Annotated in this window: 227 protein-coding genes, 5 tRNA genes, 1 other RNA gene, 1 pseudogene and 1 riboswitch; of the genes and pseudogenes, 102 read left to right on the top strand and 132 right to left on the bottom strand. The window is 63.9% G+C overall.

Annotated elements, in window-relative coordinates; genetic code table 11:
- Positions 1-66: 66 nt before the first annotated feature.
- The 10 genes from K4G67_RS02095 to K4G67_RS02050 form a co-directional block, all read right to left on the bottom strand.
- Complete coding sequence (locus K4G67_RS02095; protein WP_239804745.1) at positions 67-1,392, bottom strand: alginate export family protein; 1,326 nt, start codon at positions 1,390-1,392, stop codon at positions 67-69.
- Between the two features lie 2 nt (positions 1,393-1,394).
- Positions 1,395-3,137, bottom strand: coding sequence for a methyl-accepting chemotaxis protein (locus K4G67_RS02090; protein WP_239804744.1), 1,743 nt, complete (start codon positions 3,135-3,137; stop codon positions 1,395-1,397).
- Positions 3,138-4,095: 958 nt separating this feature from the next.
- A complete protein-coding gene (locus tag K4G67_RS02085; protein ID WP_239804743.1) occupies positions 4,096-4,506 on the bottom strand; it encodes a hypothetical protein in 411 nt (136 codons plus the stop codon).
- A gap of 122 nt (positions 4,507-4,628) precedes the next feature.
- Positions 4,629-5,765, bottom strand: a complete 1,137-nt coding sequence (gene dnaN / locus K4G67_RS02080; RefSeq protein WP_239804742.1) for a DNA polymerase III subunit beta — start codon at positions 5,763-5,765, stop codon at positions 4,629-4,631.
- A 160-nt stretch (positions 5,766-5,925) separates the two neighbouring features.
- On the bottom strand, positions 5,926-7,365 hold the full coding sequence (locus K4G67_RS02075) for an AMP nucleosidase (protein ID WP_239804741.1): 1,440 nt from the start codon (positions 7,363-7,365) through the stop codon (positions 5,926-5,928).
- A 172-nt stretch (positions 7,366-7,537) separates the two neighbouring features.
- Entirely contained in the window at positions 7,538-8,158 is a 621-nt protein-coding gene (rplI, locus tag K4G67_RS02070) for a 50S ribosomal protein L9 (RefSeq protein WP_239804740.1), read from the bottom strand.
- A gap of 12 nt (positions 8,159-8,170) precedes the next feature.
- Entirely contained in the window at positions 8,171-8,395 is a 225-nt protein-coding gene (gene rpsR / locus K4G67_RS02065) for a 30S ribosomal protein S18 (RefSeq protein ID WP_047821188.1), read from the bottom strand.
- A complete protein-coding gene (rpsF, locus tag K4G67_RS02060; RefSeq protein WP_239804739.1) occupies positions 8,395-8,769 on the bottom strand; it encodes a 30S ribosomal protein S6 in 375 nt (124 codons plus the stop codon). Before rpsF ends, rpsR begins: the two co-directional genes overlap by 1 nt.
- A gap of 144 nt (positions 8,770-8,913) precedes the next feature.
- Positions 8,914-9,852, bottom strand: coding sequence for a DUF808 domain-containing protein (locus K4G67_RS02055; protein WP_239804738.1), 939 nt, complete (start codon positions 9,850-9,852; stop codon positions 8,914-8,916).
- 41 nt (positions 9,853-9,893) lie between these two features.
- Positions 9,894-11,327, bottom strand: coding sequence for a glutamate ligase domain-containing protein (locus K4G67_RS02050; protein WP_239804737.1), 1,434 nt, complete (start codon positions 11,325-11,327; stop codon positions 9,894-9,896).
- A 68-nt stretch (positions 11,328-11,395) separates the two neighbouring features.
- Between K4G67_RS02050 and K4G67_RS02045 the strand changes: the two genes are divergently transcribed.
- The 4 genes from K4G67_RS02045 (at position 11,396) to K4G67_RS02030 (ending at position 14,203) form a co-directional block, all read left to right on the top strand.
- Positions 11,396-12,214, top strand: a complete 819-nt coding sequence (locus K4G67_RS02045; protein ID WP_239804736.1) for an LD-carboxypeptidase — start codon at positions 11,396-11,398, stop codon at positions 12,212-12,214.
- Positions 12,215-12,294: 80 nt separating this feature from the next.
- Positions 12,295-13,236, top strand: a complete 942-nt coding sequence (gene fabD, locus K4G67_RS02040; RefSeq protein WP_239804735.1) for an ACP S-malonyltransferase — start codon at positions 12,295-12,297, stop codon at positions 13,234-13,236.
- Positions 13,237-13,239: 3 nt separating this feature from the next.
- Positions 13,240-13,989: a 3-oxoacyl-[acyl-carrier-protein] reductase gene (gene fabG, locus K4G67_RS02035; RefSeq protein ID WP_239804734.1), complete on the top strand. Its 750-nt coding sequence runs from the start codon at positions 13,240-13,242 to the stop codon at positions 13,987-13,989.
- Between the two features lie 76 nt (positions 13,990-14,065).
- On the top strand, positions 14,066-14,203 hold the full coding sequence (locus K4G67_RS02030) for a DUF2256 domain-containing protein (RefSeq protein WP_239804762.1): 138 nt from the start codon (positions 14,066-14,068) through the stop codon (positions 14,201-14,203).
- A 52-nt stretch (positions 14,204-14,255) separates the two neighbouring features.
- On the opposite strand, the gene K4G67_RS02025 is transcribed toward K4G67_RS02030, so the two are convergent.
- The 7 genes from K4G67_RS02025 to K4G67_RS01995 all read right to left on the bottom strand — a co-directional run bounded on the left by K4G67_RS02025 (position 14,256) and on the right by K4G67_RS01995 (position 24,995).
- Positions 14,256-16,121 (bottom strand): M2 family metallopeptidase, encoded by a 1,866-nt coding sequence (locus K4G67_RS02025; RefSeq protein ID WP_239804733.1) that lies wholly within the window; start codon positions 16,119-16,121, stop codon positions 14,256-14,258.
- Positions 16,122-16,184: 63 nt separating this feature from the next.
- A complete protein-coding gene (locus K4G67_RS02020; RefSeq protein ID WP_239804732.1) occupies positions 16,185-16,946 on the bottom strand; it encodes an alpha/beta fold hydrolase in 762 nt (253 codons plus the stop codon).
- 7 nt (positions 16,947-16,953) lie between these two features.
- Complete coding sequence (locus K4G67_RS02015; protein WP_239804731.1) at positions 16,954-17,979, bottom strand: aspartate-semialdehyde dehydrogenase; 1,026 nt, start codon at positions 17,977-17,979, stop codon at positions 16,954-16,956.
- Positions 17,980-18,106: 127 nt separating this feature from the next.
- Positions 18,107-19,111, bottom strand: coding sequence for an L-histidine N(alpha)-methyltransferase (gene egtD, locus K4G67_RS02010; RefSeq protein WP_239804730.1), 1,005 nt, complete (start codon positions 19,109-19,111; stop codon positions 18,107-18,109).
- 10 nt (positions 19,112-19,121) lie between these two features.
- Entirely contained in the window at positions 19,122-20,408 is a 1,287-nt protein-coding gene (gene egtB, locus K4G67_RS02005; protein ID WP_239804729.1) for an ergothioneine biosynthesis protein EgtB, read from the bottom strand.
- A gap of 102 nt (positions 20,409-20,510) precedes the next feature.
- Positions 20,511-21,884: a class II 3-deoxy-7-phosphoheptulonate synthase gene (locus K4G67_RS02000; protein WP_239804761.1), complete on the bottom strand. Its 1,374-nt coding sequence runs from the start codon at positions 21,882-21,884 to the stop codon at positions 20,511-20,513.
- 159 nt (positions 21,885-22,043) lie between these two features.
- On the bottom strand, positions 22,044-24,995 hold the full coding sequence (locus K4G67_RS01995) for a M16 family metallopeptidase (protein ID WP_239804728.1): 2,952 nt from the start codon (positions 24,993-24,995) through the stop codon (positions 22,044-22,046).
- Positions 24,996-25,101: 106 nt separating this feature from the next.
- Here K4G67_RS01995 and K4G67_RS01990 point away from each other — a divergent pair, with 106 nt between their 5' ends.
- The 14 genes from K4G67_RS01990 (at position 25,102) to K4G67_RS01925 (ending at position 35,214) form a co-directional block, all read left to right on the top strand.
- Positions 25,102-25,677, top strand: coding sequence for a NifU family protein (locus K4G67_RS01990; RefSeq protein WP_239804727.1), 576 nt, complete (start codon positions 25,102-25,104; stop codon positions 25,675-25,677).
- Positions 25,678-25,713: 36 nt separating this feature from the next.
- Positions 25,714-26,319, top strand: a complete 606-nt coding sequence (locus K4G67_RS01985) for a malonic semialdehyde reductase (protein WP_239804726.1) — start codon at positions 25,714-25,716, stop codon at positions 26,317-26,319.
- Positions 26,316-26,972 carry a tRNA (adenosine(37)-N6)-threonylcarbamoyltransferase complex dimerization subunit type 1 TsaB gene (gene tsaB / locus K4G67_RS01980; RefSeq protein ID WP_239804725.1) on the top strand — a complete coding sequence of 219 codons (657 nt, stop codon included), beginning with the start codon at positions 26,316-26,318 and terminating at the stop codon, positions 26,970-26,972. Before K4G67_RS01985 ends, tsaB begins: the two co-directional genes overlap by 4 nt.
- A gap of 6 nt (positions 26,973-26,978) precedes the next feature.
- Positions 26,979-27,470 (top strand): GNAT family N-acetyltransferase, encoded by a 492-nt coding sequence (locus tag K4G67_RS01975; protein ID WP_239804724.1) that lies wholly within the window; start codon positions 26,979-26,981, stop codon positions 27,468-27,470.
- A 215-nt stretch (positions 27,471-27,685) separates the two neighbouring features.
- Positions 27,686-28,114: a Ros/MucR family transcriptional regulator gene (locus K4G67_RS01970; RefSeq protein WP_239804723.1), complete on the top strand. Its 429-nt coding sequence runs from the start codon at positions 27,686-27,688 to the stop codon at positions 28,112-28,114.
- 142 nt (positions 28,115-28,256) lie between these two features.
- Positions 28,257-28,676: a Fur family transcriptional regulator gene (locus tag K4G67_RS01965; RefSeq protein ID WP_202085509.1), complete on the top strand. Its 420-nt coding sequence runs from the start codon at positions 28,257-28,259 to the stop codon at positions 28,674-28,676.
- A 4-nt stretch (positions 28,677-28,680) separates the two neighbouring features.
- Positions 28,681-29,454 carry a lysophospholipid acyltransferase family protein gene (locus K4G67_RS01960; RefSeq protein WP_239804722.1) on the top strand — a complete coding sequence of 258 codons (774 nt, stop codon included), beginning with the start codon at positions 28,681-28,683 and terminating at the stop codon, positions 29,452-29,454.
- Positions 29,455-29,511: 57 nt separating this feature from the next.
- Entirely contained in the window at positions 29,512-30,852 is a 1,341-nt protein-coding gene (gene miaB, locus K4G67_RS01955; protein ID WP_239804721.1) for a tRNA (N6-isopentenyl adenosine(37)-C2)-methylthiotransferase MiaB, read from the top strand.
- Complete coding sequence (locus K4G67_RS01950; RefSeq protein WP_239804720.1) at positions 30,852-31,538, top strand: hypothetical protein; 687 nt, start codon at positions 30,852-30,854, stop codon at positions 31,536-31,538. The genes miaB and K4G67_RS01950 overlap by 1 nt, the downstream gene beginning before the upstream one ends.
- A gap of 20 nt (positions 31,539-31,558) precedes the next feature.
- The gene (locus K4G67_RS01945; protein ID WP_239804719.1) at positions 31,559-31,699 is read left to right on the top strand and encodes a hypothetical protein; all 141 of its coding nucleotides are present in this window, start codon (positions 31,559-31,561) and stop codon (positions 31,697-31,699) included.
- 113 nt (positions 31,700-31,812) lie between these two features.
- Entirely contained in the window at positions 31,813-32,832 is a 1,020-nt protein-coding gene (locus K4G67_RS01940; RefSeq protein ID WP_239804760.1) for a PhoH family protein, read from the top strand.
- Positions 32,833-32,837: 5 nt separating this feature from the next.
- Positions 32,838-33,344 carry an rRNA maturation RNase YbeY gene (gene ybeY / locus K4G67_RS01935; protein ID WP_239804718.1) on the top strand — a complete coding sequence of 169 codons (507 nt, stop codon included), beginning with the start codon at positions 32,838-32,840 and terminating at the stop codon, positions 33,342-33,344.
- A 38-nt stretch (positions 33,345-33,382) separates the two neighbouring features.
- Positions 33,383-34,330, top strand: coding sequence for a hemolysin family protein (locus K4G67_RS01930; protein ID WP_239804717.1), 948 nt, complete (start codon positions 33,383-33,385; stop codon positions 34,328-34,330).
- Positions 34,330-35,214 carry a LysR substrate-binding domain-containing protein gene (locus K4G67_RS01925; protein WP_239804716.1) on the top strand — a complete coding sequence of 295 codons (885 nt, stop codon included), beginning with the start codon at positions 34,330-34,332 and terminating at the stop codon, positions 35,212-35,214. Before K4G67_RS01930 ends, K4G67_RS01925 begins: the two co-directional genes overlap by 1 nt.
- A gap of 64 nt (positions 35,215-35,278) precedes the next feature.
- On the opposite strand, the gene K4G67_RS01920 is transcribed toward K4G67_RS01925, so the two are convergent.
- Positions 35,279-35,743, bottom strand: coding sequence for a peptidylprolyl isomerase (locus K4G67_RS01920; protein WP_239804715.1), 465 nt, complete (start codon positions 35,741-35,743; stop codon positions 35,279-35,281).
- 214 nt (positions 35,744-35,957) lie between these two features.
- Here K4G67_RS01920 and mgtE point away from each other — a divergent pair, with 214 nt between their 5' ends.
- Genes mgtE through K4G67_RS01905 form a run of 3 tightly spaced genes read left to right on the top strand, consistent with a single transcriptional unit; the run spans position 35,958 to position 38,124 of the window.
- Positions 35,958-37,373, top strand: coding sequence for a magnesium transporter (gene mgtE / locus K4G67_RS01915; RefSeq protein WP_239804759.1), 1,416 nt, complete (start codon positions 35,958-35,960; stop codon positions 37,371-37,373).
- Positions 37,374-37,420: 47 nt separating this feature from the next.
- A complete protein-coding gene (locus tag K4G67_RS01910; RefSeq protein WP_239804714.1) occupies positions 37,421-37,816 on the top strand; it encodes a DUF1489 family protein in 396 nt (131 codons plus the stop codon).
- Positions 37,817-37,875: 59 nt separating this feature from the next.
- Positions 37,876-38,124 (top strand): hypothetical protein, encoded by a 249-nt coding sequence (locus K4G67_RS01905; RefSeq protein ID WP_239804713.1) that lies wholly within the window; start codon positions 37,876-37,878, stop codon positions 38,122-38,124.
- A 20-nt stretch (positions 38,125-38,144) separates the two neighbouring features.
- On the opposite strand, the gene nudC is transcribed toward K4G67_RS01905, so the two are convergent.
- On the bottom strand, positions 38,145-39,032 hold the full coding sequence (gene nudC, locus K4G67_RS01900) for an NAD(+) diphosphatase (protein WP_239804712.1): 888 nt from the start codon (positions 39,030-39,032) through the stop codon (positions 38,145-38,147).
- A gap of 20 nt (positions 39,033-39,052) precedes the next feature.
- Complete coding sequence (locus K4G67_RS01895; RefSeq protein WP_239804758.1) at positions 39,053-40,144, bottom strand: A/G-specific adenine glycosylase; 1,092 nt, start codon at positions 40,142-40,144, stop codon at positions 39,053-39,055.
- Between the two features lie 33 nt (positions 40,145-40,177).
- Here K4G67_RS01895 and K4G67_RS01890 point away from each other — a divergent pair, with 33 nt between their 5' ends.
- The 6 genes from K4G67_RS01890 to K4G67_RS01865 all read left to right on the top strand — a co-directional run bounded on the left by K4G67_RS01890 (position 40,178) and on the right by K4G67_RS01865 (position 47,774).
- Positions 40,178-40,738, top strand: a complete 561-nt coding sequence (locus K4G67_RS01890) for a DUF721 domain-containing protein (protein WP_420829975.1) — start codon at positions 40,178-40,180, stop codon at positions 40,736-40,738.
- Complete coding sequence (locus tag K4G67_RS01885; protein ID WP_239804710.1) at positions 40,738-41,421, top strand: DsbA family protein; 684 nt, start codon at positions 40,738-40,740, stop codon at positions 41,419-41,421. Before K4G67_RS01890 ends, K4G67_RS01885 begins: the two co-directional genes overlap by 1 nt.
- Before the next feature lie 136 nt (positions 41,422-41,557).
- Positions 41,558-42,316 (top strand): thioredoxin domain-containing protein, encoded by a 759-nt coding sequence (locus tag K4G67_RS01880; protein ID WP_239804709.1) that lies wholly within the window; start codon positions 41,558-41,560, stop codon positions 42,314-42,316.
- 40 nt (positions 42,317-42,356) lie between these two features.
- On the top strand, positions 42,357-45,782 hold the full coding sequence (locus tag K4G67_RS01875) for a chromosome segregation SMC family protein (protein WP_239804708.1): 3,426 nt from the start codon (positions 42,357-42,359) through the stop codon (positions 45,780-45,782).
- A gap of 10 nt (positions 45,783-45,792) precedes the next feature.
- Complete coding sequence (locus K4G67_RS01870) at positions 45,793-46,263, top strand: PH domain-containing protein (RefSeq protein WP_239804707.1); 471 nt, start codon at positions 45,793-45,795, stop codon at positions 46,261-46,263.
- Positions 46,260-47,774 (top strand): PH domain-containing protein, encoded by a 1,515-nt coding sequence (locus tag K4G67_RS01865; protein WP_239804706.1) that lies wholly within the window; start codon positions 46,260-46,262, stop codon positions 47,772-47,774. The genes K4G67_RS01870 and K4G67_RS01865 overlap by 4 nt, the downstream gene beginning before the upstream one ends.
- Here the strand turns inward: K4G67_RS01865 and ubiA are convergent, their stop codons facing one another.
- Entirely contained in the window at positions 47,775-48,683 is a 909-nt protein-coding gene (gene ubiA / locus K4G67_RS01860) for a 4-hydroxybenzoate octaprenyltransferase (protein ID WP_239804705.1), read from the bottom strand.
- Positions 48,684-48,737: 54 nt separating this feature from the next.
- On the opposite strand from ubiA, the gene K4G67_RS01855 reads away from it, so the two are divergent.
- Both K4G67_RS01855 and K4G67_RS01850 read left to right on the top strand, forming a co-directional pair.
- Positions 48,738-49,484 carry a 16S rRNA (uracil(1498)-N(3))-methyltransferase gene (locus K4G67_RS01855; RefSeq protein ID WP_239804704.1) on the top strand — a complete coding sequence of 249 codons (747 nt, stop codon included), beginning with the start codon at positions 48,738-48,740 and terminating at the stop codon, positions 49,482-49,484.
- 60 nt (positions 49,485-49,544) lie between these two features.
- Entirely contained in the window at positions 49,545-50,918 is a 1,374-nt protein-coding gene (locus K4G67_RS01850; protein WP_239804703.1) for a glutamate--cysteine ligase, read from the top strand.
- Between the two features lie 42 nt (positions 50,919-50,960).
- Here K4G67_RS01850 and K4G67_RS01845 read toward each other — a convergent pair whose 3' ends face one another.
- From K4G67_RS01845 to K4G67_RS01830, 4 genes are all read right to left on the bottom strand, one after another.
- The gene (locus K4G67_RS01845) at positions 50,961-52,262 is read right to left on the bottom strand and encodes an outer membrane protein assembly factor BamB family protein (RefSeq protein WP_239804757.1); all 1,302 of its coding nucleotides are present in this window, start codon (positions 52,260-52,262) and stop codon (positions 50,961-50,963) included.
- Between the two features lie 81 nt (positions 52,263-52,343).
- The gene (locus tag K4G67_RS01840; protein WP_239804702.1) at positions 52,344-53,123 is read right to left on the bottom strand and encodes a tetratricopeptide repeat protein; all 780 of its coding nucleotides are present in this window, start codon (positions 53,121-53,123) and stop codon (positions 52,344-52,346) included.
- A 153-nt stretch (positions 53,124-53,276) separates the two neighbouring features.
- Complete coding sequence (locus K4G67_RS01835) at positions 53,277-54,371, bottom strand: glycosyltransferase family protein (protein ID WP_239804701.1); 1,095 nt, start codon at positions 54,369-54,371, stop codon at positions 53,277-53,279.
- Between the two features lie 7 nt (positions 54,372-54,378).
- Positions 54,379-55,248: an alpha/beta fold hydrolase gene (locus K4G67_RS01830; protein ID WP_239804756.1), complete on the bottom strand. Its 870-nt coding sequence runs from the start codon at positions 55,246-55,248 to the stop codon at positions 54,379-54,381.
- Positions 55,249-55,431: 183 nt separating this feature from the next.
- Between K4G67_RS01830 and K4G67_RS01825 the strand changes: the two genes are divergently transcribed.
- Both K4G67_RS01825 and astD read left to right on the top strand, forming a co-directional pair.
- Positions 55,432-56,838: a protein adenylyltransferase SelO family protein gene (locus K4G67_RS01825; protein WP_239804700.1), complete on the top strand. Its 1,407-nt coding sequence runs from the start codon at positions 55,432-55,434 to the stop codon at positions 56,836-56,838.
- A gap of 95 nt (positions 56,839-56,933) precedes the next feature.
- Entirely contained in the window at positions 56,934-58,337 is a 1,404-nt protein-coding gene (gene astD, locus K4G67_RS01820; protein WP_239804699.1) for a succinylglutamate-semialdehyde dehydrogenase, read from the top strand.
- Between the two features lie 88 nt (positions 58,338-58,425).
- Here astD and K4G67_RS01815 read toward each other — a convergent pair whose 3' ends face one another.
- Positions 58,426-58,917 carry a glycine zipper 2TM domain-containing protein gene (locus K4G67_RS01815; protein ID WP_239804698.1) on the bottom strand — a complete coding sequence of 164 codons (492 nt, stop codon included), beginning with the start codon at positions 58,915-58,917 and terminating at the stop codon, positions 58,426-58,428.
- Between the two features lie 237 nt (positions 58,918-59,154).
- On the opposite strand from K4G67_RS01815, the gene rarD reads away from it, so the two are divergent.
- Positions 59,155-60,078 carry an EamA family transporter RarD gene (gene rarD, locus K4G67_RS01810; protein ID WP_239804697.1) on the top strand — a complete coding sequence of 308 codons (924 nt, stop codon included), beginning with the start codon at positions 59,155-59,157 and terminating at the stop codon, positions 60,076-60,078.
- Between the two features lie 31 nt (positions 60,079-60,109).
- Here the strand turns inward: rarD and K4G67_RS01805 are convergent, their stop codons facing one another.
- Positions 60,110-61,438: a dihydroorotase gene (locus tag K4G67_RS01805; protein WP_239804696.1), complete on the bottom strand. Its 1,329-nt coding sequence runs from the start codon at positions 61,436-61,438 to the stop codon at positions 60,110-60,112.
- Between the two features lie 82 nt (positions 61,439-61,520).
- Here K4G67_RS01805 and ygfZ point away from each other — a divergent pair, with 82 nt between their 5' ends.
- The gene (ygfZ, locus tag K4G67_RS01800; RefSeq protein WP_239804695.1) at positions 61,521-62,309 is read left to right on the top strand and encodes a CAF17-like 4Fe-4S cluster assembly/insertion protein YgfZ; all 789 of its coding nucleotides are present in this window, start codon (positions 61,521-61,523) and stop codon (positions 62,307-62,309) included.
- On the opposite strand, the gene K4G67_RS01795 is transcribed toward ygfZ, so the two are convergent.
- On the bottom strand, positions 62,306-62,893 hold the full coding sequence (locus K4G67_RS01795; protein WP_239804694.1) for a TetR family transcriptional regulator: 588 nt from the start codon (positions 62,891-62,893) through the stop codon (positions 62,306-62,308). The two genes, ygfZ and K4G67_RS01795, sit on opposite strands and share 4 nt — an antisense overlap.
- Before the next feature lie 28 nt (positions 62,894-62,921).
- On the opposite strand from K4G67_RS01795, the gene K4G67_RS01790 reads away from it, so the two are divergent.
- A complete protein-coding gene (locus K4G67_RS01790) occupies positions 62,922-63,827 on the top strand; it encodes a metal-dependent hydrolase (protein WP_239804693.1) in 906 nt (301 codons plus the stop codon).
- Here K4G67_RS01790 and K4G67_RS01785 read toward each other — a convergent pair.
- From K4G67_RS01785 to rplU, 3 genes are read right to left on the bottom strand one after another with little or no spacing between them, the layout of a single operon-like run.
- Complete coding sequence (locus tag K4G67_RS01785; RefSeq protein ID WP_239804692.1) at positions 63,824-64,342, bottom strand: hypothetical protein; 519 nt, start codon at positions 64,340-64,342, stop codon at positions 63,824-63,826. The genes K4G67_RS01790 and K4G67_RS01785 overlap by 4 nt on opposite strands.
- Positions 64,343-64,388: 46 nt before the next feature.
- Positions 64,389-64,658 (bottom strand): 50S ribosomal protein L27, encoded by a 270-nt coding sequence (gene rpmA / locus K4G67_RS01780; RefSeq protein WP_239804691.1) that lies wholly within the window; start codon positions 64,656-64,658, stop codon positions 64,389-64,391.
- Positions 64,659-64,698: 40 nt separating this feature from the next.
- Positions 64,699-65,103, bottom strand: coding sequence for a 50S ribosomal protein L21 (rplU, locus tag K4G67_RS01775; RefSeq protein WP_239804690.1), 405 nt, complete (start codon positions 65,101-65,103; stop codon positions 64,699-64,701).
- Between the two features lie 183 nt (positions 65,104-65,286).
- Here rplU and K4G67_RS01770 point away from each other — a divergent pair, with 183 nt between their 5' ends.
- Entirely contained in the window at positions 65,287-65,790 is a 504-nt protein-coding gene (locus K4G67_RS01770) for a hypothetical protein (RefSeq protein WP_239804689.1), read from the top strand.
- A 62-nt stretch (positions 65,791-65,852) separates the two neighbouring features.
- Here K4G67_RS01770 and K4G67_RS01765 read toward each other — a convergent pair whose 3' ends face one another.
- The 16 genes from K4G67_RS01765 to coxB all read right to left on the bottom strand — a co-directional run bounded on the left by K4G67_RS01765 (position 65,853) and on the right by coxB (position 77,731).
- Positions 65,853-66,317 carry a hypothetical protein gene (locus K4G67_RS01765; RefSeq protein ID WP_239804688.1) on the bottom strand — a complete coding sequence of 155 codons (465 nt, stop codon included), beginning with the start codon at positions 66,315-66,317 and terminating at the stop codon, positions 65,853-65,855.
- Positions 66,318-66,394: 77 nt separating this feature from the next.
- Positions 66,395-66,865 carry a molybdenum cofactor biosynthesis protein MoaE gene (locus K4G67_RS01760; RefSeq protein WP_239804687.1) on the bottom strand — a complete coding sequence of 157 codons (471 nt, stop codon included), beginning with the start codon at positions 66,863-66,865 and terminating at the stop codon, positions 66,395-66,397.
- 4 nt (positions 66,866-66,869) lie between these two features.
- Positions 66,870-67,112 (bottom strand): MoaD/ThiS family protein, encoded by a 243-nt coding sequence (locus K4G67_RS01755; RefSeq protein WP_239804686.1) that lies wholly within the window; start codon positions 67,110-67,112, stop codon positions 66,870-66,872.
- 5 nt (positions 67,113-67,117) lie between these two features.
- Positions 67,118-68,140, bottom strand: coding sequence for a GTP 3',8-cyclase MoaA (moaA, locus tag K4G67_RS01750; protein WP_239804685.1), 1,023 nt, complete (start codon positions 68,138-68,140; stop codon positions 67,118-67,120).
- Between the two features lie 51 nt (positions 68,141-68,191).
- On the bottom strand, positions 68,192-68,515 hold the full coding sequence (locus tag K4G67_RS01745) for a Rossmann fold domain-containing protein (protein ID WP_239804684.1): 324 nt from the start codon (positions 68,513-68,515) through the stop codon (positions 68,192-68,194).
- The gene (locus tag K4G67_RS01740) at positions 68,515-68,886 is read right to left on the bottom strand and encodes a dihydroneopterin aldolase (protein WP_202085557.1); all 372 of its coding nucleotides are present in this window, start codon (positions 68,884-68,886) and stop codon (positions 68,515-68,517) included. The genes K4G67_RS01745 and K4G67_RS01740 overlap by 1 nt, the downstream gene beginning before the upstream one ends.
- A gap of 6 nt (positions 68,887-68,892) precedes the next feature.
- Entirely contained in the window at positions 68,893-69,792 is a 900-nt protein-coding gene (locus K4G67_RS01735) for a class I SAM-dependent methyltransferase (protein WP_239804683.1), read from the bottom strand.
- The gene (gene thrC / locus K4G67_RS01730; protein ID WP_239804682.1) at positions 69,792-71,201 is read right to left on the bottom strand and encodes a threonine synthase; all 1,410 of its coding nucleotides are present in this window, start codon (positions 71,199-71,201) and stop codon (positions 69,792-69,794) included. Before thrC ends, K4G67_RS01735 begins: the two co-directional genes overlap by 1 nt.
- A gap of 11 nt (positions 71,202-71,212) precedes the next feature.
- Entirely contained in the window at positions 71,213-71,803 is a 591-nt protein-coding gene (locus K4G67_RS01725) for an SURF1 family protein (RefSeq protein ID WP_239804681.1), read from the bottom strand.
- On the bottom strand, positions 71,800-72,207 hold the full coding sequence (locus K4G67_RS01720; protein ID WP_239804680.1) for a DUF983 domain-containing protein: 408 nt from the start codon (positions 72,205-72,207) through the stop codon (positions 71,800-71,802). Before K4G67_RS01720 ends, K4G67_RS01725 begins: the two co-directional genes overlap by 4 nt.
- Positions 72,207-73,028 (bottom strand): cytochrome c oxidase subunit 3, encoded by an 822-nt coding sequence (locus tag K4G67_RS01715; RefSeq protein WP_239804679.1) that lies wholly within the window; start codon positions 73,026-73,028, stop codon positions 72,207-72,209. The genes K4G67_RS01720 and K4G67_RS01715 overlap by 1 nt, the downstream gene beginning before the upstream one ends.
- Positions 73,029-73,158: 130 nt before the next feature.
- Positions 73,159-73,710, bottom strand: a complete 552-nt coding sequence (locus tag K4G67_RS01710) for a cytochrome c oxidase assembly protein (RefSeq protein WP_239804678.1) — start codon at positions 73,708-73,710, stop codon at positions 73,159-73,161.
- A gap of 57 nt (positions 73,711-73,767) precedes the next feature.
- Positions 73,768-73,971 (bottom strand): hypothetical protein, encoded by a 204-nt coding sequence (locus K4G67_RS01705; protein ID WP_239804677.1) that lies wholly within the window; start codon positions 73,969-73,971, stop codon positions 73,768-73,770.
- Complete coding sequence (locus K4G67_RS01700) at positions 73,968-74,888, bottom strand: heme o synthase (RefSeq protein WP_239804676.1); 921 nt, start codon at positions 74,886-74,888, stop codon at positions 73,968-73,970. The genes K4G67_RS01705 and K4G67_RS01700 overlap by 4 nt, the downstream gene beginning before the upstream one ends.
- A gap of 114 nt (positions 74,889-75,002) precedes the next feature.
- A complete protein-coding gene (gene ctaD / locus K4G67_RS01695; RefSeq protein ID WP_239804675.1) occupies positions 75,003-76,703 on the bottom strand; it encodes a cytochrome c oxidase subunit I in 1,701 nt (566 codons plus the stop codon).
- A 20-nt stretch (positions 76,704-76,723) separates the two neighbouring features.
- Complete coding sequence (gene coxB / locus K4G67_RS01690; RefSeq protein ID WP_239804674.1) at positions 76,724-77,731, bottom strand: cytochrome c oxidase subunit II; 1,008 nt, start codon at positions 77,729-77,731, stop codon at positions 76,724-76,726.
- Between the two features lie 298 nt (positions 77,732-78,029).
- Between coxB and pyrE the strand changes: the two genes are divergently transcribed.
- The 7 genes from pyrE to ruvX all read left to right on the top strand — a co-directional run bounded on the left by pyrE (position 78,030) and on the right by ruvX (position 83,535).
- Complete coding sequence (pyrE, locus tag K4G67_RS01685) at positions 78,030-78,611, top strand: orotate phosphoribosyltransferase (RefSeq protein ID WP_239804673.1); 582 nt, start codon at positions 78,030-78,032, stop codon at positions 78,609-78,611.
- A 2-nt stretch (positions 78,612-78,613) separates the two neighbouring features.
- Positions 78,614-79,357 carry a pyridoxine 5'-phosphate synthase gene (locus tag K4G67_RS01680; RefSeq protein ID WP_239804672.1) on the top strand — a complete coding sequence of 248 codons (744 nt, stop codon included), beginning with the start codon at positions 78,614-78,616 and terminating at the stop codon, positions 79,355-79,357.
- A gap of 64 nt (positions 79,358-79,421) precedes the next feature.
- Entirely contained in the window at positions 79,422-79,850 is a 429-nt protein-coding gene (gene acpS, locus K4G67_RS01675; RefSeq protein ID WP_239804671.1) for a holo-ACP synthase, read from the top strand.
- A complete protein-coding gene (lepB, locus tag K4G67_RS01670; RefSeq protein WP_420829974.1) occupies positions 79,847-80,761 on the top strand; it encodes a signal peptidase I in 915 nt (304 codons plus the stop codon). The genes acpS and lepB overlap by 4 nt, the downstream gene beginning before the upstream one ends.
- A 57-nt stretch (positions 80,762-80,818) precedes the next feature.
- Positions 80,819-81,898, top strand: coding sequence for an AI-2E family transporter (locus tag K4G67_RS01665; protein WP_239804670.1), 1,080 nt, complete (start codon positions 80,819-80,821; stop codon positions 81,896-81,898).
- Between the two features lie 3 nt (positions 81,899-81,901).
- A complete protein-coding gene (locus tag K4G67_RS01660) occupies positions 81,902-83,050 on the top strand; it encodes a DUF3089 domain-containing protein (protein ID WP_239804669.1) in 1,149 nt (382 codons plus the stop codon).
- Positions 83,047-83,535 (top strand): Holliday junction resolvase RuvX, encoded by a 489-nt coding sequence (gene ruvX / locus K4G67_RS01655; protein WP_239804668.1) that lies wholly within the window; start codon positions 83,047-83,049, stop codon positions 83,533-83,535. Before K4G67_RS01660 ends, ruvX begins: the two co-directional genes overlap by 4 nt.
- A 61-nt stretch (positions 83,536-83,596) precedes the next feature.
- Here ruvX and K4G67_RS01650 read toward each other — a convergent pair whose 3' ends face one another.
- From K4G67_RS01650 to argH, 5 genes are all read right to left on the bottom strand, one after another.
- The gene (locus K4G67_RS01650; protein WP_239804667.1) at positions 83,597-83,872 is read right to left on the bottom strand and encodes a hypothetical protein; all 276 of its coding nucleotides are present in this window, start codon (positions 83,870-83,872) and stop codon (positions 83,597-83,599) included.
- A gap of 71 nt (positions 83,873-83,943) precedes the next feature.
- Positions 83,944-84,714: a precorrin-2 dehydrogenase/sirohydrochlorin ferrochelatase family protein gene (locus K4G67_RS01645; protein WP_239804666.1), complete on the bottom strand. Its 771-nt coding sequence runs from the start codon at positions 84,712-84,714 to the stop codon at positions 83,944-83,946.
- A gap of 16 nt (positions 84,715-84,730) precedes the next feature.
- Positions 84,731-85,990, bottom strand: a complete 1,260-nt coding sequence (gene lysA, locus K4G67_RS01640; RefSeq protein ID WP_239804665.1) for a diaminopimelate decarboxylase — start codon at positions 85,988-85,990, stop codon at positions 84,731-84,733.
- Positions 85,991-85,993: 3 nt separating this feature from the next.
- Positions 85,994-86,248, bottom strand: coding sequence for a hypothetical protein (locus tag K4G67_RS01635; RefSeq protein WP_239804664.1), 255 nt, complete (start codon positions 86,246-86,248; stop codon positions 85,994-85,996).
- Positions 86,245-87,627, bottom strand: a complete 1,383-nt coding sequence (argH, locus tag K4G67_RS01630; RefSeq protein ID WP_239804754.1) for an argininosuccinate lyase — start codon at positions 87,625-87,627, stop codon at positions 86,245-86,247. Before argH ends, K4G67_RS01635 begins: the two co-directional genes overlap by 4 nt.
- Positions 87,628-87,682: 55 nt before the next feature.
- On the opposite strand from argH, the gene K4G67_RS01625 reads away from it, so the two are divergent.
- Positions 87,683-88,249 (top strand): TlpA family protein disulfide reductase, encoded by a 567-nt coding sequence (locus tag K4G67_RS01625; protein ID WP_239804663.1) that lies wholly within the window; start codon positions 87,683-87,685, stop codon positions 88,247-88,249.
- A gap of 81 nt (positions 88,250-88,330) precedes the next feature.
- Here the strand turns inward: K4G67_RS01625 and K4G67_RS01620 are convergent.
- Positions 88,331-88,406 (bottom strand) — tRNA-Val (locus K4G67_RS01620).
- 140 nt (positions 88,407-88,546) lie between these two features.
- On the opposite strand from K4G67_RS01620, the gene K4G67_RS01615 reads away from it, so the two are divergent.
- Entirely contained in the window at positions 88,547-89,278 is a 732-nt protein-coding gene (locus K4G67_RS01615; RefSeq protein WP_239804662.1) for a queuosine precursor transporter, read from the top strand.
- A gap of 18 nt (positions 89,279-89,296) precedes the next feature.
- Here the strand turns inward: K4G67_RS01615 and K4G67_RS01610 are convergent, their stop codons facing one another.
- Both K4G67_RS01610 and K4G67_RS01605 read right to left on the bottom strand, forming a co-directional pair.
- A complete protein-coding gene (locus tag K4G67_RS01610; protein ID WP_239804661.1) occupies positions 89,297-89,782 on the bottom strand; it encodes a BLUF domain-containing protein in 486 nt (161 codons plus the stop codon).
- On the bottom strand, positions 89,779-91,818 hold the full coding sequence (locus K4G67_RS01605; RefSeq protein WP_239804660.1) for a putative bifunctional diguanylate cyclase/phosphodiesterase: 2,040 nt from the start codon (positions 91,816-91,818) through the stop codon (positions 89,779-89,781). Before K4G67_RS01605 ends, K4G67_RS01610 begins: the two co-directional genes overlap by 4 nt.
- Positions 91,819-91,988: 170 nt before the next feature.
- Between K4G67_RS01605 and K4G67_RS01600 the strand changes: the two genes are divergently transcribed.
- The 3 genes from K4G67_RS01600 to K4G67_RS01590 are packed head-to-tail and all read left to right on the top strand — an operon-like array spanning position 91,989 to position 95,205.
- Positions 91,989-93,698, top strand: coding sequence for a mechanosensitive ion channel family protein (locus K4G67_RS01600; RefSeq protein WP_239804659.1), 1,710 nt, complete (start codon positions 91,989-91,991; stop codon positions 93,696-93,698).
- A complete protein-coding gene (locus tag K4G67_RS01595; RefSeq protein ID WP_239804658.1) occupies positions 93,698-94,129 on the top strand; it encodes a metallopeptidase family protein in 432 nt (143 codons plus the stop codon). The genes K4G67_RS01600 and K4G67_RS01595 overlap by 1 nt, the downstream gene beginning before the upstream one ends.
- Before the next feature lie 41 nt (positions 94,130-94,170).
- Entirely contained in the window at positions 94,171-95,205 is a 1,035-nt protein-coding gene (locus tag K4G67_RS01590) for a peptidylprolyl isomerase (protein ID WP_239804657.1), read from the top strand.
- Positions 95,206-95,209: 4 nt separating this feature from the next.
- On the opposite strand, the gene K4G67_RS01585 is transcribed toward K4G67_RS01590, so the two are convergent.
- The 3 genes from K4G67_RS01585 to hemF form a co-directional block, all read right to left on the bottom strand.
- Complete coding sequence (locus K4G67_RS01585; protein WP_239804656.1) at positions 95,210-97,300, bottom strand: RelA/SpoT family protein; 2,091 nt, start codon at positions 97,298-97,300, stop codon at positions 95,210-95,212.
- A gap of 89 nt (positions 97,301-97,389) precedes the next feature.
- Positions 97,390-97,938 (bottom strand): pseudouridine synthase, encoded by a 549-nt coding sequence (locus K4G67_RS01580; protein ID WP_239804655.1) that lies wholly within the window; start codon positions 97,936-97,938, stop codon positions 97,390-97,392.
- A gap of 7 nt (positions 97,939-97,945) precedes the next feature.
- Positions 97,946-98,818: an oxygen-dependent coproporphyrinogen oxidase gene (gene hemF / locus K4G67_RS01575; protein WP_239804654.1), complete on the bottom strand. Its 873-nt coding sequence runs from the start codon at positions 98,816-98,818 to the stop codon at positions 97,946-97,948.
- A 45-nt stretch (positions 98,819-98,863) separates the two neighbouring features.
- Between hemF and pdeM the strand changes: the two genes are divergently transcribed.
- The 5 genes from pdeM (at position 98,864) to K4G67_RS01550 (ending at position 102,686) form a co-directional block, all read left to right on the top strand.
- A complete protein-coding gene (gene pdeM, locus K4G67_RS01570; RefSeq protein ID WP_239804653.1) occupies positions 98,864-99,610 on the top strand; it encodes a ligase-associated DNA damage response endonuclease PdeM in 747 nt (248 codons plus the stop codon).
- 212 nt (positions 99,611-99,822) lie between these two features.
- A complete protein-coding gene (gene infC, locus K4G67_RS01565; RefSeq protein WP_275588698.1) occupies positions 99,823-100,341 on the top strand; it encodes a translation initiation factor IF-3 in 519 nt (172 codons plus the stop codon).
- A 25-nt stretch (positions 100,342-100,366) separates the two neighbouring features.
- The gene (locus tag K4G67_RS01560) at positions 100,367-100,582 is read left to right on the top strand and encodes a hypothetical protein (protein ID WP_239804652.1); all 216 of its coding nucleotides are present in this window, start codon (positions 100,367-100,369) and stop codon (positions 100,580-100,582) included.
- On the top strand, positions 100,579-101,901 hold the full coding sequence (locus K4G67_RS01555; RefSeq protein ID WP_239804651.1) for a cystathionine gamma-synthase family protein: 1,323 nt from the start codon (positions 100,579-100,581) through the stop codon (positions 101,899-101,901). Before K4G67_RS01560 ends, K4G67_RS01555 begins: the two co-directional genes overlap by 4 nt.
- Positions 101,898-102,686 carry an alpha/beta fold hydrolase gene (locus K4G67_RS01550; protein WP_239804650.1) on the top strand — a complete coding sequence of 263 codons (789 nt, stop codon included), beginning with the start codon at positions 101,898-101,900 and terminating at the stop codon, positions 102,684-102,686. Before K4G67_RS01555 ends, K4G67_RS01550 begins: the two co-directional genes overlap by 4 nt.
- On the opposite strand, the gene K4G67_RS01545 is transcribed toward K4G67_RS01550, so the two are convergent.
- The 19 genes from K4G67_RS01545 to hisB all read right to left on the bottom strand — a co-directional run bounded on the left by K4G67_RS01545 (position 102,683) and on the right by hisB (position 118,709).
- A complete protein-coding gene (locus K4G67_RS01545) occupies positions 102,683-104,023 on the bottom strand; it encodes an ABC1 kinase family protein (protein ID WP_239804649.1) in 1,341 nt (446 codons plus the stop codon). The genes K4G67_RS01550 and K4G67_RS01545 overlap by 4 nt on opposite strands.
- A gap of 7 nt (positions 104,024-104,030) precedes the next feature.
- Entirely contained in the window at positions 104,031-106,226 is a 2,196-nt protein-coding gene (gene paoC, locus K4G67_RS01540; protein WP_239804648.1) for an aldehyde oxidoreductase molybdenum-binding subunit PaoC, read from the bottom strand.
- Positions 106,227-106,231: 5 nt separating this feature from the next.
- On the bottom strand, positions 106,232-107,182 hold the full coding sequence (locus K4G67_RS01535; protein WP_239804647.1) for an FAD binding domain-containing protein: 951 nt from the start codon (positions 107,180-107,182) through the stop codon (positions 106,232-106,234).
- Positions 107,183-107,185: 3 nt separating this feature from the next.
- A complete protein-coding gene (paoA, locus tag K4G67_RS01530; RefSeq protein ID WP_239804646.1) occupies positions 107,186-107,827 on the bottom strand; it encodes an aldehyde dehydrogenase iron-sulfur subunit PaoA in 642 nt (213 codons plus the stop codon).
- 144 nt (positions 107,828-107,971) lie between these two features.
- The gene (locus tag K4G67_RS01525) at positions 107,972-108,517 is read right to left on the bottom strand and encodes a J domain-containing protein (RefSeq protein ID WP_239804753.1); all 546 of its coding nucleotides are present in this window, start codon (positions 108,515-108,517) and stop codon (positions 107,972-107,974) included.
- Positions 108,518-108,559: 42 nt separating this feature from the next.
- On the bottom strand, positions 108,560-109,078 hold the full coding sequence (pal, locus tag K4G67_RS01520; RefSeq protein WP_239804752.1) for a peptidoglycan-associated lipoprotein Pal: 519 nt from the start codon (positions 109,076-109,078) through the stop codon (positions 108,560-108,562).
- A gap of 106 nt (positions 109,079-109,184) precedes the next feature.
- Positions 109,185-110,534: a Tol-Pal system beta propeller repeat protein TolB gene (gene tolB, locus K4G67_RS01515; RefSeq protein ID WP_239804645.1), complete on the bottom strand. Its 1,350-nt coding sequence runs from the start codon at positions 110,532-110,534 to the stop codon at positions 109,185-109,187.
- Positions 110,535-110,536: 2 nt separating this feature from the next.
- Positions 110,537-111,418 (bottom strand): hypothetical protein, encoded by an 882-nt coding sequence (locus tag K4G67_RS01510; protein ID WP_239804644.1) that lies wholly within the window; start codon positions 111,416-111,418, stop codon positions 110,537-110,539.
- A 12-nt stretch (positions 111,419-111,430) separates the two neighbouring features.
- Positions 111,431-111,883, bottom strand: a complete 453-nt coding sequence (locus tag K4G67_RS01505) for an ExbD/TolR family protein (RefSeq protein WP_239804643.1) — start codon at positions 111,881-111,883, stop codon at positions 111,431-111,433.
- 1 nt (position 111,884) lies between these two features.
- On the bottom strand, positions 111,885-112,592 hold the full coding sequence (gene tolQ / locus K4G67_RS01500; protein WP_239804642.1) for a protein TolQ: 708 nt from the start codon (positions 112,590-112,592) through the stop codon (positions 111,885-111,887).
- On the bottom strand, positions 112,593-113,078 hold the full coding sequence (locus K4G67_RS01495) for a YbgC/FadM family acyl-CoA thioesterase (RefSeq protein ID WP_420829973.1): 486 nt from the start codon (positions 113,076-113,078) through the stop codon (positions 112,593-112,595).
- Between the two features lie 67 nt (positions 113,079-113,145).
- Positions 113,146-113,529, bottom strand: a complete 384-nt coding sequence (locus K4G67_RS01490; protein WP_239804641.1) for an HIT domain-containing protein — start codon at positions 113,527-113,529, stop codon at positions 113,146-113,148.
- On the bottom strand, positions 113,526-113,879 hold the full coding sequence (locus K4G67_RS01485) for a phosphoribosyl-ATP diphosphatase (RefSeq protein ID WP_239804640.1): 354 nt from the start codon (positions 113,877-113,879) through the stop codon (positions 113,526-113,528). Before K4G67_RS01485 ends, K4G67_RS01490 begins: the two co-directional genes overlap by 4 nt.
- 77 nt (positions 113,880-113,956) lie before the next feature.
- The gene (gene hisF, locus K4G67_RS01480) at positions 113,957-114,739 is read right to left on the bottom strand and encodes an imidazole glycerol phosphate synthase subunit HisF (RefSeq protein WP_239804639.1); all 783 of its coding nucleotides are present in this window, start codon (positions 114,737-114,739) and stop codon (positions 113,957-113,959) included.
- Positions 114,736-115,476: a 1-(5-phosphoribosyl)-5-[(5-phosphoribosylamino)methylideneamino]imidazole-4-carboxamide isomerase gene (gene hisA, locus K4G67_RS01475; protein ID WP_239804638.1), complete on the bottom strand. Its 741-nt coding sequence runs from the start codon at positions 115,474-115,476 to the stop codon at positions 114,736-114,738. Before hisA ends, hisF begins: the two co-directional genes overlap by 4 nt.
- 21 nt (positions 115,477-115,497) lie before the next feature.
- Positions 115,498-116,634, bottom strand: coding sequence for a glycoside hydrolase family 130 protein (locus K4G67_RS01470; protein WP_239804637.1), 1,137 nt, complete (start codon positions 116,632-116,634; stop codon positions 115,498-115,500).
- On the bottom strand, positions 116,627-117,400 hold the full coding sequence (locus tag K4G67_RS01465; protein WP_239804636.1) for an SDR family oxidoreductase: 774 nt from the start codon (positions 117,398-117,400) through the stop codon (positions 116,627-116,629). Before K4G67_RS01465 ends, K4G67_RS01470 begins: the two co-directional genes overlap by 8 nt.
- Before the next feature lie 66 nt (positions 117,401-117,466).
- Entirely contained in the window at positions 117,467-118,096 is a 630-nt protein-coding gene (gene hisH, locus K4G67_RS01460) for an imidazole glycerol phosphate synthase subunit HisH (protein WP_239804635.1), read from the bottom strand.
- A 4-nt stretch (positions 118,097-118,100) separates the two neighbouring features.
- On the bottom strand, positions 118,101-118,709 hold the full coding sequence (hisB, locus tag K4G67_RS01455; protein WP_239804634.1) for an imidazoleglycerol-phosphate dehydratase HisB: 609 nt from the start codon (positions 118,707-118,709) through the stop codon (positions 118,101-118,103).
- A gap of 83 nt (positions 118,710-118,792) precedes the next feature.
- Between hisB and K4G67_RS01450 the strand changes: the two genes are divergently transcribed.
- From K4G67_RS01450 to gmk, 3 genes are all read left to right on the top strand, one after another.
- Positions 118,793-119,326, top strand: a complete 534-nt coding sequence (locus K4G67_RS01450; RefSeq protein WP_239804633.1) for an SspB family protein — start codon at positions 118,793-118,795, stop codon at positions 119,324-119,326.
- 68 nt (positions 119,327-119,394) lie between these two features.
- Entirely contained in the window at positions 119,395-119,754 is a 360-nt protein-coding gene (locus tag K4G67_RS01445) for a hypothetical protein (RefSeq protein WP_239804632.1), read from the top strand.
- An 85-nt stretch (positions 119,755-119,839) separates the two neighbouring features.
- Complete coding sequence (gene gmk / locus K4G67_RS01440; protein WP_239804631.1) at positions 119,840-120,523, top strand: guanylate kinase; 684 nt, start codon at positions 119,840-119,842, stop codon at positions 120,521-120,523.
- A 28-nt stretch (positions 120,524-120,551) separates the two neighbouring features.
- Here the strand turns inward: gmk and K4G67_RS01435 are convergent, their stop codons facing one another.
- Together K4G67_RS01435 and K4G67_RS01430 are read right to left on the bottom strand one after the other, a co-directional pair.
- Positions 120,552-122,753 (bottom strand): S8 family peptidase, encoded by a 2,202-nt coding sequence (locus K4G67_RS01435; protein ID WP_239804630.1) that lies wholly within the window; start codon positions 122,751-122,753, stop codon positions 120,552-120,554.
- On the bottom strand, positions 122,695-123,030 hold the full coding sequence (locus K4G67_RS01430; protein WP_239804629.1) for a hypothetical protein: 336 nt from the start codon (positions 123,028-123,030) through the stop codon (positions 122,695-122,697). Before K4G67_RS01430 ends, K4G67_RS01435 begins: the two co-directional genes overlap by 59 nt.
- A 283-nt stretch (positions 123,031-123,313) precedes the next feature.
- Between K4G67_RS01430 and dapD the strand changes: the two genes are divergently transcribed.
- The 6 genes from dapD (at position 123,314) to K4G67_RS01400 (ending at position 125,794) form a co-directional block, all read left to right on the top strand.
- Positions 123,314-124,159: a 2,3,4,5-tetrahydropyridine-2,6-dicarboxylate N-succinyltransferase gene (gene dapD, locus K4G67_RS01425; RefSeq protein WP_239804628.1), complete on the top strand. Its 846-nt coding sequence runs from the start codon at positions 123,314-123,316 to the stop codon at positions 124,157-124,159.
- Positions 124,160-124,297: 138 nt separating this feature from the next.
- Positions 124,298-124,597 (top strand): hypothetical protein, encoded by a 300-nt coding sequence (locus K4G67_RS01420; protein ID WP_239804627.1) that lies wholly within the window; start codon positions 124,298-124,300, stop codon positions 124,595-124,597.
- Positions 124,598-124,614: 17 nt separating this feature from the next.
- Positions 124,615-124,839 carry a hypervirulence associated TUDOR domain-containing protein gene (locus tag K4G67_RS01415; RefSeq protein ID WP_239804626.1) on the top strand — a complete coding sequence of 75 codons (225 nt, stop codon included), beginning with the start codon at positions 124,615-124,617 and terminating at the stop codon, positions 124,837-124,839.
- Positions 124,839-125,021: a DUF3008 family protein gene (locus K4G67_RS01410; RefSeq protein WP_239804625.1), complete on the top strand. Its 183-nt coding sequence runs from the start codon at positions 124,839-124,841 to the stop codon at positions 125,019-125,021. Before K4G67_RS01415 ends, K4G67_RS01410 begins: the two co-directional genes overlap by 1 nt.
- Positions 125,022-125,027: 6 nt before the next feature.
- Positions 125,028-125,357, top strand: coding sequence for a DUF3140 domain-containing protein (locus K4G67_RS01405; RefSeq protein WP_239804624.1), 330 nt, complete (start codon positions 125,028-125,030; stop codon positions 125,355-125,357).
- Positions 125,354-125,794, top strand: coding sequence for a DUF1810 domain-containing protein (locus K4G67_RS01400; RefSeq protein ID WP_239804623.1), 441 nt, complete (start codon positions 125,354-125,356; stop codon positions 125,792-125,794). The genes K4G67_RS01405 and K4G67_RS01400 overlap by 4 nt, the downstream gene beginning before the upstream one ends.
- Here K4G67_RS01400 and K4G67_RS01395 read toward each other — a convergent pair.
- Complete coding sequence (locus K4G67_RS01395) at positions 125,789-126,574, bottom strand: DUF72 domain-containing protein (protein WP_239804622.1); 786 nt, start codon at positions 126,572-126,574, stop codon at positions 125,789-125,791. The genes K4G67_RS01400 and K4G67_RS01395 overlap by 6 nt on opposite strands.
- A 20-nt stretch (positions 126,575-126,594) precedes the next feature.
- Here K4G67_RS01395 and K4G67_RS01390 point away from each other — a divergent pair, with 20 nt between their 5' ends.
- Positions 126,595-127,044 (top strand): DoxX family protein, encoded by a 450-nt coding sequence (locus tag K4G67_RS01390; RefSeq protein WP_239804621.1) that lies wholly within the window; start codon positions 126,595-126,597, stop codon positions 127,042-127,044.
- Positions 127,045-127,054: 10 nt separating this feature from the next.
- On the opposite strand, the gene K4G67_RS01385 is transcribed toward K4G67_RS01390, so the two are convergent.
- From K4G67_RS01385 to thiC, 9 genes are all read right to left on the bottom strand, one after another.
- Positions 127,055-127,306 (bottom strand): SWIB/MDM2 domain-containing protein, encoded by a 252-nt coding sequence (locus K4G67_RS01385; RefSeq protein WP_239804620.1) that lies wholly within the window; start codon positions 127,304-127,306, stop codon positions 127,055-127,057.
- A gap of 50 nt (positions 127,307-127,356) precedes the next feature.
- Positions 127,357-127,935, bottom strand: a complete 579-nt coding sequence (locus K4G67_RS01380; RefSeq protein WP_239804619.1) for a YbhB/YbcL family Raf kinase inhibitor-like protein — start codon at positions 127,933-127,935, stop codon at positions 127,357-127,359.
- Positions 127,936-128,104: 169 nt separating this feature from the next.
- Positions 128,105-128,311: a cold-shock protein gene (locus tag K4G67_RS01375; RefSeq protein WP_239804618.1), complete on the bottom strand. Its 207-nt coding sequence runs from the start codon at positions 128,309-128,311 to the stop codon at positions 128,105-128,107.
- Positions 128,312-128,522: 211 nt separating this feature from the next.
- Positions 128,523-128,729: a hypothetical protein gene (locus K4G67_RS01370; RefSeq protein ID WP_239804617.1), complete on the bottom strand. Its 207-nt coding sequence runs from the start codon at positions 128,727-128,729 to the stop codon at positions 128,523-128,525.
- Between the two features lie 89 nt (positions 128,730-128,818).
- Positions 128,819-129,397, bottom strand: coding sequence for a fasciclin domain-containing protein (locus K4G67_RS01365; protein WP_239804616.1), 579 nt, complete (start codon positions 129,395-129,397; stop codon positions 128,819-128,821).
- 154 nt (positions 129,398-129,551) lie between these two features.
- Entirely contained in the window at positions 129,552-130,034 is a 483-nt protein-coding gene (locus K4G67_RS01360; RefSeq protein WP_239804615.1) for a COG3650 family protein, read from the bottom strand.
- 62 nt (positions 130,035-130,096) lie between these two features.
- A complete protein-coding gene (locus K4G67_RS01355; protein ID WP_202085641.1) occupies positions 130,097-130,441 on the bottom strand; it encodes an HPF/RaiA family ribosome-associated protein in 345 nt (114 codons plus the stop codon).
- Between the two features lie 154 nt (positions 130,442-130,595).
- Positions 130,596-130,943 (bottom strand): hypothetical protein, encoded by a 348-nt coding sequence (locus tag K4G67_RS01350; RefSeq protein ID WP_239804614.1) that lies wholly within the window; start codon positions 130,941-130,943, stop codon positions 130,596-130,598.
- 7 nt (positions 130,944-130,950) lie between these two features.
- Positions 130,951-132,888 carry a phosphomethylpyrimidine synthase ThiC gene (gene thiC, locus K4G67_RS01345; RefSeq protein WP_239804613.1) on the bottom strand — a complete coding sequence of 646 codons (1,938 nt, stop codon included), beginning with the start codon at positions 132,886-132,888 and terminating at the stop codon, positions 130,951-130,953.
- A 42-nt stretch (positions 132,889-132,930) separates the two neighbouring features.
- Positions 132,931-133,038: riboswitch (TPP riboswitch) on the bottom strand.
- A gap of 92 nt (positions 133,039-133,130) precedes the next feature.
- On the opposite strand from thiC, the gene crtY reads away from it, so the two are divergent.
- From crtY to K4G67_RS01310, 7 genes are all read left to right on the top strand, one after another.
- Entirely contained in the window at positions 133,131-134,333 is a 1,203-nt protein-coding gene (gene crtY / locus K4G67_RS01340) for a lycopene beta-cyclase CrtY (RefSeq protein ID WP_239804612.1), read from the top strand.
- Positions 134,330-135,850: a phytoene desaturase gene (locus K4G67_RS01335; protein ID WP_239804611.1), complete on the top strand. Its 1,521-nt coding sequence runs from the start codon at positions 134,330-134,332 to the stop codon at positions 135,848-135,850. The genes crtY and K4G67_RS01335 overlap by 4 nt, the downstream gene beginning before the upstream one ends.
- A 20-nt stretch (positions 135,851-135,870) precedes the next feature.
- Positions 135,871-136,836 carry a phytoene/squalene synthase family protein gene (locus K4G67_RS01330; protein ID WP_239804610.1) on the top strand — a complete coding sequence of 322 codons (966 nt, stop codon included), beginning with the start codon at positions 135,871-135,873 and terminating at the stop codon, positions 136,834-136,836.
- A complete protein-coding gene (locus tag K4G67_RS01325; RefSeq protein WP_239804609.1) occupies positions 136,833-137,396 on the top strand; it encodes a thermonuclease family protein in 564 nt (187 codons plus the stop codon). The genes K4G67_RS01330 and K4G67_RS01325 overlap by 4 nt, the downstream gene beginning before the upstream one ends.
- Positions 137,397-137,497: 101 nt before the next feature.
- Entirely contained in the window at positions 137,498-138,130 is a 633-nt protein-coding gene (locus K4G67_RS01320; RefSeq protein WP_239804608.1) for a hypothetical protein, read from the top strand.
- 85 nt (positions 138,131-138,215) lie between these two features.
- Positions 138,216-141,047, top strand: a complete 2,832-nt coding sequence (locus K4G67_RS01315; protein WP_239804607.1) for an ATP-dependent DNA helicase — start codon at positions 138,216-138,218, stop codon at positions 141,045-141,047.
- Positions 141,044-141,592 carry a SixA phosphatase family protein gene (locus K4G67_RS01310; RefSeq protein ID WP_239804606.1) on the top strand — a complete coding sequence of 183 codons (549 nt, stop codon included), beginning with the start codon at positions 141,044-141,046 and terminating at the stop codon, positions 141,590-141,592. Before K4G67_RS01315 ends, K4G67_RS01310 begins: the two co-directional genes overlap by 4 nt.
- On the opposite strand, the gene K4G67_RS01305 is transcribed toward K4G67_RS01310, so the two are convergent.
- The 8 genes and pseudogenes from K4G67_RS01305 to K4G67_RS01270 all read right to left on the bottom strand — a co-directional run bounded on the left by K4G67_RS01305 (position 141,584) and on the right by K4G67_RS01270 (position 146,925).
- Positions 141,584-142,009 (bottom strand): MerR family transcriptional regulator, encoded by a 426-nt coding sequence (locus tag K4G67_RS01305; RefSeq protein WP_239804605.1) that lies wholly within the window; start codon positions 142,007-142,009, stop codon positions 141,584-141,586. The two genes, K4G67_RS01310 and K4G67_RS01305, sit on opposite strands and share 9 nt — an antisense overlap.
- On the bottom strand, positions 142,006-142,302 hold the full coding sequence (locus K4G67_RS01300; RefSeq protein WP_202085651.1) for an integration host factor subunit alpha: 297 nt from the start codon (positions 142,300-142,302) through the stop codon (positions 142,006-142,008). The genes K4G67_RS01305 and K4G67_RS01300 overlap by 4 nt, the downstream gene beginning before the upstream one ends.
- Positions 142,303-142,388: 86 nt before the next feature.
- A pseudogene (locus tag K4G67_RS01295) lies at positions 142,389-143,377 on the bottom strand (beta-ketoacyl-ACP synthase III).
- The gene (gene plsX, locus K4G67_RS01290; protein WP_239804604.1) at positions 143,374-144,456 is read right to left on the bottom strand and encodes a phosphate acyltransferase PlsX; all 1,083 of its coding nucleotides are present in this window, start codon (positions 144,454-144,456) and stop codon (positions 143,374-143,376) included. Before plsX ends, K4G67_RS01295 begins: the two are co-directional and overlap by 4 nt.
- A 32-nt stretch (positions 144,457-144,488) precedes the next feature.
- Positions 144,489-144,668, bottom strand: a complete 180-nt coding sequence (rpmF, locus tag K4G67_RS01285) for a 50S ribosomal protein L32 (protein ID WP_202085655.1) — start codon at positions 144,666-144,668, stop codon at positions 144,489-144,491.
- A gap of 189 nt (positions 144,669-144,857) precedes the next feature.
- A complete protein-coding gene (locus tag K4G67_RS01280; RefSeq protein WP_239804750.1) occupies positions 144,858-145,502 on the bottom strand; it encodes an MBL fold metallo-hydrolase in 645 nt (214 codons plus the stop codon).
- A 120-nt stretch (positions 145,503-145,622) separates the two neighbouring features.
- A complete protein-coding gene (locus K4G67_RS01275; RefSeq protein WP_239804603.1) occupies positions 145,623-146,093 on the bottom strand; it encodes a TVP38/TMEM64 family protein in 471 nt (156 codons plus the stop codon).
- A 142-nt stretch (positions 146,094-146,235) separates the two neighbouring features.
- Positions 146,236-146,925 carry a S24 family peptidase gene (locus K4G67_RS01270; RefSeq protein WP_239804602.1) on the bottom strand — a complete coding sequence of 230 codons (690 nt, stop codon included), beginning with the start codon at positions 146,923-146,925 and terminating at the stop codon, positions 146,236-146,238.
- 113 nt (positions 146,926-147,038) lie between these two features.
- On the opposite strand from K4G67_RS01270, the gene K4G67_RS01265 reads away from it, so the two are divergent.
- Both K4G67_RS01265 and K4G67_RS01260 read left to right on the top strand, forming a co-directional pair.
- Positions 147,039-147,239 carry a hypothetical protein gene (locus K4G67_RS01265; protein ID WP_239804601.1) on the top strand — a complete coding sequence of 67 codons (201 nt, stop codon included), beginning with the start codon at positions 147,039-147,041 and terminating at the stop codon, positions 147,237-147,239.
- Position 147,240: 1 nt separating this feature from the next.
- Entirely contained in the window at positions 147,241-147,609 is a 369-nt protein-coding gene (locus K4G67_RS01260) for a hypothetical protein (RefSeq protein ID WP_239804600.1), read from the top strand.
- 16 nt (positions 147,610-147,625) lie between these two features.
- On the opposite strand, the gene cysS is transcribed toward K4G67_RS01260, so the two are convergent.
- Positions 147,626-149,101 (bottom strand): cysteine--tRNA ligase, encoded by a 1,476-nt coding sequence (gene cysS / locus K4G67_RS01255; protein ID WP_239804599.1) that lies wholly within the window; start codon positions 149,099-149,101, stop codon positions 147,626-147,628.
- Between the two features lie 225 nt (positions 149,102-149,326).
- On the opposite strand from cysS, the gene K4G67_RS01250 reads away from it, so the two are divergent.
- Positions 149,327-150,271, top strand: a complete 945-nt coding sequence (locus K4G67_RS01250) for a sulfotransferase family protein (RefSeq protein ID WP_239804598.1) — start codon at positions 149,327-149,329, stop codon at positions 150,269-150,271.
- A gap of 245 nt (positions 150,272-150,516) precedes the next feature.
- Here K4G67_RS01250 and K4G67_RS01245 read toward each other — a convergent pair whose 3' ends face one another.
- Positions 150,517-150,711 (bottom strand): helix-turn-helix domain-containing protein, encoded by a 195-nt coding sequence (locus K4G67_RS01245; RefSeq protein WP_239804597.1) that lies wholly within the window; start codon positions 150,709-150,711, stop codon positions 150,517-150,519.
- Positions 150,708-150,914, bottom strand: a complete 207-nt coding sequence (locus K4G67_RS01240; protein WP_239804596.1) for a helix-turn-helix transcriptional regulator — start codon at positions 150,912-150,914, stop codon at positions 150,708-150,710. The genes K4G67_RS01245 and K4G67_RS01240 overlap by 4 nt, the downstream gene beginning before the upstream one ends.
- A 396-nt stretch (positions 150,915-151,310) precedes the next feature.
- Between K4G67_RS01240 and K4G67_RS01235 the strand changes: the two genes are divergently transcribed.
- The 6 genes from K4G67_RS01235 to K4G67_RS01210 are packed head-to-tail and all read left to right on the top strand — an operon-like array spanning position 151,311 to position 159,733.
- Complete coding sequence (locus K4G67_RS01235; protein WP_239804595.1) at positions 151,311-151,529, top strand: helix-turn-helix domain-containing protein; 219 nt, start codon at positions 151,311-151,313, stop codon at positions 151,527-151,529.
- Positions 151,526-154,522: a type I restriction endonuclease subunit R gene (locus K4G67_RS01230; protein WP_239804594.1), complete on the top strand. Its 2,997-nt coding sequence runs from the start codon at positions 151,526-151,528 to the stop codon at positions 154,520-154,522. The genes K4G67_RS01235 and K4G67_RS01230 overlap by 4 nt, the downstream gene beginning before the upstream one ends.
- Positions 154,512-155,756 carry a restriction endonuclease subunit S gene (locus K4G67_RS01225; protein ID WP_239804593.1) on the top strand — a complete coding sequence of 415 codons (1,245 nt, stop codon included), beginning with the start codon at positions 154,512-154,514 and terminating at the stop codon, positions 155,754-155,756. Before K4G67_RS01230 ends, K4G67_RS01225 begins: the two co-directional genes overlap by 11 nt.
- Positions 155,753-156,862, top strand: coding sequence for an AAA family ATPase (locus tag K4G67_RS01220; protein WP_239804592.1), 1,110 nt, complete (start codon positions 155,753-155,755; stop codon positions 156,860-156,862). Before K4G67_RS01225 ends, K4G67_RS01220 begins: the two co-directional genes overlap by 4 nt.
- Positions 156,859-158,484, top strand: coding sequence for a type I restriction-modification system subunit M (locus K4G67_RS01215; RefSeq protein ID WP_239804591.1), 1,626 nt, complete (start codon positions 156,859-156,861; stop codon positions 158,482-158,484). Before K4G67_RS01220 ends, K4G67_RS01215 begins: the two co-directional genes overlap by 4 nt.
- A gap of 40 nt (positions 158,485-158,524) precedes the next feature.
- Positions 158,525-159,733, top strand: coding sequence for a phospholipase D family protein (locus tag K4G67_RS01210; protein ID WP_239804590.1), 1,209 nt, complete (start codon positions 158,525-158,527; stop codon positions 159,731-159,733).
- Here K4G67_RS01210 and K4G67_RS01205 read toward each other — a convergent pair whose 3' ends face one another.
- The gene (locus tag K4G67_RS01205) at positions 159,734-159,964 is read right to left on the bottom strand and encodes a conjugal transfer protein TraD (protein ID WP_239804589.1); all 231 of its coding nucleotides are present in this window, start codon (positions 159,962-159,964) and stop codon (positions 159,734-159,736) included.
- A 22-nt stretch (positions 159,965-159,986) separates the two neighbouring features.
- Complete coding sequence (locus tag K4G67_RS01200) at positions 159,987-160,292, bottom strand: conjugal transfer protein TraD (RefSeq protein WP_239804588.1); 306 nt, start codon at positions 160,290-160,292, stop codon at positions 159,987-159,989.
- A gap of 173 nt (positions 160,293-160,465) precedes the next feature.
- Between K4G67_RS01200 and traA the strand changes: the two genes are divergently transcribed.
- Together traA and K4G67_RS01190 are read left to right on the top strand one after the other, a co-directional pair.
- Positions 160,466-163,363, top strand: coding sequence for a Ti-type conjugative transfer relaxase TraA (traA, locus tag K4G67_RS01195; protein WP_239804587.1), 2,898 nt, complete (start codon positions 160,466-160,468; stop codon positions 163,361-163,363).
- Between the two features lie 10 nt (positions 163,364-163,373).
- Positions 163,374-164,141: a DUF6118 family protein gene (locus K4G67_RS01190; protein ID WP_239804586.1), complete on the top strand. Its 768-nt coding sequence runs from the start codon at positions 163,374-163,376 to the stop codon at positions 164,139-164,141.
- A 261-nt stretch (positions 164,142-164,402) separates the two neighbouring features.
- Here the strand turns inward: K4G67_RS01190 and K4G67_RS01185 are convergent, their stop codons facing one another.
- The gene (locus tag K4G67_RS01185) at positions 164,403-164,795 is read right to left on the bottom strand and encodes a hypothetical protein (RefSeq protein ID WP_239804585.1); all 393 of its coding nucleotides are present in this window, start codon (positions 164,793-164,795) and stop codon (positions 164,403-164,405) included.
- A 212-nt stretch (positions 164,796-165,007) separates the two neighbouring features.
- On the opposite strand from K4G67_RS01185, the gene K4G67_RS01180 reads away from it, so the two are divergent.
- Together K4G67_RS01180 and K4G67_RS01175 are read left to right on the top strand one after the other, a co-directional pair.
- Positions 165,008-165,547, top strand: a complete 540-nt coding sequence (locus K4G67_RS01180) for a TIR domain-containing protein (RefSeq protein WP_239804584.1) — start codon at positions 165,008-165,010, stop codon at positions 165,545-165,547.
- On the top strand, positions 165,544-166,221 hold the full coding sequence (locus K4G67_RS01175) for a hypothetical protein (protein WP_239804583.1): 678 nt from the start codon (positions 165,544-165,546) through the stop codon (positions 166,219-166,221). Before K4G67_RS01180 ends, K4G67_RS01175 begins: the two co-directional genes overlap by 4 nt.
- 222 nt (positions 166,222-166,443) lie before the next feature.
- Here K4G67_RS01175 and K4G67_RS01170 read toward each other — a convergent pair.
- Positions 166,444-167,615, bottom strand: a protein-coding gene (locus K4G67_RS01170; protein ID WP_096063796.1) for an IS3 family transposase whose coding sequence is annotated in 2 segments (ribosomal slippage) — positions 166,444-167,363 and positions 167,363-167,615 — 1,173 coding nt in all. Because the reading frame shifts where the segments join, the coding sequence is not laid out codon by codon here.
- Between K4G67_RS01170 and K4G67_RS17495 the strand changes: the two genes are divergently transcribed.
- Positions 167,594-168,037: a TIR domain-containing protein gene (locus K4G67_RS17495; protein WP_275588702.1), complete on the top strand. Its 444-nt coding sequence runs from the start codon at positions 167,594-167,596 to the stop codon at positions 168,035-168,037. The two genes, K4G67_RS01170 and K4G67_RS17495, sit on opposite strands and share 22 nt — an antisense overlap.
- 21 nt (positions 168,038-168,058) lie before the next feature.
- Here the strand turns inward: K4G67_RS17495 and K4G67_RS01165 are convergent, their stop codons facing one another.
- Both K4G67_RS01165 and K4G67_RS01160 read right to left on the bottom strand, forming a co-directional pair.
- On the bottom strand, positions 168,059-169,270 hold the full coding sequence (locus tag K4G67_RS01165; protein WP_239804582.1) for a tyrosine-type recombinase/integrase: 1,212 nt from the start codon (positions 169,268-169,270) through the stop codon (positions 168,059-168,061).
- 197 nt (positions 169,271-169,467) lie between these two features.
- Positions 169,468-169,553: transfer RNA gene (locus tag K4G67_RS01160), tRNA-Tyr, on the bottom strand.
- A 157-nt stretch (positions 169,554-169,710) separates the two neighbouring features.
- Between K4G67_RS01160 and rlmB the strand changes: the two genes are divergently transcribed.
- A complete protein-coding gene (gene rlmB / locus K4G67_RS01155) occupies positions 169,711-170,526 on the top strand; it encodes a 23S rRNA (guanosine(2251)-2'-O)-methyltransferase RlmB (protein WP_239804581.1) in 816 nt (271 codons plus the stop codon).
- Between the two features lie 78 nt (positions 170,527-170,604).
- Here the strand turns inward: rlmB and K4G67_RS01150 are convergent, their stop codons facing one another.
- The 5 genes from K4G67_RS01150 to ffs form a co-directional block, all read right to left on the bottom strand.
- The gene (locus K4G67_RS01150; protein WP_202085661.1) at positions 170,605-170,877 is read right to left on the bottom strand and encodes an HU family DNA-binding protein; all 273 of its coding nucleotides are present in this window, start codon (positions 170,875-170,877) and stop codon (positions 170,605-170,607) included.
- A 264-nt stretch (positions 170,878-171,141) separates the two neighbouring features.
- A complete protein-coding gene (gene lon / locus K4G67_RS01145) occupies positions 171,142-173,583 on the bottom strand; it encodes an endopeptidase La (protein ID WP_239804580.1) in 2,442 nt (813 codons plus the stop codon).
- Positions 173,584-173,686: 103 nt separating this feature from the next.
- Positions 173,687-174,031 carry a YbaB/EbfC family nucleoid-associated protein gene (locus K4G67_RS01140; RefSeq protein WP_239804579.1) on the bottom strand — a complete coding sequence of 115 codons (345 nt, stop codon included), beginning with the start codon at positions 174,029-174,031 and terminating at the stop codon, positions 173,687-173,689.
- 46 nt (positions 174,032-174,077) lie between these two features.
- Positions 174,078-175,862: a DNA polymerase III subunit gamma/tau gene (locus tag K4G67_RS01135; RefSeq protein ID WP_420829972.1), complete on the bottom strand. Its 1,785-nt coding sequence runs from the start codon at positions 175,860-175,862 to the stop codon at positions 174,078-174,080.
- 113 nt (positions 175,863-175,975) lie between these two features.
- An RNA gene (ffs, locus tag K4G67_RS01130) (signal recognition particle sRNA small type) lies at positions 175,976-176,070 on the bottom strand.
- A gap of 27 nt (positions 176,071-176,097) precedes the next feature.
- Between ffs and K4G67_RS01125 the strand changes: the two genes are divergently transcribed.
- A complete protein-coding gene (locus K4G67_RS01125) occupies positions 176,098-176,622 on the top strand; it encodes a hypothetical protein (protein ID WP_239804578.1) in 525 nt (174 codons plus the stop codon).
- A 30-nt stretch (positions 176,623-176,652) separates the two neighbouring features.
- On the opposite strand, the gene K4G67_RS01120 is transcribed toward K4G67_RS01125, so the two are convergent.
- The 3 genes from K4G67_RS01120 to K4G67_RS01110 are packed head-to-tail and all read right to left on the bottom strand — an operon-like array spanning position 176,653 to position 180,455.
- Positions 176,653-176,931 (bottom strand): ETC complex I subunit, encoded by a 279-nt coding sequence (locus tag K4G67_RS01120; protein ID WP_202085667.1) that lies wholly within the window; start codon positions 176,929-176,931, stop codon positions 176,653-176,655.
- A gap of 34 nt (positions 176,932-176,965) precedes the next feature.
- The gene (gene hrpB, locus K4G67_RS01115; RefSeq protein WP_239804577.1) at positions 176,966-179,437 is read right to left on the bottom strand and encodes an ATP-dependent helicase HrpB; all 2,472 of its coding nucleotides are present in this window, start codon (positions 179,435-179,437) and stop codon (positions 176,966-176,968) included.
- 7 nt (positions 179,438-179,444) lie between these two features.
- Complete coding sequence (locus K4G67_RS01110) at positions 179,445-180,455, bottom strand: polyprenyl synthetase family protein (RefSeq protein ID WP_239804576.1); 1,011 nt, start codon at positions 180,453-180,455, stop codon at positions 179,445-179,447.
- Positions 180,456-180,601: 146 nt separating this feature from the next.
- On the opposite strand from K4G67_RS01110, the gene K4G67_RS01105 reads away from it, so the two are divergent.
- On the top strand, positions 180,602-180,934 hold the full coding sequence (locus K4G67_RS01105) for a chorismate mutase (protein ID WP_239804575.1): 333 nt from the start codon (positions 180,602-180,604) through the stop codon (positions 180,932-180,934).
- Positions 180,935-180,959: 25 nt separating this feature from the next.
- Here K4G67_RS01105 and K4G67_RS01100 read toward each other — a convergent pair whose 3' ends face one another.
- The 4 genes from K4G67_RS01100 to K4G67_RS01085 form a co-directional block, all read right to left on the bottom strand.
- Positions 180,960-182,426, bottom strand: coding sequence for a sensor histidine kinase (locus tag K4G67_RS01100; protein WP_420829971.1), 1,467 nt, complete (start codon positions 182,424-182,426; stop codon positions 180,960-180,962).
- Positions 182,377-183,054: a response regulator gene (locus K4G67_RS01095; protein ID WP_239804574.1), complete on the bottom strand. Its 678-nt coding sequence runs from the start codon at positions 183,052-183,054 to the stop codon at positions 182,377-182,379. Before K4G67_RS01095 ends, K4G67_RS01100 begins: the two co-directional genes overlap by 50 nt.
- A 122-nt stretch (positions 183,055-183,176) precedes the next feature.
- Complete coding sequence (locus tag K4G67_RS01090; protein ID WP_239804573.1) at positions 183,177-183,515, bottom strand: PepSY domain-containing protein; 339 nt, start codon at positions 183,513-183,515, stop codon at positions 183,177-183,179.
- A gap of 71 nt (positions 183,516-183,586) precedes the next feature.
- Positions 183,587-184,321: an SIMPL domain-containing protein gene (locus K4G67_RS01085; RefSeq protein ID WP_239804572.1), complete on the bottom strand. Its 735-nt coding sequence runs from the start codon at positions 184,319-184,321 to the stop codon at positions 183,587-183,589.
- Positions 184,322-184,436: 115 nt separating this feature from the next.
- Here K4G67_RS01085 and K4G67_RS01080 point away from each other — a divergent pair, with 115 nt between their 5' ends.
- The gene (locus K4G67_RS01080; RefSeq protein ID WP_239804571.1) at positions 184,437-186,248 is read left to right on the top strand and encodes an ABC-F family ATP-binding cassette domain-containing protein; all 1,812 of its coding nucleotides are present in this window, start codon (positions 184,437-184,439) and stop codon (positions 186,246-186,248) included.
- Between the two features lie 4 nt (positions 186,249-186,252).
- Here K4G67_RS01080 and K4G67_RS01075 read toward each other — a convergent pair whose 3' ends face one another.
- The gene (locus K4G67_RS01075; protein WP_239804570.1) at positions 186,253-186,729 is read right to left on the bottom strand and encodes a DUF6456 domain-containing protein; all 477 of its coding nucleotides are present in this window, start codon (positions 186,727-186,729) and stop codon (positions 186,253-186,255) included.
- A 103-nt stretch (positions 186,730-186,832) separates the two neighbouring features.
- Between K4G67_RS01075 and K4G67_RS01070 the strand changes: the two genes are divergently transcribed.
- The 3 genes from K4G67_RS01070 to K4G67_RS01060 are packed head-to-tail and all read left to right on the top strand — an operon-like array spanning position 186,833 to position 188,439.
- Positions 186,833-187,405, top strand: coding sequence for a helix-turn-helix domain-containing protein (locus K4G67_RS01070; protein ID WP_239804569.1), 573 nt, complete (start codon positions 186,833-186,835; stop codon positions 187,403-187,405).
- Complete coding sequence (locus K4G67_RS01065; protein WP_239804568.1) at positions 187,402-187,836, top strand: hypothetical protein; 435 nt, start codon at positions 187,402-187,404, stop codon at positions 187,834-187,836. The genes K4G67_RS01070 and K4G67_RS01065 overlap by 4 nt, the downstream gene beginning before the upstream one ends.
- A 54-nt stretch (positions 187,837-187,890) precedes the next feature.
- Complete coding sequence (locus K4G67_RS01060; RefSeq protein ID WP_239804567.1) at positions 187,891-188,439, top strand: DUF421 domain-containing protein; 549 nt, start codon at positions 187,891-187,893, stop codon at positions 188,437-188,439.
- A gap of 14 nt (positions 188,440-188,453) precedes the next feature.
- On the opposite strand, the gene secF is transcribed toward K4G67_RS01060, so the two are convergent.
- The 3 genes from secF to yajC are packed head-to-tail and all read right to left on the bottom strand — an operon-like array spanning position 188,454 to position 191,385.
- Positions 188,454-189,434 carry a protein translocase subunit SecF gene (secF, locus tag K4G67_RS01055; RefSeq protein ID WP_239804566.1) on the bottom strand — a complete coding sequence of 327 codons (981 nt, stop codon included), beginning with the start codon at positions 189,432-189,434 and terminating at the stop codon, positions 188,454-188,456.
- Between the two features lie 10 nt (positions 189,435-189,444).
- The gene (secD, locus tag K4G67_RS01050; RefSeq protein WP_239804565.1) at positions 189,445-191,043 is read right to left on the bottom strand and encodes a protein translocase subunit SecD; all 1,599 of its coding nucleotides are present in this window, start codon (positions 191,041-191,043) and stop codon (positions 189,445-189,447) included.
- A gap of 9 nt (positions 191,044-191,052) precedes the next feature.
- Positions 191,053-191,385 carry a preprotein translocase subunit YajC gene (yajC, locus tag K4G67_RS01045; RefSeq protein WP_236672228.1) on the bottom strand — a complete coding sequence of 111 codons (333 nt, stop codon included), beginning with the start codon at positions 191,383-191,385 and terminating at the stop codon, positions 191,053-191,055.
- Positions 191,386-191,620: 235 nt separating this feature from the next.
- Here yajC and K4G67_RS01040 point away from each other — a divergent pair.
- From K4G67_RS01040 to accC, 7 genes are all read left to right on the top strand, one after another.
- A tRNA-Pro gene (locus tag K4G67_RS01040) sits at positions 191,621-191,697 on the top strand.
- Between the two features lie 125 nt (positions 191,698-191,822).
- Positions 191,823-192,659: a non-homologous end joining protein Ku gene (gene ku, locus K4G67_RS01035; protein ID WP_239804564.1), complete on the top strand. Its 837-nt coding sequence runs from the start codon at positions 191,823-191,825 to the stop codon at positions 192,657-192,659.
- 14 nt (positions 192,660-192,673) lie between these two features.
- Complete coding sequence (locus K4G67_RS01030; RefSeq protein ID WP_239804563.1) at positions 192,674-193,174, top strand: MgtC/SapB family protein; 501 nt, start codon at positions 192,674-192,676, stop codon at positions 193,172-193,174.
- On the top strand, positions 193,171-195,648 hold the full coding sequence (gene ligD, locus K4G67_RS01025; RefSeq protein WP_239804562.1) for a DNA ligase D: 2,478 nt from the start codon (positions 193,171-193,173) through the stop codon (positions 195,646-195,648). The genes K4G67_RS01030 and ligD overlap by 4 nt, the downstream gene beginning before the upstream one ends.
- 82 nt (positions 195,649-195,730) lie before the next feature.
- Complete coding sequence (locus K4G67_RS01020; RefSeq protein ID WP_239804561.1) at positions 195,731-196,141, top strand: holin family protein; 411 nt, start codon at positions 195,731-195,733, stop codon at positions 196,139-196,141.
- 111 nt (positions 196,142-196,252) lie between these two features.
- Positions 196,253-196,738: an acetyl-CoA carboxylase biotin carboxyl carrier protein gene (accB, locus tag K4G67_RS01015; RefSeq protein WP_239804560.1), complete on the top strand. Its 486-nt coding sequence runs from the start codon at positions 196,253-196,255 to the stop codon at positions 196,736-196,738.
- A 7-nt stretch (positions 196,739-196,745) separates the two neighbouring features.
- Entirely contained in the window at positions 196,746-198,095 is a 1,350-nt protein-coding gene (accC, locus tag K4G67_RS01010; protein WP_239804559.1) for an acetyl-CoA carboxylase biotin carboxylase subunit, read from the top strand.
- Positions 198,096-198,122: 27 nt separating this feature from the next.
- Here accC and K4G67_RS01005 read toward each other — a convergent pair whose 3' ends face one another.
- Positions 198,123-198,584 carry an Lrp/AsnC family transcriptional regulator gene (locus K4G67_RS01005; RefSeq protein ID WP_239804558.1) on the bottom strand — a complete coding sequence of 154 codons (462 nt, stop codon included), beginning with the start codon at positions 198,582-198,584 and terminating at the stop codon, positions 198,123-198,125.
- Between the two features lie 293 nt (positions 198,585-198,877).
- Between K4G67_RS01005 and K4G67_RS01000 the strand changes: the two genes are divergently transcribed.
- Positions 198,878-198,953, top strand: a tRNA-Ile gene (locus K4G67_RS01000).
- A gap of 90 nt (positions 198,954-199,043) precedes the next feature.
- Positions 199,044-199,120, top strand: a tRNA-Pro gene (locus K4G67_RS00995).
- Between the two features lie 195 nt (positions 199,121-199,315).
- Here K4G67_RS00995 and K4G67_RS00990 read toward each other — a convergent pair.
- A complete protein-coding gene (locus K4G67_RS00990) occupies positions 199,316-200,599 on the bottom strand; it encodes an MFS transporter (RefSeq protein ID WP_239804557.1) in 1,284 nt (427 codons plus the stop codon).
- Positions 200,600-200,802: 203 nt separating this feature from the next.
- Here K4G67_RS00990 and K4G67_RS00985 point away from each other — a divergent pair, with 203 nt between their 5' ends.
- Entirely contained in the window at positions 200,803-203,199 is a 2,397-nt protein-coding gene (locus tag K4G67_RS00985; protein WP_239804556.1) for a TonB-dependent receptor, read from the top strand.
- 451 nt (positions 203,200-203,650) lie between these two features.
- Here K4G67_RS00985 and K4G67_RS00980 read toward each other — a convergent pair whose 3' ends face one another.
- Complete coding sequence (locus tag K4G67_RS00980) at positions 203,651-204,652, bottom strand: class 1 fructose-bisphosphatase (protein WP_239804747.1); 1,002 nt, start codon at positions 204,650-204,652, stop codon at positions 203,651-203,653.
- A 462-nt stretch (positions 204,653-205,114) separates the two neighbouring features.
- Between K4G67_RS00980 and K4G67_RS00975 the strand changes: the two genes are divergently transcribed.
- Entirely contained in the window at positions 205,115-206,404 is a 1,290-nt protein-coding gene (locus K4G67_RS00975; protein ID WP_239804555.1) for an Nramp family divalent metal transporter, read from the top strand.
- Positions 206,405-206,407: 3 nt separating this feature from the next.
- Here K4G67_RS00975 and K4G67_RS00970 read toward each other — a convergent pair whose 3' ends face one another.
- From K4G67_RS00970 to K4G67_RS00960, 3 genes are read right to left on the bottom strand one after another with little or no spacing between them, the layout of a single operon-like run.
- Complete coding sequence (locus K4G67_RS00970; protein ID WP_239804554.1) at positions 206,408-208,009, bottom strand: TolC family protein; 1,602 nt, start codon at positions 208,007-208,009, stop codon at positions 206,408-206,410.
- On the bottom strand, positions 208,006-209,079 hold the full coding sequence (locus K4G67_RS00965) for an efflux RND transporter periplasmic adaptor subunit (protein WP_239804553.1): 1,074 nt from the start codon (positions 209,077-209,079) through the stop codon (positions 208,006-208,008). Before K4G67_RS00965 ends, K4G67_RS00970 begins: the two co-directional genes overlap by 4 nt.
- Entirely contained in the window at positions 209,072-210,754 is a 1,683-nt protein-coding gene (locus tag K4G67_RS00960; protein WP_239804552.1) for an ATP-binding cassette domain-containing protein, read from the bottom strand. The genes K4G67_RS00965 and K4G67_RS00960 overlap by 8 nt, the downstream gene beginning before the upstream one ends.
- Positions 210,755-211,008: 254 nt before the next feature.
- Here K4G67_RS00960 and K4G67_RS00955 point away from each other — a divergent pair, with 254 nt between their 5' ends.
- On the top strand, positions 211,009-212,253 hold the full coding sequence (locus tag K4G67_RS00955; protein ID WP_239804551.1) for an SAM-dependent methyltransferase: 1,245 nt from the start codon (positions 211,009-211,011) through the stop codon (positions 212,251-212,253).
- 28 nt (positions 212,254-212,281) lie between these two features.
- Here K4G67_RS00955 and K4G67_RS00950 read toward each other — a convergent pair whose 3' ends face one another.
- The 4 genes from K4G67_RS00950 to K4G67_RS00935 all read right to left on the bottom strand — a co-directional run bounded on the left by K4G67_RS00950 (position 212,282) and on the right by K4G67_RS00935 (position 216,215).
- A complete protein-coding gene (locus K4G67_RS00950; RefSeq protein ID WP_338026379.1) occupies positions 212,282-213,073 on the bottom strand; it encodes an EAL domain-containing protein in 792 nt (263 codons plus the stop codon).
- Positions 213,074-213,310: 237 nt separating this feature from the next.
- The gene (locus K4G67_RS00945) at positions 213,311-213,949 is read right to left on the bottom strand and encodes a carbonic anhydrase (RefSeq protein WP_239804550.1); all 639 of its coding nucleotides are present in this window, start codon (positions 213,947-213,949) and stop codon (positions 213,311-213,313) included.
- On the bottom strand, positions 213,946-215,526 hold the full coding sequence (locus K4G67_RS00940; protein WP_239804549.1) for a SulP family inorganic anion transporter: 1,581 nt from the start codon (positions 215,524-215,526) through the stop codon (positions 213,946-213,948). Before K4G67_RS00940 ends, K4G67_RS00945 begins: the two co-directional genes overlap by 4 nt.
- Before the next feature lie 176 nt (positions 215,527-215,702).
- Positions 215,703-216,215, bottom strand: a complete 513-nt coding sequence (locus K4G67_RS00935) for an oxygen-independent coproporphyrinogen III oxidase (RefSeq protein WP_239804548.1) — start codon at positions 216,213-216,215, stop codon at positions 215,703-215,705.
- Positions 216,216-216,282: the final 67 nt, after the last annotated feature.

The following is a 216,282-nucleotide window of genomic DNA, read 5'->3' as shown; positions in this document are numbered from 1 at the left end:
CGCTCCTAAGCTCGCTCATACGAGCGCCCTTAAGACCGGTCGTTCACCCGCCGGACAAGGCGGGGCTCACCGGATGGGTACGGTATATCCATAGAGCGTATTGCGGCGTGTGCCTGCGTTGGGCGCAAGGTCGAAAAACCGTCCCTTGCCCAGCAACGCCGCCGCGGTCTCGAACTTGATCCCCGATGCCGGAATATTCCAGCGCAAGCGCGCGTCGAGCTGGTAGCCTGCATCGCGCCCTGCCGCTCCGTCAGGGTCGCGAACACCGGTTTTCGAAAAGCTGTCGGTCAGCGAATCCAGCCACAAGCGCCGATATGTGACATCGGCAGCGACATTGTCCGAAAGGGTTGCCGAAACATTCGCCCCGATCGTGCGCAAATTGGCCCATGCAAGGGCGCCATACAGCCCCGTCGGCCCCAGCTCCCGGCGCGGACCGTAGAGTTGATCGAACCGGCCGTAATCGGCATCACCGCCTTCGTCGCCCGAGCCGAGATCGCCGATGAGCGCAACGCGCGGTTCCACTTCCATGTCGAACGTGTAGCCAAGTTCCGCGTGAACCATATAGGCGCCGACATCTCGTTTTTCGGCGTTTTCCGCCTTCGATGCGCGGATATGCCCCGTCTGCCAAGCCGCCTCGACCTCGGTATCGAGACGGCCGCGCGCCGGTTTGGAAATCAGCCGGATACCGGGAGTTACCAGATGGCGATTGGTCGTGGCGCGGTCCGGCCGGTCATTTTCGTCGAGCCCGAAAACATAGGCCTCGGCCGTGAAGGGCCCGACATCCTTGCGCTGATAAAATACGCCCCAGAAGCGAAGGTCATCGCCCTCCCGGTCCCATTCGACCGCGTTGTCCACCAGCGAAGGCTTTTCACGGGGCAGGCGTTGTTGCGGCAGGACATAGAACGCGGTCAGTGCGCCATCGCCGTTCCAGTCCATTCTCGCGCCCGTAAATCCGTTGGTGGAGTTGCGAAAACCGGGGTCGCCGACCAGCCGCCTGGATCCCAGTGCGATCGTCTGCCGCCCCAATGTAAGCGACGCATCCTGTGCGATATCGATTGCGGCGTATAATTCGACGAGTTCGAGAGCGTTGACATCGCCTGTGGTGATGGGCGTATCGTCATCGACGAAATAGGCGCGCGCATCCTGCAATCGCGCCCCGAGGGCGAAACCTTCGCCCTGATACTGCGCCTTCAAGATGGAACGCAGGACGAGCGCATCGTCGGCATCCGCCGCATCGGCCCGAAACCCCCCGCGGTAGGTTTCGTATCGCGCGCGAACGCTCCCTTCGATATCGAAGCTGCCCGCTTCCTGCGCTGATATTGACGGGGCGACGATCGCGGATGCGGCGGCCACGATACCGAGAATGCACGAACGTGTGTATCTTCTCGCCATGGTCAAAACATGCTCCAATCCTGGTCGTCGTCGGCCACCAGGGCGAGATTGCCAACCGATGCCGGCCTTGCGGCGGGGCGCGGGGCGGGCGTCTGCCGTGCGGCGTGCTGTGCCATGGCTTTCTGGCCGAGGCGGAACCGTTCCACGAGGCTGGACAGATTGTCGGCCTCGTCCGCGAGGCTGCGTGCCGCGGCATTCGATTCCTCTACCATCGCGGCGTTCTGCTGTGTCATGCGGTCGATGCCGGCCATGACGGTATTGGCATCTTTCAGCCCGACCGACTGTTCCTTCGTCGCCTCGCTGATCTGGGTGGCGATATGCGTCACGTCGCTGATCTTCTGAATGATACGGTCGAGCGCCTCGCCCGTTTCACGCACCAGCTTGGCACCGCTCGACACTTCCTTCACGCTCATTCCGATCAGCTTGCGGATATCTTCCGCCGCTTCGGTCGAACGTTGCGCCAATGCGCGCACTTCGCTCGCGACGACGGCAATTCCGCGCCCGACTTCGCCCGCTCGTGCCGCCTCGACCCCGGCGTTGAGCGCGAGCAGGTTTGTCTGAAACGAGATGCCGTCGATCACGGCGATGATCTTGCCGATCTCGATCGTCGAATTCTCGATCGTGTCCATTGCCGTTACCGCACGCGAAACGATCTCGCCGCCGTGGCGCGCTTCCTCGACGGCTTCGGACACGCCCGAATGCGTTTCTGTCGCGCTTTGTGCGGTGCGGCCCATACCTTTCGTGATGCTGGTCACGGTTTCGGTCATGCGGGTCAGGTCGGCGGCCTGACTTTCGGTGCGCTGCGCCAGATCGTCCGATGCCTGGCTGATTTCCAGCGCGCCCGTCTTTACCGCCCCGGCCGATTCCGCGACCGATTGCATGGCCGTACGCAATTGCGCGACGGCGCGGTTGAAATCGCTTTGCAGCGCGGCATAGCTTTCGCCAAGGTCCGGCATTTCGACGAGCAGATCGCCCTCGGAAACCTTCTGCAGTCCGCTTCCGACCTGTTCGATCATATGTTTTGTCGCAAGATCATGTTTTTGCTGCGCCTTGCGGGCATCGCGCAGGCGTTCTGCCGCCTGAGCCAGCTCGCCCAATTCGTCATGACGCTCCACATGCGGTATCGAGGCATCGAGCTGCCCGTTTTCGATCCGTGCGATCGCGCCGCGAACATCCGACAATTCGCCGCCGATCATCAGCTTCAGTTTCCGTGCGAGGAAATAGGACGTGCCCGCGGCCAGCACGGTGATCGCGATCGTGATCGCCATGATGATCAGGGCGGCGTTTTTCTGCTTCTGCGTGATGATGATCGATTCTTCGATGGAGGCCTCGCGGACCACTTCGATCGCGTTATCGACTACACTGGCATTTCGCGCGATGCGGCTGCTGCCCGCGGTACCGACGTTTCCGCCCTCGACCACTTCCTTCACCACCGTGACATAGTTGGCCGTCAACGATTCGATCTTGTCGAGATCATCGTCGATGGCCTCTCCCTTCGCGGCGCGTAGCTCGTCGATCGCGACCCCGAAATCGGCCACATTGCTATTGAATGAGGTCCGGTTTTCCTCGGTCGGCAACATCGCGTAGCGGTACACATCCCGTTCCAGGGATGCGAAGTCCTTTTCGAGCAGCGCGGCACTCAGCGCTGCACCGGAAATCTCATTATCGGTTTCAATCATCCTGTTGCTGAGCATTGCGCCGACAAGCGCGGAGGCGACCAGCAGCAGACCGAGAAGAATTGCCACCGATGACTGCACACCCAATCGTTTGTCGATTGACTGCCTCTGCAGCCAGCTTTGATTTCGCGTCGTCGTGTTGCTCATGGTATAAATCGCCCTGTTCAGTCCGAAGCCGGGGGGCATCGGTTGCGGCCGTCAATGCGCTGCACAGATGATCATCGGATTGAAATTGTCCCTTCGGTTACCCCTTGGTCGAAGGCTAACCATTCTGGCCCGCGGGGTAGCAACAGGCGTGTGCGCCGCTTTCGGGAAAATCGTTCGCGTCTCGATGGCCGCTACCGACTGTCATGCGCCCAAAAATGACGAGAGCGCACCCCGCGCAGCCATGAGAAGGTTGGACGGGCAGGCGTGTGCCTGCGACTTCAGAACAGCGCTCATGCCAGTCGCGACATGCGTTTGTGCGGCGGAAGGCTGACAGGTGCCAAGGTCCAAGCCTTGTGCTCAAAAGGGGCACTTGGGGCATCATGGCCAATCCGGCGCGCGCCACATATCGAGAGAAAGTCGCGAAGGTGGATCGCAACGCCAGCCTCGAAGCGCGGCGCCGAATAGGCTGAGGTTTGCAGGCGCAATCGCAAGGCTGCGATGTGCCGCCCGGCTTCGGGCGCTTGCGCGAGCGCGAGGCGTGGAGGTACGCGACGATCGCGATATCGAGATGCTGAACTCATCGACGCGGAACGGATGCAAGCGGGCACGATCTCATTCGGGCTTCGGAGACGCGCCTCGGCGGACGCTCGACGCGTTCTATACATGCAATTGCCCGCCCGGTTCCTAATATCGCCCGGATTGCACCGCCGCCTGCGTCACGGTCACGCCGGCGCTATTCGCTTCGATGGCGGATCTCGACGCGCCGGCCCGCGCGCCAGCCAGATTGGCGGAGAACGACGCGCCTGATTGCACTGCCCCGCGCAACAGGAAAGAAGGCCCGGCGCGAAAGCGGCCGGGCCTCTTTCTGCCCTCTACGGGTTCAGCGACCGCCTTCGGCGTTGTTGCCCTGCGTCTGGCTTGCGGCCTGGGCCTGTGCTTCGGCCTGCATCCGCATCCCCACCTCGGTCAGGCGATTGCCGAAACTTTTGGCGAGCGGCTGACACGCGGCATTGGCGGCGGGAAGATCGCCGATGATCGTCGGCAGCGCGTCATAGCTCATCACATCGCCGATCTTCTTGCCCGACGATGCTTCGTAACGACCCATGAAATAGGCCATGACCATGCCGATGCCGCGCTTCTGCTCCGGATCCTGCGCCTGCTCGCTCGCAAGCAGGGCCCAGGCCGCACAGCGCAGGTTTTCCTCCGCACCGTCCTGCGCGGCGGCCGGCATTGCGGACATGGCAAGCGGGGCCGCCAGCGCGGTCATGGCGAGTTTCGTAATGGTTTTCATAACATAATCTCCGTTCTGCTGCCCGCGCCATAGGAAATCGCGGCGCATAACCCAAGGGTCATGCACCGCGAATGGACCGAACCAGATTGCCCGCCGATGAAGCGGCAGATTTTTCCAATCCGTCAAACGCGCATCGGCATCAGCACGTAGAGCGCGGGGCTGTCGGAATTCTGCCGAATGAGCGTCGGCGCACCGGCATCGGCGAGATGCAGCTCGACATTGTCGCCCTCGATCTGGGCGAGGATATCCTTCAGGTAATTGGCGTTGAACCCGATCTCCAGCCCTTCGGCCCCGTAATCGGCGGCCAGTTCCTCCGCCGCCGTGCCATTGTCGGGGCTGGTCACCGAAAGGGTGACGCGGTCCTGGTCGAGCGCCATCTTCACCGCGCGCGTCTTTTCGGTGGCGATGGTGGCCACGCGGTCCACGCCGGAGAAAAAGCTTTTGGGATCGAGCTTCAGCAGCTTGTCATTGCCGGTCGGGATCACGCGGCTGTAATCGGGGAACGTTCCGTCGATCAGCTTGCTGGTGAGCACGATGCCGCCCTCCCCGCCCATGGTGAAGCGGATCTTGGACGCGGAAAGATCGACCTGCACATTGGTGTCGAGCGATTCTTCGAGCAGCTTGCGCAATTCGGCGACGCATTTGCGCGGCACGATGACGTCGGGCATCCCCTCCGCCCCGTCGGGACGGGAGAGCGTGAAGCGCGCGAGCCGGTGCCCGTCGGTCGCCGCCGCCTTCAACACAGGCTGCCCGCCCGGCCCATCCTCCGCCACGTGAAAGAAAATGCCGTTGAGGTAATAGCGGGTCTCTTCGGTCGAAATCGCGAATCGCGTCCGGTCGATCAACTGCGCCAGCGTGGCGGCCGGAATTTCGAAGCTGGTCGGCAGATCGCCTTCGACGATGGTGGGAAAATCGTCGCGCGGCAGGGTGGGAAGCTGAAACCGGCTGCGCCACGCCTTTACAACCATGCGATTGTCAGCGGTTTCCAGGCTCACCTGCGATCCGTCGGGCAATTTGCGTGCGATGTCGAACAACAGATGCGCCGACACGGTAATCGCGCCTGCGCTTTCGACGCTGGCCGCGCTCATCGTTTCGACGACCTGCAGGTCGAGGTCAGTGGCCATGACCTTCACCCCGCCGTCGGACGACGCATCGATAAGCACGTTGGACAGGATGGGGATGGTATTGCGCCGCTCCACCACCGATTGCACGTGGCTGAGACTGTGCAGCAGGGTCGCGCGTTCGATCGTGGCCTTCATTATACTCAATTCCCCCTGTGCCCGGCGGCGGACATGCGCGGTGCGGGCAAAGTTCAATACGGCCAAACTTTCTTAGCGCCCACGCGCATCGGGGCAAGGCGAACACACCGGGAACGCCGCGATTCGATTGCGTTTTGCGCGGAGTTTTCCCCCGCTGTGCTTATCGGAAAGGCGGTTCGTTGAACGCGCGCAGCTTGCGGCTGTGGAGCCGCGTGCCTTCCTCGCGCAGCAGGTCGCAGGTGCGTATGCCGATCTGAAGATGCGCGCCGATGGCCTCCTCGTAAAACTTGTTGGCCTGCCCCGGCAGCTTTATTTCGCCATGGATCGGCTTGTCCGACACGCAGAGCAGCGTCCCGTAAGGCACGCGGAAACGATAGCCCTGCGCCGCGATGGTGGCGCTTTCCATGTCGATCCCGACCGCGCGCGACAGCGAAAGGCGCCGCGCCGTCGTGCTGATCTGCAATTCCCAGTTGCGGTCGTCGGTCGTCACCACCGTGCCGGTCCGCATCCGCTGTTTCAGGCTGGCACCCTCGGTTCCGCTCACGTCTTCGGCCGCGGCGGCGAGCGCCTGCTGCACCTCCGCGATCGCTGGCAGGGGAATTTCGGGCGGCAGCACCGCGTCCAGCACGTGATCGTCACGAAGGTAAGCATGGGCCAGCACGTAATCGCCGATCTTCTGCGTCGGGCGCAAGCCGCCACAATGCCCGATCATCAGCCACGCCTCCGGCCTCAACACCGCGAGATGGTCGGTAATCGTCTTCGCATTCGATGGCCCGACGCCGATGTTGACGAGCGTGATGCCGCTGCGCCCTTCACCGATGAGGTGGTAGGCGGGCATCTGGTGCCGGCGCCACGCGGTATCGGACAGAAGCCCGCGCGCACCCGTCATCTGCTGATCTATGAACAATCCGCCCGCGCCCGCGAGCGCTTGATACCGCCCCTGCCCAACCCGCGTGCCGGCCCATTCGACGAATTCGTCGACATAGCGGTGGTAATTGGTGAACAGCACGTATTTCTGAAAATGGTCGGGATCGGTGCCGGTGTAATGCGCCAGCCGCGCAAGGCTGAAATCCGTGCGCAATCCATCGAACAGCGATAGCGGCATCGGATCGTCGGGGTTACCGATCTCGAACCCGTCGGCAAGTTCGTCCCCGATGAGCGCAAGATCGGTCGACGGGAAATGCTGCGCCAGCAATTGCGGGCTGACCCCGGCAAGATCGCGACCCGCATTTCCGTCGAGGACATAGGGAAACGGAATTTCCTGCCGCGAACGCTTCACATCCACCTCGACCGGATAATCGGTGAGGATCAGCGAAAGCTGCTCCCGCAGATATTCGGCGAACAGCCGCGGCCGGGTCACGGTGGTATTGTAATGTCCGCGCCGGTTGAGCCGCCCGAAGGCGCGCGAAATATCCGAGGGATCGCCATCCCCCTTATAGGTGAGGCGCAATTCGGGGTAGCAATAGCTGCCGTCGCTCCGCCGGGTGGAGGATGGCAGGCTGCCATCGCTGGCGAAGGCGGCAATATCGGTGCGAAGCCGTTCGACCGCTTCGTCATGGACGCGGGTCAGTTCGGCAATGATCGTGTCGGGTGTATCCATCGGCGGCAGATAGCGCGCAATATCCTACATTTCAAAGGCACGCGGCCTCATTTTTTGCGGCGCAAGGAATCCGGTATGGGCCGAAATATTCAGGATGGCATACGGAAACGGGCGCGGTACCCATCTGGATACCGCGCCCGCATGTCCGACCGTTCGGCGGAAAAGCGACGGATCAGGCCTGCTCTTCGCCCTCGGCTTCGTCTTCTGCGGTATCCTCCGGCTCGCCGGCGATTTCGCCCGGCTCGGCATTGGGGTCACGCTCTTCGGTGAAGCCGCCGGTGTTCTGCGATTCTTCTTCGAACATCTGCGCCATCACGTCGATGCCCTGCGCCTGCAGCTCGGCTTCGTCGTCCGAACGGGCGACATTGGCCTTCACCGTGACGCTGACTTCGGGGTGGAGAACGACGCGCACGTCGAACATGCCGATGGTCTTGATCGGGCCGTCGAGCACGATCTGCGACTTGTTCACCTCGTGGCCCTTTTCGGTCAGGGCCGCGGCGATGTCGCGCACATTGACCGAACCGTAAAGCTGACCCGAGTTCGAGGACGCACGGATGAGGACGATTTCCTCGCCGTCGATCTTCTTGCCCTGCGCTTCGGCAGCGGTGCGCTTTTCGGCGTTTTCGGCTTCGAGCCGTTCGCGATTCGCCTCGAACACCTTGCGGTTCGATTCGTTGGCGCGAAGGGCCTTCTTATTGGGGAGCAGGAAATTGCGTGCGTAGCCGTCCTTGACGGACACGACATCGCCGATGCTGCCCAGCTTCTCGATACGTTCGAGGAGGATGATATCCATGGGTTTTCCTCCTTACTTCACGATATAGGGCAGCAGGCCGATGTGGCGTGCGCGCTTGATCGCCTTCGACAGCTCGCGCTGCTTCTTGGCGGATACCGCGGTGATGCGGCTGGGAACGATCTTGCCACGCTCGGACATGAAGCCCTGCAGCAGGCGCACGTCCTTGTAATCGATGGCGGGCGCGTTCTTTGCGGAGAACGGGCAGCTCTTGCGACGACGGAAGAAAGGACGGGCCATTAGCGGTCTCCCCGGCGGTTGCCGCCGCGATCGCCGCCACGGCGTTCACGGTCGTTCTTGCGCATCATGACGGACGGTTCGTTGTCCATTTCATCGATGCGAATGGTCATGTAGCGGATGACGTCTTCGTTGATGCGCGTCTGACGCTCCAGCTCGGCGACGACGCCGGTGGGAGCCTCGATGTTCAGCATCACGAAATGCGCCTTGCGGTTGCGCTGAATCTTGTAGGCGAGGTTCTTCAGGCCCCAGGTTTCCGTGCGGACAACCTTGCCGTCATTGGCCTCGACGATTTCGGTGGCGGTGTTCGCAAGCGCATCGACCTGAGCCTGGCTCAGATCCTGACGCGCAAGGAACACATGCTCGTAAAGCGGCATGCGCTCGTTCCTTGTACTCTAACCGATCGCTGGCGTGTCCGCACCATTGCGGGGCCCCTCCGGCTTTCTTCGTGTCCCCGCCATGCAGGAACGCCCCGCGCCATACACGAGGCGGCGCCAGATGCAAGCCTTACGCGTGCCCGCTCAATGCGCGCCGATGCGAAACACCTTGTGCAGGACAATCGCGATCACGAAGCCGAGCGCCAGCCCGACCAGCGCCGACACGGTCGCATAACTCAACCAGCCAAGCACGCCCGACAATGCGCCCGTGACCGTTTCGACATGAACCTGAATGTCATGGACGACATGGGCCGGGCCCGGCATGCCAAGCTCCTCCAGCCCGTGCAGGATGATGCCGCCCCCGACCCAGAGCATGGCGATCGTCCCGATGAACGACAGCGCACGCAGGAGAAAGGGCATCCCCTTGAGCATGAGCCGCCCTGCCCGCTGCGACAGCGCGCTGCTCTTTTTCGAAAGATACAGCCCGATGTCGTCCATCTTCACGATGAGCGCGACCGCGCCATAGACGACAACGGTGATCCCGATCCCGATGATGGCCAGCACCGCCGCCCGCGACAGCAGCGTTTCCGCCGCCACGGAATTGAGCGTGATGGCCATGATTTCGGCCGAAAGGATGAGATCGGTGCGAATCGCCGCCGATGCACGTTCGTTTTCGAAGGCGGCGGGATCCTCGATCGGTTCGTCGATGGTCTTGCCCTGCTTCTCCGCGCCGAGTTTCTCCATCACCTTTTCCGCCCCTTCGTAGGACAGATAACACCCGCCCAGCATCAGGATCGGCGTGATGGTCCAGGGCAGAAACTCGCTGAGCAGGAGCGCGGCGGGCAACAGGATGATCAGCTTGTTGAAAAAGCTGCCCTTGGCGATGCGCCATACGATGGGCAATTCGCGCGCCGGCGAAAGGCCGGTGACATAGGACGGCGCGACGGCGGCATCGTCGATGACGACGCCCGCGGCCTTCGTCCCTGCGCGCGATGCGGCAATGCCGACGTCGTCGACCGACGCGGCCGCTGCGCGGGCGATCACCGCAATATCGTCGAACAACGCTACCAGACCTGTGGCCAATGCAATTCCCCTTCAAATGTCGCGATGCGGTCGAAGACGGTTCAGCGGTCCAGCCGCATGAACAGATCGTGCGCGAACTGGCTCAACGTATCGTCGCGCGCGCCCATGACCACGATGCGGTCGCCGTCTTGCGCGATTTCGGCAATCCGGTCCGCGCAATCGCTTCGCTGCGCAATATGTTCGGCATTGCCGCCGTTTTCTTTGATGGCGGCAACGATCCGTTCCGAACCGACCGAACGATCCGTTGTTCCCCCGAAATAGACCGGATCGGAAAAGATGATCCTGTCGCCTGCGTCCAGAACCTGCGCGAAGGTTTCGGCCAGTTCCATGCCCATTTGCCGCAACGGGCCATAGCCGTGCGGCTGAAAAAACGCGATGACCCGGCCCGGGTGCGCCTTTAACGTGCGCAGGGTCGCGGCGCATTTTTCGGGGTTGTGGCCGAAATCGTCGATGATCGTGATGTTGCGCGCCGCGGTGCCCACGACATCGAACCGGCGCCGCAACCCTTCGAACCGGGACAATGCGGCGACGCCGTCGGCAACGGATACGCCCGCGGCATCCGCACCGGCAATCGCGGCCAGCGCATTGGCAAGATTGTGGCGGCCTGGCTGCTTCAATTGCAAATCGTGGCGGGTATCGGCGCGCCGGTCGATGATCGTGGCATCGATGCCGGTCGGCGTCTGCACGATGCTGCCGGGCACGACGCCGATGTCGGCCTGTGTATTGTCGATGGCGAAACGGGTGACGGCCTGCGCACGGGCGGCGAGTGCCATGCTTTCCGGATCGTCGGCATTGATCGCGGCGTGCGGCGCGGCGGCCAGGAAATTGCCGAACAGGCTGCGCAATTCGTCCATGCTCTTGTGATCGAGGCTGACATTGAGGAGCACGGCGACACCGGGGCGGTAGAGCGCGATGGATCCGTCGCTTTCATCCACCTCCGCCACGAACAGGCCGCCGTCGCCGGTGCGCGCGCTGGCAAAAGGCGCATCATCGGTGACGAAATTCTTCATCACCGCGCCGTTCATGATGGTGGGGTCGCGCCCCGCTTCCGCCATGATCCACCCGGTCATGCCCGTCACGGTCGATTTCCCGCTGGTCCCGCCGATGGCGATGGAACGGGGCGCGGCATTGAACAACTCGGCAAGCAATTCCGCACGGCTCATCCGCGCACAGCCCAATTCGCGCGCGCGCATGACCTCCGGCACGCTATCCTCGATCGCGGCGCTCGCCACGAGCACCTGTTCGGGCCTCGTCACCCCGCTTCCGTCCTGCAGATGGAGTGCGATGCCCTGCCGCTCGAGCCACGCGAATTTTTCCGCGCTTCGCCCGGCGTCGAAACTGCGGTCGGACCCGCCGATCTGCGCGCCCCTCGCCCGCAGGATACAGGCCAGAGGCAACATTCCCGACCCGCCGATTCCGCAAAAGAAGAACGGGCGGGAAAGAAGGTCGGACGGTTTTGCAACATTGTCGGTCATCACCGCGGTGGCTATTGGCAAAGGGCGCGCTTGGCAATCACGGGCATGAGGTTTAGCGATGGTTTTACATGTATAACGTCGCCATCTGTGCCCCGTCGGCCCCCTTTTCCCGCGATTGCGCGGACGATGTTGCGGCCATCGCCCGCGACTATCCCGATCTTGCGCTGACGTTCCATCCGCAATGTTTCGAACAATCGGGCCATTTCGCAGGAACCGATGCGCAGCGGCGCGAGGCGCTCATCGAATGCGCGAATGATCCGGCGTTCGATGCCGTGTGGTTCGCGCGCGGCGGATATGGCGCGTGCCGCATTGCCGGCGACGCGATCGCGCGGATGGACGGCAATGCGCGCGACAAACGCTATTTCGGCTATTCCGATGCGGGCTATCTGCTCGCCGGGCTTTATCGCCACGGTATCGGGCGGCCGACCCATGCGCCCATGCCGCACGACATCGGGCGCGTGGGCGGCGCGGCGGCGGTGCGGCGCACGCTGTCCTTCATGTCGGGCGACCGCGGAACGATGGAGCCTTTTGCCGCCGATGCGCCGACCGTCGCCTTCAATCTCGCGACCTTCGCCATGATCTGCGGCACTTCGCTGATGCCGGACCTGTCGGGTCATGTGCTGATGCTGGAGGAGGTGAGCGAGTATCTTTATGCCGTCGACCGGTTGTTCTTCCATATTTCGGAGGCGATGCCCGCCATGAACCTTGCCGGCGTGCGGCTGGGCCGGGTGTCCGACGTGCCGGAAAACGACCGCCCCTTCGGCATGGAGGCGGAGGCGATCTGCCGCCATTGGTGCGACCGGGCGGGCGTGCCGTTTCTGGGCCATGCCGATATCGGCCACGATGCCGCCAATCGCATCGTTCCCTTCGGCCCGCGCCGCAAATGAACCCGAATTGACAGGACGGCGGGGCTTGCGGGCGAATGCGCCGCGACCTAACCCGCCCTGCAATGCATAAGGAGACATCCATGAAAGCTTTCATCTTCCCCGGACAGGGGAGCCAGACCGTCGGCATGGGCACTGCGCTCGCCGACACATCCGCCCACGCTCGCGAGGTTTTCGAGGAAGTGGACGACGCACTCGGCCAGAAACTCTCCGCCATCATGAAGGACGGGCCGGAGGATCAGCTCACCCTCACCGAAAATGCGCAGCCTGCGATCATGGCGCACTCCATGGCGATCGTGCGTGTGCTGGAAAAGGAATTCGGCGTCTCGCTCGCAGAGAAAGGCGATTATGTCGCAGGGCACAGCCTCGGCGAATATAGCGCGCTTTGCGCCGCCGGTGCGTTTTCGCTGTCCGACACGGCACGGCTCCTGAAACTGCGCGGCCAGGCGATGCAGGCCGCGGTGCCGGTCGGCGTAGGCGCGATGTGCGCGCTGCTCGGTGCCGATGTGGAAAAGGCCGCAGAACTTGCGAAGGCCGCGACCGAGAGCGAGGGCGAAGTGTGCACCGTCGCCAACGACAACGACCCGACGCAGGTCGTGTTGTCGGGGCACGTCGCGCCGATCAAACGCGCCGTCGCCATCGCGAAGGAATTCGGCATTCGCCGCGCCGTGATGCTGCCGGTGTCGGCCCCGTTTCATTGCGAATTGATGGAACCGGCCGCCGCGGCGATGGACGATGCGCTGACCAAGACGATGCCGAACGCGCCGCGCCTGCCTGTGTTTGCCAATGTCACGGCGAAACCCGTCGCCGATCCGGAAGAGATCCGCAAACATCTCGTCGCGCAGGTAATGGGCCGCGTCCGCTGGCGCGAGAGCGCGGCCGGCATGGCGGCGATCGGCGTGACGCATTTCATCGAGCTGGGCGGCAAGGTGCTCGGCCCCATGGTCAAGCGCTCCGCCGACGGGGCGGAGGTGCGCTCCATCATCACGATGGCCGATTGCGAAACGCTGGCAAAGGAGATCTGAGCGATGTTCGATCTGACCGGAATGACCGCGCTGGTGACCGGCGCATCGGGGGGCATCGGCTCCGAAATCGCCCGCGCCTTGGCGGCACAGGGCGCCCGCCTCGCACTCAGCGGATCGAACGGCGACAAGCTGCGCGCCTTTCGCGAACAGCTGAACGCCGAAACCGGCGGCGACCATGTCGAAATCACCTGCGATTTGTCGAGTGCGGAAAGTGTCGATGCGCTCATCCCCGCGGCGATCGACACGCTGGGCAGGCTGGACATCCTCGTCAATAATGCCGGGATCACGCGCGACGGGCTGATGATGCGGATGAAGGACGAGGATTGGGAGCAGGTGTTGCAGGTCAACCTGACGGCCGCGTTCCGGCTCATGCGGGCCGCGACCCGCCCGATGATGAAGGCGAAGTTCGGCCGCATGATCTCCATCACCAGCGTGGTCGGCACCACCGGCAATCCGGGGCAGATGAACTATGCCGCGGCCAAGGCGGGGCTTACCGGCATGAGCAAGAGCCTCGCGCAGGAACTTGCCACCCGCAACATCACCGTGAACTGTGTCGCGCCGGGTTTCATCCGCACGGCGATGACCGACGTGTTGCCCGATGCGCAGAAGGACGAGCTGAACGCCCGCATTCCCGCAGGGCGCATGGGCGAAGGCGCCGACATTGGCGCCGCGGTCGCCTATCTCGCATCGAAGGAAGCAGGCTATGTCACCGGGCAGACGCTCCACGTGAACGGCGGCATGGCGATGATCTGACCCCGTCGCCGGGCGGGTGCGGGAACGGTCGCACCCGCCCGGCAACCGGATCGCGCGCGATGCGTTGTCCTGTACGATGGCGCACAAGAAACCGAATCTGCCGACAAAGACCTGCCCGGTGTGCGAACGCCCGTTTGCCTGGCGTAAGAAATGGGCGCGCGACTGGGACAATGTCGTCTATGGTTCCGAGCGGTGCCGCCGCACGGCGAAATAGCGCGCCGCCATGAACGAAGGGCCGAACGCTTCCGCCCGGCCCTGCCATCCGATTACCAACCCTGCGGCTGGCCCCGGTTCTGCTCGTCCAGCCAGGCCTTGAGCGGGGCGAAATATTCCACCATCGCCTTGCCGCTCATCTCGCGGCTGCCGGTGAACGCCTCCAGCGCATCGGGCCACGGCTGCGACGCGCCCATTTCCAGCATCGCATTCAAACGCTCGCCGACTTCGGCATTGCCGTAAAAGCTGCACCGATGCAGCGGCCCGGTCCATCCGGCCTGTTCACACGCCGATTTGTAGAACTGGAACTGCAGGATGCGTGCAAGGAAATAGCGCATGTAGGGCGTGTTGCCCGGAATGTGATATTTCGCACCGGGATCGAACGCATCGGCAGGCCGCTCGACCGGCGGTGTGATGCCCTGATACTCCCGGCGGAGATCGGTCCACGCGGTGTTGTAATCGGCTGGCGCGATGCTGCCGTCGAACACGCCCCAGCGCCATTGATCGACCAGCAGGCCGAAGGGCAGGAACGCCACCTTGTCCATCGCCTGGCGCAGGAGAAGGCCGATATCCTTGTCCGCCGACGGCACGTCGGCCCGGTTCAGCAGCCCGATCTGCACCAGATATTCCGGCGTGATCGACAATGCGATGAAATCGCCGATCGCTTCGTGGAAACCGTCGTTCGCACCGTTGAGGTAGAGATACGGCTGCTCGTTATAGGCACGCTGATAATAATTATGGCCGAGTTCGTGATGGATGGTCACGAAATCGCCCGCATCGACCTTGATGCACATCTTGATGCGGATATCATCGACATTATCCACGTCCCATGCGCTCGCATGGCACACGACTTCGCGGTCGGCGGGCTTCGTGAACTGGCTGCGTTCCCAGAACGTCTCTGGCAAAGGCTCGAACCCGAGCGAGGAATAGAACCCCTCGCCGATCTTTACCATGTCGATCGGCCCCTTCCCCTTCGCCTTCAGCAATTCGCCGATGTCATAGCCCAGATCGCCGGCCCCTTCGGGCGCGACGAGCGGATAGATATTGCCCCATTCCTGCGCCCACATATTGCCGAGCAGGTCGGCGCGGATCGGGCCGGTCGCAGGTTGCACGTCGGCACCATATTTCGCGTTCAACCGCCCGCGGACATAGGTGTGCAGCGCCATGTAAAGCGGCTTCACCTCCTGCCACAACCGTTCGGTTTCGGCAGCGAACCGTTCGGGCGGCATGTCGTATCCCGACCGCCACATCGCGCCGGTATTGGCAAAGCCAAGTTCCTTCGCGCCCTCGTTCGCGATGGTGACGAGCCGCGCGTAATCGTCCTTCATCGGCGCACCGACATTGTCGTGCCAGCTCGCCCACATTTCCGCGTATTCGGCCGGCGTGCGGTCGAGATTGCCCATCTCCGCCTCGATATCGCTGCCCGAAATCGGCTCCCCGTTCAAAAGGCCGCGCCCCTTGCCGTATTGCGCGTTGAGATCGGTGGCGATGGTGTTCAACTCCGCCGCCGCGCCATCTGCGGTCGGCGCGGGCAGGACAATGCCATTGCGCAGGATGTCGAGCTTGCGCGCGACATCGGGGTCGAGCCCCGGAACACGTGCGTATTGTGCGGCGGCCAGCGCGTATTTCACCTGCTTTTCCGTGCCGATTGCCCCGCTTTGCGCGGCAAGGGCGTTGGTGTCGGGCGTGATATAGGTGGCATTGACCCATGCGATGCGGCTGGCATCGACGCTGTAATCGAACATATCGGCCTCCGCCGCAGCGACGAATTGCGCCGCACCGTCCGCCGTCATGGGAAAGCGGGTCGCCTCCTCCGCATCGGTGGTCACGGGGTTGCTGTCGGCGGCGGTCTGCGCATGGCCGGGGGCGGCAAGCGCAATGGCCATCGCCATGGCGGCAACGGAAGAAGCGAATTTCATCAGGGCGTTATCCTTCGATCCCGGTTCGTTATGAAACCGGTTTGGACCGCCACCCGCCCGAAATCAAGCGGTCAGAAACGCCACCAGCTCATCACCGAGCGCGCCTTCGGAAACGCTGCTCATGTGCGTGCCGGGGATCGTGGCGCGGCGCCCGTCGGGCAATGCGTCGGCCAGCGCGTCGGCGCTGCCATTGTCGTTGTCCTTGTCCCCGCACAGCACCAGCGTCGGCATCGTCGCCGCCGACAATGCATCGGGGCTGGTATCGGCCATCGAGCCGAGCAGAAGGCGTGCCGCGGTGCGGTCGACCTTCATCGTCTTCATGAAGCTGACGGCGAAGAATGCAGGGTCGCCCATCCGCACCTCGTTGAACCGGTCGATCGCGTCGCGGAAGAATTCGGCCCGCTTCTCCCATCCGGCAAGCCCTTCGAGCCCCATGCCGGTCAGCACGAGCCGCCGCGGCTCCAGCCCGTCGAGCACGCCGCGCAATACGGTGCGCGAGCCAAGCGAAAACCCGACCAGGTCATATTCGACCAGGCCGTAATGCGCGATCACGTCCTCAAGATCGCGGACCAGCACGTCGGGCGGATAACAGGCCGGGTCGTGCGGCGCCCCGCTGTGCCCATGCGCCCGCAGGTCCGGCATGATGAGCGCGAAACCTGCATCGACGAGCTTCTGCGCATGGCCGAACTTGACCCAGTTCGTCTCCACATTGGAGAACAGACCGTGCAGCAGCACGACCGTGCCCCGCGTGCCCTCCCCCATCCGATGCACGGCGAGACGAGTGCCGTCGCGCGCCGCAACCGCTTCGAAATCGGGGAGAGCCATGGGCCGATCAGCCTTTCTTGAGGATACGGCGGCCGAGCAGTTCGGCGATCTGCACCGCGTTCAGTGCGGCGCCTTTACGCAGATTGTCGGACACGCACCACAGCGCAAGGCCGTTTTCGACCGTCGGATCCTCGCGCACGCGGCTGATATAGGTGGCGCTGTCGCCGGCGCATTCGACGGGGGTGACGTATCCGCCATCCTCGCGCTTGTCGACGAGCATGATGCCCGGTGCCTCGCGCAGGATGTCCTGTGCCTGGCTCGCCGTCATTTCCTTCTCGAATTCCAGCGTGATAGATTCGGCATGGCCCACGAACACCGGTACCCGCACGCAGGTGGCCTGCACCTTGACCTTCGGGTCCATGATCTTCTTCGTCTCGACGACCATCTTCCATTCTTCCTTCGTCGAACCATCGTCGAGGAAGACGTCGATGTGCGGAATGACGTTGAAGGCGATCTGCTTCGTGAACTTGCGCGGTTCGACCGGGTCGCCGACGAAGATGGCGCGGCTTTGTTCGAACAGTTCGTCCATGCCCGCCTTGCCCGCGCCGGACACCGATTGATAGGTGCTGACCACCACGCGCTTGATCGTGGCGGCATCGTGCAGGGGTTTGAGAGCGACGACCATCTGCGCGGTCGAGCAGTTGGGATTGGCGATGATCTTGCGCTTTACCGCATCCTCGATCGCGTCGGGGTTCACCTCCGGCACGATGAGCGGCACGTCCGGGTCCATGCGATAGAGCGAGCTGTTGTCGATGACATAGCATCCGGCCGCCGCCGCCTTTGCCGCGTAATCCTTTGCAGGGCCGCTCCCGGCGGCGAACAGGGCGATGTCCCAGCCGGTGAAATCGAAATGTTCGATATTGCGGCACTTGATCATCTTGCCGGTGTCGCCGATCTCGACCTCGGACCCGACGGAGCGCGAGGACGCGACCGCCGCGATCTCGTCATACGGAAATTCCCGCTCCGCCAGGATCGCGAGCACTTCGCGCCCGACATTCCCCGTCGCGCCCACGACGGCCACCCGATAACCCATGATCAAACCCTATGCCTGTGAAAACATGCCATGCGGCACCGGACCAAACCCGGCTGCCGCGCTTTGGGCGCACTAACCGCACATGGGGTGGCTGACAACCCATGCCCGGCGCGAAATATTGCGCGGATCAGGGGGCCATGCGCAACGGGCTGGCTTCGGCGAGGATGAGCATGAAACGATTCTTGTCGTCGCTCCATCGCCGCGTGGGGGTCCAGCCCCCGGCGAGCAGAAGCGTATTGGCACTGCGCTTGCCATATTTGTGGCTGTTCTCGGTATGGATCGTGTCGCCCCTGGTCATCGCGAAATCATGGCCGCAGATCGCAAAGCGGATGTCGGACTGCGCCTCCAGATGCATTTCGATCCGCGCGATGTCATCGTTCCAGATCGCCCGATGCGCGAAAGCCTCCACCGGAATATCGCCGCCGAGCTCGCGGTTGATCCGGGTCAGGAGGTTGAGGTTGAACGCCGCCGTCACACCGGCCGCATCGTCATACGCCGCTTCCAGCACGGCGCGGTCCTTGATCCGGTCCATCCCGATGAGCAGCTGCGCCGGCGTCCCGCCTGCCGCGTCGCCGCTCAACGTGCGTCGCATCTGGCGCAGCAGGTCGACCGCGGTGCGCGGCACCAGATTGCCGATGGTCGAGCCGGGAAAGAACCCCAGCCGCGGCGCGCCCGCGATCGCATCCGGCAAGGTGACGGGTTTGGTAAAATCCGCCTCCACCGGATGGATCGGCAGGTCGGGAAAACTTTCCGCCAGCGTATTGGCCGATGCGCGCAGGAATTCGCCAGAAATGTCGAGCGGAACATAGGCCGAGGGCGCAATCGCATCGAGCAGCAGCGGAGTCTTGGCCGAACTGCCCGATCCGAATTCCACCACGGCGCGGCCCGGACCGATGGCATCTGCAAATTCCTGCCCCCGTGCGGACAGGATCTCCCGCTCCGCGCGGGTGGGATAATATTCGGGGACGACAGTGATATCCTCGAACAATTGCGATCCACGCTCGTCATAGAACCAGCGGGCCGGCACCGCCTTCTGGGCCTGCGACAGCCCGGCGATCACCTCGTCGCGAAAGGCGCGGTCGATCCCGCTCGCATCTTCATCGACGATGCGAACCGCTTGTTCGACTGGCATGTTTATCCCCTCAAATATCCTTGGCGAGCCGGAGCCCGGTGAATTGCCACCGCATGTGCGGATAGAAGAAATTGCGATAGCTGGCGCGCATGTGGCCGCGCACCGTCGCACAGCTTCCGCCCTTCAAAACGAACTGCCCCGACATGAACTTGCCATTATATTCGCCGACCGCTCCCTCGACCGGCTGAAACCGGGGGTAGGGCAGATAGGCGCTGCGCGTCCATTGCCAGCACGAGCCGAACAGACCGTCGCGCGCCACCGGATGCACCGCGCCGGCAGCGTCGAGCTGCTGTCCCGCATGCGGATCCTCGCTCGCGGCGAGTGCCTCCCACTCCGCCTCTGTCGGCAGTCGCGCGCCGGCCCATTGGGCAAAGGCATCCGCCTCGTAATAGGAGATATGCGTAACAGGCGCATCAGGATCGCGCCGCCGTGCGCCGGAAAGGGTGAATTGCGTGTCGCCCTCCCAATACATCGGCGCGGAAATGGCGTTTTCCTGCACCCACGCCCACCCATCGGACAGCCACAACGACGCATCGCGATAGCCGCCATCGGCGACGAACGCCTCCCATTCGCGATTGGTCACCAGCCGCCGCGACATCGCAAACGGTTCGAGGAGATGCCGGTGGCGCGGCCCTTCGCAATCGAAGGCGAAATCGCGGGCCGGGTCCGTTCCGTCCGCGCCGAAATCGTGGCCGATGCGGGTGATGCCGCCCGGATGCTCGATCCATTCATCCGCGCCCCGTTCGCTTGGCGGCAGATCACCGTCGAACATTGCGGGGCCGAGCGGGTTTTGGAACAACGCATGCTTGATATCGGTGAGCAGCAATTCCTGATGCTGCTGCTCATGCGCGATGCCGAGTGCGATGAGCGCCGCGCAATCCTCGCGGATCAGCAACGGCTCCATCGCATCGTCGACCGCGCGGCGAAAGGCGATGATCTCGTCCAGCGTGGGGCGCGAAAGCATCCCTCGCGAAAACCGGGCGATCCGCTCGCCCTCCGCCTCGTAATAGCTGTTGAAGAGATACGGGAATTTCTCGTCGAAAAGCCGATAGCCGTCGAGCCGGTCCCGCAGGAGGAACGTTTCGAAAAACCATGTCGTATGCGCCAGGTGCCATTTTGCGGGGCTGGCATCCTCCATCGACTGTATCGTGGCGTCGGCATCGGACAGCGGCGCGGCGAGATCGAGGCTGAGTTGCCGGGTCGCGCGGAACCGTTCGGCAAGGCTGTCCAACGCCGGGGTATCGGTCGCCCCGGTTCGTGTCGTGTCGATCTCGGGACGGGGCGCGGCATTATCCATGCCGGTATAATGCGCGATCGGCGACGAAGTGCCAACCGCAAGCGCAATTTCGTCCGTTTCCCATGCGACCGGGGCACGGCGGCGGCCATGCCCCGGAGCGTGTCATGCGGCTTCGGCATCCCGCTGCCGCATTTCCATGTTCAGCATTTCGGCGAGCAGGAAGGCAAGTTCGATCGATTGCGCGCCGTTCAGCCGAGGATCGCAATGGGTGCGATACCGGTCGCCCAGCGCCTCGTCCGTGATGGCGATGGCGCCGCCGGTGCATTCGGTCACGTCCTGCCCGGTCATCTCGACATGGATGCCGCCGGCATGGGTGCCCTCGGCGCGGTGGACGGCGAAAAAGCCCTTCACCTCCGACAGTATGCGGTCGAACGGGCGGGTTTTCAGGCCGCTCGGCGATTTGATGACATTGCCGTGCATCGGGTCGCACGACCACACCACCGGATGCCCTTCGCGCTTGACCGCGCGGACCAGCGGGGCAAGCCCTGCCTCCACCTTTTCATGGCCGAACCGGCTGATGAGCGTGATCCGCCCCGGCTCGCGCGCGGGGTTGAGCGTGTCGAGCAGGCGGAGCATGGCATCGGGTTCGAGCGAGGGCCCGCATTTCATCCCGATGGGATTGTTCACCCCGCGCAGATATTCGACATGGGCGCTGCCTTCGAACCGGGTGCGATCCCCGATCCACAGCATGTGCGCCGACGTATCGTACCATTCACCGGTCAGCGAATCCTTGCGGGTGAGCGCCTGTTCGTAGGGCAGCAGCAAGGCTTCGTGGCTGGTGTAGAAACTGGTGCCCTGCAATTGCGGCACGGTGCGCGGATCGACGCCGCACGCCGCCATGAAGTCCAGCGCCTCCGAAATGCGGTCCGCCGTCTGCGCAAAGCGCGCGCCCCAGTCGGACCGGCCGATATGGTCCTGCGTCCACTGGTGCACCTGCCGCAGATTGGCATAGCCGCCGCCGGCAAAGGCGCGCAGCAGATTGAGCGTGGCCGCGTTCTGGCTATAAGCGCGGATCATGCGTTCGGGATCGGGTTGGCGCCCCTTGGCGTCAAAACCGATATCGTTGATGATATCGCCGAAATAGCTGGGCAGTTCGGCATCGCCCTGCGTTTCGGTCGGCGCGGAACGCGGCTTGGCGAACTGCCCCGCCATGCGCCCGACCTTCACGACCTTCTGCTTGCTCGCGAAGGTCAGCACGACCGCCATCTGCAGCAGCACGCGGAATGTGTCGCGAATATTGTCAGGGTGGAATTCGGCAAAGCTTTCCGCGCAATCGCCACCCTGAAGCAGGAAACCGCGACCGCCCGCAACCTCGGCAAGATCGGCCTTGAGCGCGCGCGCCTCGCCCGCGAAGACGAGCGGCGGATAATGCGACAGGCGCTCCTCGACATCGTTCAGGGCCGCCGTATCGGCATAGGTCGGCAAGTGCCGCCCCTCATGCGATTTCCAGCTTTCGGGGCTCCAGTCGTTTGCCAATGTGGTCACTCCATCGCGCCGCCGGTCGCGGCGGTCTTGTCATGTTCGGTGGTGGTCGGAAGGCGCCTGCCATAGCAACGCGCATCCCGCTTTGCAAAGGTTACAATGGCAAGCATCGAAACGAAACGATGCTGCGCATGCCATGCGCGCCGCCTCGCATCATTCCCCGCCCTGCTCCTCCGGCAGCACGGACACGCGGACCGTATCCTCACCCGCGAGGAACATCTGCGCCAGCTTCTGCATCGTTTCGGGCGTCGTGCGCGAATAATCGTCGATGATCGAGCGCACCTGATCGAAGCGCCGCGGATCGCGCGCCGCCCCGCCGAGCTGGTTGAGCCAGAAGCCGTTCCCGCTCGACGAGCGGCTGATCAACTGGCGCAGCGGTTCGGTGACGCGGGCAATCTCCTCCGCGCCGGGCGGATTGGCGGCCAGATCGGCGGCAATGCCATTGGCGACGTCGTAAAACGCCGGCACGTCCTTGGGCTGCAGCTGTGCCATGGCGATGATCATGCCGCCATCCTCGCGGTCGAGCGGCCAGCGCGAGGCGACATTGGGCGCATAGCTCGCGCCCAGCCGTTCGCGCATCGCATCGAACAACCGGTTGTTGAACAATTGCGAGAGGATCTCGACCTGCCGCGAAAGCCGCACGCGGTCGCGCCCACCGCCCGTCGGCCAGGCGATGATCGCCGCGGCCTGGTTCGCGTCGCCGCGATGGGTCAGCACGATCGGATCGCCGCCCGTTTCGGGAAAGGAGGAAAGCTGCGGCCCCATCTCCATCGCGGAACGCTGATCGAGGGCGCCGAACGTCTTTTCAAGATCGGCGAGCGCCTGCGCCCGGTCGAAATCGCCAAAGATTTCCACCGTTACCGGCCCGCTGTTCAGGATGGGTTCCCATACCTTGCGAAAGCCGTCGGGGGTGAGTGTCTCCGCCTCCGCCGGCGTGGGGGCGCGGAACCGCGGATCCTCACCGCGCAGGATATATTCCAGATCGCGCTCGATCACGCCGGCCGGGCTGGTCGCGTAGGTGCCATAGCCAAGGGCGAGCGCGGCGCGCGTGCGCAGGATCGGCTGCGCGTCCCAGCGCGGATCGGCAAGCTTTGCCGCGAACAGGTAAAGCTGATCGGCGAGGTCGGACTGACGCGTTTCCGCACTCATCACGAAATTATCCTCCTCGATCCCGAAACCCAGGCCGAGCTTGCGCCCGGTCGCGATCCGTTCGAGGTCATCCTGATCGAGCTGTCCGACGCCCGCGCTCATCAACGCGCCCTCGCCGAGCGTGGCATAGGGGGCGCTGTCCGCGTCGAACGCGCCATAGCCCGCGCCGAACCGCACCCGCACATTCACGCGCCCCGGTTCGGCATCGTTCGCCCAAAGCATCGCGCGCACGCCATTCGACAGCGTGACCGTCTCGATCCCGAGGAGGCCCGAAGGCGTTTCCTCCACCACCGTGCCCGGCGTGCCTATCGCGGGGAGGTCGGCAAAGGACAGCTGCGGCCCATCATTGGCATCGTTGTCCAGCGCCTCGACCGGGGCGAGCAGTGCGGCGCGGAACGTATCGGCATCCGCCTCGCCCGCATCGGGTACGATCATCAGGCCGCGCAGAACCTCGCCGGTGAAAAGCTGCCGCGTATGTTGCAACACGGCTTGCGGCGTAACCCGGTCCTTCATCCCACGAAGCACGTTGAGCACCGTATCGGGCGCCGCCACCGTTTCGCGAATATCGACGGCCTGCACGATATTGTCGGCAAGGTCGCGCGTCTGTTGAACCGAGGACGTCTCCACCCCGATGGCGAAGGCATTGTCGAACTCGGCAAGCTCGCGCTGCACCTCGGCCTCGGTCGGGGGGGCGGTCAGGGCGGACGCGATCACCGCGCGCACATCGTTCAGCGCCGCGCGCCAGTCGTCCGACAGGGGCGTGACCGAAACGAAGGTCGCGTCCGCACTGCGGTTGATATCGTCCTGCCCGACCTGCGCGGCGAGATAGCTGCCGCCGGCGCGGGCCTGCGCCTCCAGCCTGCGGTTCAGCACCGAGATCGCCAGCTGATCGAGCAGCAGCCCCTCGTTATAGGCGATGGTATCGGCGACCTTCTCCCACGGGCGGAGCACGGCATAGCCGACATTGCGCGGCAGATCAGGTTCGACCATGACCCGCGTATCGCCCACGGGCGCCAGCGCCCCATCGGCCGAACGCGCATCGGCGCCCGCGACCGGATCGCCGAAATCGGGGGCGGCGACGGCGCGCCCCTTCCCCTTCCAGCCGCCGAAATATTTCTGAAGCATCTGCTTCATCAGAGCGGGGTCGAGATCGCCGGCGATGGAAATGACGGTGTTTTCCGGCCGGTACCACCGGTCGTAGAAAGCGCGCACGTTCTTGCGGCCCGCGGCGTTCAATGTCGCCTCGGTCCCGATGGGCGCACGGGTGGCGAGCTGCTGCCCCGCGAAATAGGTTTCGCGGCTCGCCTCGCTCACGCGCAGGCCGGCGCCGCCGCGCTCGCGCTTTTCGGCAAGGACGATGGGCACCTCGGTCTTCACGCCGTTTTCGGAAAGCGTCGGCGCGGTCACCATGCCCGACAACAGGCGAAACACCTCGTCCGCCTTGGCCGGGTCCATGTCCGGCACGTCGAGCTTGTAGACCGTCTGCGTCGGCGTGGTTTCGGCGTTGGTATCGCTACCGAACGTCGCGCCGAGCTGTTCCCAGCGGGGGATCGTCTCCCCCGGCCCCAGATATTTCGATTCCCGGAACAACAGATGTTCAAGAAGATGCGCAAAGCCGCGCTCATCCTCGGTTTCGTGGAGCGATCCGGCATCGATGCGCACGCGGATCGATACCTGCCCCTGCGGCACCTCGTTGAAGCGCACCGCATAGCGCAGCCCGTTTTCCAGCTCTCCGAAATCCCATGCGGTATCGGGCGGCACGTCGCTTCCGCGGTAGATCCACGGACGGTCCGCCTCCACCTGCGGCCATTCGCGGCTCGCCTCCGCCGACGGGGCGGGCTGCGCATGGGCGGCGGGAGGAAAAGAGGCGAGCCCGACGAGGGCGGAGAGCGAGAGGCCAATGGGCGATACGGCAAGACGGATGGCCGTGCGGGCGTTCAATATCATATTGGCCATATAGGTGGCCCTGTGATGAAGCGCCACTGAATAGCGGCATGGCCGTGTCGAACCCGTCCGCAACGATGACGCTTGAATACAGGCGCATTCTGTCTACATCGAGCGCATGTTCATTGAAACCGAAACCACGCCCAATCCCGCCACGCTGAAATTCCTGCCGGGGCGGCAGGTGATGCCATCCGGCACGCGCGAATTCACCGACCCCGAAATGGCCGAAGCCTCGCCACTGGCGTCCGCGCTGTTCTCGCTCGGCGATGTGACCGGCGTTTTGTTCGGGGGCGATTTCGTGGCGGTGACGGCGGTGCCCGGTGCCGACTGGTCCGCGCTCAAACCGCAGGTGGTGTCGGTCCTGCTCGATCATTTCGTGTCCGAAGCGCCCCTGTTCGCGAGCGGCGGCGCGGGATTTTCCGTGCCGGCCGAAACCGATCCCGTCGTCGCCGACCGGGAGGAAGACGCCGACATCATCGCACAGATCAAGGATTTGCTCGAAACACGGGTCCGCCCGGCCGTCGCGGCCGATGGCGGCGATATCGTCTATCGCGGGTTCGACGATGGCGTTGTCTATCTCGGCATGCAGGGGGCGTGTTCGGGTTGCCCGTCCTCGACCGCCACGCTGAAGCATGGGATCGAGGGTTTGCTCAAACATTACGTTCCCGAAGTCAGCGAAGTGCGCGCGGCCTGATTGCCTGCCCCTCTTGCCTAAATCCCGAGACCGACCATGACCGACACCGCCCTTTCCCAGCCTGTGAACGCCCATGCGTTGGATCGCATCTTTCGCGAGGCGCGCACGATGAACGGCTATCTCGACAAGCCGGTCGCGCCCGAAATGCTCCATCGCATCTGGGACCTGATGAAGATGGGGCCGACGTCGGCCAACCAGTTGCCCGCGCGGCTCGTGTGGTGTGCATCGGACGATGCGCGCAAACGGCTCGCCGCCTGCGCAAGCGAGGGCAATCGCGACAAGATCGAGAAGGCGCCGGTTGCGGTCATCCTCGCCATGGATCTCGACTTTCACGAGGAGCTTCCCTGGCTGTTCCCCCACGCCGACGCGAAGAGCTGGTTCGAGGATGAGGACGCCCGCCGCGAAAGCGCCTTTCGCAATTCGAGCCTTCAGGGCGCCTATTTCATCGTCGCATGTCGCGCGCTCGGTCTCGATTGCGGGCCGATGTCGGGCTTCGATGCCGACCGGGTGACGACCGAATTTCTTGGCGATCATCCGCGCTGGCGTCCCAATTTCATTTCCACGCTCGGCTACGGCGACATGGACAGCACCTATGACCGCAGCCCGCGTCCCGATTTCGAGACGTTCAACATCGTCCTTTGAACGACGGCCCGGTTCACGTGCATACGCTGGTCATCGATTGCGCGACGGAGGCGTGCTCCACCGCGCTGTTCGACGGTGACACGCTGATCGCCGGGGATTACGCGGTTCTGGGCCGCGGCCATGCCGAACGGCTGATTCCGATGGTCGGGCAATTGCCGGGGCGCGGCCGTGCCGACCGGATTGCCGTCGCCCTGGGTCCGGGCAGCTTTACCGGCATTCGCGTCGGCCTTGCCGCGGCGCGCGCGTTGAGCGTGGCATGGGCCGTGCCGCTGGTTGGCTATCATACGCACGCGCTCGTCGCGGCGCAGGCGCTGAATGACGCGGGCGGGCCGGTCGCGGTATGCAACACCGGCGGCCACGGCGAATGGTTCGTCCAATCGTTCGGCGACGATGGCGCGCCGCTCGACGCGGTGCGATCCCTGCGCCCCGACGATGCCGCCGCCGCCATCGCGTGCGAGCGCGTCGCCGGCAATCAGGCAGAGGCGCTGGTCGCGCGGCGCGGATCCGGCACGGCGATGCCGATGCTCCCCGATGCGCGGCGCTTTTGTCTTTTGCATGCGGGGCGGCTGACTGGCGATGTCCGTCCGGCCTACGGGCGCGTTCCGGATGCGAAATTGCCCGGCGGTATCGAACCGCCCGCCCTTTCCCGATAGCGCCCCGTGCCGCCGCACGACGACATCGACGCGATGATGGACGTGATGGAATGCGCGTTCGATCCCGCCTTCGGCGAGGCATGGACCCGCGCACAGCTGACGGGCGGACTTATCATGCCCGGCACGCAATACGCCATCATCGGGAGCGACGGACGGTTTGACGGCCCGTTCGACGCATCGAACGAGGCAGCGGGATTCGCGGTTGTCCGCACCGTGCTGGACGAAGCCGAGCTGATGCTGATCGCGGTGGCGCCGCGCTGGCGGGGGCGCGGGTACGGACGGCATTTGCTGATCGACGTCATCGACCGGGCGGCGGTCGCGGGCGTAACGCGGCTTTTCCTCGAAATGCGGTCCGACAATCCGGCGCGCGCGCTTTACGAAGGGATCGGCTTCTGTCCGGTCGGTCGCCGGCCCAAATATTACAAGGGCCGCGACGGAATCAGGCGCGACGCCGTCACTTATGCAATCGAACCCGTAGCCGGCCAGCCCTATTATTAAATATCGTTTGGCCGCGCCCTGCGATCATTATTTGCCGATACTTTAGCGACCCGTCGCGTTTTAGGCTCGCGTTAAGGTGCGATGCTGCATGAGATTCGCGTCTGAAGGCTTGTAAATGCGGTTTCGCGCTTTAAGTGGCAATCGCGTCATACGCGTCCTCCCTCAAAAAAGCGTGTATGAAACAAATCGTTAACCCCCGTTTGAAAGTCCGAGAGATGGAACAGTCCGACCTGGATATGAAGGAAACCCTGATTACTTTGACTTCGGACATCGTGGCCGCTCATGTGAGCAATAATGCCGTCGATGTTTCCGATGTCCCCACACTCATCACCGCGGTGCACGCCGCGCTCGCCGGGCTGGACGGCGAGGTGACGCAGGACGAGGCCCCGCCCGAACCCGCCGTATCGGTCCGCGCATCGGTAAAGCCCGACTACATCGTCTGCCTCGAGGACGGCAAGAAGCTCAAGATGCTGAAACGTCATTTGATGACGCATTACAACATGACGCCCGATGAATATCGCGCGCGCTGGAACCTGCCCGCCGACTATCCGATGGTGGCGCCCAATTACGCGGAAAAGCGGCGCGAACTGGCCAAGAAGATCGGTCTTGGTCGCAAGCCGGGCACGCGGGTCAAGAAGAGCTGATCGAAAGCCGCGCGCCGCACGATCGCGTGATCGATGGGAACGGGGCGGTTGCACTGATGAACATGCGGCCTATGATCGGCCGCAAACAGCCGGCCCGCCCCCGTGCGGCGGTCCGGCGCGAAGAAGAAGGCGTTGATACCCCGTGCCCAATCCTATCGATCTCGAAGCCATCTGTGCTGAACGCGGCCTGCGCATCACCGACCAGCGGCGCGTGATCGCGAAGGTATTGTCGGAAAGCGAAGACCACCCCGACGTCGAAAAGGTGCACGAACGCGCCAGCGCGGTCGATCCACGCATCTCGATCGCGACGGTGTATCGCACCGTCCGCCTGTTCGAGGAGGCCGGCATCCTCGACCGCCACGATTTCGGCAATGGCCGCGCCCGATACGAAGCCACGCCGGAGGCGCATCACGATCATCTGATCGACGTGGAAACCGGCAAGGTCGTCGAATTCGTCGACCCCGAACTCGAGGCATTGCAACGCCAGATTGCCGAGCGGCTGGGCTTTCGCCTGGTCGATCACCGGATGGAGCTTTACGGCGTAAGGCTGGACCGGGACTAGCCGCATGGGCGCGCCGACCGTGGCGCGGGGCGGCGGAGTGTCGCTGTCCGACTGGCGCATGGTGCCGCGCATTGCGGCGATGCTGGCGTGGCTGGCGATATGCGTGCCGGCCTATTACCTGACCCGCCTGCTTCGCATGCCGAACCGGGTGCCGCCCGCGTTTCTGTCGGGCATCGCGCGCATTGCCGGCATTCGCGTCCGCACCGACGGGGTGTTGGCATCGGGGCGGCGCATCCTCATCGCAAACCATGTCAGCTGGATGGATATTCTGGTGCTGGCCCGCGTGTCGGGTGCGGCCTTTGTCGCGCATGACGGGCTTGCCGGTGTCGGTCCGCTCAAATGGCTGTGCGACATGAACGATACGGTATTCATCGCCCGATCGCGGCGGCAGACCGTGGGCGAGCAGGCCGACAGCATCCGCGACGCGCTCGACGTGTCGCAAACGCTCGTCCTCTTTCCCGAGGGCACGACCGCCAACGGGCGCGAGATGCTCCCACTCAAAAGCGCACTTCTGTCCGCGATCGACCCTGTGCCGCCGGGCGTTTCGGTACAGCCTGTCTTCATGGATTATGGCCCCGATGCGCCCGCCGTCTGCTGGGTCGGGGACGAGCCGGGCCTGCGCAATTTTCTGCGCATCGTCGCGGGCCGCACGCCGGTTGCGGTGACGGTCCGCTTTCTCGCCCCGCTTTCGGGCGAAGCGCTCGACGGGCGAAAAGCGATGACCCGCGCGGCGCAAAGCTCCCTCACCGATGCGCTGGAGCGGAGCCGCGTGCGATAGGGATGCGCCTTCGCCACTCCCTTTCGCCGCATGGCGATTGGGTGTAAGCGGCGCTGCATGACCAAAGCCGCACCCAAGAATTTCCGAGTCAAAAGCTTCGGCTGCCAGATGAACGTCTATGACGGCGAACGCATGGCCGAGATGCTGAGCGAGCAGGGCATCGTTCCCGCGGCCGAAGGCGAGGAGGCCGATCTCGTCGTTCTCAACACCTGTCACATCCGGGAAAAAGCCGCCGAAAAGGTCTATTCCGACATTGGCCGTTTGCGCAAGGCGGGGGCGAAATCGGGCCGTGAACCGATGATCGCGGTCGCCGGATGCGTCGCCCAGGCCGAGGGCGAGGAGATCATGGCCCGCAGCCCCGGCGTTTCCATGGTGGTCGGCCCGCAGGCCTATCACCGCCTGCCGCAGATGATCGACCGCGCGGTGAATGGCGAGCGGGTCACCGACACCGACATGCCGGCGATCGCGAAATTCGGCGCGCTGCCCACCCGGCGCAAACGGGCGCCGTCGGCGTTCCTCACCGTGCAGGAAGGCTGCGACAAGTTCTGCACCTATTGCGTGGTGCCCTATACGCGGGGTGCGGAAATCAGCCGCCCCTTCGCCGATCTGGTGGAGGAGGCGAAGCGGCTCGTCGATGGCGGCGCGCGTGAAATCACGCTTCTGGGTCAGAATGTGAATGCCTGGCGGGGCGAGGATGACAAGGGCCGTGCCGTAGGCCTCGAAGGGTTGGTGCGCGCGCTTGCCGCCCTCAACGATCTTGCCCGCATCCGCTATACCACCAGCCATCCCAACGACATGACGCCCGGCCTGATCGCCGCGCATGGCGAGCTCGACAAGCTGATGCCCTATCTCCACTTGCCGGTGCAGTCGGGAAGCGACCGGGTTCTGGCCGCGATGAACCGCAGCCACACGGCGCAAAGCTATATCCGCGTGATCGAACAATTCCGCGAGGCCCGGCCCGACATCGCGATTTCGTGCGATTTCATCGTCGGCTTTCCCGGCGAAACCGATGCCGAGTTCGAGGATACGCTGCGCATGGTGAACGAAATCCGCTATGCCGCGGCCTTCAGCTTCAAATACAGCCCGCGCCCCGGCACCCCCGCCGCCACGATGGACGGACAGGTACCCGAGACCGTGATGGACGAACGGCTCCAACGGCTGCAATCGCTGCTCGCCGTGCATTCGCAGGCTTTCAACGAAAGCACGGTCGGCAAGCGCTGCGACATTCTGGTCGAGCGCAAGGGTCGCCGCGAAGGCCAGTGGATCGGCAAGACGCCCTGGCTGCAATCCGCCTATTTCACAGGGGACGCCGAAATCGGCGATCTCGTGACGGTGGAGCTGGAGCAGGCCGGACCCAACAGCCTCGCCGCGCGGCGACTGGGAACCGTGGACGCCTGATGCGGCGTATCGCGGCGCGGGCGGCGGGGCCGGCGGTCATGGCCGCAGCCCTGATGCTTCTTGCGTGCGCGGATGATGCACAGGATACGCCGGCGCCGACGCCCGCGCCCGATGTCGCGACAACGGGGGACGCCTCGCCGGTTCGTGCTCTTCCGCCCGGTTTCGTGCGCGCGGATTTTGCGCCTGTCGAAGGGCGCTATCGGGTCGTGTCGCTCGACGATGCGGCGCCTGTGGACGGGTTTGGCGAAAGCCATGTCCGGTTCACGCGAACGACCGTGTCATGGGATGGCTGCAACCATCACGAAGGGCTGTATATCGCGGCGGGCGACAGCATCGCCGTGCTGCGCGGGCCGTCGACGCTCGTCAATTGTCCGTCCGATGCGCCCGATAACGTTTTGTCCGCCATTCTCCTCGGGCTGCTGGCCATCGGCCATGATCGCGATGGCCGGATCGCGATCGCGGGGGGCGAACACCGGGCCATCCTGATACCGGACGGCCCGGCCCGCGACAATTTCCCGGACCAGCCGATCGAGGGTCGGACATTCGCGCTGATGCTGGCATCGCCGGACGGTTCGCCCGTGCTGCTGCGGGTGGAGGGCGGCAGGCTCTCGGTCGAGCTAGGGTGCGCGGATCGATTGTGGGCGGCGTCGACGTGCGGGCCGAACAGCTTGCCATGGGCGAGGTGAGGAGCCGCCCCTGCCCCGCCATGGAAGCACCATCGCAGGCACGGGGCACCCTGCTGCGCCTGCTCTCCGCCGATCCGGCCTATGTCGTTAGCCCGAATGGCGATTTGCTGCTCGCGGCGGGAGAAACGGTGATTGCGGGCCGCCGCACCGAGGATCGGTGACACATGTGCTTGTCACCGCGATTGCGGTGCCTACATTCATGCCATGACGATTCGCCGCTGATGATCGGCGCGAACACAGACAAGGAAACTCAGTGAGCCGCAAACAGGCGCGCATGTCCGGCACGGACGAACACAGCCCCTACGACCCCATCGCCGGCGGCCCCGCGGGCCATCGTTCGCGAACGGAGATGGAGTTCGACAACCCCGGCGTGCTGGCCGCGCTGTTCGGGCAGTTCGATGCCAATCTGGTCCGTATCGAAAACAGGCTCGGCGTGTATATCGCGGCGCGCGGCAACCGTGTGCAGATCGAGGGTGGCGAGGATGCCGTCGAGCGCGCGCGCGACGTCCTTCAGTCCATGCATCAACGGATCCAAAGCGGCTTCGAACTCGACGCAGGCGCGGTCGAATCGCTCATCGCGATGTCGGACGAGCCCACGCTCGACGGGATCGTGCGCGGCGATGACAAGCGCCCGCCGGTGATGATCCGCACACGCAAGAAGACCATCGCCCCGCGTTCGGCGGCGCAGATCGACTACATGCGCGCGCTCACCAGCAACGACATCATCTTCGCGCTCGGCCCGGCGGGCACGGGCAAGACCTATCTCGCCGTGGCGCAGGCCGTCGCGCAGCTCATCACCGGCAGCGTGCAGCGGCTCATCCTTTCCCGCCCCGCGGTCGAGGCGGGCGAGCGGCTCGGCTTTCTTCCCGGCGACATGAAGGAGAAGGTCGACCCCTATCTCCGCCCGCTTTACGACGCGCTTTACGATTGCATGCCGCCCGAACAGGTCGAACGCCGCCTCGCCAGCGGGGAGATCGAGATCGCGCCCATCGCCTTCATGCGCGGGCGCACGCTGGCCGATGCGTTCGTCATCCTCGACGAGGCGCAGAATACGACCCCGGCGCAGATGAAGATGTTCCTCACCCGTTTCGGGCAGAACAGCCGCATGGTCGTGTGCGGCGACCCCCGGCAGGTCGACATTCCGGGCGGGGACAGCTTTTCCGGGCTGGCCGATGCGGTGAAAAGGCTCGAAGGGGTGGAGGGTATCGGCATGGCGCGTTTCACCGCCGCCGATGTCGTGCGCCACCCGGTGGTGGGCCGCATCGTCGATGCCTATGAAGGGCAGCAGGGCTGACGGCCATGTCCGCTGTCACGATTGAGCTCGACGTCGATCCCGTCTGGGGTCAGGATATCGATTGGGAGGCACGCTGTGCCGCGGCCGCGCGGGCCGTGGGGCATGCCCTGCCCGAAATGGCGCATTCCGAAATCCTGGTGAGCGTGGTGATGGGCGAGGACGAGGAAGTCCACGCACTCAACCAGGAATGGCGTGCGAAGGCCAAGCCGACCAACGTGTTGAGCTTTCCGATGATCTCACGAGAGGAACTGTTGCGCGCTGCGGCACGGCCCGGTGCGCCGGTCATGCTGGGCGACATCATCATGGCGCATGGTGTATGCAAGCGCGAGGCGGAGGAAAAACAGGTTGCGCTTGCAGATCATGCAACGCATCTGCTGATTCACGGCCTCCTCCACCTCGCCGGTTTCGATCACGAGGATGGGGACGACGAGGCCGAGGCGATGGAAGCGCTCGAAATCAGGGCGCTGGCCGCATTGGGGATCGACGATCCCTATGCGGATCGCGACTTATGAAAGTGGCGCCCCCACGCTGGGCGCGCCGATGACCGAGGATGAAAGACACGACGATGCCGGACGGCAGCCAATCTGGCGATACTCGCAACCCGGAGCCTGACCGAAGGGCGTTTTGGCATCGCATACGCGCCTTTTTCGATAACGAGGGCGAAAGATCGCTGCGCGAGCAGATCGAGGAAGCCATCGACGAGCATGAGGAGGATGGCGACACCGCCGCCGACCATGCCAATGGCGACCTGTCGCAGACCGAACGGCAGATGCTGCGCAATCTCCTGCATTTCAGCGAGAACGACGCCGACGATGTCGCCATCCCGCGCAGTGAGATCATCGCCATCGAACGCAGCGCAAGCTGGGCCGAACTGGTCGCGACCTTCGCCGAACATGGCCATTCGCGCATTCCGGTCTATGCCGAATCGCTCGATCACGTGATCGGCATGATGCTGATCAAGGATGTGTTCCCCTTCCTTGCCAATGGCGAAACCCCGCCAGACGACTGGACCGTATTGATGCGGCAACCGGTCTACGTACCGCAGGCGCGCGGGGCATTGGACGTGCTGGCCGACATGCGCTCGCACCGGGTTCATCTGGCCATCGTGGTCGATGAATATTCGGGCACCGACGGCGTCATCACGATCGAGGATCTGGTCGAGGAGATCATCGGCGATATCGAGGATGAGCACGACGACGCCCCGGTCGAGCAGCTCGTGCCGATCGACGGCGGGATGTGGGACGCCGATGCCCGGACCGAACTGACCGAGGTCGCGCGCCGCGTCGATCCCGAGCTCGCCGTCGTCGAAGGGTCGGTCGATACGCTTGGCGGTCTGGCCTTCGTGCTGGCGGAGGAAGTGCCCAAGGTCGGCAGCGTGCTCCACCACGACAGCGGCTGGCGGATCGAGATCATCGCCGGCGACGAACGCCACGTCGAACGCCTGCGCCTCCATCCCCCAGTCCCGGACACCGATACGGACGAAGAGGCCGAGGGCTGATGGCGACGCGCCGCCTCCCCCCGCTGCGCAGTCTTGAAGCGTTTGTCCGCATCGTCCGGCTCGGTTCGGCGAAGGCGGCGGCGAACGAACTCGCGCTGTCCCCGTCCGCATTGTCGCGCCGGGTCACCGCGCTTGAGGATTTCGTGGGCAAGAAGCTGTTCCTGCGTCAGCATCAGGCGATGAAGCTGACCGAGGACGGGCAAAGCCTGTTCGATGCGGTCGCCCCCGCGCTCGACGAGCTGGCCGAGAAGATCGGCACGCACATGGGCGATTCGCGGCTTCTGCGCTTGCGTCTTGCCGTGATGCCGCTCTTCGCGGCGCAGCGGCTCGTGCCGCGCATGCGCGAATTGCGGCGGCTCTACCCCGCGCTGCACATCGACATGGAAAGCTCCGCACATCCGGTGCCGCGGCTCGGCGATACGCTCGATGCCGCGATCATCCTGTCCGACGCGCCGGACCCTTCGCTCCACATGGTGCAACTCGACCAGAACCGCGTCCATGCCATCGCCTCGACCGAGCTTGTGGCGACGCTGGGCGATACGCCCGACCCCGATCTTCTCGCGAAACAGAACTTCCTCGTCCATTCGGATATGGAACTCAGTTTCGAAGCGTGGCGAAAGGCGGCCGGCCTGCTGCCGCGCCATCGCCCCACCGTCGATCATTACGACAGCGGTCCGCTCATCCTCGAAGCTGCGGCGCAGGGGCTTGGCGTTGCGATCATGCACGGGGACCATCTGTCGCGCTCCAACGATGCGCGGCTTGCCCCGCTTTACGATCTGAAGGTGGAAAGCCCGTATAGCTACTGGTTCGTGTGCCGTCCGCGCGCGCTGGAAAACCGGCCGGTGCGCATTTTCCACGACTGGCTCGTGAACGCGAAGCTTTGACGGTGCAAAAAAGGCCGCGGGGACCATCGCCCCCGCGGCCTTTTTCAAATCATGCGGCGCGGGTTCAGCCCACCGTCGCCTTCACGATGGTGCCGGGTTCGCGCGGCGGCTCGCCCTTGGGCAGCGCGTCGACATGGTCCATGCCGCTCTCGACCTGACCCCAGACGGTATATTGCCGGTCGAGAAAGCTCGCATCGTCGAAACAGATGAAGAACTGGCTGTTCGCGCTGTTCGGGTCCTGCGTGCGGGCCATGGAGCAGGTGCCGCGCACATGCTTGTGATCGTTGAATTCCTGTTTCAAATCCGGCTTCTTCGATCCGCCCATGCCGGTGCCGTCTGGGCAGCCGCCCTGCGCCATGAAGCCGGGGATCACGCGGTGGAACTTCACCCCGTCATAGAACCCTTCGCTCGCCAGCTCCTTGATCCGGGCGACGTGGTTGGGCGCGATGTCGGGAAGCAGCTTGATGACGACATCGCCGCCCTCGCCATTGCCGGTGTCCAGCGTGAACGTCAGTGTTTCGTCGGCCATGCAATCTCCTGATACTGATCGGCGGGGTCGTCCCGCCATTGGCTGGCCCCGATATAGGATGGGTGCCCGCAAAGTCATCCCCGCCTTTTTCGCAAGTTTTCCCCGAACTTGCCGACAGGGTTTTCCACAATGCGGCCGCGACGCGCTTCGCAGTTGATTTACGCGCCGCGCCGCCTATCCCTCGTCGCCGATGGACCGCGACGAACACGCCACGATGGACGATTCCGCAGGGGAGGCCGCGCGCCTCGCCGCCGACCTCGACGCGCGTGAGGAACGGCTCGACGAGGATGACCGGCTGAGGCCCGAATTCGTCGAGGAGGTGCGCGAGGCGCTCGAAGAGGACGAGCGGCAGCGCGCCTACGACCTGGTCGAACCGCTCCACCCCGCCGACATCGCCGATCTGTTCGAGATTTTCGGACGCGAGGAACGCCCCGCGCTCGGCGCCGCCATTGCCGAGCTGATGAACAGCGAGGTCATCGCCGAGCTGAACGAGCACGTGCGCGACGAGCTTATCGCCGCATTGTCGCCCGATGCCGTCGCGCAGATCGCGGAGCAGCTCGAAACCGACGATGCCGTCGCCCTGATCGAGGATCTGGACGAGAGCGACCGCGACGCCGTCCTTGCCGAAATGGACCCCGGCGACCGCGCCGCGATCGAAAGCGCGCTATCCTTTCCCGAGGAATCGGCAGGCCGCCTGATGCAGCGCGATCTGGTCGCGGTGCCCGAACATATCACCGTCGGCGATCTCATCGATTACCTGCGCGAAAACGCGGATCTTTCGACCGAGTTCTGGGAAGTGTTCGTCGTCGATCCCGCGCACCGCCCGGTCGGCACCTGCCAGCTTTCGTGGATCCTTCGCACGCCGCGCAATATCGCGATTTCCGACGTGATGAAGCGGGACCAGACCTTGATCCCCGTGGAGATGGACCAGGAGGAGGTCGCGCTCCGCTTTCAGAAATACGCCCTGATTTCCGCCGCCGTGGTCGACGGTTCGGGCCGGTTGCTGGGCCAGATCACGGCCGACGACATCGTCCACATCATGTCGGAAGAGGCTGGCGAGGACGCATTGCTCATGTCCGGCGCGGGCGAAGGCGACATCAACGAACCGATCCGCCAATCCTACACCGAACGTGTGCGCTGGCTCATCGCGAACCTTGGCACGGCACTCATCGCCTCGCTCATCATCGCGAGCTTCGGCGCCGCGATCGAGCGGCTCGTCGCGCTTGCCGTGCTCATGCCGATCGTCGCCAGTATCGGTGGCAATGCAGGGACGCAGACGATGGCGGTCGCGGTGCGCGCGCTCGCCACCAATCAGCTTACCCGGTCCAACACCCGGCGCGTGATATGGCGCGAAATGCGGGTCGCCCTGCTCAATGGCGGGACGGTCGCGGTGCTCATCGGGGCGGCGACGGCGTTCATCTTTACCCCCATGCTGGGCGCGGTGATCGGGGCGGCGGTTGTCATCAATATCGTCACTGCCGGTTTTGCGGGCGTTGCCGTGCCCGTATTGTTCGACCGGATGAATCAGGATCCCGCCGTGGCATCGTCGGTGTTCGTCACGATGATCACCGATTCCATGGGTTTCTTCGCGTTTCTCGGCCTCGCCGTGGCGAGCGGGCTGACCGGATGACATGCGCGGCGCTGGCACATGGCGCCGCCGCTTCCTAGATACGCATCATGCCGCTCAACATGACCAAGATCGCCTTTCGCGCCAATGGCGTCGACGGATTGCGCCAGCGGATCGCGGCGCATGAGGCCGAATTTCGCATCAATACGCGCTATATTCCCAAGCGGCACGAGGAGATGATCGGCGGGTCGCTCTACTGGATCGTGGACCATTCCATCGTCGGGCGGAGCGAGATCCGTGCCTTTGAAAAGCGCGAGGATGGCCGGTATGACATCGTGCTCGCCCCCGAACTGATCGCGGTGGAAACCCGGCCCAAGCGCGCGCATCAAGGCTGGCGCTATCTGGAGGAGGCGGACGCGCCGCGCGACCTTCCCGAAGGGGCGGACCCGGGCGACGTGCTGCCCGGGCGCCTGCTTAACCGTCTGACGAAGCTGGGCCTCGTCTGAGCGAGAACGACGGAACAGGTGCCCTCCCCGGCCCGTTGACCGGGTAAAGGAGAAAGCACATGCCCGAACGCCAATCGCGTCACCCCGACAACGACATCATCGACGCCGCACAGGAACAGGCCACCCCGTCGCAGCAAGGCTCCGCCGGCGGCGATCTGGAACGCCGTGTCGGAAAGCGGGCGGAGGAGAAGAACGCCTTCACCCCCGACAATCAGGTCGAACGCGTCACTGGACAGGATCAGCCCGCGCAGGATGCGCAAAAGGGTGAAAAGACCCGCGCCGCGATACAGTCGGAACGCAAGGACTGAAACCCGCGGGCGGAGATGGTTCAGTCCCGCTCCAACCACTCGCAAATCAACCGATGCGCAATGGCATAGGCAGGCGGCAGAGAAAACGCGGCCCCGGCCTTTCCATCGCGCGCATCGGCGATCTGCGCCCGTGTGAACCAGCGCGCATCCTCAAGCTCGTTCGTGTCCACGACGATACGGTCATCGTCGGCATGCGCATGACAGCCAAGCATGAGCTGCGATGGAAAGGGCCAGGCCTGGCTTGCGCGATAGCGCACATCGCGGACGCGGACGCCTGCCTCCTCCAAGACCTCCCGCGCGACAGCATCCTCCAGCGTTTCGCCCGGTTCGACAAACCCGGCGAGCGCGGAATACATGCCGGTCGGAAATCCCCCCTGCCGTCCGAGCAGCAGAACGCGCTCCCCGTCCGCGCGGCAGTGTTCTACGGTCATGATCGCCACAGGGTCGGAACGCGGATAATGCGTTGCACCGCAAACCGCGTCGGTGCAGTCCCGCTGCCACCCGCCGCGCGCGATACGCGTCGGCGCACCGCACACGGCGCAGAACCGATGGCGCGCATGCCAATCGGCCATGCTTCGCGCGCAGGCGAACACCGCGAATTCGTCGGAATGCAGCCGCGCGGCAAGGTCGCGCACGGCGCGCGTCGGCACGGGATCGCTGATCGCCGGGACCGCCGCGAAACAGCCCCGCTCCCCATCGAGGCCGAGGAATATCAGTTCCGCCCCCTCCGCCGCATCGGACAGGCGGGTCCAGCGCAGCCGGTCCTGCGCATCGAAATCGGGCGCCATGCCGGTCATCGACAAAAGGCGCGCATCCCCGCGGACCAAGGCGGCGATCGCGTCGCTATCCCCGCGCAAATGGTCCGCGCGGTCCATCGATAACGGGGCCGTATCGGCGGGTGTGGACATGGTGCATTTCCTCTCGCTCGTCATTCAAACTCGGCCTGCTGCCCCTGATTGCCCTGCTGGCCGTGATTGTCCTTTTGGCCGAGCGCCAGCCGCGCCGCTTTTGCAAAGAGCGTCGGCAGCCCCGCATCGGCAATCCGGTCAATCGGCCACCATTGCGCGTCGGGCAGGTTTTGCCGCGTCGCGACCTGCGTTTCCTGCACCGACAGCGACAGTGCGAAATGGGTAAAGCCATGCTCGACAATGCCGTCCACCGCGGTCCAGTCGGCCGGAAACGGCGGCATTCCGTCCCCGTCGCACCCCGCAGCCCAGCCATCGTCGGGAAGCGCCCACATCCCGCCAAGCATCCCCCGCCCCGCCCGCCGCACGAGCAGGACATCGCCGCCATGTACTGCGAAAAACGCGGTGCCGCGGCGATCGGGCCGGGGTTTCTTCGGCAATTTTCGCGGCAGGTCGGCGGCGATACTCTGCTCCCGTCCACGGCACCCGGCATGGAGCGGACATTCGAGGCAATATGGCGTCTTGGGCGTACAAACTCCGGCACCAAGATCCATCATCGCCTGCGCAAAATCGCCGGCGCGGGCATCGGGGGTGATCGCGTCCGTCGCGGCGCGGATCACGGGACGCGATTTGGGAAGCGGTTCCTCGATTCCGAAAAGGCGCGATACCACCCGCTCGACATTGGCATCGACCACCACCGCCCGCCTGCCGAACGCGATCGCCGCAATTGCCGCCGCGGTATAGGCGCCGACCCCGGGCAATGCGCGCAATTCCTCCTCCGTATCGGGAAAGCCGCCGCGCGCCGCAACGGCCCTTGCACAGGCGAGCAGATTTCGCGCCCGCGCATAATAGCCAAGCCCCGCCCACGCCGCCATCACGGCATCGTCATCCGCCGCCGCAAGCGCGCCGACATCGCTCCAGCGCGCCGTGAAATGCGCGAAATAGGGGCGCACGGCGGCCACCGTGGTTTGCTGTAACATGATTTCGGAGAGCCACACGCGATAGGGGTCCGGCGTCCCTTGCGAACCGGGCGGGGTCCGCCACGGCAGATCGCGGGCAAAAACATCGTACCAGGCGAGCAAACGTGCCGCGGGCATGGGGTCGGTTTCGAACATCTGGGAACTGGTCTTCACGCCCTGTTCTATGGCATGGGCGGTGCATCCATGAAAAGCGACTCTGCCAAACCTGCGAAACCGCGCAAGGGCGCCAAACCCTACGAACGTCCGCGCGGCGGCGGGGCGAAGCCGATTGCCGATCTCATGCCGCAGATCGGGCGGACCGCGTTTCGCCGTTTTGGTTTCGTGCAGTCGAGCATCGTCACACGCTGGCCCGAAATCGTCGGCGCCGAACATGCCCGCGTCACCGCGCCCGAATCGATCCGTTTCCCACCGGGGGAGAAGGCGGACGGCACGCTCAATCTCGTGGTGATGCCAGCGCACGCGCCGCTTATCCAACATGTCGTGCCCGACATTATCGAGCGGGTGAACCGTTTCTTCGGCTATCGCGCGATACAGCGGGTGAAGATCCGGCAAGGCGCGGTTCAGCCGCCGAAGGACAAGGGAGCGCGGCCGGCGGCGCCCCCATCGCTCAAACCTATTTCGATGGAACTGGGCGAATCGCTGCGCGATATTGGCGATCCGGAACTTCGCACCGTGCTGGAATCCCTGGCACGCTCGATGGAATCGGCAGGGAACAGGACGAAGAACTGATGCGCATGATCTCAGCTTTGATGGGCACCGCGCTTGCAGCGACCCTTGCCGCCGCCCCCGCCGTATCGGCGCAGGAAAGTGCGGCTGCGCAGACCGCGCCGATGGCGGGGCACCTCATCGGGCGGGAAGATGCCGACATGCGGCTCGCCGAATATGTAAGCTATACCTGCCCGCATTGCGCCCATTTCGAGAAGCAGGCCGGCGACACGCTCAAGCTCGCCTATGCCCGGCCGGGCCATGTCGGGGTCGAGATCCGCCATCTCGTTCGCGACCCGCTCGACCTGACGGTCGCGCTGATCGCCAATTGCGGCAAGCCGGCGAATTTCGCCGCGAACCACACCGTGCTGATGAAAGCGCAGCCGCAATGGCTCGACCGTATCCGCGCGACCACCCCCGCACAGCGTGCACGTTATGAAACCGGCACCAACGCGGCACGGCGGCAGGCGCTCGCCCGTGATGCGGGGCTATACGATCTGATGAAGAACCGCGGCTATACACCCGTGGCGCTCGACCGCTGCATCGCCGACGATACGATGGCGCAAAGGCTCGTCACGCTGTCGCGCCAATATGCGCAAAGCGGCGTCACCGGCACGCCCAGCTTCGCCATCGATGGAAAGCTTCTTCCCGGTGTCCACGACTGGAGCGCGTTGAAGCAAGTGCTGGACGCGCGCATCCTGCCCTGACGCGCTGCCCTTGCCCAACCGGCCTGTTGTGGACAACCCAAAGGCCGGGCGGCATGGCATTTGCCTCGTGCCGCGAATGGGCTATTCAAGGAGGCCAGACGTCCCTTCGTCCGTCATACGAGGATATTTTCCGATCATGATCCGCCTGCCCGCAAAGACCGCCTTTTTCGCTGCTCCGCTCATCCTCGCTCTCGCTGCCTGCGGTTCGGGCGGAGACGAGGCTACGGGCTCCGCCCCGGCCAATGGCGAACCGGTGGCCAGCGTCGCGGCGCCCGCGGGCCAGAGCTGGTCGGAGACGATCAGCCAGACGGCCGAAGGCGGCTATGTCATGGGCAACCCCGATGCGCCGATCAAGCTTGTCGAATATGGCTCGCTCACCTGTAGCCATTGCGCCGAATTTTCCGGCAATGCGATGGAGCCGCTGCGCACCGAATATGTCGATACCGGCCGCGTCAGTTTCGAGCTTCGCAATTTCGTGCGCGACCCGATCGACATTACCGGCGCTATGCTGACCCGGTGCGGCGCGGATGAAAGCTATTTCGCACTCACCGATCAGTTCTGGGCGAATCAGCCGCAATTCTTCGAAGCGGTGCAGAACGCGGGCGAGCAGGCGTATCAAGGCGCGATTTCCGCCCCCGACGATCAACGCTACGTGGCGATAGCCGAGATTACCGGCATGTTCGATTTCTTCGCGGCGCGGGGCATTTCGCGCGATCAGGCGATCTCCTGCCTTCAAAATGCGCCGACCGCCACGCAGCTTGCCGAAAATACGCAGGCGCAGGGCGAGCAATTCGATATCACCGGCACGCCGACGTTCCTCATCAACGGTCGCAAGATCGAGGCACTGACCTGGCCGGAGGTGCAGACCGCGTTGCAGAACGCGGGCGCGCGGTGATCGAAGACCCGGCAATTCCGGGCGCGCCGCGGGCACGCTGATGCAATTCCGGCGGCTCCGGCTGAGCGGGTTCAAGAGTTTCGTCGAACCGACCGAACTGCATATCGAGCCCGGCCTGACCGGCGTCGTCGGCCCGAACGGCTGCGGCAAATCCAATCTGTTCGAGGCGTTGCGCTGGGTCATGGGCGAATCCAGCCCGAAATCCATGCGCGGTTCGGGCATGGAGGATGTGATCTTTGCCGGCACGCAGCGGCGCCCGGCGCGCAATTTCGCAGAGGTCGTGCTGCTCGCCGAAACCGAAGATGGCAAGGAAATGGAGGTCATGCGCCGCATCGAAAAGGATGCGGGCAGCGCCTATCGCCTGAACGGGCGCGACGTGCGGGCGAAGGACGTATCGCTGATGTTCGCCGACGCGGCGACCGGCGCGCATAGCCCCGCTTTGGTCAGTCAGGGCCGGATCGCCGCCGTGATCGCGGCCAAACCGGCACAGCGGCGCGAAATGCTGGAGGAAGCGGCGGGCATCGCCGGGTTGCATGTCCGGCGGCGCGATGCGGAAAACAAGCTGCGCGCGACAGAGGCCAACCTTCAACGCCTGGACGAATTGCTGGCGCAGCTCGACAGCCGGATCGGCACCTTGCGGCGGCAGGCGAAGGCGGCGGAGAAATACCGCGAATTGTCGGACACGATCCGCACTGGCGAGGCACGGCTCCTCTTTGCCCGGTGGCGCGATGCCGCGAGCGCAGCCGAAACCGCCCGCGCCGCCGCACGGCAGGCCGAGGCCAACGTCACCGCAGCGCAAGCCACGCTGAACACCGCGACCAAAGCACAGCGCGAGGGCGCAGAACGGCTCGCCACCACGCGGGAGATCGTTGCGGACCGGCGCGACGATCTCAATGCGCAGGCGAACATGCTCGCCGTGCTGACCGGAAAGCTGGAGGCGGCGGAGGAAAAGCTCGCCGATCTCGACCGGCAGCATGCGCGGATGGAGGCGGACGAGAACGATGCCAACCGCACCACGCGCGATGCCGCCGATGCAATCCACAGGCTCGAACGCGAGGTGAAGGATGCCGAGGCGAAGCTGTCCGAGGATGAGGCCCGGCGCCCCGCCCTCGCCCACGCGCAGGAGCGCGCCGAGCGTGACGCGCGCAATGCGGAGCTGACGCTGGCGCAGGCCATGGCGGAGCAGGCGCGGGTGGAGGCGGACTGGCGCGTGGCCGAGGCTGCGGTCGCGCAGGCGGAGCGGACGCTGGCACAGCTGCGACGGGAAAAGGAGCAGCGCGCCGAAAAGGCAAGCGAGGCCGGCGATGCCGCCGCGCTGGCCGCCGCGCTCGACGATGCGGGCACGCGGGTGGAGCGCGCCGATGCCGCGCTACGCGAGGCGCGGGACATGCTCGAACAGGAAAGCGCCGCGCGGGAAGGCTTGCGCACCGCGCGCGACGATGCGGCGGGCGCGCTGTCGGCGGCAAAGGCGGAACTGGCCGGCGTCGCGCGGGAGCATGACGCGCTTGAAAGGGACAGGATCGCGCGGGAAAAGGCCCGCGACCGGCAGAAGGGACAGCGCCGTGCCATCGATGCCGTCGCGGCCGAACCGGGCTACGAACGGGCGCTGGCCGCGGTTCTGGGCCGGGATGCCGCCGCGCCGCTGGGTCGGCCGGAGGCGGAGGAGGACGGCCGTTTCTGGACCGGCGCGCCGCCCCCGCCTGCGATTTCCGACAGCCTTGCCGACCATGTCCGCGATGCGCCCGATGAATTGCTTGCCCGGCTGACACTGGTCCGGGTGGCGGGGCGGGACGATGGCGTGGCGCTCGCACCCGGCGAGTGGTTGGTGACGATGGCGGGTGCCCTGCGCCGGTGGGACGGGTTCGTCGCGCGTGGCGAAGGCGCGGCGGAGGCGGCCCGGCTGGAGGCGGCCAACCGGCGCGAGGCGCTTGCCGCGCGGTTGCCGGCGCTGACCGATGCCGTGGCACGGGCGGAGACCGAGGCAGCGCGCGCGAACGATGCGCTCCGCCAGGCGGGAGAGCGACGCACTGCGGCGGAACGAACCCTGGCGCAGGCGGCGGAGGAGCAGCGCAGCGCGCTGCGCGCCCGCGATCAGGCCGAAAGCGCGGTGGAACGGCACGCCCGCCTTTCCGAGGAGCTGGCCGAAAGGCTGGCCGAACTCGACACGCAGATCGCCGCGGCCGCCGAAAATCATGACGAGGCGGAGCAGGCGCGCGCCCGATTGCCCGATCCGCAGGCACAACGCGCCGCTCACGACGCCGCAAAGGAGGCGAACGATGCCGCGCGCGCGACAATGCAGGCCGCGATGGCAGCGCTCGCCGCATTGGAACAGCAGCTCGCCGTTGCGCGCGAACGCGTCATCGGCCTTAGCAGCGACATGCGCGGGTGGAGGGCGCGTGCAGGCGACGCGGCAAAGCGGCTGGCCGGGATGACCCGCCGGCGCGAACAGATCGAGGAGGAGCGCGCGATCACCGCCGCCCGGCCCGAAGCGTTACACCGCGAAATCGCCGAGGCGGAAACGGCACGCGACCGGCTTACGGCGGAATTGACCGCCGCCGAAAACGCCCATGCCGCCGCCGCCGAGACCGCCCGCGCTGGCGAAGCCGCCTTTACCGCCGCGAACGAAGCGGTGTCGCAGGCCCGCGAACATCGTGCCGGCGCCGCCGCCCGTGCCGAGAACGAGGAAGCGCGCCGGGGCGAACTTGCCCGCCAATCGGGCGAGCGGTTTCAATGTCCTCCGCCCCTGCTCCCCGAACGCGCCGGCTTCGCGAAGGACGCGGTCGGCACGGCGCAGAGCGAGAGCGAAACGCTCGACCGGCATGTCGCGGCGCGCGAACGGCTGGGCGCGGTCAATCTCGTTGCGGCGGACGAACTCGCCGAAGCCGAGGCGCAACAGGGCACCAGCGCGCAGGAGCAGGCCGATCTTGCCGAGGCGGTCCATCGCCTGCGCGGCTCGATCGGCAGCCTGAACCGCGAGGGGCGTGAACGGCTCAGGGCCGCGTTCGACGCGGTCGACGGGCATTTCCGTTCGCTGTTCACCACGCTGTTCGGCGGGGGGCAGGCGCATCTCGCCCTCGTCGATAGCGATGACCCGTTGCAGGCCGGGCTCGAAATCTACGCACAACCGCCGGGCAAGAAATTGCAATCGCTCACTCTTTTGTCCGGGGGGGAGCAGGCGTTGACGGCGGTCGCGCTGATTTTCGCGCTGTTCCTGACGAATCCGGCGCCCATCTGCGTCCTGGACGAGGTGGACGCGCCGCTTGACGATGCGAACATCGATCGGTTCTGTGATCTTCTCGATGCGATGGTGCGCGAGACACAGACGCGCTATCTCATCGTGACGCATAATGCCGTGACCATGAGCCGGATGCACCGCCTGTTCGGCGTGACCATGGTGGAACAGGGGGTGTCCCGGCTGGTCAGCGTGGATCTGGGCGGGGCGGAGGAATTGCTCGCCGCGGAATGAGGGGGACGCGATGATGAATGAAGACACGCTCGATCCGGTGCATCCGAACATGATCAAGGTGATGCGGATGCGTGCGATCATGGTGATCGTGCCGGTGGCCGTCGCCGCCATCGTCGCGGAGATTGCCGCCCCGATGCCCACAGGGGCGTTCATCGCTCCGGTCGCGCTTCTGCTTCTCGGCTTCGTCGTCATGATGCCGCGCCGGCGTTATCGGCGCCTCGGCTATCGGCTTACGCGCGACCGGCTGCGCGTGGTGCGCGGATGGTGGAACCGGCGCGATACGGTGGTTCCCTTTGGCCGGGTGCAACATATCGACGTCAATGCAGAAGCGATCGAACGCCTGTTCGGGCTTGCCACGCTGGTGGTGCATACGGCGGGCACCCATAATGCATCGGTCGCGCTGCCCGGCCTCGAACATGGCGAGGCGCTTGCCATGCGGGAAACGATCCGCGCCTTCATCGCAGAGGGCGAAGCGGGATGAGCGACATGGCCGATGGCGGCTCGCTGATGCGGACGCATCCCTATGGCATCGCGGTGCGCGCGGCAAAGGGCGTGTGGCAGGGGATGCTTGGCATCGTGGCGCTGGCGTTCGGCGCGATGCGCGACGATGTGCCGGACTGGGTCATCTGGATCGCACCGGTAATCATCGTGATTGCGGTCGTCGGCGGCGCATGGATCGCCTGGCGGCAGCTCGGCTATCGCGTGGGGGCGGACGATATTCGTGTCGAACGCGGGCTTATCAATAAAGAGGCGCGGTCCATCCCCTACGACCGGATACAGGACGTCAGCCTGTCGGAAACGCTGCTTTCGCGGCTTTTCGGGTTGGTCGAGGTGCAGTTCGAAACCGGCGCGGGCGGGAAGGAAGAAGTCACCCTCGCCTATGTCACCGCGGCAGAAGGCGCACGATTGCGCGAGCAGGTCCGCGACCGGCGCGCGCGGCTGTCCGGGGACGGCAATGGTGCAGAAGGAACATCGGCCACCCCCGCAACCGAAGCGGCGCAGACCGTTTTCGCAATGGACAACAGGCGGCTCGTCACCTTCGGCGCCTTCGAGTTCTCGCTCCTCGTGTTCGCGGTCCTGGCCGCGGGGTTTCAGCAGTTCGAATTCCTGCTTTCCCCCTTGATATGGAATGACAGCTTCTGGGAAGAACTCATTGGTCAACAAGGGGAATATGTTGCCGCGGCGGGTATCGCGCTGGCCATTGCGGGCGCCGTGCTGGGGCTGGGGACACTTTTGCTCGTCGGGTTCGTCACGGGGATGGTTCGCACGATTCTTGGCGATTACCGGTTTCTCCTCGAACGCACGGACAAGGGGTTTCGCCGGCGCCGCGGGCTCCTGACGCGCAGCGACGTGGTCATGCCGCTGCACCGCGTACAGGCCGCGACGATCGGCACCGGCGCAATCCGGCGCCTCTTTGGCTGGTACGGCCTGTCCTTCGTCAGCCTGGCCAGTGACAAATCCGAAGCGAGCCATGTCGTCGCACCCTTTGCCACCATGGCGGAAATCGCCCGGATCGTAGCCATTACCGGTATCGACCTGCCCGATGCGGACACGCGTTGGCACAGACCGGATTCCCGCTATTTCACCGATGCGGCGCTGATCGGTGCGGTTCCGCTGCTCCTTGTTGCGGCGGGGCTGGCGGTTTCGCCCTACTGGCTCTTTGCCGCAATCCCGGTGGTGATTGCCGGATTGATCGCGGCATCACGCTGGCTGCAATGGCGGCGGCATCGCCATGCGCTCGACGATGCGACATTGTTCGGACAGGTGGGCCTCCTGTCGCCCGAACTCACCGCCGTGCCTCGGATCCGGCTGCATAGCGTGGAAATCGCGCAGGGCCCGCTTGCCCGGATGCGCGGCTATGCGCGGCTGCACTTCGGGCTGGCGGGTGGAAGTTTCGCGATTGCCGGCATCGGTCTCGAGGAGGCGCGAGCGGTGCGCGCCCGCGTGCTCGACCATATCGCCGCGGTCGATTTTGCACGCCTGCCGCGATAGTTACATCCCGGCATTGCCCGCAACGAGACAGGCCAGCGCCATCAGCAAGCCCGCAAACCGGTTCGAGCGGAACTTGGCCAGCGGATCGGCCGGATCCGCCGGCCGCAATGTCCCGATCTGCCAGCCAAGATGCAGCGCCATCGGCACCAGCGCGACGAGAGCCAGCCAATGCCCGCGCAGCAACCAGAACGCGACCATCCAGAACACCATCGCCGCAAGGTAGAAGCCCGCCACCCCGCCGCGCACCCGTCCGCCCAATGCCCGCGCGCTCGACCGCACACCGACCAGCGCGTCATCCTCGATATCCTGCAGCGCGTAGATCGTGTCATAGCCGATGACCCAGCAGATCGCCCCGGCGTAAAGCGCGGCCAGCACGCCCCATTGCGGCAGCCCGATCTCGACCCAGCCGACCAGCGCACCCCAGCTGAACACCAACCCCAACCACGCCTGCGGCCACCAGGTGATGCGCTTCATCAAGGGATAGGCGGCCACCGGCACGATGCTGGCCAGCGCGACAAGCTGTGCCTGCAACCGCAATTGCAGCAGCACGATCAACCCGGCGATGCAAAGCGCCCCCAGCCATAGCAAAGCCTGCTTTGCAGACACCGCACCGCTGGCGAGCGGGCGTGTCGCGGTGCGCGCGATCTGCCGGTCGAGATCCCGGTCGAGAAAATCGTTCCACACGCATCCCGCGCCGCGCATCGCGATCGAGCCGACAAGCAGCCAGAGCAGCAGCGGCCAGCGATCCATCCCGCCGGCCAGCAACACCCCCCACGCACAGGGCCAGAAAAGGAGCCACCAGCCGATCGGCCGATCGAACCGGGCGAGAAGCGCATAGGGCCGCGCCGGCGCGGGGAGCCAGGCGACGAAGCCGCGATACTGCGTGTCGGGCGTTGCGGTCACATCCATGCGCAGCGTGCTAGCGTCTTTTCGCGGCGAAGCGAAGCGGCTAGACGCTTCGCCATGCCCGCAACCCCCGCCTGGCCGCCGCGCAGCGCCCCCCGCCTTTTCGTGCCACACCCTCTGTCGCCGGGGCAGGACGTGCGCATCGAGGGGAAGGCCGCCCATTACCTCGCCCGCGTGATGCGCGTGGGGACAGGCGATGCGGTGATGCTGTGCGACGATGCGACCGGCGAATGGGCCGCCCGCGTGACCGACGTGGGCAAGCGCGCGGTGACCGCCGAAATCGTCGAACACATGCGCCCCCGCGAAACCGTGCCGGATTTCACACTATGCGCCGCATTGCTCAAGAAACCGCGATTCGATCAGGTGCTGGAAAAAGCGACGGAACTTGGCGTACGGCGGATACAGCCGCTCATCACGCGCCGCTGCGTTGCCGATGCGCTGAACCTCGACCGCGCGCGTACCATCGTGACCGAGGCGGCCGAACAATGCGCGCGAACCGCCCTTCCCGAATTGTGCGCGCCTGTCCCGCTGGCCGCATTGCTGCGCGACTGGCCCGATGACAGGGCCTTGTATTTCGCGGACGAAACGGGCGGCGCGGCGGCGGCGGGAGAATTTGCCCGCGGACCGCGAACGGCCGCCCTGCTCACCGGGCCGGAGGGCGGATTTGACGATGCCGAACGCGATGCGATCCGCGGCGTGACGGCCGCACGCGCGATCACGCTCGGCCCTCGTATCCTGCGGGGGGAGACTGCGACCCTTGCCGCAACGGCGCTGTGGATGGGGATCGCGGGCGACTGGGCGTAAGGCGCGCCCCCCATAAGATTGCGCTGGCATCGCGGGGCGTGGCGTCCTAACGCGCAGGGCATGAGCACGCGCAAAACCTCTGCCCAAGCCGCGCCGGTCATCGAAAGCCGCGACGCCCTGATCCGCCCGATGGCCGACGGGGAAAAGCCGCCCGAAAACTGGCGCATCGGCACCGAACATGAAAAGCTGGTGTACAAGCGCGGCGATCACCACGCGCCCAGCTATGACGAACCGGGCGGCATTCGCGACATCCTCATGGGGCTCACCCAATTCGGATGGTCGCCTGTGGAGGAAAACGGCAAGGTCATCGCCATGTCCGGCCCCGACGGCACGGTCAGCCTGGAGCCTGCGGGACAGCTCGAACTCTCGGGCGCGCCGCTTGAAAACCTGCACGAAACCTGCGCCGAAACCGGGCGCCACCTCGAACAGGTGAAGGCGATTGGCGACCGTTTCGGCGTCGGCTTCCTCGGCGCGGGAATGTGGCCGGACAAGACGCGCGAGGAGCTCCCCATGATGCCGAAGGGGCGCTATGACATCATGCGCCGCCACATGCCGCGCGTCGGCAATCTCGGTCTCGACATGATGCTGCGGACCTGCACGATTCAGGTGAACCTCGATTACGAGAGCGAGGCCGATATGGTGGCCAAGTTCCGCGTCGGGCTCGCGCTGCAACCGCTGGCGACGGCGTTGTTCGCCAATTCGCCGTTTCTGGAGGGCAAGCCGAACGGATTCCTGTCCTATCGCAGCCATATCTGGTCCGATACCGATCCGCATCGCACCGGCATGCTGCCCTTCGTGTTCGAGGATGGCTTCGGTTACGAGCGCTATGCCGATTACATGCTCGACGTGCCGATGTATTTCGTCTTTCGCGACGGAAGATATATCGACGCGGCAGGCCATTCGTTCCGCGATTTCCTCGATGGCAAGCTATCCGTCCTGCCCGGCGAAAAGCCGACCGCCGCCGATTGGGAGGACCATATGTCCACCGCCTTTCCCGAGGTGCGGCTCAAGAGCTTCCTCGAAATGCGGGGGGCCGATGGGGGGCCGTGGAATCGGATCTGCGCGCTTCCGGCGCTGTGGGTCGGGTTGCTTTACGACCGGACCGCGATCGACGCGGCGTGGGATCTGGTCAAGGGCTGGACCATGGCCGAGCGCGAGGCATTGCGCGACGCGGTGCCGAAAATGGGGCTGGCCGCGCCCCTGCCGGGCGGCGGAACGCTGCGCGACATCGCGGGCGAGGTGCTGTCCATCGCGCGAGCCGGATTGTCCGCGCGCGACCGCCGCAATGCGAGCGGGGACAACGAAACCGGCTTTCTCGAACCGCTGGACGAGGTGGTACGCAGCGGGAAGACGCTCGCCGAACGATGCCTCGACCTGTATCACGGCGAATGGAACGGCGACGTATCGCGGATCTACGGCGCGAAGAGCTTTTGATCATGGCGCGTCCGGCAGGGCGGGCCGGGCGCGCATCATGGTTTAGCGAAAGGCGGTGATCCGCCCGCTTTCGTCCAGCACGTAAAGCGTGTTGTTGGCAACCACCGGGGCGAGCGATACGCCGGCGTTCAGTTCCGCGATCATGTTCGCCTCGCCATCGGCGGCATTCACGGCCCACAGTTCCCCGCGCGAATTTGCGATCCAGAGCCGCTCGCCCGCAAGCACCGGCCCGGACCAGAAGATCTCGCCTTCCTTGTTCTTCGGCTTGCGATAATGGGCAAGCTGCGCGATCCAGCGCACCTTGCCCGTGGCGCGGCTGATGGCGAGCATGCGCGCATCGTCGGTGAGGGTGAAGATCCAGTCGCCCGCGACCGCCGGCGTCGAAATCCCGGCGAGATTGAGTTCCCAGATACGCTGCCCGGTGACGAGCTCGTACGCCGCCATGCGCCCGCCCTGACCCAGCGCATAGACACGGCCCGAATCGATGATCGGATCGGCGTCGATGTCGGTCAGCGTGCCGACGGATGTCGAAATGCTGGTCCGTGAAAGCGCATCGGCCCAAAGGTTGCGCCCGTTTTCATAGCGATAGGCGATAAGCTCGCCCGAGGAATAGCCCGCGATCACCGTGCCCTGCCCCGCCGCGGGTGCCGCCACGCCGAACACACCCGACTGACCCGAAGAGCCCGCCTCGGTCCAGTTCTGCGACCCGTCCTGTGCATCCAGCGCATAGATGCGGTTGTCCTGCGTCATCACGAACACTTCGCCGAACGCGAGCGTGGGCGCACCGCGCAAGGGCGAGTTCAAATTCACGCGCCAGAATTCGGCCCCCGTCTGCGCGTCGAGCGCGGCAACCTCGCCAAGGCCCGTGGTCGCATAGACGCGCCCGTCCGCATAGCTGACCCCGCCGCCGAACAGCGAATTGCTGCCCCCACCGTCGGATTCGAGCGAATGTTGCCACAGGCGCGCACCGGTGTTCGCATCGAACGCCTGCACCGTTCCCGCCGTGTCATAGACGAACATGATGCCATTGCCGATGACCGGCGACGCGGCGAGCCTGCGGCGCGTGTTGCCCCCGGCGATATCGACCGACCAGGCCCGGCCGGGCGAAGGGGACAGTGCGAGATGACCATAGCTTTTGGAGGCCGATCCCCCCGCCTGCGCCCATTCGGCGTTCACCTGCTGCGCCGGGAGCACGACGGGCACATTGGCCAGCGCCGGGTCCACCTTCGCACCGCTCTCGATCTTGGAGAGGATCGGCGTGCGGTTGCCGACCGTCGGCGTGGTTTCGGGGTCGCCCTTGTCGAAAATGCTGCACGCGCCGAGCGAGACGGCAAGCACGGCCATTGCCGTACCGCGCAGGAAACCTGCGCCGCGCCGGCGGGCCGATGTCGGAAAATATGTGTTCAAAACCTGCATCCGATCCTCTTACGGCCGCGGCCTTGCGGCGCTGCCTTGCATGATATCCTCGACGACCTGCTGTGCATCGTCGATCGCGTCGGTGCCCAGCACGCCGGCCATCTGCCGCGCCCGTGCGCGCAGCGATTGCGGCACGTCGTCCTCGCGCGCGATCTGTGCGAACATGGCGCCGGCTTCGTCCTCGTTGCCCTGCTTGATCTGTGCCATGGCGACCAGCTCGCCCGCGCTGCCGAAAAACGGATTGCCGGGTGCCGCGATCGGGCCCAGACGCTCGATCACCTCGGCCGGGGCCATCGCGTCGAAATTGGCCGACACCGCCCTAAGCCGCGCAAGATCGCGCAGGGCATCGGGCGCGTCGGCATCCTGCGCGACGAGGTCGAAAAGCCGTGTCGCCTCCGCCGCGTCGCCCTGTTCCAGCGCGATGCCCGCTGCCGCCATGCGGGCGGGCGCGCGATAGCCGGCAATGTCGGACTCCAGAAGGGGAGAGAGCCGCTCGCTCGCCTCATCGAGCCGATTCGCATCGATGCGATCCATCGCGAGCGTAAGCTCGACCGCATCGGCCTCCGCCTCTGCGACCTGCCGCCCGTGCCACCAGACATAGCCGCCCAGCCCCACGATCAGCAGAACCGCGACAACAAGCGCGGGCACGCCATAGCGGCGCATCGCGGATTGCATCCGGTCCTGCCGCACGGCTTCGTCCACCTCGCGGCGGAACACGTCCTCCTGCGCCTTTTCCTGCCGGGCGAGCGCCTGCTGCCGGTCTTCGGGGGTTTTGGGGCGAAGCGCCAAGTTCGTTGCCTTTCATGCGGTCGGTTCGCGCGGGGTCTAGGCGGCGCGACAGGGCTTTTCAATCGCCAATCCCCGTCGCACATCCGGCCCCGGCATAGAGCGCTTATCCCCTGAACCCGCGATGAAAGGGCAAAACCTTGTCGCGGGGCCGGGTCAATCGAGCTGGGGTATGTCGAGCAGCCCCGCGATCAGCGCGTGATACGGCGCGGGATCGGCGCGCTCCGCAGCGTAGGATGCATTGGCCGCGCCCGCCTCTGCCGCGGTATCGCCTGCCACCATGCGGCACAGCGCATCGCGCAAGGCCTCGCCATCGCTCGCGCCCACATGCGCGAACCGGCCTTCGGGCGGGAGCAGTTCGGACATTGCCCGCGGCCCGCGCACCACCACGGCGGAACCGGCGGCCATCGCATCGGTCATGCCCGGCGGCAGCCCGCCGTCCGACGCGCACAGGACGATGTCGTAAAGCCCCGCGAAATCGGATGGCCCCGCAACCCGGTCGGTCGTCAGCACGCGGTCCTGCATCGCATCCTGCTCCGCCCGCGCGACGAGCGGCGCCGTTTCCGCGCGCGTTCCGAACAATACCAGCCGCCAATGATCCGGCATCTGCGGCAGCGATCCGATCACCGCATCGGCAACCGGTGCGAAATCGCATGCCTGCGCCGCGATCCATCGTTCCGCCCCGCGTTTTACCAGCCGGGGCATCGCGTCGGGGCGCGGTTTTACGCGCGGCGCCTGCGGAAACAGCGGCGGCAGGATCTGCAGGCTGCCCGCAGGGGGTGAGAAGGCACGGGCGAATTCGGCGGCGCTGTCCGTGGTCGGCACGACGATGGCCTGCGTTCTGGCAAAGGCGAGGCGCCGGCGAAAATCGTGCAGCATGCCGCCTGTAAACCCCGCCACCCCATCGTGCAGGTGGAGCAGCGGCGGCAAGCCCAGCTGCCCTGCGAAAAACGTGTGCGCCATGACCGGGTTGAGCGCCCTGTCGCCATGCGTCACGACGAGATCGTAGCCGCGCATCGCCCGCGCCATTCGCGACAGGCGGCCGAGCCCCGCAATACCCGAAAACACAGGAAAATCAGGGCGGTAAAGCTGCAACCTCGACGCCGTGTCATCATCGGCGAAGGGCGAATGGTTCTGCATCCTGGGCGGGAGGCTGCGGATCAGACGTGCCGACCACGCCATCGCCTCGCCATCGATACCGAGGTGCAGCAGCTTGCGCACCTTCAACACCTTGATCTTCTTCTTCGCCATGTGAGGATCAGCCCGTTCGTTGCAGCAGCCGGGCGATGGCCTCGCGCGACTGCGGTTCGTCGAGCGTGGGCGCATGGCCGGTTCGCGGCACGGTGACAAGCGTAACCTCAGGGCCTTGCGCGGCCATCTTCGCCGCGGTTGCGGGCGAAAGCAGGTCCGAATTCTCCCCGCGGAGGATCAGCACGGGCCGCCCCGCAAGCGCGTCGAATCCCGGCCAGAGCGAAACGGGCTGCGGCGCGTCATCCTCCGGCCGTTCGTCATCGCGGGCAAAGGCGTCGGCGATGCGAGAGTCGTAATCGAACCCGATCCGCCCGTTATTGCCCATCACCATCAACCGTTTCGCATGGGCCAGCCATTCGTCGAGGCCCCAGTCGGGATAGCATTCGCCCTGGCTTTCCTGCAACGCGCGCGCGGCGTGCATCCATGTCGGATAGTTGCGCCCCTGCCCGACATAGCCGGCGATGCGGTCGAGCCCGACCTGCTCGATTTCCGGGCCGATATCGTTGAGCACGGCGCCTGCGATCCGTTCCCGATGGGAAAGCGCGTAAAGCATCGTCACGATCCCGCCGAGCGAGGTGCCGATGAACACCGCGCGCGCGATCCCCTCCTGCGCGAACAATCCGGCGATATCCTGCGCATAGGTGACGGGCGTGTAGCTTGCCGCATCGCGCGGCTGCTCGCTCAGCCCCCGGCCCCGCAATTCGGCGACCAGCACGCGGCGATCCTGCGCCAGCGTTTCGGCAAGCGATTCGAAATCGCGCGCATTGCGGGTCAGCCCCGGAATGCACAGCACCGGCAACGCGCCGGATCCCTCGGGCCCTTCGTAATCGCGGTAATGGAGTTGCAGGCCGTCATCGCTTTCCCAGAATCTGTCGATATAGGGCGCTGCCCTGCCTTCATCGCTCGCCGGGTCGGCGCGGGTTTCGCGTGTGTCGCGCGGTGTGTCGGTCACTGTCGTATCCTGATCGAGAAGGGCGATGGCGGCGTGTGGCCATGCGTTTAGCGTGCCTTTTGCCAAAAGAGAATTGCACGATCGCAGGCACGGCCCCACTATCGCGCGATGCAAGGCGATCCGCAAACAGCCCGCTATCGGCCCGAAACGCCGATCCTGTCCATCGCATCGTGGATCGCCGACCCGGTCGAAGCTGCGACATTTCCCGCCCATACGCTGCGATTCCGCAATGATCGCGCGGCGCGGGAGGTTGGCCTTGCCGATCTTTCCGACGCCGATTGGATCGCGCATTTCGGGCGGTTCGAATCGCTGCCCCAGAATCTCTTATCGCCGCTCGCGCTGCGCTATCACGGGCATCAGTTTCGCAATTACAATCCAGAGATCGGCGACGGGCGCGGTTTCCTGTTCGCACAGATGCGCGACGGCGCCGGCCGTTTGATGGACCTAGGCACGAAAGGGTCGGGACAGACACCATATAGCCGGTTCGGCGACGGGCGGCTGACCTGCAAGGGGGCGGTGCGCGAAATCCTCGCGACCGAAATGCTGGAGGCGCTGGGCGTGCATAGCTCGCGCACGTTTTCGGTGATCGAGACGGGCGAAAGCCTGGAACGCGGTGACGAACCCTCGCCTACGCGCAGCGCGGTGATGGTGCGGTTGAGCCACGGCCATATCCGCATCGGCAGTTTTCAGCGGCTCGCCTTCCTGCGCGAGGATGAGCACCTGCGCGCCCTCACCCAATATGCGCTCACCCACTATCCCGGCCCGCCACCGCCCGAAGACGCGCCGCAGCGGGACGATCCCGCGGTCCGCTTGCTGCATCTCGTGGTCGAACGGCTCGCGGATCAGGCGGCGTCCTATGCCGTGGCGGGTTTCGTGCATGGCGTGCTCAACACCGACAACATGAATGTGTCGGGCGAAAGTTTCGATTACGGACCGTGGCGCTTCCTGCCCCGATGGGATCCCGCGTTCACCGCCGCCTATTTCGACAGGGAGGGGCTTTACGCTTTCGGGCGGCAAGGCGACGCGCTTCACTGGAACTGTGCGCAATTGGCCATCGCGCTGCGCCCCATATGCGAGGCGGAGCCGCTCATCGCCGCGCTCGACCGCTATGCCGCATTGTTCACCGCCGCGGTCCGGCGCCGCTTTGCCTGGCGGCTCGGCGTTCGCGATTGTGATGGCGACACCGCCGCTGCATTGGTCAGCGAGGGCGAAAAGGCCATGCGCGCAACCGGCATGCAGCCCGACGCGTTCTTTCACGCGGCGCGAACCGGCCGATTGCCGCCCGAGGCCAGCGGGTTCGCCGCGCTTCTGTCCGGAACCGACAGGGTCGCCGATACGCACCCCTACTGGTCCGAGGAACAGGCGCAATCCATGCTGATCGAGGAGGTGGAGGCGATCTGGGCCGCGATCGACAGGGACGACGACTGGACCCCTCTCCATGCAAAGGTCGAGGCCGTGCGCCGCATGGGGGATGCCCATGGCGATGCGCCCCGCCCCGCCGGACAGCCGCAATGATAGGCGTGCAATTCAGCGCGCCGTGCCCATATGGATGCACCTGAAACCAGTTCATGCCCGTGACCGACGGGCCCCGCGACAAAAGAGGATTGCACGTGACCGCCCCCATCGTTTCGACCGAACCCGCCACCGACGACGAAATCGCCCGCATTGCCATCGGCGATGTCGATGCGGTGCTGACCCGGGCGCGCAATGCCTTTCCCGAATGGGCGGCGCAGGGCACCGATGCGCGAATCGCGATCCTGCGCCGCTTTGCCAACGAGGTGCGCGACGATGCGGAGGATTTCGCAAGGCTCATCGCGCGCGAGACGGGAAAGCCGTTCTGGGAAGCGAAGACAGAGGTGTCGGCGGTCGTCGCCAAGGTCGAGATTTCGGTCAAGGCGCACGAGGAACGCACCGGTACGCGCGCGCTGGACGGGGCGGCGACGGGCGCGCTGCGGCACAAACCGCATGGCGTGATGGCGGTGCTCGGCCCCTATAATTTTCCGGCGCATCTGCCCAATGGCCATATCGTACCCGCGTTGATCGCCGGGAATGTCGTGGTCTTCAAACCGTCGGAGAAAACCCCGGCGGTGGGTCGGCGGCTCGTCGAATATTACCACCGTGCCGGCGTTCCCGCCGATGTCGTGCAATTTCTGCCCGGCGGGGCGGAGGAAGGCCGCGCGCTCACCGGCGATGCCCGCATCGACGGCGTGCTGTTCACCGGATCGTCCACCACCGGCATTGCCATCAACAAGGCGCTGGCCGACCGCCCCGGCATCATCACCGCGCTCGAAATGGGGGGCAACAACCCGTTGATCGTGTGGGATACCGACGATCTCGACGCGGCGGCGACGATCATCGTGCAATCGGCCTATACCACGGCGGGACAGCGGTGCACCGCGGCGCGGCGGCTGATCGTGCGGGATGACCTGCACGATGCATTGATGGAGCGGCTGCTGCCGATGGTGGACCGCATCATCGTGGGGGCCCCGTTCGACGAGCCGCAGCCGTTCATGGGGCCGGTGATCGACAACCAAGCCGCCGATGGTTTGCTCGCCGCCCATGATGCGCTGGTGGCGAAGGGCGCGCGCGTCGTGCGTCCGCTCCGCCGCGTGGCAGAGGGCAAGCCGATGCTGACCCCGGCCATTCTCGACGTGACCGACGTGGCCGACCGGCCCGACGATGAATTGTTCGGCCCGCTGCTACAGATCATTCGCGTCGCCGATCTGGACGCGGCGATCGATGCGGCGAACGACACCGCCTACGGGCTTTCGGCATCGCTGGTCGGGGGAAGCCGGGCGGATTACGAACGGTTCTGGCAATTGTCGCGCGCGGGTATCGTGAACTGGAACAAGCCGACGAACGGCGCTTCCTCCGCCGCGCCGTTCGGTGGCACCGGGCTTTCGGGCAATCACCGGCCCGGCGCCTATTACGCGGCGGATTACTGTTCCTACCCCGTCACCAGCACCGAGGCCGACACGCCCGAGGCCGCCATTCCCGTCGGGCTGAAAGACTGAACCCGCATGCGAAAAGACGCCGCGCCCCGAAGGGGAAGGCGCGGCGTCTCCTCATCCGACCCCACGGGCCGAAACGATGATATCGTAATCAGCGGCAGCGCGAATTGCTGCGGTCGATCTCGCGGCCGAGCAGCGCACCGCCCGCCGCACCCAGGATCGCGCCAAGCGTGCGGTCGCCGCGCCCTGCGATCTCGTTACCGATCAACCCGCCGACCGCACCGCCGATGAGCAGGCCGGTCGTGCCATTTTCCTTGCGGCAGTACACGCGGCCATCGTCACCGCGCCACACGCGGGTATCGCGGCGGACCGGCTCGCCATAGCTGCGATAGCGGTCGTCATAGCGGCGATCGTCATAGCGGCGGTCGTCGTAACGCCCGAAACGCCCATTGTTCCAGCGATCGCGGCGGTCCCGGCGGTGCTGCACGGCTTCGTCGGCGGTAACAGGCAATGCGTACTGGCTCACGACCTCGGCACTCGCATGCGTGGGGAAGGTCGCGGCCTGTGCCGCGGGCGCGGACAGTGCGACGGCCGGGATGGCGGCGGCGAGGGCGACATTGCGGAACATTGCGATGCGGGTCATGCGATTCTCCATTCTTTTCCGGACTTCCGGGCAAGTGACGGGATAGCCTTGCCGGTTCCGACTGCTCATTTGGCACGTTCATAAATATCTGAACTTTTATGAACGACAAACGAACGGGGATGAAGATTCATGAATTTTTATCGTTTCGCCTTTGCCTATCGCGAAACCGGTGCCTAAGCGCCGCGCCATGACGCGCGTTTCACACCACAGGCCTGCCATGTCGAAGATGACTGCACGATGACCGGCAACGCCCCCGCGCCGCCCGTTCGCAGCGGGCTGCCCTATGCCATCGGCGCCTATGGAATGTGGGGGTTCTTTCCCCTCTATCTCGTCCTGCTCAATGCGGTGAACCCGTGGGCGCTGGTCGGCTGGCGCATCCTGTGGACGGTTCCGCTGTGTGCGATTTTGCTGAGCATCGCAAAGCAGTGGTCTGCGATCTGGGCGGCCTTTCGCAATCGCCGCGTGCTGATCGCGATGGTCGGCAGCTCTGCGCTCGTAAGTGCGAACTGGCTCGTTTATATCTACGCGGTGCAAAGCGGTGCATTCTATGCGGCGAGCCTTGGCTATTACATCAATCCGCTTGTGAACGTGCTGCTGGGTACGGTCGTGCTGAAGGAACGGTTGAGCCGGCTGCAATGGCTGGCCGTAGCGCTGGCGGCGATCGGCATCGCCATTCTCGCATGGGAGGCAGAGGCGACCTTGTGGATCAGCCTCGTGCTCGCCTTTTCCTTTTCGACCTATGGCCTCATCCGCAAGACGGTCGCCATCGCGCCGTTGCCGGGACTGACGGTGGAGGTGCTTCTGCTTGCCATTCCGGCGGCGGTCGCGGTTGCCCTTGCCCCGGCGGGGACGGCGCAATTCGGCGATTCGCTGTCGATCTCGCTGCTTCTGGTGGGCGCGGGCGCGATGACCACCTTTCCCTTGCTGATGTTCGCGACCGCTGCGCGCCGGATGAGCTATTCCGCGCTCGGCTTCGTGCAGTTTCTCGCGCCGACGATCGTGTTCCTGCTCGCCATGTTCGTGTTCGATCAGCCGCTTCTGATCGCGCAGCTCGTCTGCTTCGTCTTCATCTGGACGGCGATCGCGCTGTTTTGCACCGACATCGTGAAGCGCGGCAATGCGACGCGCCGCGCCGCCCGTCAGAGGAAGCTGCCGGTTTGAAGCCGCGAGGCCTAAGGCCGGACGCCGCCGCCTAGAGCGCGCCTGCGAAACGCAGGGGTTCGCCCATCGCACGCTTGCCCAGTTGCCCGTCCCACATGGCGGTGTGCCCGCGGATGATCGTGCCGACCACGCGCCCTTTCAGCTCCATGCCCGAAAACGGCGACCAGCCGCAGCGCGAGGCCAGCCATTCCTCCGTAATCGTGAAGGAGCCCTTGCGGTCGATCACGGTGAAATCGGCGTCGTAACCGGCGGCGATGCGCCCCTTGCCGACCAGGCCGAAGATCCGCTGCACCCCCGCACTCGTCATGTCGATCAGCCGGGCGAGAGTCATCCGCCCCTCCGCCACATGATTCAGCATCAGCGGCAGCAGCGTCTGCACCCCCGGCATGCCCGACGGCGCGTCGGGATAGGGTTTCGCCTTCTCCTCTGCTGTGTGCGGCGCATGGTCGGAGCCCAGCACGTCCGGCACGCCCTGCTGCAACCAGTGCCACAGCCCGTCGCGATGCGCGGCGCTGCGGATCGGGGGGTTCATCTGCGCATGGGTGCCGAGCCGCGGATAGGCGTCCTCTGCCGCGAGGGTGAGGTGTTGCGGCGTGACCTCGCAGCTGGCGATGTCGCGATGCTTGCTGATCTCGGCCAGCTCCGCCGGGGTGGTGACGTGGAGAATATGGATCGGGCGATTCGCCTCGCGCGCGATGCGAAGGATGCGGCGGGTGGCGATCATCGCGCTTTCATCGTCGCGCCACACCGGGTGGGAGGACGGATCGTTCGGCACACGCTCCCCCTTGCGGGCGTTCATGCGGTCCTCGTCCTCGGCATGAATGGCGACACGGCGCACCCCGGAATTGAGCACGCGGGCAAGATTGTCGTCGTCGGACACCAGCAGGCTGCCGGTGGAGGCGCCCATGAAGATCTTCACCCCCGCCGTGCCGCGCATCCGCTCCAACTCGGCCAGATGCTCCGCGTTTTCGGCCGTCGCCCCGATATAGAACGCATGGTCGCACCACATGCGATGATGCGCGCGCGACAGCTTGTCCGCGATGCGTTCCGCGGTGTCGGTGTTGGGATTGGTATTGGGCATTTCGAAGACCGCCGTAATTCCGCCAAGGACTGCGGCACGGCTTCCGGTTTCGAGGTCTTCCTTATGCTCCAGCCCCGGTTCGCGGAAATGCACCTGGCTGTCGATGACGCCGGGCAGGATGTCGAGCCCGGTGCAATCGACGCTACGCACGCCGGGGAAATGGCCGATTCCGACGATTCTGCCGTCCCGAATGCCGACATCGCGTTCGACGGGACCAGAAGGCGTGTGGACGGTTCCCCCGCGAAGGGACCATTCGGGCGTGTCATGCGTATCGTTCATGCCATAGCGATAGACGGCCCCGGCCCATTGGCCAATAGCTGCCGCGCCCTATCGGACAACAGACCGCAAGGAAGGATGCGAAATGCCCCACGATTCCCGCTCGCCCGCCCCCGCGCCGACGCGTGGGTTGGCCACCCGCCTGTGCGAACGTGCCGTCATCCGGCTTTCGGGCGACGACGCCGCCGGTTTTCTTCAGGGGCTGATCACCACGGATGTGACGAAATCGCTGCCGGTGTGGTCGGCGCTGCTCTCGCCGCAGGGCAAGGTGCTGTTCGATTTCTTCGTATGGCTTTCGGGCGAGGACATGCTGATCGATTGCGAGGCGGAGCATGCGGAGGAACTGATCCGGCGCCTCTCGCTCTATCGCCTGCGCCGCAAGATCGACATCACGGTCGATCCGAAGGTCACCGTCCACTGGAACGCGCATCCGGGCGACGGCGGGGCCGACGATCCGCGCCTGTCCGCGCTGGGCCAACGCTGGCTCGAACCTGTCGACGAAGGCGATGCGGCATGCGCCGATGCGGCCTATCGCGAACATCGCCTGTCGCTGGGCGTGACCGAAGGGCGGGCGGAGCTTGGCCATGATCAGACGCTCTGGCTCGAATGCAATGCAGGCGAGCTGCACGGGGTCAGCTTCGACAAGGGCTGCTATATCGGGCAGGAAAACACCGCGCGGATGAACTGGCGGCAAAAGGTGAACCGGCGGCTGACCGTGGTGCCGATACAGCTTTCGGACGAAAAGCGGCGGCGCATCGCCTATGACGACCTCGGCCTTGCGGTCGACCACCGGCGGGTCGACGCCATCGACGCGGACGTCGCGCCGCGCTGGATGGCGAAGGCGCTGGTCGCGGGCAATGCCGACCCCGTTTAAACGCCTGCGATCGCCTCGTCCGGAAGCATGGCGAGCAATTGCCGCTCCGCCATGTCGCGCACCGCATCACCAGGAAGCGCGAGCGAGGCGGCCAGTGCATCGCCCATCGTCGCCTGGCCGAGCGCGAGCAGCACGAGCATCATCGTCGCCTCCCGGATGGGACGCGTATCCTCACCCGGTGCGATATCGTCGACCAACGTGTGGATCGCCTCGAACACCGGGTCGAGCGCATCCTCGTTCCCCGAAAGCAGCATCCAGCTCGCCAGCGCGCCCGCCCCCTCGCGCCCGAAAGCATCGAAGACGAGATCCACCACCTCGCGCGCGCTTCCGTGCCCGGCCCGGCGCGCGGCAACCGCCTCCGCGATGATCGTGCACACCGTCTTCGCGAGATAGCCGGCCAGCGCTTTTTGAAGCCCTGCCGCGCTTCCGAAATGGTGGAGGAGGTTGGAATGGGTGCGCCCGATCCGCCCCGCGACCGCCTTCAACGTGACGGCCTGCGGGCCACTCTCGACCAGCAGCGCGCGCGCGGCATCCAGCGCGGCACGGCGGCTGTCCTCGGGGCTGAGGCGCTTCCTTATTGACATTTATGTAAGTCCATCCCATTCTCCGGTCATGGCCCATAACAACATCACGCCCGATTTGACAGCGACCGCGGTTCCCGCCGGGTTCACCCCGCCCGTCGCGATCCAGGTTCGCAACCGCCGGTTCAAACGCGGTGAGCCGGCGCAACGCTGGTGGGCGGGCGGCGACCCGTTTGCGACGGCGGTGTTCAATTCGCTGTCGATCACCTTTCCCAAAGGGGAGGCCTATTTCATCGAATCGGTAAAGGCGCATCGTGAAGGTGCCCCGGCCGAACTCGCCGCGCAAATCCGCGATTTCGTGACGCAGGAGGTCAACCACACGCGTGAGCATGTGGCCTTCAACAAGGCGGTGACCAACGCAGGCTACGACATTGCCGAGCTCGAGCGTCAGGTGGACGAGGAGCTGGCCGAAGCGCGCCAGAGGCCCGTGATCTTCAATCTGGCCGCGACCATGGCGCTCGAACATTTCACGGCGATGTTCGCGCACCAATTGCTCGCCAATCCGCGCCATCTGCGCGGGGTGGAGGGCGATGCCGCCGATCTGTGGCGCTGGCACGCGGTCGAGGAGATCGAGCACAAGGGCGTCGCCTACGATACCTATGCCCATGCCACCCGCGATTGGAGCCGGTGGAAACGCTACAAGCTGAAATCGGTGATGATGTTGCTGGTGACGAAGAATTTCCTGTCGCGGCGATATCGCGGGGCGATCGAACTTCTGCGTCAGGACGGCATCACCGGTCCGCGCGCACATCTCGGCGTGTTGCGCCATGTGCTGATTTCGCCGGGCATCTTGCGCAAGGCGATCCCCGACTGGCTATCCTATTTCAAGCCGGGTTTTCACCCCTGGAACCTCGACGACAGCCATCTGCTCGCACATTATGACGCGGGTGCCGGCACTGCGGCCGCCCACGTGCCCGGCGACACCGCCGCAGCCTAGGCCGCGATGAGTTCCGGCGCTCGCATCGCCAGCTGCCCACCGTCCGGCGTGGGTAGCACCTGCGTGAGGCTGGCGAGCGCTGCCTCCATCTCCGCATCGAGGCCGAGATTGCGATAGGCCGGGGCAATCCATGCCGCCTTTTGCCAATCGTTCCCATTGGCGCGCAGCGTCGCCGCGCCGATGATTCGCGCACACGCATGCGGCATCGTCACGACAAATGCATGCCGCTGTGTATCATGCGATGGGTTCGGCCCATGCGGAGGGTGGAACGCCGACGGCGCATTAAGATGCTGCAGACGCGCGCCATCTTCGATCCACGCGGGCCGCAGGAACAGGGTTTTGCTTCGGATAAACACTTCGCTTCTCCCGGATGCAGGGCACGCATAGCCGCCCTGCATTGCAATCATGTGGCAGTGGCAGCGGTAGTGCTGCCCCAGGCGATTTTCGGGAAGAGCCAAGAAAAAAGGGAGACGGAGCCTGTGGCCCCCCTCCACTGTTTCGTCCGGCTGCGTCATGCGCCGGAAGGGCCACCCCGTCGGGACGGCCCATATACGACCGTCGTTATTCGGCAGCTTCTGCCATCACGTCGACGGATACGTATTTGCGGCCGAGCTTGCCGTCGTGGAAACGCACGCGGCCTTCGCCCAGCGCGAACAGCGTGTGGTCCTTGCCGATGCCGACATTGGTGCCGGGATAGAACTTCGTACCGCGCTGGCGCACGATGATGTTGCCGCCGATGACGTTCTCGCCGCCGAACTTCTTGACGCCGAGGCGGCGGCCAGCCGAATCGCGACCGTTGCGCGAAGAGCCGCCTGCTTTTTTATGTGCCATGGTGAACTGTCCTTCGAATTATCGGGTTCGCGGCGCGGGCTCAGGCCGCGTCGTCGGTCTTTTTCGCGGCCTTGCTGGCGCCGCTCCCGACCGAGGTGATGCGCAGGAGCGTCATCTGCTGACGATGGCCCTGCTTGCGGCGATAGTTGTGACGGCGACGCTTTTTGAAGACGACGACCTTCTCCGACTTCGCCTGCGCGATGATTTCCGCCGAAACGGTCACCTTGCCGGCATCCGAAAGATCGGCACCTTCGCCAGCCAGCAGAACATCGCCCAGCGTGATCGTGTCACCGGCCTCGCCAGCCAGCTTCTCAACAGCGATCTTGTCTCCCTCGGCGACGCGATACTGCTTGCCGCCAGTGCGCACGATTGCGAACATGTTAGTCAAATCCGTTTCTTGCTGCCCTTCACGATCCTTACGCGGAATACGACCGATCGGTCCCATCCCAGGCAAAAGAATCGCTACGGGCAATGAACCGGCATAGGCACCGCCATGTGCGCACCGCCGGATTGAGTGGCGCCCGATACGCAACATCGCCGCCCGTGTCAACGCGTAAGGGGGCGAAAAGCGCGCATCGTCCGACGGAACGCTTCCCACGCGGGCGGGACATGCTATGGCACGAAGCCCATGTCGATACAGCCCCGCCCCGCCCTGCTCGCCCTTTCGATTGCCGCTGCCTCCCTTGCCGGATGCGCGAAGGATACAGGGGCGTATCCCTCGCTCGATCGCCGGCCCATCGAACGTGTGGGGGCCATCGGAACGCCGAGCGCGCCGCCGCCGAACGCGCCGCTTTCGCCCGAATTGCCCGCACGTCTCGACACGCTTGCCGCGCAGGCACGTGCCGCCCACGCCCGTTTTGTCGAGCAATTGCCCGCAGCCCGCCGCCGCATTCGCGAAGGGTCGCGCGCCGCCATCGGCAGCGACGCCTGGGGCGATGCGCAGGTCGCGCTCGCCAGCCTTGAATCGGCGCGGAGCCAGACGATGCTGCCTCTGGCCGATCTCGACCTGCTGCTCACCGAACGCGCGACGCAGGATCTTGCCCGCGATGTGGAACGAATCGTCGCGACGCGCGACATGGTGGCCGCACTCGTCGCGCAAGAGGATGCCGCGCTCGGCACGCTGCGCCCATAAAAAATGGCGCGGAACCGGAACGATCCGGTCCGCGCCAGTGGGAGAGAGCTGTGCGCGCCGGCCTAGCCGATCATCGCACGAATGGTGACGATGCCCACGCCCCAGCCGAGGATCAGCACCGGCAGGATGACAACCTGTACCGTCGCGGCGCTGGCCCCCATCCGCCCGGTCATGGTCATGATCCCGTCGCGGCGGAACGCGGACCAGTCCAGCGGTCGGTCGGCATGGTCCGGCTTCATCCGCACCCAGAGCGCGGGAACGCCGAAACCGGCGATCACGAAGAGGAAGAAGATGGCCATCGGAATGGCAAGACCCGGCGCCGAAAGACCCAGCCCCATCACCGCGAGATAGCCAAGATAGGCCCCGACCGTGACCGCGTAGAGGCCGGTCGGCAATTCAAAGCTGCGGTCGACCTTCGTGCGCGCGCCGCCCTCGTCGGCCAGCGCATCGGACGCGATCGCGGCGGGAAGTTCGGTATGGACGAAAGCGCGTTCGGTTACGAGCTGATGGCTTAATTTCATGCTCATCGTGCATCTCCTGCGTGATGGGCATGATGTATCGCGGCGGCGTTCGCGATTCCTTGATTCGGATCAACGGAGGAAGCTCATGTGCCGGACTCAACATGCGCCCAGCGTGCGAGATCGGCCTGATCCTCGTCGCGCGGCTCGATCCAGCGCCAACCGGCGGCCGTATGCTCCCGCTTCCAGAACCACGCACGGCTCTTGAGATGATCCATCAGGAAATCGGCCGCGGCAAAGGCATCGCGGCGATGGCGCGCGGCACATGCGACAAGCACGATGGGATCGCCCGGCCGCATCTGTCCCACCCGGTGCAGGGCCATGACGCCTTCGAGCGGCCAGTGCGCGAGGGCGCGATTCGCAAGCGCCTCCATCCCCGGAAGGGTCAGCGGCCCGAAATGCCGTAGCTCCAGCATGTCGACCGATGCGTCGCCGGCCTCGCGCCGCACCTGGCCGAGGAAACTGACGATGCCGCCCGCAGCGTAATGGGTGGCCGAAAACTGCGCCATTTCGCGAGAGGGATCGAAACCCTCCTCGATCAGCCGGACATCGCGCACCGTGCTATCCACCGCTGACGGGTGGGAGGAAGGCGAGTTCGTCCCCGTCGCCTGCGCGCCAGTCGTCGCCCGCCACGATGACACCGTTCAACGCGATCTTCGTCGTGGGATCGCCGATCTGCGCCGCAAGGTCGCCGCCCAGCTGCGCGCAGATGTCCGACAGCGTCAGCGGCGTACCGGCCGCGATGCGCCGCTCAGGCCCGCCGGCCGCATCCTCGAGCCGACCCAAAAACACTAAAGTCAGCATCGGCTTCAACCGCCGGTCATCGACATGTGGCGGGCCAGCGCAGGGGCCTCCCCCGATTTGCGAATGGCGAAATGGTGGCGTTCCGGCTTGATCGCCATGGCCCGGTTCAATGCCGCATCAAGCGCGCGATCGGGATCATCCGACCGGACCGCGGCGCGCAGATCGACCTGCTCCTGCCCGCCGAGACAGGCGTAAAGCTGTCCCGTGGCGGTCACGCGCACCCGGTTGCACCCGGCACAGAAATTCTGCGTCAGCGGCGTAATGAGACCGAGCCGCCCGCCCGTTTCCGCAATGTCCCAGTAACGCGCCGGACCGCCGCTGCGATGGTCGCTCTGGCGCAGCGTCCAGCGACGGTTCAATTCGTCCTGTATCACTGTGAGTGGCAGGTAATGGTCGATCCGTTCGCCATCCACCTCGCCCAGCGGCATGACCTCGATGAGCGTGATATCGTGCTCCTCACCATGGGCCCAGGCGATGATGTCGGGGATTTCGGCCTCGTTGATCCCCTTCAAGGCGACTGTGTTGAGCTTGACGCGAAGCCCTGCGCGTTTCGCCGCCGCGATGCCCGCCAGAACGTCGTCCAGCCGGTTCCGACGCGAAAGCTCCGCGAATTTGCGCGGGTCAAGCGTATCGAGCGATACATTCACGCGCCGCACCCCCGCATCGGCCAGCCCGTCCGCAAATTCGGCGAGCCGCGTCGCATTCGTGGTCAGCGTCAGTTCGTCGAGCCCGTCGCCGAGCCGCCGCCCCAGCGCGCGGGTCAGCTCCATCATGTCCCGCCGGACCAGCGGTTCCCCGCCGGTCAACCGGATCTTGCGCACGCCCCGGTCGATGAAACCCAGCGCCACGCGGTGCAATTCCTCAAGGCTCAGCACGTCCTTGCGGGGCAGGAACTGCATCCGTTCGGGCATGCAATACTGACACCGCAGGTCGCACCGGTCGGTGACCGACAGGCGCAGATAGGTGATGGCCCGTTGAAACTGGTCGACCAGTGGGGCGTTTCGGATCGTCGGTTCGGGGTTGGCCATGCGGTCCGTTCTGTCACAAGAGGCGGGCGAAGGCAAAATGCGATGGTGCGCCTACCCTGCGAGGATCAATTGCCCGGTGACCCCTTCGTTCCCGTCGACAAAGGCGATGGTCGCCGCGATCGCCTCCTCATCCGCGATTGTCTGCGCCGGCGCGACCCCGTTCACCCGGCGCGGGGCATGGCGCCGGGCCAGCGCCGCAATCGCCTCCACCCGCCAGCGATGGGGCTTTTCCTCCGCATGGGAAAACCGGATCGTCAGCACGTCCGTGGTGTTGAGCGCATTTTCGATATGCGGGAGATGATAGTCGTGAAACCGCGCCGCGGCGGAGAGCGGCTCCGCACCCGAAAGATCGGCGGTATAGACCAGCCCGCGCATTACCGGCGATCGCGGACGAGCGTCATGCCGATCTTCTCGTCATGTTCGGCAATGGCGAGCTTCACGATCTTGACCGTGACCTGCTCCACCCGGTCATCCTGAAGAAAGAGCGTTTCGCAGATATGGTCGGCCACCGCCTCGATCAGCTTGAAATGCACCCCTTCGGGCAGAGCCTCGCTCGCCGCGAATTTCAGATCCATGTAATTCTTGCTCGCGTCGAGCGGGGTGTCCGGTTCGAACCTGTCGGGCACCTTCATCCGCACGGCGAGCGAAATGCGAAGCGGCTGCGGCTTTCCCGTCTCCTCCGAATAGATGCCGGTCAGGACATCGACGACGAGGTCGGACACTTCGAGCGTAAGCGAATCGGTCATCAGCAATCAGCCTTCGTTGGACCAGCGGGCATAGATCGCGGTCGGCAATATCCGCCCCGCCCCATGCGCGCCGCCATCCTCCCGCACGGCGAGGTCGCCATGTTCGATTTTTCCGGGCAAATCGCCGAAATGTTCGGCCACCAATCCCGCCAGCGAAAGCGAGGACATGCGCACGGCATAGGCGGTGAGGAACAAGAAACGCGAATTGCCGTCGACCAATTGCCGGCAATCGGCGACAAGACCGGGCAAGCCATCCTCGATCCGCCAGACCTCGCCATTGGGACCGCGCCCGAATTTCGGCGGGTCAAGAATGATGCCGTCATACCGCCGTTCGCGCCGCACCTCGCGCGCGGCGAATTTGGCGGCATCGTCGATGAGCCAGCGCACCGGCTTGTTCTCCATCGCCGAAAGCGCGGCATTTTCGCGCGCCTGCGCCACCGATTTCTTCGACGCATCGACATGGGTGACCCGCCCCCGCCGCGCGAGCGAAAGCGAGCCGATCCCGGTATAGCCGAACAGGTTCAGCGTTTGCGGATCGGGCAGCCCGTCAAGCTGTGCATCCATCCATTCCCATACCGGCGCCATGTCGGGAAAGAAGCCCAGATGCCGGAACGGCGTGCATTGCGCGTTAAAGCGTATATCGTTCCACTCCAGCGTCCAGCCATCGCGCGGCACGCGGCCATCGAATTGCCAGCGCCCGCCGCCATCCTCGTCCGAGGCGGGCACGAATTCGCCATGCGCGTCCCATTGGGCAAGGCGCGGCGTCCACATCGCCTGCGGTTCGGGGCGGATGAAGCGGTAATCGCCATAGGCTTCGAGCTTGCGCCCGTGCCCGCTGTCGAGCAGGCGAAAACCGTCCCATCCCTCGCCCAGCATGAGGCCGGGCCGTTCCGTCAACACCGCCATTACGCGGGGTCTACGCTGACCGTGGCGCGCTCTGCGACATAGGCGGCGATGGCGTCATACTCGCCCGAAAGCACGTCGTAGCGTTCCTCCCGCTCGTGCAGGTCGGCGAGCCGCTCGGGCAGCACAGGGTCGACGCCGGTCGCGGCCTTCACCGCCGGGCCGAATTTCGCCGGATGCGCGGTGGCGAGCGTGACGACCGGGACGTGCGCGAGCAGATCGGAGGCGCGCGCGGCGTGCAGGCCGATCGCGGTATGCGGGTCGATCACCTCACCCGCGGCGGCGTTTGCCCATCGCATCGCTTCATTCGTCGCATCGGCATCCGCCCGCGCGCTGGAAAACAGGGCGGCGGCGCCCTCTCGCTGCGCATTGGTCAGCTGCATCGCACGCGCGGCGTCGAAACCGCGCATCTGCTCCGCCATGGCCGCGCCGTCGCGCCCCCCTGCGTCGAACAGCAGCCGCTCGAAATTCGAACTGACCTGAATGTCCATGGACGGCGCGTCGGTGGGCGTCACGCCCTGCGCCGAATAATCGCCCGATGCGATCGCGCGGTGCAGGATGTCGTTCACGTTCGTCGCGACGATGAGCCGCTCTATCGGAAGACCCATGCGCGCCGCGACATAGCCTGCGAAAACGTCGCCGAAATTGCCGGTCGGCACGCTGAAGGCGATTTTGCGGTGCGGCGCGCCCAGCGCCACGGCGGCGGTGAAATAATACACCACCTGCGCCATGAGCCTGGCCCAGTTGATGGAATTTACCGCGCTGATCCGGAAACGGCCCGTCATGGCGGTGTCGCCGAACATGCGCTTTACCGTGGCCTGCGCATCGTCGAAGCTGCCGTCGATGGCGATATTGTGGATGTTGGGGGCGAGAACTGTCGTCATCTGCCGCCGCTGCACGTCCGACACGCGGCCGCGCGGGTGCAACATGAACACATCCACATGCTCTCGACCGGCCAAAGCCTCGATCGCGGCGGATCCGGTATCGCCCGAGGTCGCGCCGACCACGGTCAGATGCCGGTCCCCATCCTTCAGAAACTCCTCGAACAGGAGGCCGAGCAATTGCAGCGCCACATCCTTGAACGCCAAGGTCGGCCCGTGGAAGAGTTCGAGCAGCCATTGCCGCTCGTCGAGCTGTTTCAGCGGGGCAACCGCCGCATGGGCGAACCGGCCATACGCAGTCTCGCACAGTTCGAGCAGCCGTTCGGGCGCCAGCGATCCGCCGACGAAGGGCGCCATGACGCGGGCGGCGACCTGCGCATAGGGCTGGCCGGCCATCGCGGCGATGTCATCGGCAGTGAACTGCGGCCATTCGCGCGGTACGAAAAGCCCCCCGTCGCTCGCCAGTCCAGCCAGCGTGACACCCTTGAAATCGAGCGGCGATGCCCCGCCCCGTGTGCTGATATAGTCCATGCGCCGCGCGATTAGCCCCCGTCATCCTTGCGCGCAAGCCGTGCGCGCAGGGCCAGCCCATAGATCACGAGCGCCGTCACCGCGAAGAAGAACCATTGCACCATGTAGGAGATATGATTGTTGGGCAGGTTGTGCGGATCGGGGCGGGCCAGCGGTGCGAGCCCGGCCTGCGGCGGATCGGCGATGAGCCGGACCCCCATGCCCGCCGGTGCCACGGTTCCGGTGACGACGCCCCCGTCCCAAGGCCGCACGCCGGGTTGCAGAACCCAGCCGAGCATGATTTCCGCCTCTCCGCCGCTGCGAAGGCGGCATTGCGCGACCTGGCCCCATCCCTTGCGCCCGTCGCGTGCGGTGGCGCCGATCGCGCCCTGCTCCAACACCTCGGCGCAATCGACCCGGCTTTGACGGTAGAGCGCCGCCTCGCTCTCGGTTTCGCTTTGCGGGAAGGGAACGGGGGCGCTGTTACCCTGCGCCTGTTCGTAATAGGCGATGACCGCGGTCTTTTCCTGCGCGCGGCTATATTGCCAGATGCCGAGCGCGATCATCACCGCCACCGCCACGGCCACCACCAATGTCGCAAATAGGGGTATGCGACGCATCATTCCCCGCCGCCGTCACCACGCGATTGCGCCTCGCGCGCGCCGCGCCGATATTCCACGATCAGCAATGCACCCTTCGCAAGTCGCAAGCCGTACACCACCATCGCGATCGTCAACGGGATCCAGAGAACGACATGAACCCAGAACGGCGGGTGAAGCATCTGATCCACCACGATCGCGAGGATCGCCATCACCGCGCCGACGATCAGGGTGAGGAAACCCGCCGGCCCGTCACCGACATTGAAACGGGTATAATCCAGCCCGCAATTGCCGCATTTGTCGGCGAATTGCACCGCGCCCCTGAACATGGTGGTGGCGGCGCATCGGGGACATTCCCCAAGCGCCGCCGCCTTGATCAGCGAAGCGGGCGAGCGAGGGCCCGGCCCGGCTTCCGGTGCATCGGTCATCAGTGAACCGGCGCGCCCCAACCGCCCCACACATAGACTGCGACGAAGAGGAACAGCCACACCACGTCGACGAAATGCCAGTACCAGGCAGCCGCCTCGAAACCGAAATGCTGACGCGGGGTGAAATCCCCCTTGTAGCTGCGCACGAGCGCGACGATCAGCATGATCGTGCCGATGATGACATGCGCACCATGGAAACCGGTCGCCATGTAAAACGCCGAACCATAGGTGTTCTCACCAAACGGGAACGGCGCATGCATGTATTCGTAAGCCTGCACCGCGCTGAAGACCAGGCCGAGGATGATGGTCAGCCACAGGCCTTTCTTCAGCCCGTCGCGATCCCCGTGGATCAGAGAATGGTGCGCCCAGGTCACGGTGGTGCCCGAACACAGCAGGATGAGCGTGTTGAGCAGCGGCAGGTCGAACGGATCCATCACCGCCTCGATCCCCGCGGGCGGCCATTGCCCGTCGACCACCTCGGTCAGCGTGGTGGGAAACAGCGCGAAATCGAAGAACGCCCAGAACCACCCCACGAAGAACATCACCTCGGACGCGATGAACAGAATCATCGCATAGCGCAGGTGAAGCTGCACCACCGGCGTATGATCGCCGGCACGCGCTTCGTTGATGATATTGCTGAACCAGCTGAACATGGCGACCAGCACGCCGATCACGCCCGCGATCAGCACATAGGTGCCGAGCGCCATTTCATGCATGAACATCGCCATCCCGCTCGTAAAGACGAGCAGCGAAAACGACAGCAGGAACGGCCAGGGGTCCGTCGGCAGAATATGATAATCGTGGTTCTTCGTGCCGGCCATGATGCGTATTTCCCCTGAACTTTCAGCCTGAGCGATCAGTGACGGACCTGTGCGGTCCACAAAATCCTTTGCGCGCCTTTAGCCGCGACCGGCCGCGCGGTCCAGAGCCTTTGCACCAAAGCGCACAAGGTTACTCGTCTTCATGCGCGTAGAACGTGTAGCTGAGCGTGATCTGCCTGAGATCCCGCGTGTCCGGATCGTTGAGAATCGCCGGGTCCACGTAATAGAGCACGGGCATGCGCATTTCCTGCCCGGCCTGCAATGTCTGATCGGTGAAGCAGAAACACTGAATCTTGTTGAAATACTTGCCGGCCTGCACGGGCGACACGTTGAAGCTCGCCGTACCGGTGATCGGGTGATCGGATTCGTTCTTCGCGAGGAAAATCGCCATGTCGCGCGCGCCGATGGACACGGTATCGGTGGTATGCTCTGGCCGGAAGTTCCAAGGCATGCCACGTTCGACGTTGGCGTCGAAGCGAACCGACATCGTGTCGTCGGCCACGAAAACCTTCGATGCCTCGGCCTCGGTCACGCGCTGCGTCGTGCCGTCGAGACCGGTTACCTGGCAAAACATCCGGTAGAGCGGCACGGCCGCGTAGCCGAGCCCCAGCATAAGCACCGCAACGCCCAGAAACATGAATCCGACGCGGCGGTTACGGTTATCGATCAGATCGGCAGACATGATCCGTTCCCATACGCCACTTCGGCACGATTGGCAAAGATCCGAATCGCACGCGGATCAGCCGAAAGGCTGGCCCGAATTCTGCGAGGCGTCCTGCTCTGCCGCCGCCGCGGCGCGGTCTTCCGGCGTCGGAAACCGCACGAAGGTCAGTACGAAGAACAATACCACCAGCCCGACGAGAACGATGCCAAGCACCTTGTTCCGGCCTTTCTGCCGCATATGCACCTCGTCGGAATGGCGGCGTTTTTCATCGGGCGTCATGCAATCCATCCATAATTGGCAGCAAGGCGATCCGCCACCAGCACACCGAACAGCGCGAACAGGTAAAGGATCGAGAAGGCGAAGAGACGCTTTTCCGGTTTCATCGCATCGTCCGCACCCGAAAAACGCGTGCCGACCGGCACCGCAAGCGCGAAGAACGCGGCCGACAACAGCGCCGCACCGATGGCGTAGATCGCGCCCGCCCCGCCGATGAACCACGGCGCCATCGCGACCGGGGCGAGAATGACCGTGTAGGCGAGGATCTGACGGCGGGTGGCCTTTTCGCCCGCGACGACGGGCATCATCGGTATGCCGACATTGGCATAATCGGTTTTCACAAAAAGCGCGAGCGCCCAGAAGTGCGGCGGCGTCCACAAGAAGATGATCGCGAAGAGTACGACCGGCATGAGCGTAATCTCACCCGTCACCGCGACCCAGCCAATCAGGGGCGGAAAAGCACCGGCACCGCCGCCGACGACGATGTTCTGCGGCGTGCGGGGCTTCAGCCACATGGTGTAGACCACCGCGTAATATACGATGGAGACAACGAGCAGGATCGCGGCGAGCCAGCCCACGCCCAGCCCCATGACCATGACCGATCCTGCCGAAAGGGCGATGCCGAAATCCCGCGCGCTTCCGCGTTCCATGCGGCCGGCGGGAAGTGGCCGGTTCGCCGTGCGTTTCATCCCGCGGTCGATCTCGGCTTCGTACCATTGATTGAGCGCCGCGGCACCCCCGGCCCCTACGGCGATACACAATATGGCGGTGAACGCGATGACCGGATGGATCGAGCCGGGCGCCGCAAGCAACCCGCACAATCCGGTAAAGACCACGAGCGTCATCACGCGCGGCTTGGTGAGCGCAAGGAAGTCGCGCCAGTGCGTCGGCAGGGCGACGCTATGGTCTGCGGTGATCATGGAGGGGCCTATAGCTGCAAAGAGAGCAAGCGCAAAGCCCGCATCGCAAACGCAAAGCGCCCCGGCGGAGAGTATCCGCCGGGGCGCCCGGTGCCTTCGCGCCGGATAAGGCGATCAATGCGCGTGGGCGTGATCGTCGATTTCGGGCAGCGTTTCGAACTGGTGGAACGGCGGCGGGCTGGACAGCGTCCATTCCAGCGTGGTCGCACCCTCACCCCAGTAGTTCGGGGCCGGCTTCTTGCCCGCAACGATGGCGTAGATGATGTTCAGGAAGAACACGCCGACGCTGATCGCCATGATGATATAGCCGACCGAGGACAGATGGTTCCAATAGCTGAACGCCGGGGTGTAGTCGGGATAGCGGCGCGCCATGCCCTGCATGCCGAGGAAGTGCATGGGGAAGAACACGAGGTTCACGCCGATGAAGAAGATTACGAACTGAATCTTCGACAGCAGTTCCGAATGCCAGCGACCGAACATCTTCGGGAACCAGTAATACCAGCCCGCGAACATGGCGGTCACCGCGCCGAGCGACAACACGTAGTGGAAGTGCGCAACGACGTAATAGCTGTCGTGCAGGTTGTCGTCGACGCCGCCATTGGCCAGCACGACGCCGGTCACGCCGCCCACGGTAAACAGGAAGATGAAGCCCAGCGCCCACCACATCGGCGATTTGAACTCCAGGCTGCCGCCCCACATGGTTGCGATCCAGCTGAAGATCTTGATGCCGGTCGGCACCGCGATGATCATGGTGGCGGCGGTGAAGTACATCTTTTCGTTCACCGACAGGCCGACCGTGTACATGTGGTGCGCCCACACGACGAAGCCGACGACGCCGATCGCGACCATGGCATAGGCCATGCCGAGATAGCCGAACACGGGTTTGCGGCTGAAGGTGGAGACGATCTGGCTGATGATGCCGAAGCCCGGCAGGATCATGATGTACACTTCGGGGTGGCCGAAGAACCAGAACAGGTGCTGATAAAGGACGGGATCACCACCGCCGACGGGATCGAAGAACGTCGTCCCGAAGTTACGGTCGGTGAGCAGCATGGTGATCGCCGCGGCCAGAACCGGTAGAGCGAGCAGCAGCAGGAACGCCGTGACCAGCACCGACCAAACGAACAGCGGCATCTTGTGCAGGGTCATGCCCGGCGCGCGCATGTTGAAGATCGTGGTGATGAAATTGATCGCACCCATGATCGAGCCCGCACCGGCAAGGTGCAGCGCGAAAATGGCGAAATCGACCGCCGGCCCGGGCGAACCCGTAGTCGACAGCGGTGCGTAAACGGTCCAGCCCGTACCGGCGCCCGTGCCGGTGCCGCCCGGCATGAAGGCCGAGATCATCAGCGAGCAGAAACCCATGAACGTCAGCCAGAAGCTGATGTTGTTCATCCGCGGGAATGCCATGTCGGGCGCGCCGATCATGATCGGTACGAACCAGTTGGCGAAACCGCCGATCATCGCCGGCATCACGACGAAGAACACCATGATCAGGCCGTGCGCGGAAATCAGGACGTTCCACAGGTGCAGCGTCTGATCGAAATCGACCGCCTCGCCGCCGCCGAGGAACTGTGCCCACCAGCCGAGCACCTGAATGCCCGGTTCGGCCAGCTCGGCCCGCATGATACCCGAAATCCCGCCGCCGATGATGGCCGCGAAGATCGAGAAGATCAGGTAGAGCGTACCGATGTCCTTGTGGTTGGTGGACATGAACCAGCGCGCGAAGAACGACGGCTTGTGATCCGCATGGCTATGCAGATCGTGCGCGTGGTCATGCGCGGGATGATGGTCGGGGTGAGCGGTGGTAGCCATGTCTGGAAACCTTTACCTTCTTAGACGGTCGGGGCCGCGGTGGCGGCGGCGCCTTCGGGGGCGGGGTTGCGGGCACCGGCCGCCCCGGGAATTGCGGATTCGGGCTGCTGAATGCCGGGGATTTCGGTCACGTCGGACGGTTCATCGCCCAACGTTCCGCCCGGCTGCGTCAGCACCCATTGCTCGAACTGCGCACGGGGGAGAGCCTCGACCGCGATCGGCATGTAACCGTGACGCGCGCCGCAAAGCTCCATACACTGCCCGTAATACACGCCCGGCTCCTCGACGATGAGCATTTTTTCGTTGAGGCGGCCCGGAACCGCGTCCAGCTTGAACCAGAGCGAGGGAACGGCGAAGGAGTGGATGACATCAGCGCCGATCGTCTGAATCCGGATGGGCTCGCCGACCGGAACGACAAGACGGTTGTCCACGGCCAGCTGCGGCGGCTCGCCATTGGCGATGGCCTCATCCTCGTCCATCATGTTCGAGATCACCTCGAAATCGCCATAGTCGGGGTAGGTATAACCCCAATACCACTGATAACCCGTAACCTTCACGGTAAGGGCATCCTCAGGCGCCGTTTCATACTGCTTGGCGAGCAGGTCGATCGACGGAACCGCGATGCCGAGCAGGATGAGCACGGGCAGCAGCGTCCAGATCACCTCGACCACGGTGTTGTGCGCGGTTTTCGATGGCGTCGGGTTCGCGGCGCGGCGATATTTCACCATCACCCACAGCATCAGGAACAGCACGATCAGCGACACCATTACGATGACCGGCATCAGGATCGCATTGTGCATCCAGAGGCCATATTCGCCGATCGGCGAATACTGGTCCTGAAATCCGATGGCGCCATCGACCGGCATGCCCTTGCCCGCGGTCGGAGCCATCGGCGTGTAGGAGCCAGCCGGCGCCGCCTCGGCAACGGGGGCGGCGGCGGGAACCGCGGCCGGCGCGTTTTCGATGACGTCAGGTTGGGCAGGCGCAATTGCGGCCAGCACGGTTTGCGGCAGAAATGCCACACCCATGGCGAGACCGAATCCCGCCGTTTTAATCTTGTCAGCCGCGCGGCGCATGTTGCTCACCAGTTCGCTCGCTTTCCTGCCTGAATCCTAAGGTTCGCGAAGTGCATCGTCGTGACGGACCATGCCGTCAACCGACATTATGGCACGTTTCGCCTTCACTTGCGAGCCGGCCTATACGCGCGCTTGCGGCCCGTCTCAAGCACCTCTAGGGGATATTTTTATAGAGGCAGGGCGCACGGGCCATGGCGCAGGCTTGCCCGGCCATACCACCGCCGCACCGAAACCAAGGCAGACGCAACCCATGAACGAGACCAGCATCCTCGCCGAATTTCGCGCCGCGGGCGCATTGCTCGAAGGGCATTTCAAACTTTCGTCGGGGCGGCATAGTGCGCATTACCTGCAATGTGCGCGCGTCCTTATGAATCCGGACCGGGCAGGGCGGCTCGCCGCCGCGCTTGCCGCGAAACTGCCGCGCGATCTGCGCGCGCGTATCGACAAGGTCGTCTCCCCCGCGATGGGCGGCATTATCATCGGGCAGGAAATGGGCCGCGCGCTCGGCCGCGACGCGGTGTTCGTGGAACGGCCGACCGGCACCTTCGAATTGCGCCGGGGTTTCGACATCGCACCGGGTGAAAAAATCCTGATGGTGGAGGATGTCGTGACGACCGGCCTTTCCAGCCGGGAGGCGATCCGCGCGGTCGAGGATGAAGGCGGCGAGGTCATCGCACTCGCCAGCCTGGTCGACCGTTCGGGCGGCGACGCCACGTTCGACATTCCCTTCGTGCCGCTCGTCGAAATCCGCTTCCCCACCTATGCGCCCGACGAAGTGCCCGCGGAACTCGCCGCGATCCCCGTGACGAAGCCGGGCAGCCGGAAGGCATGACCGTGCGCGGCCCATCGCACGCGCAGCCGCTCCGGCTCGGCGTCAATATCGACCATGTCGCGACCATCCGCAACGCGCGCGGCGGCGACCATCCCGATCCGGTCCGCGCGGCGCAAATCGTCGCATCGGTCGGCGGCGACGGCATCACCGCCCATCTGCGCGAGGATCGCCGCCATATTCGCGACGCGGATCTGCGCCGGATACAGGATGCGACCGATCTTCCGCTGAACCTGGAGATGGCGGCGACGGAGGAGATGCTCGCCATCGCATTGCGCCACGCGCCGCACGCCGCCTGCATCGTGCCGGAAAAGCGCGAGGAGCGCACGACCGAAGGCGGGCTCGACGCCGCAGGGCAGCACAACCGGCTTGCCCCCATCTGCGCACGCCTTGCCGATGCCGGCATCCGCGTCAGCCTCTTTATCGAGCCGGAGGAACGGCAGATCGAGGCGGCGATGCAGCTCGGCGCGCCGGTCGTCGAGTTTCACACCGGCGAATATGCCCATGCGACGGGCGATGCGCGCGCGGTCGAACTGAAACGGCTCGCCGACATGGCCGCGCTGGCCGCAAAGAACGGGATCGAACCGCATGCCGGCCACGGGCTGACCTATGACAATGTGATGCCGGTCGCCGCCATTCCGCAGCTCGCCGAGCTCAATATCGGGCATTATCTCATTGGCGAGGCGGTGTTCGTGGGGCTGGAAAATGCGGTGCGGCGGATGCGCACGCTCATGGATGAGGCGAGGTAGACGCGCGCCGAACCGTGCAACTTGTCCGTTCCACCGTCATGGTTTTGCCGCTAGACCGCTTGCCATGATCATCGGGATGGGTTCCGACCTTTGCAACATCGACCGCATCGCCAATTCGCTGTCCCGCTTCGGATCGCGATTCGAGAATCGCGTGTTCACCGAGGTTGAGCGGGCGAAGGCCGCACGCCGCCCCCATACGCAGGCCGGCACCTATGCCAAGCGATTCGCGGCAAAGGAGGCCTTTTCCAAGGCGGTGGGAACCGGCTTTCGCCGCGGCGTCTTCATGAAGGATATCGGCGTGATCAATGCGCCGTCGGGCGCGCCGACGCTCGCGCTTTCGGGCGGGGCGGCGGCGCGGCTTGCCGAGATGGTGCCGCCCGGGCACGAGGCGAAAGTGCACCTCACCATGACCGACGACCATCCCTGGGCACAGGCCTTCGTCATCATAGAGGCGTTGCCCACCGCCGCGCCGCCACAGGAAACCCGCGCGTGACCGAGAGCACGATGCCGCCCCCCGCCCCGCAGGCGCCGGTCGCCTTCGAAAAGGACGAGCCGGTCGACTGGCGGCGGGAAATCACCGGGCTTGCGCTGATGCTGCTCGCGGTGATCGGCTTTCACTCGCTGGTTGCGAAACCGTTCTATATTCCGTCGATCTCGATGATGCCGAACCTGTTGGTCGGCGACCGGCTAGTGGTGAGCAAATATCCCTATGGCTGGTCGTGGGTGTCGGCCTCGTTCCATGCGCTGCCCCGGTCGGACATGCGCGTGCTGGGCCGGACGCCGGAATATGGCGATATCGTCATCGTCAGCCCGCCGCATGCGAAGGAAGACTGGATCAAGCGTGTCGTCGCCCTGCCCGGCGACCGCATCGCCATTCGCGACGGGCGCATCGTGCTCAACGGCCGCATGATCACGCAGGAAGCCGAGCCGCCGGTACAGATCGACGCCGACGATGCGCTGACATGCAATGGCGTGCCCTGCCTCGCCGCCTTCGCACCCTATCGCAGCCGCCTGCCGAGCGGGCGTTCGGTCTACGAACTGCCGACCTATCGCGAAACCTTGCCCAATGGCGCGTCCTACCTGATCGTCGACCATATCAATCAGAAGCTCGACAACCGGCCCGAAATCACGATCCCTGCCGGGCATGTCTTTCTCATGGGGGACAATCGCGACCATAGCGCCGACAGCCGAGAAACCTTGCCCGGCGTTGGGCTCGGCGGTCCGGTGCCGCTGTCCGACATCGGGGGCCGGGCCGAATTCGTGACCTTCTCGCTCGACGGGAACGAGGGATGGAACCCGCTGTCCTGGTTCGGCGCGCTGCGCGACGGGCGCGCTTTTGGAAGCTTGCGCCCGCCGCTCCGCCATCGGCAGACCGATGGAACACAGCACGCCGGCGCCCGCTGATCCTGCGCGCGCCGACGCCGCGCTTGTAAAGGCATTCCATTGCGTTAAACCGCGTCAATGACCGACGAACCGCACAACAACGACGCGATCCCGCAGGGGCACAGCCCCTCGACCATCGCCGACCCCCGCCTCCGGTTCGAGGCGCGCCGTGCGATCGTGTGGCTCGGGATCGCGGCGATCTTCGGCCTATGCCTCTACATGTCGCAGGCTTTGCTGGTCATTTTCGGCGGGCTCGTCTTTGCTGCGCTGATCGACGGCGGGGCGCGGCTCCTTGGCCGGGTGCTGCCCATCGGGCGCGGATGGCGGGTGGCGCTCGTGCTTCTCGCCGCAACGGCGTTCCTGGCCTGGCTCCTCTTTTTTGCCGGCACCCAGTTCGCGGCCGAGGCGGCGCAGTTTCCCGACCTCGTCCGCCGTCAGGCCGATACCGTCATGAACTGGCTCGATTCGCAGGGCATTAGCATCGCTCCCAATACGCAAACCATCGTGCAACAGGGCGTCGGCGGCATCGGCAAGGTGACGAGCATGATCGGCGGCGTCGTGGGCGGTCTGACCACGTTTTTCCTGATCCTGATCCTCGGCATCTATTTCGCGGCGGAACCCAGGCTTTACGAACGCGGGCTCGCGTGGCTGCTCCCCGACCGGCGCCGGGGAAGCTTCCTTGAACTGATGGAAAAGATGGCGTCCACGATGCGCCGCCTGCTGTTCGGCCGGGTCATCGGCATGGTGTTCGAAGGCGTCCTGACCGGCATCGCGCTTGCCGCCTATGGCGTGCCGATGGCCTCGCTGCTCGGCCTCATCACCGGGCTGCTTGCGTTCATTCCCAATATTGGCGCGGTGATTTCGGGCGTGCTGATGGTGCTGGTCGGGCTGTCGGGGGGCACCGACATGGCGCTCTACGCGCTCGGCGTTTATGCGGTGGTACAGACGTTCGACGGCTATGTCGTGGTGCCGATGATCGCGAAGAAAACCGTCGATCTCGCCCCCGCGCTCGTGCTCGCGATGCAGCTCATCCTTGGTATCCTGTTCGGCATTCTGGGACTGGCGCTCGCCGACCCGCTCGTCGCGATGGTCAAGACGATGCTCGAACACCGTTCCGATCATGCGGGGGAGGATCATCCGCTGGCCGCGCGGGGTTGAACAATGGCGCGCAAGTTCCTGTATGTCATTGCAATTCTCATCGTCGTCATCATCGTCGGCGCGCTGGCGCTCTCCTATTTCGCGGATGATCTGACCGAATTCGCATTCGTCCCCGACACCGAATTCACAGAGCAGGACGCCCTGCCCAAAAATGCCTATGCCAAGGCAGCGATGTGGATAAGCCGGCCGGGCATGGACGGTTCCGATCCGGCGCGATGGACCCCGGAGGGTTTTACCGAAACCGACGGGCGGATGGCCGCGGCGGTCTTCTTCGTCCATCCGACCAGCTTTGTCGAAAACAATGCATGGAACGCGCCGCTCGATGATGCGGCGTCGCGGCAACGGGCCGATCTGTTCGTGCGCGGCATGGCGAGCCCGTTCAACCGGGCCGAGCAGATCTGGGCCCCGCGCTATCGCCAGGCGGCGGTGGGCGCATTCCTGACCGACAAGCCGGAGGCGCAGCGCGCGATCGACGCGGCCTACCGCGATGTGGAGCAGGCATTCGCGCATTTCGAGGAGGAGGCGGACCCGGCGCTGCCCATCGTGCTAGCGGGGCATAGCCAGGGCGCGCTCCACCTTCGGCGCCTGCTGCGCGAACGGATCGCGGGCACCCCCATCGCCGACCGGATCGCCGCCGCCTATCTCATCGGCTGGCCGATTTCGATTGCGAACGATCTGCCCGCGCTCGGCCTTCCGGCGTGCAGCGATGCGGGGCAATCGGGATGCGTGATGAGCTGGTCGAGCTTTGCCGAACCGGCCGATCCGGATCGGTTGCTGCGGTCCTATTCGGCGGGGCTGGGGCTCAACGGCCTTCCCAATGCGGAGACGGAGCTTTTGTGCTCCAACCCTTTGACCGGCGGCATCGGCGGCGCTGCTCCGGCCAGTGCCAATCTCGGCACGCTCGTTCCCAATGCCGATTTTACCAGCGGGCGACTGGTCGAAGAGGCGGTGCCGGCGCGCTGCGATCCGCGCGGTATCCTGCTCATCGGCGACCCGCCCGATCTCGGCAATGCGGTGCTGCCGGGCAACAATTACCACGTGTATGATATTCCGCTGTTCTGGGCCAATCTGCGGCGCGATGTCGCGACGCGCGTATCGTCCTGGGATGAGGGGCGGCGCGGGGCGTCGTCGCCTGTCGGTGGCGGCCGATGATTACCGAGAGAATTCGCGAATTCGATGCCGCTCTGCCCGATGGCGGCGTGCTGATCGGGATCGACCCCGGCACGAAGACCGTGGGACTCGCCACGTGCGATGCGGGCTGGAACTTTGCCACGGCGGGAAAGACGCATCCACGCGGAAAGTTCGGCGCCCTGCGCGATGCGATCGCGGCGATGGTGCGCGAACGCCGGGTGGCGGGTTTCGTCGTAGGCCTGCCGCGCAACATGGACGGGAGCGAGGGACCGCGCGCACAGGCGAGCCGGGCGCTGGCCCGCAATCTGGTCGAGGCGTTCGCATTGCCGGTGCTGCTATGGGATGAAAGGCTGTCTACCGTGGGCGCCGAACGCGCGCTCATCGAACAGGATTTCAGCCGCGCCCGCCGTGCGACCCGCATCGACAGCCACGCCGCCGCGATCATCCTTCAGGGCGCGATCGACGCGCTCGGCAGCGGGGGCTTTGCCTTCGACGCGGATGATTGAATACGAAAACGGGCCGCCGGACGAGTAGGTCCGCGGCCCGCTTCTCATGCGTCAGAAACCGTTATTCCGACGGTGCGGTCGCCGGTTCACCCTCGGCATCGGGGGTGTCGACGTCGATGACGGGCACCTCCACGGTGCGTTCTTCGGTCTCAACGTTCACATCGGGAGCTTCGACGTCATATTCAGGCATGTTGCCGCCCTCGACATTGACTTCGGGCAGTTCACCTTCTTCTGTCTGATCCACGTCGCAGGCCGAAAGGCCGAGTGCCAGCGTGCCAGCTGCGAAAACCATGGCGAATTTCTTCATCTCGATATCCCTTACGTAGCTATCGGACATAATACGGGCGCGACCGGGCGATCGTTCCCGGTTCTTGCCATAATCTTGCCCGATTGTGGGACCGCGCCGCCCTATGGCCCGCGAATCGCGACCACAACGCCGTCAAATCTTGCGTCGCTGTCCTCCGCCGGTACGCGGACGGCATCGGCCCGTGCGCGGTTCAGGATCGCGGCGGGTACACAGGCGGCGTGAACGACGTAATCGGCGCTGCCGAGCATTCTTGCCTCCCGCAAGGTAAGATCGTCCGGATCGGCGGAGCGCAGCGCGATGTCATAGCGCCCCTCCCGCATGGTTTGCGCATCCCCGCCGAGCCAGGCATCCACCACGCCCGCCCCATGTTCGATCAGCGGATCGAGCGCGCCCCCCTCGCCCAGCGCGATGTCGAGCGCGCGGCGCCTGTCCGCCCCTTGCGGATAGCGCGCCCGGATCGCATCGCGCGCCGCGCCCAGCGCCTGCGCCAGCCGGCCCAGCCCCGGCGGCAGCAGCCGTTCGAGCCGCAGGCGCAGCATTTTCGCCAGCCCCGCCGACGCCCCGCCGGTGCCCACCGCGACCAGCACCGGATCACGATCGAGGATCGAGGGCACGGTAAATTCGCACAGGGCGGGCCTGTCGGTGACATTCACCAGCAGGCCGCGGCACCGCATGCGGATCGCGGCCGCCTCACCCTCTTTTTCGTCATCGATGGCGATGAACGCGAGTTTCGCGTGATGCGCATCCGGCTCGCCGACGCAAATGCCTCCGGCCCGTTCGATGAGCCGCCGCTTCGCCGCCGCGGCCTCCCCCTCGCCCAGGACGACGATCTTCTGTCCGTCGACACGGTGAAACAGCGGAAGAGATTGCATCAGCGGACGCAGGCCATCATGAAAGCCAGTCCGGCACGCGTTCTGCGCTCAAAATCTGTGCCGGTTCGATGCGGTCGGCGACGACGGCATAGCGATCGCCCGACACCAGCACCTCGGGCACGAGCGGGCGGCTGTTGTAGGTATTCGCCATCGTCGCGCCATAGGCACCGGCGGTGCGGAACACGGCCAGGTCGCCCGTTTCCACCGCGGCGATGTCGCGCGCCATGGCAAAGGTGTCGCTGCTTTCGCAAATCGGACCGACGATATTCGCGACTATCGTGTCGCCGCGATCGGTCACGGCGACGAAATCGTGCCAGGCATCGTACATGGCGGGGCGGGCAAGATCGTTCATCGCCGCATCGACCACGACGAAGGGATGCGTCACCCCCTGCTTCACCCGGACGACGCGGGTGACCAGAACGCCCGAATTGCCCGAAATCACGCGGCCCGGTTCGAACATGAGCCGCACGCCCCAATCCTTCGTCACGCGGGCGACCATTGCGGCATAATCCTGCGGCGAGGGGAAACGTTCACCCTCGCGATAGGGGACGCCGACGCCGCCGCCCAGATCCATGTGAGTCACGCCATGCCCCTCCGCGCGGATCGCCTCCATGAGCGCCCCCATGCGCGCGAACGCCGCCTCCAGCGGATCGAGCCTTGCGAGCTGGCTCCCGATATGCACGGCCAGCCCGCGCATGGCGAGCCCGTCCCGCGCCGCAAGCCGATCGAAGATTGCCGCCGCCCGGTCATAGGGCACGCCGAACTTGTTCTCCGCCTTGCCGGTGGAGATCTTCTCATGCGTACCGGCCTCGACATCGGGATTGACGCGCAGGGCACATTGCGCCTTCCCCCCCCTCGCGGCGGCGATTTTCGCAAGCGCCTCGCCCTCTTCCTCCGATTCCAGGTTGAACTGTCCAATTCCGGCATCGAGCGCCTCGGCCAGTTCGTCGTCGGTCTTGCCCACGCCCGAAAACACGATGTCCCCGGCCGCCATGCCCGCCGCGAGCGCGCGCCGCATCTCGCCCGCCGACACGACATCGGCGCCAAAGCCCTCCGCGCGGAGCACGCGCAGCACGGCGAGATTCGGGTTCGACTTTACCGCAAAGGCGCAATGCACGTCGGGCAGGATCGCAAGCGCCTCGCGGAAAACCCGCGCATGGCGGGCAAGCGTCGCCTGAGAATACACATAGACGGGGGTGCCGACCTCTTCGGCGATGCGCGTCAGGGGCACGTCCTCTGCATGCAGCACGCCGTCGCGGCGGGTGAAATGGTCCATGATCTAACGCTCCGGCGGCAGGTCGAAAGGGTCGGGTTCGCGCGGTTCGGATTGCGTGCGCAGTTCGACATTGCGCTCCGGCGCGGCCTGCGGCGAACGTTCGAGCAGTTCCTCGACCGTGGGGCGCTTCGCCTCGCCATAGGCGGCCGGCGGGAGCGTATTGCCGGGCAACGGCTCCAGCTCGGTCCGCTGCGCACAGCCGGCGGTAAGGATCGCCGCCGCCGCCACGCCGAGATGGACGATGCGTCGCCCGGTCATGCCGCGTCTCCCATGTTCAGCACCCGCCGCGCATCGGCGACCCGCGCGCGGACCTGTGCCGGGGCGGTGCCGCCGTGGCTCTTGCGCGCCGCGACCGACGCCTCGACCGAAAGCGCGGTGTACACGCGTTCATCGATGCGCGGGTCGATATCCTGCAATTGTTCGATGGTGAGATCGTCGAGGGCCACGCCCTTCCCCTCGGCCAGCTTTACCGCCGCGCCCGTGATGTGGTGCGCCTCACGGAACGGGATGTCCGCCTCCCGCACGAGCCAGTCGGCAAGATCGGTGGCGGTGGCAAAGCCCATTTCCGCCGCCTGCCGCATGCAGGCGGTGTTGAAGGTCGATTCCGCGATCATTCCCGTCATCGCCGCCACCGACAGCGCGAGGAGCGACGCCGCCTCGAACACCGGGGGCTTGTCGTCCTGCATGTCCTTCGAATAGGCGAGCGGAAGCCCCTTCATCGTCATCGTCAATTGCATCAGGCATCCGGTGATGCGCCCCGCATGCCCGCGGATGAGTTCGGCCGCATCGGGGTTTTTCTTCTGCGGCATGATCGAGCTTCCGGTCGACAGCGAATCGGTGATCCGCACGAAGCCGAACGGCTGGCTCGCCCACAGGATCAATTCCTCGGCAAGGCGCGACAGATGGAGCGAGGTCTGCGCGGCCGCGGACAGGTAATCGAGCGCGAAATCGCGATCCGACACGGCGTCGAGGCTGTTGTCGGTCGGCCGGTCGAAGCCCAATTCGCGCGCGGTGCGGTCCCGATCGATGGGAAAGCCGGTGCCGGCCAGCGCGGCGGAGCCGAGCGGGCATTCGTTCAACCGCACCCGCGCATCGGCAAAGCGCGAACGGTCGCGGCGAAACATCTCGTAATACGCCATGAGATGGTGGCCCAGCGTCACCGGCTGCGCCGTTTGAAGGTGGGTGAAGCCGGGCAGGATGCTGTCCGCATGTTCGCCCGCGCGGGTCACCAATGCGCGTTGCAGCGCGGCGAGCGCGGCATCGGTCTGGTCGATCGTGTCGCGCACCCAGAGCCTGAAATCGGTCGCGACCTGATCGTTACGGCTGCGCGCGGTATGCAGCCGCCCCGCCGCCGCGCCGACGAGCTGCGACAGCCGATCCTCGGTCACCATGTGGATGTCTTCAAGGTCCCAGTTTTCGGGCACGCCATCGCGTTCATATTCGCCCGCGATGGTGTCCAGCCCGTCGGCGATGGTGCAGGCGTCGGCGTCCGTCACGATCCCTTGCGCGGCGAGCATGGCGACATGCGCCTTCGATGCGGCGATGTCCTGCCGCCACAACACCTTGTCGAAGGGGATGGAGGCATTTATCTCGCGCATGATCGCGGACGGCCCCTCGGCAAAGCGTCCGCCCCACATCTGATTTGCCTGCCCGCCATTCGTCTTGTCGTCGGAGCCTGCCTTGCCCTTGCCCATGAATTTCCGCCCAGTCCTGTCCGTTGCCGCCGCGGCGACCCTTATGGCCGGCAGCTTTGCGATTGCCGGGTGCGATAGGCAAGACACCGCCGCTTCGCAAGCAGAGGGCGATGGGGACGATGCCGTGCTGACGGGCGAGATCGACCGCAGCCATGCGGGCGAGCCGATACCTGAGGCGGTGCTGACGCTGGCGGATGGCACGAGCCGCAGCCTCGACGAATTTTCGGGGCAGCCGGTGCTCGTCAACCTGTGGGCGACATGGTGCGCGCCCTGCGTGCTCGAAATGCCGATGCTCGACGATCTGGCAAAGGGGCGGGAGGGCGAGCTTTCCGTGCTCACCGTGTCGCAGGATCTGGACGGGGCGGACAAGGTCGCCGCCTTTTTCGATCAGCGCGAATTCGCAATGTTGCGCCCCTGGCTCGATCCGCAGAACGCACTTGGTTTCGCGTATGGCACGGGGGTGTTGCCGACCACCGTGTATTACGGCAGCGACGGGCGCGAAATCTGGCGCGTGGTCGGCGGGTATGACTGGTCAGGCGAGGACGCGGCGCAATTGTTCGATTGAACCGGCGGCACGGGGCGCGGCGATTTCCGCGCACGGGTGTAAGCCAAGCGAATCAGTAGCGCCGGATAGAGATGCAAACGATGGTGGGCGGTGAGGGGCTCGAACCCCCGACCCTCTCGGTGTAAACGAGATGCTCTACCAGCTGAGCTAACCGCCCGATCCGTCGGAGCGCGCGGATTTAACGGGTTTTACCTTGCGGTCAAGCGGAACTTCGCGGCCTTAGCCCCGGCCCCCTGCCGCCCCCCGCATTCGCAACGCAGCTTTGCGGAAAGACGCGAAACGCGCTAGCCACGGGGCATGAACGACGCCCCGCACAGGATCGATGCCGCCCGGGTCGGGCATTTTCGCTTCTACGATCTCGTCATGGCGGCCTTTGTCATGATCGTGCTGCTGTCCAATGTCATCGGCGCATCGAAGCTTAGCTACATCCCCCCGCCCGGCGGCACGCAATGGGTGTTCGGCGCGGGCGTTCTCTTCTTTCCGGTCAGTTACATCATCGGTGACGTCCTGACCGAGGTATACGGCTATGCCCGGGCGCGGCGGGTCATCTGGACCGGGTTTGCCGCGCTTTTGTTCATGGCATTCATGGCATGGGCGGTCGTCTCCCTTCCGCCCGCCGACGGGTGGGAGGGGCAGGACGCCTACGAATTCGTGTTCGGCAATACCTGGCGTATCGTGGCCGCCTCCATCGCGGCGTTCTGGGTCGGGGAATTCGCCAATTCCTACGTGCTGGCGAAGATGAAAAGCCGCATGGAGGGGCGTCATCTTTGGATGCGGATCATCGGATCGACCATCGTGGGGCAGGGCCTCGATAGCCTGATCTTCTATCCGGTCGCATTTCTGGGCGTGCCCGGCTTTCCGCCGGAGCTCGTCGCGCAGGCGGTCGTGTCGCAATGGGCAATCAAGACCGGGTGGGAGGCGGCGCTGACCCCTGTGACCTATCGCGTGATCGGCGCACTCAAACATGCAGAAGCGATCGACGTGTATGATGAAACGACCAATTTCTCACCCTTTGCGAAGGGCGGCTAATTCTACGCGGCGTAGGGTTCAATCGGCGGCGGCGCGCGGCTCGTCGTTTGTCGCGCCCCCTTGGTTTCGATCTCCACCCTGCTCGAACAGCGAACGAAGCTGCTCCACCGCCTTGCGCGCATCGACACCGAGGAGAAACGCAATCTCGTCGCGGTCGCTCTCCATCCCCGTGATGATTTCATGGTCCGGCCCGACAAAGGCCATGTGCCATTCCCCGAACATGCGCGTATCGATCGGACTGAAATCGACGAGATTGACGTCGACATGGCGCAGGTCGCGGCAGATGCTTTCGAACAGGCTCTCCACGCTGGCCGCCGGTCCTTCGAGGACCTGCACGAATTTGGAACCGTCGAACAACAGGCCGCCGCTCACGCCGGTTTGCCGGTTGCGTGCGCAGGATGCGCCGACGATGTCGCGCACCATGGTTTCGCCGGGCCGGTCGCCGGGCGCGGCCGTGCTGGTATAGAGAAGCCGGTACAGCATGTCGGATGACGGCGGGTTCATGCAGCGGTCCTGCCCTCGTCCGTACGCAGCAGGTCGACGAAGGCATCGCAATCGAGCGGGTGGCAGATGAGGTAGCCTTGCAGGCAGTCGCATCCCTGCGCGGTCATGAAATCACGCTGCGCACGCGTCTCGATCCCTTCGGCCGTCACGCTCATCTCGAGACTGCTTCCCAGCTGTATCAGCGATTTGACGATCGACATGCTTTGCACATCGTCGGGAAGGCTTTGAATGAACGACTGGTCGATCTTTATCCGGTCGATCGGAAAACGGTGCAGATAGCTCAGCGAGGAATAGCCGCAGCCGAAATCGTCGAGAGCGATGCGCACGCCGATCGCGCTGATGCGGTTGAGAATGCGCATGGCGATCTCATGATTTTCAATGAGCGCGGTTTCGGTGATCTCAAGCTCCAGCCGCGAAGGGTCCAGCCCCGCATGCGCGAGCGCGCGCGCCACCGTCTGCGGCAGGCGGGGGTCGAGCAGCTGTACCGGCGACAGGTTCACCGACAGGGTGATATCGCTGTCCCACGCCATGGCGTCGCAGCATGCCCGATTGAGCACGCTTTCCCCGATGCGCGAGATCAGGCCCAGCTCCTCCGCAATGGGTATGAATTCGGACGGCGCCATCTCGCCGCGTTCCTCGCAATGCCAGCGAAGCAAGGCTTCGGCGCCGATGATGCGGCCCGTCGCGGCATGGGTGATCGGTTGATAGACCAGCGTGAACGAATCGCGAAGGCAGGCGCGCCGCAGGTCGGCGGCAATGGCGCGGCGGCGCTCCATCCGCTCACCCAGCTCCGCATCGAACAGGCTATGATTGCCGCGCCCCCCTTTCTTTACCGCGTAAAGCGCGATGTCGGCGCATTGTATCAGCCTGTCCGGATCATCGGCGTTTACCGGGGCAAGCGCGACGCCGATGCTGGCCCCCGTTTCGGCCACATTTCCGTCGATGACATAGGGGCGACGCAGCAGTTCTCCGATCCGGGCGGCCAAGGCGTCCGCATCCTCGGTATCATCGATACCGGGCGCGACCACGGCGAATTCGTCGCCGCCCACCCGCGCGATCAGATCGCCGGGGCGCACCGCCGCGCCGATCCGTTCGGCCACCCGGCGCAGAACCTCGTCCCCGGTCCGGTGGCCCAGCGTATCGTTGACGGGTTTGAACCTGTCGAGATCGATCAGGATCAGCGCAAAGCTCGCCTTCCCCGCCCGGGCCATCCGGCAATGTTTCGCAACGGCATTGCCGAAACCCCGTCGATTGACGATCTTCGTGAGGTCGTCATGAAGGGCGAGGTGATGCAGGTCCGCACGGGCAAGCTGTCCCTGACGTTCCACGAAATGCGCCGATATGCCGATCACCATGATGAGAAGCGCGGCCAGCGCGATGACCACGGCCATCACCGCGAATGGTTCGCCCACGACACCGGTGGCCCCGCCAACGGCCGGCGTCACGACGAAGCCCGCCATTCCCACAAAATGCAGACCGAAAACCGCGACGGTCAGGAGCGCGACCGGCCGCAGCGCATGCGCCCGCGTCCCTTCTGTCTTGATCAGACGGATCGCCACGATGAACAGGAGGATCGAAATCCCGACTGAGAGCGCGATCCAGCCGGATAGCCACTCTACGTCCCCGCCCACGCGATAGGCCAACATGCCCACCGAATGCATGGCCGCCATGGACAGGCCCAAAATGGTCCCGCCAATCACGCACGCGATCCAGCGATTGCGATGCATCGCGACCAGCAGCCCGAGATACGCGCCCAGAATGGAGATCAGCGCGGATGCGATCGTCAATGTCGCATCGAAGGTGACGCGCGTGCCGGGATCGTATCCCAGCATGGCGATGAAATGGGTGGACCAGTACACCATGCCGCCCGTCGTCGCGGCGAGCAGTGCCCAGTAGAACCGCGCGGGCCCATGCTCTGTAAAGGTCCGGCGGCTCAACCGCACGAAAGTGAAGGAGCCGAGCACGCACATCGACAGGGCCAGGAAAACAAGCCACAGATTATGGCCCTGCATGAAACAGGCCGCGATGCGCATCATCCTGCTCCCACGCGTATGAATACCGAGATTATCGGCAAATCATGAGAGCAAAGCCGATAAGAACGGGTTAACCCCATCCTATGGCAGAGCGGCGCATGCACGGCGCACGACCGGGAATCGTCCCCACAGCTTTGACGCCAGCGCCCGTATCGCGGTAGGGCTTTGCAATAATGATGACGACCGGTTCCCTCTTCGCCATCCGCCGCGCCATCGTGGTGCTTGGGCTTTGCATGCTGTCCCTTGCGATGGCGGGCGGGTTGGCGCGCGCGCAATCGGGGGACGGGCCGCCCGTCTACGAACGCGATGCGATCAATGCCGGGCTTCCGGGGGAACCGCCGGGATATTACGATACGCCGCAGGCCACGATGGAAAGCTTCCACGATGCGGCGGAGCGGGAGGACTGGGCCGCTGCGGCCCATGCGCTCGACCTCGGTTTCCTCCCGCCGGAGCAGCAGGCGAGCGCCGGCCCCCGCCTCGCGCGGCAATTGCACGCCGTGCTCGGCCGGGCGATGACGCTCGACTGGGATGCGTTGCCCGACCGTCCCGATGCGCTCGACGATACGAGTTCGAGCAAGAACCCCATGGCGGGCGTGCCGCGCCGCGACATCCGGCTCGGCCGGATCGACATGCCGACGCGCGCCGTCACCGCGCGCATCGCCCGTTACCAGGCCGGTGATGGCGATCCGCGCTGGCTGATCGCGGGACAGACGGTGCAGAACCTGCCGCAGCTTTATGAACGATACGGCCCCACCGCGTTCGAACAGGCCCTGCCGCAGATGTTGCGCCAGCCTGCGTTCTGGACCCTGCTGTGGTGGGAGGTGATCGCCTTGCCATTCGTCATCGCCGTCGCGTTCCTTGCCGCTGCGCTGACGTGGCGGGCGCTGCGTACGCTGTCCGATCGATATGGCGACATGTGGATCGTCGGCGTGCTCGACGCGGTGCGAACGCCGGTCGCCCTGTTTGCATTTGCCGGAACGTTCGCGGTGATGCGGCAATTGTTCTTCACCTTTTCGGGGCCGATCGCCGCCATTCTCGACCCGGTGCAGATTCTTGCCATCGTGCTTGCCATCGCGGCGATCTTCCTCGCCGTGATCGAAGGCATTCTCGATACCGTCGCGCAGAACCAGATCGACGACATCAGCGAGCCGGAAGCCGAGCGCGACCGCAATTACTACACCACACTGTCCGCGGTGCGGCGGATCGTGATCGTCATCCTGCTGCTCGTCGCGATCGGCGTCGTCCTCATGCAGACGAACCTTACCGAAACACTCGGCTTTTCGCTTGTCGCATCGGCCGGTTTCCTGACGCTGATCCTCGCCTTTGCCGCGCGCACCATGCTCGGCGACGTGATGGCCTCGCTTCAGATCGCCTTTTCAAAGACGGCGCGCATCGGCGACGCGGTGAAATACGACGGCAACTGGTCCTATGTCGAAAAGATCGGCTTCACCCATCTGCGCCTGCGCACCTGGGACGAGCGGCGCGTGCTTGTCCCCGTGGGCCAGTTCGTGCAATCCAGCTTCGAAAACTGGACCAAGACCGATCCTTCCTTGATGGAGGTGGCGCGGCTCCATCTCGACCACCGCGCCGATATTGCGAAGCTGCGCGAGGAATTCGCGAATTTCGTCGAGAATGACGATGACGCCATCTCTCCCGAAGAGGCGAAAATGCAGGTCGTCGACCATACGGACCGCGCCATGGTGGTGCGCATGATCGTGCGCGCGACCGACCCGTCGACCGGGTGGGACATGCTGTGCCGCCTGCGCGAACACATGTTGCACGCGGCGGCGCAGATGGACGCCGCGGCCGGCGCAGAGCCCGCGTCCGCCTTCCTCCCCCGCGACCGCGAGGTGCGGATGGATGAAAGCGGCGACGCATCGTGATGAGCGACGCGCCGCGCATCATCGGCCCCGCCCCCACGGCGCGCGAGATGGAGGCGATGGCCCGCCGCGCGCTCGCCATCCTTCCCCCCGCATTTGCCGCCCATTGCGAGGGAATCGTCCTCAGCGTCGAGGATTTCGCCGATCGCGAAACACTCGAAAGCGTCGGTCTTGACGAACCGTTCGAGCTGACCGGTATCTACGAGGGCATCCCCCTGTCCGACAAGAGCATCGAGCATTCCGGCACGATGCCCGACCGCGTCCGTCTCTTTCGCCGGCCCATCCTTGACGAATGGGCGGAACGGGGGGACGAAACGCTCGAACATCTGGTCGCGCATGTGGTGATCCACGAAATCGGCCATCACTTCGGCCTGTCGGACGACGACATGCACGCGCTGGAAGACGCGGCCGATCCGGACATGGCGGGGCAATAGCGCGGCTTGCCTTTCGGCGCGGGGCGGGCATTATCGCGGGCATGAAACGCCATGCCCTGTCGCTCGCCCTGCTCGCCACCCTCGCCGCGCCCGCATTCGCCGCGCCGGACGGCGACACCCGCCCCACCCCCGGCGCCATCGCCGATGCCGCACCCGATGCCGAGTGGCGCCGCATCGCGGACGACGATCTGCTCGTGATGACGCTCGCCCCCGATGCGCAGGGGGCCGAACGCCGGATCGTGATGCAATTGCTCCCCGAACCGTTTTCGCAAGGCTGGGTCGGCAATATTCGCCTGCTCGCGCGCGATCACTGGTGGGACGGGACGAGCGTCTATCGCGTCGTCGACAACTGGGTCACGCAATGGGGTGATGGGGAGGACGAGCGCGCCGATCCCAAGCCATTGCCCACCGGGATCGTCACCGTGCCGGAACGCAACTATGTCGTCGCGGCGGATAGCGAAGCCTATCGCACGGTCGCACAAACGCTGCGTTCGCAGGCGATCCGGCGCGCGCAGTCTGCCGCAGCGCCGATGCGCAACGGCGCGCCGCCGCCGGTCGCCATGGAACCGCGCCCGGGAACGCGCGATTACGGCGCCGATCCCTATGCCCCGGCGACAGGGTTCTATCGCGGCTGGCCCGTGGCGATGAACGACGCGGCGGCCTGGCCCACCCATTGCTACGGCATGATCGGGGTCGCCCGCGATCTTACGCCGGACACCGGCACGGGGGCGGAGCTTTACACGGTCATCGGCCACGCCCCGCGTCAGCTCGACCGCAATATCGCGCTTGTCGGGCGGGTCCTGGATGGGATGGAGCATCTTTCGACCCTGCCGCGCGGCAAGGGGTCGGGGGGCGTTTATGCAGACCAGGCGCGCCACACGCCCATCGTTTCCGTCCGGCTGGCGAGCGAATTGCCGCAGGGCGAGCGGCCCGCCTTCGAATATCTCGACACCGATGGCGAGAGTTTCGCACGCTATCTCCACGTGCGGGCCAATCGCGATGACAGCTTTTATCATGAAGGCGCGGGCGGGATCGACGTGTGCAACGTGCAGGTACCGATCCGCCCGGTGGATTAGGGGGTCACACCCGTTCGGCCTGCGCGACGGCGTCGCTGGCGCGCAATGCGCTGACGATGCGGGTGAGATGGGCGAGATCACGCACCTCGATATCCACCTCGTAATTGCCGAAAAGCTCGTCGCGCGATTGGAGCGAGAGATTGGCGATATTGGCGTGGTGCGCGCTGAACAATCCGGTCATTTCGGAAAGCGTGCCCATGCGGTTGTAGAGCATCACCTTCAACCTCCCGGTCGCGCCATCGGTGGTGGGATCCCATTGCAGGTCGATCCATTGTTCCGATGTATTCTTCGCAAGGTCGAGACAGTCGATCGCATGGACGCATACCGTTTTCCCCGCGCGAAGGCCCACGATCCTGTCCCCCGGCACCGGGTGACAGCAGGTGGACAATTCGAATGCCGTGCCCTTCTTCAACCCGCGCACCCGCACCGCGCGTTCCGGGGAATGCCAGAAACTGTCGTCGGGCAGGTCCGCCGCGCTGCCGGGAACGAGCGCCTCCATCAGCTCCTTTTCGCTTAACCGCGCTTCGCCGATGGCGAGCAGCATCGCCGCCTCATCCGCCATGTCGAGCCGTTTGAGCGCGGCATTGCGCGCCTTCGTCCCGATCTTCTGCGGAAGGCGGGCAACGACCGAATCGTAGATTTCGCCGCCGATGCGGACCATTTCGTCGCGCTCCTTCATCCGCACCGAACGGCGGATCGCGGCGCGCGCCTTGCCGGTGACGACAAAGCTTAGCCAATGGAGCTGCGGCTCGGTATCGTTACCCTTGATGATCTCGACGATGTCGCCGTTCGACAGCGGCGTGCGTAGCGGCATGTGGCGCCCGTTGATCTTCGCACCCACCGCCGTTCCGCCAAGATCGGTATGCACGGCAAAGGCGAAATCCACCGGCGTCGCCCCCTTGGGCAGCTGATACAGCGCACCCTTGGGTGTAAAGGCGAAGATGCGATCCTGATACATCGCCAGCTTCGCATGTTCGAGCAGCTCTTCCGCATCCTGCGCCGTGTCGAGAATTTCGATCAAGTCGCGCAGCCAGCCGACCTGCCCGTCGGGCGTCGCCCCGCCCTGTTTATACGCCCAGTGTGCGGCGAGGCCGAATTCATTGGTGCGGTGCATTTCGCCGGTGCGGATCTGCACCTCCATCCGCATCGAATTCTCAAACACCAGCGCGGTATGCAGCGAACGATAGCCGTTCGATTTCGGTGTCGAGATATAATCCTTGAACCGCCCCGGAATCATCGACCAAGTCCGGTGCAGCACGCCCAAAGCGCGGTAACAATCCTCCGCCGTGTCGGTAATGACGCGAAACGCCATGATGTCGGTGATCTGTTCGAAACTCACATGGCGCTCGGCCATCTTCTTCCAGATGGAATAGGGGTGCTTTTCCCGGCCCGACACCTCGACATTGAGCCCGGCCTCGGACAGCGTCTGCTTGATCGCCCAGGCGATGTCGTCGACCTGCCCGCCTTCCTGGCTGCGGATCTGTGCGAGGCGGCCGGTGATCGTGCCATAGGCTTCGGGCTCGAGCTGTTCGAAGGCGAGGAGCTGCATCTCGCGCATGTATTCGTACATGCCGACCCGCTCCGCCAATGGCGCGTATATATCCATCGTCTCGCGCGCGATGCGGCGGCGTTTCTCCGGTTTGGAGATGAAGTGCAGCGTGCGCATGTTGTGCAACCGGTCAGCCAGCTTCACCAGCAGCACGCGCAGATCCTCGCTCATCGCGAGGAGGAACTTGCGCAGGTTTTCGGCCGCACGCTCGTTCTCGGCCATCTGCTCGATCTTGGACAGCTTCGTGACGCCATCGACCAGCCGCGCGACATCGGCGCCAAAATTACGCTCGATATCGTCGATCGTCGCCAGCGTATCCTCCACCGTGTCGTGGAGCAGAGCGGTCACGATCGTTTCCTGATCGAGCTTGAGGTCGGTCATCAGGCCCGCGACCTCGACCGGGTGGCTGAAATACGGGTCGCCCGATGCGCGTTTCTGCGTGCCGTGTTTCTGCACGGTATAGACATAGGCGCGGTTGAGCATCGCCTCGTCCGCATCGGGATCGTAGGATTTTACACGTTCGACAAGTTCATATTGGCGCAGCATCGGAAATAGGATGTGCGGATTATTCAGCGCATTGCAATCGCATTCGCCAACTATTTACCGCCCATGTCCCCGTGCCGCCCGGCGATGCCCTAAACCGCGATCTCGCGCCATTCGCCGGGTGCGATCCCGTCCAGCGTCCAATCCCCCACCCGCCAACGCACCAGCCGCAGCGTCGGATGCCCCACCGCCGCCGTCATGCGCCGCACCTGGCGATTGCGCCCCTCGGTAATGGTAAGCGCGATCCAGCGGTCGGGCACCGTCTTGCGAAAGCGTACGGGGGGCACACGCTCCCATATCGCGGGCGGGTCCATGGGTTCGGCGCGGGCGGGCCGGGTCGTGCCGTCCTTCAACGCCACCCCGCGGCGCAGGCGTTCGAGCGCGGCATCGTCCGGCTCGCCCTCCACCTGCGCCCAATAGGTCTTGGGCAATTTGTGCCGTGGTTCCGCGATGCGCGATTGCAGGCGCCCATCGTCGGTGAGGAGCAACAGCCCCTCGCTATCCTTGTCGAGCCGCCCGGCGGGGTAAACGCCCGGCACATCGACAAAGGACGCAAGCGTGTCGCGCGCATCGCCCCCCGCCCCGCCGCTGAACTGCGATTGCACGCCGAACGGCTTGTTGAGCAGGATCAGCCGCGCCACCCTCCGCTCAATTCCACGCCGCGAGCGGGGGCAGGCTCATCAATATGGCGTCGATATTTCCCCCGGTCTTCAGCCCGAACAGCGTACCCCTGTCGTGCACCAGGTTGAACTCGGCATAACGCCCCCGCCATTCGAGCATGCGGGCATAGTCCGCGTCATCCCATTCCTGATGCATGCGGCGGCGCACGATGTCGGGGAAGGAGGCCAGGAACGCCTCCCCCACGTCGCGGGTGAAGGCGAAATTATCGGCGAATTGCGCTTCGTCCGCGCATTCCAGGTGGTCGTAGAATATGCCGCCGACGCCCCGATGCACGCCCCGGTGGGGGATGAAGAAATAATCGTCCGCCCATTTCTTGAACCGGGGATAATACGCATCGTCGTGCCCCTCGCATGCCTTGCGGAATGCGTCGTGAAATTGGGCGGTGTCTTCCTCGTACGGGATCGGGGGGTTGAGATCGCCGCCGCCGCCGAACCATGCCGCCTGCGTCGTGAGGAAGCGGGTGTTCATGTGGACGGCGGGCACATGCGGGTTCGCCATGTGCGCGACGAGGCTGATGCCGGTGGCGGTGAATTGCGGATGCTCGGCGCTGGCGCCGTTGATGGTGGCGGCGAATTCCGGCTTGAACTTGCCATGCACGGTGGAGACGTTGACGCCGACCTTTTCGAAGATCTTCCCCTTCATCAATCCGCGCGTGCCGCCGCCCCCGTCGGCCTCCCCCTCGTCCGGTTCGCGGTTCCAGGGGGTGTATTCGAAGGCGGCATCGCTGCCGGCCTCACGCTCGATCGCCTCGAAACTTTTGCATATGCGGGTTCGCAGTCGTTCGAACCACGCCTTCGCGGCGGCGGTTTCGGCGGTCCAGTCGGTTTTCGTTTCGGTCATGGCCCGCGCTTGCCAAACCGGCGCGGCTGCGGCAATAGACTTCGCATGGTTCCCCTTTCGTTCGTAGATCAGGAATGGCGCATCGTCGATGGCCGCGCGCTTTACTGGGAGCGCGAGAATGCGTTGCTGGTCGCGGACCTGCATCTTGAAAAGGCGAGCTTTTACGCACGCACCGGACAGATGCTGCCCCCTTACGACAGCCGGGAGACGCTCGAACGGGTTGCCGCCGCGATCCGGGACACGGGCGCACGGCGGGTGTTCACGCTGGGCGACAATTTCCACGATGCGGGCGGGCCGGGCCGGCTGGAGCCGCATGCGCGCGGCATGCTCGACGCGCTGACGCGGGCGGTGGACTGGGTCTGGGTGACCGGCAATCACGATTCGAAGGATTACCTAGCGCCCGCGCATCGCCGTCACCGGGAGGCCGACGCCCCCGGCGGTACGCAGGTCGGGGAACTGGAAACCGGCGGCATCGTGCTGCGCCATCAGGCGAAGGCTGGCGAAACCCGGCCCGAATTGTCCGGCCATTTCCACCCCCGGTTGCAGATCATGGTGAAGGGGCGCCGCATCGTGCGGCCCTGTGCCGTGATCGGCGACGGTGCGAATGACGGTGACGAAAGCGGTGTGGGCGCGGGGGCGCGCATGATCCTTCCCGCGTTCGGTACGCTGACGGCAGGGATGGACGCGGGCGATGCGGCGATCGTCGATGCCATGCAACCGGCGCGATGCATCACGGCGATGGTACCGGCGGCGGGCCGGCTGTTGCGGTTTCCCTTATGGCGGGCGGCGTGACCGCGCCCTTGCGAAACGTGGCTTCGCTCCCCATCTTGAATGTTGGTGAAGGAACCTTCGGGCCGGTTGGTGCGTAAGCGAGTTCACAAAGGCGCGGTTCTGCGATAAGAGCGCGCCTGAAAGCGGTCTTTCGCGATTCTGCGAAGGCTGCCCGTTTTTTGTAATCAGCCATCTCAGGAGAAGGCCCCATAGCACGTCCCCCTCGCCGATCATTGCAACCGCCGGTCAAGAGCGGCCCGCGATACAACAACATGATTCAGTCCGACAAGGTTCGGGTCATCGACGACGAGGGCGAAAACCTGGGGGTCATGTACACGCGCGAAGCGATCGAGCGCGCGGCCGAGACGGGGCTGGACCTTGTTGAGGTCTCTCCGAACGCAGACCCGCCGGTTTGCAAGTTCCTCGATGTCGGCAAGTTCCGGTACGAGGCGCAGAAAAAAGCCAATGCGCAGCGCAAGACGCAGAAGACGCAGGAGCTCAAAGAAATCAAGATGCGCCCCAACATCGACGATCATGATTACGATGTGAAGATGCGCAACGTGAACAAGTTCCTGGAAAACGGGGACAAGGTGAAGCTGACGCTGCGTTTCCGCGGGCGCGAAATGGCGCACCAGGAACTCGGCATGGACCTGTTGAAGCGGGTGCAGGACGACGTTCGCGAAATCGCCAAGGTCGAGGCGTTCCCCCGCCTCGAAGGGCGACAGATGTTGATGGTGCTGGCGCCGAAATAAGGCCCGCGCGATTGCCACGATTACCATGCCGTCCGGAGATGATCCGGGCGGCATTTTTCGTGGCCGCCATGCGCCGCCGGGCGGCGAGCCATCCTCCTTTTTGGATATTTGCGGCGCGATCTTCGTTGATGGATCAACCCACCTGCAATCGAGAACCCGCCGGCGCCGCGCCATTGGCTTCGATTGCGAAAACAGGTTACGAATGAAACCTGACAAGACAGAGGATCCGCAAAAGCCATGACCGACACCTCCCGCCCCGATCAGCCTACCCCGCGTCGCAAGCCGAAACCCGCACTGGAATCCATTGGCGGGCGCAAGATCGCGCCGAGCACCGCGATGATGGGCTATGGCTTCGATCCTGTCCTGTCCGAAGGCGCGCTCAAACCGCCGATCTTCCTCACCTCCACCTTCGCGTTCGAAAGCGCGGCGGCGGGCAAGCGCCATTTCGAAGGGCTGACCGGGCAACGCGAAGGCGGGGCCGAGGGGCTGGTCTATTCCCGCTTCAATGGCCCGAATCAGGAAATTCTCGAGGACCGGCTGGCCATCTGGGACGGGGCGGAGGAAAGCCTCGTCTTTTCCTCCGGCATGTCGGCGATCGCGACGCTGCTGCTCGCCAATTGCAGGGCGGGCGATGTCATCCTGCATTCCGGTCCGCTCTATGCCGCGACCGAGGGGTTCATTTCCAAGATCATGGCCCGTTACGGCGTCGATTACGTCGATTTCGCCGCCGGCGCGAGCCGCGAGGACATGGCCAGCGCGATCGACGAGGCAAAGGAGAAGGCCAGCGCAAAGGGCGGCAAGCTCGCCATGATCTACCTCGAAAGCCCGGCCAACCCGACCAATGCGCTGGTGGACATAGAGGCGATCGCCGCGCTGCGCGACGAGGCGTTTGCAGGCGGTGAAGATGCGCCGCCGATCGCAATCGACAACACTTTTCTTGGCCCCTTGTGGCAACGTCCGCTCGACCATGGGGCCGACATCGTCATCTATTCGCTGACCAAATATGTGGGCGGGCATTCCGATCTTGTGGCGGGCGGGTTGTCCGGTGCGAAGACATGGATCGATCCGGTTCGTGCGCTGCGCAATACGATGGGCACGATCTGCGATCCGAACACGGCGTGGATGTTGCTGCGCAGCCTGGAAACGGTGGAACTGCGCATGACGCGGGCGGGCGAAAACGCGGCGAAGGTCTGTGCCTTTCTCGCCGACCATCCGAAGGTGGACCGGCTGGGCTATCTCGGCATGATTTCCGATGCGTCGCAAAAGGACATCTACGACCGCCATTGCCTCGGCAGCGGGTCGACCTTTTCGGTGTTCGTGAAGGGGGGTGAGGCCGAAAGCTTCGCCTTTCTCGACGCGCTGAAGATCGCGAAGCTCGCCGTCAGTCTTGGCGGGACGGAAACGCTGGCAAGCCATCCCGCCGCGATGACGCACATCTCCGTCCCGCAGGAGCGCAAGGACCGGCTCGGCATCACGGACAATCTCGTGCGCGTGTCCATCGGGATCGAGGATGCAGACGACCTCATCGCCGATTTCGATCAGGCTTTGTCGAAGGCATGACCATGGTCGAAGGGATGACCATGCCGGGGCTGCTCTTCGTTCATGGCGCGGCGGGCGATGCGCGGGTCTGGAATCCGGTGATCGCCGCTCTCCCCGACGGGTGGGAGGCCGAGGCGATCACGCTCACCTATTTCGGCGATACCGCCTGGCCGGACGACGGCGCCGGGTTCGGTACCGCCATGCACGCCCGGGACATTTGCGAGCATGCCGCACGCCTTGGCGGCGATGTACGCCTCGTGTGCTGGTCCTACGCCGTGCATGCGGGGTTGGAGGCGCTGCGCGAGCGGCCGGACCTGTTTGCCGGCGCCTTTTTCTACGAGGCGGGGTTGCCGCACTACCTGTCCGATGCAGAGGAAATCGAACGTTTCACACGCGATTTCAAATCGTGTTTCGGCCCGGTCGGCGCCGCGTTGAAGAAAGACGGGCCGGTGGCGGCGGTACGTGCGTTGATCGGTCCCGCGTTCGAACGCATGACGCCCGAGCGTCGCGCCATCTACGAATCCAATTCAGCGATGATGCCACTGCTCATGGGTGGGGGGCAGGCGCCGGCGCAAATCGGACCGGGCGAACTCGCGCAAATCGAAACGCCCTGCCGCGTCGCAATGGGGGCCGATACGCGCCTAGCCTTCGCATTGCCCAGCCGCGCGCTGGCAAAAGGCTTGCCCGATTGCGACCTGATCGAGGTTCCGGACGCACAGCATTTCCTGCCCGAAACCGACCCTGGGCGGTTTGCCGGATTGGTCGAGGAATGGGCCGGATCGGTGACGGAGCGCACCCTGCCCTAGGGCTTTGGCGCGCCCTCGCCCACGATCCGGTCCGCCATGGTGCGCACGTCGACCCGCGCCTTCAACCTCGCGGCGAGGAGCGCGGTCCCGCTGATCTTGCGCTGCACGAAGAGCACGTCGGCGGGCGGCAGGTGCCAGCTTGCCCGGTCCTGCGCGATCGCCATGCCTTCCTCACGCAGGATCGATACAAAGGCACGGTCGCCAAAATCGAACGGACCGGGCTTGTGCATTTCGGCGACGATCACGTCGATCATATGGTCGACACGCGCCCGGTGCCGCGTCGCGACGGCGGGCGCCATGAAACCGGCGGCGATGGCAGCGGCGCGGATGCGATCCCGGTCCTGCGCCAATCCTGCGCGCAGCAGTTCGCGATAACCCTCGACCACCGCAGCGCTCACCCCCCGCGCCGCACCGAAATCGAGGAGGACGATCCGCCCCGTTTCGGGCTGGTAGCGATAGTTGGCGAAATTCGGATCGGTCTGCATCTGCCGGAACTCGAACAATTCGCGCAGCACGATACCGATCAGGATCCGCATCGCCCGGTCCCGCCGTTCCTGGCTTTCGCGTTCCAGCGTTTCAATGGGCTGCCCCTCGACGAAACCCATCGCGAGGATGTTTCGCGTCGTGAGATCGGGGTCGAGCGTGGGGACCACCACATCCTCGTCATCGGCAAGCAGCGCGCCGAACCGCGCCATCTGCTCCCCTTCACGCAAATAATCGGCCTCCTCCGCCAATTGCGCCTTCGCGGCGGCGAGCAAGGGTGCGATGTCGAGTTCGCGCGGAAGTAGGTTCGATATGCGCAACAAGGTCGCGACATTATCGACATCGGCATCGATGCTTTCGCGTACGCCGGGATATTGCACCTTGATCGCGAGTTCGCGCCCGTCGCGCGTGGTCGCGCGGTGCACCTGCCCGATGGAGGCGGCGGCCATCGGGCGCGGTTCGAACCGGCGGAAATGGCGGCGCCAGTCTTCGCCCCATTCGCAGGCCAGCACGCGCTGCATCTGCGCCGGGGGCATATGGTGCGCATTTTCGCGCAGGCGGGCCATGATCTCGGCCAGTTCGGGCGGCAACATGTCGCCCGCATCCATCGAGATCATCTGCCCCAGCTTCATCGCCGCCCCGCGCAGGTTCGACAACCGGTCGGCCAGCCGCGACACATTGCCGGGTGTCAGCAGCATGTCGCGCATGCGCGGTCGCTCGCCCCCGGCGATGCGGCGTGCGCCTTCGGCCATCATGCCGCCCGCAACACCGGTCGCCAGCCGCCCGAACTGTCCCAGCCGCGAAAGTCGCCCGCTGGGCACGGTGCGGTGGCGATCGCCACCGTTCCCGCTCATCGCGCCCTCACACCGCCGGCAGACGGTCGAGATATTTGTCCAGCGTCAACGGATAGTCGCGCACCCGCACCCCGGTCGCGTTATAGGCGGCATTGGCAATCGCCGCCCCCACCCCGCAAATGCCGAGTTCGCCGACGCCCTTCGCCTTCGGCGGCGAGATGATCGGATCGAGCGTGTCGAGGAAAACCACTTCCTGCGGCGGGATGTCGGCATGGACCGGCACCTCGTACTGGGCAAGGTCGTGATTGGCGAAAAAGCCGAAGCGTTTGTCCACCACCAGATGCTCGGTCAGCGCGGCGCCAGCGGCCATGACCATGCCGCCGATCACCTGGCTGCGCGCCGAAAGCGGGTTGAGAATACGGCCCGCATCGCACACGGCGAGCATTCGGCGGATGCGGATTTCGCCGGTGAATACATCGACATCCACCTCGACAAAATGGCTCGCATAGGTGCCGACGTCGTAATCCTGCTTGAACTTGCCGAAGGTCATCTCGCCATCGACGGACATCGCGCCTGCCTCGCGAAGCGCGCTGCTGCGCCCGCCGCCGCTGATCCGGCCGTCGGCGAATTCGGCCCGCGCCGCGTCATAGCCGAGCTTTTGCGCAATCGCCTCGCGCAGGTTGACGCACGCGGCGTAGACGCCGGCGGTCGCACTCGCCGCGCCCCATTGCCCGCCGGAACCCGCCGACACGGGAAAGCGCGAATCGCCAAGATGCACCGTTACGTCGTCGAGCGGCACACCCATGCATTCCGCCGCGGTCTGCGCGATGATGGTGTAGCTGCCGGTGCCGATGTCGGTCATGTCGGTGGCGACCGAAATGCGCCCGGCATCGTCGATCCCGACCCGCGCCGCCGATGTGCGCGCCGGCGCCGCGCGATAACCCGCCGCCACACCCATCCCGGTCAGATAACGGCCGTTGCGCCGCGATCCGGGACGCGCCGACCGTTTCGCCCATCCGAAACGCTCCGCCCCCTCGCGCAGACAACGGGTGAGGTGACGGTCCGAAATCTTCGTCTGCTCGCCGCCCGGGATACGGTCCTTCACATCATTCGCGATGCGCAGTTCGACAGGATCGATGTTCAGCTTTTCGGCAAGCTCGTCCATCGCCACCTCGAGCGCCATGTGCCCCGGCGTTTCGCCGGGCGCACGCATCGCATTGCCTTCGGGCAGGTCGAGCTGCGCGATATAGCATGCCGTCATCCGCCCCGCGCCTGCGTAAAGCTTCGGCGTCTGCAGCGTGCCGTCCTCCGGCCCTTCGCCGGTGATATTGCCGGACCAGCATTCATGCCCCATCGCCGCGATGCGCCCGTCGCGATCCGCGCCGATGCGCACACGCTGTATCGTGGCGTGGCGATGGGTGGTGTTGTTGAACATCAACGGGCGCTGCAACGCGAGCTTGACCGGGCGCTTCGCCGCCTTCGCGGCCAGCGCGGCCATCACAGCATCCGCGCGCACGAACAGCTTGCCGCCGAACCCGCCGCCGATGAATGGCGAATCGACGCGGATCTTGTCCGCATCCATGCGCAGGATGGAGGCCAGCGCCTGCCGCCCCCATTCGATCATCTGGTTCGATGTCCACACGGTCAGCGTATCGCCTTCCCATGCCGCGATGGTCGCGTGCGGCTCCATCATGGCATGCGCTTCGTCCGGGGTGGTGTAGGTTTCGTCGACCGTCACCGCTGAACCCGCAAACGCACCGTCGAAATCGCCGACCGACGAACGTGCCGGTTCGCCGCGCTCCATCGCGATCGGCGCGCCCGGCTTTGCGGCCTTGAGATCGAAGGCACCGTCCGCGCTTTCGTAACGCGTGCGGATGAGCCCGGCCGCGGCGCGGGCCTGCTCGAAGGTTTCGGCCACGACGCAGGCGATCGCCTGATGGTAATGCGAAATCTCGCGGCCGCCGAAAAGCGGGGCATAGTTCCATTCGCTGCTGCCGACCGGCTCGTGCTCGGTCGCGGCAACGATGGCGACGACCCCGGGCGCGGCGCGCGCCTCGGCGAGGTCCATCGACACGATGCGACCCTTTGCAATGGCCGAACCCACGATCCAGCCATAGGCCTGCCCCGCCACGACGTCGTGGCGTTCATAGGCATAGGGCGCGGTGCCCGTGACCTTTCGTGCGCCGTCGATCCGGGGCGTGGACTTGCCCACGATGCGGGCGCGGTCGAACAGATTGTCTCCTGCGGGGCTATCGAATTTCATGGTGTTCAGCTCCGCAATTGGGAAAGAACGCCGGCGAGCGTGCGTTCGGCCAGTTTGATCTTGAAACGATTGTCCTCGGTCGGGCGCGCATCGGCGAAGGCCGCGGCGATCACCGCGCCCGCCCCCTGCGGCAGGGCGGCATCGGCCGCCGCCATGCGCCACGGCCGCGGCGCGACCCCGCCGAATGCGACGCGCCCGGTGCCATCGGGGGCGATGACGGCCGCAACCGACACCAGCGCAAAGGCATAGGACGCACGGTCGCGCACTTTCTCGTAAAAGTGCCGGCCGGGCGGCGGCGGGGGAAGCACGACATGGGTGATGATCTCGCCCGGATCCAGCACGGTTTCGACATGCGGCGTATCGCCCCACAACCGGTGAAATTCGCCCAGCGGAATGGACCGCGCCCGCCCGTCGGGGCGCATCGTTTCCACAGTCGCGTCGAGAACGCGCATCGCCACGGCCATATCGCCGGGATAGGTCGCGATGCACGCATCCGACGTACCGATCACGCCCAGCTGCCGCGAATGTCCGTTGATCCCTGCGCACCCGCTGCCGGGATCGCGCTTGTTGCACGGCATGTTGGTGTCGTAGAAATAGGAACATCGCGTGCGTTGCAGCAGATTGCCGCCGGTCGTCGCCTTGTTGCGCAACTGCCCACTCGCGCCGGCCTGTATCGCGCGGGTCAGCACGGGATAATCGCGCCGCACCCGCGGATGCGCCGACAGCGCCGTATTGCTGACCAACGTGCCGATGCGCAGGCCGCCCTCTTCCGTGTCCTCGACCGCGTCGAGGCCGATGTCCTGCACATCGACGAGATGCACCGGCGTCTCGATCTCCAGCTTCATGAGGTCGAGCAGATTGGTCCCGCCCGCGATGAATTTCGCGCCGGGCCGGGCCGCGACGCTCGCGGCGGCGGCCGCCGGCGTTGCGGCGCGTTCGTAGGTAAAGCTTCGCATGATTTAGCCTTTCGCGACTTCGGCCATGGCATCGGCGATGTTGGCATAGGCGCCGCAGCGGCAGATATTCCCGCTCATCCGCTCGCGCATTTCCATGTTGGTCGGGCGGATCGCACCGGTAAGGTCGTCCGTCACATGGCTCGGAATGTCGCGGGCGATCTCGTTCAGCGTCGCAACGGCGGAGCAGATCTGCCCCGGCGTGCAATATCCGCATTGATAGCCGTCATGGCGAACGAAGGCATCCTGCATGGCGTGAAGATCGCCGGGCGTGCCCAACCCTTCGATCGTGGTGATCTCATCACCTTCGTGCATCACGGCGAGGCTGAGACAGCTGTTCACCCGTTCGCCGTTCACCATCACCGTGCACGCGCCGCACTGCCCGTGATCGCAGCCTTTCTTGCTTCCGGTGAGGTGCAGATGTTCGCGCAGCGTGTCGAGCAGGGTCGTGCGCGTGTCGACATCGACCTCGCGCCGCTTTCCATTCACCGTCATCGCAACCGCCATATGCGCCGGCGCGGGATGCGAAGGCCGGGACGTGCCCGCTCCCTGCGCCGCGACGGGCATTGTCCTTGCGATGGCGACCGACGCCACCCCGCCGGCAAGGACACCGCGTCGCGATGCGTTCAAAATTCCATTATCCGTCATGGGCGTCCCGTTTTACTGATGGAGGGGTGTAAATCGCTGTGCCGGAATGCCGCGATTGGCATAGCGTAGCGCCGCCGCCCCACCGTGGCAAATGCGCAGAACCCTCGCCGTGCCGGGTGCGAACCCACGCAACCGAAATGCGGTTCAACGCGGTGCGTCCGGTTGCCACTGACGCCGGTCCTCTGCCGCCTTCAACACGTCATAGGCGAGTTGCAGGCGGTGAAATTCCTTCGCCGCCTCGGGATCGCCCGGCTTCACGTCGGGATGCACACGCTTGGCGAGCAGGCGCCACGCTTTCTTGATCGCGGCGAAATCGGCGTCGGGATCGAGTTCGAGCACCTCCAGCGCGCGGAGTTCGTCGCCGCTGCGCGTGCCATCGCCCGACCCGGCCCAGCCATAATGCGCCGATTCGCGATAGCCCGCATTGTCGCGCTGTTCCCGCGCGGCACGCTTGGCCTTTTCCTCTTCGGAAAGCCCGGCGAAATAATCCCAGCCGCGATTGTATTCGGCGGCGTGCGGCTGACAGAAATACCAGCGTTCGGGGCTGTTGGGGGATTTGGGCGCGGGGCAATCGCCCGGCTCGTCGCAACCCACGCGGTCGCAAAGGCGCACGTTCTGCGCCTCCCGCCCGGCTTCATAGCCGCGCCATCGGGGAAAACCCCAGTCTACGGATCGTCGCGATCTGGCCATCATATCGCAATAGCCAGATCGCGAGAGAAAATCGACCCTGCTTTACTGCACCGTGACGGTGACGGCGCGGCGGTTCTGTGCCCAGGCCTGCTCGTTCGAGCCCATGGCGACCGGGCGCTCCTTGCCATAGCTCACCGTGGTGATGCGAGTGGCCGGAATGCCGAGGCTGACGAGATAATTGCGCGCGGCATTGGCGCGGCGTTCGCCAAGCGCGAGGTTATATTCGCGGGTACCGCGTTCGTCGGCATGCCCCTCGATCGTGATGCGCTTGTTGGGATATTGCATCAGCCATTGGGCCTGGCTGCGCAGCGTGGCCTGATCCGCGGAATCGATATTGAATTCGTCGGTGTCGAAGAACACGCGATCCGACGCGACCGAATTCACGAAATCCTGCTGGCTTCCGGGGGCGACGGTGTTCGCGTTCGCGTTGCCGGAGCTGGTACCGGGCGCGGGCGTCGTCGCCGGTTCGGGCGGCAATTCATCGGGCGTGGTCTTGCACGCGGCAAGCGCGAGCGTGCCGCACGCCAAAAGCGCGGCGCGGGAAAGATTCGGGCGGTTCATCAAGCGCATTGTCTTAGGCTCCTTCTGCTATGATCGGATTGGGGTCGGGTGTTGCCGGCCGATCGAATGGCGCCAGATGCGCCACCGTCATGCAACACCAACGCTGTTAAGGCAAAACCGGTCCCCACGACGGGTCGGACGCGTCCACCGGGGTGTCGAGCTGGCGCAGATTGTCACCGGTGAGATCGACCTGCCACAGTTCCGATTGGCCGCTGTTGCGGGTGGTGCGGAAGAACTGGATGATGCGGCCGTTGGGGCTCCACGTCGGCGCCTCGTCCTGCCACGCGTCGGTAAGGTGGCGCAGGTTGCCGCCGCCGGGGCTCATCGTGGCGATCCGGAAATTGCCGGTAATGTGCGTGAAGGCGATCTGGTCGCCGCGCGGGCTCCACTCCGGGGTCGCCGCGCGCCCGCCGAAAAAGCTGATCCGCCGCTGTCCGGTGCCGTCGGCATTCATGACATAGATCTGCTGACTGCCGGAACGGTCGCTTTCGAACACGATCTGGCGCCCGTCGGGGGAATAGGAACCGCCGATGTCGATCCCCGGCGTATCGGTGAGGCGCTGCGGCTGTCCGCCGGTGACCGGCACGCGGTAGATGTCGGTATTGCCCGACACCGCCATGGAATAGAGGATGTACCGCCCGTCGGGCGACCAGCGCGGTGCAAAGGTCGGGTTGCCGCTCTGCGTCACGAGCGTCTGCGATTTCGATGCGATGTCGTAGATGTAAATGCGCGGATTGCCGTCCTTGTACGACAGATACGCGATCTTCGAATAATCGGGCGAATAGCGCGGGGTGAGCGCGGTCGTGCTCCCGCTCGTGATGAAGCTGTGGTTGGCGCCGTCCGAATCCATGATTGCAAGCCGCTTCACCCGGTTATCCTTCGGACCCGTTTCGGCGATATAGGCGATGCGGCTGTCGAAGAACGGATCTTCGCCCGAAAGCCGCGAATAGACCATGTCGGCGCATTTGTGCGCAGCCCGGCGCCAGTCGGCGGGCGACACGACATAGCCTTCGCGCGCCAGCTCCTGTTGCAGTCCGATGTCGTACAGATAACATCCCAAGGTAAGCTGATTGTCCGCGCCCGCCTTCACGAACCCGTGAACCAGCATTTCGGCGCCCAGCGGCGACCACTTGCCATATTGCGGGGCCGTCGCCTCGCGAAAGGCGATGGTCGGCAGCGCGTCGGGGCCGACAGGACGGAACAGGCCATTGTTCTTGAGATCGGCGGTGATCACGCGGGCTAGTTCGCGACCCAGCGCCCCGGTCGTGCGCGGGGCGGCGGGCGTCGATACGTCCCGATCGGTCGCAAACGCCGGGATCGCGATGCCAAGATCCTGCCACTCGCTTTCATCCGAGACCGACCCGGTCAGCCCGCCGGCCGGTGCATCCTGTGCAAACACCGGCGCGGCGATCAGGGCAAGCGCCGCGCTGGCGGCGTAGAGGGCGGATTTCAGCATGCTTACAATCTCCGGTCGAAACGGAACGAATCCACGCGTTTCCACGTGTCGTAATATTCATCGGGCAGGTCGAAAGGCGCGGCGAGCTGCACCGCGCGAATGGCGAGTTCGGCGTGACGGTCCTTTTGCGCTTCGTTCGCGTCGGTCACGCCCGATTGCGACACGACGCGCGGCCGTCCGCGCACGCTGCCGTCGCGGTTCATTTCCCACGACAGCACCGTCACCAGCTTTTCCGCGTCGACGCCCTGCGGCGCGCTCCAATGCGGGCGCAGCTGGCGCGATATGGCGGAGGACAGCGCCGATGCGGTGAGCGGGCCGGCCTTTTGCGCGGGCTGTTGACGGTCCTGCCCGCTGCCGCCCGTCCCGGCGAGGAAATCGCTGCCGAGGCGGCTGCCGCGGGCGGGCGCGGGATCGCGCGGGGCCTCGCGCGCCGGGGCACGGGGTGCGGGCTTGGGCTGCGGCTTGGGCTGCGGCTTGGGCTCCGCCTTTGGTTGCGGCCTTGGTTCGGGCCTTGGCTGCGGGCGCGGTTCCGGGCGCGGCTGCGGCTGCGGCGGGGGTTGCTCGATCCTGGGCGGGAGCGGCGCTGGAAGCGGTTCCACCACCGATGGCGCGGGCGGGGTCGGATCGCCGAGTTGTTCCGCCACGGACCGCGCCGGATTGGCGGCCGGGTTCGGAGAAACGGACTCCAGCGCGATCTCTTCCGAAACGGTTACGGTGATCGGTTCGGGAATATCGACCGGGACGGGCGGAGGATCCTTGGCAAAAAGCAGCAGTCCGGCCAGCACGGCGCCGTGTGCTGCGATGGCGATGCCAAGGCCAGCCCTGTCCTCCCGACCAAAGCCAGAGGCCTCGCCATCGTCAAGAGGTGGAGTTGTCGGCGTCATCGTCGCCATGGGCTATGGGCTTTCCGATGAACCGTTGGTGACCAGCGAAATCTGACGGAAACCGGCGTTGTTGAGCGCACCCATCACCGCCACGACACGCCCGTAATCAAGCCCGCGATCCGCGCGCAGCACGACCGGGGGCGCCTCCCCGCCGCCGGGCAGGAACAGCGCGACACGTTCGGAAAAGGCGCCGGCGGGAATGCGCTCCTCGTCGATGAAAATGCGGCCCTGCTCGTCGAGCGAGACGGTAAGCGGTTCGTTGTCGCTGGGCAGGGCATCGGCCTGGCTGTCGGGAAGATTCACCGGCACCCCGGCGGCGAGCAACGGCGCCGCCACCATGAAGATGATGAGCAGCACCAGCATGACGTCGACCATCGGCGTCACGTTGATTTCGGCCATGGGCGTGCGCCCGCCGCGCCCGCGCCGGCCCCGCCCGCCCGACGGGGATGCGAGTTTCACGCCCATGTCACATGCTCTCCAGCTCGCGGCTGAGCGAGGCGTTGAACCGGTCGGCAAAGCGGTAGAGCCGCGTTTCGAACCCGTTCACGCGGAACGAGAAACGGTTGTAGGCAATGACCGCCGGGATCGCGGCGAAAAGCCCGATGGCGGTGGCGAACAAAGCCTCCGAAATGCCGGGCGCGACGACGGCAAGGCTGGTGCTGGCCTGGGCGCCGATCTGGAAAAAGCTGTTCATGATGCCCCACACCGTGCCGAACAGGCCGACGAACGGCGCGACCGACCCCACCGTGGCGAGGAAATTCAGCCGGGCGGCGAGCCTGTCGCTTTCCGCCGTGACCGCGCTGTCGAGCGTTGCGGAGAGCCGCTGACGCAGGCCATCCTTGTCCCGCACGCCGTCGCGCGTGGACCGCCGCCATTCGGCAAGCCCGGCGGCGGCGACCGTGCGCGATGGCACCGGCTTGTTGTCGCCCGTCACCATCGCCTCGACATCGTCGGCGCGCCAGAACGCCTTTTCGAACCGGCGGTTCTGCGCGTCGAGGCGTCCGATCTTGAGCAAAAAGGACACGATGATCGCCCACACCCAGATCGAGGCGAGGATCAGCCCCGCCATCACGATCTGCACCACGATATCGGCCTGGAGAAACAGTTCGAGCGGATCCAGCCGCGTCGGTGCGGCCGGCGCGGCGGCCACGGCGGCAAGGGTATTGAGCAACATTCAGCAGGCCTCTTTCGGGCTGTGGGAAGGGGTATCGAACGTTGTGAACGCCTCGATCCAGCCGCCGGGCTGTCTGCGCGGGCGGCCGTCCGGGGCGACGAAGCCGACCCGCACGGACATTTGCGAGAGCAGGTCCGCACCCCGCAACGCGCGTTGCGACAGGCGGCAGGAAGCGCGGGCGATCTTTTCGGCGCGCGTCTCGATCATGACGGTATCGCCAAGGCGGGCGGGCGCGGCATAGCGGATGGAAAGATCGCTCACCGCATAGGCACCCTCGCCCGCATCGAAGGCGGCGCGCTGATCGATGCCGAGCCGGTCGAGAAGGTCCGACCGCGCCCGCTCGAACCAGCGGAGATAGTTTGCGTGATAGACCACGCCGGAAAGGTCGGTATCCTCGAAAAAAACGCGCACGGCGTAATAATGCACGCCATCGTGCATGTTTCCGGTCGCAGGTTCGGGCAGGCGATGATCCATGGCCGCGGTCATAGCCGGGAGGCCATCGGGGCGACAAGAAACTTAATGACGCCCCGACGCGAATTTACCGTGTATCCGTTCAGTTTGCAGACAGCATAGGCCCCATGGCCCGCCCGCCGAGGAGGTGAACGTGAAGATGCGGCACGATCTGCCCGCCATCCTTGCCGATATTGTTGATGAGCCGGTAGCCCGCATCGACGAGATCGAGATCGCGCGCCACGGTGCCGACGGCGCGGACGAAACCCGCGATTTCCTCCGCGCTCGCGTTCGCGCTGAAATCGTCCCAGCTGACATAGCGACCCTTGGGAAGGACGAGCACATGCGTATCGGCGACCGGCGCGATGTCGTGAAAGGCGAACGCCCAGTCATCCTCATACACCTTCTCGCACGGCAGATCGCCGCGCAGGATTCTCGCGAAGATATTGTCATCGTCATAGGGTTGGTGGGGATCGACGGGGGTCATGCCTCGCTCCTTTGATGCGCTGCGCTGCGCGATGCCTTTTCCACGATGCCCGAAACGCCGTCGCGACGGTCCAACTCGGTCAGCGCATCGCCGATCGACAGGCCGCGCGCCGCCATCACGACCGACAAATGGAAGAGCACGTCCGCCGCCTCCCCGATCAGTTCCTCATCAGAACCGGCGAGCGCGGCGACAATCGTCTCGACCGCCTCCTCACCCAGCTTGCGCGCGGGAAGAGCCGGCGCATCGGCAAGCAGTTTGGCGACATAGCTGGAAGACGGGTCGGCACCCTTGCGCGCGTCGATCGTCGCGGCCAGCCGGTTCAACGTATGGGGATGGGTGATTTCGGACATGGCGGCAGGATTGGCGATTTGCCCGGCGGAATGCAAGCGGCCTGGACGTAAAGGGCGTCCACGTGCCCGACGCCCGCCTACCCCCGCGCCGGAAGGCCGGCGGCGCGCAGGGCGTCATGCGCCTCTGCGATCGAATGCTGCCCGAAATGGAAGATCGACGCGGCGAGCACGGCGCTCGCATGGCCTTTCGTCACACCCTCGACAAGATGGCCGAGCGTGCCGACACCCCCGCTCGCGATCACGGGAACGCCCACCGCATCGGCAATCGCGCGGGTAAGGTCGAGATCGTAGCCCCGCTTGGTCCCGTCGCCATCCATCGAGGTGACAAGCAATTCGCCCGCGCCCAGATCGGCGAGCCGCCGCGCATGGTCGATCGCGTCGATGCCCGTTGCTTTGCGACCGCCGTGGGTGAAGATTTCCCACCGCTTTTCCCCGAAATTATCACCGCGTTTATCCACAAGCCGCGCGTCCACGCTGGCGACGATGCACTGGCTGCCGAAACGTTCGGCGATCTCGCTCACGACTTCCGGCCGGGACACGGCGGCGGAATTGACCGCGACCTTGTCCGCACCGGCGAGCAACAAGGCGCGCGCATCCTCCGCCCCGCGCACGCCGCCCCCGACGGTGAGCGGCATGAAGCACACCTCCGCCGTGCGGCGCACCATGTCGATCAGCGTGCCGCGCCCCTCGTGGCTGGCCGAAATGTCGAGGAAACACAATTCGTCCGCCCCCGCCGCGTCATAGGCGCGCGCCTGTTCGACCGGATCGCCCGCATCGACCAGATCGACGAAATTCACCCCCTTCACCACGCGGCCATTCGCCACGTCGAGGCACGGGATGACGCGAACCCGGACGGTCATCCGCGCTCCTCGCTCCTGGCCGCGATCTGCAACGCGGCGGCAAGGTCGAGCCGCCCGTCATAGATCGCGCGGCCTGTGATGACCCCCTCGATCCCGACATCGGCATGGAGGGACAGCATGCGAATATCGTCGATCCCCTTCACCCCGCCGCTGGCGATGACGGGCAGGCTGCTGCTGCGCGCAAGCTCGACCGTCGCGTCGATGTTGCAACCGTTGAGCAGGCCGTCCCGCCCGATGTCGGTGAACAGGAGCGAGGCCACGCCCGCATCCTCGAACCTCCTAGCCATGTCGGCGATCGGCACGTCGGACACATCGGCCCATCCCGCCGTCGCCACCATCCCGTCACGTGCATCAACCGCGACGACGATGCCGCCGGGGTATTCGCGGGCCATGTCCTTCACGAAATCGGGATCGGTCAGTGCCGCCGTGCCGATGACGATGCGCGATACGCCGAGGTCGAACCACCCCTCCACCGCCGCGGGGGTGCGGATGCCGCCGCCAAGCTGCACATGGCCGGGAAAATCGGCGACGATGCTTTCCACCGCCTCGCGGTTGCGGGCCTCCCCTGCGAACGCGCCGTCGAGGTCGACGACATGCAGGTGCATGGCGCCAGCCTCGGCAAAGAGACGGGCCTGCGCGGCGGGGTCGTCGCCGTAAACGGTGGCGCGGTTCATGTCGCCCTCGGCAAGGCGGACGACCTGCCCACCCTTGAGGTCGATTGCGGGAAATACGATCATGGAAGGAGCGCGTAGCACCGTCTATGCGGGACGAAAAGCACCCTTGGGCACATGGGTGATGCGGCAGGCGAGATCCGCCTCCCCCGACGCCACCACAAAATGGTCGCCCGCATCGGCGATCCCTGTGGTGAACACGACATCGTCGATATACATCGCGTCGGACAGCGGCTGCGTGAGCGCGCCATTCGCCTCGATCAAAGGCTCGTGCTGCGTCGCGAGCGTGCGGGACGGATCATCGGGATCGAGCAGCGACCAGTAGGTGCGATAGGTGCCGACGATGCCCTTAGGCTCCACCCCGTGCCAGAGCGAGAGCCAGCCGCGCATGCCGGCGATTTCGGTGAGGATCGGCGGCGTCCCCCCGCCCATGCGCGCGGTCGCGATCGTCGCGGCATGGGGGCGGATGCCGGGCTTTTCATATGGTTTCCAATGCAGCGCGTCGGGGCTGCTGGACAGGTTGATCGACGGGCCGGCGCGCCATTCGCTTCCCGGCGGATAGGCGAAATAGAGATCGCCCAGCGGCCGCGTCTGTGCCCAGAACTTGCCATCGACGTGCCCTTCGAAGATCAGCATGTCCTTGTTCTGATGATCGAGGACGATCCCCTCCAGCGTCCAGTCCAGCGCGTTTTCGGAGGTATAGAGCGTGGTCGAATGCCGCTCCGGCGAAACGGAGCAGGTCGTCATGTAATAGCGCCCTTCCACGCACGAAATGCGCGCATCCTCCACGCCGTAGCATTGATAGTCGGCGGCAGGCCCAATGGCGCGGTCGTAATGGACGGCGACCACCTGCAACCCGTCCGCGGACAATTCCACCGGCAGGAGCCAGGACAGGCTGGTCAGGGCCATCACCTTCCACCCGCCGCCCGGCACCATGAACTTGCGCGGATCGGCGGTATCCACCTCGGAGAGCGGCCATGCGTCGAGCCGGTAGGTCCCGTCCTCCCAGCGGATCGCGCGGATATGGCCATCGTGATTCGGGTGACGAAGCGCCTCGGCCACCCGCACCATCAACAACAGATTGCCATTGGGAAGCCGCGTCATCCCCGGATTGAACGCACCCAGCACGTAGGTTTCGGCATCGAACGCCCCCGCCATCGGCGAGCGACACAGATCCACGTCTCCAGGCGCGAAGACCAGCCGGTCGGTGTCGTAATCAGGCATCGGTGTCGCGCTGCACCAGCACCATTTCCTGCACCACGGTGCGGCGCGGCTGCGTCAGGGCGAAATGAACGCCGACGGCGATGTCCTCGGCCCGCATCATGGTATGCTCGTTGATGCGTTCGGCCTGTTTTTCGGGCGGAATGTCCGGGGTCTGCATGTCCGATCCGGTGAGCGCCGGCACGATCAGCGTGACCTTGATCCCGTCCTGCGAAACCTCGCGGCGCAGCGCTTCTGCAAAACCGTGAATGCCCGATTTTATGCCGGAATAGATCGCCGATCCGCCACCCAGCTTATGCACCGCATAGCTGCCGATCATCACGATATCGCCGTGATCGCGCATGTGGTGCACCGCCTTGTGCGCGCCGATCGCGTATTGCGTGAAATCCTGCGCAATGGCGTAGCGCAGTTCATCCTCGTCCACGTCGGTCAGGCCGCCATAGCCCGCCGCCGCGTTCAGCACGGCAATATCATAGCCGCCCAAGGTCGCCTCCGCTTCGCGGTAAAAGCGATTCAGCCCGTCCTTCGTCGCGAGATCGCAGGCGATGCCATGGCCGGTGCCCACCTCGGCAATGCGGGCGAGCGCGTCGGCAAGGTGGTCCTCGTCCCGGCCGCAGATGAACACCTCCGCCCCTTCCGAGGCGAGCAGCACCGCAATCGCGCGCCCGATACCGGTGGTGCCGCCCGTGACGATGGCCTTTCGCCCTTTGATCGGGGTGCGGGCGGTGTGTGCATCGGACGGGTTCGTCTGCGTGGTTGTGTCGATCATGCGGGAAATTCTCCTTCGCCTTGGCAAAGGATCGGCGAGCGTGGCGGTTCCCGGTGCAATCCGGCTTCAGGGCCGCCAGTCGAGAAAACGTTCGAGCAGCGCTATGCCGTAACGCTGGCTCTTTTCCGGGTGGAACTGCACGCCGAGCAGATTGTCGCGCGCCACTGCCGCGGTAATCGCCCCGCCATGATCGGTCAGCGCCGCAATATCGCTGCCTTCGTCCGCCGCGAAATGATAGCTGTGGAGGAAATAGGCCTCGCCCACCTCGATCAGCTCGGCGCCGCCCTTGTGCCGCATCGGCGCGACGTCGTTCCACCCCATGTGCGGCACCTTGATCGCCGGGTCGGTCACGGCGATGGCGCGGACCTCCCCGCCGATCCAGTCGAGCCCGTCATGCACGCCGCGTTCGACCCCGCGCGTGGCGAGCAATTGCATCCCCACGCAAATGCCGAGGAACGGGGCGCCGCCGGACAGGACGCGCTCCTCCATCGCGGCGACCATACCGTCGATGCCGCGAAGGGCATTGGCGCACGCCCCGAACGCGCCGACGCCGGGCAACACGACGCGTTCGGCATCGCGGACGGTTTCGGGATCGGCGGTGATGCGGATATCGCCGGCGCCCGCGGCTTTCAGCGCATTGGCGACCGAATGCAGATTGCCCGCGCCATAATCGATGAGAGCGAGATGCCCGCCCACCGCGTCAGACCTCCAGCGTGCCGGAGCCGAGCATCCCCTTGGTCGAGGGGACGGCATCGGCCTTGCGCGGGTCGATTTCGACTGCCTGTCGCATGGCGCGGGCGAAACCCTTGTAGATCGCCTCGATGATGTGGTGATTGTTCTGCCCGTAGAGCAGCTCGATATGCAGGGTGATGCCGCACGCCTGCGACACCGAATGGAACCAGTGGTCGAACAGCTCCGTATCCATCTCGCCCAGCCGACTCTGCGAAAAACCCGCCTTCCAGACAAGATAGGGCCGCCCCGAAATGTCGAGCGCCACCCGCGCCAGCGTTTCGTCCATCGGCGAATAGGCGGTGCCGTAACGGCTGATCCCCTTGCGGTCGGAGAGCGCCTGGTCGAGCGCTTGTCCCAAAGCGATGGCGCTGTCCTCAACCGTGTGATGCTGATCGACATGCAGGTCGCCATCGATCCGCATCCGCACATCGATCAGCGAATGGCGGGAGAATTGCTCCACCATGTGATCGAGAAAACCGATGCCGGTCGAAATGTCGTAAAGCCCGGTACCATCGAGATCGACCGAAACGTCGATGTCGGTTTCGTGGGTCTTGCGCTTGATATGGCCTGTCCGCATGCGCCCGCTATAGGCACGCGGACAGGCGGCGCAACCTGTTTTGCCGCTTGACCGGAGGCGGACGGGTTGCCAATTCAGCATGCATGACACAGACCCCGCCAGACAGCATGATCCCCTATGACGAAATCGTGCAGGAAGCCCTGCGCGCCGTCGTGGGCCGCGTATTGGGACAGGTGCAAGCCAATGGCAGCGTCCTGCCCGGCGGGCATCATTTCTACATCACCTTCAAATCGCAGGCGCCCGGCGTCGACATTCCCGGCCATCTGCGCGCGCGCTTTCCCGATGAGATGACCATCGTGCTGCAGAACAAGTTCTGGGATCTGGTCGTCGCCGACGATTATTTCTCCGTCGGGCTGAGCTTCAACCAGATACCGGCCAAGCTGGTCATCCCCTATGCCGCGATTACCGCTTTCGTCGATCCGGCGGTCGATTTCGGTCTTCAGTTTCAGCCCGTCGGGAACGATGCGGAACCCGAACCCCATGAGGATGCGAACAATGACGCGATCCGCGGCCCCGACGCCAATGCGGAACAGGGCGGCAATCCGGGCGTTGACGATACGACCGATGACGATGACGGCTCCAATGTCGTGACCGTCGATTTCGGAAAGAAGAAATAGGGGGCTCGACGCGTTTTCGCTGTGGGGCCAGAGTTTATCAGCCCTGATTTGAACAGCGAGGAATTTCCATGGCAAAACGTCGCCGCCTTCCGGGTATCAGCCCGAACCCGATGACCAATCTGATCATCACCGACATCGTCCTTCGCGGGGTGGGCCGGATCACCCGGCGCGTTGCGGAAAAACAGCTTTTGAAGGTGCGCTACAACGACAATGCCGCCGACAAGGTGGTCAAGGGCCGCTCGCTTCCGCGCATGCTGTCCTCCGCCGTGCTCGCCCGTGTCGCGACAAGCTCGGTTCCCGGCGCGCTTGCCGTGGGCGGCGGTCTTGTCGCCAAGACGATCTTCGACCGCGCCCGTGGCGGCGATGCCAAGCGCGAGGGCCGCAAACAGGTGCGCAAGCAGATTCGCGAAGGGCGCTCCAAAAGCTGATCGCCCCGCGTTTTTTCGTCCCCCAATTTCGGCATGAGGGCTGTCCCGGCTTGACCGGAGTGGCCCATGGCGCGCATCTGCCGCCATGGACAGAACTTCAGACTCGCCCGCCACCGGCCTGCACGAACGCCCCGCCCTGCAACGCCGGGGCTTGATGTTCATCCTGTCCTCGCCCTCCGGCGCCGGCAAGACGACGATCGCGCGAAAGCTGCTCGCCGCGGATCCCGCGCTTGCCCTCTCGGTATCGGCGACGACGCGCCCCATGCGGCCGGGCGAGGTCGATGGCCGCGATTACCATTTCGTCACCCGCGAAAAATTCGATGCGATGATCGACGACAGCGCATTTCTGGAATGGGCGCATGTTTTCGGCCACAGCTACGGCACGCCAAAATCGCACATCTGGGCGGGATTGAAGGAAGGGCAGGATTTCCTTTTCGACATCGATTGGCAAGGGACGCAGCAATTGCATCAGCGGGCCGAGGCGGACGTCGTGCCGGTCTTCATCCTGCCGCCCAGCATCGACGAATTGCGCCGCCGGCTGACCGCGCGGGCCACGGACGACCCGCAGGTCATCGAGGCCCGCATGGAACGTGCGCGCGCCGAAATCAGCCATTGGCACGATTACCAATATGTCGTCGTCAATGACGATATCGATGAGTGTTACCGCCAGGTCCGACAGATTCTGGAGGCGGAACGCCTGCGCCGCGCGCGTCAGACGGGGCTGGTCCGGTTCGTGCGCGAATTGACCGAAGACGGCAATCGAGCCTGAGCTCGTTCCACGCCGCGTTTCTGGCGGATCAGAAGCGGCGCGACCATCGCATCGCGACGCCCCTGTCCGCGGGGAAACCGGCGATATGGCAGGGATCGGTCCTGTAATAAAGGCTCGCCGCCACATCGCCCAGCACGGTGTGCCCGCGCCACGCAATTTCGGTCGCGATTTCCCGCCCCGTCGGTGCAAGCGCGAGTGTACGAATGCCGAAAATCGCCTCCTCGCGGTCGTAATCCCACGACACGGGCAGGTTGAAACGCACGCCCCCGCCCGTCACGCGCAGTGGTTGCGATACGCGAAGGGCCAGCGCATCGCCCGATCCGAGGACGCCCCGCCGTTCCAGATCCACGTTCCATGCATTGGCGGACAGGCGCGAGCCTTGCGCCACCGCGCCCGATTCGCGGGCATGGGTAAAGGTATGCCGATAACCGCCGCCGAGCCGCCAGCGATCGCCAATGTTCCAGCCGAACCCGCCATCCAGCATCATGCTATCGGCGCCGCCCTGCCCCAATGCCGCGTGAAAACGGCTGCCCAGAATGGTGCGATCCTCCGCCATCCAGCCGAGCGAGAGGCCGAGGTCGACATCCTTCCATCGCCGGTCGAGCGTCGCGGCAAAGCGGGTCATACGGTCGGGCCGCAGGCGCGTGTCGCGCAACGCATCGCGGTCGGGCATCTGCCACAAGGTGCCGCCCTCCGCGCTGAGCGTGAGGCCGAAATCGCCGAGTTCGCGTCGCAAGGCGAGCGCAGCATCGGTGCGCGCGATCACGCCAAGCTCACCCCGCGCATCGCCCGCGATCATGAAGGCGGGCTGCTGCGCACCTTGCAGCATCGCCTGCAATCCCTCGGCGCCTTGCCGGAAACCGACGGCGATCTTCGTGTCTGGCGCGAGCCGTGCCGACATGCGCGCGGCGAGGACCTGTGCCTGCCGGGCCTGCTCCTCGTTCAGGGTCAGGCGCGATACCGGGTCGGGCGCCCGTGTCGCGTCGTCCGATATGGTGAAGCCCAGCGCCAGGTTCCCGGCATCGAACGACAGATTGCGCGTCGCCCCGGCCATCGCACGGTGCAGGCGCGGCGTCGGCGAAGACCCTTTTAACGAGGCGGCGAAATCCATCGCATAGGCGCGGTCATATCCATCGAGGATCACCGCGCCGATCCGGGCCCGCCCGGCCGCATCGCCCATCGCCGTGCCGGTGGTCCCGCCAATGTCGCTAAGGCTGACCGGTGTGGCGGAACCGGCGAGCGTGGTCGCCCCCTGCGGCGCGAAGGCAGCCGCGATGTCGAGCAGCCCGCGGCCATAGATCGCATCGGCACCCGGATCGCCCAGATCGCGCGCACTGTTGAGCAGGATCTCGACGATCCGGTCGCCCGAAAGGTTGGGAAACGCCTGCGCAAGCAAGGCCACGGCGCCCGAAATCTGCGGCGCGGCAAAGCTGGTGCCCGACACGACATAGACGAAGCTCGTGCCGTCCTCTTCGGTCGTGAAAACCTCCCCGTTTTCATAGACGCAGCACACGCGCCCGCCCCGCGCGGAGAGAAACGACGCCGCGAAACTGCCGGCCCGGTTGCTGAAATCCGAAATGCGATTGTCGGCATCGACCGACCCGGCGATGATGACATTGGCGGGCGCCCCGCTCAACGTATCGGTAGCAAAGGGATCGGGATTGTCCGGATCGATATCCGCATCGGTGGAAGCACCGTCATTGCCCGCGGACACGACCACGACGACGCCCATGGCCGCCGCACGCGCCACCGCGTCGCGCACCTCGCGCCCCGCCCTGCCCCCGCCGAGCGAGAGATTGACCACCCGCGCGCCCGCATCGGCGGCGCGATCGATCCCGGCGGCGATGGCTCGGTCGCCGAAGGTGCAGCCGGTCGAGGGATCCTCGGGATCTTCGGTGGCGCAGCTGCCCGGCGTGTCGGCGCGCAGCGCGATGATCGTCGCATCATATGCAATGCCGACGACGCCTGTATCGTTGCGCGCCGCCGCCGCAATCAGCGCGACCTGTGTCCCATGCCCATCTTCCGATTCCAGCACGCGATTGCCGGCAACATCGGCGGATGCGGCGGACAGGCGCCCGGCAAATTCCGGATTGTCCGGATCGATGCCGGTATCGACGATTCCGATCGCGACGCCCTTGCCGGTCACGCCCTTTTGCCAGGCGGCGATGACATTATGCTGCTCCGGCCCGTCCGAGCGGCGATATTCCGCCGTATCGAAATTGGTCGGCACCGGCGTGAAGGTTGGCGTAGGCGTAGGCGTAGGTGTCGGCGTCGGCGTCGGCGTCGGTGTAGGTGTAGGTGTAGGTGTAGGTGTAGGTGTGGGCGTCGGACTGGGCGCAGGTGTAGGACTGGGCGTAGGGGTAGGACTGGGCGTAGGGGTAGGACTGGGCGTCGGCTCGGGGCTTGGCGCGGGACTCGGCGCAGGCGCCGGCGGCGGTGCGGGCGTGCTGGTCATGCCGCCACCGCCGCCGCACGCGACGAGCAGCATCGAGCCCGAGAGCGCCCATGCCCATTTGCCATGCCGCGAAGGCTGTATGTGTCGACCCGGCATTGTCGTCATGCGTTGTTTCGTCCCTGCTCCGCCAGCATATGCTCGATCCATGCCCCGGCGTCCTTCCGCCCCCGCCGAGAGTTCGCCCGCCATTGTCGATAGAGCAGGGAGCGTGCATCGAAACTGAACGATGGCCTGCGTAACCCCCCTAGGCTCTTGTCGCGGCGCGATACGGGCGATAGGCGAACAGGCGAAAATCATCGGCCCGAATGGGCCTTCGTCAAAGGATGCCGCCCAACATGACCGATCACGCCGACCTGATATCGCAAATCGACGCCGCGTTCGAGGACCGCGCCAATGTCACGCCCGACAGCGTCGACGTGCGCCGCCCGGTCGAAACCGCGCTGCAGATGCTCGACACGGGCGAGGCGCGCGTGGCCGAACGCGGCGCCGATGGCGAATGGGTGGTGAACCAGTGGCTGAAAAAAGCCGTGCTGCTGTCCTTTCGCCTGAACGCCAATGAAATCGTGCCCGATGGTTCGGGCGGTGCGCCCGCCTATGACAAGGTGCCGTCGAAATTCGCCGGATGGACCGATGCGCGTTTCGAAAAGGCCGGTTTCCGCGTGGTTCCCGGCGCCGTCGCGCGGCGGGGCAGCTTTATCGGCAAGGGCGTCGTGCTCATGCCCAGCTTCGTCAACATCGGTGCGTTCGTCGATGAAGGCGCAATGATCGACACCTGGGCCACCGTCGGCAGCTGCGCACAGATCGGCAAGAACGTGCACCTTTCGGGCGGTGCGGGCATTGGCGGCGTGCTCGAACCGTTGCAGGCAGACCCCGTCATCATCGAGGATGGCGCCTTCATCGGTGCCCGCTCCGAAGTGGCGGAGGGCGTGCGCGTGGGCGAAGGGGCGGTCCTTTCCATGGGCGTATATCTCGGCGCATCGACTCGCATCGTCGACCGTTCGACGGGCGCGATGCATACAGGCTACGTTCCGCCCTATTCCGTGGTGGTGCCGGGTACCATGCCGGGCAAGCCGCTTCCCGACGGGAGCGAGGGGCCATCGCTCTATTGCGCGGTCATCGTCAAAACCGTCGATGCGCAGACCCGCGGCAAGACCGCGATCAACGAACTGCTGCGCCCGTAACGCGCAAGGGCGGAGGCATGGCGGCGAAGGAACGAAACCGCGCCGTCATGCGTTCGCATACCACTGTTATAAATCCCGGACAGGACGTATCGCTGGGCGGGGATCAGACTTCAATCTTGGACAGGAGCCTCAATTACCATGGAACGCCACGGCGAAGAAGTTGACGTATCGACCACCGAAGCGCGCGCGGGATCGACGCCGCATATCGTGCGCTGGGTGCTGATCATCAGCCTCATCCTGATCGTGGGTGGCATGTCGGCCATCTGGATCTTTGGCGCGGCCACGACCGAGGATGACGTCGCCAGCGGCACCGCCCCTGAACAACCCGTGCTTCCCGCCGGTGCGACCACGCCCAACGAACCGGGCGATGCGTCCGATAACGCGATCCCCGGCGTCGGCGCGGAGGACGATGAACCGGAACTGGTGGAACCGCAATAACGACAGGAGCCGGCGGCATGGCCGAGAACAAGTTTCAGAAAGACCAGTATGTCGAGTGGAGCTGGGGCAACGGCACCGCGAAGGGACAGATAAAGGAACGTTTCGAGCGTGACGTCGAACGCACGCTCAAGGGCTCCAAGGTCAAGAAGAACGGCACCGAGGACAATCCTGCCTATCTGATCAAGCAGGAAGACGGTGACGAGGTTCTGAAACTCGGGTCCGAGCTGGAGGCGTCGAACTGATGCCGGCACAATCAAAGGCACAGCAGAAGGCCGCCGGCGCGGCTCTTTCGGCAAAGCGCGGCGAGACCAAAGTCTCCGAGCTTCAGGGCGCGTCGAAGGACATGTACGATTCCATGTCGGAGGACGAGCTGGAGGATTTCGCCTCCACCGACCGGAAAGACCTTCCCGAAAAGAAGGATTGAACCACGGTGGACGAGGACGAGAAGAAGGAATGCCGCGAGCAATTCCGCGACTGCGTGAACATGCAGCCAAAGGAGCTTGAGGAATGGCTCGACACCGACGAATCGAAATCGGTCGGTGACAGCGATGGCGGCGAAAGCACCGGCCATCGTTCGGGCCGCCGTATCGTCGAGATCAAGCACCGCAATGTCGATGAGCTTTCCGATGCCGATTATGACCATATGAACAAGGTGGTCGGCTATATCCATCGTCATCTGGAACAGCGGCCCGATGGCGATGTCGAGGATACGAACTGGCGCTATTCGCTCATGAACTGGGGGCACGATCCGCTCAAATGAGCGGGTCTGCATCCGCCCTCACCCGCTTTGTCGAGGCGCAGGCAGGCGTTTACGAACGCGCGCTCGCCGAACTGCGCGATGGCGCGAAGCGGTCCCATTGGATGTGGTTCGTCTTTCCACAGATTGCCGGGCTCGGCCACAGCGCCATGGCGCGCCGCTATGCGATTGCCGATGCCGCGGAGGCACGCGACTATCTGCGACACGATCTGCTCGGCCCGCGCCTTCTTGCATGCACCGATGCCGTTCTCGATTGGGCCGGGCAGCGCGGGGTGGTCGAGATCATGGGTGAAGTCGATGCGATGAAGCTGCGCAGTTCGATGACCCTGTTCGAGGCTTGCAGCGATACGCCGGGCATCGGCCAATGCTTTGGCGCGGTGCTCGACGCATTTTACGATGGGCAGCGTGACGCGGCGACACGTGCGTATCTCGACCTATAACCGCCCGGCAACGGCAATTGCTGCGGCCGGCGCGCGTTCCTTCGCACCGTCGATGACGAAAACATAGACGTCGTCCATGGGCCCCATGCGTGCCGGGGTGATCCGGTCCACGCCATTGGGAGCGACCCCCTGATCCCAATCCGCCGCGATGCGTGCAATATCATCCAGTGCTTCATCCTCATATCCGGCGGAAAGATCGGACCGCGTCCCCTTCAACCGCATATAGCCAAGCCCGGCCGACAGATCGGCAATCGCCAACCCGCCCGGTCCGTCCACATGGGCGATGGCGATATCATGGTTCCGCGCCAGATCGACAAATTCGGCGCAGCGGAAGCTGTCATGCTGCACCTCGATCACATGGCGCAATGGCAAGCCATCCCGCTCGCGGGGAAGAAGCGCGAAAAACCCGGCCAGATCGTCGGCATCGAAGGACCGGTAATCGGGCAATTGCCACAGGATCGGCCCCAACGCATCACCGAGTTCGGTCAACCCTTGCGCAAAGAACCGCTCGACCGCTTCGCCCGCGTCGGCAAGCTTGCGGCGATTGCAGATGTAGCGTGATGCCTTGAGTGCGAACACGAAACCGTCGGGCACGTCTTCGCGCCACGCGGCGAAGGTTTCGGGTTTCTGCAAACGGTAATAGGTTCCGTTGACCTCGATCGCGGAAACCTGCCGCGACGCAAAATGCAGTTCGTCCCGCCGCGGCAGATCGTCCGGATAGAACACGCCCCCGCGCCACCCATCGAAGCGCCAGCCGCCAATGCCTGTTCGAACGGTCATGGCTGCGCTATGCCCCGGTGATGGACAGGACGGCGATGGACAGGACGCATCTCATTCGGCAAGGCAAGGGCAGGACTGCGGCGCGGTGGCTGCTCGCGCTTGCGTATTTCGTGGCGGGGGTGCTTCACCTCGCGGCGCCGGCGCCGTTTCTCGGCATCATGCCGGATGGGGTTCCCTGGCCCGAAACCATCGTCGCAGCGACCGGCATCGCCGAAATTCTGGGCGCGATCGGAATGGTGCAGCCCGTCTCGATCCGCCTGCGGCAGGCAGCGGCAATCGGGCTCGCGCTCTATGCGGTGTGCGTGTTTCCGGCCAATATCAACCATTTCGTCATGGACATGGCGCGGGCGGATCACGGGCTTGGCCTCGCCTACCATCTGCCGCGCATGGTCGCGCAGCCGGTGCTGGTCTGGCTCGCATTGTGGGCCGGCAGCGTCATGGACTGGCCATGGCGCCACCGGACCGGGTAGGTGCGGGCGATCAGCCCAGATGCTTGGAAACCTGCGCGGTCATCTTGAACATCGAGATCTTCTCGTTGCCGATGACCTTGCCGAGCTTCTCGTCAGGCTCGATCATGCGCTTGTCGTCGGCGGCCTGAAGGTCGTGCTTCTTGATGTATTCCCACACCTTGGCGGTCACTTCGCCGCGCGGCAGGGGGCCCTTGCCGACGATCGCTTCTAGATCTTCCGAAACGGCGACGGGCTTGTTGATAGCGTTATTCTTGGCAGCCATGTGTTCATCCTCTCATTCGGGCGCCCGATGGGAACCGCCCTTTGTAAATTTCAGTCGCGGTCGTCGCCGTCCTCGCGCGCGAAGGTTCCGGTCAGGACCGCAGCGGCCAGCACATGCCCTTCCATCTGCCGGACCAGATCCGAACGGCCCGCGCCCGGCGGCAATGCCAGGGGCATGTCGACCGCGTAAAGCTGGAACACGTAATCGTGGCTCCCGTGGCCCGTCGGCGGGTCGGGCAACAGCCATTCGGCCTTCATGTAGGAGTTCTTGCCAACCTTGGGCGGCGTTTCACCTTCGAGCAGCTTGCCCCGCTGCGGCGCGAGCCCCCATACGAGCCAGTGGCAGAACGGTTCGGCCCCCGGCGCATCGGGATCCTCGACGATGAGCACGAGTTCCTGCGTGCTGGGCGGCGGGTCGCTCCATTCCAGCGGGGGCGCGACGGCGTCCTCCTCGTCGGCGGTGAACGACGGGTCCAGCGCGGCGCCATCCTGAAACGCGGGGGATTTCAGCGTGAATCCCTTGGCTCCCAGTACATCCTCGCCGCCGAGACGGGCAATGGTCAGCTTGGCATGGCCGGCGCGCACATTTTTAAGCGCAGAGCCAAGCCAGGCGGGTACTTTTTCAAGCATCGGGTTCGATTCTCCAACAAACAATGCCGCCACGTACGGAAACGCTCGCGACTTTCGAACCCATCAACGGTCTGCAGCCCCGGTCCGTTCCTGTCATTTCGAACGCCCCTTGCATGGGAACGCGAAAAGCATGCCCCCGCCGTCATCCGGCAGGGGCACACGATCGGGATCACGCCTCGGTGAGGTTGACCGCCGCCTTCTTGCCGTTGCGGCCGGTTTCGACTTCGTAATTCAAGCGCTGATCACGCTCCAGCGTGTGCATGCCGGCGGCCTGCACCGCGGAGATGTGGACGAAGCTGTCTTCGCCGCCGTCTTCGGGCTGAATGAAGCCATAACCTTTTTCGGTATTGAAGAACTTGACCGTACCAGTAGGCATAGATGTTTCCTTTCCAGAAACGATAGGTTTCCGCCCCGCAGAATCGCGGGCCGGGTCGTGCGTCATGTCGTCAAGAGAAAGGAAGTTGTCGTCAGAGGCGAGTTTTTGGCCCGACCGGCACCGATATATCCGTCGCAATTGTGACGTCAGCGATTGGATGGGTAGCACGCCCGCGTCCGTTCCGGCAAACGCATTCGGCGAAGCTGCCGCGTCATTCGTCGCAATTGCGCCTGCCGTCCGGTTCCTCGGCGACGCCTTTGAACGGTTCGCCGTCCGATTTCTGTTCCAGGAACTGCCCGGCGGTGTCGCTACCCTCCTCGCGGTCGCGCTTGGTCCAGCGTCCGGTCTGCAGGTTGCGGACCTGCGTGCGGTCGTCGATGGAACCGGTGCGATGTCCCTTGCCCGTATTCGTCGCCATGATCGTATCCCCTCCCTTTCGCATAACGCAAAGGGCGGGCCTGTAATACAGGCCCGCCCACTTGCAAATCATCGTTCGCCTATGCGCGATCAGTTCGGCATCAGGACCGCGTCGATGGCATGGATGGTGCCGTTGGAGGCATCGATGTCGGCCTGCGAAACAGTCGCGGTGTTGCCGCCGGCGTCGGTCAGAATGACATTGCCGCCCTCGGTCGTGGCGGTGAGCGTGGCACCGTTGACGGTGGTCAGCTCGGCCGAACCGCCGCCCTGTTCGATCTGCTGCATCAACGCAGCGGCGGTGACGTCGCCCGATACCACGTGATAGTTCAGGATGCCGGTCAGCTCCTCCTGGCCTTCGGGCGCGGTAAGCTCGGCAAGCGTGCCTTCGGGAAGCGCATCGAACGCTTCATTCGTGGGGGCGAACACGGTGAACGGACCCGGACCCGAAAGCGTATCGCCTAGGTTCGCGGCGGTAACGGCGCTCACCAAAGTCGAGAAATCGGAATTGCCCTGCGCCATCTGGACGATGTTTTCGCCTTCCATGGTCATCGTGTCTTCGGTCGCCATGGTGTCCATCGTGGCGTCTGCTTCGGGTGTTTCGGCCGTGTCGCCACATGCGGACAGAGCCAGCGCAGCAGAAGCCATCAGTGCGGTTGCGATATGTTTCATGGTAAATCCTTTCATGAACTCATTGTCGAATTACGGCCATGTTGGGCCGGGAATTGGTTCAACAACGAAAGGATGCCGCCATTCGTTCCAGAAAAGTGGCGAAACTGGGGCAGAACGCTTTCCACGCTCTGAACCGCAGGACCAGGCCCGTGCATCACTCCGGCCCGGTGAACCCCTCCGCCCCGGTCCAGCCGCAGCCGAGCCGCGTTTCATCGCCCAGTTGCAGCGTCACCGAAAAGGGATAGGTCCGATCCGACATGCCGTCATTGCACGCCCCGGGCGTCGCGGCGAGCGTCAGGCTTTGCCCGTTCAAAACGCCGCTGAACGATATGCCGTTGCGCCCGGCGAACCGGTCCACCGCGATCGCCGTCTCCGACACGCCATCGTCCGCCGGCACGGTATAGGTGAGGACGCCGCCCACAACTTCCCCGTTCCAGAACGGTTCGGTCCCGGTGAAATGCAGCGTATCGTTTTCCGCAATGCCGGAAAACGGGCGATTGTCATTCCTGTCACCCGGGGCGCCATCGGGCGTGTCGCCCCCCGACTGACACCCCGCAAGGGCGATGGCGGCGAGCAGGGGGATGGCGATCCCGGCCCGCACGGGGCGAGGGACGCATGGCGTGGACGTATTCGACATGGCGTGCTTATCGGCGACGCGGGCGCCCCGCGCAACCGTGCCGTGATCGAGGCGGCGCGGGCTCAGAACGTCTTTTCGGGGCGGCGGTCGCGGCTGTGGCGCTCGCTCTTGCCGAAATGACTCTGCAACCGCTGCGCCAACGTGCTGGCCGCCTTGCGCGCGGCATCGTCGACCGTGGCGGCATGGGCGGTCACGCCGATCGGCTTGCCGCCCGCCGGGCGCGCCTCGATCGTGCAGGCCTTGTCGTCCGCGCCGCCCTTGGGGCCGTTTTCGTCGCGCACATGGATTTCGAGCCGGGTCAGGCGATCCTCGAACCGGGCGATCTTCTCGCGCACCTGCGCCTCGATCCGTTCGGCGACGTTTTCGGTGCCCATGACGCTGCTGTCGGAATTGAATTGCACATGCATGACGTGGCTCCTCTCGATTATTTATACCAACCGAGATGGTGTGTTTCGCGCCGTTTGAAAGGATGCGCCGCGCCGATTGCACTGTTTGTCACAATCGGTTTACACGCTCTCGATCATCAAGGCCGGATCGCACATTCGGCGTAGGACCGCGTAATCATGACGCGCCGCCCCCCTCGCCCGCGCCGGCGATACGGCGATGTTCGTCCACGCTGCGGCGCATTTCACGCGCCTGCAATTGCAGCGCCTTGCCCGACAGGCGGATTTCGCGGCTCTGCTGAAAAAAGCCGAGGACCAGCCACAAAAAGGCCAGCGGACTGGACACTCCGCCAAGAAAATCGCCCAGCTCGTTGAGCTTCAGATCCGCCGGGTTCTGCCCCTGCCAGAACAGATAGGCAACCAGCCCGGCGACATAGAGTGCGGACAGCGCGAGCCCGATCATGGGCAGGCGGCGGCGATCCTTGCGGTCTGCCTCCTGCTCCACGATCGGGTTCGTGCTCTCCATCGCGGAATTACTCCGCCGGACCGGTTTCGACCTCGTCTTCCGGCAGATAAAGCCGGTCGCCCTTTTCCTTATAACGGCGGGACATCTCTTCCATCCCTTCCTCGGCGTTTTCGCGCGCCTCTGGCGGGGTTTCGCGGCGGATGTTTTCGGACGCGAGATAGCTGTCGCTGTTCTGCTTGGCTGCGAAATCGCGCACTTCCTGCGTGATCTTCATCGAACAGAACTTCGGCCCGCACATCGAACAGAAATGCGCGGTCTTCGCGCCTTCCGCCGGGAGCGTCTGATCGTGATACTGCTCCGCCGTTTCGGGGTCGAGCGACAGGTTGAACTGATCCCGCCAGCGGAAATCGAAGCGTGCCTTGCTCAATGCATCGTCGCGCACCTTTGCCGCCGGGTGCCCCTTCGCCAGATCGGCGGCATGGGCGGCCAGTTTGTACGTGACGACACCGACCTTCACATCGTCGCGGTCGGGCAGGCCCAGGTGTTCCTTCGGCGTGACATAGCAAAGCATCGCCGTGCCGTACCAGCCGATCTGCGCCGCGCCGATGCCGCTCGTGATATGGTCGTATCCCGGCGCGATGTCGGTGACGAGCGGCCCAAGCGTGTAGAACGGCGCCTCGCCGCACGCCTCGAGCTGCTTTTCCATGTTCTCCTTGATCTTGTGCATGGGCACGTGGCCCGGCCCCTCGATCATGACCTGCACGTCCTGCTCCCACGCGCGCTTGGTCAGTTCGCCAAGGGTGTAAAGCTCGGCGAACTGCGCCTCGTCATTGGCGTCGGCGATGCTGCCGGGGCGCAGACCGTCGCCCAGCGAATAGGCGACGTCATACGCCTTCATGATCTCGGTAATCTCGTCGAACCGTTCATAGAGGAACGATTCCTTGTGATGCGCCAAACACCATTTCGCCATGATCGACCCGCCGCGCGACACGATGCCGGTCACGCGCTTTGCCGTCATCGGCACATAGGGCAGGCGCACGCCCGCATGGATCGTGAAATAATCGACGCCCTGCTCCGCCTGCTCTATCAGCGTGTCGCGGAAAATCTCCCAGGTCAGGTCCTCGGCAATGCCGCCGACCTTTTCCAGCGCCTGGTAAATCGGCACGGTGCCGATGGGCACGGGGCTGTTGCGGATGATCCATTCGCGCGTGTCGTGAATGTTGCGCCCGGTCGAAAGGTCCATGACCGTGTCCGCGCCCCAGCGGATCGACCACACCATCTTGTCCACCTCGTTCGCGACGTCGGACGCGACGGCGGAATTGCCGATGTTGGCGTTGATCTTGACGAGGAAATTGCGCCCGATGGCCATCGGCTCGGATTCGGGGTGGTTGATGTTGCTGGGGATGATGGCGCGGCCGCGGGCAATTTCGTCGCGCACGAATTCGGGCGTCACGTAATCGGGAATGTCCGCGCCCCAGCTATTGCCGTCGCGCACATGATCGCGGACCATCGCGCGCCCCAGATTTTCGCGTTCCGCCACATATTCCATTTCCGGCGTGATGATGCCGCGGCGGGCATAGTGCATCTGGCTGACATTGGCGCCGGACTTTGCACGCAACGGGCGTTTCACGACATTGGGGAACGGGGGCACACCGCCGCTGCGGTCGGGGCCGAGCTGTCCATTATCCTCCGGCTTCACCTCGCGCGCGTCATATTCCTCGACATCGCCTCGGCCCATGATCCATTCACGGCGAAGCTGCGGCAGGCCGCGATTGATGTCGATGTCGGCATCCGGGTCGGTGTAGGGGCCGGAGGTGTCGTAGACGCGCACGGGCGCTTCCTTCGCCGTGGGCTCCAGCCGGATTTCGCGCATGGCGACATGGAGGCCATGTTCCTTCGTCGGTCCGACGTGGATCTTGTGGCTACCGCGAATCGGCCCGGTGGTCACGCCGATGGCGCCGTTCTTGCCGGGCTGGCTTTCCAGGGGGGAGTTGATATCGGCCATATGCGCTTCCTCTTTCCCGGCGGGAAAGCGTGCGGACATTGCCGGGCAAGGACCGCCACTCCCTCCGCCTGTCTTAACAGGTTCAGGTTCGACGGGTCGCGGGGCGCTACGCCCGCCTCTCAGCCCAAGCAGGCTCCCCGGTGGATGGATTTGGTTCTACCCGCTTCGCCGCGCTAGGTAAAGCATTGCTGGGCCGCGCCATCGCGCTTGCGCCCCGGCCTGTCCCGTGTAAGCAGGCGGTGATGGGCCGGACATTCGATATTCTCATCGCGGGCGGCGGGCTTTCGGGCGGGCTGATCGCACTGACCCTGCGCCGGCTCCGCCCCGAATTACAGGTGGGCGTGGTGGAACGGGGGCCCTCGATCGGGGGCAATCACCTGTGGTCTTTTTTCGAAAGCGATATTGCGCCGGACCATCGCGCCATACTCGAACCGTTGATCGCGATGCGGTGGGACGATGGCTATGATGTCGCCTTTCCCGAATATCGCCGCATGTTGCGGACGCCCTATCGCACCATCGCTTCCGAAAATCTCGACACGGCGGTGCGCGATGCGCTTGGCCCCGATGCGGTGGTCACCCGCGCGGACATCGCGTCACTCGACGCCGATGGCGCGACATTGGCAAGCCAGGAGCGTATCGGGGCCAGGGGCGTGATCGACGCGCGCGGGCTGAAGCGCGGCGACCTCGGCGCGCTCAACGGCGGATGGCAGAAATTCGCCGGGCGCATGCTGACGCTGCGTGAACCGCACGGGGTGACGCGTCCGGTAGTGATGGACGCCGATGTGGCGCAGCACGATGGCTACCGGTTCGTCTATCTGCTCCCGTTTTCGGACCGCGAGATTTTCGTCGAGGATACCTATTACAGCGATACGCCCGATCTCGACCGGGATGCATTGACCGCGCGGATCGACGCCTATGCCGCGCGGCGCGGCTGGAGCATCGAGACCATCGCGCGGGAGGAAACCGGCGTCCTGCCGGTGGTGGCCGGCGGCAATTTCGACGCTTTCGTCGGGCGCCGCGCGGGCGATGTGGGCATGGCGGGCGTGCGCGCCGGATTGTTTCAGCCACTCACGAGCTATTCGCTCCCCGATGCGGTGCGTTTTGCGCATCATGTCGCCGCCCTGCCCTCCCTCGACAGCGCGTCGCTCGCCGCAGCGAGCCGGGATTACGCGATGCGGCACTGGCGGCGCGGGCGGTTTCACCGCATGCTGACCGCGATGCTTTTCGACGCGGCGGAACCGGGCGCGCGATACAAGGTTCTGCAAAGGTTCTATACTTTGGACGAAGGTTTGATAGAGCGTTTCTATGCAGGGCGGGGCACGGGGCGCGATGCCCTGCGCATTCTTTCGGGAAAACCGCCCGTGCCGATCCGGCGCGCCCTCGCCACGCTTTCGGGCATGCGCGGCCCTGCCCCCCTTTCGATGCCCACGGAGAACATCCAATGACCATCACTACCACAGCGGACGGCGAAACACCCACGCGCCGCGCGGCGGTGATCGGCGCGGGGTTCGGCGGGCTCGCGCTTGCCATCCGGCTGCAATCGGCGGGGATCGCGACCACGCTGATAGAGGCGCGGGACAAACCGGGCGGCCGAGCCTATTACTGGGAACGCGATGGCTTTACCTTCGATGCCGGGCCGACGGTCATCACCGATCCCGATTGCCTCGCCCAGTTGTGGCGCCTGTCCGATCACGACATGGCCGAGGATATCGAGTTACAGGAAGTGCAGCCGTTCTACCGTCTCCATTGGGAGGATGGCACCACCTTCGATTACACCAACGACATCCCGAAACTCGCCGCAGAGATTTCCAAGCTCAACCCCGCCGATCTCGCCGGGTATGAGGAATTCCTCCAATATTCGGCCGCGGTTTACGAGGAAGGCTATGTAAAGCTCGGCCATGTCCCCTTCCTCAGCTTTGCCAGCATGATGAAGGCCGCGCCCGCCATGGTGAAGAACCAGGCCTGGCGTTCGGTCTATTCCATGGTGTCGAAATATATCAAGAACGAGAAACTGCGCGAGGCACTGTCGTTCCACACGCTGCTCGTCGGCGGCAATCCGATGAGCACGAGCGCGATCTACGCCCTCATCCACAAGCTGGAAAAGGACGGCGGCGTGTGGTGGGCCAAGGGGGGCACGAACCGGCTCATTGCCGCGATGGTGCGGCAGTTTGAACGGATCGGCGGCACGGTGCGGCTGGGCGATGCGGTCGCGTCCATCGACACGGTCGGCAACCGCGCCACCGGCGTCACCACGAACAGCGGCTGGCATGAAAATTTCGATGCGGTGGCCACCAATGGCGATTTGATGCACAGCTATCGCGATCTGCTGTCCGAAAATCGCCGCGGCGCGAAAATGGCGAAGTCGCTGGCGAAGAAGAAATGGTCGCCGAGCCTCTTCGTCGTGCATTTCGGGGTCGAGGGGACATGGCCGGGCATTCCGCATCACATGATCCTGTTCGGCCCGCGCTACGAAGGCTTGCTCGACGATATCTACAAGCATGGCGTGTTGCCGCGCGATTTCTCAATCTATCTCCACCATCCCAGCGTCACCGACCCGTCGATGGCGCCCGAAGGGATGAGCACGTTCTATGCGCTCGTGCCCGTGGCGCATTTGGGGCAATTGCCGGTGGATTGGGTCGCGGTCGGCAAGGAGCTGGAAAAGCGCGTGCTGGACGAGGTGGGCCGCCGGCTCATCCCCGACATCCATTCGCGCATCGTGACGAAGTTCCACTATACGCCGACCGATTTTTCCAACGACCTGTCCGCCCATCTGGGCAGCGCGTTCAGCCTGCAGCCAATCCTCACGCAGAGCGCGTTTTTCCGCGCGCATAATCGCGACGATGAAATCGGCAATCTCTATATCGTGGGGGCCGGCACGCATCCGGGCGCGGGCATTCCCGGCGTCGTCGGCAGCGCCAAGGCGACGGCGCGGCTGATGCTGTCGGATCTCGCGCGGGGCTGAACCGGAATGGCGGGGGACGCATGGTCACGATAGCGCCGCGATCCGAGCTGGTCGCGCATGCCGCCGACACGATCGCGCGCGGCTCGAAAAGCTTTGCCGTCGCCAGCCGCCTGTTCGGGCGGCGGGAGCGGGAGCGCGTGTGGCTGCTCTATGCCTGGTGCCGCGCATGCGACGACCTCGCCGATGCGCAGGACATGGGCGGCGCGCTCGGCGATCAGAGCAATCCGCACGAACGGCTCGCCATCATAAGGCAGCGCACTGCATTGGCGTTGCAGGGGGTGGCGACCGGCGATGCCAGTTTCGACGGGTTCGGCGTGGTGGCGCGCGAATGCGGGATCACCGCGGACGATGCCGATGACGTGATCGCGGGCTTCGCTCTCGACAGCGAGGATTGGCGCCCCCGGACCGAGGCCGACATGATGCAATATTGCTATCACGTCGCGGGCGCGGTGGGGGTGATGATGGCGCTGGTCATGGGAGTGCCGCGTTCGGACGAGGATACGCTCGACCGCGCATGCGACCTCGGCCTCGCGTTTCAGCTTGCGAATATCGTCCGCGATTTGTGGGAGGATGACGCGGCCGGGCGGTGCTATCTCCCCATCGAATGGCTGGTGGAGGCGGATATTCCGCCGGGACAGCATATGAAGCCGCATTACCGCGGCGTGCTGGTCGACATGGTCGCGCATACCTGCGCCATCGGCCGCTGTCACGAGGCGTCGGCCCGGGTGGGCGCCGGGCGCTTGCCGTTCCGGGCGCGCTGGGCGATCCTGTCGGCGACGGGGATTTACGGCGACATCGCGCGCATGGTCGAAAGCGCCGGGCCCGATGCATGGAATGCACGCGCCCACACAGGTGCGTGGAGCAAGGCGGGCTGGATCGCGAAATCGGTCGTTGCGGCGATGCGCCCCCCACCACGCGATTGCGGCGAGGCGGCACAGGGCCGTCTGTGGACCCGGCGCCAATTGGCGGAACGGGCGCGAAAATGATGCGGAACCGGCGCAAATCGAAATATGCGAATCGCAAGCCGGACATCGCTTTCTGGCCCGAAAAGCGGCGGCTGAACTATGGTGCCTGGGCGGTGGTCGCGGCGTCGGCGTTGCTGATCGTGCTCGCGCTATGGCTGCGGTTCGATCCCGGCCTGTTTTCGCCCGCCCGCCCCGAACAGGTCGCATCCCCCGCGCCCGGCCCCGCCGACGATTTGCGGCAGCAATTCGTGATGTGCGACGGTCCGGCCCGCACCAATTGCGTGGTCGATGGCGACACGTTCTGGATGAACGGGGACAAGATCCGGATCGCCGACATCAACACGCCCGAAACCAGCACGCCCGAATGCGATGCGGAGCTGGCCCTTGGCGAGCAGGCGACGCTGCGTTTGCAGGAATTGCTCAACGCCGGACCGTTCAGTCTCGCTCGGATCGATCGCGACACCGACATGTATGGGCGCAAGTTGCGTATCGTGGAACGCGGCGGCACCTCGCTCGGCATGATACTCGTCCAGGAAGGGCTGGCGGAGGAGTGGCAGGGGCACCGTTCGGGCTGGTGCTGAACCCTTTGCGTAGCGCGGCGTTAAGCGCGCGTTCGCTTTCGCCTGTTAATTTAATGCGTGAAAAGCACGGAACGCTTTTCGTTGCTGGCGTTGATAATGGCATGAGCGTTTCTGTCCAACTGCACGAGATCACCGGCGCGAACGACGCCGAGGAAGCTTTCATCCGCGAATCGGTCCGGCTCCTGCGCGAAGCGGTGTCGATGCCCGGCTTCGGCGCCAGCGTGCGAAAGGCCGATTACGGCGATACGCAGTGGAAGGGCGCGCACGGATCGGTCCGCCGCCTCAGCGGAGAGGAAATCTGGCAACGCGTGCAGATCGGGCAGGAAGCCGGCGTGACCGGCGACCATACGCTCAATCTCTCGATCGCGATCGAGGAGCTTCCCGGTCCGGACAGCGACCGCGACGGTCCGCCCGTCATCGGCGCGACCGAGCTTGGCACCCTTCCCATTCGGACCGCGCGCTGGTTTCTTTCGCAATGTGTGATTGCGGGGGACCATGTGAACATGGCCGCGCATCTCATGCATCAATGGATGCATGTGTCGGGCTTCGTCCATGGCGCGGACGGGCATGACAGCCGCGATGCGCCCGCCGTGCTGGGCCGGTTGGTCCGCCGCGCCCTCGAATGGAATTACGGCGACCGGATCGATGCGGAAATTACCGCCATGCTGATCGGCGGGCACACCGGCTGTTCGTGCAAATTGCCAGCCGAAAGGACGCAGACCGCCCCCGCATGATCGCGCACCGCGGCGCCCGCGTGTTTGACGGGTTTCGCATGCGGTGCCGTTCCATTTTGCGCTGACGCCTCCTATGTTGGGGCGAATGTCCGCCCCCCACTCCCCCGATACCACCGGCCTTGCCGATGCTTTGGCCCTGCCCGCCCTGCATGCAAGCCATTCGGGTTGCTGGCTCTCCTCTCGCGAAGGTGAGGTGCGCGGTCTTTCGCGGGGTGAGGCGATCATGGCGGCGGCGGAGACTCCGCTGCTCATGCTGAATGCGCCGTTGGTGGCGAGCCGGCTCGGCTACCCCGAATTGTCGGGTCTGGATTTGCTCGAACTGTTCGCTTTCATTCATCCGGCCCGCTTCATGGTGCCCACCCCGCGCGGTCTTGCCGAGGTGTTGGGCCTTGCCATACCGGAGGACGAGGCGGATGTGCCGCATCTGCTTGCCCATGCGGCGGCTGTGCTTTTCACGCGGGTGGAGGAGGAGGGCTGGACCGAACGGCCCGGTGCGTGGAGCACGTTGCAGTCGCTATCGCGGCTGCGCTGGCCTTGGGCGAGCCTGCTGGCGCCGCATGTCCGCAGGCCCGAACGTGCCGAACCCTGGCTTTTTGCAAAGCTGCCCGAATGGGAGGAACGCCCGCCGCGCCCGCAACCGGCCCATGTCACCATCGCCGAGGATGAGGTGACGGCACGGCTCGATCAGCTCACCGGAGAAGGGTCCGAACGCCGCGAGGGGCAACGCGACTATGCCCGTGCCGCGGCGCGCATCTTCACACCTCGGCCCAAAGTCGGCCAGCCGAACATGCTGCTCGCACAGGCCGGGACGGGCGTCGGCAAGACGCTGGGCTATCTCGCGCCCGCCTCGCTCTGGTCGCAGGCGGCGGGCGGCACCGTGTGGGTGAGCACCTATACCAAGGCGTTGCAACGCCAGCTTCGTCGCGAAAGCCGCCGCGCATGGCCCGATGTCGACGCGGGCGAGGCGCGCGAAACCCCCGCCGTCGTCGTGCGCAAGGGACGGGAAAACTACCTTTGCCTGCTCAATCTCGAAGATGCGTTACAGGGCGGCTTCGCAGGCCGCCCCGGCATTTTCGCACAGCTCGTCGCGCGCTGGGCCGCGTTTAGCGAGGACGGCGACATGGTTGGCGGCGATTTGCCCGGATGGTTGCCGACCCTGTTCCGGCGGCGGGGCATGGCGGCGCTGACCGACCGGCGCGGCGAATGCGTCTATGCCGGATGCCCGCATTACCGCAAATGCTTCATCGAACGCGCTGCCCGCCAATCCGCGCATGCCGATCTGGTCATCGCGAATCATGCGCTTGTCATGGTTCACGCCGCACGCGGGTCGGGCAATGGCGACGAACGCGAGGGGCAGCAGCGCCCCGCCCGCATCGTGTTTGACGAGGGGCACCATCTGTTCGATGCCGCCGATTCGACCTTTGCCGCCGCCCTTTCGGGGAGTGAAGCGATCGAGATGCGCCGCTGGGTCATCGGACCGGAGGGCAAGTCGAAGGGGCGCCGCCGCGGGCTCGCCGCCCGTCTGTCGGATGTCGCCAGCTATGACGAAGCGGGCGACGCGGCGATCGCCGCCGCGCGGGAGGCGGCCGACCTGCTGCCCGCCGATGGCTGGCTTTCGCGGATTGCGGAGGGCGAACCGTGGGGCCCTGTGGAACGCCTGCTCGGCGCGGTTCGCACGCTGACCTTTGCCCGCGATGCCAGCGCGCAGGACGCAGGCTATGGCATCGAAACCGAAGTGACCGACCTCGACGCAGCGTTCATCGGCGCGGCGAATGATGCGAAGGATGCGCTGACCCGCCTGCGGCAACCGTTGATGGCGCTGTCCGCGCGGCTGGAGGCGATCCTGGCCGACCCGCCCGACTGGCTCGACGGTCAGGGGCGGCAGCGTATCGATGGCGCGCGCCATTCGCTGCGCTGGCGGATCGACACGCTGATCGCCTGGGAGGCGATGTGTGCGCGGATGGGTGGCCCGGCGGACCCGGACTTCGTCGATTGGTGCGCGGTCGAGCGGGCCGAGGCGCGCGAGTTCGACATCGCCATCCACCGCCGCTGGCTCGACCCCATGCGCCCCTTTGCCCGTACCGTGCTGGAACCCGCGCATGGCGTGATGCAGACCAGCGCCACCCTGTGCGACCGGCAGGAGGACGGGCCCGACTGGCCCCGCGCCCTCCAACGGTCGGGCGCGGTGCAGCTGGGCGTGACGGCAGCGTTGAGTGAGGCCGCAAGCCCGTTCGATTATGCGCGGCAGGCGCAGGTCATCATTGTGACCGACGTGAAAAAGGGCGACATTGCCGGCCTCGCGGCAGCCTACGGCCGGTTGATCGAACAATCGCAAGGCGGCGTGCTGGGCCTGTTTACCGCGATCCGCCGGTTGCGCGCCGTGCATGCGCGCATCGCCGACCGGCTCGCGCGCGGCGGATTGCCCTTGTTTGCGCAACATATCGACCCGATCGACACAGGAACGCTGGTGGATATTTTCCGCGACGATCCCAGGGCCAGCCTGCTGGGCACCGACGCGCTGCGTGACGGGGTGGACGTGCCGGGCGAATCGCTGCGCCTGGTGGTGATGGAACAGGTGCCTTGGCCCAAACCGTCGATCCTGCACCGCGCGCGTCGGGCGGCTCAGATCGTTCCCGGCGCGAAGGGCAGCGAGAAAGGCGGCAAGCAGGCCTATGACGATGCAATCGTGCGCGGACGGTTGGCTCAGGCGTTCGGGCGGCTCATCCGCAGCCGTACTGATTCGGGTGCATTCGTCGTGCTGTCACCGGCGTTCCCGTCGCGCCTGCTTTCCGCCTTTCCCGAAGGCACGCCGGTTTCGCGCGTCACTCTGGACGAAGCTTTAAAAATGTTAGACAGCCGTGTTTCGGGCAGCGACATTTCCGGTCACGATCCGGGTGTAGAGGAAGAAGCGGTTTGAAGATCATCGGTCTGTTGCGGCATGCCAAATCCGAAGACCATCAGCCAAGCGGTCGGGATTTCGATCGCGGGCTTAATGCAAAGGGCCGCCGTGCCGCGACCGCGATGGGGGCGCATATCGGCACGCGGGGCCCGTCCTTCGACCGCATCCTCGCCTCCCCGGCGCAGCGGGTGCGCGAAACGCTCACTCTCGCGCTCGACGCGATGGGGCGGCGCGCGCCGGTCGATCGGGCGGAGGATCGCCGCCTCTATCTCGCCACGTCGGAGGTCATTGCCGAGGTTGTCGTCGAAATGGGCGGGGCGTGCGATTCGCTGTTGATCGTCTCGCACAATCCGGGGTTGGAGGATTTCGTGCTCGACCACGTTCCCGACGACGTCGGGAATGCGTTGCGCGATACCGTCGCGGTCAAATATCCCACAGGTGCGTTCGCCGTTCTGGAATTCGACATCGACGATTGGGCCGATTTGCCGGATGCAAAGGGGCGGATCGTCGCACTGACCCGGCCCCGCGATCTCGACCCTGCGCTTGGCCCCGATCTAGACTGACATATCGGCGGGCGCGTTTTCGTCCTGAAGCTGTAGTAATGTCTCGCGAATCGCGCGCAGGCGCATCAGCATTTCCTCGTCGCTCATCATGCGAGGACGCTCTACGCGCGCGGGTTCGGGGTTCACCTCGGCTGCACTCGGCGCCGGCGGTTCCGGTTCGGCCAGCGCCTTTGCCGCACCGCGAATCGTGTAGCCTTCGTGGTTGAGCAGGCGGTCGATCTTCTGCACGACCGCCACATCCTCAGGCCGGTAGTAACGCCGGTTCCCGCTTCGCTTGATGGGCGCAAGGGCGGAGAATTGCGTCTCCCAGTAACGCAGGACATGCGGCTTTATCGATAGTGCGGCCGCAACCTCCCCGATCGTGCGGAAAGCCTGTGGATCCTTTCCATCGTCAAACAGATCGTCACTGGTTTTCATCTTGCGCTTATACGTTCTTTAAGAAGCTGGCTCGCACGAAAGGTCATCACGCGGCGCGGGGTGATCGGAACCTCGACGCCCGTTTTCGGATTGCGTCCGATCCGTTCGCTCTTGTCGCGAAGGAGGAATGTTCCGAACCCGGAAATTTTAACGTTTTCCCCCGAATGCAGCGCATCGCACATCAAACGCAGGATCGCCTCAACCATGTTCAGCGATTCCGCACGGCTAAGTCCCTGCTTGCGGTGTATAATATCGGCAAGATCGGCGCGGGTCAGAGTTCCGGCTGATCGCATCGGCATTTCCTTTGTATAGAAGCGACCCTGAAAGAACCCCTACATTATCATAGGTTACAGATTTGAGGTCAAGCGATGTAGGGAATTTACACCCGCAGCAGGCTCGCCCCCCAGGTAAAGCCGCCCCCCATCGCCTCAAGCATGACCAGATCGCCCGGTTTGATCCGCCCGTCCCGCACCGCCACGTCATAGGCGAGCGGCACGCTTGCCGCCGACGTATTCGCGTGGATGTCGACCGTCTTGATCACCTTTTCGGGCGGAAGCGAAAGCTTCTTCGCCGTCGCGTCGAGGATGCGGGCATTGGCCTGATGCGGCACCACCCAATCCACCTGTTCGCCCGTCATTCCCGCATCGTCCAGCACCTCGCGCAGAACCTGCGCCAGGTTGACGACCGCGTGACGGAACACCTCGCGCCCCTTCATCCGCAACTTGCCGACCGTTCCCGTCGTCGACGGACCGCCGTCGACATAGAGAAGCGAGCCATGTTCGCCATCGGTATGCAGACGCGTGCCGATCACGCCCGGAGCCGTCGCGGCATCGGCGGCATCGACGTCGCGCGCCTCCAGCACGAAGGCACCGGCCCCGTCGCCGAAAAGCACGCAGGTCCCGCGATCGTCCCAATCGAGAATGCGGGAAAATGTTTCGGCGCCGATCACCAGCGCGCGTTTCGCCATCCCGGTCTTCAGCATCGATTCGGCGGTGCCGAGCGCAAAAGAAACCCCGAACACACCGCAGCCACATCGAAGGCGAAGGCATTCTTCGCCCCGATTTCATGCTGCACCCAGCTCGCGGTGGATGGAAAGGTCTGATCCGGCGTGGCGGTGGCCAGCACGATCAGGCCGATGTCGTCCGGCTCCACCCCGGCGGCGGCCATCGCCTTGCGCGCGGCGTCGGCGGCAAGCGTGCCGGTCGTTTCGCCATCGCCCGCGATGTGGCGTTGCCGAATGCCGGTACGCTCCACGATCCATGCGTCGCTGGTATCGACGGTCTCGGCAAGCTCGGCATTGGTGACGCACCGCGTCGGAAGCGCGGACCCGCATCCCAATACCACGGCGCGGCGGATCGTGTCGGTCATCGTATCTCGCTGCCTGCAGAAGGTGCGGTTTCGCCAGCCGATGGCATGCTGCCTTGCAGCGCGGCGCCCTCGGCAAGATCGGCGGTGATGCGTTCGGTCAGGTTTTCCTCCAGCAGACGCGCGGTGACCGCGACCGCATTGGCCACACCCGCCGCATTCGCATTGCCGTGGCTCTTCACCACAATGCCATTCAGGCCCAGGAAAACGGCGCCATTGTGATTGTTCGGATCGAGGTGATGCTTCAGCAATTCCGTCGCCGGCCGGCTGATGAGGAAGCCGAGCTTCGAGCGCAGCGAGCTTTGAAACGCATCTTTCAGAAGGTCGGTGACGAAACGAGCCGCCCCCTCCACCGCTTTCAGCGCGATATTGCCGGAAAAACCATCGGTCACGACGACATCAGCGCTCCCGCGGGCGAGCTTGTCCGCCTCGATGAAGCCATCGAAACTCAGGGCGAGGCTCTTGGACGCCTCGCGCAGCTTCTCCGACGCGCCGCGCAGGGCATCGGTGCCCTTGATTTCCTCGGTCCCGATATTGAGCAGGCGCACGCGCGGTTCGGCAAGGCCGGTGGCGATGCGCGAATAGGCCGCACCCATGATCGCGAACTGCACCAGATTGCGCGCGTCGCATTCCGTATTCGCACCGAGATCGAGCATGACGAGATCGGTATCGCCCAGCGTCGGCAGCAGCGCGGCAAGCGCCGGCCGGTCGATCCCCGGCATGGTCCGCAGCGAAACCTTGGCCATGGCCATCAACGCACCGGTATTGCCGCCCGATACCGCGGCCCCGGCCTCGCCGCTTTTGACCGCGGCGATCGCCATGCCCATGGACGTGCGCCGCGCCCGGCGCAACGCCTGTGTCGGGCGTTCGTCGCCTTCGACCTGTTCCGGCGCGTGGAGGATTTCCGACGCGCCGCGCAGATTGGGATGATGGTCGAGCGCAGACTTGATCTGCGCCTCGTCGCCGACGAGCAGGAACTTGAAACGGTCGTGACGACGGCGGGCCAGTGCCGCGCCTTCGATCATGACACGCACACCCACGTCGCCGCCCATCGCATCGACGGCGATACGCGGCAAGCTCATCGAACTATCTCCCGGTTGCGAGTCGCCAGACGTCAAAGGCCGACGGAAACGATCTCACGCCCGTTGTAATGGCCGCATGCGTCGCACAGATTGTGGGGACGCTTCAACTCGCCGCAATTGCCGCACTCGTGATATGCGGCGGGCTTGAGCGAATCGTGCGCGCGGCGGTTGCCACGGCGATGCGGCGATACTTTTCTTTTGGGGACAGCCATTTCGGCACCTGTGTTAAATCATGAATAAGACAATTGCCGATGCCCTAGGCGAAGCATGACCGGACCACAAGGGGTGTCCCACAGGCGGCCGGCCAGACAATCGCATCGGTTACAGCGAAGGCGCGCGCTATATCGAATTATGCGCAATACGCAAGGGCGTGTCGTCACCGCCCTGTAACATGCACCCCGTCAGCCGGCCATCGCCGCATCGCCAACGAAGGGATTCGTCCGGCGTTCCTGGCCGAACGTACTCACCGGACCATGGCCGGGGATGAAGGTGACATCGTCACCGAGCGGCCATAGCTTGCGCGTAATGGCATCGAGCAGATCCTGATGATTGCCCATCGGGAAATCGGTGCGGCCGATCGATCCCTTGAACAACACATCCCCGACGACGGCGAATTGCGATGGCGCATGGTAGAACACGATATGGCCCGGCGTGTGTCCGGGGCAATGAATGACGTCGAGCGTCAACGCCCCCAACGTGACCGTATCGCCGTCCTGCAACCATCGGTCCGGCTCGAAACAGGTGCCCGCAATCCCGTATTTGGTGCCATCCTCCTTGAGCCGGGAGATCCAGAACCGGTCGGCCTCCTGCGGCCCCTCGATCGGCAGATCCAGCTCCTGCGCCAGAAGCGCAGCCTCTCCGCAATGGTCGACATGGCCATGGGTGACGAGAATTTTTTCGAGCGTCACGCCCGCCTTTGCCACAGACGCCTTCAACCGGTCGAGATCGCCGCCCGGATCGATCAGCGCACCTTTCATCGTCTGCGTGCACCATAGGAGCGAGCAATTCTGCTGCAACGGTGTCACGGGAAGAATGGCGGCCCGCATCGGGGGCTCGGCCTTTGCCCGGGGCGCGGATTGCGGCGTGGCGTCTGTCATGCGCGGAATGTGGCCGCCCCGCCCCGCGAATGCAAGGCAGACGGTCCGCCCCGCCGATCGCAGGGGGGTTCAGATTACCGAACCGGCCGCGGCGGTCATCGCGATGGCGGGAAGGAAGCCGATCATCGTCGCAAAGGCGAAGGACCGGTGGTTCAACGTGCTGAGCGCACTGGCGCCCGTCACCAGGAAATGGGGCGTTCCCGCCACGCGCAGACCGATGATGTAGAGAAGGCCTCGCCTTTCGAACTGCCGCTCGAACCCGTCGAGCCGATCGCCGAGCCGGTCGCGCACGCGCGCCCGCATGCCGTGCCGGGTGACCACGAAAAGGATATGGCTGCCGAGCAATGCGCCCAGTGCGACGATCAGCCCGCCCTGCCATCCGCCAAGGAGCGCGGCCGACGAGAATGCCGCCGGCAGGATCACGCCGGGAACGCAACACGCGACGAGCGCCGTCGTCCCGATGAGGAAAATGATGGCGAGCATGACGGGATCCTGCACGAACCGCGCCCATTCCATCAGTGTTTCCGTCAAGCCGTCCACGATTCGTCCCTCTTCACATGACTATAGCATGAAGGACCGGATGGTTCCCCCGATATCGCCCGTCCGCATCATCGTCGCGCCGAAAGGTTAATAAAGAGGTTACGGCCCGGATTCGTGCAGCCGGATATCGCCAGACCTGCGCTCAAACGCGCCCGCCTTTCCATACCACGCGGCCGATGACCTCGATCTCGTCGAGCGGAACGCCATGTTCGGGAGGATAGGCCGCGTTGTCGGAAATGATCGAGACCCGGCCCGGCGGATTGAACTGCAACCGCTTCACCAGAAGCGTGTCGTCGCGGCGCAGCACGTGGATCCCGTCGCGCAGTCGGGCCAGATCCCTGTTCACAAGAATTTCGTCCCCATCCGAAAGCGCCGTCTCCATCGAATCGCCCGCCACGGTGATCGCGTTCAAGGTGCGGCTCGACAATCCCAGTTCGCGCAGCCAGGCGGCGGAAAAGGACAATTGCCCAACCGGCGATTCCTCGGTCGAAAACGCGCCCGGCCCGGCCGACGCGCCCAGCGGCAGGCGCGGGATCTGCACCCATTTGAACGCGCTGCGCATCGCGGCCGCTGACCCCGCCGGCGAACCGCCGGGCGGCTTGGCGTAGGAATTTTCTTTCCCCTCGCCCCCGCCAAGCTCTTCCTCGCCCACGCCGAAGAACTCCGCGAGGCGGCGGCGGTCGTTTTCCTCCAGCTTTCGCGGGCTTCCCTTGCGTATGAATTGCTGAAGATAACTTGCATTACGCCCGATCAGCCGGGAAAGGGCCGCGAGCGTGGTGCCATTGCTTTCGGCCAGGGCGAGAAGCCGGGCGCGTGTCGGGTCGTCGATCATTTTTCCTATGTAATCGAAAGATTTTTCCTAGACAAGTAGGATTTCTTTTTGGATCAAAAGGATATTCCCAAGGCGAATCACCGTAATCTTGGGGTCGCAGAATGGAGGTTAGGTTGTTGATTCGGGATATCGAGAAATTTCTCCGCCGCACCGGAATGCCGGAAACGAAGTTCGGAAGGCTCGCCGTGCGCGATCCGCGTCTGGTCGTCGATTTGCGCAATGGTCGCGAACCGCGTCGCCGCACGATAATGCGGGTGGAACATTTCATGAACAAATACATCGCCAAGGGTGGGGAGACGCAGCGTGTCGTATGAAATGCCCATCCTGACCAAGGGCTTCGATTTCAAAAGGACCATCGCCATGCGCTCGAAACGCACGCCGGGCGAACGGCTCGCGGCCGCGGTGCTGAACCTTGCCGAGAACGAAGGGCGCATCGTCGTCCATTCGCAGCACCCCTGGGCCAGCATCACCTTCACCGGATCGCGCCACACGATGAGCCTCGCCTTTACCGGCGCGCATGCGGTGGAGGCTGGCGAACGCTTCGTCGTCAATCTGGCCGATCACGAATTCTCGATTCCCCGTCATCTGGTCGCTGATGCGGAGGTCCGCTCGGTCGAGCACGGCCTGCTGCCCGAACCGAGATTATCCGTCGAAATCGAAGTGCTGCTGCTTGACGAGGATTGAGCGCAGCCGACGGCGATCAGCCGGGCTGCCACTCCCAGCCCAGCGGATCGCCGTCCATCACCTCCACGCCGCCGCCGGCGAGTTCGTCGCGGATGGCATCGGAGGTCGCAAAATCCTTTGCCGCCCTGGCGTTCTTGCGCCGAGCCATCGCTGCTTCGACCTCGTTTTCGTCGAGCTGCGCGGATTGCGGACGAATCCGGAAATCCTCCCGCGCGAGCAGGGGCAGGCCCAGTACCGCCATCATCGCGGCGACCAGAGCGGCCTTTTCCTCCGCCGGAACCTTCTTTGCAATGACTGCCTCCTCAAGCACGATCAGCGCAACCGGCGTGTTGAGATCGTCGGCCAGCGCCGCATCGAAGCGCTGGAGGAGCGCCTGCAATTTCCCATTGTCGATGGCGAGATCGGCCATCGCCGCACCCGCCATGGCCGTTTTGCCAGCCGGTCCGATCGCATTGCGCGCGCCCGACAAAAGCCGCTTCACCCGCGTCAGCGCCGCCCGCAACCCGTCCCAGGAAAATTCCAGCTCGCTGCGGTAATGCGCCTGCAGACACATCATGCGATAGGCGAGCGGGTGATACCCCCGGTCGCGCAACAGTTTCAGGCGCAGGAATTCGCCCGAAGACTTGCTCATCTTTCCCGTCCGGTCGACGAGGAAATTGTTGTGCATCCAGACCCTGGCGCCCGAATGCGCCGCTTCGTCCAGTCCGCCGCAGCCGCAGAACGCCTGATTCTGGGCGATTTCATTGGGGTGATGGATTTCGCGGTGGTCGATGCCGCCGGTGTGGATGTCGAAAGGAAACCCGAGCACCTGACCGCTCATCACGCTGCATTCGAGATGCCAGCCCGGCGCGCCCCGGCCCCAAGGCGAATCCCATTCCATCTGCCGTGTTTCGCCGGGCGGGGTCCGGCGCCAGATCGCAAAGTCGGCGGCATTGCGCTTGCCCGCGACCGCATCGATGCGGCCCTCGCCCTCCTCCGTGACGGCGCGGGCCAGCCGCCCGTAATCCGCGACGCTCGCTGTGTCGAAATACAGGCCGCTGTCGATCTCGTAACAATGCCGGTCCGCGATCGATTTCGCGAAGTCGATCATCGCGTCGATGTAATCGGTCGCGACGGTCCATTCGGCCGGTTGCCGGATATTGAGCGCATCGACATCCGCCTTGAACGCATCGGTATAATGGCGCGCGATGTCCCAGATCGACTGCGCCCGCTCGCTCGCCGCCTTTTCCAGCTTGTCCTCACCCGCGTCGGCATCGTCGGTCAGGTGGCCCACATCGGTGATGTTGATGACATGGGTGAGCCTATAGCCGCGCCAGCTCAGCACCCGCCCCAGCGTGTCGGCAAAGACATAGGCCCGCATATTGCCGATATGCGGGTAGTTATAGACCGTCGGACCGCAACTGTAGACGCGGGCCTCGCCGTCATGGACGGGTGCGAAAGGCTCGGGCTTGCGAGTGAGTGAATTGAACAGGGTCAGGGGCGCATGGGTCATGTCCCGTGCCTTACCGGTGCGTCGCCAAGGGTCAAGGCGTGGCGCCGCCGCGTGCATCGAACCATTGTCGCAATGATTCGCAGAACGCCAATCTTTCGCATAATGCAACGGTTATTCGCTCCATGCCATGGCCGCGTGGTTGAATGAACTCGCTGTTTTGCGCCCTTTTGCAATCTGGCACGATCGTTGCGCCGCGTCCGGCCTATCTGAGCGAAAGGACAGAGCGTGACGCAATTTCCCAGTTTCCTCATCGTCGGCGCCGCAAAATCCGGCACGACGGTTTTTCACCAATGGTTGAGCCAGCAAGCCGCAATCTTCACACCCCCGGTCAAGGAACCGCATTTCTTCTGTTTTGAAGGGCGGAATGCAGCGACGATCGGAACCCATGTCGATCCCCACTACGCAGCGGCGATGACATTCGAACAGACCGATTACGAACGCCTCTTCGCCGACGCGCAGGACCACCAGCTTACGGGCGAGGCTTCTCCGGGCTACCTCTACTTTCCCGGCGTCGCGCGCGCCATTCGCAAACGAAATCCCGATGCGAAGATCGTTTTTCTCCTGCGCAACCCGGTGGAGCGGGCATATTCGCAATTCATGCATCACGTGCGGGACGGATACGAACCGCTGCGCGATTTCACCGATGCGCTTTGCGTCGAAGGGGATCGCATCGCGCGCGGCTACTGGTGGGGTTACCATTACCGGGCAGGCGGGATGTATGCGCGCCGGATACGCGAATATCTCGACGTGTTTCCTCGCGAAAACCTGAAGTTCATTTTGTTCGACGATCTTGTCCGGCGTCCCGAAAGCGTGCTTCGCGAAACGCTCGAATTTCTCGGTGTGCCCTATGACTGCCGGCTCGACCTGACGGCGCTGCGCAATTGCGCATCGGGGATGGAACGGGTGCCACGCTATTGCTGGCACGCAAGGATCGCCAGCGAGCATCGCGGTATTGCCCGGATCATGAAACGCGTCGGGCTTTCACCACAAAGCGAACGTTGCACCGTCCCCGCCCCGCCATTCGATCCCGGCCTGCGCCGCATGCTCCTGCACAGCTTCAGGCCCGACATGGAAATGACGGCCGAACTCATCGACCGCGACCTGTCGCATTGGTTGTATGATCGGCGGGATGCGATGCGACCGAATCACCGCGCATTGCAAGCCGCATGAGAGCCCGAGGGAACGGCGGTGGTGGCAGGGCTTGAATCGAACCGGAAAAATAACGCTTTGATATCAATTCTGTTCTTCGGATGAGCGGGAGGCCTCCCCCACACTCTCCCCCACACTTTCGTTCATTTAACGATGGTTCTGTTCAGCGTTTTGTCCAAAAAACTGAATAAGTCGGCGGTTCGCGGCGCCTGATCGCAACATAATAGCACATTCTGACACTGTCCAATTGCGAGTTGGCAGTCTGGTCAGTTCAATGCCCGACGCCGATCAACCAGCTTATGCAAACTAGCTGTCGTGATACGGGTTGCCTTGCCGATCTTGATTGTTTCGAGTTCGCCGTTTGCGATCAGCTCATAGAGCTTTGTGCGCCCGACGCCGATCATTCGGGCAGCGTCATTCACCCTGACGCAGATCGGCTCGACCGGCTGCTGGCCACTCATTCCGCTGGTTCCTCTTCCCGATAGTGGACGGGATCAGCGATCCAGCGATTGATTGCTGACTCATACCAGCCCGCTCCGTGAATGCTGATCTTCACTTGCGAAGGGAAAGTGCCTTCGACGATCTTTCGGTAAATGGTGGAGCGGGAAAGGCCGGTGCGGTCGAGCACGGTCTTCAATCGGATAATGCGTTCTGTATTGGACATTGGGCGTTCTCACTTTGACATTAGTAGCCCCTCTACGGAACATAATGAGAACTTTCTGAAGCGATGCAAGCGTCGGGCTGAACAGAATCTGCGCGCGATCTCCCAGGAAATATCAGATTTGAAACAACAATGGACCGATAGCGACTTCTACGGACAAAGCGGCTTAGGCCACTCCAAGGCTGAAAATTTTTCCCATTGGCAGGAAAACGCGAAAGCGATGCCGTAATACGCGCGGCCAACGACGACTTCCCGCAATGCATTGACGAATTCTGCGCCCGAATCGAAGCCAGAAAAGCTCAACTGGCTTCGTCAACGCATCGGCATTAGACGATTGAATTTGATTTTGACCGAGTTAGAACGATTCAAGCGACCAGATGTGTGATATGGGATTGGAGCATGGCAGCAGAACCTTGGGTAACCGCAGAGCAAATTGCGCGCCATCTTGGGGTCGCAAAAGACACTATCTATCGTTGGCGAGAACTGAAGGGACTGCCCGCCCATAAGATCGGCAGGCTTTGGAAATTTCAAATTTCAGAGGTCGACGAATGGGTCAGGCTGGGCGGCGCTGACGAGCATGAGACTGGCACGCCCACGCCAACGGGATCAGGCCAATGAGCACGGCGGAAAGCGCCATCGAGCAAGAACTCGTATCGAAGCTTCAAGAGCTCAAATATGTGTATCGCCCAGACATCCGGGATCGTGCGACGCTTGAAAAGAATTTTCGGGAGAAATTCGAGGCGCTGAATCGCGTCCGGTTGAGCGATACGGAATTCCAACGGGTCCTTGAGGACATCACTACCCCTGACGTATTTGCTGCCGCCAATATCCTAAGGGGTTACAGCAGTTTCGAGCGTGACGACGGTACGCCGCTCAACTACACTCTCGTCAATATCAAGGACTGGTGCAAAAACACGTTCGAGGTCGTCAATCAGCTTCGAATTAACACCGACAACAGCCACCATCGCTATGACGTGATCCTGCTGATCAATGGTGTACCTACCGTGCAGATCGAGCTGAAGACGATGGCGGTCAGTCCCCGTCGTGCCATGCAGCAGATTGTCGATTACAAGAGCGACCCTGGCAACGGGTATGGGAAGACGTTGCTGTGCTTCATTCAGATTTTTGTCGTCAGCAATCGCACAGACACTTGGTATTTCGCCAACAACAACGCTCGCCAGTTCAGCTTCAACGCTGATGAGCGGTTTTTGCCGATCTATCAGTTTGCGAGCGAGGACAACAAGAAGATCACGCATCTCGACAGCTTTGCCGAAAAGTTCCTCGCCAAATGCACGCTGGGTCAGATGGTCAGCCGCTACACCGTGCTTGTCGCGAGCGAGCAGAAGCTGATGATGATGCGCCCCTACCAAATCTACGCCGTGAAGGCGATTGTGGAGTGCATCCATCAGAACTGCGGGAATGGCTATGTCTGGCACACGACCGGCAGCGGGAAGACTTTGACGTCATTCAAAGCGTCCACGTTGTTGAAAGACAACGACGACATAGCAAAATGCTTGTTTGTCGTGGACCGCAAGGACCTTGATCGGCAGACACGCGAAGAGTTTAACCGGTTTCAGGAAGGCTGCGTCGAAGAAAATACCAATACCGAAACACTTGTCCGCCGTCTCCTGTCAGACGACCGCGCCGACAAAGTCATCGTAACCACCATCCAGAAGCTTGGCTTAGCGCTCGACGACACGAACCGTCGTCAGAGAGGCAAAGCTCGATCCTACAAGGAAAGGCTGGAGCCATTAAGAGATGAGCGGATCGCCATAATTTTCGACGAGTGCCACCGCTCTCAGTTCGGTGAGAACCATAAGGCCATCAAGGAATTCTTCCCAAAGGCCCAGCTCTTTGGCTTCACCGGCACCCCGATCTTCGAGCAGAATGCCAGCTACCAGCAAGCGGAAGGTGACCAAGCAAGATATCGCACCACCGACGACCTATTTCAGCAGAGCCTGCACCAATACACGATCACGCACGCCATTGAGGACCGCAATGTTCTGCGGTTTCACATCGACTACTACAAGCCGGAAGGCGAGAAGCTGCCCAAACCCGGCAAGGCGTTGAAGAAAGAGAAGGTCATCGAGACGATCTTACTCAAGCACGACGCCGCGACCGCCAACCGGAAATTCAATGCAGTGCTTGCCACCAGCTCGATCAACGACGCCATCGAGTACTATGAGAAATTCGCCGAAAGTCAGGCCGCGCGGCAAGCTGCCGATCCTGACTTCAAACCGCTGAAGGTGGCGTGCGTTTTCTCGCCACCTGCTGAAGGCAACAAGGACGTGCAGCAGATTCAGGAGGATCTGCCGCAGGAGAAACAGGACAATGCTCAGGACCCGGAAGCGAAGAAGAAGGCGCTGAAGGCCATCATAGAGGACTATAACACGCGGTACGGCACCAACCACCGCATTGGCGAGTTCGACCTCTACTATCAGGATGTTCAGAAGCGCATAAAGGATCAGCAGTTTCCAAATGCCGACATGCCCAAAAAGGGCGCCGAGAAGATCGACATCATTATCGTTGTCGACATGCTGTTGACCGGCTTCGATTCAAAGTTCCTGAACACGCTCTATGTCGACAAGAACCTGAAGTATCACGGGTTAATACAGGCATTCTCACGCACCAATCGTGTGCTCAACGATTCCAAGCCATACGGAAACATTCTCGATTTCAGGCAGCAGGAAGCCGCCGTAAACGAAGCAATCGCTCTCTTCTCTGGAGAGAAGATCGACAACCCGCGCCAAATCTGGCTCGTCGATCCGGCACCGCAGGTCATCCAGAGCCTTCAGTCGGCTGTGCAGTCGCTTGGCGAATTCATGGAATCGCAGGGACTGTCCAACGCGCCAGAGGACGTGCCCAACCTCAAGGGTGATGCCGCGCGCGGCCAGTTCATTTCGCTTTTCAAGGAAGTGCAGCGACTGAAGACCCAGCTCGACCAGTACACCGACCTGAGCGACGAGCAGGCGCAGCAGATCGAGCAGACCGTTCCCGCCGACGAGCTTCAGGGCTTCCGCACCATGTATCTTGAAACCGCCAAGCGCCTGAAGGAGAAGCAGGACAAACCTGGCGGCGCAGACGATCCGGAGGTCGATCAGCTCGATTTCGAGTTCGTGCTCTTTGCCTCTGCGGTGATCGACTATGATTACATCATGGGCCTGATCGCGCGGTATACACAGAACCTGCCTGGCAAGACCAAGATGAGCCGGGATGAGCTTATCGGGCTGATCCAGTCAGACGCCAAGTTCATCGACGACCGCGACGACATCGCCGAATATATTCGCAGCCTGTCCGCTGACCAGCCTTTGGATGAGAAGGAAATCCGCGAAGGGTACGAACGCTTCAAGGCGGAAAAGCAGGAGCGCTTGCTCACCGAGATGGCCGAAAAGCACGGCATCGATGCGACAGACTTGCAGGACTTTGTAGACTTCGTGCTGCGCCGAATGATTTTCGATGGCGAAGGTTTGAGCGCGTTGATGTCCCCACTCGATCTTGGTTGGAAGGCGCGCACGCAGCGCGAACTTGCCCTAATGGAAGACCTCGCGCCGCTTCTTCACAAGCTGGCGCATGGTCGCGAGATTTCAGGGCTGAGCGCGTATGAGCAGTAAGGTCAATACCGAGCCAAAGGGCGACCTCTTGCCAAAATTGCGCTTCCCCGAATTTCAAGCGGCAGGCGGATGGCAAGAAGTTGCATTGGTTCAACTAACGCAGCCAATTACAGAGAAGGTAGGTGACGCCGAGCTTACGCCGGTAAGCATAACTGCTGGGCAGGGCTTCGTTTCGCAAGTATCGAAATTTGGTCGCGATATCTCAGGCGATCAATACAAGAACTACACGCATCTCAGATTTGGAGATTTCGCCTACAATAAAGGAAATTCGAAGAAGTTTCCGCAAGGTTATGTTTGCCAACTCAAGGAGTTTCCTGAAGCTGCCGCTTCGAGCGCATTCATCTGCTTTCGGCTGAATGCTGACCATGACGCCACTTTCATCCAGGGCGCATTTGAAAAGAATGTGCATGGGGTTCAATTAGCAAAGTATATCACGAGTGGCGCTAGAAGTGATGGCCTTTTAAATATTCGCCCTGAGGACTTTTTTTCCATTAGTCTTTCAATACCGACCGAGCCGTATGAAGAGAAGAAAATTGCTGGATGCTTGTCGTCGATTGAAGCACTTATAGTCGCTGAATCGGACAAACTTGAAGCCTTGGAGCGTCACAAGCAAAGTCTACTGAGCCAGCTATTTCCTCCGCCAGGTGAAATCCGACCAACTCTCAGGCTTCCAGAGTTTCGCCAGGCGCCGGACTGGCAAGAGAAAGCCGTCGGAGATGTCTTTACCCTAACTCGCGGTAATGTTCTCGCAATGCCATTGGTCGATGACGTGCCCTCGAACGAAAAGCCTTATCCAGTCTATTCGTCTCAAACAAAAAACGCAGGGCTCGCGGGCTACTACTCAGACTACCTGTATGAGGATGCAATCACGTGGACAACTGACGGCGCGAACGCCGGCGACGTAAATTACCGCTCTGGAAGATTTTTTTGCACGAATGTATGCGGTGTTCTTCGCAGCGATGAGGGATACGCCAATCCTTGCGTCGCAGCGCTCATAAATGGCGTTGCAAAGCGCCATGTATCTTATGTCGGCAATCCGAAATTGATGAACGGAGTGATGGCAAAGATTGTCGTGCCATTTCCTTCGCTGGAAGAACAACTCCAGCTAACTTCGATTTTAAAATCCATCGACATGCTACTCAATTTCCAAAATAACAGGGTCGAAAGGCTCGAAGAACATAAGAGGGGTTTGCTGCAGCAACTCTACCCACCGAGAAAAGATATTTTAGTATGAGCCATGAAGAGATCGCCAGGGAAATCTGCGATGCCAAGGAACAGATTTTCGTAGTCTATGCATTCAATGCGACTGGGAAAACTCGACTGTCTGTATCCTACAAGGACCTTACGAAGAACGACGATGGAACGCATACTGGCGTCTACTACAACGCCTACAGCGAGGACATCTTTGTTTGGGAGAATGATGGCATAGACGACGATTCACCCATCAGGCTCGATGTCAGACAAAGCAGCCTGAACAAGTTCCACAGCTCACTTTCCGAAGACAACATCCGCGACAAACTGAACCGTTATCGCCCTACTTATCGGTTTGAATTCATCAATCATGCCAATCCCGAGGACGGCATTGATTCCATAATGTTCTTCTATGAAGAGGCATCTCCTGACGATCCCAATATCGTTTCGAAGGTGCCCATCAAGATTTCGCGAGGTGAAGAGCGCATTTTCGTTTGGTGCTTTTTCCTCGCGCTTTTTGAGGTTGAAGGATGGGCTGACAAGCAGTCATCGCACTTCTTTATCGATGACCCGGTGTCGAGTCTGGACGATCACAATATCTTCATCACCGCTTCCACATTGTTCGACCTGATCGAAGATCATTTCGAGAAACGAAAGCTGATAATTACAACCCATCACCTTGGGTTCTTCGCTATCTTGGCGGATTGGCTCAAGAAAGGTGAGAAGGCGCAAAAATTTAGCAAGAGCGCACGCGTCTGCATGCTAAGCGCTCGGGACGGAAGCATCGTTCTTGAGAACAGCACGAGCGATGTTTTCCTATACCATTTGCGGCTGCTGCAACTTCTGGAGCAGGCTCAAAGAAATAACGAGGTCAAAGCATTTCACTTCGCGCTTCTCCGACAGGCGTTGGAGAATGTCGCCTCATTCCTCGGAGTTGGGCAATTCAGTTATGTCCTTCAACAGATCGGCATCGATGACGAGAGAAGGTCGGCCAACATCATAAACACGCTCTCGCACAAGAAAGTATATTATTTCGAGAGCGATGAGCTCAATCCCGACAACCGGGACATGTTCGATGAGGTTTTTAACAAACTCAAAGAGAAGTACAATTTCGTGCTTCATCTGCCCAAACAGGTAACTGCCCAATGACCGGCCAAGAACAGAAAAAACTGGGTAAGACCCTTTGGGCTGTCGCCGACAGCCTTCGTGGTGCCATGAACGCGGACGATTTCCGCGACTACATGCTTGCCTTCCTGTTCCTGCGCTACCTGTCCGACAATTATGAGGCGGCAGCGGCCAAGGAACTGGGATCGGATTATCCCAGGATGAAAGATGAGGATAAGCGAACGCCGCTGTCAGTCTGGTACGCGGAAAATGCAGAGGATACTGAGGAGTTCGAAAAGCAGATGCGCCGCAAGGTGCACTACGTCATTCGTCCCGAGTACCTCTGGACCAGCATCGCGGAACTTGCGCGCAAGCAGAAGAATGAGCTGCTGGACACGCTCCAGAAGGGGCTGGAATACATCGAGACGGAATCCTTTGCGAGCACGTTTCGCGGTCTGTTCTCGGAGATAAATCTCGCCTCGGACAAGCTTGGCAAAACCTATGCCGACCGCAATGCAGCCTTGTGCAAGATCATCACCGAGATCGCCAACGGGCTGAAGGAGTTTTCAACTGACAGCGACACATTGGGTGATGCTTACGAATACCTGATTGGTCAGTTCGCCGCAGGATCAGGAAAAAAGGCGGGCGAATTCTACACGCCGCAATTCGTGTCCGATATCCTCTCGCAAATCGTAACGCTCGACGGGCAGGAACCGGCGACAGGCTCACGCGCGCACATGGACAGTCTCATGGACTTTGCCTGCGGATCGGGATCGCTCTTGCTGAATGTCCGCCACCGCATTGGGCCGCACGGGATCGGCAAAATCTACGGCCAGGAAAAGAACATCACCACCTACAATCTGGCGCGCATGAACATGCTGCTGCATGGGATGAAGGATACCGAGTTCGAGATTTTCCACGGCGACACGCTCACCAATGACTGGGATATGCTACGCGAAACGAACCCGGCAAAGATGTCGCGTTTTGACGCGATCGTCGCCAATCCGCCGTTCAGCTATCGCTGGGATCCGAGTGAATCCTTGGGTGAAGACGCGCGCTTCAAAAACTACGGCCTCGCTCCGAAATCAGCCGCCGACTTCGCGTTTCTTTTGCACGGATTTCACTATCTGAAAGACGATGGCGTCATGGCCATCATTCTCCCGCACGGTGTGCTTTTCCGTGGCGGTGCCGAAGCGCGCATTCGCACCAAGCTACTCAAGGATGGTCACATCGATACCGTAATTGGGCTGCCCGCGAACCTGTTCTATTCCACCGGCATTCCGGTCTGCATTCTGATCCTCAAAAAGTGCAAGAAGCCCGATGACGTGTTGTTCATCAACGCAGCAGAGCATTTTGAGAAGGGCAAGCGACAGAACTTCCTAGGCGACGGCAAAGACGGCAAACCGGACCACATTGGCAAGATTGTCTCGACCTATCAGTTCCGAACTGAAGAGGCACGCTATTCTCGCCGCGTCGATATGGACGAGATCGAGGAGAACGATTTCAACCTAAACATCTCTCGCTACATCAGCACCGTCGAGCCGGAACCAGAGATTGATCTCGGGGCAGTTCATGAGAAGCTTCTTGCCCTGGATGAGCGCATCCGCGTGGCGACTGACGATCACAATTCATACCTGAAGGAACTGGGGCTGCCACCGTTACCCTGACAGGACAGCGGGGTCGGAAACCGCTTATGGGAGACGCAGATTGAAGGTTTCGATTCTCGACGCGAGTTCACTCCGCAAGACGCTCCTTCGCCTCATTCCGAAGCATGACAAGATCTACATGGCGGTCGCTTGGGCCGATTCCGGGCCAGTTGCCGACAAGCTGATCGAGAACAAGCGGAAGTTTGAATCAGTCACTGTCGGGCTGGATTTTTGCGCCACCGATCCGGACTTTGTGGATGCCCTTCGAGGAGTGCGGAACGCATTCGTTTTCAAGAAGCAAGGAGCTTGCTTCCACCCGAAGGCATATCTTTTCGTGACCGGCGAGAATGCCGAAGCAATCGTGGGGAGCGCAAACTTCACTAGGGGCGGACTTGGCTCCAATTTCGAAACCTGCATGCATCTCCGCTGCAGTGTTTCAGACCCGGCAATCGATAGTCTTATTGCTATGTTCGAGTCATTCGCGCCCCACCGGCAGCCCGTGACCAGGCCGCTGGCCGAAAGCTACCGGCGGCAAGCCGCCATCGCAGCTAAGAAACCTCGCCCAGCAGCGCCAGTGCTTCCGACAGAAACCAAAGATTTCCAGCGCATCGATTCCGAGCTGCTCAAGATGGACTGGCCGACATTCATTCGGGAGGTCCGCAAGGACCCAAACCATCATTTTGCGACGCGGATGAAGTTTCTCCGCTACCTGCAATCTCTGTTCGCCAAGGTGGGGTCGTTCTCTGAATTGTCGGTGGCAGAATGGAAGGCGGTGGCGGGGATAGTCCATCCCGATGCTGTCGCGGATTCTGGGCTGGAAAAATATCAAATCGGCTGGTTCGGATCGATGCAAGGCTCCGGTTCGTTCACCAACCTAATCGCGAACCAAGATGAGGACATCGCAAAATCCGTTGACGCAATTCCAAGTCGTGGTTTGGTCACCAAAGCCGATTACGATAAATTCTGCGAACTGTTTACCGACGCGTTCTCAAACTCGGCAAGGGTTGGAAGGTATCCCACCGCGACCAGGCTGCTGGCGATGAAACGACCTGATGTCTTTGTGTGCGTGAACAATGGCAACAAGGCTAATCTGGCAGAGGCACTTAGCTTCGCCCCATCGACATTAGGCTTGGACAACTATTGGGAGCGCGTCGTGGAGCCAATCAAGATGGCGGATTGGTATAATTCCAAACGCCCCAGCGGTAAGCAAGCGGAAGCTTGGGATTGTCGAGCCGCCCTAGTCGATGCGATCTACTACGAAGAAGTCTAATCAGGGCGACATTTCTTCCGCCTCAAACGCTCGCTTGCCCTTGCGCCTGAACAGCACCAGCGCCTGCGCACCATCAGGCCCGCGCAGCTTGGCGGCGACGGTGAGGAACGCGCCGTAAAGCGCGGCGCGATCATCGTCGGTCAGCTCGACAAGATCGGCCTTGGCGACCAGGCCGCCCAGCTCGATAAGCTGTTTTGTCCGCTCGCGTCTTTTCACTTGCCATTCGCGCATGTCGGTTCGTGCCTTTGCTGCCTCAAGCCGATGCCGCGCCGCCGTCCAGCGGAAGAGTGCCTTCCGACTGCTGGCGAGGTCCGCTCGCAGTGTCGCGTGACTTGCCCTGAAAAAAGGCCACGCCGCGCTTGCGCCAGACCTCCCCGATTGCCTTGTCGGTATTGGCGGCAGCATCGAGCAATGCGCCCGCCAGGACATCGGCATCGAGCGCGTCGGCTCCGGTTGCCGTGACGAGGGCGCCGAGGTCGCGCACGCGGCGCTCCTTCAACTGCTTGGCCTTGTCGGCAAGTGCCTTCAGTTCCGAATCAAAATCGCGGGGTTTGCGCATGGGACATCTCCATCATTGGTGTGATGGAGCCATGATAATCGTGACCGTAATCCAATGCAGTAAGGTCGCCGGGACAGTGTGAAACCGCCTAGTCCCGATCAGGATATTATCATGAGAGGGCGCGCTTATACGTCGTGCCGACGCGGGCTTTGCGGTGTAACTGGATTGCCGTCATGGCAATCTTTCACTTCAGCGCAAAGGTCATCGGGAGGTCGAGCGGACGCAGTGCCGTGGCGGCAGCGGCCTATCGTGCGGGCGAGAAGCTGCACGATGAGCGCATCGACAGAACCCATGATTTCACCAACAAGGCAGGCGTTCTTCATTCCGAAGTGATGTTGCCCAAAGGCGCGCCTGAAGCCTTCTCCGACCGCGCCACGCTTTGGAACGCGGTCGAAGCCGCCGAGAAGCGCAAGGATGCGCAGCTTGCCCGTGAGGTCGAGTTCGCGCTGCCTCGCGAGCTGTCGAAGAAAGACAACGTGATGCTGGCGCGCGCTTTCGTCAAAGCCGAGTTCGTCGAGAAAGGCATGATCGCCGATCTCAATGTTCATTGGGATATCGGCGAAGACGGCAAGACCAAGCCACATGCGCATGTCATGCTGACGATGCGGGAAATTGGGCGCGAAGCCACCAAGGGCGGCTTTGGTGCAAAGGTCCGCGACTGGAACAAGACTGCCCTCATCGAACAATGGCGTGAGCGCTGGGCCGATCATGTGAACCGCGCGCTGGCGGAGCGCGACATCGATGTGCGGATCGATCACCGCAGCCTGGTAGCGCAGGGCATTGCATTGGAGCCACAGGACAAGATCGGTCCTGCTGCCTCGCGCATTGGCGGGCGTGGACTGGAAGCCGAGCGGATCGAGGAACACCGCGCCATCGCCCAACGCAATGGCGAGCGGTTAGTTGCCAATCCGGCGCTGGCGCTTGATGCGATCACCCACCAACAGGCAACTTTCACCAAGCGCGACCTTGCCGCCTTCGTTCATCGGCACAGCGACGGCAAGAAGCAGTTCGATGCCGCCTACAACGCGGTGCGCGCATCGCCCGATCTGATCGCATTGGGCAAGGACGGACGCGGGCAGGACAGATTCACATCGCGGGCGATGATCGAGACCGAACAGCGCCTGCAGCGCTCCGCTGATGCGATGGCCGCGAGCGCCAAACACAGCGTCAGTGATGTCCAGCGAGACGCCGCATTCGCCAGCGCCGCAAAGCGCGGCCTGGTCCTCTCGGGCGAGCAGAAATCCGCCTTCGAGCATGTTACCAAAAGTGGCGGTCTTGCGGTTGTCGTTGGCTATGCCGGGACCGGCAAGAGCGCGATGCTGGGCGTGGCGCGCGAGGCTTGGGAAAGCGCTGGCTACAACGTGCGCGGCGCGGCCCTGTCCGGCATCGCTGCCGAGGGTCTTGAGAACGGCTCCGGCATCGCATCGCGCACCATTGCCAGCCTTGAACACCAGTGGGCCAAAGGACGCGAGCAGCTCACTTCGCGCGACGTGCTCGTCATCGACGAGGCGGGCATGGTCGGCACGCGCCAGATGGAGCGCGTGCTCACCCATGCCGCGAAGGCCGGTGCGAAAGTTGTTCTGGTTGGCGACCAGCAGCAGCTTCAAGCCATCGAGGCAGGCGCGGCATTCCGGGCGATCCACGAGCGCCACGGCGGCGTCGAGATCAGCGAAGTCCGCCGCCAGCTTGCCGCATGGCAACAGGATGCGACCAGGCTGCTCGCCACGGGTCGAACGGGCGACGCAATCCGCACCTACGAGGAGCGCGGCATGGTCCATGCCGCCGACACGCGCGAGGCTGCGCGCGCCGCACTGATCGAACGCTGGGATCGGGAACGGCAAGGGAGTTCTGTCGACAGCCGGATCATCCTCACCCACACCAATGATGAGGTGCGCGCGCTGAACCAGATGGCGCGCGAAAAGATGCGCGAGGCTGGGCAGCTTGGGGCAGATGCCCCGATCAGGGCTGCACGCGGCGAGCGGCAATTTGCAACCGGCGACCGCATTATCTTCCTGCGCAACGAACGCGGGCTTGGGGTGAAGAACGGGACACTCGGCACGGTGGCAAAAGCCAGCACACAGAGCATGGCCGTCCGCACAGATGATGGGCGGGAAGTCGCGTTCGACACCAAGGACTATGCCCACATCGATCATGGCTACGCCGCAACGATCCACAAGGCGCAGGGGATGACGGTAGACCGCGCGCATGTGCTTGCCACGCCAGGCTTGGACAGCCATTCCGCCTATGTCGCCATGTCGCGCCACCGCGAAGGTCTGGCGCTGCACTATGGCCGCGATGACTTTGCCGACCAGTCCAAGCTTGTCCGATTGCTAAGCCGCGAGCGCGGGAAGGACATGGCTGGCGATTACAAACCCGAGCAGGCTTTCGCCGAACTGCGCGGTATCACCTTCCGCGAGCGGGTCATGGAGATGGTTCGGCAGGTGCCGGAACGCGCCAAATCCATCTTCGGAAACTTTCGCCCGCAGGCCAGCCAGCTTGAGGCGATTCCTGTGCAGGCAAACACGCAGAACGATAAGCGCCGCGCGGTCGAGCGCTACGCCCGGGCGCTTGGCGATATCGGCACGATGCAGGCCCAGGGCTTGCCCGTACTCCCGCACCAAAATGACGCGCTTTATAAGGCGAGGAAAGCGCTCGACGCGATCCGGCCCCATGCCGCCACCGACCTTGTCAAGGCGTTGGAGCGGCATCCTGAGCTGATTGCAGAGGCCGCTGGCGGGCGCAGCCAGGAAGCCATGCGCGCCATGAGCCAAGAGGCAGCCGTGCGCACCGATCCGGCGCTGCGATCCGAGCGCTTTGTCAGCGACTGGCAGGGATTGAGCATGGCGCGCAAGCAGCTTGAGCAGCAGGGTGACCGCGCGGGCGCGGCCCGCGTGTCGAGCAAACTGACCGAGCTGGCGAAGGGGCTTGAACGCGATCCGCAGGTCGAAAGCCTGCTACGCGGCAAGACCCGCGAACTCGGCATCGATCCAAAGCCCGAACTCAGCATCGCCAACGAACTCACCGCAACCCTGACCCGCGAGCGCACCCGCGATCTCGGGATGGGTCTTTAGGAGCTAAATAATGGAAGACGATGACCCAATCGAAGAAGTGCAACTGGACCTCGAAGTAGAGGAACCACCCGCCCCCCAGCCGAAACCAGAGCTGGAAGCGGTTGACGAAACCGATCCGGCAACTGAAGCCTTCGCCCGTCTCGAAGGCGAAATGGCGATGGTGCGCCATACGGTACAGAACATAGCCAGGGAGCGAGCCGACATCGTGATCCCGGACTACACCTCGACACTTGGCCAGATGGCCGATCAGCTGGCACAGGTCTCCAAGACATTGAGCACAATCGGGAGCATGCCTGCCATCGAGCTGACGCCGGAAGACATCGCGGTTCAGATCAAGCGCGCATCGCTCGACATGCTGCGCGATGCCAGCGACCTGTTCCGGCACGGACGCAAAGACCTGGACCTTGCAACGGGTCGGCTCGCCGCAATTGTCGGGCGTGTCCGCACCGAGGCCGAGCAGAAGCGCCAGACCTGGCGCTTTGCAGGCGTGGGTATGGCTGCCGGCATCCTGCTTTGGTCGATCTTACCCGGCACCATCGCCCGCGCCATGCCCGAAAGCTGGCAATGGCCAGAATGGATGGCTCGCAAGGCGGTAGGCGAGCCGACCATCGTGGAGGCCGGAATACGGTTGATACGATCTGAGAGTCCCCAAGCCTGGGAGGAATTGGCTGCGGCCCAGCACATCTTCAGTGAGAATCGCGAGGCCTTGGACCGCTGCATAGAGAGTGCTCAACGGAAAGCACAGTCAGTAACTTGCTCGATAGAAATTTCGTCGTGAAAGACCCTGCGGTTTAGTTGGACGACTGGAGACGCGGGTCTCTCTGGCGCGAAAAGCGGTCACCCGCCGATGAAGCACATTCAAGTGCCTTCGAGCCTTGAGGTTTCATCTCGTTCTTCCCAGCGCTAGCTACACGATTCCGAGAACGCACACTCGCGCACTATGTGTCTAACGACGACGAGCATCCATCATGGATTTTTAAGACGAAGACCCTGCGCACTTAATAAAGCGTTGAGGGTTCTCGCGAACGTTGGCTCCCAACTACGCCTCTTCGTCGCTCTCATTTTTGAGAAAGCGATCATGCAATTTTTCCAGATCATTAACCGAATGCGCTTCTATTTCCGTACCATCCTTGAATTTTATCCGGACTTTTCGGCCTTCACGCGCCGGAAGCCACGCCTTTAGCACTTCGAACGCCTTCACGCCTCCCCATAAGAGCAAGGCAACTACAAGACCGCTTTCCAATCCAACGGTCTTTCGCATCAGTGTATACTCACGGTACTGAAGGCCTGCCGCAGTCATCGCCTCCTCCAAATCCTTTGCATCGGCGCGATACCAATCTTCCTCCACATCGCCGAATTCTCCGAAGGAAGCTTCTGCCGTTGCCTCTTCGTCTGACTGTTTATCGACCGGTGTCGCCTTGGTGATCCTCATTGCTTATTTTCCTGTAGATGCGGCCGCAGCGGTCTGAATATGCGACCGCTCTCGAAAATTGGCCAATTATCGGCAGTCAATTGGTATCAGCAGTCATGCTCAATAGCCATTCGCAAGCCAGCTAGGCAGAAACAGGGGAAATGTCGAAGCAGGCCTAGTCAGCCTGTCACCGCCTGGGATATGAACGAATCAAGAACTGAAGGGGTATACCAATGGCGACTGTGCGCCGTAAGTGTTTCATTTCTTATCACCACGCAGACCAAGATGCGGTGAATCAGTTTGTCCGTGATTTCGATCAAGCGCATAACTGCTTCATCGCTCGTGGCCTTGGTGAAGAGATGCCTGGGGATGTCATCAATAGTAACAACACCGACTACGTGATGGCGAAAATTCGAGAACGGTTTTTAGCAGATTCAACAGTTACTATCGTTCTGTTGGGGCGGTGCACCTGGGCTCGGCGATACGTCGATTGGGAAATTCAATCTTCCTTGCGGCGGGGACAATATTCAACGCCGAACGGCCTGCTTGGGATCAAGCTTCCTTCTTACAGCGGAAGCTTCCCCGAGCGGTTTAATCAGAACCTTTCTTCAGATTTCCCCCGCATCGATTGCTACGCCCGCCACATGAGCTATCCATCTTCTACGTCTGCTTTAGTTGATGCTATTGAAGAGGCCTATCAGCGACGGACAACCCATCAAAATCTTATCGTGAATCCGCGCGCTAGGATGTCCTATAACAGGCAGTGTCAGTGACCGTTCCAACCAACCAATCTGCAACTGACCCATCGCTCGTGTCCTTCGTGCTTTCGGAGGATTGGGAGGTCAGTCTCCACTTGGATACGCTGCCACTCATGGCTGCTATCGTCGCCGTTACTATCGCGTGGTTTTTGGCAAAATGGTGGATGGGGCGTAGATTTCCGCAGTTCGAGATCGACACTACCGAGTTCGGATTTGGTGACCACAAGGTGTCGTTCAAACCAAATAACGTAGATCGTCAAATCGCCTATTCTATCTGGGTTGAACTCAGCACCCGAAAAGTCGGACTTCCGATAGATTTGAATGACGATGTAATCGCTGAGATTTATGACTCATGGTATGCGTTTTTCGGCGTAACACGAGAACTCATCAAAGACATTCCTGTCTCGAAATTGCGCCACGATAGCACTGGCACGATTATCAACCTCTCGATTGAAGTCTTGAACGAAGGGCTTCGACCACACTTGACGAAATGGCAGGCTCGCTTTCGACATTGGTACGACCATCAAATGTCGACGAAAAACGATGTGTGCCCACAGGACGTGCAGACGAACTTTCCAGAGTTTGAGCAGCTTAGCTCCGACCTTCTAGAAGTGAACCGGCGGCTGCAAAACTACCGTAAGCGAATGTATCAGCTTGTGACTGGAAAACAGGTGGTCGCTGGTGATTAGGTTTGCCACTCGCGATGATTTCAGCCGCTTCACAAAAGAAATAGGAGACGCAGATCGTACTGCGTTGCGAAAGCGAGCTGAAGACCGATCACCAAATGGCACAACCTTCCTATCTCATTCGTCCAGAGATCAGGAGTTAGTTGTTGGCGCCATTCGCGTCTTGGAAGGACATGGAGCAACAGTTTACATCTGACGTGACCCCCAGCTTTCCCCCAGCTGGGATTAGAGCCGGGCGGTTGTTTTGCGCATAAGCGCGGTTGAAGCAATGGGCTGCGTAGCGGAGCCCGTAGGGCGTAGCGAAGCAGGCCATTGCTTATCCAGTTCAGCGGCGAACGCCGCCGGTGTTGCGTAACCGAGAGACGAGTGTGGTCGCTCCCGATTGTAGTCTTCGACCCAGGCCGCGATCTCGACACGGGCATGGGCCATGCTCAAGAACAGCGTCTCGTTGAGCAGTTCGTCGCGCATGCGGCCATTGAAGCTCTCGACATAGCCATTCTGCATCGGCCTTCCGGGCGCGATGTAATGCCACTCCACGCCGACCTCGCCGCACCATGCCAGCACAGCGTTGCTGGTGAGCTCGGTGCCATTGTCGCTGACGATCATGCCTGGCTTGCCGCGCTGTTCGATCAGTGCGGTCAGCTCGCGAACGACACGGCGACCAGAGATCGAGGTGTCCGGCACCGCTGCCAGGCACTCCCGGGTCACGTCATCGACCACGTTGAGCACCCGGAACCGTCTTCCCGAAGCCATCTGGTCGTGAACAAAGTCCAGGCTCCAGCGCTGGTTCGGCAGCGCCAGAACCGGAGCAGGTGCCCTTGTGCCAACAGCACGCCTGCGGCTTCGTCGTCGCCTTACTGCCAGCCCTTCTTCCTTGTAGAGCCTCTGGGTCTTCTTGCGGTTGATCATGATCCCCTCCCGGCGCAGCAGGATATGCAGACGGCGATAGCCGAACCGGCGACGCTGGTTGGCCAGCTCGCGCAGCTTCTCGCGAAGCTCGGCATCATCGTCCCGGGTGGAACGGTAACGCACGCTTTTGCGATCAGCATCGATAACACGGCACGCCCGCCGCTCGCTCATCCCGTGGCACACCTGGAGATGAGCAACAGCTTCCCGCTGCGCGGCGGGCGTCAGAACTTTTTTGCCAGAAGATCCTTCAGAGCAGCCTTGTCCAGCATCGCATCGGCCAGCAGCCGCTTGAGCTTGGCGTTCTCGCTCTCGAGCTCCTTCAGTCGGCGGGCATCGGACACTTCCATCCCGCCATACTTCGACTTCCAGTTGTAGATCGTCGCTTCAGATACACCGTGCCGACGGGCCAGGTCAGCGGTCTTGGCTCCCGCCTCCGCTTCCTTCAGCACCCCGATAATCTGCTCTTCTGAAAACCTCGTACGCTTCATCGTCTGTCCTTCCTTCAAGGCCAGACTCTAATCGCTCGTGGAGGAAAATCAGGGGGTCACGTCACATCGACAAGAAGGATAGCAGTCTCCCACCCTACACGAACGAGCAGACCGCGCAGACTTTAAAAGACCGGATTAATCAGAGCCGGAAATTCGTTCTCTTGGCTTCGGAGAACAGCAATCAAAGCAAATGGGTGCCTTGGGAGCTCGGATTGGCTGATGGCTATAAGGGCATAGGTAGGGTTGCGATTTTCCCTAATGTTCAGAGCAACGCAAACACTGCTTGGACGAGTTGGGAATATTTAGGTCTTTATGATCGCATCGTATGGGGCGATCTAGAGGGCGAAAGTGAACGTGTTTGGATGGTCTACAATAAGAAGTCGCACACTGCCTGCAATCTCAACGTTTGGTTGAGTCGATAAGAGCTCAAACCATACGACTGCCTATCCGCCGCCATGAGGATTTTCCGACGCGTCCGGAATATCCGAGCAATAACTCCCCCAAGCCTCCATCAGCTGCACCCGTGCGCCGGGATTCTCCGGCGTGCCCAGATAGGTAGTGCGCCGATAGGCGGCCTGGACCGCGTCAGGCGTTTTGTGCGCCAATGCCGCTTCGACAACCGCATTGGGGAAGCCTTCGTTTGCGGCCCAATCGGTAAAACTGGAGCGGAAGCCGTGAACGTGGAAAGGCTCCTGCATATCGCGCATGACCTTGAGCAGCGTCATGTTGGACATCGCCTTGCCGGTCATGCCGGGGAAGACCACTTCGGCTCCCTCAAGCCGCATTGCGTCCGCCTTAGCGAGCACCGCCAGAGCCGCCTCTGAGAGCGGCACGATGTGCGCCCTGCTGCGCTTCATGTGTTCGGCTGGGATTGTCCAAAGGCGCTGGTCGAGATCGAATTCGTTCCACTTCGCGAGCCGCACTTCCTGCGAGCGAACGCCCGTCAGAATGAGAAGGTCCAGCGCAAGACGCGAATAGGACGGCTTGCGGCGCAGCGCGGTAAGGAATGAAGGAACCGCCACGTAGGGCATCGCCTTGCGGTTTGCCGGTTTCTTGATCTGTCGGGGCAGCCCTCGCCCCGCTTTGAGGCTGCTATTGCCCGATGGAGCCTCCGTGGAGCGCCACCCCTTCGCGTGGGAGTAATCGAGTACGGCACAAATCCGGTTGCGGACCTGGCGGGCTGTTTCGGGAATTTCCTGCCAGATCGGCGTAAGGACCGTGATGATGTCAGCAGCGGTGATCCCGCCGGTCGTCATGTTGCCCAGCCTCGGGAAGGCATAGTTCTCCAGACTGGCCAGCCACTGGCGACCGTAGACATCGCTCTTCCAGCCTGCCTCGTTCTCTGAGTGATATTGGGTGGCGGCTTCGCGGAAGGTAACCTTTGCAGCTTCCTCGTTCTTGCGCTCCGTAAGCACGTCGCGCTTCTCAACCTTTACGGCTTTTCGCAGCTCCGCCGCCTTGGCGCGTGCTTCAGCGAGCGTCACGAGTTTTGCACTGCCCAGCCCCAAGTCTTGGCGTTTGCCGTCACGCTGGAGTCGCAAATTCCAATAGGCACCGCCACGTTTGTCCACTTTCAGGAATAATCCGTCACCGTCTTGATAAGTGCCTGGATTCGCCAAGGCCGCCTTGACCGCTACCGCCGTGAGTTTGCCCATCGCTCTACCCCCACACTTTTCGGGACCAAATTGTGAAACCAAAGTGTGGGGGTAAGCCACTTTACCCCCACACTACCCCCACACTCGGCTCCGGCTGCAGGCAAATTGCAGCGGTCAAATGCGGACGAAAAAGGGGACAATACCTTTGGTTTTCTGGGATTTCTAGGGGGCTTCGGGGATACTCTGAGAAAGGGCGGTGGTGGACAGGGCTGGATTCGAACCAGCGTACGCTTGCGCGGGCAGATTTACAGTCTGCTGCCTTTAACCACTCGGCCACCTGTCCACACCGGTGCCGTATCGATGGGGCATCTGCCCCTTCAAAAGCGACGAACCTCGAAGGTCCGTCCGGCCGAGAGGCGCACCCTTTGGCGAAGCTGCGCTTGCCTGTCAACAGGCAGGCTGGCACAGGCGGCGCACAAATCGGAACGAGGCGCGAGAACATGGCGAAAAAAGGCGAGAAAAAAGCACTGCGCGGACGCGCCGGCCGGATGCAGGGCGGACGCGGCAGTGGGCGAGCGTCGAAAGGGGCGGTGCGCTTCTGGGGCCGGCATGCGGTCGCGGCGGCACTGGCCAACGACGATCGCACGATCCTGAAACTGTGGGGCACGCGCGAGGCGATCGACGCAATGCTCGAGGAGGAGCAGATCGAGCTGTCGCAGAATGTGCGCGTCGAATATGCGCAGAATACCGATATGGCGCGGCTGGTCGCGCGCGATGCGCCGCATCAAAACCTGGTCGTGGAATGCGAACCGCTCGACGACATGTTTCTCGACGATGTCGCATTGGGAGAGCCGGGCGCGCCTGTCGTGGTGCTCGATCATGTGACCGATCCGCATAACGTGGGCGCGATCATGCGATCCGCCGCCGCGTTCGGCGCGGCCTGCATCGTGACGCAGGACCGGCATGCCCCGCCCGAATCGGGCGTGCTGGCAAAATCGGCATCGGGGGCGCTGGAAACTCTGCCTTGGGTGCGCGTGGTCAATCTCTCGCGTGCGCTCGACGATCTGGCGGAGGCCGGATACTGGCGCATCGGGCTCGACGGCGATGGTGAGGCGACGCTTGCCGACGCGCTGACGACCGGACCGGTGGCTTTGGTGCTGGGCGCGGAAGGTGACGGGCTGCGCCATAATATCGGGCAGCATTGCGATCAGATCGCGCGGCTGCCGATCGCGACTGCGGTGGAAAGCCTGAACGTGTCGAATGCCGCGGCGATAAGCCTCTATGCCTGCGCGATGCGGGATTTGCCCGAAAACTGACACGCGCATGACGCGCAATGAAAACCGCGCGAAGGCCGATGCCCTCGCGCGGTTTTTCATGTGCGATGAATGCGCGTCTTAGTTGACGGCGTCCTTCAGACCCTTGCCGGCCTTGAACTTTGGCTGGGTCGAGGCCTTGATTTCCATCGGTTCGCCGGTGCGCGGATTACGGCCGGTCGACGCCTTGCGTTCTGCGACCGAAAACGTGCCGAAACCGACGAGACGCACTTCGTCACCCTTGGCGAGCGCCTCGGTGATGACGTCGAAAACGCTTTCGACCGCCTTGGTCGCATCGTTACGCGACAGGGCGCTCGCATCGGCAACCTGGCTAATCAGCTCGTTCTTGTTCATGGTTCGAAAACCCCCTTGTATGATTGGCTAGTAAAACTTGTGACCCTAACGGGCGGCTCGATAATGAATCGCCCCTAAGACGCACGGAATGGAGCGGTTTTCGGCCAGCGTGTCAAAGGCAAATCCGCGCCAAAATCGCGGAAAAGATGCGATTTTGGATCCGTTCGCAGCAAAGAGTCGTCATCGGGCAACATCGCGCACGAAAAACCGCGATGCAGCATTGTTGCCGCATCGCGGAATTATTTTTCGCGCCAGAAACCGGCTTTAATGCGCGGTAGGTGCCGTTCCCGCCGTGCCGATCGGTGCCGGCTGGGTGGCAAGATCGTCCGCCTCGCTCCAGTCGATCATCTCGGTCGGTTCGGACAAGGCGCGGGCGAGCACCTCGTCCACATGCGAAACCGGGAGAATTTCGAGCCGCTCGGTAATGTTTGCCGGTATTTCGGCCAGGTCCTTGCGGTTCTCCTCGGGGATGAGGACAGTGGTGATCCCCCCGCGCAATGCCGCGAGCAATTTTTCCTTCAACCCGCCAATCGCCAGCACGCGGCCGCGCAATGTCACCTCGCCCGTCATGGCGACATCCGCACGCACCGGGATGCCGGTCAGTGTGGAAATGATCGAGGTGACCATGCCGACGCCCGCGCTCGGCCCGTCCTTGGGCACCGCACCTTCGGGAAGGTGGATGTGGATATCCTTGCGCAGGAAGATCGACGGCTTGATGCCATAGGCGGGTGCGCGCGCCTTCACGAAGCTGAAAGCCGCCTGCACGCTCTCGTTCATCACCTCGCCCAGCTTGCCGGTGGTGCGGACCTGCCCCTTGCCGGGGACGGTGACGCTTTCGATGGTCAGCAATTCGCCGCCCACTTCGGTCCAGGCAAGGCCCGTGACCGCGCCGACCTGGTTTTCCTCGTCCGAAACGCCATGACGGAACTTGCGCACGCCGGCGAACTCGCCCAGGTTTTCCGGCGTGATGGTGACGCTCTTCACCTCGCCTTCCAAAATCTTGCGCAGGCTCTTGCGCGCCAGTCGTGCGATCTCACGTTCCAGCGTGCGGACCCCGGCCTCCCGGGTATAATAGCGAATAAGGTCACGCAGCCCTTCCTGCGTCAGGGTAAATTCCCCTTCGGTAAGCCCGTGCTGCTCGACCTGCTTCTCGATCAGGTGGCGCTCGGCAATCTCGACCTTCTCATCCTCGGTATATCCTTCGAGGCGAATGATCTCCATCCGGTCGAGCAAAGGCTGAGGCAGGTTGAGCGAGTTGGCGGTGCACACGAACATCACGTCGGACAGATCGTAGTCGACTTCGAGGTAATGATCCTGAAACTTCGCGTTCTGTTCAGGGTCCAGCACCTCTAGCAGGGCCGAGGCCGGATCGCCGCGGAAATCCTGCCCCAGCTTGTCGATCTCGTCGAGCAGGAAGAGCGGATTGGAGGCCCCCGCCTTCTTCAGATTAGTGACGATATTGCCCGGAAGCGAGCCGATATAGGTACGCCTGTGGCCGCGTATCTCAGCCTCGTCGCGCACACCGCCCAGCGACTGCCGCACGAATTCGCGACCCGTCGCGCGCGCAATCGAACGGCCGAGCGACGTCTTGCCCACGCCCGGCGGTCCGACAAGACACAGGATCGGCCCCTTCAGCTTGTTGGTGCGTGCCTGCACGGCGAGATATTCGACGATCCGGTCCTTCACCTTTTCCAGCGCATAGTGATCAGCATCGAGCACTTCCTGCGCCTTGGCTATGTCCTTCTTGACCTTGGACTTCTTGCCCCACGGCAGACCCAGCAGCACGTCGAGATAGTTGCGGATGACGGTGGCCTCCGCGCTCATCGGCTGCATCGCCTTCAGCTTCTTCAACTCGGCATTGGCCTTTGCCTTTGCCTCCTTGGACAGCTTCGTCTTCTCGATCTTCTCGGCCAGTTCGGACAGCTCGTCGCCATCCTCGCCCTCGCCGCCCAGTTCGGACTGAATCGCCTTCAATTGCTCGTTGAGGTAATATTCGCGCTGCGTCTTTTCCATCTGCCGCTTCACACGGCCACGGATGCGGCGTTCGACCTGCAACACACCGAGCTCGCCCTCCATGAAGGACAGCCCCATCTCCAACCGCTTCACCGGGTCGCGCTCGGTCAGCATCGCCTGCTTGTCGCTGACCTTGGCGGCGATGTTCGCGGCGACCGCATCGGCGAGCCGCGAGGCATCGTCGATTTCGGCCAGCTGCTCGCCCGCGTCGGCCGACAGCTTCTTGTTCAGCTTCGCATAATCGTCGAACTGCTCCATCACCTGGCGCATGAGGGCGGCGACCTCGCTGCCCGATGCGGTGATCTCGTCGAGCACCTCGACCTCGGCGCGGACCATGGCGCCTGTATCCTCGACCGCGTTCAGCGCCGCGCGTTCCTGCCCCTCGACCAGCACGCGAACGGTACCGTCCGGCAGTTTCAGCAATTGCAGCACGGTCGCGACCACGCCCATGTCGTAAAGGTCGTCCGCCGCCGGATCGTCGCAGGCCGGATCGATCTGCGAGACCAGCATGATCTGCTTGCCCGATGCGTCTTCGTCCCCATCCGCATCGTCCGCATCCGGCGCGGCCATCGCAGCCTCCAGCGCGGCGACGGATTTTTCACGTCCGACGAAAAGCGGCACGACCATGCCGGGAAATACGACGATGTCGCGCAAGGGTAGAAGCGGGTAGGAACTCATCCAGATATTTTCCATTCAGTGGCGCTTACGCCAATCGGCCGGCGCGCGCATTACGATCCGTATCCAATATGGTGCAGTATCGCACAGGTGCAACCACGGCGGGCATCCCCGCCCGCGATCAGAGACCGAGCTTGGAAAGGTCGAAGCCCGGCGGCAGGCCCGCCTGCGACTGCACCTTCTGCATCTCCTCGTTCGCGCGGGCGTCGGCGCGTGTGCGGCAATCGTTGAAGGCAGCTGTGATGAGGTCCTCCAGCATCTGCTTGTCCTCCTTCACCATCAGGCTGTCGTCGATCGACACGCCCAGAATGCGGCCCTTCGCCGTGCTGCGGATCTTGACCATGCCGCCGCCCGAAACACCTTCGACCTCGATATTGTCGAGCGTGGCCTGCGCCTCGTTCATCTGCTTCTGAATCGTTTCTGCGGCCTGCTGCGCGGCCTGGATCATTTCTTCCATCGATTTCATCGTCTGGCTCCTGTCGTGCCTGTCATAGGATGGGTATATAGGGGCTTCAGGCGCGTTTGAAACGCCGCTCGTCCATCTGCTGCACTTCCGCCTCGTCCATGAGCCGCGCTTCGGGAAAGGCGGAAAGCGCCGCCTTCACCAAAGGCGCCTCGCGCACGATGCGGGCTTCGTCCTCCGCCTTTGCGCGCGCGATCTCGGCCAGCGAGGGGCGCGTCGCCTCGCCCTCGTCCGCGCGGTGCAGCTCCCATCGCTCCCCCGTGGCGCGATAGAGCGCGTCGCGCAGTTCGGGCGCGAAATCCTCTCCATAGCCGGGCACGGTGGCGTAGCGCAGCATCCCGTGCCGCAGTTCCGCCACCCGGATCCAGTCCCGCATGATCTGCCCCACGCGCAACTGGCCGACATCCTCCACCTGTTCGATGAGATCGGTCCATTCCGGAGCGGGTCGTGCCACCGCGGCGGGGGCGGGGATGGTACCCGTTACGGAGCCTTGCACATTGCCATCGCCGCCAGCCGTACCAATGGCCGGCCGGGCCGCGATCTCGTCCAGCCTGCGCATCAGCGTGCCGGGATCGGGCATGTCGGCGGCATGCAGGATCCGAAGCAAGGCCATCTGCGCCGCGACGAGCGGATCGGGCGCGGTCCGCACCTCGTCATGCCCTTTGAGCAGCAATTGCCAGAGCCGGTGCAATTGCGCCGCGCCGAGCGTTCCTGCCCATTGTTCGATTTGTGCGCGCTCCTCCGCCGACGGTGCATCGGCGGCGCCGCGCGCCAGCTGCGCGAGCGTGATGCGGTGGACCAGCTCCATCTGTCCGCGCATCAGGGCCACCGGCTCCACGCCAAGCGCATATTGACGGTCGACCAGATCGAGCAGCCCCGCCCCGTCGCCCGACAGGACCGCCGAAAGCAAGCGGCGTTGCACCCCCTTGTCGGCGAGGCCGAGCATGTCGCGCACCTGATCCGCGGTAACGCGGGTGGTTTCGCCCTCGCTCGCCATGTCGGCATGGGCGATCGCCTGGTCGAGGATCGACAGCCCGTCGCGCACCGATCCCTCGGCGGCGGCGGCGATCATGGACAGCGCCTCATCCTCCGCCTCGACCTCTTCCTGCGCGCAGACCCATGCGAAATGCGCCTGCAACATGGGCGCGGTGATACGGCGCAGGTCGAACCGCTGCGTCCGGGACAAGACCGTCACCGGAAGCTTGTCCACCTCGGTCGTGGCGAACAGGAATTTCACATGCGCCGGCGGTTCCTCCAGCGTTTTCAGAAGCGCGTTGAACGCATTGCGCGACAACATGTGCACTTCGTCGATGATGTATATCTTGTAGCGGGCCGATACGGCGGAATAGCGCACCGCCTCGATAATCTCGCGCACGTCGTCGACGCCGGTGTGGCTCGCCGCGTCCATCTCGATCACGTCGATGTGGCGCCCCTCGGCAATGGCGACGCACGGTTCGCATATTCCGCACGGGTCGATCGTCGGCCCGCCCTGCCCGTCGGGTCCGATGCAGTTCAGCGCCTTGGCAATCAGGCGCGCGGTGCTCGTCTTGCCCACCCCGCGCACGCCCGTCATCAGGAACGCATGCGCGAGCCGGTCGCGCCGGATCGCATTGGCCAGCGTCTGCACCATGGCATCCTGCCCGATGAGCTGACCGAAGGTCTGCGGCCGGTACTTGCGCGCCAGGACGCGATAGGGTTGTGCCGGATCCGGCGCGGGCGGCGTTGCCCGTTCGCCCAGCCCAAGGCCCAGGGCATCGTCCGCCATGTCGGGATCGCGCGGGGGCGGCGCCGGAGCAGCATCGCCAGCGCCAAAGATATCGGATGAATCGGCCATGATCCGCAATGTAGTGTGATCGCCCCCCAATGTCGAAGGGCGCAAACATGCAAACTGCGGATAGCTCGACGGGTGCGGGCAGGCATCGGCCCGTATTGCATCGGATATGAGGTGAGTAAGGAGCCGGGCGACCCGCAGCAATCCGTTGTGGCTGCTTCCTTCCGGACCTGACCAGGTTGGCGAACGCGAACGTCCACCCGACTCCCGATCCGCGATATGCCGATCCGCGCAATGAATGGCAAGGGTCAATCCGACATGCTATCGCCCGCACACGACACGAACGGGAATCGGTACCACCATAACGAGCAGGATCTCACGCACCGCGGCCACCGCCATTCTACTTGCCGGGACGATGCTGGGCATGGTGCCTTCGGCCATGGCGCAAACGCCCGATTTCGGGGACGACAGCAGCGAATGGGCGCGCGACGGCGAATGCGACGACATGCGTTTCATCGGGCCGGGCATGGCGTCCGTTCTCAATGACGAGGATCGCGGCCACGACGCAACCGATTGCCGCGTCGCGTTCGAGCAGAAACGCGTCACCATGCGCAGCGAGGCATTGCAGCAGCGCGTCGTCGAGGCGCGGCGAATCGCGTGGGGCGATGACGAGGGCGCGTTCGCCAATGACGGCGAATGCGACGACATGCGTTTCGAAGGCGAGGCGATGACCACGACCGTGCTTCGCGTCGAGGACGTACAGCACGATGCGAGCGATTGCCGCAACGCGTATCAGGATGGCCTGATCGCGCTCAGGCAATAGGACCGGCCGGGAACCGTCCCGGCGGACCGATCAGCGAAAATTATCGGCGTAGGCCTGCAGCTTGAGCCGGCGCGGCGGGGTCGGCACGATATGCACCGCGATCCCGTATTTGTCGGCGTAGGCCTTGGCCGCGTCGCAATCGGGGAACTGCAACTGTACCTGCGCCTGCGTGTCGCCGGACCCGGCCCAGCCCATGAGCGGGTCGGGCTTTTTCGCTTCCGACGCTTCGAATTCGAGGATCCAGTCGCTGGAACGCGCCCGCCCCGACTGCATGGCGTTTTTCGGACGCTGATAGATTCGTGCTGCCATAATGCCGTTGCGATGCCCCGTGCCGCCGCCGAAATCAAGCGCGGGATCGGCCCCGCCCTTCGAAAGCGTTGCGGGTCTTGAGACTGGCCTCCTCCTCCCACGGCCTTTCGGGCCAGCGGTGGCGGGGGTAGCGGCCCTTCATTTCGCGGCGCACATCGGCCCAGCTCCCGCGCCAGAATGCGGGGAGGTCGCGCGTCGCCTGGATCGGCCGGCCCGCGGGTGAGGTGAGTTGCAGGAGCAGCGGGCGCGGCGGGCTGCCGAATTGCGGATGGGTGTCCAGCCCGAACAGCGCCTGCACCCGCAATTCGACCTGCGGGCCGCCTTCCGCTTCGTAATCGATGGCATGGCTCGTCCCGGCGGGCGAGGTGAAGTTCGCCGGCGCCACGCGGTCGAGCGTCTGCTGCGCCTGCCAATCGAGCCGCGCACGCAGGGCATCATGCAATCCACGCGGATCGAGCGCGTCGAAACTTCGCTTGCCCAGCAACAGCGGCGCGAGCCATGTGTCCGTCTCGGCGCGCAAAGCCTCGTCCGACAGCGTGTCGATCCCTGCAAAACGCGCGCGCGCCAACAGGCCATGCGCCGCGCGGCCCAACGGCAACAGGTGGAGCCCGCCCTGCGCCACGCGCGCCACCATCATGGCCGCAATCGCCGCCGCATCGGGATCAGGGTCCGGCCCTTCGGCCAGCACGATCCGGCCCATCCGGCGTTGCAGGCGCGCCTCCGCCCGCCCCTCGTTCCAGCGCAGATCGCGGCGCCGTTCTATCCGGTCGCCGAGCCAGCGTTCGACATCCTCCGCCTCGATCTGCGCCGCCGCCATGATGCGCGCCCCGCCCGCGTGCCCCTGTGCCTCGCCGACCGCCAGCCATTCCGCCCGCGCCAATGTCGAGAGCGGGTCGAGCCGCAATCCGCGCCCGCCCGCGGTCAGCCAGTCTTCGCCATTCGTGCCCCGCGCCCGCGCGACCCTGTCGGGAAACGCATGGGCGAGCAAGATGCCCGGCGGCGGGACATCGCCCGTGCCCGCCCGCTCCGCCTTTACGAGGCTTTCGGCCCGACGCGCCCACCGGGCGGCGAGCTTGCGGCTGGCATCGGCCCGCGCCCCGCGCGCGGCGTTCCACCGCGACAGCCGCGCAGCCAGATCCTCGCCCCCGCCGCCCAGACCGCGCTCCTGCAACAGCAGCGCGATCCGCGCCGCCGTTTCCGCCGCATCGTGCCGCGCCCCGAACAGCACCATCGCGGCAAGCGCCGGCTCGATCCCCATGCGATCGAGATCGGCACCATGCGCCGTCAGCCGCCCCTCTGCGTCGAGCGCGCCCAGCATTTCCAACCTTCCCCGCGCGGCGGAGAGCGCGGCGGCGGGCGGCGGGTCGAGCCAGCGCAATTCGTCCGCCCCGCTCCCCCACCGCATCAGCGTGAGGAGCAGCGGCGCAAGATCGGCCGTCGCGATTTCCGGCGGATCGTAGGGCTCGAACCCGCCCTCCGCCGCGGCCTCCCACATGCGATAGCAGGTGCCGGGCCGCTGCCGTGCGGCGCGGCCCGCCCGCTGTGCAATCGCGGCGCGGCTGGCGCGCACGGTGACGAGCCGGGTCAGGCCCGCCTCCCGGTCGAATTCGGGGCGGCGCGACAATCCCGCATCGACGACGACCGAAACCCCGTCGAGCGTGAGCGAGGTTTCCGCAATTGCCGTGGCGAGAACGATGCGCCGCCGCCCGCCCCCGTCGCGGCGCAACGCACGGCGCTGCTCCGCCGGGTCCACCTGTCCGTGGAGCGGCAGGACGAGCGCGCCCGGCAGCGCCGCCGTCACCGTGTCCATCGCCCGCTCGATCTCTCGTACGCCGGGCAGGAAGGCGAGAATATCGCGGTCCGCCTCTGTCTCGCTCCAGGCGCGGCGAACCGCACCCGCCACCTGATCCTCCAGCCGCAATTCCGCCCGCGCGCCAATATGTTCGATGGTAAGGGGATGGATCTTGCCCTCGCTCTCGATCACCGGGGCGCCGCCCATCGTCTGTGCGAAGCGCGCGCCGTCGATCGTCGCCGACATGACCAAAAGACGCAGATCGGGCCGAAGCACCGATTGCGTTTCCAGTGCAAGGGCAAGCCCAAGATCGCTATCGAGATGACGCTCGTGCGCCTCGTCGAACAGCACCGCGGAGACGCCGGACAGTTCGGGATCGGCGGCGATGCGATTGACGAAGATCGCCTCCGTCATGACCGTGATGCGGGTGAGAGCCGAGGTCCGGCTGTCCATACGCGAAAGATAGCCGACCGTTGCGCCCGCCCGTTCGCCCAGCGTTTCGGCCATGCGTTCGGCGGCGGCGCGCGCGGCGACCCGGCGCGGGCTGAGCAGGAGGATTTCGCCGTCGCACCATGGCTCGTGCAGCAAGGCCGGGGCGACCGCCGTCGTCTTGCCCGCACCCGGCGGCGCGATCAGCACGGCCCAGCCCCCCTCTCGCAGCGCGGCGGCAAGGTCGGGCAGGACGGCATTTACGGGGAGCGGCGCGCTCTCCATCGCAGGGTCAATAGCGGCGGGCCACCGCGAATTGCACCGCCTCCATCATCGCGGCGCGCGCCTCGTTCGCGGGAAAGCCCGATATGGCATCGATGGCGCGATTGGCGAAATGGCGGGCGCGTTCGCGTGTGTCGGCCACCGCGTCATGTTTCGCGATGAGCGCGATGGCATGGGCAAGATCCTCGTCCGCGTTACGCTTGCCCCGAATCGCATCCTGCCAGAATGCGCGTTCCTTCGCGTCGCCGCGCGCGTAGGCGAGGATAACGGGAAGCGTCATCTTTCCATCGCGGAAATCGTCGCCCTTGTCCTTGCCCGATTCGCCGACGTCGGAATCGTAATCGATGGCATCGTCGGCCAACTGAAACGCGATGCCCAGATTTCGCCCGTAATCGTCGAGCGCCTGCTCCACCTTCGGATCGCGTTCGGCAACGACCGCGGCAATGCGGCAGGCGGCGGCGAACAGTGCGGCGGTCTTCGCGCCGACGATGTGGAGATAGCGTTCCTCGCCCGTTTCCACCTTGCGCTGGGCGGTGAGCTGATCGACCTCGCCCTCGGCGATGATCGCGCTCGCGCCCGAAAGGATTTTCAGCACCTTGAGGCTGCCGTCCTCGACCATCAGTTCGAAGCTGCGCGAGAAAAGGAAATCCCCGACCAGCACGGCGGCAGGGTTGCCGAACACGATATTTGCGGCATCCTTGCCCCGGCGCATGTCGGATTTGTCGACGACATCATCATGCAGCAGCGTCGCGGTATGGATGAATTCGACCGCGGCGGCGAGCTTGTGATGGCGCACCCCTTCGTATTCGAGGAGCGCCGCACTGGCGAGTGTCAACATCGGGCGCATGCGCTTGCCCCCGCCCGCGATCAGATGGCCTGCCAATGCCGGAATCAACGGAATCTTCGACTGCATCCGGTCGAGGATGATGCGGTTCACCCCGCTCATCCCATCGGCGGTCAGCGCCAGAATCGGAGACAGCGACGGTTCGCCGGGGGTCAATTTGTGCACGGTTGCGCTCACGCAGCGTCGTTTGGGGGCGATAGCGCGCCAAAGCAAGAGACAAGTTGCCGATATCCAGACGAAACGCGCCGGAACGGCGGCGTTCCGCAACCGGGCACCGCCGCAATGCGCTTGCCAGCAGGCGAGGGCTTGGTAAGACGCATGCCATGACCGGATCGAAACCGACATCGAAACAGGCGCAGGCCGAGGATGACCGCTCGCCCAAGGACGTCCTTTCCGCCTATCGCCGCAGCATCGACAACATCGATGCCGCGCTCGTGCACATGCTGGCCGAACGGTTCCGCATCACGCAGGCCGTCGGCGCGTTCAAGGCGAAGGCGGCGTTACCCCCCGCCGACCCCGCGCGCGAGGAGAAGCAGATCGCCCGCCTGCGCGCGCTGGCCGAAGATGCCGATCTCGATCCGGAATTCAGCGAGAAATTCCTGCGCTTCATCATAGACGAGGTCATCCGCCACCATCAGCAGGCGCGCGGCGAATAAGCGCCAGTAAGCTGCACCCGCGCACCTACCCCGCCCGCGGCAGGGCCAGCCGCACGAGAAGCCCGCCAAGATCCTCGCTCTGTTCCAGCGCGACCTCACCGCCATAGATTTCGACCACGTCGCGCACGATCGCAAGGCCGAGCCCCGTACCCGGCTTATTCGTGTCGAGCCGGGCGCCCCGGTCGAATATTCGGATACGTTCGGGATCGGGAATGCCCATGCCGTCATCCTCGATCCAGATTTCGCACAGCTTGCCATCGGGCACCGCATCGACGGTGACGAACACGCTGCCGCCGCCGTATTTCGCGGCATTCTCGACGAGATTTCCGAGCAATTCGTCAAGATCCTGCCGTTCGAGCGCGACCATCGCGCTATCGGCGCCGTCGATGTCGAACCGCACGTCGGGGTAGAGCCGGCTCACCGCCCGCTCCACCGCGTCGGCCGCGCCGCGCACGTCGGCGCGGGCCAGACCGCTCACCCTGCGGCCCAGCGCGCGGGCGCGGGCGAGGTGATGATCGACCTGCCGCCGCATGATCGCGGCCTCGCGCTTGACCACCGCGTCGAGATCGGGCGCGCGCGCCGCGGCGGCATTGTTGACGACCGTAAGAGGCGTCTTGAGCGCATGGGCGAGATTGCCGGCATGGGTGCGCGCCTCCTCGGCCTGCCGCTGCGAATGGGCGAGCAATGCGTTCAATTCATCCACCATCGGCTGCACCTCGAGCGGGAGCGGCTCCTCCACGCGCGGCACGCCGGTGACCCGGATGCGGTGAATGGCGCGCCTGACCCCGCGCAGGGGCGAAAGGCCGAGCCATGTCTGCAACGCGGCCATCACGATGAGGCCGAAACCCAGCACGACGAAGCTGTAGATGAGGATCGAGCGCACCCGCCCGATCTGCGCATTCAATTCGCCGCGCGATGCGGCCACGGTGAACCACCATGTCGTATCGCTGCCGGGAAGGATGATGGGCCGCTGTATCACGCGCAGCGGTTCGTTCTCGAACGCGGCGGAATCGAAGATGACCGGCTCCATGCTGTCGGTCTGGCGTACCGGCAATTGCCTGTCCCACAAGGACCGCGAAAGGTAATCCTCGTGCCCTTCGCCAACGATCTGCCAGTAGAGCCCGCTCCCAGGCTCCAGGAAACGCTGATCCCCCAGGGGCCGCGAAAACCACACCGCATCGTCCGGCCCGATTTCGGCCGATGCGACCATCGCGGTCAGGATATATTCGAGCTGTTCGTCGAAACTGCGCGTGACGTAGGAATTGAGTGTCCGGTCGAGCGCCACCCCGCCCGCCAGCAGCAGGATCGAAATCCACGCCAGCGCAATCAGCATCATGCGCCGCGACAGCGAACCCGTATGCGCGCGCGCAGGCCGCGAACGCGTGTCGGTCAGGGCCGAGGAGGCATCGCCCGACGGCCCTTCGGCGCGATCCGACGCGCCCTTACCCGCGCGGAGCGTCGGCGGGATCGTCGAGGCTGTAGCCAAGGCCACGGATCGTGGTGATGACATCCGCGCCCAGCTTCTTGCGAATACGGGTCACGAACACTTCGATGGTATTGGAATCGCGGTCGAAATCCTGATCATAGATATGTTCGATCAGTTCGGTGCGGCTGACGACCTTGCCCTTGTGATGCATGAGATAGGACAGGAGCTTGTACTCCTGCGCGGTGAGTTTCACCGGCTCCCCGTCGAGCGTGACCCGGCCCGAACGCGTGTCCAGCCGCACATCGCCGGCGATCAGCTCGCTCGTCGCATTGCCGGTCGACCGGCGGATCAGCGCGCGCAGCCGGGCGATAAGCTCCTCTGTCTGAAACGGCTTGGCGAGGTAATCGTCCGCGCCCGCGTCGAGCCCTGCCACCTTGTCGGACCAGCTGTCACGCGCGGTGAGGACGAGCACGGGGAAGGTCTTGCCCTCCTTGCGCCACATGCCCAGCACGGTGAGCCCGTCGATTTCGGGCAGGCCAAGGTCGAGGATGACGGCGTCATATTCCTCGGTCGAACCCATGAAATGCCCGTCTTCGCCATCGACCGACAGATCCACGGCATAGCCCGTCTGCTCGAGCGTGGTCTTCAATTGTTGACCGAGAGTGGGTTCGTCCTCGACGATCAGGATACGCATGCATGTTCCCCGTTCATGCCCCCGCGAAAGGCGGGCGGTTCGTGACATGAACAGATGAAAGAGCGGAAAGGTCCGGTCAAGCGCATTGCGCCATCGCACCAGGCCGCGGGAACGCGCCGGGTTCAGCGCATGATATTGAGGATATTCCCGGTTCGCGCATCGACATCCACGAACACCACGCGCCCGTTGCGTATGAATTTCAACCGATAGGTATTGGCCGAAAACTCATCCATGCCGAGATAATCCATCCCCTTCATCCGGGGCAGGACCCGCGATTCGATCTCGCGCAGCGTGTGCACGTTGCCGGCGCGCAATTCGCGGCGGGCCTCGCCCTGCCCGTCACGTTTTCCCTGCCCGGCATGGGCGGGGACGGTGAGCGACAGGCACGACACGGCGACCAGCACCGCGGCCACGGGCGCGCGCATGGCGAGGCGGGGGCGAAGGGGTGTGCGAATTGTCATGATGGTCGCCGTGTTAGTATCAAGCCATTGAACGCAATCTGAATATTTCCGCGTCCGCGTCGTGCCGGTTCCTATCGCGTCATTTCATATTTAAGGGTCAGGATGACATCCGTGCCCACCTGCCCCGGTTTCACGGGGCTGCTGGCGGCTTCCGTACGGCTGCCGGTGACGACGATCATGTCCCTTTGCATCGGGCGATTCTCGCTCACCGCCTCCTCGACCGAGAGGAGACGCACACCGGTATAACCAGCCATTCGCGCAAGCTCGGTCGCCTGGCTCATCCCGCGTTCGAACGCAGCGCGGCGGGCCTGTGCCTGCGCCGCTTTGGGATCGCGAAGGCCGAAATCCGGACCTGAAAGATTGGTCGCGCCCGCCTCGACCAGCGCGTCGAGCACCGCACCGATCCGCTCCATATCGCGAAGTTCGATCCGCACATTATTGGTCGCGTCATAGCCCAGAAACTGCGGCACATCGTCGTTCCGGTAATTATAGCGGGGGTTGAGAGAGATGCCCGTCGTCTGAATGCGGTCGTCCGGAATGCCCAGCGCGGCGATCCGTTCGACAACGGCGGCCATCTTGCGCGCATTCTCCTGCATCGCCTGGCTGGCGCTTGGCGCGCGGGTGGTAACGCCTGCGCCCACCGTCGCCATGTCGGGATCGGCAAGCACGGTCTCGCTCACGCCCAGTTCGACGACCGGGCCGCCGGCCTGCATCTGAACCTCCGCGGCATGGGCGGAGATCGCGCCGCCCGATATGGCGGCAATAGCCATTGCGGGCGCGGCAAGCAGAAAAACGGATTTGCGCATGAGCATCATTCTCCAGAATACGGATGGTTCGATATCATCGTATCAAACCGTGACTCCATGATGATAGCATGATCACCGCTTGCGCAAGATGAACGGCGCGATTAGCTGCACCTGCATGGCACAGGCACCGATTTTAAGCTGGGAAGGCCTCGGCCTGCAACAAGGGGGCGGCTGGCTGTTCGGCGGCCCGGATGCGGCGGGCGGCAATGGCGGGCTCGACCTGCACGTGCTGCCGCGCGACCGGCTCGCGCTGATCGGGCGGAACGGCGCGGGCAAGACCACGCTGCTCAAGCTTATCGCAGGGGAGATCGAGGCGGACCGCGGCAAACGCACGATACAGCCCGGCACGCGCGTCGTCATGCTGGAGCAGGAGCCCGATTTCACCGGTTGCGCCTGTCTCATGGATTATGCGCTGGGCGGGGACGACGCGCCGCAGCGCCACGAGGTGGAGGCCATCGCCGGTCAGCTCGGCATCGACATGGAGCGCGAGGCGACGAGCGCGAGCGGCGGCGAAAAGCGCCGTGCCGCGATTGCGCGCGCGCTGGCGATGGAGCCGGACCTGCTGCTTCTGGACGAGCCGACCAACCATCTCGACCTCGCCGCGATCGACTGGCTCGAAGACTGGCTCAACCGCTACAAGGGCGCCTTCGTCACGATCAGCCACGACCGCACTTTTCTCACCCGACTGACCCGCGCGACATGGTGGCTGGATCGCAAGAGCCTGCGCCGCAACGAGGTCGGTTTCGGCGGCTACGAAGCGTGGGAGGAAAAGGTCTACGCCGACGAGGCCCGCGCGGCGCAAAGGCTGGATGCGCGGCTGAAGATCGAGGCGCACTGGCTCGAACGCGGGGTCACCGCCCGGCGCAAGCGCAATCAGGGCCGCCTCGAAAAGCTGCACCAGATGCGCGCCACCCGCGCCGCCATGGTGCAGCCGCAGGGGCAGGCGAAGCTCGCCATCGTCGCCGACGGAACGAAGACGAAGGCCGTCATCACCGCCGAAAACGTCTCCAAATCCTATGGCGACCGCACGATCATCCGCAATTTCGATTTGCGGATCCAACGTGGCGACCGCATCGGCATCGTCGGCTCCAACGGCGCGGGAAAGACCACGCTGCTCAAAATGCTGACCGGCGAGATCGAACCGGACACCGGCACGGTCACGCTGGCCAAGACGCTGTCGGGCGTGATGATCGACCAGCAACGCAGCCTGCTGTCCGATGAAAAGCGGCTGCGCGACGTGCTGGCCGAGGGGGGTGACTGGATCGACGTGCGCGGGGTGCGCAAGCATATTCAGGGCTATCTGAAGGAGTTCCTGTTTGATCCCGGTCTTGCCGATGCGAAGGTTGGCACGCTGTCGGGCGGGGAACGATCGCGCCTGTTGCTGGCCCGCGAATTTGCACGGACCTCGAACCTGCTCGTGCTCGACGAGCCGACCAACGATCTCGATCTCGAAACGCTCGATTTGTTGCAGGAGGTCATCGCCGATTACGACGGCACCGTGCTCATCGTCAGCCACGATCGCGATTTTCTCGACCGGACGGTGAACCTCACGCTCGGCCTCGACGGAAGCGGCGCGGTGGATATCGTGGTGGGTGGTTATGCCGATTGGGAAGCCAAGCGCGAGGATCGCAGCCGGCAGGCCAAGGCCGCGAAAACCGCCACCCCGCCGCCCCCACCCCCGCCGCAGCGCAAGACGAAGCTATCCTACAAGGATCAGCGCGATTACGAATTGCTCCCGCAGCGGATCGAGACGCTCGAGGCAGCGATGGCGAAGGACGAGGCCGCGCTCGCCGACCCCGACCTCTATAGCAGCGATCCGGACCGTTTCGCCGCGCTGACCGCCGCGCTCGACAAAAAGCGCGCGGAAAAGGACGCAGCCGAGGAACGCTGGCTCGAACTTGCCGAAGAGGTGGAAGCGCTGGGCTGAGGTTTCAGCCCGGTATGCGGTAATAGCCCGCCACCCGGTCGAGCGCGAGTTTCAGCACCAGTTTCCCGCTCCGCGCGGGCCAGGCCAACGCCTTTTCCGCATCGGGAAGCGTTTCACCCGCGCACACCACGCGCCACAACACATCGGACAGCCCCGGCCCGGCGGCCGCTGTTGCCTCGTCAAAGCGGCGCTTGGCCGACATCTGTTTTTCCGCCGGCGTCAGGCCATTGTCGCCGCCTCCCTTGATCCGCACCGGATCCCAGCTCATCGTGACGGAGGGAGCCAGCTGCGCCCGCTCGTAATCGGCGCGGAGCCGTTCGCCCGCATCGAATTGCCGCTCGTCGAGATGGCCGCGCGAATGCAGCCAGGCAATCGGCGATTCGCGCAAGTTTACCGTGACGCCGCGCGCCCGGCGCCCGACTTCGCCCGCGCGGCGCGGCCCCTCGCTCGTGAGTTCGCGATTCGCATATTCGGCTGCCATGTGATGTCTTCCTTTCGTTCGGCGGGAACGGAATGGGCCCGGTTCAATGCTGTAGGAAAATAAAACCTGTGCGGTTCGTCGCCATGGTGGTAGTGACCACGCCATGATCAATCGCATCCGCGCCATACGCAAGCAACAGGGACTGACCCTGGCCGACCTCGCGACACGTTGCGATCCGCCCACCACGCCGCAGACCGTCGGACGGCTGGAAACCGGTATGCGCACGCTTTCCATCGACTGGCTCAATCGCATTGCCGCCGCGCTCAAGGTGGAGCCGCAGGCCTTGTTGACGAGCGAATCGCGCGAGGCGACGATGGTGGTGGCGCGCCTGTCGGATACCGGCGCCGAACCACTGTCGTCCCCGCGCGAGGCGATCGCGCCGGCCGCGCTGCTGGGCGAGGCGAAGCTTACCGTGATGGAAGTCGCGGCGAGCGCCGGGGAATATCGCGCCGGCGACCATGTCTGGCTGCGTGCGATGGACGAGGTGGAAACGCCGCGCGCGATCAATCGCGACGTGCTTGTCCCCCGTCCCGGCGGGCGATTCCTGTTCGGGCGGATGATCGACCGCGATGGGCAATCGGTCGCCATCCTGCCCACCGGCGTCGGGCAGCGGCAGACGGTCGTGACCAATCCCGCATGGGTGGCGGTCGCCGTGATGCTGGTCCGCCAATTGTGAAAGGAGGGCGCGCCGCGTTCGTCACGGGACTGGCGCTATGGAGCGGCGGAGCAGGCGCGGTCCTTGCGCCGGGCGCGCCCGCCGATATCGACGCGATGCTGGCCCGGCAAAAGGCGATGACGCTCCCGCCCGCCCCCGCCCCGTGCAAACCGTCGAGCGGCGAGGAAATCGTCGTTTGCGCGCCCATCGTCCGTGATCAGCGCGTCGAATCCTTCACCATGCGCAACCCCACCTCGCCAGAGGCGCGGAACCTCGGCGTTCCGGATGTGGTCGATGTCGACGGCATGCCGCCATGCCTCGCATTCTGCATAACCTCGAAATTCGGATACGCCCCGCCGCCCGCCTTTATCGTGGATTTCGACGCTTTGCCCGACGCGCCGCCGGGATCGGATGCAGACCGCATCGCCCGCGGCGAGATGCGCGCCGACTGACCGGACCCAAACCGGTCCACGCCCGTTCCCAATGGCGAAGGAGACGGATCGATTTTGGAACCAAGCGACTGGATCAGCGACTGGCCCCGCCTTGCCGAGGTGGCTTTGGGCGGCGTGTTCTTTTTTATCGGCGTCGTCGCCTTCGTCCGCATATTGGGCAAGCGGACCACGGGACAGATGAACAATTTCGACTGGATCATCACCGTCACTGTCGGCGCGCTGGCGGCGTCCGGCATATTGAGCCGCGACATCTCCTTTGCCGATGCGGTGCTGGGCATCGTGGTGCTGGGGCTCATGCAATATGCCACGACATTGCTGGTACTGCGTGGCGGGATCGTCTCGAAACTGGCCGAGGCGTCGCCGACCCTGCTGCTGCACAAGGGCCGCGTGCTGGAGGACGCGATGCGCCGCACACGCATTTCACCCGAGGAGCTGCGCGGTGCCCTGCGTCAGAAGGGAATCACCCGGTTCGAGGATGCGAACTGGGTGATCCTGGAGACGAACGGGGTGCTTAGCGTGATCGCGAAATCCGACATGTCCATCGACGAGGCGGAAACGCTCGTCGATGTGCGCGCGCCGGACGAATTGCCCGGCCCGCGCTAAGCCCTCCGCCGTGGTCAGCCCTCGCCCCGAACGATGCGTTCCTGGCGATCGGTCGCGCTTTCCTTCGGAACGAAGCTGTTGGAATCGACCTTCAACCAGATGAGGATCGGCGCCGCCATGTAGATCGACGAATAGGTGCCGACGAAAATACCCAGCGCAATCGCCGCGGCAAATCCGAAGGTCGCCTGCGGCCCGAGAATGAGCAGCGCGGCCAGCACGGTCAGCGTCGTCAGCGAGGTGACCACCGTGCGCGACAGCGTTTCATTGACCGACAGATCGAGCAGTTCCTCCATCGGCATCCGGCGATACTTCTTCAGATTTTCGCGGATGCGGTCGTAAACCACGATCGTATCGTTCAGGGAGTAGCCGATGATCGCGAGGATAGCCGCAACGATATTGAGGTCGAACTCCAGCTGCGTAATTGCGAAAAAACCCATGGTCAGCGACACGTCGTGGATCAGCGCGAAGAGCGCGCCGATGCCGAACTGCCACTCGAACCGGACCCAGATATAGATGGCGATCGCCACCATCGCGGCAAGCAGCGCATACATGCCGGTGGAGAACAACTCCTCCGACACCTTACCCGATACCGAATCGACGCCGTCGATGCGCACGTCGGGATGCTCCGTTTCCATGGCGCGGGTGATGTCCTGCGTCATGCGGTCGGCGAGCGTGGTGGAATCGGGGCCGGTCCCTTCGGGCAGGCGCATGCGGATCGACACCTCGTTCGGCTGTCCGAAACGCTGGATCACCGGGTCGCCATAGCCGAGCCCGCCGATGCTGCGCCGCAATTCGGCAACCGGCGCCTCCTCCGTTTCGGTGAAGGTCGCGCGGATCATCTGCCCGCCGACGAAATCGACGCCGAGGTTGAGCCCGTTCGTCGCCACCAGCGCCCAGCTCGCCGCCATCAACAGCAGGGAGATGACATAGAACGGCACGCGCAGCCGCAGAAAGCGGATATTCGTATTGTCGGGAACGAGTTTGAGCAATTTCATGGCACGTCCCTTAGATATTCAGCTCGGCGGGGCGGTTTTTCCGCAGATAGCTTGCCACCCACATGCGGGTCAGCGTGACGGCGGTGAAGACCGAGGTGACGATGCCGATGATCAGCACGATGGCAAACCCGCGGATCGGCCCGGATCCGAAGAGGAACAGCAGCACGCCCGCAATGAAATTGGTGATGTTCGCATCGAGAATCGCACGCTGCGCCTCGCGATAGCCGACCTCGACCGCCTGCACCACGCGGCGACCGCGGCGGCGCTCCTCGCGTATGCGTTCGTTGATGAGCACGTTGGCATCGACCGCCGTACCGATGGTGAGCACGAAACCCGCAATCCCCGGCAGCGTCAGTGTCGAACCGAGAATCGCCATGATTCCGAGGATGATCAGCACGTTGAGCACGATGGCGATGTCGGCATAGATGCCGAACCGGCCATAGGTCACGAACATGAACGCCATGACGGCCCCGCCCCCGACGATCAGCGCGAGCAGACCCTTGCGGATCGAATCGGCGCCGAGATCGGGGCCGACGGTGCGCTCCTCCACGATCTGAAGATCGATGGGAAGCGCGCCGGAACGCAGCGAAATGGCGAGCGCGTTGGCGCTGTCGACGGTGAAATTGCCGCTGATCTGCGCCGATCCGCCGAGAATCGGTTCGTTGATATTGGGGGCGGACAGCACCTCGCCGTCGAGGATGATGGCAAACGGCTTGTTGACGTTATCGGTGGTCAGCTGCGCGAACTTGCGACCGCCTTCCTGATTGAAGGTGATGTTGACGACCGGCGCGCCATTCTGATCGTAACCCTGGCGCGCGTCGGTCAGGTTGTCGCCCTGAATGCCGCCCAGCCGGCGCACGGCGATCGGGCCGGTCTGCTGACCGCCGGTGGCGAAATTCAGGATCTCGCTGCCCGGAGGGGCAATGCCTTGCGCAAGGTCAGCAGGCGCCGCCGAACCGTCGACCAGCTTGAATTCGAGCTTCGCCGTCTGTCCCAGAAGGTCCTTTAATTGCTGCGGATCGTCGAGGCCCGGCACCTGCACCACGATGCGATTGTCGCCCTGCCGGATGATGGTCGGCTCACGCGTGCCCAGCTCGTCGATGCGGCGGCGCACGACATCGGTGGCCGTGTCCATCGCCAGCTCGACACCCTGCTCCAGACCTGCATCGGTGGGAACGATGACGAAACGCGTGCCGTCGACGACATTGATGGTCCAGTCGCGCTGTCCGGTAAGCCCCGCGCCGTCGGTCAGCGGCAGCAGCGCCTCGCGCGCGGCGTCGACCTGGTCGGCGTCCTGCACCATGAAGGACAGGCGCCCGTTGCTGCGCGAAATATCGCCGATCTCGACCTCGTCATCGGCCTCGCGCAGGACGCGGCGCACGTCCTCCTCCATCGATTCGAGCCGAAGCCCGCGCACCTGCCCCGTATCCGCCTCGAGCAGGATATGGCTGCCCCCTGCAAGATCGAGACCGAGGTTCACCTCGGGGTCGGGCAACGCGCCGGGCCACTTCCCGCCCGCGATGGAAACGAGCGACGGCAGGGCGAAAAACACCCCGATCGCGGTAATCGCAGAGAGCCAGATGACTTTCCAGCGCGGGAAATCGAGCATGGGCAGGTCTCAGTCGTTGGCGGGCTTGACGCCGCCCTTGGGCATCACGTCGCCGATGGTCTGGCGCACGGCCTGCACCCGGACATTGGGGGCGATCTCGATCTCGACGAAATCATCGTCCAGCTTCGTGATCTTGCCGACGAGCCCGCCTGCGGTCACGACGCGGTCGTTGCGCTGCAATCCGGCGATCTTGGCCTGATGCGCCTTCTGCCGCTTGATCTGCGGGCGGAAGACGAGGAACCAGAAGATGAGGCCCATCGCGGCCAGCAGGATGAGGTTCATGAAGGCGGGCGGTCCGGCGGCGGCGGGTGCCGCGGCGAGGATGAGCAGGGAACTGTTCACGGTTTACCGGCTTCTTTCGATCAGGATTGAAAAATTGGCAGACTGAAAATGGGTCGGGACGGCGCCATCACGGCCCCGCCGAGGTCCAGCGCGCCGCGACTAGCAGCATTGCACAGGCGTGGCAATGCACGCCCCGTCCCGTCCCGCCACCAATGCCTTACTTCGGCGATATCGCACATTCTGTGCCGCAAGCCTTGCCAAGCGTTCCGCGCCCCGCTATTGGCGCCGTTCCGGTCGGGACGTAGCGCAGCCTGGTAGCGCATCACACTGGGGGTGTGGGGGTCGGAGGTTCGAATCCTCTCGTCCCGACCAAGATTTCCTATCCATGCCGCCTGTTTAGCCTTCACGTTTTCACGTGCGGGCGGCAATGCTGCGCGCCGCGATGGAAACCGAATCGCGCCTGATGCGCTTTCCCTTCGAACGAAGGGGAAACGACAATGGCCGCACGCGCCTATTGGAAGGGTCAGATCCGGCTCGCGCTGGTATCGATTCCGGTGGAAATCTACACCGCCGTCAAATCAGGTTCGAAGATCAGCTTTCGCCAGATTCACGAACCGAGCGGCAAGCCGATCAATTACGAGAAGATCGTGCAGGGTATCGGCCCCATCGACCGCGACGAGATCATTCGCGGCTACGAAATCTCCAAGGACAATTACGTGCTCCTCGACGACGAGGAGATCGAGGCGGCGAAGGTCGAAAGCCGCAAGACGCTCGAACTCGTTCAGTTCGTCGACGCGCAGGAAATCGACGCCCTCTACTACGAAAAGCCCTATTTCGTGGTGCCGGCGGACGATCTCGCGATGGATGCGTATGTCGTGCTGCGCGATGCATTGCGGCAGACGAAGAAGGTCGCGCTGGGGCAGATTTCGGTGCGCGGCAAGGAATTGCTCGTCGCGCTCAAACCCTGCGGCAAGGGGATATTGCTCGAGACGATGCGCTATGCCGACGAGGTGCGCAAGGGTCAGGCCTTTTTCGGCGAAATCGGCGAGGACAAGCCCGAGGACGAACTGCTCGAACTTGCCACGACATTGATCGAGAAGAAAAGCGCGCCGTTCGACCCGTCGGAATTTCACGACCGCTATGCCGACGCGCTCGAGCGGCTGATCGAGAAGAAGGCGAAGGACAAGAGCGGCAAGATACTCGAGGATGTCGAAGAGCCCCAGACGGGCAAGGGCGGCAATGTCATCGACCTGATGGCCGCGTTGAAGAAATCGGTTGGAGACGGTGACGCCAAATCGCCTTCGAAGAAAACCTCGCGCAAGAAAAGCGCCTGAACGGCGGGACGGCCATGGAACTCAACCCATCGATCGCGCTCCAATGGCTTGACTGGCAATTGATGCTGCGACTGGGCGTCGCGGCGGTGCTCGGCCTCGTCCTGGGGCTGGATCGCGAATTGCGGGGGCATGCGGCGGGAATGCGCACGCATGGGCTGATCTGCTTTACCTCCGCGGCGGCGACCGTTTCGATCATTGCCCTTTATCTGCAGCTCGGGCCGGAACGAATGGACCCCCTTCGCCTGTTCGAGGCGGCGGGTTCGTTCATCGGAATCATCGGCGCCGGGTTGATCGTATTTTCGCGTGGGCGATTGCACAATATCACCACCGCCGCCAATCTCTGGCTGGCCGCGATCATCGGGGTGGCCTGCGGGGCGGCGCAATGGCCGCTCGTGCTGGTCGCGACGATCATTTCGATCGTGATGCTGAGCCTCCTTCGCATCCTCGAACAGCACATGGGTCCCGATCGGCGCTTGTCACAGGACGACGGCACCGCGCCGCGCGAACGTCGATGACAGAACCATCCGACCCCCTCGCCGACTATAATGCCAAGCGCGATTTCAGCAGGACCAGCGAACCGGCCGGCGATCCGGGCGAGCCGGGCGGCAATCGCTTCATCGTTCAGAAACACGATGCGACCCGCCTGCACTGGGATCTGCGGCTGGAGATCGATGGCGTCCTGAAAAGCTGGGCGGTGACGAAGGGGCCCTCGCCCGATCCCGAGATAAAACGGCTGGCGGTGCGGACCGAGGATCATCCGCTGTCCTATGCCGGGTTCGAGGGCACCATTCCGGATGGCGAATATGGCGGCGGCACCGTCATGTTGTGGGACCGCGGAACCTGGCAACCTGTCGAGGGGAAGAGCGCGGACGATCTTGGCGATGGTCATTTGCATTTCATCCTTTCGGGCGAGCGGATGAAGGGCGAATGGCTGCTCGTCCGTATGAAACCGCGCAAGGGCGAACGCCGCGAAAACTGGCTGCTGCGCAAGATCGAGGATATTCATGCGCAGAGCGGCGATCCACTGGTGGATCGTTGCCTTACCAGCGTGTCGAGTGGCCGTTCCATGGCGGAGATTGCCGCCGATGCCGATCCCCAATACTATGGCGGCGCCACGCAGCAGGCCGGCAAGACACGCACGCGAGCGGGGCGCGGCCGGGATGCGAAACCGCCCGCCTTTGCCAAGCCGCAACTCGCCACGCTGGTCGACGCGGTCCCCGGCGGCAATGGCTGGATGCACGAAATCAAGTTCGACGGCTATCGCGCCATCGTCGCGGCGGCGGGCGACAGGGTGACGATCTATACGCGCAGCGGGAAAGACTGGACCGACAAATTCGCGCCGCTTGCCGCGCATATCGCTGCGCTCGACCTTCCTCCCTCGCTGATCGACGGGGAAATCGTGGCCTATGGCAAGGATGGCAATCCCGATTTTTCGGCGCTGCAATCCGTGCTGAAACGCGGGGCGGGGGCTCAGGGCGACACCGATGCGATGTCGTTCCACGCCTTCGATCTTGTCGTAAGTGGCGGCGAGGATCTGACTGCCCTTTCCAATATCGAGCGCAAGGAGCGTCTGGAGGCGCTTTTGCGCAATGCCGAACCACCGGTGCACGTTGCCGATCATGTCATCGGCGCTGGCGAGCAGCTTTATCGGACCATGTGCGATGCCGGGCAGGAAGGGATCATCTCCAAACGGATCGACGCGAAATATCGCCATGCGCGCAGCAAGGCGTGGGTCAAGGTGAAATGCACCCGGCGGCAGGAGTTCGTCATCGTCGGTTATAGCGCTTCGAAGGCGAAGGGCCGCCCGTTCGCGTCCTTGCTCCTCGCCCAGAACGAAGGCGGCGAATTGCGGTACAAGGGCAAGGTCGGCACGGGCTTCGACGCCGATACGCTGGACGATATCTCCGCACGCATGAAGCGCATCGCGCGCAAGACGCCGCCCGTGGAGGTGGCGAAAACCGACGCCCGCGGAGCGCATTGGGTGACGCCGAAACTCGTCGCCGAGATTGCCTTTGCCGAGTTCACCGCGGACGAAAAGGTACGCCACGGCAGCTTTGTCGCGCTGCGCGAGGACAAGGATCCCGCACAGGTCAAACCCGAAACCACCGAAGCACCACCGGCGGCTGAGGCCAAGATCGAGATTTCGAGCCGATCGCGCATCGTCTTTCCCGATAGCGGGCAGACGAAAGGGCAGCTTGCCGATTATTATGCGGCCATCGCACCTCTCATGCTGCCGTTTGCCGCACGGCGCCCGGTCAGCCTCGTGCGATGCCCCCAGGGCCGCGCGAAGAGATGCTTTTTCCAGAAACACGACAGCGGCGCGTTCGGGCCGCATGTGCACGCCGTCGCCATCGCCGAAAAGGACGGCGGGATGGAGGATTATCTCTATCTAAAGGATGACGCCGGTATTCTCGCCTGCGTGCAGATGGGGAGCGTGGAATTCCACGGCTGGGGCAGTCGCACCGACGATGTGGAGGCGCCCGACCGCATGATCTTCGACCTCGACCCTGATGCAGGTATGGATTTTGCCGAAGTAAGAAAGGCCGCAAGCGATATTCGCGACCGGCTGGCCGATATCGGCCTCGTCAGCTTCGCCATGCTTTCGGGCGGCAAGGGCATTCATGTCGTCGTGCCGCTATCGCCCGTCCACGGCTGGGACGCGCACAAGGATTTTGCCCGCCGCTTTGCCGAGGCGCTGTCCCTGGCCGAGCCCGACCGCTTCGTCGCGACGATGAGCAAGGCGAAGCGCAAGGGCCGTATCTTCATCGACTGGCTCCGCAATCAGCGCGGGGCCACGGCAGTACTGCCCTATTCCGCAAGGGCGCGCAGCGGAGCGCCCGTCGCCGTGCCCATTGGGTGGGACGCATTGAAGGACGCACGCGATGCGCACCCGTTTTCCATCGATGACGCCGATAGGTTGTTGGAACGGGCCGAAGGGGATTCGCTGGGCGGATGGGGCTTTGCAGAACAGACACTGCCGGACATCTAAATCATTAACCTATATGGTTTTATTTTCCTACACCATTTAACCTGTGTAGCGGTCCGGCGTCCATCGGCAAAGGAGCGCAGCCATGCCCATTCTCGAATCCCTTATCGGGCCCATCACCCGCATCATCGACAAGGTCATTCCCGACAAGGAAGCCCGCGACCGGGCCAAGCTGGAACTGCTCAGCCTCGAAGCCGATCACGAACTCAAACAGATCGAGGCGCGGCTTTCGGCGATCGTGACCGAGGCGCAATCGTCCGACCCCTGGACCAGCCGGGCGCGACCCGGATTTCTTTACGTGATGTATCTCATCATCCTGTTCGCGATTCCCATGGGCGTGATCGGCGCGTTCAATCCCGCGACCGCGCATGCGATCGGCAGCGGCATGACGAGCTATCTCAACGGGCTTCCCGAACCGCTCTATGCGCTCTTCGGGACGGGCTATCTCGGCTATACCGCGGCGCGCCAGTGGGGCAAGGTGAAGGGCGTCGACTAGGCGTAAACACCCCTCGGGCCGGTGCATACCGGCGCCGCCCCCTTGTCATTGCGATTTTCGGCGCGCATAGCGCCAGACTTTGACAGGCTGGATTTGCAGCGAGGGACTTTCATGGGCGAGAAAACCGCCGAGAATTCGGACATGAACATCAACAGCGCGCTTGTGCGCGAACTGGCCGACATGCTCAACGACACCAATCTTACCGAAATCGAGGTCGAGGAAGGCAGCCGGAAAATCCGCGTCTCGCGCGCCGCGCCCGCTGGCTCCTATGCCATGGCCTCCGCGCCGGCGTCCGCCGCCCCTGCGCCCACGCCGGCATCCGCCGCCGCCCCGGCCGAACAGGCCGAATTGCCCGGTGCGCCGGTCGATGCGGTCAAATCCCCGATGGTCGGCACCGCCTATCTTTCCGCCGAGCCGGGCGCCGCGCCGTTCATCGCGGTCGGCAGCAAGGTGAAGGCAGGCGAAACCCTGCTCATCGTCGAGGCAATGAAGGTGATGAACGCCATCCCCGCCCCGCGCGCCGGCACGGTCAGCCAGATCCTGGTCGGCGATGCCGAGCCGGTCGAATTCGATCAACCGCTCGTCGTGGTCGATTGAGGCGTTCATGGCGATAACCCGGATACTCATCGCCAATCGCGGCGAGATCGCGTTGCGCGTGCATCGCGCGGCACAGGAAATGGGCATTGAAACGGTTGCCGTGCATTCGACCGCGGATGCCGATGCCATGCATGTACGGCTGGCCGATCAGGCCGTGTGCATCGGGCCTCCGTCGGCGACGGACAGCTATCTCAACATGGCGGCGATCATTTCGGCGGCGGAAATCACCGGGGCGGACGCGATCCATCCCGGTTACGGCTTCCTGTCCGAAAATGCGAAGTTCGCCGAGATCGTCGAAGCCCACGACATCGCATGGATCGGGCCGAAACCCGAACATATCCGCACCATGGGCGACAAGGTGGAGGCCAAGCGCACGGCCGGCGCACTCGGCCTGCCGCTCGTCCCCGGCAGCGATGGCGCGGTGGAAACGGCGGAAGAGGCGCTGACGCTCGCCGAGGAAATCGGCTATCCCGTTCTGGTGAAAGCCGCATCGGGCGGCGGCGGGCGCGGCATGAAAGTCGTGCAGAACGCCGACGAACTGCCCGGCCTGATGAGCCAGGCAAAGTCGGAGGCGAAATCCGCGTTCGGCGATTCCACCGTCTATATCGAGAAATATCTCGGCAATCCGCGCCATATTGAGTTTCAGGTATTCGGCGACGGCAATGGCCAGGCCATCCACCTCGGCGAACGCGATTGCTCGCTTCAACGACGCCATCAAAAAGTGCTCGAGGAAGCGCCCTCCCCCGTAATCAGCGACGCCGATCGTGATCGCATGGGCCGCGTATGCGCCGATGCGATGGCCGAAATGGGCTATCGCGGCGCCGGTACGATCGAATTCCTGTGGGAAAACGGCGAGTTCTATTTCATCGAGATGAACACCCGGCTTCAGGTCGAACATCCGGTAACCGAAGCCATCACCGGTCTCGACCTGGTGCGCGAACAGATCCGCATCGCGGGGGGCGAACCCCTCTCCGTAACGCAGGACGAGGTACGCTTTACAGGGCATGCCATCGAATGCCGGATCAATGCGGAGGATCCGCGCAGCTTCGCCCCCTCGCCCGGACAGGTGACGAGCTATCACGCCGCCGGCGGTATGCACGTGCGCGTCGATAGCGGCCTCTATGCCGGATATCGCATTCCGCCGTTCTACGATTCGATGATTGCAAAGCTGATCGTATACGGTCGCACGCGCGAGGGGTGCATCATGCGGTTGAAACGTGCGCTCGGCGAAATGGTGATCGAGGGTGTTAAGACGACCATCCCCCTTCACGAAACGCTGATCCGGCAGGACGATTTCCAGACCGGCGATTACACGATCAAATGGCTGGAAGAATGGATGGAGCAGCGCGAACAATAGGCGCCGCCCCGTATCGGCCGGGGCGTCCTATTCCAGCGGGACGCCCGGCTTCACCTTCGACGAGCGAATCACGAGCGACGTCTTCACGCTACCGACGTTGGGTGTCGGCGTCAGCTTGCTCGTCAGGAATTCCTGAAAGCTTTGCAGATCGCGGCTGACGATTTTCACGATGAAATCGATCTCGCCATTCAGCATGTGGCACTCACGCACTTCGGGCAGATCGGCCATCTGATCCTCGAACGCGCGGAGTGATTCCTCCGCCTGGCTCTTGAGGCTGACCATCGCGAATACGGTGATGGTGAAACCCAGCGCCGCCGGATCGAGATCGGCGTGATAGCCGCGAATGGCGCCGCGTTCCTCCAGCGCGCGAACCCGGCGCAGGCACGGCGGCGCGGTCAGCCCCACGCGCTGGGCCAGCTCGACATTGGTGATGCGCCCTTCTTCCTGCAATTCGGCGAGCAGGCGACGGTCGATTTCATCATGAATCATGTGGCGGACAAATCCCTTCGATGGCCCATGGCGTGTTGCGTTTCGCCAGATTGGAATGATTCGCCCATGACGGGCAATAAGCGAGCGGCAAAACCGCCATATGCCGAAACAAACGGATTGCTACGCAAAATTGTTTCCCATTGCAACGCACGCAAACGCGTTTTGCCGCAACGATGCGCGACCTGCCGCAATTTATTGCAGGCACCGGCGCAACCCGCCGAACCGTCCCGGACCGTATGTCCGGCTAAAGCCGCTTGCCAAACCGGCGGTCCGGGGTTACCCGCTCCCCCCACGGGCCTGTAGCTCAGCGGTTAGAGCTGGCCGCTCATAACGGCTAGGTCGCGGGTTCGAATCCTGCCGGGCCCACCAGTTTCCTTCGCCTGCGGCGTCGCAGCTTCGCATGCGATTGAAGAAATCGCTTGCCGCCTGCCTGCCCGCCCTTTTAAGGCGATCCCGGTTCGGGGAGTAGCGCAGCCCGGTAGCGCGCCTGCTTTGGGAGCAGGATGTCGCAGGTTCGAATCCTGTCTCCCCGACCAACTACCTTTAAGTCCTTGCGTCGTGCGTCGCGACCTTCTGCCATGAGCGAAAGGGACTGACCGCGGTCACGGCTCTTTGCGTTCCGATCCCGGCTGTTCGCCGATCGGCGCTTTGCCTGTTAAGGATGCCGCAAACGTCTCCTTCGCCTGTCGGGCCTGAATAGAACTTCACCGTTCTTCGGTCGCTGCGAGCGATCAATTTGGAACGGCGTCCCCATTTTCGAAATCGGGCACTGGCCCCAGTCGGAGCAGGAGAAAACCGCCGATCAGGCAGCCAGGCACCCCTGTGACAAGGAACCAGCGGTACGAACCGAACAGATCATAGGCTGCCCCCGCCACGAGCGGGCCAAGAGCGGAGCCCAGAACTATGACGACGGACAAGGTGCCGAATATCTTGCCGAAATTGCGCATTCCGCCGTATTTGCTGGTTAGATAGGCAGCGATCTGGAATTTGGCTCCGGTCGCATAGCCGATCAGCACCATCGCAGGGACCGTGAGAACGGCGGTGCGAAATTCATCGATCAGGGCGAAGAAACCGAGCCCCGCGGCGATGACCGTAAGCCCGGAAACCCAGCGCGGATCGAACCTGTCTATCAACCAGCCCGTGGCAAGCTTGCCAACGATGCTGCCTATCCCGGCCAGACTTGCCAGAAGCGCGGCATTGGTGCGGGTGAGCCCACCTTCGGTCAGGATCGGCACCTGATGGACAAGGATGGCAACGCCCAACGTCATGGTTATGAAGGTCGAAATGGCGATCTTGATGAGGTCGGGATCGCGGAAGGATTTCGCATAGTCCAGCCCGGTGAGAATAGCGGGAACCTGGTTTTCCGACTGCGCCGCCGTCGCATGCTTGCGGTCATGCGCATCGTACAGGAAGAAGAAATTGACGACGAGCGCGAGCGTGCCCCATCCCGCCGCGAGGATGAAGAAAGCCTCGCGCCACCCGAAATTGTCGATCAACACCTGCGCAAGGGGCGGCACGACCGTCTGCGCCACGGCGACACCGGACACGGTAAAGGCGAGTGCGAGGCCCCTTCCGGCCGTGAACATGCCCGATACCGCCGCTGTCCACACGGTCGACTTGATCGATAGCGACAGAAATCCATAGAGCACCCACAGGCCCAGCCACATGGCCACCGAGCTGCCGACAAGGCCGAACGATGCAAGGCCGAGCGCGGTCAGAACGATCCCGGGCAGAGCCATCCTGCGGGCGCCCCATCGGTCGATCATGGCGCCGACGACCGGTGCGAACGGCGCCGTAACGAGAGCGGCGATGGACAGACCGCCGGTTATCTCGGTCCGCGACCACCCGAACTCGTTACTCAGCGGCGCAATGAACAGGCCGGTCGCATAGATCGCGACGGAATAGAACGAAAACCCCGTCGTGGCAGCAAGGACCAGAGGCCAGTTCGCGCGCCATTCCGCGGCGGCCGACGGGGCGGCATCCTCGGTCGCAATCGGCGCTGCTGTGGTTGCCATCTTCGAATCTTTCGCAGTGAAAAGGGAAGATCCGCGATCCTATAGCATTCCCTCGATCCTCCAATCGTGCGGGCGATATGTAAGGTAAGTTGCTTTGAAAGCCTCACACGTGACATTTTTTCTCTTACACCGAGCCATGCACGCAAAAAAATAATACGCGTGCCAGAAACGACACCGGTGCGGCGATATAAGGGAGAAGAAGCATGAATTCCTTGCGACTGGCAGGTTTGGTTGGCGGTGCGAGCGCGGCGCTGATGGCGAGTACCGCACTGACCCCGCAGTCAGCCGCCGCGCAGGAGACCGGCCCGGCACAGGCGGAGCGGTCGAGCGTAGCGGCCAACACGATCATCGTGACGGCGCGTCGCCGCGACGAGAACCTGCAGGAAGTGCCGATCTCGATCACGGTCATCGACAATGCGACGCTGGACGATCTGCGGATCGAGAACATCGAGGATCTCGAGGTGCTGGAGCCGACCCTTTCGGTGAGCGCCGCATCCGGACGGCCCAATCGCCCCGTCTATTCCCTGCGCGGCATTCGCCCGACCGAAGCAATTTACGGACAGGATCCGACGGTCGCGGTCTATTTCGCGGATACGGTGCAATCGCCCGCTCAGGGCAGCAATCTGGCGATGTACGATCTGCAAAACGTGCAGATCCTGAAGGGTCCGCAAGGAACGCTGTTCGGCCGCAATACGGTGGGGGGCGCAATCCTGCTGACGCCGCGCGCGCCGGGGGACGATTTTGCCGCCAATGTGATGGCGGGCATCGGCAATTTCGGCCTTTTCGAAGCCGAGGCGGGAATCGACATTCCGCTAGGCGATAGCGTCGCCGTCCGAGTGTCCGGACGCACCGTTCATAGCGATGGCTATCAGGTAAACGTGGCACCGGGGCCGCTTCAGGGCGATCGTTACGGCGGTGAGGACACCTGGCAGGGCCGCGTCACAGCACAATGGAATCCGGCGCCGGGGATCGAGAACACGACGATCTTCACCTACGACGATCAGAACACGACGGGTGTCGCGCAGGTGATCCAGGCAGCGAACCCCAATGGCGCGTTCATCCAATGCTACGACGGGCCGGGAAATCCGGTCGGCGGAACGTCCGGGCTGTGCGCCATCGAGGCCGCCAAGGGGCTGGTACTCCCCAGCATTTTCGACGCGGTCGAGCGGGCCAACGGCCGCGACGTGACCGAGGTCGAAACAAATGTCGATCTTTTCGCCGATGTCGAAGCGTGGGGTCTCATCAATACGACGACGGCCGAGCTGAACGATGAGCTGACCTTCAAGTCCATCCTGTCCTACAGGGAGGTGGAGTCGATTTCCAATGGCGATCTGGATGCCACCGCCATCCCCGGAATCCTCGACCTGTTCGATCAGGTTTCCACGCTGGATCACTACAGCGTCGAACTGCAATTGCAGGGGGATTCGCTCGGAGGCCGCCTCGACTGGGTGGGGGGCTTCTATTACTATCACGAGGATGGCAGCGAGATCGGGCCGGGCACGTTCTTTTCCGATCTTCTGGCGTTCTCGCCTCTCCGACAGGGGGGGACCGTTGATAACGACACCTATGCCCTCTTTGCGCAGGCATCCTTCGAACTCACCCCCGAACTGTCCATCACCGCCGGCGGGCGGATGAACTGGGATGAAAAGTCCGTCGTCCTGCTTTCGCGCAGTGCGACGGGGTGTTCGCTTTCCGTGGGAAGCCCGCCGCAGCCGCTCCCGCTGGATCAGTGCGAAGTACCGCTTTCCGAAAGTTTTTCCCAGCCGACCGGCAGTGTCGCAATCGATTACCAGATCACGCCCGACGTGTTGCTCTATGCGACGGGGCGGCTGGGATACCGCGCCGGCGGCTTCAACCTGCGCGCCGACGTTCTGGTCGAGTATGAGCCTTTTCAGCAGGAAACCGTGTGGGATATCGAAGGCGGCACCAAGGCAGACTGGTATATCGGCGGTGTCGCGATGCGCAGCAATATCGCCGTCTATTACCAGTGGTATGACGATATCCAGCGTACCGTGGCGGTCGAGAATATCGGCGGTAGCCCCGGTTCCGCCGTGGTCAACGCGGCCAGCGCCACCGTTTTCGGCATCGAGTTGCAGCAGCAGATCCGGCCCACCGACGATCTGACATTGCAGTTCGGCTATTCCTACGTCGATCCGCAATATGAGGACTGGATCGAGGAATTTACCGGCACGGATCTGAGCGAAACGCCGTTTTTCTTCACGCCGACGCATTCGGGCAATGCGACGCTGATCTACGAACGCCCGCTCGCGGACGATTGGGGCGATCTCAAGTTCCTGGCCAATGCGTCATACACCGGTGATCAATGGATCAACGCCCTGCACACCATCGCCATCATAAATCAGCAGCCGGACGAACTTCTGCCGTTGTTGCGGCAGGAAAGCTACTGGCTGGTGAATGCTTCGCTCGGGATCGATGACATAGGTGGAAGCGGTATCGATGTTCAGGCCTATGTGCGCAATCTGACCGACGAGGACTACAAAGTCGGCGGCGTACAGCTTTACAACGGGGCGACCGGCAATATCGCTGCCACGTTCGGCACGCCGCGCACCTATGGTCTTCAGGCGAGGATTTCGTTCTAGGGGCCGGAGCGATCGAAACACTCGCCCTTGGGTTCGCACCCCCCAATTGCGGCTTTCGCCGATCGACTGTCATGCGCGGTCGGTCGGCATGCCGCCCCGGCAATGACGCCCGCGCCTTATCGCCAATCCGCTCTCGCTTCGATTTTCGCCGTAGTATCGCCGCCCGATGCGTCGGTGCCAGTCGCGGGAGGTGTAGGACGCTTTGCCTTCGGTTCGAGCAGATCCAGAACCATCATACGACGAAAGGTCAAAGCAGCAGGCCATCACGAGTTTGCCGCGCGTCCGACCCTTTGCCAGGAACTGCTGCGGCAAATTGTGCGGCGCTCCGTTTGTCGATTGTTTGTGCTGGCATGGGGCTGGCCGCATTTGGCCGGGAATTTCTATCATCCCGACCGATCCGACCATGCCCCATCGCCATGATGTGCCGCGCGCGGGCCAATGGCCCCGGCCGTTATGGCGCCGCGGCGGCGGCCACCTCCTCGCCATCGCCGAGGATGACGCCGACGCGCTGATGCAGGCCAACCGGGTCTATATCCAGGATACGCGTCGCGCCATCGGTCGCCGCGCCGCCGGCCTGCTCGATCAGGAAGCTCATCGGGTTCGCTTCGTAAAGCAGACGCAGCTTCGCCTTTCCTTCCCGCCGGTGATCGCCCGGGTAGAGGAACACGCCACCACGCTTCAGAATGCGATGAACGTCCGCCACCATCGAAGCGGTCCAGCGCATGTTGTAATCCTTGCCGAGCGGCCCTTCGGTGCCGAGAATACGCTCTTCGACAAAGCGCGAGATCGTGGGCGACCATTGCCGGCGCCGCGCCATGTTGATCGCGAATTCGTGCGTGCCTTCGGGGATTCTGATCGGTCCGTCGGTCATCCGCCACGATCCGATCTCGCTGTCGAGCGTGAATTCATACACGCCTGTTCCCACGCTCAACACCATGAGCGTCTGCGGACCGTAGATCGCATAGCCCGACGCCACCTGACACCGGCCGGGTTGCAGGAAATCGTCCTCGCGCACATCGCGCCCCGCGCTATCCTCCGGCGCGCGCAGGATCGAGAAGATCGTGCCCACCGAAAGATCGACATCGACATTGCTCGACCCGTCGATCGGATCGAACAGCAACAGATATTCGCCCTTGGGATAGCGGTTCGGGATGGGGTGGATCGCCTCCATCTCCTCCGACGCCATGCCGGCCAGATGCCCGCCCCATTCGTTCGTGTCGAGCAGCAGGTCATTGGCGATCACGTCCAGCTTCTTCTGAACCTCGCCCTGCACGTTTTCCGACTGCAGGCTGCCGAGTACATCGCCGAGTGCGCCTTTGGAAATCGCGTGATTGATCACCTTGCAGGCCCGCGCGATCGTCTCGATCAGCAGGCGCAGTTCCGCCGGGCAGGTCGAATCGGGTCGGCGTTGCTGATCGATGAGAAACCGGCTCAACGTGGGGCGCCCGGTCATCCGGGGTGTTGCGGTGTCGTCCCGCGTGGTCGTTTCCGTCGTCGTCATATCGTTCATTCTCCTGTGCATTCAGACAGCCAGCACGGCGGCAGTTTAAGCGGTGGCCTCCTGCCCATGGGCGGGCACGGCGGCCTCCTCGATCATCGCGGGCGTCGATGTGTGCCCGGTACACAGCGCGAATACCAGACCGCCCGAAGCACGATGACACGAACCCGGTTAGCACGCGTTTGCCGCAAGCGCGCGACATTTCGATGAAGGACGGTTCGACAGGCTGCGCCGCGACCCACCCTATTCCGCCTTTCGCGCGATAATGGATATGGGCCGCGACAGACACGCGGTGCCGCGGATACGCCTGCTGGATCGAGCGGGCAATTCTCTGCTGCACCGCCCGCACATTTCCGGTGGCGGGCTTCCGCTGCCCCCCCGCCCCCTGTAACGATCGCGAAACAGGAGGGACATTCGATGAGCGACACAGCCGATAGCGCAGGGCGATACGCCGCGAGCGGGCCGGACGCGGCGGAGCCTCCCCCGCCGCGCGGGCGGATGTGGCGCCATCTTGGCCCCGGGATCGTCGTCGCGGCAACCGGCGTCGGGGCCGGCGATCTGGTAGCCACGTTAATTGCGGGGTCGCGGTTTGGCTATGCGCTTTTGTGGGCGGCGGTGGCCGGATGCATCGTGAAGATCGCGCTTTCCGAAGGGGCCGCGCGCTATCACCTCGCCACCGGTTCGACCATCCTTGCCGGATGGCGCTCGCTCGGCCGGTGGACGGGATGGTATTTCGGGATCTACGTCGTCATCTGGGGCTTTATTTACGGCGCCACGGCGATGAGCGCTACGGCGCTCCCGCTCACCGCGCTGTTCCCGGCGCTATCGCTGCGCAGCTGGGCGATGATCGCGGGGCTGTTCGGTTTCGTGTTCGTGTGGTTCAACCGCTACGACACCTTCGAAGCGGTGATGAAGATCCTCGTGGGCTTGATGTTCGTCATCATGGTCGGCCTCGCGATCCTGGTCGCCCCCGGCCTGCCGGACCTTACGCGCGGGATGGCGTTTTCGCTGCCGGAGGGGTCACTGTTCTACACGCTCGGCCTGATCGGCGGGGTTGGCGGCACGATTACGACCGCGGCCTATGGCTACTGGACCCAGGCGAAGGGGTGGCGCGGCACGCCATGGTTGCCGATGATGCGCGTGGACAATGCGGTCGCCTATGTCGTGACCGGCATTTTCGTCGTTGCGATGTTGATCGTGGGCGCCGAACTGCTCCATTCCGCCGGCATCGCATTGGAGGATAGCGACCGCGGATTGCTCGGCCTGTCGGACGTGCTCGAAGCGCGGTTCGGATCGGTCGTCGCCACGCTGTTCCTCGTCGGTTTCGCCGCGACGTCGGTGTCCTCGCTGCTCGGTGTATGGCAGGGGATGAGCCTGTTCTTCTCCGACTGGTGGTATCAGCTGCGCAATGGGGAAGCCGAAGGCGGGCGCGAGGGGAGCCCGGCCTATCGTATCTACCTCGGCTGGCTGACGTTCCCGCCGATGATCCTGCTGTTCGCGGATCGGCCCTTCCTGCTGGTGATCGCCTATGGCGCGTTCGGCGCGCTTTTCATGCCGTTCCTGGCGATCACGCTGCTCCTGCTCAACAATTCGGACCGGCTGCCTGCCGCCGCCCGCAATGGCGCGGTGGCGAACGTGACACTTGCCGGCTCCGCCATATTGTTCCTCGTTCTCGCGGTGCAGCAGGTGATACAGCTTGTCGGCTGAACCTTACAGTGGATCACGAACGAGGCCGAGCGCGTCGCGGTCGACGACGGCGGCGGCATAGGCGGCCTTCGCCTGGGCATAGCGCAATTGCGTATCGACCAGACGCACGGCGATATCCGCGACCAGTTCCTCGCGTTGGTTGACGATGAAGAAATCGGCCGCGCCCAGTTGAAAACGGCGCCGTTCGGCGGCGGCAAGCTTTCGCGCGAGCGCGAGTTCCTCCTCGGTAATCTCGACAAGGCGGCGGGTCGTCTCGATCTCGATGGCGAGATTCTCGATCTCGTTGACGATCTGGTCGCGCTGATATTGCTGCCGCCATTCGAGCGCGTCGAGCTCGCCCTGCGCCGTGCGGATGCGGCCGCGCGCCGCCCGGTTTTCAAGCGGGATGGAAAAGCGGAACCCCACGATCAGCTCAAGCGGCGTCCGGCTCGGCCCGCCAAGCCCTTCGGCTCCGAAATCCTTGCCGACCTCGCCAAATGCGTCGAGCCGCGGCAACAGATCGTTCTCCGCCAGCGCCAGCCGCGCCAGCCCCTGATCCACGCGGGCCAGAAGAGTCCGGATTTCCGGCCGGTCGCGCAGGGCGAAGCTTTCGACCGCCGTCCCCGGCCCGGTCAGCGCGGCACCGCTTGTCGGCAATTGCGCGGCGGTGGGGCGCACGGGCCTGCCGTCGGCATCGCGGTAGAACAGCGAAAGATCGTTGGCGGCAGACACGAATGCCTGCTCCGCATCAATGACGCGGGCGCGGCGGCGGACAAGGTTCTGGTCGTTCTCGGTCAGCAGGATCGACGCACGCGCACCCAGCTCGATCTGCCGGCTGATGCCGCCGCGCCGCTCTTCGGCCAGCGCGAGCAGGTCGCGATACACGTTGAGGCGCAGACCGGCGGCCAGCCATTGTTGATACGCCCGCATCGCGCGCAACTGCACGCCGATCGCGGTCGCCTGCGATTCAAATCGCGCGATGTCGATATCCTGGCTCGCGATGCTGAGCTTGGCCCGCCGTTCGTCGATCAGCCGGTCGCGCAGCAGCGAATACAGGCCGCCGATCTTCACCTCGCCGAGCTGGTTCGTGAAATACTCGTCCTCGTAAATCGGAAAATCGCCGCGCGCGACGCGATACTTGCCATAAAGATAGCCGCCATTGTCAAGCAGCGGCCGCTTCGCCCCTCCGGTAAGATAGGTGCCATCGTAATAGCCCAGCGCACGCCCGCGCCCCTCGGCATCGAACACGATGTCGAAAGCGCCTTGCGCGGAAAGCGCGCGCCCTTCGGCCTGCCGGATCCCGGCCAGCGTTTCGATGATCTGCGGCGCGGTGCGGGCCGACGACCGAAGCACATCGTCGAGCGTGAGAATACCGCCACGCGCCTCTGCCGGGCTTGCAGGAAGGGACTGTGTATCAAGCCCGTCCTGCGAAGGCCGGGGATAGCGCAGCTGCCGGTCCCGGTCCCACGGATCCGCAACGACGGTGCCCTCACCCAGCTCGCCCATTTCATCAGGCTGCGTAACGGCGAGCGGGGGCGCATCCTGCGCCGCCACGTCCGGTGCAACCACCGTCAGCGCACCGCACAGCGCCAGCCGCGCGATACCGTCCCACCCGCGCCCGATCATTTTGCCGGTGCCTCTCCGCCACCGGCGGCGTCCGAGCCGCCCCCGCCGCCATAGCCCGCATCGGTGCGCGGCCCGAACTCGAGTGGGAAATCATTGAGCTGCCGCCACAATTCGTAGCCGACCGACACTTCCTCGCCCTGCACCCAGCCCATCACCTTGCTGCCCTGGCGCACGAAACGGCGTCCGGGCCAGTCGCTCTTGCCCGGAACCTGTTCCACGATGACGCGGAAAAGCCCGTTCGGCTGCGCGATGGGATCGACCGAGCGAACCTGACCGTCATAGATCCCCTGCGCGAGCGAGGGCCACCCGCTCAACTGAATGGCGGGAAACCCTTCGAATTCGAGCCGGACCGGGCTGCCGTCATGGATGAGCGGCACGTCGCGCCCGTTGATGTAGAGTTCGACGGCGCGCTCGATCTCCTCCGGCGCGATCACGGCCAGCACCGTGCCTTGCGAGACGAGCTCGCTTCCCGCCGCGACATTGATCTGCTGTATCCGGCCATCGCGCGGGGCGCGCACGATCTGCGCCGATTGGCGGCTGAGTTCGGTATCGATGCGCTGCACCCGCGCGCGCGCATCGGCCAGCGTCGCATCGGCCTCCGCGACCTTGATCTGCGCCTGTTCGAAATCGCGGCGGGAGCCCAGTCCCTCGTTGAACAATTGCCGGTTGCGGTCCACGTCGAGCGTGGCGACCTGCCGCCGCCGCGCGATCGCGTCGATCTCCATCAAAAGCTGTTCACGCTCTGCCTGAAGACGTTCGATCAGCCGCGGGTCGACATCCTCGACGCGCGCGATCGGATCGCCCTCGGCCACTTCCTCGCCGTCCTGCACGTAAAATTCCGTGACCCTGCCATCGATCAGCGACGTCACCTCCCGCACGCGGTCATCGGGATCGAGCGCGATGACCTCGCCCGTGCCTTGCGCCGTCTGCACCCAGGGGACGAGGAAGAGGATCGCCGCCGACAGCGCGATCCCGCCCAGGATCAGGAGCGCGACGACGCGTGCGATGCGGGGTGGACGCATGCCGGCCAACGTGGTGAAATGCGCGCTGTGTTCGGGACGATCAGGCATTGGGGATCGCCTTGCCTTCGACGAAGGCGACCATTTCTTCGCGGCTTGAAAACCGCTTCTGCTCCGTCCTGCCGAGCCAGAGATAGCCATCCCGCTCCAGCGCTTCGGGCCGCCCGGTGCTGAGCAATATGGTCGTGCCCGCCGCGCGCAGCTGGTCGAGCGCGCCTTGCAGCCGGTCGAGCGCCATCATGTCGAACAATTGTGACAGCACCAGCACGCGCGGCTGGCTGAGCAGAGCGTTGGCAAGCTTGAGCGCCATCACCTCCGCAATGGATAGCGGCCAGCCCGAGGACGCGAGCTGCGCATCGAGCCCGTCGGACAGCATCGCGATCCGCGGGCTCAGCCCCACCTGTTCGAGCGCGCGGGCGATCTCCTCGCCCGAACGCGACGGCGCGGCGAGGGTAAGATACTGGCGGATCGTCACCTCCACGATGGTCGGCCGGTCGAGCACCATCACGGCGGAGCGCAGCAGATAGGTATCGAACGCGCCCAGATCGCTGCCCCCGATCGACACGATGCCGCGATCCGGCATGGCGTGCCGCTTGAGCAGGAGCGCCAGCATGCGATCGACCCCCGGCTCCATCACCGTGACGAGCTGTTCGCCGCTGCCGACGGAAAAATCGAACCGGCCGCCCTCGACCTCGACATTGCGCATGCGGATCGCCCCGTCGCGCGGCGCCTCCCCCGATGCCTCCGCGTCTTCCTGGGGAATGGAGAACAGAAGGGTCAGCTCTTCCGAACTGGCGATGAGGTCGTAGAACGTGTCGAGATACCAGCCGAGCTGATAGATGCCGTAGAACACACCCGACAGGATCAGCTCCGCCGCGACGAGCTGCCCGATGGTCAGCTCCCCGCTCAGGATGAGCGAACCGCCCAACGCGAGCAGCGCCGCGCTCGCAAAGGCATAGACGAGGAAGAACGCGAGCGTCTGCGAAAAGATATACCGGAAATAGCGTTTGTGCGTGTCGACGTAATGGGCCGTGACCTGCTCCGACCGGTCCATCGCGAAACCGAGATGGCGGCTCGATTTGTAGAAGCCGTTCGACGCACCCACGCTTTCCAGCCAGTGCGCGGCGTCGTGCTTGGCATGGGACAAGGCCACCGATTGCGTGATCGCCCCGCGCCGCCACACGATCCAGATCAGCGCGCAGATCCCCACCAGGATCGCGTTGAACGCGAGAAAGAACGGGTGGTAGAAACTCGTCACCGCCAGCCCGACCGCGGTCTGCAATATGATGGTGAACGCGCCGATGATAAGGCTCGGCACGGCCTTTTGTACGATGGTCAGGTCGAAATAACGATTGAACAGGCTGTACCGGTTCTCGTCATTGAAGAACGGATTTTGCGCGTGCACCGCCTTCAACGTGATCTGCGCGACAACGCGCGCGAAAAAGCGCCGTTCGAACAGATGCATGATATAGAACCGCAGCGCGCTCAGGAATGCGACGATCAGCAGCAGCAGCAGCAACACGCCCGACAACGTCCACAACGGCGCGGGCAGCGCGGTGCGCGCAACCGAATTGATCAGCATCTGCACCGAGATCGGCGTCGCCAGTGAAAGCAGGCTGATCGCGAGCGTATAGATCAAGCCGAGCGAGACATAGCGCGAATCCGGTCCGATGATCTGCGACATCCATGACAGGGCGTCACGATATCCAAGGCGTTGTCCCGCCATTATGCCCGCCATGATGATTGCGCCCCGTGGCCCATGATATGATCCGTGCTATCCCGAATTTGAACGACGGTCCGACCAGCCGCACGCGGCGCTCCCCAGCATCCGTCGCAAAGCCTGTTGCCGGGATGCGAACCGCCCGGACCCGGACCGATATGGCACATTGCGATCCTGCCGCAAAGAGGCGGAACCATCGTGTAGCACTTGTTCACAAATGGGTCTGGAAATGATGCGCACGGTGAAATATGCCGCGGGGCATGAGCGACAGACTGATCCACCGCTATCTCGGCCGCATTATAAACAAGGGCACGCTCGGCGTTACGTTCGCCGACGGATCGCCCGCATTTTACGGGCGGCAGGAGGATGGGTTTCCCGATGTGCGGATCCGCTTCACCGATGCGCAAGTGCCGCGCGATATCGTGCTCGACCCCCGGCTGGGCGCGGCGGAAGCCTTCATGGATGGGCGGCTCGTCATCGAACGGGGCGGGATCATGGAGCTTGTCGAACTGCTCCGCTCGAACCGCCCGTGGGATCGGGGCGGCTCGATCGGGCAACCGGCCCTGTTCCGCAGGCTGGGCAACAAGATCGCCTTCGCGCGCGAAGCCGTCAACAACCGCATGGGATCGCAGCGCAATGTCGCGCATCATTACGATATCGGCAATGCGCTCTACCGGCTGATGCTGGATGCTGAACACATGCAATATTCATGCGGCTACTGGCCCGAAGGTGTCGACACGCTGGAACAGGCGCAGGAGGCGAAACTTGCGCATATCGCGGCCAAGCTGCGGCTTTGCGGCGGGCAGACGGTGCTCGACATCGGATGCGGCTGGGGCGGGATGGCGATCTATCTCGCCCGGCATTTCGAAGTGCGGGTGCATGGCATCACGCTTTCGCGCGAACAGATCGAGCTTGCCCGCCAACGCGCGGCGGATGCAGGCGTGGCCGACAGGGTGACGTTCGAATTGGTCGATTATCGCGATCTTCCGAGCCGGGATACGCGGTTCGACCGCATCGTTTCGGTGGGCATGTTCGAACATGTCGGCCGCCCGCAATTCGAAACGTTTTTCGAAACATGCGCCAATCTGCTGACGGACGATGGGGTCATGCTGCTCCACACGATCGGGCGGATCGGCGGACCGGGCACGACAGACGCCTTCACCCGCAAATATATCTTTCCCGGCGGTTATATCCCCGCGCTGTCCGAAACCATCGCGGCGAGCGAGAAATTCCGCCTCATCGCCAGCGACGTGGAAATGTTGCGCCTCCATTACGCGCGAACCCTTCGCGCGTGGTACGACAGGTGCATGGCCAATCAGGAGACGATCGAGGCGATGTACGATGCGCGCTTCTTTCGCATGTGGACGTTCTACCTCGCCGGTGCGACGTCCAGTTTCGAGAACGGCGGCATGTGCAATTATCAGGTTCAATACTGCCGCGATCGCCGCGCCCTCCCCCTCACACGGGATTACATGGTCGAGGCGGAACACGCATTGCGCCACTGATCGCGGTGCCTTGGGCGTGGGCTTCGGCCTATATCGCCACTTCCGGCAGTCGCTCCGTCTGCGGCGCGGCGATGAGATAGCCCTGCACCAGTTCGATACCGAGCGCGCGGACGGTGCCGAGTTCGCCCGCCGTCTCGATCCCTTCCGCTATGCATGTGATGCCAAGCTCGCTGCACAGCTTGACGATATTCGCCACGATCCGCTGCCGCGCGAACGAGGAGTCGATCCCGCGCAGCAGATCCATGTCCAGCTTGACAAGATCGGGCGTAAGTTCGGCAAGCAGGTTGAGCCCGGAATAGCCCGAGCCGAAATCGTCGATCGCGGTGGTGAAGCCGTGCGCCTTGTACGACGCGATGATCTTGAGAACATGGGCCGTGTCGGTCATGCGCTCGTTCTCGGTAAATTCGAACATCAGACGCCGTGGCGAAAAGCCGACCCGCGCCGATGCGGCGAGCGAGGCGCGAATGCAGGCCTCCGGTTCATAAACCGCGTTTGGCATGAAATTGATCGAAAGGCGCGTGTCATCGTCGCGGGGAAACAACCCGCCTGCAAGTTCGATCGCCTTGACCCGGCAGGTCTGATCGAAGCGATAGATCATGTCGGGATCGATCTGCGAAAGGATTGCGCCGGCCGACTCTCCCGCCACGCCGCGCACGAGCGCCTCGTACGCGAACAAGCGTCCGGTTTGTATGTTGACGATGGGCTGAAACGCCATGGTGATCGCCATGGGGAGCGGCTTGGCCGTGCGGCATCCCTCACATGCGGATGGGGGCGCCTTCTCCGCCGGTTTCAACACGCTGGCGTCGACGGGCCGATTCATGCCCGCGTTTCCAACGCGCGAGGCCGTACCGTTCTGCTTCCGCGATCATGATATGGATATTTCAAAGGACGCTTTCTTCGCTCGGATCTGCAAAGAGTCTCTCACCAACTGGATAAGATCCCGTAAACAGCACCCTAGCAAGTTGGGACGCACAAATGGCGGCGTCGCTTATACATAAAAGCCCCCGCCGTATTTTTCGCGGCGGGGGCTTTGCCATGCGTGAATAGGACCCTGCGATCAGGACGCCAGGACCGTTTCCGGGACTGGCGGCGCGGCTGCATCGTTTCGGCCGATGGTTAGCAATTCCGAGATCAACCCATCGCGCAGGTCATAGACCATGCCGTGCAGCCAAAGTTCGTCGCCACGCTCGTGTGCCGCGCGGATCGGCGAGAACTTCGACAACCGCACGAGCTGATCCCGCACGTTCAGTTCGACCAGACGGTTCACCCGCTTGCGATGGTCGGTCTGATGCTTGAGCTCCTCGGCATGATCGCGCTCGACCTGGCGCGCGTTTTCCAGCCATTTGTCGATCGGCCCGTCGGTATTCCCCTCGAGCGCGGCCTCGATCCCGCCGCACCCGTAATGACCGCACACCACCACATGCCGCACGCGCAATGTTTCCACCGCGAATTGCACGACGGAGGCGAGATTGTCGTCATCCTCGTGCACGAGATTGGCGATATTGCGGTGAATGAACAATTCGCCGGGCCGTGTCTGCGTGATCTGATCCGGGCTCACCCGGCTGTCGGAACAGCCGATCCACAGGATCTCCGGGTTCTGTCCGCGCGTCTGCTCGGTAAAGAAATCGGCCTTGCGCTCCTGCATCTCGCGCGCCCAGCCCTTGTTCGACAGGAGCAGTTCCTCAAACGTCCTCATGCGTAGTTTACCTTCCTGAGCGGCGCGTCGAGCCCGCTGTTAGCGAGATGGTCGAGATCATGGCGCACGCTGACGTCGATGTCGCGGAACCGGGCATTCTTCACGAAGCTGTTGATGATCTCGATATTGTCGGGATCGACGAAATCCGCCCGGTTGAGATTGATGACTACGATCGAATTGTCCGGTATTTCCGACAGCGATTTCTGCAATTCATACTTGTGAATGAAATACAGGCTGCGACGTGCGCTGACGAGATAGAGGTCGCCGTCGTTGGTCTTGGTGATGGCGGTGCGGAAATTGCGCGCCACCACGAACACGAAACCGATGGCAAGCCCGATGATGATGCCGGTCAGAAGATCGGTCAGCAGGATCGCCGCCACGGTCGCCACGAACGGCACGAACTGATGCCAGCCCTGCTTCCACCGCAGCTTGTAAAGCGCCGGATTGTTGAGCTTGTACCCCACCTGTATCAGGATCGCGGCAAGCGCGGCGAGGGGGATGAGGTTCAGCACCGCGGGGATGAGCAGCACGCTGAGCAGGAGCCAGAAACCGTGCAGGATCGCCGACATCTTCGTCATGGCGCCGGCCGACACATTGGCCGAGCTGCGCACGATGACCGAGGTCAGCGGCAGACCGCCGATGAAGCCCGACACGATATTGCCGCCACCCTGCGCGAGCAGTTCGTAATTCTTATCCGTCGTGCGGCGCTGCGGGTCAATTTCGTCGACCGCCTTTACGCACAGCAGCGATTCCAGGCTGGCTACGATGGCAAGGGTGAAAGCGACGACCCACACGTCGGTCATGCCGATCGCACTGAAATCCGGGGTCGAGAATTGCTGTGTGAAACCGGTCAGCGTTTCGGCCACCGGCACCTGCACCAGATGGTCGCCGCCGATCGCCCATGCCGGGATGACCGCCATGAACAATGCATTGGCCACCACGCCGAAGATCACCACGACAAGCGGCCCGGGAAGCAGGCGCAGCGGCCCTTCGCTCGGCCGGTTGGCATCCCACCAGAACAGGAAGATCAGCGAAACGATCGCGATGATCATCGGCCCGACCAGAAAGAAATCCCAGACCGAGTAGAACAGCGCCGACAGCGTATTCAGACCGTCCGGTTGAAGAAAGCTCAGGCTCCCTTCGAAATCGCCTTCATAACCAACGGCATAGGGGATCTGCTTGAGGATCAGGATGAGGCCGATCGCCGCAAGCATGCCGGTGATGACCGAATTGGGCACGAATTCCGACAATGTGCCCGACCGGGTAAAGAACAACCCTGCCTGAATCACGCCGGACAGCACCACGGCGAGGAGGAACACCTCCCATGTCGGCAGCGATTCGATCGCGCCCAGGACGATGACGGTCAGACCCGCGGCAGGCCCGCTCACCGACAATTGCGATTTCGACAGGATGCCGACGACAATGCCGCCGACAATGCCCGCGATAAGGCCGGAAAACAGCGGCGCACCGGACGCCAGCGCGATACCGAGGCAAAGAGGAAGCGCGACCAGCGCCACCACGATCGATGCCGGCAGGTCCTTCCCTATCGTTGAAAACAGACCGTTCTTGCTACTCACGAAACCCCTTTCGCGCGCCCGGCGCCCATGGGGCGCGGGAGCGAAATCTTGCCACGTCACGAAAAGGCCCGGAACGGACCCAGTCAGCGTGCCTTATACGGCAAGCTTTGTTGCCGCTCCTTGGGGGCAATGTAACAAATTGTTTCAGAGCGCCGTGACGCCGCCAAAATGCGTGCTCAGACGGCGGAACTGAACCGCCGGGCCGATTGCGCGCGATAGGGGTCGAAGATCGCCGCCACCGTTCGCGCGTAGGGCAGCCCGCCGGGCGCGATGATGAGGCTGGAGCCTGTCATCTCGACAAGGCCGCGCTCCACAAACGGCGCCAGCTGTGCGCCCGACTGCACCAGTATGTCGGGCGGCAGTGTCGCGCGACCGTGGCACAGCAATCCTTCGATGATGGCGCCGCGCGCGCGGTCCTGCCGGTCGCGGCGCACACCGCGTTCGGGCGCCAGACCCGCGGCATCGACCCGCATCCGGTACCGTCCGCCATTCTTTTCGTTCTGCACCAGAAGATGGGGAAACGCACTGATCGAGGAGGCGCCGAGCCCGATCAGATTCGGCGCATCGTCATCGGTGAACCCCTGAAAATTGCGGTGCAACGTCCCGGCGAGCGCCGCACGGGCCAGCGGATCCCGCCCCGCCAGCGCAAAATGGTCAAAGCCCACAGGTGCATAGCCCGTCCTATTCATGAGGCTACCGCTTCGTGTTGTTCGGACGGCGATGTGGCGGTGCCTGATTGATCAAGGCGCACGCCTC

Origin of the sequence: Croceicoccus hydrothermalis (genome assembly GCF_022378335.1) — a bacterium.
Classification (GTDB): Bacteria; Pseudomonadota; Alphaproteobacteria; order Sphingomonadales; family Sphingomonadaceae; genus Croceicoccus; species Croceicoccus hydrothermalis.
The sequence above is the reverse complement of the archived record's forward strand: the minus strand, read 5'-3'. Positions and strand labels throughout refer to the sequence as shown.

Bases quoted from the DNA above. Each gene is read 5' to 3' on its own strand.
- K4G67_RS02095 (WP_239804745.1), bottom strand. From the start codon at position 1,392: ATGGCGAGAAGATACACACGTTCGTGCATTCTCGGTATCGTGGCCGCC.
- K4G67_RS02085 (WP_239804743.1), bottom strand. From the start codon at position 4,506: ATGAAAACCATTACGAAACTCGCCATGACCGCGCTGGCGGCCCCGCTT.
- dnaN (WP_239804742.1), bottom strand. From the start codon at position 5,765: ATGAAGGCCACGATCGAACGCGCGACCCTGCTGCACAGTCTCAGCCAC.
- K4G67_RS02075 (WP_239804741.1), bottom strand. From the start codon at position 7,365: ATGGATACACCCGACACGATCATTGCCGAACTGACCCGCGTCCATGAC.
- rplI (WP_239804740.1), bottom strand. From the start codon at position 8,158: ATGGATATCATCCTCCTCGAACGTATCGAGAAGCTGGGCAGCATCGGC.
- rpsR (WP_047821188.1), bottom strand. From the start codon at position 8,395: ATGGCCCGTCCTTTCTTCCGTCGTCGCAAGAGCTGCCCGTTCTCCGCA.
- rpsF (WP_239804739.1), bottom strand. From the start codon at position 8,769: ATGCCGCTTTACGAGCATGTGTTCCTTGCGCGTCAGGATCTGAGCCAG.
- K4G67_RS02050 (WP_239804737.1), bottom strand. From the start codon at position 11,327: ATGACCGACAATGTTGCAAAACCGTCCGACCTTCTTTCCCGCCCGTTC.
- K4G67_RS02045 (WP_239804736.1), top strand. From the start codon at position 11,396: ATGTATAACGTCGCCATCTGTGCCCCGTCGGCCCCCTTTTCCCGCGAT.
- fabD (WP_239804735.1), top strand. From the start codon at position 12,295: ATGAAAGCTTTCATCTTCCCCGGACAGGGGAGCCAGACCGTCGGCATG.
- fabG (WP_239804734.1), top strand. From the start codon at position 13,240: ATGTTCGATCTGACCGGAATGACCGCGCTGGTGACCGGCGCATCGGGG.
- K4G67_RS02030 (WP_239804762.1), top strand. From the start codon at position 14,066: ATGGCGCACAAGAAACCGAATCTGCCGACAAAGACCTGCCCGGTGTGC.
- K4G67_RS02025 (WP_239804733.1), bottom strand. From the start codon at position 16,121: ATGAAATTCGCTTCTTCCGTTGCCGCCATGGCGATGGCCATTGCGCTT.
- K4G67_RS02020 (WP_239804732.1), bottom strand. From the start codon at position 16,946: ATGGCTCTCCCCGATTTCGAAGCGGTTGCGGCGCGCGACGGCACTCGT.
- K4G67_RS02015 (WP_239804731.1), bottom strand. From the start codon at position 17,979: ATGGGTTATCGGGTGGCCGTCGTGGGCGCGACGGGGAATGTCGGGCGC.
- egtD (WP_239804730.1), bottom strand. From the start codon at position 19,111: ATGCCAGTCGAACAAGCGGTTCGCATCGTCGATGAAGATGCGAGCGGG.
- egtB (WP_239804729.1), bottom strand. From the start codon at position 20,408: ATGGATAATGCCGCGCCCCGTCCCGAGATCGACACGACACGAACCGGG.
- K4G67_RS01995 (WP_239804728.1), bottom strand. From the start codon at position 24,995: ATGGCCAATATGATATTGAACGCCCGCACGGCCATCCGTCTTGCCGTA.
- K4G67_RS01990 (WP_239804727.1), top strand. From the start codon at position 25,102: ATGTTCATTGAAACCGAAACCACGCCCAATCCCGCCACGCTGAAATTC.
- K4G67_RS01985 (WP_239804726.1), top strand. From the start codon at position 25,714: ATGACCGACACCGCCCTTTCCCAGCCTGTGAACGCCCATGCGTTGGAT.
- K4G67_RS01970 (WP_239804723.1), top strand. From the start codon at position 27,686: ATGGAACAGTCCGACCTGGATATGAAGGAAACCCTGATTACTTTGACT.
- K4G67_RS01960 (WP_239804722.1), top strand. From the start codon at position 28,681: ATGGGCGCGCCGACCGTGGCGCGGGGCGGCGGAGTGTCGCTGTCCGAC.
- miaB (WP_239804721.1), top strand. From the start codon at position 29,512: ATGACCAAAGCCGCACCCAAGAATTTCCGAGTCAAAAGCTTCGGCTGC.
- K4G67_RS01950 (WP_239804720.1), top strand. From the start codon at position 30,852: ATGCGGCGTATCGCGGCGCGGGCGGCGGGGCCGGCGGTCATGGCCGCA.
- K4G67_RS01945 (WP_239804719.1), top strand. From the start codon at position 31,559: ATGGAAGCACCATCGCAGGCACGGGGCACCCTGCTGCGCCTGCTCTCC.
- K4G67_RS01940 (WP_239804760.1), top strand. From the start codon at position 31,813: ATGTCCGGCACGGACGAACACAGCCCCTACGACCCCATCGCCGGCGGC.
- ybeY (WP_239804718.1), top strand. From the start codon at position 32,838: ATGTCCGCTGTCACGATTGAGCTCGACGTCGATCCCGTCTGGGGTCAG.
- K4G67_RS01930 (WP_239804717.1), top strand. From the start codon at position 33,383: ATGAAAGACACGACGATGCCGGACGGCAGCCAATCTGGCGATACTCGC.
- K4G67_RS01925 (WP_239804716.1), top strand. From the start codon at position 34,330: ATGGCGACGCGCCGCCTCCCCCCGCTGCGCAGTCTTGAAGCGTTTGTC.
- K4G67_RS01920 (WP_239804715.1), bottom strand. From the start codon at position 35,743: ATGGCCGACGAAACACTGACGTTCACGCTGGACACCGGCAATGGCGAG.
- mgtE (WP_239804759.1), top strand. From the start codon at position 35,958: ATGGACGATTCCGCAGGGGAGGCCGCGCGCCTCGCCGCCGACCTCGAC.
- K4G67_RS01910 (WP_239804714.1), top strand. From the start codon at position 37,421: ATGCCGCTCAACATGACCAAGATCGCCTTTCGCGCCAATGGCGTCGAC.
- K4G67_RS01905 (WP_239804713.1), top strand. From the start codon at position 37,876: ATGCCCGAACGCCAATCGCGTCACCCCGACAACGACATCATCGACGCC.
- nudC (WP_239804712.1), bottom strand. From the start codon at position 39,032: ATGTCCACACCCGCCGATACGGCCCCGTTATCGATGGACCGCGCGGAC.
- K4G67_RS01895 (WP_239804758.1), bottom strand. From the start codon at position 40,144: ATGTTCGAAACCGACCCCATGCCCGCGGCACGTTTGCTCGCCTGGTAC.
- K4G67_RS01890 (WP_420829975.1), top strand. From the start codon at position 40,178: ATGGGCGGTGCATCCATGAAAAGCGACTCTGCCAAACCTGCGAAACCG.
- K4G67_RS01885 (WP_239804710.1), top strand. From the start codon at position 40,738: ATGCGCATGATCTCAGCTTTGATGGGCACCGCGCTTGCAGCGACCCTT.
- K4G67_RS01880 (WP_239804709.1), top strand. From the start codon at position 41,558: ATGATCCGCCTGCCCGCAAAGACCGCCTTTTTCGCTGCTCCGCTCATC.
- K4G67_RS01875 (WP_239804708.1), top strand. From the start codon at position 42,357: ATGCAATTCCGGCGGCTCCGGCTGAGCGGGTTCAAGAGTTTCGTCGAA.
- K4G67_RS01870 (WP_239804707.1), top strand. From the start codon at position 45,793: ATGATGAATGAAGACACGCTCGATCCGGTGCATCCGAACATGATCAAG.
- K4G67_RS01865 (WP_239804706.1), top strand. From the start codon at position 46,260: ATGAGCGACATGGCCGATGGCGGCTCGCTGATGCGGACGCATCCCTAT.
- ubiA (WP_239804705.1), bottom strand. From the start codon at position 48,683: ATGGATGTGACCGCAACGCCCGACACGCAGTATCGCGGCTTCGTCGCC.
- K4G67_RS01855 (WP_239804704.1), top strand. From the start codon at position 48,738: ATGCCCGCAACCCCCGCCTGGCCGCCGCGCAGCGCCCCCCGCCTTTTC.
- K4G67_RS01850 (WP_239804703.1), top strand. From the start codon at position 49,545: ATGAGCACGCGCAAAACCTCTGCCCAAGCCGCGCCGGTCATCGAAAGC.
- K4G67_RS01845 (WP_239804757.1), bottom strand. From the start codon at position 52,262: ATGGCCGTGCTTGCCGTCTCGCTCGGCGCGTGCAGCATTTTCGACAAG.
- K4G67_RS01835 (WP_239804701.1), bottom strand. From the start codon at position 54,371: ATGGCGAAGAAGAAGATCAAGGTGTTGAAGGTGCGCAAGCTGCTGCAC.
- K4G67_RS01825 (WP_239804700.1), top strand. From the start codon at position 55,432: ATGCAAGGCGATCCGCAAACAGCCCGCTATCGGCCCGAAACGCCGATC.
- K4G67_RS01815 (WP_239804698.1), bottom strand. From the start codon at position 58,917: ATGACCCGCATCGCAATGTTCCGCAATGTCGCCCTCGCCGCCGCCATC.
- rarD (WP_239804697.1), top strand. From the start codon at position 59,155: ATGACCGGCAACGCCCCCGCGCCGCCCGTTCGCAGCGGGCTGCCCTAT.
- K4G67_RS01805 (WP_239804696.1), bottom strand. From the start codon at position 61,438: ATGAACGATACGCATGACACGCCCGAATGGTCCCTTCGCGGGGGAACC.
- ygfZ (WP_239804695.1), top strand. From the start codon at position 61,521: ATGCCCCACGATTCCCGCTCGCCCGCCCCCGCGCCGACGCGTGGGTTG.
- K4G67_RS01795 (WP_239804694.1), bottom strand. From the start codon at position 62,893: ATGTCAATAAGGAAGCGCCTCAGCCCCGAGGACAGCCGCCGTGCCGCG.
- K4G67_RS01790 (WP_239804693.1), top strand. From the start codon at position 62,922: ATGGCCCATAACAACATCACGCCCGATTTGACAGCGACCGCGGTTCCC.
- K4G67_RS01785 (WP_239804692.1), bottom strand. From the start codon at position 64,342: ATGACGCAGCCGGACGAAACAGTGGAGGGGGGCCACAGGCTCCGTCTC.
- rpmA (WP_239804691.1), bottom strand. From the start codon at position 64,658: ATGGCACATAAAAAAGCAGGCGGCTCTTCGCGCAACGGTCGCGATTCG.
- rplU (WP_239804690.1), bottom strand. From the start codon at position 65,103: ATGGGACCGATCGGTCGTATTCCGCGTAAGGATCGTGAAGGGCAGCAA.
- K4G67_RS01770 (WP_239804689.1), top strand. From the start codon at position 65,287: ATGTCGATACAGCCCCGCCCCGCCCTGCTCGCCCTTTCGATTGCCGCT.
- K4G67_RS01765 (WP_239804688.1), bottom strand. From the start codon at position 66,317: ATGAGCATGAAATTAAGCCATCAGCTCGTAACCGAACGCGCTTTCGTC.
- K4G67_RS01755 (WP_239804686.1), bottom strand. From the start codon at position 67,112: ATGCTGACTTTAGTGTTTTTGGGTCGGCTCGAGGATGCGGCCGGCGGG.
- moaA (WP_239804685.1), bottom strand. From the start codon at position 68,140: ATGGCCAACCCCGAACCGACGATCCGAAACGCCCCACTGGTCGACCAG.
- K4G67_RS01745 (WP_239804684.1), bottom strand. From the start codon at position 68,515: ATGCGCGGGCTGGTCTATACCGCCGATCTTTCGGGTGCGGAGCCGCTC.
- K4G67_RS01740 (WP_202085557.1), bottom strand. From the start codon at position 68,886: ATGACCGATTCGCTTACGCTCGAAGTGTCCGACCTCGTCGTCGATGTC.
- K4G67_RS01735 (WP_239804683.1), bottom strand. From the start codon at position 69,792: ATGGCGGTGTTGACGGAACGGCCCGGCCTCATGCTGGGCGAGGGATGG.
- thrC (WP_239804682.1), bottom strand. From the start codon at position 71,201: ATGGACTATATCAGCACACGGGGCGGGGCATCGCCGCTCGATTTCAAG.
- K4G67_RS01725 (WP_239804681.1), bottom strand. From the start codon at position 71,803: ATGATGCGTCGCATACCCCTATTTGCGACATTGGTGGTGGCCGTGGCG.
- K4G67_RS01720 (WP_239804680.1), bottom strand. From the start codon at position 72,207: ATGACCGATGCACCGGAAGCCGGGCCGGGCCCTCGCTCGCCCGCTTCG.
- K4G67_RS01715 (WP_239804679.1), bottom strand. From the start codon at position 73,028: ATGGCCGGCACGAAGAACCACGATTATCATATTCTGCCGACGGACCCC.
- K4G67_RS01710 (WP_239804678.1), bottom strand. From the start codon at position 73,710: ATGTCTGCCGATCTGATCGATAACCGTAACCGCCGCGTCGGATTCATG.
- K4G67_RS01705 (WP_239804677.1), bottom strand. From the start codon at position 73,971: ATGACGCCCGATGAAAAACGCCGCCATTCCGACGAGGTGCATATGCGG.
- K4G67_RS01700 (WP_239804676.1), bottom strand. From the start codon at position 74,888: ATGATCACCGCAGACCATAGCGTCGCCCTGCCGACGCACTGGCGCGAC.
- ctaD (WP_239804675.1), bottom strand. From the start codon at position 76,703: ATGGCTACCACCGCTCACCCCGACCATCATCCCGCGCATGACCACGCG.
- coxB (WP_239804674.1), bottom strand. From the start codon at position 77,731: ATGGGTGTGGCATTTCTGCCGCAAACCGTGCTGGCCGCAATTGCGCCT.
- pyrE (WP_239804673.1), top strand. From the start codon at position 78,030: ATGAACGAGACCAGCATCCTCGCCGAATTTCGCGCCGCGGGCGCATTG.
- acpS (WP_239804671.1), top strand. From the start codon at position 79,422: ATGATCATCGGGATGGGTTCCGACCTTTGCAACATCGACCGCATCGCC.
- K4G67_RS01665 (WP_239804670.1), top strand. From the start codon at position 80,819: ATGACCGACGAACCGCACAACAACGACGCGATCCCGCAGGGGCACAGC.
- K4G67_RS01660 (WP_239804669.1), top strand. From the start codon at position 81,902: ATGGCGCGCAAGTTCCTGTATGTCATTGCAATTCTCATCGTCGTCATC.
- ruvX (WP_239804668.1), top strand. From the start codon at position 83,047: ATGATTACCGAGAGAATTCGCGAATTCGATGCCGCTCTGCCCGATGGC.
- K4G67_RS01650 (WP_239804667.1), bottom strand. From the start codon at position 83,872: ATGTCCGATAGCTACGTAAGGGATATCGAGATGAAGAAATTCGCCATG.
- K4G67_RS01645 (WP_239804666.1), bottom strand. From the start codon at position 84,714: ATGCAATCTCTTCCGCTGTTTCACCGTGTCGACGGACAGAAGATCGTC.
- lysA (WP_239804665.1), bottom strand. From the start codon at position 85,990: ATGGACCATTTCACCCGCCGCGACGGCGTGCTGCATGCAGAGGACGTG.
- K4G67_RS01635 (WP_239804664.1), bottom strand. From the start codon at position 86,248: ATGACCGGGCGACGCATCGTCCATCTCGGCGTGGCGGCGGCGGCGATC.
- argH (WP_239804754.1), bottom strand. From the start codon at position 87,627: ATGTGGGGCGGACGCTTTGCCGAGGGGCCGTCCGCGATCATGCGCGAG.
- K4G67_RS01625 (WP_239804663.1), top strand. From the start codon at position 87,683: ATGAATTTCCGCCCAGTCCTGTCCGTTGCCGCCGCGGCGACCCTTATG.
- K4G67_RS01615 (WP_239804662.1), top strand. From the start codon at position 88,547: ATGAACGACGCCCCGCACAGGATCGATGCCGCCCGGGTCGGGCATTTT.
- K4G67_RS01610 (WP_239804661.1), bottom strand. From the start codon at position 89,782: ATGAACCCGCCGTCATCCGACATGCTGTACCGGCTTCTCTATACCAGC.
- K4G67_RS01605 (WP_239804660.1), bottom strand. From the start codon at position 91,818: ATGATGCGCATCGCGGCCTGTTTCATGCAGGGCCATAATCTGTGGCTT.
- K4G67_RS01600 (WP_239804659.1), top strand. From the start codon at position 91,989: ATGATGACGACCGGTTCCCTCTTCGCCATCCGCCGCGCCATCGTGGTG.
- K4G67_RS01595 (WP_239804658.1), top strand. From the start codon at position 93,698: ATGAGCGACGCGCCGCGCATCATCGGCCCCGCCCCCACGGCGCGCGAG.
- K4G67_RS01590 (WP_239804657.1), top strand. From the start codon at position 94,171: ATGAAACGCCATGCCCTGTCGCTCGCCCTGCTCGCCACCCTCGCCGCG.
- K4G67_RS01585 (WP_239804656.1), bottom strand. From the start codon at position 97,300: ATGCTGCGCCAATATGAACTTGTCGAACGTGTAAAATCCTACGATCCC.
- hemF (WP_239804654.1), bottom strand. From the start codon at position 98,818: ATGACCGAAACGAAAACCGACTGGACCGCCGAAACCGCCGCCGCGAAG.
- pdeM (WP_239804653.1), top strand. From the start codon at position 98,864: ATGGTTCCCCTTTCGTTCGTAGATCAGGAATGGCGCATCGTCGATGGC.
- K4G67_RS01560 (WP_239804652.1), top strand. From the start codon at position 100,367: ATGCCGTCCGGAGATGATCCGGGCGGCATTTTTCGTGGCCGCCATGCG.
- K4G67_RS01555 (WP_239804651.1), top strand. From the start codon at position 100,579: ATGACCGACACCTCCCGCCCCGATCAGCCTACCCCGCGTCGCAAGCCG.
- K4G67_RS01550 (WP_239804650.1), top strand. From the start codon at position 101,898: ATGACCATGGTCGAAGGGATGACCATGCCGGGGCTGCTCTTCGTTCAT.
- K4G67_RS01545 (WP_239804649.1), bottom strand. From the start codon at position 104,023: ATGAGCGGGAACGGTGGCGATCGCCACCGCACCGTGCCCAGCGGGCGA.
- paoC (WP_239804648.1), bottom strand. From the start codon at position 106,226: ATGAAATTCGATAGCCCCGCAGGAGACAATCTGTTCGACCGCGCCCGC.
- K4G67_RS01535 (WP_239804647.1), bottom strand. From the start codon at position 107,182: ATGCGAAGCTTTACCTACGAACGCGCCGCAACGCCGGCGGCCGCCGCC.
- paoA (WP_239804646.1), bottom strand. From the start codon at position 107,827: ATGACGGATAATGGAATTTTGAACGCATCGCGACGCGGTGTCCTTGCC.
- K4G67_RS01525 (WP_239804753.1), bottom strand. From the start codon at position 108,517: ATGGCCAGATCGCGACGATCCGTAGACTGGGGTTTTCCCCGATGGCGC.
- pal (WP_239804752.1), bottom strand. From the start codon at position 109,078: ATGAACCGCCCGAATCTTTCCCGCGCCGCGCTTTTGGCGTGCGGCACG.
- tolB (WP_239804645.1), bottom strand. From the start codon at position 110,534: ATGCTGAAATCCGCCCTCTACGCCGCCAGCGCGGCGCTTGCCCTGATC.
- K4G67_RS01510 (WP_239804644.1), bottom strand. From the start codon at position 111,418: ATGACGCCGACAACTCCACCTCTTGACGATGGCGAGGCCTCTGGCTTT.
- K4G67_RS01505 (WP_239804643.1), bottom strand. From the start codon at position 111,883: ATGGGCGTGAAACTCGCATCCCCGTCGGGCGGGCGGGGCCGGCGCGGG.
- tolQ (WP_239804642.1), bottom strand. From the start codon at position 112,592: ATGTTGCTCAATACCCTTGCCGCCGTGGCCGCCGCGCCGGCCGCACCG.
- K4G67_RS01495 (WP_420829973.1), bottom strand. From the start codon at position 113,078: ATGACCGCGGCCATGGATCATCGCCTGCCCGAACCTGCGACCGGAAAC.
- K4G67_RS01490 (WP_239804641.1), bottom strand. From the start codon at position 113,529: ATGACCCCCGTCGATCCCCACCAACCCTATGACGATGACAATATCTTC.
- K4G67_RS01485 (WP_239804640.1), bottom strand. From the start codon at position 113,879: ATGTCCGAAATCACCCATCCCCATACGTTGAACCGGCTGGCCGCGACG.
- hisF (WP_239804639.1), bottom strand. From the start codon at position 114,739: ATGACCGTCCGGGTTCGCGTCATCCCGTGCCTCGACGTGGCGAATGGC.
- hisA (WP_239804638.1), bottom strand. From the start codon at position 115,476: ATGATCGTATTTCCCGCAATCGACCTCAAGGGTGGGCAGGTCGTCCGC.
- K4G67_RS01470 (WP_239804637.1), bottom strand. From the start codon at position 116,634: ATGCCTGATTACGACACCGACCGGCTGGTCTTCGCGCCTGGAGACGTG.
- K4G67_RS01465 (WP_239804636.1), bottom strand. From the start codon at position 117,400: ATGATCGACACAACCACGCAGACGAACCCGTCCGATGCACACACCGCC.
- hisB (WP_239804634.1), bottom strand. From the start codon at position 118,709: ATGCGGACAGGCCATATCAAGCGCAAGACCCACGAAACCGACATCGAC.
- K4G67_RS01450 (WP_239804633.1), top strand. From the start codon at position 118,793: ATGACACAGACCCCGCCAGACAGCATGATCCCCTATGACGAAATCGTG.
- K4G67_RS01445 (WP_239804632.1), top strand. From the start codon at position 119,395: ATGGCAAAACGTCGCCGCCTTCCGGGTATCAGCCCGAACCCGATGACC.
- gmk (WP_239804631.1), top strand. From the start codon at position 119,840: ATGGACAGAACTTCAGACTCGCCCGCCACCGGCCTGCACGAACGCCCC.
- K4G67_RS01430 (WP_239804629.1), bottom strand. From the start codon at position 123,030: ATGGGCGCTCTCGGGCTCGATGCTGCTCGTCGCGTGCGGCGGCGGTGG.
- dapD (WP_239804628.1), top strand. From the start codon at position 123,314: ATGACCGATCACGCCGACCTGATATCGCAAATCGACGCCGCGTTCGAG.
- K4G67_RS01420 (WP_239804627.1), top strand. From the start codon at position 124,298: ATGGAACGCCACGGCGAAGAAGTTGACGTATCGACCACCGAAGCGCGC.
- K4G67_RS01415 (WP_239804626.1), top strand. From the start codon at position 124,615: ATGGCCGAGAACAAGTTTCAGAAAGACCAGTATGTCGAGTGGAGCTGG.
- K4G67_RS01410 (WP_239804625.1), top strand. From the start codon at position 124,839: ATGCCGGCACAATCAAAGGCACAGCAGAAGGCCGCCGGCGCGGCTCTT.
- K4G67_RS01400 (WP_239804623.1), top strand. From the start codon at position 125,354: ATGAGCGGGTCTGCATCCGCCCTCACCCGCTTTGTCGAGGCGCAGGCA.
- K4G67_RS01395 (WP_239804622.1), bottom strand. From the start codon at position 126,574: ATGACCGTTCGAACAGGCATTGGCGGCTGGCGCTTCGATGGGTGGCGC.
- K4G67_RS01390 (WP_239804621.1), top strand. From the start codon at position 126,595: ATGGACAGGACGGCGATGGACAGGACGCATCTCATTCGGCAAGGCAAG.
- K4G67_RS01385 (WP_239804620.1), bottom strand. From the start codon at position 127,306: ATGGCTGCCAAGAATAACGCTATCAACAAGCCCGTCGCCGTTTCGGAA.
- K4G67_RS01380 (WP_239804619.1), bottom strand. From the start codon at position 127,935: ATGCTTGAAAAAGTACCCGCCTGGCTTGGCTCTGCGCTTAAAAATGTG.
- K4G67_RS01375 (WP_239804618.1), bottom strand. From the start codon at position 128,311: ATGCCTACTGGTACGGTCAAGTTCTTCAATACCGAAAAAGGTTATGGC.
- K4G67_RS01370 (WP_239804617.1), bottom strand. From the start codon at position 128,729: ATGGCGACGAATACGGGCAAGGGACATCGCACCGGTTCCATCGACGAC.
- K4G67_RS01365 (WP_239804616.1), bottom strand. From the start codon at position 129,397: ATGAAACATATCGCAACCGCACTGATGGCTTCTGCTGCGCTGGCTCTG.
- K4G67_RS01360 (WP_239804615.1), bottom strand. From the start codon at position 130,034: ATGTCGAATACGTCCACGCCATGCGTCCCTCGCCCCGTGCGGGCCGGG.
- K4G67_RS01355 (WP_202085641.1), bottom strand. From the start codon at position 130,441: ATGCATGTGCAATTCAATTCCGACAGCAGCGTCATGGGCACCGAAAAC.
- K4G67_RS01350 (WP_239804614.1), bottom strand. From the start codon at position 130,943: ATGGAGAGCACGAACCCGATCGTGGAGCAGGAGGCAGACCGCAAGGAT.
- thiC (WP_239804613.1), bottom strand. From the start codon at position 132,888: ATGGCCGATATCAACTCCCCCCTGGAAAGCCAGCCCGGCAAGAACGGC.
- crtY (WP_239804612.1), top strand. From the start codon at position 133,131: ATGGGCCGGACATTCGATATTCTCATCGCGGGCGGCGGGCTTTCGGGC.
- K4G67_RS01335 (WP_239804611.1), top strand. From the start codon at position 134,330: ATGACCATCACTACCACAGCGGACGGCGAAACACCCACGCGCCGCGCG.
- K4G67_RS01330 (WP_239804610.1), top strand. From the start codon at position 135,871: ATGGTCACGATAGCGCCGCGATCCGAGCTGGTCGCGCATGCCGCCGAC.
- K4G67_RS01325 (WP_239804609.1), top strand. From the start codon at position 136,833: ATGATGCGGAACCGGCGCAAATCGAAATATGCGAATCGCAAGCCGGAC.
- K4G67_RS01320 (WP_239804608.1), top strand. From the start codon at position 137,498: ATGAGCGTTTCTGTCCAACTGCACGAGATCACCGGCGCGAACGACGCC.
- K4G67_RS01315 (WP_239804607.1), top strand. From the start codon at position 138,216: ATGTCCGCCCCCCACTCCCCCGATACCACCGGCCTTGCCGATGCTTTG.
- K4G67_RS01305 (WP_239804605.1), bottom strand. From the start codon at position 142,009: ATGAAAACCAGTGACGATCTGTTTGACGATGGAAAGGATCCACAGGCT.
- K4G67_RS01300 (WP_202085651.1), bottom strand. From the start codon at position 142,302: ATGCGATCAGCCGGAACTCTGACCCGCGCCGATCTTGCCGATATTATA.
- plsX (WP_239804604.1), bottom strand. From the start codon at position 144,456: ATGAGCTTGCCGCGTATCGCCGTCGATGCGATGGGCGGCGACGTGGGT.
- rpmF (WP_202085655.1), bottom strand. From the start codon at position 144,668: ATGGCTGTCCCCAAAAGAAAAGTATCGCCGCATCGCCGTGGCAACCGC.
- K4G67_RS01280 (WP_239804750.1), bottom strand. From the start codon at position 145,502: ATGCGGGCCGCCATTCTTCCCGTGACACCGTTGCAGCAGAATTGCTCG.
- K4G67_RS01270 (WP_239804602.1), bottom strand. From the start codon at position 146,925: ATGATCGACGACCCGACACGCGCCCGGCTTCTCGCCCTGGCCGAAAGC.
- K4G67_RS01260 (WP_239804600.1), top strand. From the start codon at position 147,241: ATGCCCATCCTGACCAAGGGCTTCGATTTCAAAAGGACCATCGCCATG.
- cysS (WP_239804599.1), bottom strand. From the start codon at position 149,101: ATGACCCATGCGCCCCTGACCCTGTTCAATTCACTCACTCGCAAGCCC.
- K4G67_RS01245 (WP_239804597.1), bottom strand. From the start codon at position 150,711: ATGAGTGGCCAGCAGCCGGTCGAGCCGATCTGCGTCAGGGTGAATGAC.
- K4G67_RS01240 (WP_239804596.1), bottom strand. From the start codon at position 150,914: ATGTCCAATACAGAACGCATTATCCGATTGAAGACCGTGCTCGACCGC.
- K4G67_RS01235 (WP_239804595.1), top strand. From the start codon at position 151,311: ATGGCAGCAGAACCTTGGGTAACCGCAGAGCAAATTGCGCGCCATCTT.
- K4G67_RS01230 (WP_239804594.1), top strand. From the start codon at position 151,526: ATGAGCACGGCGGAAAGCGCCATCGAGCAAGAACTCGTATCGAAGCTT.
- K4G67_RS01225 (WP_239804593.1), top strand. From the start codon at position 154,512: ATGAGCAGTAAGGTCAATACCGAGCCAAAGGGCGACCTCTTGCCAAAA.
- K4G67_RS01220 (WP_239804592.1), top strand. From the start codon at position 155,753: ATGAGCCATGAAGAGATCGCCAGGGAAATCTGCGATGCCAAGGAACAG.
- K4G67_RS01215 (WP_239804591.1), top strand. From the start codon at position 156,859: ATGACCGGCCAAGAACAGAAAAAACTGGGTAAGACCCTTTGGGCTGTC.
- K4G67_RS01205 (WP_239804589.1), bottom strand. From the start codon at position 159,964: ATGCGCGAATGGCAAGTGAAAAGACGCGAGCGGACAAAACAGCTTATC.
- K4G67_RS01200 (WP_239804588.1), bottom strand. From the start codon at position 160,292: ATGCGCAAACCCCGCGATTTTGATTCGGAACTGAAGGCACTTGCCGAC.
- traA (WP_239804587.1), top strand. From the start codon at position 160,466: ATGGCAATCTTTCACTTCAGCGCAAAGGTCATCGGGAGGTCGAGCGGA.
- K4G67_RS01190 (WP_239804586.1), top strand. From the start codon at position 163,374: ATGGAAGACGATGACCCAATCGAAGAAGTGCAACTGGACCTCGAAGTA.
- K4G67_RS01185 (WP_239804585.1), bottom strand. From the start codon at position 164,795: ATGAGGATCACCAAGGCGACACCGGTCGATAAACAGTCAGACGAAGAG.
- K4G67_RS01180 (WP_239804584.1), top strand. From the start codon at position 165,008: ATGGCGACTGTGCGCCGTAAGTGTTTCATTTCTTATCACCACGCAGAC.
- K4G67_RS01165 (WP_239804582.1), bottom strand. From the start codon at position 169,270: ATGGGCAAACTCACGGCGGTAGCGGTCAAGGCGGCCTTGGCGAATCCA.
- rlmB (WP_239804581.1), top strand. From the start codon at position 169,711: ATGGCGAAAAAAGGCGAGAAAAAAGCACTGCGCGGACGCGCCGGCCGG.
- K4G67_RS01150 (WP_202085661.1), bottom strand. From the start codon at position 170,877: ATGAACAAGAACGAGCTGATTAGCCAGGTTGCCGATGCGAGCGCCCTG.
- lon (WP_239804580.1), bottom strand. From the start codon at position 173,583: ATGGAAAATATCTGGATGAGTTCCTACCCGCTTCTACCCTTGCGCGAC.
- K4G67_RS01140 (WP_239804579.1), bottom strand. From the start codon at position 174,031: ATGAAATCGATGGAAGAAATGATCCAGGCCGCGCAGCAGGCCGCAGAA.
- K4G67_RS01135 (WP_420829972.1), bottom strand. From the start codon at position 175,862: ATGGCCGATTCATCCGATATCTTTGGCGCTGGCGATGCTGCTCCGGCG.
- K4G67_RS01125 (WP_239804578.1), top strand. From the start codon at position 176,098: ATGGCAAGGGTCAATCCGACATGCTATCGCCCGCACACGACACGAACG.
- K4G67_RS01120 (WP_202085667.1), bottom strand. From the start codon at position 176,931: ATGGCAGCACGAATCTATCAGCGTCCGAAAAACGCCATGCAGTCGGGG.
- hrpB (WP_239804577.1), bottom strand. From the start codon at position 179,437: ATGGAGAGCGCGCCGCTCCCCGTAAATGCCGTCCTGCCCGACCTTGCC.
- K4G67_RS01105 (WP_239804575.1), top strand. From the start codon at position 180,602: ATGACCGGATCGAAACCGACATCGAAACAGGCGCAGGCCGAGGATGAC.
- K4G67_RS01095 (WP_239804574.1), bottom strand. From the start codon at position 183,054: ATGCGTATCCTGATCGTCGAGGACGAACCCACTCTCGGTCAACAATTG.
- K4G67_RS01090 (WP_239804573.1), bottom strand. From the start codon at position 183,515: ATGACAATTCGCACACCCCTTCGCCCCCGCCTCGCCATGCGCGCGCCC.
- K4G67_RS01085 (WP_239804572.1), bottom strand. From the start codon at position 184,321: ATGCGCAAATCCGTTTTTCTGCTTGCCGCGCCCGCAATGGCTATTGCC.
- K4G67_RS01080 (WP_239804571.1), top strand. From the start codon at position 184,437: ATGGCACAGGCACCGATTTTAAGCTGGGAAGGCCTCGGCCTGCAACAA.
- K4G67_RS01075 (WP_239804570.1), bottom strand. From the start codon at position 186,729: ATGGCAGCCGAATATGCGAATCGCGAACTCACGAGCGAGGGGCCGCGC.
- K4G67_RS01070 (WP_239804569.1), top strand. From the start codon at position 186,833: ATGATCAATCGCATCCGCGCCATACGCAAGCAACAGGGACTGACCCTG.
- secF (WP_239804566.1), bottom strand. From the start codon at position 189,434: ATGAAATTGCTCAAACTCGTTCCCGACAATACGAATATCCGCTTTCTG.
- secD (WP_239804565.1), bottom strand. From the start codon at position 191,043: ATGCTCGATTTCCCGCGCTGGAAAGTCATCTGGCTCTCTGCGATTACC.
- ku (WP_239804564.1), top strand. From the start codon at position 191,823: ATGGCCGCACGCGCCTATTGGAAGGGTCAGATCCGGCTCGCGCTGGTA.
- K4G67_RS01030 (WP_239804563.1), top strand. From the start codon at position 192,674: ATGGAACTCAACCCATCGATCGCGCTCCAATGGCTTGACTGGCAATTG.
- ligD (WP_239804562.1), top strand. From the start codon at position 193,171: ATGACAGAACCATCCGACCCCCTCGCCGACTATAATGCCAAGCGCGAT.
- K4G67_RS01020 (WP_239804561.1), top strand. From the start codon at position 195,731: ATGCCCATTCTCGAATCCCTTATCGGGCCCATCACCCGCATCATCGAC.
- accB (WP_239804560.1), top strand. From the start codon at position 196,253: ATGGGCGAGAAAACCGCCGAGAATTCGGACATGAACATCAACAGCGCG.
- accC (WP_239804559.1), top strand. From the start codon at position 196,746: ATGGCGATAACCCGGATACTCATCGCCAATCGCGGCGAGATCGCGTTG.
- K4G67_RS01005 (WP_239804558.1), bottom strand. From the start codon at position 198,584: ATGATTCATGATGAAATCGACCGTCGCCTGCTCGCCGAATTGCAGGAA.
- K4G67_RS00990 (WP_239804557.1), bottom strand. From the start codon at position 200,599: ATGGCAACCACAGCAGCGCCGATTGCGACCGAGGATGCCGCCCCGTCG.
- K4G67_RS00985 (WP_239804556.1), top strand. From the start codon at position 200,803: ATGAATTCCTTGCGACTGGCAGGTTTGGTTGGCGGTGCGAGCGCGGCG.
- K4G67_RS00980 (WP_239804747.1), bottom strand. From the start codon at position 204,652: ATGACCGGGCGCCCCACGTTGAGCCGGTTTCTCATCGATCAGCAACGC.
- K4G67_RS00975 (WP_239804555.1), top strand. From the start codon at position 205,115: ATGAGCGACACAGCCGATAGCGCAGGGCGATACGCCGCGAGCGGGCCG.
- K4G67_RS00970 (WP_239804554.1), bottom strand. From the start codon at position 208,009: ATGATCGGGCGCGGGTGGGACGGTATCGCGCGGCTGGCGCTGTGCGGT.
- K4G67_RS00965 (WP_239804553.1), bottom strand. From the start codon at position 209,079: ATGCCTGATCGTCCCGAACACAGCGCGCATTTCACCACGTTGGCCGGC.
- K4G67_RS00960 (WP_239804552.1), bottom strand. From the start codon at position 210,754: ATGGCGGGACAACGCCTTGGATATCGTGACGCCCTGTCATGGATGTCG.
- K4G67_RS00955 (WP_239804551.1), top strand. From the start codon at position 211,009: ATGAGCGACAGACTGATCCACCGCTATCTCGGCCGCATTATAAACAAG.
- K4G67_RS00950 (WP_338026379.1), bottom strand. From the start codon at position 213,073: ATGAATCGGCCCGTCGACGCCAGCGTGTTGAAACCGGCGGAGAAGGCG.
- K4G67_RS00945 (WP_239804550.1), bottom strand. From the start codon at position 213,949: ATGAGGACGTTTGAGGAACTGCTCCTGTCGAACAAGGGCTGGGCGCGC.
- K4G67_RS00935 (WP_239804548.1), bottom strand. From the start codon at position 216,215: ATGAATAGGACGGGCTATGCACCTGTGGGCTTTGACCATTTTGCGCTG.